The sequence below is a fragment of the Clostridium sp. KNHs216 genome (assembly GCF_006714885.1).
Lineage (GTDB): Bacteria > Bacillota > Clostridia > Oscillospirales > Acutalibacteraceae > Caproiciproducens.
In genome coordinates this window covers 2,821,371-3,052,056 of the sequence record NZ_VFMF01000001.1, presented here as the reverse complement: position 1 = coordinate 3,052,056, position 230,686 = coordinate 2,821,371, and the positions used below count along the sequence as shown (strand labels likewise).

Sequence of the window (230,686 nt, the reverse complement as noted above, 5' to 3'; positions counted from 1 at the left end):
AGTTTTCCAGCCAGTCGACCATGTCGTTGTCCATATGGTTGGTGGGCTCGTCCAGCACCAGAACCTCCACAGGGGTTACCAGCGCGCTGGCAAGCGATACGCGCTTTTTCTGTCCTCCGGAAAGCCGGCTGACCGGTTCGTCAAAATCCGTAATCCCAAGACGGGTCAAAATCGCTTTGCATTCATACTCCTTCGATTCCCGCTGCTGCTGTGCGATCCCCTGTTTGACCTGTTCCAGCACCGTAACCCCTTGTGGAAAAACCGGGTTCTGCGGCAGATACCCCACGCGCACGCTTCCGAATTTGGTGACCGCGCCGCTGTCCGGGCTTTCCTGTCCCGCGACGATTTTCAAAAGCGTGCTTTTTCCGGTTCCGTTCACCCCGATCATCCCGATTTTATCCCCCTCCTGAATCCCCAGGGAGACATCCTTCAGCAGTATTTTCTCACTGTAGCTTTTCCTGATTTTTTCCGCAGATAACAACAGCACAATTCTATCCTCTGTTTCCATATCGTCAATATTGGAACGGTATCCGCCCATAGAGCAGGCCGTTTATTTAGATATTTTTTCTATGGATTCCATCATAACATAGAAACAGACGGATGAAAACCGCGAAACCGTATTCTGTCAAATTATTTGAGGGATCCCATATATTATCAGATAAATTGTGCTAAAATATAAAAAAGGCTTTTGAAAGCAATCATTTTCTATCGGTACGCATTATGGTATAATGGTCGCAAGCGATAACGATACCCGCTTTGCAATTGATAAAGATATCATAACGGCGCGCTGCGCCTGCGGGTTCACGCAGTGAAATGGGACAACCTGCGAGGTTTCAAAGGCCGCCGGCAACAGGTTGGAAAGGAACGGAAAATGGAACTTAATAAAAGCAACATGAAAAAGATCGCCCTGCTCATTGCTTTCAGCATTGTGCTTTACCTTGGGCTGAAAAATTTATACCGGTTTTCGGAGCTGACCGGGATCATCGCGGGGATTTTTGAGCCGATTCTGCTCGGCCTTGCCATCTCCTTCATTCTCAATGTCCTGATGCGGCATGTAGAAAGCCGCATGCTTGCGCCAATCAACCGCCGCTATACGAAAAACTGGCCGAAAGTGAGGCGCGCGGTCAGCATTCTGATCACCTTTCTGATTGTCATCGGGATTATCGCCCTGATTATGCTGATCCTGATTCCGGAGCTTGTCCGCACGATTACCAGCCTGACCAACAATATTCCGGGCTTTTTCACCGAGCTTCAAAACAACCTGATCGCAGTCGGAAACAAGTATCCCGCGGTCAGGGAATACGTCAGCAATCTGCAGATCGACTGGACAAACCTCAGCCAGATGCTGGCCCAGTACGGGCAGAAGCTGGCCAACACGCTGGTGGGCTCCACCGTTACGGTGGCTACGAATCTGTTCCACGCGGTCATTACCATGGTGCTCGGCCTTGTCTTCGCCATCAATATTCTCGCGCAAAAAGAAAAGCTGGAAGCACAGACAAAGCGTTTCCTGTACGCTTATTTCCCCAAAAAGCCTGCCGACACCATCGTACGGGTGTGCAGCCTGACCGACCATGCCTTTTCCAATTTTATCGCCGGACAGTGCACCGAGGCCTGTATTCTCGGCTCGCTCTGCTTTATCGGCATGCAGATTTTCAGTTTCCCCTATGCGCTGCTCGTCTCTGTGATTGTGGCGTTTATGGCGCTGATTCCGATTTTCGGCGCGTTTTTAAGCACCTGTATCGGCGCCCTGCTGATTTTGGTCGTCAACCCCATTCAGGCGGTCTGGTTCGTCGTATTTTTCATCGTCCTCCAGCAGCTGGAGGGCAACCTGATCTTCCCGCGCGTGGTCGGCTCGAAGGTCGGCCTGCCGGCGCTGTGGGTGCTTGCCGCCGTCACCATCGGCGGCAACACGTTCGGTCTGGTCGGGATGCTGGTCAATATCCCTCTCTGCGCCGTGATGTACACGCTCCTGCGGGAAAACATCAACAAGCGTCTGGAAGAGAAAAAATTGAACGGTCAACCTCCGAAGGAGGAAGAAAACGGAATGTAAAAGGGAGGTTAATTCCGTCTTAAAATCATTGGTAAATTCTGTATGGCGCCATAAATAATGATATACTGAAACCGTTGAAAAAAGATCCTATTAAACGACGGGAAGGGTATCTTCATTGTGCGTAACAGACAGAAAACGATCAAGAATAAGCTTGTTCAATTTACAGCAATTATTATTCTCTGCACAGTCAGTGTTCTTTGCATTTTTTCCGCTTTTTTTATTGTCCGCTCCACGGAGCAGTCCCTGCAGAAAACGCTGAGCAAAACGGCCGGTATTGTTTCTTCCGAAATCAGCGCTCAGCTCAGGCAATACGAAATTATGGCCCAGTCAGTCTCAATGATCAAAAACACCGTCGGGGCTGACTACGGAGCCACCAGACAGTACATCAACAGCCTCGTCAAGGAAAACGGGCTGGTGAAGGTAGACATCGTCAAGGAGGACGGAATTTCCGCCCTGAACGGCGATAATTATCAGGAAAATCAGGCCTTTGTGCAGGCAAAGCAGGGAGCCCCCTACCTGAGCGACCCTGTCACGGAAAACGGAGAAGTGCATTTCGACTACGCCTATCCCTCCGCACCGCATATCATTCTGATCAGCATTCCGTACCGTTCACTGGGCGACATCGCCGCCAAAGTGAAAGTAGGCAATCAAGGCAACACCTATATTCTCAACCATTCCGGCGCCAGGGTGGTACAAAGCGATTCCGCCGCTGCCGCAAAGGAAAAGAACGGCAAATCCGATCCCGTCGTCGCCAGAATGGAAGCCAACATGGTTCAGGGAAAAACGGGATTTTCCCTTTACAAGTGGAACGGCCGGCAGTATTTCGGCGCATACGCTCCCATTTCGGGAACGGACGGATGGTCCGTCAATGTTTCGGAAGCGCATTCAGAATTTATGTCCAGCGTACCGGCCGCCATCGCGCTGATGATCGGCGTCGGAATCCTCTCCTTCCTCATTGCTCTTTTCTTTGCTTTCCGGATCGCCGGGAATATTACCAGACCGGTTTTGCAGGTAACGGAGGGCATTGAACGGATTTCCGGCGGAGACCTGGATATCCGTCTCGAAGTAAAATCTCAGGATGAGACGGGCAGAATTGCAAATGCCCTCAACACAACGTCGGAAAATCTGCGCCGGATGATCACAGACCTCTGCATGATCTTGAAAGCGATTTCCTCCGGCGACCTGTCCCTGCAGAGCAGCGCCGCCTATCCGGGAGATTTTCATGAAATCCTGACCGCGATCGACGGAATTCTTTCCGGCCTGAACCAGACGCTTTCCCAGGTCCGTCTGGTCGCCGTTCAGGTAGACGGTTCGGCGGGTCAAATGTCCGACGTGGCGCAGGCGCTGGCTATGAACGCCTCGGAGGAAGTGAGCTCCATTGAAAAGCTTTCCTCCTCTGTTCACGAAATCTCCGGCCACGCACAGACGAGCGCGGAAAACGCCCAGCAGGCAAACGTCATGCTGTCCGGGATCGTGCGGGATATTCAGGACGGAAACAGGAAAATGGATCAGCTGATTACCGCCATGAAGGATATCTCCCAAACCTCGCAGGAAATAGAACGGATTGTCAAGACGATCGACGACATCGCGTTCCAGACAAACATCCTGGCTCTGAACGCCGCGGTAGAGGCCGCGCGGGCCGGAGCCTACGGCAAAGGCTTTGCGGTCGTGGCAAACGAGGTGCGCAATCTGGCCGGCAAAAGCACCCGCGCCGTGGGGGATACCTCCGCTCTGATCGCCAATACCGTTCATGCGATTGCAACCGGCGCAAAAGCAGTGGACGAGGTGGAGAGGTCCCTGCAGGTGATCGTACAAAAGTCGGAATCGCTTTTCCGGCTTGTCGGTGAAATCGCGCAGGCCTCCGACGCACAGGCCGCTTTCGTAACGCAGACAACGGGGAACATCACGCAGATTTCCGACGCGATCCAGAACATTTCCCTCATGGCCGAAAAGAGCGCTGCGGCGGGCGAAGAGCTCTCCTCCCAGTCCAAGGTGCTGACCGACCTTTTATCCCGGTTCCAGCTGAAAGAAGAAGCAGAGGCCGTGGAAGAATGATGTGCAAAAAACATACCGGCGGCCGAAAACGGCCAAACCGGTATGTTTTTTGTTGGGAACCTGAGGGGGGAGTCGTGCTGCAGTTGCCTTGCGGCAAAAGCCAAATTTATCATAAAAATTATTCTAAATTTGCGTGATTATTTTTTACTTCCTCTTCATCGAATTTCTTTTTATCCATAATGGTATAAGCAATCACATCACCCAGAATATAAAGCACCTGCTCAAACAGGGTGGACATCGGCTGGAAGGACGGAAATTCGCCGGGCAGTCCCAGCTTCGTTTTACAGGGGATTTTCATTGCAAAGTCCGATAACAGGCCCGCTGTACTTTGGGGATTGCAGCCGATGTAGACGATTTTTACTCCGTGTTTTTTCGCAATCTTCGCAATCTGGACCGGAACCGCGCTTTCCCCGGAGGACGAAGCTACGATGAGCAGATCCTTCTCATGGACCGCACCCTCGGTCTCGCTGCCGACAAAATTGATATCCACGCCGATATGGCGCAGGCGCTTCACCCACGCCTTGAGGGAAATCAGCACGCGGCCGACGCCTACCACCAGCACGCGGTTTGCTTCCAGAATCATGTCGCCGACCCGGTCGATGTCTTCCTCCCGGATCAGGGAGCAGACCCCGTTCATTTCCTTGATGACTTCTTTTCCGTAATTCATGGCCGCTCCTTACTCCGCGCTGTAAATAGCCTTGCAGATGGTAATTTCATGCGTATAAATCTGGTCGAAGAGCTTCTTTAGGTTCTGAAGATCGGATTTGTGGGTAATCAGGTCCGAGACCTTCAGTTTTCCGGAATCGATATTCTCAACGGTAAACTTCCATTCGTTGACCGGGACGTTCAGATAATAGGAATTCCAGACGCCGGAAACGGTGATTTCTTTTCTCAGGATATTGCTGTGGTTCGCAAGCTTGATCGTCGTATCCTGATGCGGATTGCCCAGCATGGCGATATGCCCGAACGCGCGCACACACTCCACCGCGGTATTCATGCCGCCGGAGCTTCCTGTCCCTTCAATCACCACGTCGGCGCCGCGTCCTTCCGTCATATCCTTAATGATCTGCGGGCAGTCCTCTTTGACGGAATTGATGACTGTAAAGCCTCTCTGCTTTGCAAACTCCACCTTAATATCCGCTATGTCCACGAGAATCACCTGTTTTGCTCCGAAAATACCGGCCCATCTTGCGGCCATAATGCCGATGGGGCCCGCCCCCAGAATCACGACCGTATCCCCGGCGGCTACGCCCCCTCTGCGAAGGGCGTGCTGTGCGACGGTCGCCGGCTCCACCAGCGCCAGGTCCTCTTTGGAAGTGGACGGGTTATTGGAGAATACAAGGTGCCACTTGCTGGGAACAAGGCAATATTCGGCGAATCCGCCGTCGCTGCGGGAACCCAGATAATTATAGTTGCTGCACTGGGCATAGTTGCCGGTTTGACAGCTGTCGCATTTCCGGCACGGAATCAGGGGGAACACGGCGGCGGTCTTTCCGACCAGATCCCGGTTGCTTTCGTCCCCCACTTCGCAGATGGTTCCGGAAAACTCATGGCCGATCGTCACGGGAAACACGCGGGTGCCCAGCTCGTACACCCGGGGAATGTCCGACCCGCAGATTCCGCAGGCCGATACCTTTACAAGGACCTCGTCCCCTTTTGGCACCGGCTTCGGTACTTCGTCCAGTGTAAATTCATTGATTGCGTGTAATCTCATTGCTTTCATATTCATTCTATTTCTTTCCTTTCGTCGACGGAGCTTTCCCTTTCGATTACCGCGGCTTTGCCGGTCACCGCCATGACCGGCAAGAGTCCCTACAGAATATTTTTCAGATCGATCACCTTTTCGGCCGGGATGATCTGTATTTTTACGTCAATACCTTTTTGAATAAAATCCTTTAGAATTTGCCGTTCCTCTTCTGTGACGGCTATATTTTTATAGAGGGTTTTCCGCCCTTCCTTCATGCCGATTCCGCCGATATTGATCGCCTTGAGTTCTACGCCCCCGTCAATCAGCGCTTTCAGCGTAAGGGGCGTTTTTGCCAGCATGATCGTCGGCACGGAAAGGCCCTGATCCAAAATTCCGATTGCCTGCTCCACGGAACAAATATTCATTTTCACCCCGGCGGGCGCCGCCATTTCCAGAACGTCCTTCATAAAATCATCCGCGGCGACCTTATCGTCTACAATAATGATTTTTTTGGCGGGCATCACCTTCATCCAAGCCGTCATCACCTGTCCGTGAATCAGTCTGTCGTCTATTCTGGTTAAAATCAAATTTTCCATTTCTAACTCCCTTTTCCCAACTGTGTTTCCTTTTTTCTGAGCAGCTTTACTCCTTGCTGTGCGGATTCAAAGGCTATGTCGGCCAGCTGCGTCAGCGTAGAATCCTCTTCCCGATTCAGCGCCAGGCTCATCAGCATCGGCATATTCATGCCGGTCACTATCTGGACGGGGAGGTCGCGCGCAAGCGAACCGATCTGGTTGTACGGGGTGCCCCCCAGCATATCGACAAGCACGAGCACCCCCATGCCGGTATTGAGCTCCAGAATCGCTTTTCTGATTCTCTCGCCGTAAAGATCCGGATTTTCCCCCGCGCGCAGCGCAACGGAATCGGCCTGTTCCATCGGCCCGGCGATCATGGCATTGCTCTCCAGCAGCTGCTCGCAGAGTTTTCCGTGGCTGATTAAAAGTACGCCTACCATTCGTTTGTCTCCCTTTCCAAATTGAATACCGTGAAGCCGGTCATTGCTTCAGATGCTGATAATAGCGGCTGTAATCCTCTTCAAACGTGTCGAGTGATTTGAGGATGCTTGAAGTGCCCACGACGAACCCGTTCGCACCGGCGTCCCGCATTTTGATGCTGTTTTCGGGCGTCGTATTTCCATCCACAAACACATCGATCTGTTTTCCGTGCTGCCGGAGCAGGTTGACGATTCTGGTGATTTTGTCCGGCGCAGTAGGGACCATCTTCTGCCCTGCAAAGCCCGGATTCACCGTCATCACCATGATATAGTCCACCAGCTCGACGCACTCTTCAATATAAGAAACGGGGGTGCCGGGATTCAGCACCAGGCCCGCCGAACAGCCCCGGTCCTTAACGGACTGAAGCAGACGGTACGGCTGGGCCGTGGTTTCGGGATGAAAGCAGACCCTGTCCCCCTTCTGAACCTGATAATACTCGATGAATTCCTCCGGCCGATAGGACATGAAGTGCAGGTCCACCGGAAGGTCGGTGAGCCGCTTGATATCCTGATAATCCGTCGTACCGAGCATGACATTTTTTACATAGTGTCCATCCATTACATCAAAGTGGATGGAGTCAAGCTTTACCTTCTCAAAGAGCCGGATATAAGGCTTGAACTCCTCCACCCTGCAGCACATGATGGACGGGGATATTTTTATTTGCATGATAAATCCTTTCTTTATGAACCGGAAACAGCCAGTGCGCCGATCAGTGAGGTAACAATACCGACGGCAAACAGGATCAGAATGATATAGGTCGGCTTTACTTTCTTCGACACCAGCTTCCAGACCAGCAGCGTCGCCACAAGCGGAAGCAGCCCCGGCAGCAGGGAATCCAGAACGCTCTGGATATTCACGGCGACCTGTCCCACGTTGAAGGCGATCGGCGTAACGATGTTGACCCGGCTGGCGGCCATGTTTCCTACGACCATTAATCCGATAATGCTGAATACATCCGTAATTTTGTTGAGGGTACCGGCTTTGAGAAATTTCAGGATCGCACTTTTCCCCTGCTTATACCCCATCATATACATGCTGTAGCCCATGGTGAGCATGATAAGCTTATAGGCTATTTCAAAAATCACCGGGCCCATAATATTGCCCGCCAGCGCAAGGCTGCACGCGAGGCCGGCCAGAATCGGATAGACGATGCCCTGGGATACGGTATCTCCGATACCGGCCATAGGCCCCATCAGGCCGGTCCTGACGGAATTGATCTCCTCCGCCGATATATCCTCGCCGTTCGCGGCCTGTTCCTCCATGGACGCCGCGACACCGTGGATCACCGTGCCGATATAGGAGGGCTCCGTGTTGAAGAAAACCATGTATTTTTTCAGTGCCTTGGCCTGCTCTTCCTTTGTCTTGTAAAGTCTTCTCACAATCGGGACCATGGCGTTTGCGGTACCAAGCGCCTGAAGTCTTTCATAGTTATAGCAGGTCTCGCTGGAATAACCCAGAAGCCAGTGCTTGACAAGGTCCGATTTTCTCAGCTTCACCGTCTGTTTCTGAACCGCTGTTTCTTCCATTCCTTTTACTTCTTCCGACATAGCCTTAGACCCCCTCTTCCAATTCTTCTTTGCTCTTAGAGAACAGATAAATGATCACACCGATTGCCGCGGCAAAAATCGTAATCGCCATCGTGTCCAGCTTCAGGTAAACAGTGGCAAAATATCCGATAAAGAAGAAGGCGATCAGCTTCTTCTTGCCAAGATAGCTGAGCAGCATGGCGATTCCCAGTGCCGGCATCAGCGCGCCGACAACCTTGAGCGCCTGAATCATGGGATTCGGGATCGCGGCCAGCGCCGTTGTTGCAAAGCCGCCGCCGAACTGCACAAGCGCAAAGGCGGGGATTCCATACAGGATCAGGCTCAAAATACCGGACGGGACATAGTTCATCAGCCGTAAGCCCGTGATATTTCCTTCCTCCAGATATTTGTCCGCCCTATGGATCCATAAGCTGTTGATCGTCATGTACGCCTGATTAATCAGGATTCCCAGCAGACTGAAGGGAACCGCGAAGGTCGGAGCCAGACTCGGGTCCGCGCCCGAAACAAGCGTCAGCGCCGTACCGAACACACCGGCGACCATCAGGTTTCCCGGCATTGTGCCGCCCGCCGTGATCCATCCCAAATAGGTAAGCTGGATGTAAGCCGCCGCTTTCATTCCCTCGATTGGCTGCCCCATGGCCAGCGCCACCAGAAAGCCCGCCCAGATCGGGTATAACCAGGTCCTTGTGACTGTGTGGCTGACCCACCATTGGCTCAGCGTAGAAATAATCCCCACAAAAATTGCCGAAATTAGCATACCTTTCCACCCCTTATAAAATATTGATTATCTTAAATTAATTGCCTGCAATTAATTCAATTCCCTTGTTCAATACCAGTTTTTATACTCCTGAGAAACCGTGTCTTTCACCAGAGCGAGCACCTGCTGCGGCGTTTCCGCCTCGACCGCTTGTTCCGCAAGAACCGCAAGCCTGCTTTGGTCCGACAGCCCGATCAGGTTTTTCATCAATAAAACGGACGGCGGGTTCACGCTGATATTTTTCAGTCCCATCCCGATCAAAATCGGAAGCGCGGCGGGATCGGCCGCCATTTCCCCACAGACACTGCAGGTTTTTCCGTTTTTATTTGCCGTGTCGATCGTGTTGCGGATCAGCCGGAGCACCGCAGGATTCAAATGGCTGTATAAATGGGAGACCCTCCCGTTCAGCCTGTCCGCGGCAAGCGTGTACTGGGTCAGGTCATTGCTGCCGATACTGAAAAAATCGGCTTTCCCGACCAGCTTATCCGCCAGAACGGCGGCGGACGGAACCTCGATCATAATCCCGACCGGAACATTTTTGTCAAACGGAATCTCTTTCTTTTCCAGCTCTGCCTTTACATCCTTCAGAATTTCGAGAGCGCGGTCCAGCTCCTCGGTTCCGGATATCATCGGAAACATGATTTTGATTTTTCCGAACACACTGGCCCTGAGCGCCGCCGCAAGCTGAACCTTCAGGATTTCCGGCCTGTCCAGACAAATCCGGATCGCCCGGTATCCCAGAGATGGGTTCTCTTCCTTTTCCATCTTCAGGCAGCTCGCCGTCTTGTCGGCCCCGATATCCATTGTGCGGATGGTGAGCGGTCTGCCCTTCAGCTTTTTCGCCACATTCTGATAAATGACGAACTGCTCGTCCTCATTGGGCATGGTCTCCCGGTTCATATAAAGGAATTCCGTCCGGAAAAGCCCGACGCCGTCCGCACCATTCTCCATTAACTGGTCGGTGACGGATGCATCCATAATATTGGCGAGCACATGAATTCTTTTCCCGTCCTTTGTAACGGACTTCCGGTTTTTCCATACGCTGAGCCGGTCCAGTTTACTCCGGTATTGAACATCCTCGCCGCGCGCCCACCGGATTTTTTCATCGGACAAGCCGCTGTAAACCGTCCCGGAAACCGCGTCCAGAAACACGAATTCACCATCGTGAAGATTTTCGATGCTTGCGCAGCCCAGCACCGCCGGAATCCCCATGTTGGCTGCAAGGATGGCAACGTGCGAGGTTTTGGAGCCTTTCGCCATAATCAGTCCCTTCACCTTCCCGTTCGCGCTGGTCAGCATGGACGGAAGAAGGTTGTCGGAGACAATGATCGCTTCCCTGCGCAGATCGGACAGGTCGGGATAGGTCTGCCCGGTCAGCCTGCAGATCAGCCTTTTGCTGACGTCCTTGACGTCCTGCGCGCGTTCCTTCATTAAGGTGTCGTTCAGGGACAGCAGCAGCTTCTGCTGCCGGTAAGCGGCGCGCGCGACGGCGGCCGGCGGGCTGTAGCCCCTGTTGATTTCCTTTTCTATCTCTGTCCGAAGAATCTTGTCCGTAAGCATTGCAGCATGCATTTGGACCATCGCTGCTTTCATATCGTCGCCCGCCGCGGAAAGCCTTTTGCTGAGCGACTCCATTTCACAGTTTAATTCATCAATTGCCTCATCCACCCGGCGGATGGATTCCTGCGCCGCCGCTGTGGATTTCTCCTCACGGTCGTATTCGGGAATATCCTGTATGACAAGAATATTGCCCGCTGCTTTCCCGGGAGAAGCCGCAACGCCTTTGAGCACCATAATCGCTATTCCTCCAATGCATCGATATACTCACATATTTCTTTTACCGCCAGTTCCTCATCCTCCCCTTCCGCCCTTACTTCCACCCGGGTGCCCGGCCTGAGCTCCCCGGACAGCAGGCTCAGGATACTTTTGGGGTCCACTACCACATTGTCATGAACGATCTCAATCGTGCTTTTATATTTCTTAGTCAGGATCACCAGCCTGGTGGCGGGGCGGGCATGAAGCCCCGATGGATTTTTGATCAATATTGTTTGAGAATACATGGTCTTCCCTCTTCCTTAAAGTAAGTGTAATGTTATGACTCCATCGAAAATTCGGCAATCGTTCTGTAGAGGTCCTCTTCTTTTGTGCATTGGAGCATTTTTTCCACTTTGTTTTCATCCGTACAGATTTTAACCGCTTCCTTTAAAACCGTGAAATGCTCGTTTTTGTCGGTGGACGCCACCACCAGAAGGATTCGGACCTTGTAATTAACTCCAAAATTAACTCCTTTTTTAATCGTAAGTACCGCGACACCCGATCTTTTGACATTTCCCCGGCTTTGCGTATGGGCAAGATAAACGCCGTTTCCCAGATAAGTACTGCAGCCGTACATCTCGTTATCGGTAATCATGCAGTCCACATAGCTTGTTTCAATGTTTCCGTTTTCCAGAAGCGGAAGCGCGGCCTGTGCAAGCGCGTCGCGCCAGTTTGAAATTTTGTCGATGCACTGGACGTTCCCCTTCTCCAGAAGCTGAAGAAGGTTCGGTACGGGGGCCAGAAAATACCGGTTGATTTCCATACGGACTTTGCCCTGGTTTTCTTTCGGAATATATTTTTTGATATTTTCAAACAGGTTTTCCCCAATATTTTCATTTTTGAGCATTCGGTATCTCAGGTAGACTTCCAGTACCTTTTTCTTGTCTTCCGCTTCCAGCCTGTCGGAAATATAGGCGTAGAAGCCGTCATACTTCAAAAGCTGCGTGGAAATGACGATTTGATATTCTCCCTGAAAGGCGCTTAACTCTGCGGGAGTGACGGTTCGTACCACATGGAACATCGGGAACTCATCGTCCACTTTTTTCTCAAGTTCGCCGTTCGGGTCAGTTTCCTTGACAACCAGAAGCACTTTGATCTTACCGATCGCCACATTGTTTTTTCTCATGTGGGCCCCAAAGTGAATCGTCAGAAACGCAACTTCGGAATCGTTAATGGGGTACCCGATATCGCGCGAGAATTCTTTTGCCGCCAGCTTCACAAGCTCGAAAAGCTCCTTCGGGTTCGCCTGAATTTCTTCTTCCACCCCGCAGGAATCGATCAGTCCGTATTGATAGCGGTAAATCGAACGGTTGAGATGTCTGGCAAGGTTAAAAATCAGCAGTTCCTTATTCTCGATTTCGATTCCGACCAATCGCTGAAAATAGGCGACCAGTTTCCCCGCCATATTTTTAAAATTGCCAATGCTGTCATCCGGAGTGTTGGCTTCGTCCCTCAGCCTTGCACCCAGAAGCTGAATGCTTACATAAATACGGTCGTTTTCGCTGAGGGACGGATAATAGCGGCTCACAATCCGGTAAACCGGGTTCTCCCGGATATTCGCCTCCTGGCGCTCCCAATTAAGGGGGATTTCTCTTTTGGTAAGCTTCAGCATGATCGCTATTTTATCAATCGTTTCCGCCGGATAATTCACATCCAGCTCCTGTTCGATTTTATGCAGCCTGCTCTGGTGCTCGCGCACCTGCGGATCGGAGAGAAAATTGATGATTCCGTCACTGATCAGCGGATAGATGGCTGAAATAAAGTACATCAGCACCGAACGGATTTTCAGACCGTCCCCCGATACCGTATAGCCGGATTTGGAAACATACTCGAACCGGATTCCGTAGTCGTTCAGTTTTTCCTTCACGATCTTCATGTCCAGAAAGACGGTATTTCTGCTTACCTTCAGTTCCTCGGACATTTCTTCAATGGTATTGATTTCATTGGAGAGGAGACTTTCGCAGATGATCAGCGCAACGCGCTCATCCTGAGTGAAAATGTAGTTAAATTTCCTCCCGCCTTCCAAAGAAAGGTTCTCCCACCAGGTTTTCTGCTCATCCAGCAGCTTGATTCCTCTGTTTCTTCTGCTGCTGATCGTGGAAATCCCCGCCAGCTTAAATGCATCGTTGATTTTGCAAAGATCGTACTGTGTGTTTCGCCTTGTCTGTCCTAATTGCGCGGAAAGGGAATCAATCGTAACATAATCGTCATATTTCGCAAGTGCGTCCAGTACATGCCCGCATCGCCTGTCCAAACTAAAAAACAACCGTTACACCACCTATCCAAGTTCACAATCCGCTGGCTGTTTCTGTTTCGCAATTTATGAAATTAATGACCGGCTTCTTAACAGCTTGGGTCAATCATATCATTCCGGTTTATCTTCGAGAAGTCCTATTTTTGTGCTAATTGCAGCAAAAACAGACACAATCCAGCAATTGTTTTTATCTTTCTTCCAACAACAGCATTTTTAGTACTCGCCGTTTTGCAGCCCTCCGGATTTTATTGTATTGTAAATATCCGTCCCCGAGGTGGAAGGAACGGAAGAATATCAAAGGACGGGCAGCGTAAAATGAACGAAAAAAGGGAGAGTCCCGGGATTCAGTAAATCCCGGGACTCTCCCTTTCGATATCGATAAGCTTTTTCTTATCAGACCTCGCCTGTGGATAAGCAGGCCAAGGCTCCTGCCTAAATTACCGAAAACAACGTTTGGCGCCCACACAAAACCCTTTATGCCTGCAGCTCTTCCGGTTCGGAGCACCCGCCCTCACTGAGCGCCTCTTCGGGTACCGATTCCTGCTGCAGCGGCCTCTCATCGGCAAATCCGGCTGTCCGTTCCGCTTCGTTTGCCTCTCTTAACCGGAACCTTTTTACAAGCGCATTCAGCGTCTGAGCCTGACCGGAAAGCTCTTCGCTCGACGCAGCGCTTTCCTCCGCCGTTGCGGAATTGGTCTGCACCACATTAGAAATCTGATCGACTCCCGTGGTGATCTGAGCAATCGCGTCGGATTGGCGGCGGGATGCCTGTGATATCTTTTCCACCGCGCTTGAAACCGTTTCCGCTCCTTCCACAACCCTTTGCAGGGATTTTGCAGTTTCATCCGCAATTTTGCTGCCGTTTTTGACCTGCTTTATAGATTCTTCGATCAGGGAAGTGGTATTCTGGGCTGCCTGTGCGCTTTTGCTGGCCAGACTTCGCACCTCACCGGCCACAACGGCAAAGCCCTTCCCCGCGGCTCCCGCTCTGGCTGCCTCCACCGCGGCATTCAGCGCAAGAATATTGGTCTGGAAGGCGATGTCCTCGATCGTCTTGATGATTTTCCCGATCCGGCCCGACGAATCGTCGATCCTTGCCATGGCATTCATCATCTCCTGCATATGTCCGTTGCTGATCTCGATTTCCCTGCTGACATCCCTGACCGTCAAAATGGCGTTGGCCGCGTGCTCCGCGTTGTCCCGGATATGCGCGGATACCTCCATAATGGACGCGGAGAGCTCTTCGACGGAGCTTGCCTGCTCCGTTGCGCCCTGCGCCAGTGCCTGGGCCCCGTTGGATATCTGCTCCGCGCCGCCCGTAACCTGTTCGGAAGCCTGACTGATCTGAAGCAGGACGTCATTGAGTGACACAGCAATGCCGCCGATGGATTCCTGCAGCTCCACAAAATCCCCCTTATACTTCATTTCATTTACAATACACAAATCTCCTTTCGCCATTTGCGCAAGCTTGACCGATATGTCCGCAATGCATTCCTTGATATATTCGACGGTTTCCGAAAATGCGGCGCCCAGCTGCCCGATTTCATCATGGGAATCGACCTGAATCTGCACATTGAGGTCGCCCTCCGCCATTCTCCGGGCCGCCTCCGCCATTTCCGTTACCGGTTTGCTGATTCCGCGGGAAATCCGCAGCGCAACGATGCAAGAGACAACCATCGTAAGAAGAATCACTGCGAAAATAAACACCGTGGCCCCTGTTCCCTGAGCGGACAGGTTTGACGACACCTGGTTCCCGGTTTTGATTTTCCCGCTGATCAATGCATTGGCTGAAGCTTCTATTTTATCCGCAATGGGCTCGACCTGATCCGACAGCATCGTTCTTGCCTGTGCGTCCTTATTTTCTATGGCCAGGGTGACCACCTGATCGGCCAGGGTTTTATACTCATCGATGTTTTCCTGAATAGTCTTAAAATCCTGCAGCTCCTGTTCCGTGGTCATTCTGCCGTTGAGAGTCGCAAGGTATTGATTGAGCTTCTCGTTGGATTGGGAGAGCAGATCGGAATCGGTCATCATTTTCTGAACATCCGGATCGATGACAATATTCCTTACAATCACGCCGTTGTGGTTAAACTCTGAATTGAACAGACCGATATCTCCCTGAGAAAAGCCGTAATCGACCAAAGCTTTTTTGTAATTGGTGTTCATATTCGTCATGACGCTGAGCCCCACGATCCCCGCAATACTGGAAATAACCGCCACGCACAGAAAAGACAGAATCAGCTTTTTACCGATCTTCCTATTTTTCAACATTTTCATCCTCCCCAAATTTATTCCGGCCGGCGCGTCGGGTGCCGGACCGGGAACACTGAACTGCGGCTTGCAATGGATACGCCGATTCATGCCGCTTTCCGCTTGACCGGAAACACAGCAAAGCCGCGGTACTGTCTTGTGCCGCGGCTTTCTGGCATGGCAACCCGGCTGTCATAGATAACTTTAGACCCGTGGCTTTGCGTCCCCGCCTTTTGACGGGTTTGCTATTTTCATCATTTTATTCAGACGTATGCTCCTCAGCTCGGCGGAAGCTTCCTGATTTCCCTGATCAGGCTGCTTACCGCCGTGCCGACATTTTTCGCGGAGGTCGCAAGGTTCATGCGCACATGGGTGTCCGCCCTGTTTTCATAGAACCACTCCCCGTAATCCAGGGCAAGACCGCAGCGGTTCTGTATAAAATCGTGCAGCTGTTCACAGGGAACGTAAGCGCCCAGATCGATCCACACCAGATAGGTTCCTTCCAGCGGAGAGACCGTAATTCCCGGAAACTCGCGCATCAGCGTGTCACGCAGATAGCGGTAGTTTTCCGCGATGATATTGAGGATCCGCTCCAGCCACGGTTCCCCGTTGCGGTAAGCGGCCTCCACCGCGGCATATCCGAACACGGAGCCTCTGGTAACGCGGATGGACTTGGCGTATCTGTCAAACCGTTCCCTGATTTCCCTGTTGGGAATGACTGCGAAGGAGTTTTTGCACCCGGCGAGGTTAAAGGTTTTGGAGGCCGAAGTCAGCGTCGCCAGCATGTCGTCGTAATCCCCGGCGGCTGCCGCGGGGATATGGCGATGGCCGCCGAAGGTAATGTCCTGATGGATTTCGTCGCTGACCACGAACACGCCTCTGTGTTTGCAGATATCCAAAATCCCGTTCAGCTCCGTTCTGCTCCAAACCCGTCCGACCGGATTGTGGGGAGAGCAAAGAAGAAATAATTTTACATGATTAACCCGGATAGTATCCTCAAATTTTTTCAGATCAACGGTATAATGCCCTCCGGTGTTCACCAGGTCGCAGCAGATGAGCTTTCGTCCCGTGTCCCTGACCGCGTCCATAAACGGATAATAGCACGGAGTCAGAATCATGCAGGCTTCTCCCGGCTGCGTCATTGCGTTGATGAACCAGTACAGACCGGAAACGACCCCGGGCGTATAACGAAGCCACTCTTTTTTGACCTCATAGCCGTGTTTCTTCTTTTCCCAATCGATAAAGGACTGATAATATCCGTCGTCCACAAAAGAATACCCGTAAACCCCGAAATCAATGATCTTCTTCAGCGCCTCATGGACGCAGCCGGGCGCCGGAAAGTCCATATCCGCTATCCACATCGGCAGTAAATCATCCGCACCGAATTTGGCCGAGGTACCGTCCCACTTAGTGCTGTTTGTCCCCCGCCGTTCTGCGGCATCAACCCTATCAATATCCATTTTTCTCCTTCTTCTATAAAGCGGCCGCCGTTTCTGCCAGCACATTTTTCGAAAGTCTTACGGCGGCACAGGACGCGGGTTTAATCCATATTCAGCTCCGAAAGTCTCTTTAGATGCTCGTAATTCTGTTTGGAATATTCTTCGGCCCTTGTAAAGAGCTCCTCGGCGCGCTGCGGGAAAGCACGTGTCAGCGAATTGTAGCGGACCTCTCCCATAATAAAGTCGCGGTAGCTTGCCGTGGGGGCCTTACTGTCGAGGCGCAGCGGATTTTTCCCTTCCTCCGCCAAACGCGGGTCATAGCGGAAAAGATTCCAGTAGCCGGCTTCGACCGCTCTTTTCTCCTCCGTCTGGGCAAGGCTCATCCCGCCCTTGATCCCGTGGTTGATACAGGGGGCGTAAGCGATGACGATGGACGGACCGCGGTAGGACTCGGCCTCGTTGATTGCCTTAATGCACTGATTTCTGTCCGCACCCATGGCCACATGAGCAACGTACACATAACCGTAGCTCATAGCGATTGCGGGCAGGTCTTTTTTCTTCATCTTCTTCCCGGTCGCCGCAAACTGCGCAACGGCGCCGGCCGGAGTGGCTTTGGAAGCCTGACCGCCGGTATTGGAGTAGACCTCTGTATCAAACACCAGAATATTGACGTCTTCCCCGGAAGCGAGGACATGATCCAGGCCGCCGAAGCCGATATCGTAGGCCCAGCCGTCCCCGCCGAAAATCCACATGGATTTTTTGGCCAGATAATCCCTGTCCTCCAGCGTCTTTCCGGACAGCCCGCAGCCCTGCGCGGCGGCCTTCTCCAGTTCCGGAATCAAAGCGTCGGCTGCGGCACGGTTTTCCCTGCTGTCTTCTTTTGTGTTCAGATACTGTCTGCAGGCAGCCTTCATTTCTTCGGATGTCTGATCGGAAGCCTCCAGTTCTTCTATGTGCCCTGCAAGCCGGCTGCGGATCGCTTTCTGGGCAAGGGTCATGCCCAAGCCGAACTCGGCGTTATCCTCAAAAAGGGAATTTGCCCAGGCGGGTCCAAACCCCCGTTGATTGGTGGTGTAGGGAGTAGCGGGCGCGGAAGCGCCCCAAATAGAGGAGCATCCGGTGGCGTTGGCAATATACATGCGATCCCCGAAAAGCTGCGTGACCAGCTTCGCATACGGAGTTTCCCCGCAGCCCGCGCACGCACCGGAGAATTCGAGCAGCGGCTGTTTGAACTGACTGCCCTTCACGGTCTCCGCTTTAAATTTCTCAATGACTTCCGGTTTTTCTCCCAGGGCAACTGCATAGTCGAACCCCTCCTGAGAAGCCATCTGGGTGTCTATAGGCTTCATTGTCAGCGCCTTCTGCCCTTTCAGGCCGGGGCAGACCGTTGCGCAGGAACCGCAGCCGGAGCAGTCCAGGGTGGAAACGGCAATGGCAAACTTCATTCCCGGCATTCCCGTCATATCCCTGCTCTTCTGGCTCTGCGGAGCGGCGGCGGCTTCGTCCGGCGTCATAGCGGCCGGGCGGATCACCGCATGCGGGCAGACATAGGAGCAGAAATTGCACTGGATGCAGTTATCCGGATTCCATTCCGGCACGTCGATGGCGATCCCGCGTTTTTCATAGGCGGAGGAGCCGTTCGGGACGGTACCGTCCTCCATGCCGAGCTTTGTAAACGCGGAAACCGGCAGTTTATTTCCTTTATATTCGTTGGAGGGAATCAGGAACTCATTGACATAATCGGTAAGAGCCTGATTTTTCCCGGTAACTTTTCTCACCGGACCGGCATCCGGCACATTTTTCCAGCTGTCCGGAACCTCGACCTGATGGAACTCCGCGGCCCCGCGCTCAATGGCCGCATAGTTCATATCCACTACCTTCTGGCCTTTCTTCGCGTAGCTGTGCAAAGCGGCGTCCTTCATATACTGAATGGCCTGCTCTTTCGGGATCACGCCCGCAATGGCAAAGAAAGCGGATTGGAGGATCGTATTGATCCGGCCGCCAAGGCCGATTTCCTTCCCCAGTTTTACTCCGTCGATGGTATAAAAACGGATATGATTGTCCGCGATATATTTTTTCATTCTGTCCGGCAGCTTTTCGCCCAGCTCCCCGTCGCTCCACTGGCAGTTTAACAGGAAGCTTCCGTTGGGCTTAATATCCTGTACCATGTCATATTTCTCAACATAGGACGCTTTGTGGCAGGCGACGAAATCGGCCTTATTAATGTAATAGGTAGATTTGATCGGCTGATCGCCAAAGCGCAGGTGGGACACTGTAAGCCCGCCCGACTTTTTGGAGTCATAGGCAAAGTAGCCCTGCGCGTACATGTCGGTGTGGTCGCCGATGATTTTAATGGAGTTCTTATTCGCGCCGACGGTGCCGTCGGCACCCAGTCCCCAGAATTTGCAGGAACGAATGCCCTTCGGCGTCGTATCCGGATTTTCCTTCACCTCAAGGGACAGATGGGTGACGTCGTCCTCTATGCCCACAGTAAAATGCTTTTTGGGGGAATTGCTTTCCATATTGCGGAATACCGCGATGATCTGGCCGGGAGTGGTGTCGTTTCCGCCCAGACCGTAACGCCCCACCAACACCTGTACGGAACTGAATTCCGTACCGTTGATCGCGGCCAGCACGTCCAGGTACAGCGGCGCTCCGATAGAACCGGCTTCGCTGGTGCGGTCCAGCACGGTGATTTTCCGGACCGTCTTCGGCAGTACCCTGAACAGGTACTTTGCGGAAAACGGACGGTACAGGTGGCATTTGATCAGGCCGACCTTTTCACCGGCCGCGTTCAGGTAATCGACGACCTCTTCGATGGTCTCGCAGGAAGAGCCCATGGCCACAATGATTTCTTCGGCGTCGGCTGCACCGTAGTAATTGAACGGCCTGTAATCGGTGCCGATTTTTGCGTTGACCTTTTCCATATAGCTGTTCACAATATCCGGATAGGCCTCATAATAATGGTTACCCGCCTCAATCTCCTGAAAATAGGTATCGTCGTTTGAGCAGGTACCGCGCGTGACGGGATGTTCCGGATTGAGGCTGCGGCGGCGGTAAGCGCTCACCGCGTCCCAGTCCAGCATGTCCCCCAGAGCCTGATCGTCCCATATACGGATTTTCTGTACTTCATGGGAAGTACGGAAGCCGTCAAAGAAATGCAGCATGGGAACACGGCCCCTGATCGCGGACAGATGCGCCACGGCGCCCAGGTCCATGACCTCCTGCGGGCTGTTGGAGCAGAGCATTCCAAATCCGGTCTGGCGGCACGCGTAAACGTCGGAATGATCGCCGAAAATACAGAGCGTGCTTTTGCCGAGGGTACGGGCGGCACAGTGTATGACGCCGGGCAGAAATTCCCCCGCGATTTTGTACATGTTCGGGATCATAAGCAAAAGGCCCTGAGAAGCGGTGTAGGTCGTGGTGAGGGCACCCGCGGTAAGCGCCCCGTGTACGGCGCCCGCGGCTCCGGCTTCGGACTGCATCTCGGTGATCCTGACCTCCTGGCCAAACAGATTTTTGCGATTAGCCGCGGCGTATTTATCCGTTTCGTCCGCCATATTGGACGACGGAGTGATGGGATAAATGGCGGCGACATCGGTGAACGCATAAGAGACATACGCGGCCGCCGCGTTGCCATCCATTGTTTTCATTCTTCTGGAATCCATACTTTTATTCTCCTTCTCTGGGTTGGTTAATCAAAAGGGCGCCCGAAGCCGTACCGCCGCGGGCGGGACCGCGGCTTCTGCGCCCGATACGCCGCCGTGCCACTTCTTCCGGTAAAGCAGCGGAAATAGGACCGGCTTATTGCCTCCGTTTCCAAAAAGGCAGCATGGCGTCTTTCAGAAAACAGAATTCCATATAGAGCTTTTTGTACTGTTCATGCTTTTCCATATCCGGAAAAAAAGAGTCGCGCTCCGCCGTCCCCGACAGGACAGGGAAACCGCACGCTTTCTGCAGCAGGCGAACCACGCCGAGAATTCCCAACTCTTTTTCCCGACAGCGTACGGTTTTTTCTCCCATACAATCACACACCATCTGACAGACCAGATCGCTTTTTGCCGCTCCGCCTGCTACGGCAAAGACCTCTTCCCCGGACGGCAGGCTCCGGTAACAATCGTAAAGGGACAGGGCGACCCCTTCAAAGGCGGCCCTGGCCATGTGATATCTGGTATGGCAGGCCTGCAGGCCGAAAAATCCGCTACTGGCGGTTCCCAGCCGGAAGGGGGCCCGCTCCCCATACAGATACGGATGGAAGAAAACCCCCTCGCTGCCGACCGGCAGCTTATCAATTTCCTGCTCCAGCTGAGGATAGGGTTCGTCGGCAAGAATTTCACGCCGTACCCAGTCCAGGGCGGAAGCACCCGACAGCGCCGCCATCAGCCGGATATAAGTCCCCGGCTGTGTGTGGCAGAGCACGCTGCCGATTTCCCCCGCGTTCACGCGCGCCCCGTCCTCATCCAGAACCACATAGTTGCAGAGCGTGGTGCCGATAACGGTTCCTTTCTGCGCGGGCGCGGTCACGCCGCAGCCGGTCGCCGCGGCCAGAACATCGATGGCACCCGCGATCACCGGCGTACCGGTTGGGATTCCGAGCAGTTCCGTCACCGGCCCCGTCACGGTGCCGACCACCTCGTCGGAAGCCGCAACGCGCGGGAAACACTCCTTGCAGGAGCCGATTCCCAGCATTTCCAGCAGGGAAAATTCATATTTTTTTGTATAAATATTCATTAGAGAGGTGGAAGCGTCCGACTGGTCGGTAGCCAACTGCCCAGTCAGACGGTAATTCAGCCAGTCCTTGCAGTGAAGCACCGCGGCAATGCGCCGGTAATTTTCAGGCTCGTACTCCTTCAGCCAGCGCAGAATCACGGGGCAGGCCCCCGGAAAAAGCGGGGAAGCTCCCAGAGCGACACAGGTTTTATTGATCGCGTCGTAATCGATCAGGCCCTCCGCGCGGGTATCGTTCCACAGAACGGCGTTGCGCACCGGTTTCCCGCCGGCGTCCACCGGCCACATGCCGTCGCCCTGCGCGCAGATACCGACCGCACAGATATTTCCCCATACCGTGCCGTTCTTCTCCCGAAGCGTCCCCACTGCTCCGCATACCGCCTGCCAGACAGTCTCCATATCCATCTCGCACCAGCCCTGCCGGGGCATCAGAATCTGAAGCTTCGCAGCGGCGGTATCGATAAATCCGCCGTCGGCGCGGGTAAGCACAGCCTTTATCATGGTCGTACCCGCGTCGATGGCGAGAAAGAACCTTTCGTCAGGCATTGAGGCCCTGTTCAAGGTCCGCGATAATGTCCCTTGCGTCCTCGGCGCCGATTGACAGCCGGACCATGCCGTCGTCAATACCCATGGACATCCTTTCCTCCCGGGACATTTTGCCGTGGGTCTGGGTGGCGGGCTGCTGCACCATCGTATCCAGATCGCCCAGGCTGACCGCATATTTCGCAAGCTTCAAATGATTGATAAGATTCTGGGCGCCCTCCAGTCCGCCCTCTACCACAAAGGAAACCATGGCCCCGTAGCCTCTTCCGCCGAAAATCCCGGTTGCCAGCTCATGCTGAGGATGGGACTCCAGGCCCGGATAAATCACTTTTTCTATTTTGGAATGGCCCTCCAGCCATTGCGCGACCGCCATTGCGTTTTCGCACTGGGCCTTCATGCGCAGATGGAGCGTTTTCAGGCCGCGCAGGATCAGCCAGCAGCTGAAAGGACTGGGAACCGGGCCGAGCTCCTGATAAATGGAGCCGCGGACATTGTCCACAAACGCAAAGGGTCCGCAGATGGAACCGGCGATCAGGTCGCCGTGTCCGTTGATATATTTCGTATCGCTTTCCACTACGACGTCAATGCCGAAATCAAACGGATTGAGCAGGTAGGGGCTGCAGAAGGTATTGTCAATCATGGATTTGATGCCCTTTGCTTTCGCCCAGCCCGCGATCAGCCTGAGGTCGGCGATTTCCAGCGTGGGGTTGTACATGCTTTCCCCGTAAATCAGCTTCGTGTTGGGACGCAGCGCCTTGTCAAGGCTTTCCTCCGACAGATTCTGAAGGAACGTCACCTCGATTTTCATTTCTTTAAAGATTTTGGAAAACAACCCGAAGGTGCCGCCGTAAATGGTTTTACAGCTGATGATGTGGTCGCCGGGATGGACAAAGCTTAAAATGGCAAGGGAAATAGCGGCCATACCGGAGGCGGTGACCAGGCAGGCGGGCGCATCGTACAGCGCGGCGATCTTATCCTGCAGCTCATTCTGGGTTGGATTGCGGGAACGGCCGTAGGTGAAGATCCCCTCTTTGTCCCCGTTCTGATAGCGCTCCATTTTCTCCGGCGTCCATACATACGTGCTGGTCATAAACATCGGGGAAAGCAGCGCCCCGGTAACGGGGTCTCCGTGCTGTCCGGCGTGAACGGCCTTGGTTGCGAACTGTGCATTCTTGTGATCCATTTTGATATCCTCCATCTCTATTTCATTCAACCGATTTTGATTGCAATTTTAATATGTTTGGATGGATTCCTCAGCAATTCCTCAAATCCGTCCTCTACCAGGGTGTCCAGCGTGACCTCCCGGGTAATGAGCTCGTCGGCGTTGATTCTGCCGTTGGACATATAGTCGAGAGCCACACCGATTTCGTCCAGATGCGCCTGGGAGGTCAGGAGCATGCGCTCCCCTTCCTGCAGCAGGTTCATGTCTATCACCGGCTGCTTTTCATAAACGCCCATCACCATGATTTTGCCGCCGGGGCGGACAATATGAAGCGCGTTGTCCAGCGTAGGCTGGATGCCGACGCATTCATACACCACGTCGGCCAGCTGTCCGTCCAGCAGTTCCTTCACATATTCGTCGATGGGCTTGCTGCCGGTGTCCAGATACTCCCCGCCGTAGCTCTCTACCAGTTCCTTCCGCTCGGTACCGAGCCCCGCCACCAGCACTCTTCCGGCACCCGCAAGCTTAGCCGCGAGAAAGCAGGCCAGGCCGATGATGCCGGGACCGATGACCACAACCGATTTTCCCGCAACGTCCCCGACCAGACGAGTGGCGTGAATGCCGCACGCAAGCGGTTCCGCCAGAAGTGCCTGCCGCTGGGTGACATTATCCGGAATTTTGAACAGGCGCTCCGCTTCAAACGTGACGTATTCGGCAAAGGTGCCGTCGTCGCCCACCCCCTTGAAGCCAAGCTTCTCACAGACATTGTAGCGCCCCGATTTACAGGCCGCGCACTCTTTGCAGCAGAGAGTCCCGTTTGCCGTGACACGGTCGCCCGCCTGATAACCGGTGACTCCTTCCCCGACCTCCGTAATCACGCCGGAAAATTCATGCCCGATAATCAGGGGGGCCATCCGTCCCGTCAGGCGGTGCGGCTTTTTGGTGGGGATAAAATTCGGTCCCACATATTCGTGCCGGTCGGTACCGCAGATGCCCGCATAGTCCACCCTGATTTTCACGGAACCGGAGGGAGTTTCGGGCTGTTTGACTTCTTCGATCCGAACATCCTTGTAACCATGCCACACGGCAGCTTTCATGAAATCCCCTCCTGTTCAAAAATCTTTTCAAATAAGCCTTCCAGTATTTTGGACGGCGCATCGGACGGTGCCGTCTCAAACGAATAATCGCCGAGCTTGCGGTCGATCAGGCTTTCCACTCCCCGGATAAAGGTTACGGAAGCTCTGGACGCCTCGTCGGCGTCATCGCGGTACGGGTACATGTCCAGAGAGTACCAGCCCTGATAGCCCATCTTTTTCAGCCAGTAGAACAGCTCCACAAAATGCAGGAAATGGACGCTGCCGATCGGCATGTCGTCGTCCGCAATGCGGTAGTTGTCGTTCAGATGCAGATGGAACAGGCGGTTCTGCGAAAACAGAATCGCTGCGATTTCCGCCGGGTTTTCCCCCGCGTTGATCGCGTGGCCGATATCCATCGTCACGCCCACGTTGTCCATGCCGGTACACTGGGCGACTGCCAGCGCCATTCCGCCCGAATTCACCATGCATTTCAGGCGCGGCTCGGAGACCTTGTATTCCATTCCAAGCTTGATTGCGGGATTATGCGCGGCGCATTCGCGGAGGCCCTGAATCAGGAACTCCCACTGCTGCCGGTAGTCCGACTGCATCAGATAATCAAAGCCGTCCTGTCCCATCCAGAGGCTGACAACCTCCACGCCGATTTGCGCGGCGAAGTCCATGGCCTTTTTTACAAGCGCAACGGTTTTTTCACGGACTTCCCTGTGCGGAGAGGTAAAGGAACCCGTTTTCCACTCTTTGTCACAGACGATCTCCACACCCATGGAAGAAATCCGCAGACCATATTTTTGAAGCAAAGGCGCATATTCCGGATAATTTTCCTCGTTGATATCCACGGGATAAGTAATTTCAATTCCGTCGACTCCGCCGAGTTTTCCAATATGTTCGATCCTTTGAGCCAGAGGAAGCCTGGATTTGTAGCCGTCACCCACGTAACGGTCGCTGCAGGCCCCGTAAGCCCAAACGCCCACGCTGATATTATTCATAGTCATTCTCCTTCTTGATCATCCGAGGTAGGCCTGGGTCAGGGTCTTGTCCGCCAGCAACTCCTCGGAGCTTCCCTGTTTGACGATACTTCCCACCGACATTACGTACGCGCTGTCGCTGATAGACAGCGCTTTGAAAGCGTTCTGTTCCACCAGTAAAATGGAGGTGCCGTTGTTGCGAAGTTCCTTGATAATATCAAAAATCTGCGTTACAATGATGGGAGCCAGCCCCAGAGAGGGCTCGTCGAGCATAATCAGGCTCGGCCTTGCCATCAGTGCCCGGCTGATTGCCAGCATCTGCTGTTCGCCGCCGCTCAGGTGGCCGCCGAACTGCTTTTGACGGTCCTTCAGACGGGGAAACAGCGTATATACGTACTCCAGATCCTGTTTGACACCGGCGGAATCCTTGCGCAGATAGGCCCCGGCCATCAGATTTTCCAGCACGGTCAGGTTTGCAAGGATCTGCCGTCCTTCCGGCGCGTGGCTCAGCCCGGCCTTGACCACTTCGTGAGGCTTTGACGGCATCGGCTTCCCCTGAAAGGTAATACAGCCGCACGTCGGCTTCATTGCCGCACAGATACATTTCAGAAGCGTTGTTTTCCCTGCTCCGTTGGAACCAAGCACGGAAACGATCCTTCCCCTGCTGATTTCAATGGATACATTGTTCAGTGCCTTAATCCCGCCGTAAGCCGCGGATATATTTTCCACCTTCAACAAACTCTGCTCCATACTATTTCTCCTCTCCCAGGTACGCTTCCACAACCAGCTTGTTGCATTTTACATCGTCGAGCGTGCCTTCCGCGATGGTCTTGCCGAAATTGAGCACGGTAACATGGTCGCACAGTCCGGCGACGACATCCATATGGTGTTCGATCATCAGCACCGTTAAATGGAAACGGGTCTTGATCTCCTTGATGAATCCGACCAGCTCAACCGACTCTTCTCCGTTCATGCCCGCCGCGGGCTCGTCCAGCAGAAGCAGAGCCGGGTTAAGGGCTACGGCCCTGGCAATTTCCAGCTTGCGCTGATGCCCGTAGGGGAGCGAGTTCGCCCTAGCGTCCGCCAAATCCTGCAGCCCCACGATTTCGAGCAGGTTCATTGCCTTTTCACAGAGCTGCTTTTCCTCGCGCTTATATTTGGGAAGGCGCAGGAACGACTGCATCATATTGTAGGTGATATCCATGTTGCTGGCGATCAGAACATTCTGCAGCACGCTCAGGTTGGAAAACAGGCGGATATTCTGGAAAGTTCTCCCGATTCCCATCTGCGCGATCTGAAACGGTTTGCTGTTTGTAATCTTTTTATCCCTGAACAGGATATCTCCGGAATCCGGCTGATAGATGCCGGTGACGGTATTGAAAATCGTGGTTTTTCCGGCGCCGTTCGGACCGATCAGGCCATGAATCTTTCCCTCCTCCAGCTGAAGATGGAACGAGTCGATCGCCCTGACGCCGCCGAAGTTCTTATTCAATCCGCAGATCTTCAGAATTTCACTCATTCCGCGACATCCCCTCTCCGCTTTGCGTCTCCGGCTTTTTTGCCCAGTTTTTTGAACCACTTCCCAATCCGGGTAATGGAAAACTCCTTATAGCCGTAAAGGCCGCTGGGCCTGACAATAATGATAACGACCACCGCGATGCCGTACAGCAGCATCCGGTAAGAGGAAAGGCTGCGGAAAATCTCGGGAAGCAGCGTAACCACACAGGTTCCCAGGAACGAGCCCGTCAGGCTCCCCAATCCGCCGATGACCGTCGTAATGGTCAGCTCGGAGGATTTTGCCAGATTGAAGATTTTCGGCTCCAGAAAGGTCAGGCTGTTCGCATACAGAGCGCCCGCCCATCCGGCGTACACCGCGCTGACGACAAAAGCCATCAGCTTGTTTTTCGCGGTATCCACGCCCACCGCCTGCGCGGCGACTTCCTGCTCGCGGATAGCGGTCAGGTTGCGGCCGTATTTGGAGTGCGTCAGGGTCCACGCAAAAATAAACGCGAGAATAACGCTGATCAGGACGATCCATATATTGGTATAGTGCGGGATTCCGCTGAAGCCCTTCGCACCGCCCGTAACCGGTGTGATATACTCAAACAGAACTCTCACGCATTCGCCGAAGCCCAGCGTGGTAATCAGGAAATAGTCGCCCTGAAGCCCCAGCGTCAGCGACCCCAGCCCATAGCCCACCAGACCGGCAAACGCGGCCCCGGCAATAATCGCCACGATAAACGGCACGTTGTACCTGGTTGTCAGAATCGCACAGGTATACGCGCCGATCGACATAAACCCCGCGTTGCCAAAGGAAAAAAGCTTTGTAAAGCCAGTTAAAATGGAAACGCCCAAAACGGCGATAAGATTAATTCCGACCAGAATAATGATTCCCTGTAAATAACCAGACATCCGCTTTCCCCTCCCTATGCTTTATCTTCAATCGTCACACCCATCAGCCCGGAGGGTTTGACAAGCAGAATTACGATCAGAAGGCCGAAAGTAACCAGATCGCGCAGTCCGGAGCTTAAATATCCGGAAACCATCGTTTCCAGAATCCCGATGATCAAAGCTCCGACAATCGCGCCGCGCACGCTGCCCAGACCGCCGAGCACGGAGGCGATAAACGCCTTCAGAGAAACGTTGCCCATGGTCGGATAAACGCTGTATTTCAGGCCGAGCAGCACACCGGCGCTGCCGGCCAGCATGCCCGCCAGCAGAAACACAAGGGCAAAATAACGGTCGATATTGATTCCCATCAGACTGGCTGTGTAGGAATTGGAAGCAACGGTCCGGATTCCAAGACCCATCTTGGATTTGTTGATGAGTAAGTCCAGAACCACCAGCGCGACAATGGTGGTAAGTAAAGAGATTACGTCCAGTATTCCGATGGAAATGCTTCCGAGCTGAATCGTGGACGTTTCAAACATAGACGGGAACATCTGGAATTTAGGCCCGAAGGCAAGCATGGCCCCGTTCTGATAGGTAGTTGAAATCCCCATGGCCGCGATCATCAGGAACATGGTCGGCGAACCGTGATCGCGTATACGCTTATAGGCGACCTTTTCATTAAAAATACTCAGCAGCCCCGCGCCCAAAATACCGAATACCAGCGCGCCCAGAAAAGGGGAATTCGTTCTTGTGACCAGTGTCAGCGCCATATAGGCCCCGAACATCGCCACTTCGCCGTGAGCCCAGTTGGAAAATCCCAGCAGACTGTAAATCAAAGCGTAGCCTGTTGCAATCAGGGCATAGATTCCGCCTACGGATATGCCGTTGACCAATTGCTGTAGAAACACCTGTATCCACCTCCTAAAAATGCAGGGAACCCATGATATCCGGATGTGTCGTTTCCGCCGTTAACATGGATTCCCTGCAGTCAGATCATTCTTTAATTAACGGAATAGTTTTCAATATACTTGATTGCGCCGTCTTTGATCTGGAAAATAGCTGCGTCGCGGGTAGGATCGTGTGTTGCCGGATCGACCGACATTGTCCCCAAATACCCCTTAAAGTCCTTCGTATTTTCAAGTCCGTCCCGGATCGCTTCTGGGTCGGCTGAATTTTTTTCTTTCATAACCTGTACCAGCCACATGACGCCGTCGTACCCGAACAGGCACTCCGCCTCGGGAACGATATTATAGACTTTTTTGTAGCGTTCACCGTATTCAATTGCTTCCCTGGTGTTAAAGCCAGGACGTGAGCAGTAGTAGCTGTTGTCGATCGCAGTGCCCGCCAGCTTTGGAAGGTCCTGGGAATCCCAGCCGTCCGCACCGACAAACTGACAGGTGATGCCAAGCTCTCTCGCCTGTTTGGTAATCAGCGCGACATCCTTGTAAATCCAGGGAATAAACAGGACGTCCGGGTTTGCGCTCTTGATCTTGGAAAGCTGAGCGCGGAAATCGTTGTCGCCCGATCTGGCCTCTTCCTTTGCGACAATAGTACCGCCCTTTGCAGTGAATTCCTTCGTCAGATACTGCGTGATTCCGGTGGAGTAGTTGTCGCCGATGTCGGTGATGATCGCGGCCTTTTTAAAGCCGAGCTTTTCATAAACATAGGAACCCAGCACACGGCCCTGGAACGGATCGGTAAAGCCGATACGGAAAGAGTAGGGATGAAGCTTGCCCTGCTCGTCCACTGTAACCGACGGGCTGGATGCCGCGGTCGCGACCAGTGGAATCTTTTTGGAATCGGCCACCGGCGCCATCGCGATGTTGCAGCTGGAGAAATTCGTCCCCACAACGGCGACCACTTTACTTTCATCGATCAGCTTGTTCAATGCGTTTACGGAATCCAGAGGCTGCCCCTGGCCGTCGTAGCCGACCACTTCGATCGGCCTGCCCAAAACTCCTCCCGCCGCGTTGACATCCTCTACGGCAAGCTTCATCCCGTTGAGTCCCGCCTGTCCCCAAAGGGCGGAATCGCCGGAAAGTGCGCTGACATAGCCGATGCGGATCGGTTCTCCGCTGGGACCGGACGCGCCGCCGGCTGCCGACCCTGCGTCAGACGCGGCGGTGCTTGCCGCAGCGCCTGCGGTACTGCCGGTTTCCCCACCGGAACATCCTGCCAGACTTGCCACCAGGGACAACGCCAGCAATGCGCTTAAGACTTTCTTTAACATACAACTTTCCTCCTGCTTGATAAATTTTAACCGAGCATACTGCTTCGATTATTTTCTAAAGACAGCCGCTTTCCCTTGTGAAAAACGGCTCCCGTTAGTGCGTGTACTCGAATTCGAGCGGCTCCCCATCGATAAAATGCTTTATATCCTTTACCAGCGCGATGGTATGATTGATTATGGCATCGTAAGTGGCACCCGCCAGATGCGGTGTGACAACGATATTGTCGCACTGGGTAAGAAAAGGATGGTCTTTTGCAATCGGTTCACTTTCAAATACATCCACCGCCGCTCCGGCGATTTCATGGTTAAGCAAAGCCGAGATCAGCGCCTGCTCCTCCACAAGTGCTCCCCGGGACGTGTTGATAAAATAGGCCGTTTTCTTCATTTTGCCGAATGCTTCCGCGTTGACGATCCCGCGCGTTTCCGGCGTATCCTTGCAATGCACCGTTACAACATCGGACTGGGCCAGCAATTCGTCGAGGCTGACAGAACGTGTATCCTCTTCCAGAGTGTCCGGATCGACAAAGGGATCATAGATGAGAATATGCATTCCAAATCCCCGGCAGAGCTTAGCAACCGCGCGCCCGATGCTGCCGTAGCCGATGATGCCGAGGTTGCGCCCGGAAAGCTGACGGCCTTTATACAGCACATACGGGGAATTGGAGTCCAGCGCCCAGGTCACATCGGCGCGGAGCCCTTCCCTTACCGTATTGCTCCGCTTTTTCTCGGACACATGCTGTCCGCTGTGAAGGGCGGAATACGCGATCGGGATTTTACGCATGATGGAAAGCATAAGAGCAACCGTAAATTCAGCGGTACAGGTGGTGTTTCTTCCGGGGGAATAGCTTACTTTAATCCCCTTTTGCCGTGCATAGCCGGTATCCACATTCACCGGGTTCGCGCGCGTGCATACGATCAATTTCAAATCGGGCGCCGCATCGATCACTCTCTTCGTAATCGGATCATAGCTGGTAATCAGAATCTCTTTATCTTTCACCAGTTCGACCATCTGATCTTCACTGAGAATCTTTTTTGTTTCGACCCAGCCCGCATACTGCAGCTCCAAGAGCTGCTCGAGTTCTTCAATATGCGGTCTGCTGATTTCTGCTGTTAATAATGTTTTCATTCTCTACATGTCTTCCTCTCAACGCATTTCACAATTTCAGAAACCTATATTTCTTCATGCTCCTCAATCCGTTTTCCGTAATTTTGAAAGCGCACGATCATTCTCTTCATTTCGTCTTCCGGAAGAATGACCGGTTCGCCGATACTCTTGGTTCTGTACATCAGTTCGCAGCAGAATTCAATTTCTTCTGTGACGGCAAACGCCTCCGCCAGATTCGCGCCTCCCGCCAGCAGCCCGTGATTGGCCAGCAGAACCGCCTTTCTGTCCTTCATTGCCTCAAAAGCATTTTTCGCCAGACGGACAGTACCGTAAGTCGCGTATTCCGCGCATCTGACGTCGGTACCGGCATATGCGACCAGATAATGTACCGCCGGAAGCGGTTGGCGAAGGCAGGAGAGAGTGGCGGCAAAAGTGGTATGGGTATGTATCATCGCCTGAATATCGGTGCGGTACTTGTAAAAAATGCGGTGCATGTCGCATTCGCTGGAAGGAACGGCATCGCCGTCGACTATTTTTCCGGTCTGCACATCGATCAGGACGATTTGTTCCGGCTTGATCTCGAAATAATCGATCCCGCTCGGTGTAATTGCCATAAGGCCTGACTCTCGGTCGCAAACGCTGAGGTTTCCTCCCGTTCCCTTTGTCAATCTGGATTCAACCGCTTTTTTTCCGTAACAGATAATTTCGTTTCTGATTTCCTGTAGAAGCATCCCCTTAATCACCTTTCATTTCATAAATTTAATTTGACTGGGGCTGGCCAAGGCTGATCGGTTCAGGTAGTTTCCTCAAGCATGTCCCCAACATCCAACGATAATTTTTTTGCGATGGAAGCCGCGATCGACTGGTCGATAATCAGCACATCGACACACCCGGTGTTGATCGCCCCCAGAACGGCGTCCGTTTTGTTGTCGCCGCAGGCCATCACCGCCACGCAGGGAATCTGGGCAAGCGTTTCCGGCGACACGCCGATGACATTATTTTCCTGTTCCCACGTACCGTCCATTTTGAACGGCTGCATGACCAGATCGCCCACATATCCCCCGTCCACCAGACGTTCCATCCTTTCCTGTGTCAGGAAGCCCTGCTGGTAGATGGTGGAGGACTGGCTCAGTTCGCCGACGCCCAGTACCGCGATATTGCATCTGTGGATAAGGTCAAACGTTTCTTCAAAAGCATTGTCCTGTAAAATCACCTCTCTGGCCTGTGCGTTGTCCACCATGGCCGGCGCGTATAAAAGATGATAGTCACAGGAAAGCTTTTTCGCCAGCGTCCGGGCTATTTCGTCGGGTTTCGCCATCTCGCTGTTTGAATTCAGCCCGCCGACCATCTGCACCACCGTGCATCTGCTCAGGCTTTTCTGCTGCATTTTCATGACCGCGGCCCCCAGGGTAACGCCCCAGGAAACCCCTATGATCTGTCCGTCACGGATTAAATACCCCAACGCCTCAGCAGCTTCCTGCCCAAACAAATCCAACGGATCATCGCTTTCGTTGACATTAAAAATGAATACCCGGTTTAATGAAAAATACTGTTCAAATACGCTCTCGAGTCTTACATTATCTTCGTGAAGACCGTTGATTTTGATTTCCACAATGCCATCTTCCACTAATTTGCCAATAATCTGATTTACCCGCTGTCTGGTCAAATTCAGCCGCTGGGCGATTTCAGCCTGTGTCATGTTCAGTTTGTAATACCAATAAGCGATTTTTAAAATATAGTTGCTCTCTTCAGGCTGTGATCCCCTCATTTCAATTTGTGCCCCTTTCTATATGACATTTGTAAAGTAAAATTACAAATGTAAGATTTGTCCCTATTATAGCGTGCCCCATTCGATAAGTCAAGACAATTTATAACAAAATTTGTGATACTTGGACACATTTCTGGCACTAATCACCTTATCCGTGTCTAAATTGATTCTCTTTTCCACTCCCGGCGGCTATTCGGCCCGAAACGGCAGCCGGACACAGATAAAAAAGGCGACAAAAAACCGTCCCCCACCATTGAGTGAGAGACGGTTTCTTCTTTTTAAAGGGGAGGAAGCGCTATTCTGCGCTGCTTTCCCGGTACCCGCCGATCGTCTGTCCGGTAAACTTTTTGAATACGCGGCAAAAATAGGTGGGGTTGGAATATCCGGTGCGCTCCGCTATTTCCTTGATGGAAAGGCGGGTCACGCCCGCCAGCTTGATGGCCTCCTGCATTCTTACCTGCGTGAGATAGCCGATAAAGGTCTGACCCAACTCCTGTTTCAGCAAACGGCTGAGATAAAACGGGCTGATGCCGATCTGGTCGGCCACCGCCTCGAGGGAAAGGTCTTTTTTATAGTTTTCCTCTATGAATTTGCGCGCCTTTACGACATAGGGATTGGAGTCGCTCTTCCAGCCGGTACGTAAAAGCCCGGATAAAAGCTTTAGGTTCTCTCCGATCCGGCGGATCCGGTAATCGGGATTTGTGCCGGATTCCAGCTGGCGGGAGGTCATGGCGAAAAAACGCTGCAGTTCGGCGGTATTGGCTTTGGGCAGTTTTAAAGCGATGTCCTGACAGGAACGCCAGAGGTACATCGGAATCGACGCGTCGGACTTCAAAGCGGGCATTTCCGCCATCAGCACGGCGTCCAGGTTCTGAAAATTCCCGGACTGCGCGGACTTTACAAGGTCCGAGGCCAGCTGCGTCAAATAATCGGCATCCACATTTGAAGAAGCGGAGCGGTAAAAGCTGATGGGAATATCCGTTATGCCGCGCAGGGCGGCAATGCTCTCGCGGTAAGAATCCGGCATCTTTTCAAAGGCCGGATAGCACCGCCCGACCCCGGCCCGCAGCAGAAGGCTGGAATGGCTTTTGAGCTTGTCAAACAGGACCTGCAATACATCCGTAAGCCACGATTCCCAATGATCCCCATCCTTGGACGGAATAAAGAACAGAATGCTGATACTGAAATCGTTGATGGTTGCAAGCAGGGTGCACACGTCCTGAAGCGCGCTGTGCAAATAATTGCGCAGCTCCTTTTTGTCGCAGGACGCCAAAATGCCGTCCGCGCTGTCCACGGGAATCAGAGAGACCATCAGGCCGCCCGAAAACTGTACGGCGTTGATTTCACACCACATAGAAAAGCTGGAAACGGCCGGTTCGCCCATAAAAATGGAATAGATGATCTCACTTTCGATGACCGGCTGAATATTGCTGAAGAGCTCGTCGACCTGAATACGGCTTTTCCGGCTCGCCTGCACCTTATCGATGTCATCGCAGAGCTTTCGGATCACCGCCACGGTATCGGTACGCTTCTGCGGCTTCAGAATATAGTAATCCACCTTCAATGATAACGCCCTCTGCGCATATTCAAAATCGCTGTAGGCGGTATTGATGATAAAACGGGTCGGCACGTTTAAACTGCTGACCAGCTGAATGGCGTCGATCCCGTTGATTCCGGGCATATTGATGTCCACAATCGCGATGTCCGGCTTGTACTGGTCGATGAAAGAGACCATCTCCGCACCGTTGCGCGCAAGGCCGACGATCCGGATATCCGTAAATTCCTTCTTGATTAACAGCGACAGGGATTTCAGCTCGATCTCCTCATCGTCGGCGATCACCATTGTATGCATTTTTTCACCACCTTCTGCATAAATTTCCGCAATTCCTATCTGTCCCAGGGAATTCCGATATGGATCAGCGTGCGGTGCGGCGTACTGTCGATCAGGAAATCAATATCCCCTCCGAAAAACAGCTTTAAGCGCAGATAAACATTTTGCAGCCCGATATGCTGGTCCGACAGTTCGCCGTCGCTTTCATAAACGGACGAGCGCAGTTCCTTCAAGGCTTCGGCGGGGATGCCTACCCCGTTGTCTTCCACCTCCAGGCAGTTCCACCGGTCCCTGTGGAACGCGCGTATGGTGACCCGGCCCCCGTCGATCAGAGAGCCAAGTCCGTGCGTAATCGCATTCTCCACCAAGGGCTGCAAAATCATACAGGGAAGCTGCTGCTGCTCACAGGTAGGATTCACGTCGAAATGGAACCGGATACGGTCACCAAAACGGCACTGCTGGATATAGACATACTCCTGCAGATTCGCAAGCTCGTCTCCCACGGTGACGGGCTGGGTGGATTTTCCGAGATTATACCGCAGATAATTGGCCGTACATTCTATCAGATGCGAGGTTTCTTCGGCATTTTCCATATAGGCCGTCTGGGAAATCATATTGAGCGTATTGAATAAGAAATGGGGATTGATGCGCGCCTGCAGCAGGCTTAGCTGGCTGCTCTGCAAAGCGCTGGTCATGCGGATGTTTTTCATTTCGATTTCCTGGAGCTGTTCCCGTATTCTGGCCCCTTTTTCGATTTGAGAAATCTGGTTCTGTATGGTGTCGAGCATCTTATTGAAGGCGGCGGCGAACAGCTCCAGTTCATCATTTGTCTGAATCCCGATATGCGTCTGCTTTGTCGGATTTTCCGTCACCTGAGCCGCAAATTCGGTCAGCTTTGCGACGGAGCGGGTAATCCCCGTGACCACCTTTCTGTAAAAGACCAGGAAGACACAGAATGCAGACCCCAGCAGAATCAGCTGCAAAAGAGTAAAGACAATGTTCAGCCGCTGCATCTGCAGCCGTTTCGCCTGTGCCGACACCAGCTTGACCGAATAAATATCCTTAAAGCTGACGTTGATGTAGGAAACGATATCCTGTGTCTCGGAATAGAGCCGGTTGATTTCGGAATCGCTGCCGAACCCCGGCGAAGAATGATTTTTCTGAAGCTGCTGCGTAAGCTCCCCGCTTTTGTCAAGGTAGGTCTGCACCATATTGCACAGGTCGGCGACCTCCCTTGACCAGCTACCCTTCAGCCCCTGTTCCAGCAAATCCGCACAGGCCTTCGTCTCCGCAGAGGATTTGAGATAATCGTCAAAGCTGGAAGCCCTCAAATAGGTATAAATATCGAACAGATGCGTATTGGTGGTCTCCACCCCGGCAAACAGCCGGTTCAGGCTCAGAAGGGAGTCCATCTCCCTTTCGTACTGCCGGTTGATATATTGGTTACACACAAAAGACACCGCAAAAAGCAGAAACATGACCAGCAGAATCATGATATAGCCGCAGCTGTACTTCCGGCTGATGGTCCCGGCAGAAAAACGGCGTAGAATGGAAAAACGTTTTTTGGATTTTCTACTTGTCATACCGGTAATGTCCTTCCTGGTCCAGATCAGCAGAGGTGATAAATTTGGTCTGTGTGTAAATCATATTGCTGCTGTATTGCCCCGTCCTCACAAAACGGTCGATTTCCTGAACACAAAGGTAGCCCATCGTATGGATCTGCTGCAGGATCAGGCCGTCGACAATTCCGCGGGACAGACCCTTGATGGATTCGTTGGAATAGTCAAAACCAAGAATACACTGAATTCTCTTATCCTTTTCCGAAAGCATATTGCCAAAGGTCAGAGCCCCCGTTCCCTCAATACATACGACAGCGTCAATGTTCTGAGGCGAAGAACAGATCTCCTTATATTTCTGCAGGACGGTGATGGAGTCGTAATTTCCGTAGTCCACGCGAAGGATTTTCACCCCCGGATACGCGGCGGCGGCGTCCCGCATCCCCGAAAGGCGCAGCTCCAGATTAGGGTATCCCTCCGCCCCGCTGATTACGGCAACTCTCGCCTTTCCTTTGGTGAGCTGCACCAGCTTTTCTCCCATCAGACGCCCGGCGGCGTAGTTGTCCGTCCCGACATAGAGCCTTTTTCCGAACTGAGGAAGGTCGGTATCGATAAAAACGACCTGTACTCCGGCACTGCGGGCATCCTCCAGCGCCTTTATGTAGTCCTGATTATCGATTCCCTGAACAATGACGGCATCCACCCGCGCGGCGGTGGCGGCTTTAATCAATTCGGTCATCTGAGGGATATTATAATTCAGCTGCGGCGTACAGATTTTGATATCCACGGGAAAATCGTCCTTCGCCGATAAAATGCCGTCCGAAATATCCGTCCAGTACCCGTAATCCCTGTGGGGAAGAACCGCCGTGATGCGCAGAGGTACCGAAGCGGAGGAGCTTACGCCCGAAAAGCCGGCCCGGCACCCGAAACAGAAAATCAGCAGAAGCAGAGCCGCCAACGATAGAGAGAACCTTCTTTTCATTTCTCCATTCTCCTTTATTGCCTAAAAACAAACTCGTTTTGACAAGTATTATTATACATTATGAATAACGATTGTGAAGGCATAAAGAGAATAAACAGTTCAATCTTTCCTGGCATATTTGCGGACGTCCAGCGCCACGGCCCCGATAATGATCAGCCCTTTTACAACGTTCTGCCAGTAGGGGCTGATTCCGATAAAGGTCAGGCCGTAGCTGATGACATTGAAAATAATAACGCCGGCAAACACCCCGCCGACTGTTCCGACGCCGCCTGTAATCGAACATCCGCCGACGATGCAGGAAGCAATGGCGTCCAGCTCATAGGCATTTCCGTACGCGCTTGTCGCGGAACCGGTCCGCGCGGCTTCCATACTGCCGGACAGGCCGTAAAGCAGCCCCGCAAGCGTAAAGGTGATCATCTGCATTTTGAAAAGGCTGATGCCGGACACCCGGGCCGCTTCCGGGTTTCCGCCCACCGCAAAGATATCTTTTCCCATGCAGGTTTTTGTCAGCAGCAGCCACACGGCCACAAGGCAGACAGCGGCAACAATAATCAGATAGGGTACCTCCAGAACGGACCCGCTTCCGAAGCTGCTGAAACCCTCGGTAAAGCTGCCCAGCGGCTGCGAGTTGTTCGGCGCCTTGTTGAAATAAAGGCTGGAAACACCGAAAAGAATCATCTGACTGCCCAGAGTGGCCAGAAACGCGGGCACGCGGAGTTTGGAAACCGCCCACCCGTTGAAAGCACCGAACGCAACGCCGACCAGCATGGAGGCAAGGACAGGGACCACCACCGGCATTTCCGGCAGCTGCGGCCAGAATTTAGCCGTGTAGGAAGCCTGCTGCGCCAGAGAGCCGGCGACGAGCGCCGCGAGTCCCAGCATCCTGCCGCCCGAAAGGTCCGCTGAACCGGAGATAATGATGAACATACAGCCAAGCGCCATCACGATACGCACGGAGCTCTGCATAAAAATGTCACGGAATACGTCAAGGGAAAAGAAATTGGGAGAAATGACTCCAATGATAATGATAAGCGCGAGTAAGATAAAATAGATTGCGTTGTTAATGATCAGTTCTTTGGGGTGAAATTTTGTTTTTTCGTTCATACGGCTGCTCCTCCTTCAAGATTGCTGTGGTAAGTGCTGGCAAGTAGCATAATCTGCTCGTCCGTGGCGGTTTTCCCGTCCAGAAGCCCGGACAGCCGTCCCTCGCACATGACCATGATGCGGTCCGACATCCCCATCAGTTCCGGCATTTCCGAACTGATCATGATGATGCATTTCCCCTCCGCGGCCATTTTCGTCATAAGGGTATAAATTTCATATTTCGCACCGACATCGATCCCCCGCGTAGGTTCGTCCAGAATCAGAATGTCGGGGTCGGTAAGCATCCATCTTCCAAGCAGCACCTTCTGCTGGTTTCCGCCGGAAAGATACTGGATCTGCGTTTTCATCGTCGGCGTCTTGATGGACAGCGACTCGATAAACCGCCCCGTGTCGTCGCGCCGCTTCTTTTCATTGAGAAACAGCCGGCCGCCGGTATACATTCTGCGGTGTGACGTCTGATTTGCCAGAACAAGATTTTCCTCCACCGAGAGCATCGGGATGATTCCGGTCGCCCGGCGCTCCTCCGTAAGGAGGGCGACCCCTTTTTTGATGGCGTCCTGCGGGCGGCGTATTTTGACCTCTTCGCCGTTGATGGACACTTTGCCGGAAGCAACGGGCCTCAACCCGAAAATCGATTCCATCAACTCGGTGCGCTGCGCCCCCACAAGCCCCCCGAGGCCGAGGATTTCGCCCTTTCTCAGTGTAAAGCTGATGTCCTTGAAGGAGTGGGCGGACGCGGAGGTGAGGTGTTCCACCACCAGATATTCCTCCCCGGGCTTGTGTTCGCGCGCGGGGAAACGATCGGTCATCTGCCTGCCGACCATCCTGCTGACAATCAGGTCCTGCGTCAGTTCCGAAGAAGGCCAGTTGCCCACCAGCTCGCCATCGCGCATAATGGTCACTTCATCGGATATCTGAAGGATTTCTTCGATCTTGTGTGAGATATAAATGATCGCGACGCCCTGTCCGGTCAGTGTTTTGATGATCTTAAAAAGCAGCTCCACTTCCGAATCCGAAAGGGAGGAGGTCGGCTCGTCCATAATGATTACCTTGGCGTCGTACGATACGGCGCGCACGATTTCAATCAGCTGGCAGTGGGCCGCCGCGAGTTCCCCGACCGATTGCCGCGGGTCCAGCCTGATGCCCAGCCTGTCGAAAAGGGCCTTGGTGTCGTTGTACATCTTTTTCTGATCGACCCATTTAACAGCCAGGCGCTTTTGATAGGGAGTACGCCCGACCCACAGATTTTCCATCACATTTTGAGTGCGTATCGGATGCAGCTCCTGATGGATCATCGCAATCCCGTTTGCCATGGCGTCGCTGATGCTTTTGAATTGAACGGGTTTTCCCTCCACGAGGATTTCCCCTTCATCCGGGTGATACAGCCCGAACGCACACTTCATCAGGGTGGATTTTCCGGCGCCGTTTTCCCCCATCAGCGCGTGGACCGTGCCCTTCCGCACCTTCAAAGAAACCCGGTCAAGCGCCTTTACCCCGGGAAACGACTTGCTGATCTCCCGCATTTCAAGGACAATGTCCGAAGATTCCACAAAATTTCCTCCTTTCTGAAAAAGCAGCCGGATTCTCTCCGGCTGCTTTGAGACATTGCCTTAATAAGATGCATCCTCGGTATTTTCTGCCGTAATGCCGACATAGTTGATGTAAATATGATGGTCCTTTACGGTGATGCCATCGATGCCCATATTCTCCTGCGTAACCTCTTTTCCTTCCTCCAGCAGCGACATCAGCTTATAGATGGACTTTCCGAGCGTAACGGGGTTATTCAGAGCGGTCCCCAAAAGGGTTCCGTTTTTGAGGGCCTCCACCCCGACTTTGGTCGCGTCAACGCCGACCACGGGGATGAAGCTGTTTTTATCTTTGAAGAAATTGCTGGCTTTCAGCGCCTCGATTGCCCCCAGCGCCATATCGTCGTTGCACGCGATGACCGCCTCAACGTCCTTCTTACGGGCCTGAAGGATAGACGCCACCTGGTTCTGTGCCTCCCCGCGCTGGTAGTTGCAGATCGCTTCCTGTATCAGATTCGTCTGGATTCCGGCGTCCTGCAGTGCCTGCACGGAATACTTTGCGCGGACCTGGGTATCGTAGTGCTGCTGAAGTCCGAGTAGCATGATATAATCCAGTTTCCCGTTTTTATTGCGGTCTGCTTCCGGGTGTTCCTTCCAGTACTTGGCAAGCTGCTCACCGATGATTTTACCGGACTGATCGGCCAGGCTGGAAACATGGTAAACCTTGTCGTAAAGCTTGAACTCCTCGTCGCTCGGGCTGTCCGTGTTTGCAAAGATCAGCGTTGCGTTCTTTGCCTTCGCCTGTTTGATAATGTCCGCTTTGGCGTTGGTATTGATGTTGTTCAGCACCAGATATTTTACGTTCTGGGTATAGAAATTGTTGACGTTGTTCGTCTGGGTCGCAATGTCGTTCTGGCTGTCGGCATCGATCACCTTGATTTTCCCGTCCTGTGCGGCGGCCTCGTTCAACGTTGTGCGGGCATTGGCGATAAACGTATCGCCGAAGTTGTACCACGCGACACCGGCAACCGGCTGCTTCCCGGTATTTTCCGCCTGTTGGGACGCGACCGAACCCGTATCCCCGGAGCCGGAGCTTGCAGGGGCCGCGGAATTGCCGCCGGAACTGCCGCATGCCGTAACGCCAAGCATCATGGAGAATGCAACAAGGACTGCCATTACTCTTTTCATCATACTTACCTCCTGTATTTTTGAGAGTTTCTCTCTTGCTGTACTGATTATATCGGACAAATCGGAGGTAAGAAATGATAAATTTTTATAATGACTGCACAATCATGCTGTATCACTGCAATATTTTGCTGCCGATTGCACTTTCTTGCTATTTGGAAGAAAAGGAATCCAGCGCACGCATGTCTTTCGCGATTTCACGCAGGATATCCTCCACCTGAGGAGCATAGCCGAGCCGGTCGAAGGTCCCGTGAAAAATACCGCCGTAGCGGATTGCCCGGAAATCCACACCCGCCGTTTTCAGCATTCCGAGGTATGCGTCGCACTCCGCCCGCAGGAAATCATATTCCGCCGTAACAAGCAGGGTTTTTGGCAGGCCCTCGCATTTCGCGGCAATCGGGCAGTAATGGGGAGTATAGCGGTCCGTTCCCTCCGGCAGGTACCAGTTGTTCACTTCTCCGCTCATTTTCCCCGTCAGCCCTATCTGTTCCCGGATAATGGGATCGTTGTCCGGATTTTCATATAATTCCTCTTTCCAATAATAATAGGGTTCCTCGGAAGACAGCGCACTGCTCAGCTTCGGATAGATCAGGCACTGGTAGCCGATCCTTCCCTTCCCCTCGTCGCGGTCCGCAACGGAAAGGGCCGCCGACAGATTGCCGCCCGCCGAATCGCCAGCGACGCCAATCCTTTTCCGGTCGATTCCAAACGTATCGGCACCGGAATAGACCCATTCCAGCACAGCCTTGCAGTCGTCGAAAGCAACCGGATAAGGATGCTCAGGCGCAAGGGGATAATCCACCGAAAAGACCACGCCGTCCATCAGCTGCGCCAGCAGCTTGCACTGATTCTCCACCGTCTCGATATCTCCCGCCACAAAAGCGCCGCCGTGAATAAGGAGGATGCAGGGACGGGACTTTCCCGTACCCGGTATTTCGTAGCGCCAGACGGAAAACGGCCCGTGCTCTGACAGCAGGACATGCCTTTCAGAAACGACATGGGAACTGAGGTCGCTGCTCCGCCAGCCGAACGTATACCGGATCTGTGACAGCGCGCTGTAATTTTCCGGCTGCGGCGGACCGAACAGCCGGTCCGCATTCGCCAATAATTCGTCATCGTAACGCTCGGGATGGCGGATAAAATCTTCCCGCACGGCATGGCTGGCCAGCGCGGTCCGCGGGTCCATCTTTCCCCCCATGCGATCATAGCAGCTGCGAATTTCAACCGCCGCCCCATTTTCCAATATTTCTGTTTTGGCATCTTTCTCCAAACTGACCAATAGCTGCCGATACCTTTCCTTTTCCATCAGAACTGCCTCCTTTAATGATCCGGCCCTGTACCCCGGACTGATTCTATAGAATGATCATAACATCCAAAACGAGAACCGTCGATTATATATTTCTGCACTGATTCTCTTATCTTGCAATCCCGGTCGGGAGGAGTCATATACGCAATTCCATTTCAGTTTGCGAGACAAAGCGCGTTCCTCCCCCGCCGAGGGCGGGGGAGGAACGCAACCTTGTTGCAGAATCAACTGGAAATGCTATAAGAGGGAAAAAAGAGTTATAATTAAATTTATGATATAGCAACTTTTTGGGAACCCCAAAACGTCTAATCAGTGTTCTTAAGAATAAGCAAACAGGCAGGGGGTAAAAAAGTGCCAGATGACGAGCAGATTTTCCGGAAAATCATCGATCAGCGCGACCGGTTTTACCGGGTTGCATATAGCTATGTAGGCAACGAACAGGATGCGATGGACGTTGTACAGGACGTAGCATATAAAGCCGTTAAAAACCTCAGAAGATTAAGGGAACCTGAATACGCGGAAACCTGGCTTTTTCGGGTTACCATCAACACTTCTTTGGATTTCTTACGAAAACGGAGCCACGAACAGGTAGGACTTCCTACAGAAGAAAAAGGCGCAAATGACGATTACGAATCCCTTACGGTTTTCGATATGCTCCGCCAGCTTGATCACACCAGCCGGGCGGTCATCATCCTGCATTTTATGGAAGGAAAAACCTTTCAGCAAATATCGGCTATCATTGAGAAGAATGTCAATACCGTAAAAACCCTCTATTACAAATCATTGAAAACATTGAAGATTCAACTTTCTGAGGAGGCTATAAATCATGTCAATGAGTCAAAAAGATTGGAATGATTTCATCGTTCAGTACGAACAATTCCATGCACCCCGGGAGTTGGAAGAAAGGCTGAGACAAATGGGAAACGAATATCAGAGAAAAAAACACCCCAGCCCCCTTTTCCTTTGGAGCCGGAGAGCAGCCGCCTGCTTGTGCTGTGCAGTGATCGGGCTTTCGGTCGCCGCCAACACCAGTGCGGCAGCTGCGGAAACACTGCAGAATATCCCGATCATTGGCCCTATTACAAAAGTGGTCACCTTCCGCCATTATCAATCCGGGGATGCGGACATCAGGACACCGCATGTCACAGGACTGGGTGATAAAAAGGTGGAAGAAAAACTGAATCAGGAATTCGACCAATACGCCGATGTTCTCATCGCGCAGTACGAGTCCGATATAAAAGGAATGGGAAGCAGTGCAAAGGAAGCGGTAACATCTTCCTATAACGTGCTGGTAGACAACGACTCCCAACTCACAATTGCCATACGCACTGTTTTAGTCAGCGGAGATTCCATGGAAATTGACCGGTATTACAATATCGAAAAGAGCTCAGGGAAAATCCTAAAGCTTTCCGATCTTTTCAAGGGCAATTCCGATTATGCTGCTCCGATTAACACTTACATCTCAGAAAAAATTCAAAAATCCTCCGAGGATTATTTTACCGACACGGATGCTTTTCAAACAATTGCAAAGGACCAAAATTTCTATATCAACAAAAGCGGAAAACTGATCATTGTTTTTGACGAGGGCAGCATTGCTCCGGCCTACAGGGGCATAACAGAATTTACCATTCCCACAGACCTGATTGCCGGCATCCTCGCAGACGGCAGCATGATTCATTGAGCAGGAATCGCAGTACAGAATGTTAGACGATAAAACAGCGCTCCATACATGTTAGGTATGGAGCGCTAAGCAGAAGACAAAACGCCGCTTGGGGCTGAATCCCAAACGGCGTTTTGTCTTCAGACTGAACCGAGAGCATCAGGAAGCATTCCTGATGCTCTCGGTCTTACTGCGCAAAGAAACCCGTCCTCATTTATCGTGAAGGACGGGTTCCAAAACGAACCGAAACTGCAGCCTCTACAGTTCTTCTATACGCTTAAGGTCCGACGAGCACCCCAATATTTGCAGCATTTCAGCATGGGAACAGCTTTGCCTTGCTTTGACCGACAGCAGGACGGAGGTTGCTTTTTTTTCAGTTGTTTTATTTTTAATCACCTGAATATCCGATATTTCCATGTCTTTTTCTTTTGCCAGATTAATGAAAGCTCCCAAACCTACAGGGGCGTCAAACTCCAGATATAAATCAAGCTGTTTCGAATGATATCTCAATCGTTCATCCAATTTGTGCAAAACCGTCATAACGCAGAAAATTGCGATTCCGCCGACGATCGCCCCCTCGTAGAATCCTATCCCAATAGCGAGACCTACGCAGGCGGATGCCCAGAGCCCCGCCGCCGTAGTGAGTCCTCTCACCTGATTTCTGCCGGTAATGATGATTGTTCCCGCACCAAGGAAGCCGATCCCGCTGATTACCTGAGCCCCTAACCGGCTGACGTCGCCTGTATGAAAAGTAGTAAACACATACTGGTTTGTCATCATTACCAGAGTCGAGCCGAGACACACCAAAATATAGGTCCTGAACCCCGCGGGATGCCTCTTTCTTCCACGCTCAAATCCCAGCGCTCCACCAATAATCACCGACAGGAATATTCGCACGGTGATTGAAAAAAAATTTATGTCCTGAAGCAATTCAAATCCCTTTATGATAAATCTCCTCCCCCTGCTGTAGAATTTGTGCCGAAAAGAAGGCATCTTGAACTTGCAGGGCCGTACAGCGCGTGCCGGGAATTAACTATCCCGCAGCCTGAGAGCAACATCCGGCTTGTTGGTAATAATTCCGTCTGCGCCCTTTGCATATACGAGACGCATATCGGCCGGTTCATCTACGGTCCAGACGTTAACCTTCAGTCCGGCCTCATGAGCTTTATCGACCTGGCCCTCCATGAGACCGAAGCGAAAATAAGGATGTAGGCAATTCGCCCCGATTGACCTGGCATAGGCCCACGGATTTACCAGCCCTCCGTGATATAAAAGGCCGATGCATGCTTTTGGCATTACCCTGCGCAGAGCCAGCAGGCTGTAATGATTAAACGAGCAATACATGGTTCTGTCTGCAAGCCCAAAGTCTTGAATCAGCTTTGCGAGCTGTTTGGCCAATATCGGATTTGGCTTTCGTTCCTCCTTGATCTCGATGTTTAAGCGAAGAGAATTGCCCCGCATAAAATCAAGAACTTCCGGTAAAGCCGGAATTTTCGCCCCTTTATATTCAGGATGAAGAATGCCTGCGTCCAGCATTTTCAGCTGGGCCATAGTGCAGCCTTCAACCGGTCCCGTCCCGTTTGTCGTCCGTTCCAGTGTCTCATCGTGAAAAACCGCCAGCTGTTCATCGCTGGTAAGGTGAATATCCAGCTCGATTCCGTCCGCGTTTTGTTTTGCCGCAAGAGCGAAAGACTCCAGGGTGTTTTCCGGCGCCATAAAGGAGCTGCCCCGATGCGCCCAGACTACTGTTTTCATTATTAGACCATTCTCCTCTCAATCAGTTGATTGATTTCTCTGATTTTTTTCGGATCATACTTAAACTCATGCATTTTGTTCAGCAGGCCGTTGGTTTCCTGCTGGACATCAGCTAATTGTGTGTAACAAAAGCCGCAGAGAATTTCAGAATCATTCAGGACGGTAATCAGGCGTCGGTATACTTCCAAAAATTCCTTTTCACTGTGGGCACAGGTATAACCCCAGCCTTCTTCCCCCTCAGCCCCGGATATTCCTCCGAATTCCGTCAGGATTACAGGCTGACCCTGATAATGATAGCCTTTTGCGAAAGGCAGGTGACTGACAATTTTCCCGCTTTCGATCCCCGGCCAGGTTTTTACACACTCTGCAAACACCAGTTGCTGCCGGCGGTCGTCTTCCGTGCCGTGGCTGTAGCTATGTATGGCGCAAACATCGGTTTCCGTCATTTCCCACCCATCATTTGATATGACCAGGCGGGTACTGTCCAAGCTGTGAGCCAAATGATAAAGCGAGGCGGCATAATGCTGCTGCATAAGATTGTCGTAGATCTGAGGTACGCCCCAGCTTTCATTGAGCATCCCCCAGACAATAATAGAGGGGTGGTTATAATCCCTGTGAATGACCTCTTCCCATTCCTTTATAAATTGCGCGGCAGCCGAAGGAGTATAGCTTATGAAACTCGCCATTCCCTCCCAAACCAAAAATCCCAGCTTGTCGGCCCAGTAGAGGAACCTGGGGTCTTCCAGCTTCTCATGCTTCCGGCAGCCGTTAAAGCCCATTGCCTTTGCACGCAGAATATCCTGTCGAAAAGCTTCGTCATCGGGAGCCGTCAGAAGACTTTCTTCCCAGTACCCCTGATCCAGCAATAATTTTTGGTAGCACGGATGATTGTTGAGGTAGAGCATTCCGTTTTCTAGCGAGATTTTACGCATTCCAAAATAACTGTTTACGGTATCCGCAGCCTTCCCGTCTTCCAGCAGCTGAGCGGTTACATCAAACAATGTGGGGCTGTCCGGGCTCCAGCACAAACCATCGGAATGGAAAGGACCGGAAAGCACATGGTTTCCAAAAACCGTAACCGTGAAGCTGTCCTCATATTCACGGCATAACAGTTCTCCGCTGAAAAAGGTTTCGCCTTGTAAAGTGATCTCCCATTTGGAAGAGCATGGCAACGGGGTGCCGTCCCCTAAACGATAGGAAATTTTCACCTGTCCGTTATCAATATCCGGTGTAAAGTGAATCCATTCAAAGCAGGCCTTTGTTCTGGGCTCTATCCATACGCTCTGCCAGATACCGGTCGAACCCGTATACCAGATATACTCGGGCTTCTCCCGCCAGAACTGTTTACCGCGAGCAATGGTTTCATCTGTGGGAAAATCCTCGACTATAACTAAAATTTCTTCTTCTTTCCAATTGACATCATCCGTGATGTCCAGTTCAAACGGAGTATGACCTCCCACATGACCGCCAACGTATCTGCCGTTGACGCAGACCTTGCACCGGTAGTCTGCTGCGCCGAAATGCAGTACAATATCCTTCCCCCGCCATCCGGGCGGGACGGTTAACTTTCGCTTATAAGTAACGGTGCGGCATGTCTTCTGATCGTTTATACCGCTTTTTTTACACTGATACACAAAAGGCACCTGTATTTTACATGCCGGACCGTATTCAAAAGAAAAGTCCCACTCCCCATTCAGTGAAAGCCAGTCTTTACGAACAAAATCGGCGCGTGGATATTCGTTTCTCAATTCTTTCTCCCCCTATTTGATTCCCGACTGAGTAAAGCCGCGTACAATATATTTATTCAGGAACATGAAAATCAAAATAGTGGGAATAACCGCTACAACGGTCGCCGCCATCATTAGACCGGGATTCACGTAGTTTTCGCCGAGGACAAGAGATGCGATTCCGAGCGTGATCGTGTTCATTTCGGTACGGCTGACCACCAGCGACGGCCACAGATAGGTATTATACAATCCCAAAAACACAATAAATCCCTGAGTAATCAAAATAGGTTTAACGGAAGGAAGCACAATACAAAGCAAAATTTTCACAAGGGAAGCGCCGTCCACAAAAGCGGCTTCCTCCAGTTCTCTTGGAAATCCCAGCATAAACTGATAGATCAGATACACTGTCATCGCCCCGGCACCCGAGGGAAGGATCAGCGGAAGATAAGTGTTAAGCATTCCTGTGTTTTTAAAAATATAAAAAAGCGGAAAATAGGTTACAATTTCAGGAATTGCCATTGCCCAGATCAGTCCGATAAGAATTCCCTTCTTAAATGGAACATTCAGCCTTGCTAAGGAATATGCCGCAAGAGTGCTGGTGATGAGTCTCAGCATCGTTCCCAGGACAGTGACCACAAGCGTGTTGAAGGCCCATTTCAAAATCGGGGCGCTTGAAGTCTGATTAAACAAATCGACATAGTTTTTGAAAGTTACCTGCTGCGGCAAGAGCGAGCTGGAGCCCAAAGCATCCGAGAGTCCCTTAAAACTGGTGGATACCATAAACAGCAGCGGAAGTAAAAACGCATAAGCAACAATGCAGGCAATGATTGTCAGTATGATGTTCGGTATTTTTTTTGTTATCACTTTGCGATCCCCCTTTTTTCCCGATTTCCTTTACCCGCTGAGCAGAATTGCCATCAAATCGATGGATGCGCTGTTATGCTCACTTCATCCTGATCTTCTCTTTTTCTTTTGTCATAAAATATTGCCCTAAAGAGACCGCCATAATGATCAGCCCCATTAAGATCGCCATGGCGTTGCCTATCCCCATGTTATTTTGGTCCATAATGGCGGAATTGATGACCATAATAAGAGGCTTGGTTGTTTGTCCGGGTCCCCCCACGGTCATTAGCCGAGGTTGCCCATATACATTAAAAGAGGCAATGATTGTCGTCATTAACACAAAGAAGAAAATATTTTTGATATTAGGCATCGTGATCGACACGAATTTCGTCCAGAAGCCCGCGCCGTCAATGGCGGAAGCTTCGTAGATACTGACGTCAATTTCATTGAGCCCGTTGATAAACAGCATCATATTATAACCGATGGTCCACCACACCGTCGCTATGGTAAGGGAAATCCAGACAAAGGGCTGTGACTCCAGCCAGGGGATGGGAGCCGCTGTTATTTTCAGGTTCATCAGAAGATTGTTCAGATAGCCTCCGTTCCCTTTGAGCATCCAGATAAAAATAGACGCAACCGCCGTGACGGACACGGAATATGAAATAAAGTATATTGTGCGGAACAGCCCTTTCACTTTGTTTGGAAGATTGTCTACCAGCAAAGCGAGCGCAAGGCTGAGCAATACCAAAGGCGGAACGCTGAGAGCGACAAAAATCAGCGTATTTTTCAGGCCCAGGAAGAATGAGCTATGGTACATGGAAGAAGAAAACAAAATTTTTATGTAATTGTCAACTCCAATAAATCCCCGATCGCCATTGATCAGTGAAAAATTGTGCAGACTCATATAAAAGCCATAAAAAAACGGAACCAGCCAGAACAATATAAAAAACAGAACAAACGGTAAAATGAAACAGACGGAAACCTTTTTGCCCGCTTTCATGCTTAACTCCCCTCTCAGGATATCTAAAACTTTTTCAATTACAGGCGGGGGATAAATCCGCCCGCCTGTCTGTCTTTTATTGCTGAGCCAACTCGGCTGCGGACTCGGTTGCCTTCTTCAGTTCAGGCATCAACTGTTCCTTTGTCAGATTCGGCGTCTTAATAACCATATTGTAAACCGTCTCATTTGCGTATTTAATTTGCTCGCGCACGTTGTAAAGCGGGGGTAAAATCTCACATTTGTCGAGGATGTCGAAGGTTACCATGGATACGGGATACTGATCGGGATTCTGTTTAATATACTCAATTGTTTTAAGATGAACGGGGGTCTGTCCGGCATCCGCCCAGATCTTCATGACCTCCGGCTGATAGGCGTATTTAAAGAATGCGGCAATACCGTCCAGTTTTCCCTGATCCGTCACTTTGGAGGAAACGGCAAAGTTGTGGCCGCCGGCGGGAACCTTCAGCTCTTTTCCCAACACAGGGATTGCCGCTATGCCTAAATCGTCGCCATACTTTTCCTTTGCCGCGGTGTAGTTCCACGGGCCCATCAGCGCGACCGCCGCCTGCATATTGGTCTTGCCCTTCACATTTTTCATAAAAGCGTTCAGATGATCATTCGCGCCCAGATTTGCCGGGCTAAGCCGGTCGTTATAAATTAATTTGTTCAAAGCAAGGAAAGCGTTGCAGGCTTCCTCGGTATCAAAGTTCAGATGCCCGTCTTTTACGAAATTAACGCCGTACTGAGTCAGGAATGTCATATACAGCCACTGATGGTCACCGGTAAGCGGTACGGCCATCGGATAAATGCCGCTTTTTTCGGAATCCAGCTGATCGCGCAGCGAAACGAGGTCCGAATAGGTTTTAGGCGCGGTTTTCACCAGTTTTTTGTTGTAAAACATGGTATTGGCATATAGCCCCAGCGGCACGGCGTAAATACCGTCGTCATATTTTGTGTAAGAGGTAGTGATGCTGTGGAAATCATCGAGCGAAATACCGGCCGCCTTGTAGACATCGGACAATTCGCGAAGCAGTCCGTCCCCATGATAAGTCGATATCCAGTCCGAGTGAATAACCAGCATATCGAAGTCGTCCGATTTAAACTTTACATATTCGTCTGCCGTTGTCAGCTCATCGATTTCGTATTTGTCCTGCGACGCATTAAATCCATCGATGATTTTCTTCATGTAGGCGCCGTCGCCGCCGGTAAAGCCGTCAATAAAAGAAATTTTCACTTTTTCCCCGTTACCTGCCGCGGACCCTGCGGAATCCGCTGAAGAACCGGACATGCTTTGACCAGATGAGCCGCTCTGACATCCCGTCAGGAGAGAACCTATTAATGCGAGTGCCGTAACCATAGAAATTAGCTTTTTCATTAACATCCTCCCATTCTCATTGTACACGGCTTGCATTTTTCGGGCTGTTATATTACAATAATTATAAAACTAAATGCACTCCGCGCATCTTTTCTGAATTTGTTACATATTTTATGTAACTTTCACTGTCTATATAGTACTTTTATATTCTATAAATGTCAAGTTATATTCTAAAATATTTTTATTTCGTTGAATAATTTTATTAGTATTGATAGATTACAATTCTTTTTTGAATATATAATTACATAATTTAAAAAACAATCATAAAACAGGAGGCGAACTTTCGTGTCCAATAAAACAAAAAAGGCGATCAAAATTATTGGCGAGCGCGACATTTCTTTAAACCTGGACAACCATCAGCATCAGGAACAAATCATCAAGATTGCCAAAGCGCTGTCTATTCCAGCCCGCCTGCAAATTTTGAATCTGCTTAAGTTTAAAGCGCTCTCCATACAGGAAATTGCAGGCACACTGGATTTGCCCGTTTCCTCTGTCGCCCTGCACATCCGTTTCTTAGAGGATGCCAAAATGGTGATAACAGAGTCCCAGCCCGGGCTGCGCGGTTCTATGAGGGTCTGTGTTTCCAGCGTGCAGTCTATCCACATTGATACTGCGGAAGAGGAGTTTGACCCCTCAAAAAAAGCAGTTACCGTAGACATGCCCATCGGGAACTACTATCATTGTTACGTGGAACCTACTTGCGGACTTGCGGACGCGAACGGAGAAATGATGGATAACTACGACAGTCCCAAGGCATTTTTTACACCGCGGCGGGGGCAGGCGCAGTTGATCTGGTTTCAGCAAGGTTATGTGGAATATCGCTTTCCGAATTACGCGGAGCCGCAGCTCTCCATTAAGGAGCTTTCCTTCTCCCTGGAGCTTTGCTCCGAAGCGCCGGGTTATATGGAAAACTGGCCTTCGGACATTACTATTTCCATAAACGATCTGGAGCTCACCACCTATCGCTGTCCCGGTGACTTTGGAGCACGGCACGGGAACTATACCCCCGCCGGCTGGCAGAATGGAAAAACACAGTACGGCATACTGAAAACTTTTTCTGTTCGTCAAAGCGGCGGTTTTTTAGACGGGGATCTGGTAAATCCTCACATTTCTCTCACGCAGCTGAATATTCAGGACCGGCCTTATATTTCTATTAAAATAGAAATCAAGGAAACGGCACAATATGTTGGCGGAATCAACATTTTCGGTGAAAAATTCGGGGATTACCCACAGGGAATTCTTATGAGAATTATTTACTGAGCCGGTGCCGCTGCTGAAAACCCCGGATTTCAAAAAAGCCGCAGGAGCTGCGATCAAACTTGAAATCCGCATCGACGAAATTACGGCAAAAAAGCTGGAAAGGCTTTATAACGCCTGAAGCTCTTGACAAAACCAAAACCGGGATGCATAATAATTGAAAACGCAGCGGGGCGTATCAGGGAAATTCCCTGATACGCCCCGCTTTTCGGAAATCTTATTGACAGACAGAACCCGGCGGCACCGTTTGAGCAAAGGAAAGCAAGGGTGTTTTTCACGGCTTAAACTGTGGTAAACGCCCTTTCTGTACATTGATCCGCCAGCAAACGACACGATTTCCAACTTCGTATTTTAGGAGCACTCAACATGATCGTCCACAAAACTTCATTTTTCAAGAAAGGATTTTTTTAGAATGCTGAATTTTAAATACTCTATCCCGACAGAAATATTTTTTGGAAAGGGCCAGATTTCCGCTCTTCCCGGCGAACTGCTCCGCTATGGGAGTAGCGTGCTGCTTGTTTACGGCGGCGGCAGCATCAAGCGGGCGGGACTTTACGACACTGTTGTACGGCTGCTTTCCGGTGCCAAAATCGCTTACTGGGAGCTTGTCGGCGTTGAGCCGAACCCCAGGATCGACACAGTGCGCGCCGGTGCAAAGCTGTGCAAAGAGAATGGAATCGATACCGTCCTTGCGATCGGCGGCGGCAGCAGCATCGATTGCGCGAAGGTCGTGGCGGCCGCGGCAAATTATGACGGCGACGCATGGGATTTAGTGCTGCATCCTGATAAGATCGGCAAGGTTCTGCCCATTGCCGCCGTGCTCACCATTGCGGCGACCGGCTCGGAAATGGACCGGATTGCCGTGATATCCAACATGGCTACGAATGAGAAGCTTGCGACGAGCCATGACGGCCTGCGCCCGCGCTTCGCCGTCATGGACCCGGAATACACCTACACGGTTCCGAAATACCAGACCGCTTCCGGAACGGCGGATATTTTCAGCCACGTACTTGAAAGCTATTTTGTAAAAACCCCCGGCGTTTATCTTCAAAGACGGTTTTGTGAGGCCCTGCTGAAAACGTGTCTGCATTACGGACCGAAAGCGATGACCGATCCGGAGGATTATGAAGCGCGCGCCAACCTCATGTGGGCTTCCTCCCTCGCGATCAACGACCTGATCACCTACGGGACGGAACGCCGGTGGACGGTGCATCCCATTGAGCACGTACTCAGCGCGCATTACGATATCACGCACGGCGTCGGCCTCGCCGTATTGACGCCGAACTGGATGCGCTTTGTGTGCGGATTTTCGGAAAACCTCCCGTATTTCGCGGAATACGGGGTCAATGTATGGAACCTTCCTTCCAGCCTTCCGCAGGAAGTGCTGGCACAGCAGGCCATTGAAAAAACGGAGGGCTTCTTCGAAGCGCTGGGCCTGCCGAAACATCTGAGTGAGCTGGGGATTCCCATTGACCTTCTGGAGCCAATGGCGGAACAGGCGGCCGGCAGCGGCCGGGTAGGAGGATTCCATCCCCTTTCAAAAGAGGATGTATATTCTATTTTAAAAATGTCGTACTAATTTACACCGCAGTGAATACTATAAAGTTAAATGAATTTTTTCCGTACTGATCTTTCATTTACAAAAAGCGTTTTGTTATCTTGCATCATTTTCAAAAACAGACATCCTACTTATTTGTAAGCATTACCACCGGAAACGCTATTGACATAATCCCGTGTACCCGCTATAATAATCACATATAAAACACAGTGATGAATAAAAACCAAGAACAAAGGCGTTCTGACTTTAACTGTCAGAACGCCTTCGCTTATATGCAGGAAATTATCAATTATTATTCAAATCGACCCTAAGCGACTGCATATCGATCCGGGAATTTTTCAGCGGCCTAATAAAATCGGAGGGAAATGAGAAGCAATGAAACTGAGTGAGTATGGTAAAACGGCGGAAGATGTGAAGGCTCTGGTCAAAAAGTATATGATCGACACCTACGAGCGCTATAACTTCGTTTGTGAGCGTGCGAAAGACATGTACCTTTACAATGAGAAGGGCGAAGCGTACCTCGATTTTTACGGTGGAATCGCGGTGAACAGCGCGGGCAACTGCAACGAAAAGGTCGTAGCGGCCGTTCGGGACCAGGTCGGCGACGTGATCCACACCTTCAACTATCCGTACACCCTGCCGCAGGCGCTGCTTGCCGAAAAGATATGCACCACACTGGGTTTTGACAAGATTTTTTATCAGAGCACCGGAACCGAAGCAAACGAAGCGATGATCAAGATGGCAAGAAAATACGGGGTCGAAAAATACGGAGAGAACAAATATCACATCATCACCGCGAAAAAGGGCTTCCACGGCAGGACCTACGGCTCCATGTCGGCAACCGGCCAGCCGGACAACGCCTGCCAGATCGGGTTCAAGCCGATGCTTCCGGGCTTTACCTACGCGGATTACAACGATCTGGAATCGTTCCGGTCCCAGGTAACCGAGGACACCATCGCGATTATGGTTGAGCCGATTCAGGGGGAGGGCGGCGTCATTCCAGCAACCCCGGAGTTTTTGAAGGGGCTGCGTTCCCTCTGTGATGAAAAAGGGCTGCTTCTGCTGTTCGACGAGGTGCAGACCGGCTGGTGCAGAACGGGAGACGTCATGGCCTTTATGGGATACGGGGTAAAGCCGGATATTCTCTCCATGGCCAAGGCGATGGGCGGCGGGATGCCGATTTCCGCCATCGTGACCAGTTCCGAAATCGCAACTGCCTTTACCGCCGGTTCCCACGGAACCACCTACGGCGGAAACGCCGTCTGCTGCGCGGCCTCGCTCGCACAGGTAACCGAGCTGATCGACCGCGACCTGGCCGGCAATGCAAAGAAAATGGGCAATTACCTTACGGAAAAGCTCCGCACGCTTCCCCATGTGAAAGAAGTCCGGGGCAAGGGCCTCTTGATCGGCATCGAGTACGACGGGCCGGTCGGGCTGGAAATCAAACACGGCTGCTTTGACCGCAAGATGCTGGTCACGCTGATCGGCGACCGCGTTATCCGCCTGATTCCGCCGCTGATTCTGACGGAAAAGGACTGCGACGCAGCCTTTGAAATTCTGAAAGAGGTCTCGGAAACAATCTGAATTTATTTGAATCATCTATGAGTTGGCAAGGGCGCTTATGAACAAACCGTTCATCTGCGCCCTTTTTCTATCTCCGCGGCGGCCCGGCGGGCCGGATTTAGAACTGCAATATTTGATACGTCAGGAGGTATCGGACAGATGGGTGCCAATATCAGAATGGAAAACATCGATAAACGCTATAAGCTGGCGAATGTCGTCAGGGACGTCAATATCGAAATTCAGGACGGGGAATTTCTGACGATTCTGGGACCGAGCGGCGCCGGAAAAACCACGCTGCTGAAAATGATCGCCGGATTTGAGGACCCCTCCAAAGGAAAAATCCTCATCAACGGGAACGACATATCCAGAACGCCGATTCATAAGCGCAACATCGGGATGCTGTTCCAGAACTACGCGCTGTTTCCGCATATGACGGTCTATAAAAATGTGGAATATCCGCTGAGTGTACGGAAAATGTCAAAGAAGGAACGCAAAGAAAAAATCGACGCCGTTCTCAAGCGGGTACGCCTGTCGGAATACGCGTCGCGTTACCCCCGGGAGCTCAGCGGCGGCCAGCAGCAGCGCGTCGCGCTGGCCAGGGCTCTGGTGTTCGACCCGCTGATCCTTCTGCTGGACGAACCGATGGCCGCGCTTGACAAACAGCTGAGAAAACAGATGCAGCTGGAAATCAAGGAAATCCACCGGGAGCTTGGCATCACCACGGTTTCCGTCACGCACGACCAGGAGGAAGCCCTGACCATGGCGTCCAAGGTCTGCATTATGAAGGACGGCATGATCGAGCAGGTCGCAACGCCAGTGGAAATATACGAAAAACCGGCGTCCGTATTCTGTGCTAAATTTATCGGAGAAGCAAACGTGATCCCCTGCCCGGTGGTTTCCCTCGATGCCGCCGGAAAAGGAAAGATCAGCGTTCACGGGCTGGTGATTCCGGCCCCGGACCAAACGCGGAGCTACGCGGCGGACGATACGGTCAACATTGTAATCCGGCCGGAAAAAATCAATCTGGTCGACGATTCCTACGGCGGACTGAAATTCAGTGGGGCTGTGGAACAGTGTGTTTATATCGGAGACTGTCTGAAGCTGAAGGTCCGCCTGACGAACGGGCACCATTTGAAAGTCAAGGTATTTACCAGCTATGCGCTGTCCTTAGACGTGGGTGACGAAGTGCTGCTCGGCATTTCGGAAGAGGATATTGTTCAGGTAAAGCCCTGAAACAGGTCTTTTGCGCTTAACTGTCTATGTTCTATATAAAGGAGAACCACATTCTGTCGAAACAAGAGGAGGCTACAACGATGAAAAAGAGTGCAAATGCGAAAAAAGGAATCCGGGTCCTTTCCGCTGTGATGATCGGAACCGTTTTCCTTTCCCTGACCGCCTGCGGCGGCAGCCAGACCGCCACATCCTCCGCAGCGGGTTCCGTATCCGCCGCCGGAGCGTCCAGCGGGAAAAAATGGGCCGGAAAAACCCTGACGGTCTGCAGCTGGGGCGGCGCGATTCAGGCGGCACAGAAAAAAACGATCTTCGATAAATTTGCCGAAGAGACCGGCTGCACCATCGTGGAAGATACCGATCCCAGCCCCGCAAAGGTAAAAGCAGCCGTCCAGGCGGGAAAAATGGAGGTCGACGTATGGGACGTTGACACGGACTTTGCTTTCCGCGGTGAAAAAGAGGGCTTATTTGAAAAACTCGACTTTAACGTCATCAAAAAAGACGGTCTGGTTGAAAACTTTATAACGGAATATTCCGTGCCGTCGGAAATGTCCGCGATCTGTATTTCGTGGAATACGAATCAATTCTCCGAATCGAACCGGCCGAAAAACTGGACGGAATTCTTTGACACCGCGAAATTCCCCGGCAGCCGCACGCTGTACTCCAACCCGATGTCCATGCTGGAAGCGGTGCTGATGGCGGACGGTGTTTCGATCGACAAAATGTATCCGCTCGACGTGGACCGTGCCTTCAAATATCTGGACGCGCATAAAAAAGACATCCAGACCTTCTGGGATTCCGGTTCCCAGTCCGTCCAGCTGGTTTCCAGCGGCGACAACCCGCTCGGCGAGGTCTGGGCAGGCCGTATCATCAAGGCGAAGGAAGAGGGCCAGCCGGTGGAATACGACTGGAATCAGGCGATCATCACCAGCGATTCCTGGGTGATCGGGAAAGGCTCGAAAAACGTTGAGATGGCAAACGACTTCATCGCCTTCGCAACCTCCGCGCAGGTTGTGGCAGACTACGCAATCGAGTATCCCGGCAACGCGCCCTGCAACACGGACGCCTACAAGCTCATGACGCAGGAACAGATCGACAAGCTGGCGTCCTCACCGGAAAAAGTAAAGAATCAGGTTTACTACGATGTAAAATGGTGGGTCGACAACTATGACGCCGTTTACCAGCGCTTCCAGGAGTGGAAATTAAGCTGATCGACGATGGTCTTTACGGTAAACCGCCGCAGTACAGCACTGCGGCGGGCTGCCGTTTCCGTACGAAGAAACACAAACCGACTTTTACAGCTTAGCAGGGAGGCTTTCTAATGGTAAAAGATTTTGAAGTCGCGATGGACGGAATCCGATATAAAAACACAGCGAAGACGGTGAAAGACGAGAAAGCGGAGCGGAAGGGCCTGCTCGGAAGAAATTTATTCAGGCCGTGGATGCTGATTATCCCTCCCGCGCTGTTTTTTGCGGTTTTCCTGATTTTCCCGCTGCTGCAGATTCTTGCGCTCAGCTTTACGGGCACCCAAAGCGCCCTGACCGCGGACTCCTATGTCAAATTTTTCAGCAGCGACGTCTACCTGAAGGTGATCGCGACCACCTTCCGCATCAGCATTGTCGTAACCCTGGCCTGTCTGATTCTGGGCTATCCCGTGGCATACGCCATGACGGTCTGTTCCAAAAGAATCAGCTGCCTGATAATGATCGGCGTGATGATTCCCTTCTGGACCAGCCTGCTGGTGCGCACCTACGCGTGGATGATTTTGCTGCAGACCAACGGCGTGATCAACGACATTCTGAAAACGCTCGGCCTGATCCGGCAGCCGCTGGAACTGATGCACAATGAGCTCGGCATTTATGTCGGCATGACGCATATCCTTCTTCCCTATATGATTCTTTCGCTCTACCCCGTGATGCAGGGAATCGACCGCAATCTGATTCTGGCTTCCCGCACGCTGGGGGCGAAAAAGGGCTATACCTTCTTCCGGGTTTTCGTGCCGCTCAGCATGCCCGGCGTTTCCTGCGGCTCCATCATCGTTTTCGTCAGCAGCATCGGCTACTACATCACCCCTTCCCTGCTGGGCGGAACCAAAAACGTGATGATTTCACAGACCATACAGGCACAGATCAACAAGCTGATGAACTGGCCGTTCGCTTCCTCTATTTCCGTCGTGCTTCTGGTTCTGACGTATATCATTCTGTTCCTGTCCAAAAAAATCATGCATGTGGAAAAACTGTGGTAGAAAGGAGGAGCATCGATGATGTTATGGATTGTCGCCGCTCTGATTATGCTTTTTCTGGTCCTGCCGGTACTGATTATCGTACCGATGTCATTCAGCTCGTCCCGGTATCTGGAATTTCCGCCCCCGGGCTTTTCCCCGCAGTGGTACCAGGCGTTCTTCGGCAACGCCCAATGGGTGAATTCCCTGAAAATCAGCTTTGAGCTGGCGATCCTTACAACGGTTCTTTCGCTGATTCTGGGAATCCTCGCCGCGGAGGGGCTTTCCAAATCGGAATTCAGGGGCAAAAACGCCATTATCGAAACCTTCATGATGCCCATGCTGGTGCCCGGCATTATCGTCGGCATCGCGGTCTACCGGTTCGAAGCGGGAATCAACCTTTCCGGCACCTTCAGCGGGCTGCTGATCGCCCACGTCCTGATGGCGGTTCCGTTTGTAATCCGCACGGCGCTCGCCAGCCTGTCCGGCCTGAACCCGAACTATGAGCTGGCGTCCCGCAGCCTGGGAGCGAACAGCTTCCTCACCTTTCTGCGCGTGACCGTGCCGATGATCAAATCCGCGCTGTTTTCCGGCGCGATGTTTGCTTTCGCCACGTCGTTCGACGAGATCATCGTGACGCAGTTCCTCTGCGGCGTGCAGATCACGACCCTTCCGAAGAGAATCTGGGACGGCCTGAATCAGCAGCTCGACCCCACCATTACCGCCATAGCGGCGATCGTGATCGTTTTCATCACGGCAGTTATGCTCCTTTCCAACGCGAAGACCCTGTTCGGCCGCGAGCCGAAATACCAGATTCAGGAAGAAATCGTACTGGACGACGACTGACCGATAAAAATTTGCAGCAAGGGCGGAAAAACAATGACAGATTATAAAGCGGAGATTTTACAGAAGAGCAGAGAGTACTGGAACCCCAGCAAGGTGGAGGATTTCCATAAAAAGGGCATCGACCTTGTGATGGGAAAACGGGAGGGCTACCGCTTCTGGGATATGGACGGCACGGAATTTCTCGACATCCATCTGAACGGCGGCACCTACAATCTGGGACACCGCAACCCCGAGGTGATCGGGGCGATGATTCAGGCGACAGAGGAATTCGACGTCGGGAACCATCACTTCCCGTCCATTGCAAGAGCGGAGCTGGCGGAACAGCTGGCAAAGCTCTGCCCTGGGGATCTGAATTATTCCGTTTTCTCCACCTGCGGAGGCGAAGCGGTGGACGTCGCCATTAAGAGCGCCCGTTACGCGACCGGACGGAAAAAGGTGATTTCGATCAAGGGCTGCTACCACGGACACACGGGGCTTTCCGTCTCCGCGGGAGACGACATGTTCAAGCTGCCGTTTCACTGCGAGGGCGAGCCGAACGCCTTTGTGCAGGTTCCGCTCAACGATATCGGCGCCATGGAAGCGGAGCTGAAAAAGGAGGACACCGCCTGCGTTCTGGTGGAAACCATTCTGGCCACCTACGGCTTTCCCCTGCCGGAGACGGGCTATCTCAAAGCGGTAAAAGAGCTTTGCGAACGGTACGGCGCGCTGTATGTCGCTGACGAGGTGCAGACCGGCCTGATGCGCACCGGCAAGCTGTGGGGCTTTGAGCACGAGGGGTTCGTACCCGATATGCTGGTGACCGCAAAGGGCTTCGGCGGCGGAATTTATCCGATTTCCGCGACGGTCATGAACCGGACGGCGGGAAAATGGCTGTTTGAGATCGGGCGCCTGCACGGCTCCACCTGCGGCGGCTCCGAAATCGGCTGCAGGGTGGCCGCCAAGGTGCTGGAGATGACGACGCGCCCCTCTACGGTCGAAAATGTCGTTCAAAATCAGGCGGTCCTGAAACACGGCGTTGATGATCTGATGAAAAAATATCCCGGCTTCCTGACCGGGTACTCCCAGCGCGGAGTCATTCTGGGACTGGATTTTGACTGCGAGGACGCCAGCGTATCCGTCTCAAAGCCGCTTTACGACCACGGCGTATGGGCGCACAACGCCCGACTGCACCCCGGGACTCTGCAGATGAAGGTGGGCTTGCTGTGCGACCGGGCATTTATCGACGAGCTTTTTGCCAGAATGGACGAGGGGCTAAAAGAAGCTTACCAAAATTACAGAGGAAGGTGACTGCAATCTTGAAACGGATAGACACACCGGAGGTGCTTTTGGAAACCGTACGCCGGGAATTTGAACGGATGTTTCTTTTCCCGGACTATGCGGAAATAGGGCTTCTGAAGAATTCGGAAAATCTGACCTTTACGGTCGCTTCTCCCGTACGCAAAGCCGTTCTGCGCGTGAACCGGCCCGGATATCATACAAAAGAGGAACTGCTCGCGGAGCTGCAGTGGATGGAACAGATACGCCGCGGCGGAAAGCTCACCGTGCCGCAGGCGTTCCCCGGCAGGGACGGCAGCCTTCTGCAGTCCTTCCGCTCCCCGGAAAGCGGAGTGGAATACGACTGCTCCCTGTTCTCCTTTCTGCCCGGAAAAGCGGTCTGCGAGCTGCACGGTCAGCAATTGCTCGACAGGGTAAGCCAGGTAGGAGCAGCTGCGGCCATCCTTCACACACAGGTGCAAAAGGAGTCCGACACCGCCCGCTTTCGGCGGTTCACCTGGGACTTTGAAAGCCTGCTGGGCGAAAACGCCCGCTGGGGCTCCTGGAGCGATTATCCGGGTTTAACACAGAAGGACAGGATTCTTTTCCGACAGGCTTCTACGATCATTGAAGGACGGCTTTCCGCCTACGGCAAAGAGCCCGACCGCTACGGCCTGATTCATTCGGACCTGCATCTGTCCAACGTGATTATGGACGGCGAAAAGCTCCAGATCATCGATTTCGACGACTGCGGCTTCGGATGGTTCCTGTATGATCTGGGATGCAGTCTGGTGCAGTACAGCGACGGTCTGGAGGAGCTTTGCAAGGCGTGGCTGCAGGGATACCAGACGGTGCGCTGCCTCTCTTTACAGGATTTCGCGGAAATACCCACCTTCGTTCTCATGCGCCGCATTGTCAGGCTGGCGTGGCTGGGCAGCCACGGGGAAAGCGACACGGCGAAAACAGTTGGCACGGAATATCTGGAAAAAACACGCCGGATGGCCTATGAATTTGTCCGCCGGAACGTGCAAAAGGCGGCGGCGGTGTGCTGAACGGAAAAGTAGCGCTTGTAACCGGCGCGGGGTCGGGTATCGGCCTCGGCATCGCGCGTGAACTGGCCGCGAAAGGGGCTTTCGTTCTTCTGGCCGGCCGTTCCGGGCAGGCGGAAGCCGCGGCGGAGGAACTGAACCGGCAAAATTTCCATACAGCCGCGGTCAAAATGGATATTGCGGACCGGGAAAGCGTAAGTGCCGGGGTGGAAAGCGCGCTGATACAGTACGGGCACATCGATATTCTGGTCAATAACGCGGGAATCGCAAAGCTGTCCCGGTTTGAGGCCTTTCCGGATGAACTGCGCGACCGGCATATCGACATCAACCTGAAGGGCACGTGGAATGTGACAAAGGCGGTCCTTCCCTGTATGCTGAAGAACCGGTGGGGACGCATCATCAATATCGCTTCCGTGACGGGCCCTTATGTCAGCGACCCGGGATACACCGCTTACGCCATGACCAAGGCGGGACTGATCGGGTTTACCAAATCGCTGGCGGTAGAGCTGGCGAAGGACGGAATTACGGTCAACGCCATCTGCCCCGGCTTTATTCTGACGCCGAATGTCCGCAGGAACGCGGCGGCAACCAATCCTCAGAATCCCGACCTCGTGCTGGAAGGCATCGCGGCAGGAGTCCCTATGGGCCGTCTGGGCGCGCCGGAAGAGGTAGGAAAGCTGGCGGCCTTTCTCGCCGGCGAGGAGTCCTCGTATATTACCGGCACGGAAAACGTGATCGATGGCGGCAATCTGCTGCCGGAGACAAACGTAATGGGGATCAAGGAATCCTGATGAAAAAGTATTTCCTGTGTCAGGCCCTCTGTGAACGGTCTGCGCTAAAAGCGCCCATAGAGCCGAATTTCGGTTCTATGGGCGTTTTATTGTAAAGGGCGCTGCTTAACACTTAACGTTCAATTCGGATTTCCCTGATTTTTTTCCGCAGCGGCAGCACACAGGGTGCCGATACCGAAAGTTCGTCGATTCCCATCCTTAAAAAGGTTTCCGTTAGGGAAAGATCCGCCCCGAGTTCACCGCAAATCCCTACGAAAATTCCGTTTTTACGAGCATTTTCAGCTGTAATCCGGATGAGGGTCAGCACCGCTTTATGATGTGCGTCATAAAAATGCTCCAGACCCGGATTCTGCCTGTCGATTGCCAGCGTGTATTGAGTCAGATCATTGGTGCCGATACTGAAGAAATCCACTTCCTTCGCAAGTTCATCGCTAATAAGAGCGGCCGCAGGAGTTTCGACCATGATTCCCAGCTTTGTTCCCGAATTGTAGTCTTTCCCTTCTCCGGAAAGCTCCATCTGAACAGCCTGCGCAATTTGCTTGATCGCCCTGACCTCTCCCACGGAAATGATCATGGGAAACATGATCGCGATGTTTCCAAACGCAGTAGCCCGGTACAATGCTCTCAACTGTGTTTTAAAGACATCCTGCCTGGTTAAACAAATGCGTATGGCACGGCAGCCCATGGCGGGGTTTTCTTCCTTTGGCATTTCAAAATAGTCCGCCTGCTTGTCCGCGCCGATATCCAGAGTACGGATAATGACCTGTTTTCCCTTCATTTTCTCCGCAACCGACCGATACGCCTGAAACTGTTCTTCCTCGGTCGGATACGTTTCTCTGCCAAGATAAAGAAACTCGCTGCGGAACAGTCCAATACCTTCCGCGTCATTGTTCAGGACTGACTCCACGTCCTGCGGCCCGCCGATATTTGCAAAAACCTTGATTTCCCTTCCATCTATCGTAACGCTGTTTTTCCCTTTCAGGCAATGCAGCTGTTCCTGTTCCGCCTTTTTCGCTTCTTTCCTTTCAGAAAATAATTTCAGCGTCGCAGTGTCCGGCTCAATATAAATCCTTCCGGAAGCGCCATCCACAATTGCGTTATTCCCGTTATATTTCAGGCCCAATTGCTCTCCGACAGCGACCACGGCGGGAATATTCATGCTCCTCGCAAGAATCGCAGTGTGAGAATTAACCGAACCGTTGATGGTAATAAAGGCAAGAATTTTTGATTTATCCAGCTGCACTGTTTCACTTGGCGTGAGGTCGTCTGCGACGATAATAACAGGCTCATCCGATGTAAAAGCATCCGGTTCGGCATTGGCAAGGATTTCAATCAGCTTTTGGGATATATCTTTGATATCGGCGGAGCGTTCTTTCAGATAAGGATCGTCAATAGCGGAAATTGTCTGAATGTATGTATCGCATGCCTTTTTCACGGCATATTCCGCATTGACCCGCTCCGATTGGATCGTATCCGTTATAGCATCGCAAAAATCGACATCCTCCAAAATCATCTGATGGATTTCAAATATCTTAGCGCTTTTCTCTCCCGCTTCCTGAAACGCCTTCTCATACAGCTTTTTCAGTTCCTCTGCTTCCCGCTGTTTTGCGTCCTGATAACGACGGAGTTCCTCCTCCGTATTTTCCGCATGACGTTTAACCGCTTCCCTGCCCTTGCGCTGATAGAACACAATTTTTCCGATTGCGATCCCATCCAATACACCTTTTCCATTTAGAACCGTCATCCTGTTTCCTCCTTAGAATTGATATATGAAAACAAACGGGCAGGGCTGTATGAACCCTGCCCGTTGTATGAAAGCTCTGTTATTCCCCCAGACCCGATTGAATCGCATCGACCAATTCACGCAATGCTTTCTGCTCATCTGTTCCATTGCAGATCAGTTCGACCTCCGTGCCGCATTTTACTCCTGCGGCAATCACGCCCATGATTGATTTTATATTGAATATTTTTTCATTCGACTGCATTTTTATATCGCTTTGATACTGCTGCGCCAGTTTCGCCAGCGTACCGGCCGGCCGGGCATGCAGTCCGTATTTTAATTGAATTCTTACTTTTTGACTTACCATATTGATTCCTCTCATTATTTAAATAAACAGCCCATATGGGTCTCTCTTTACGTCAGCCGTAGGAGACAGGCATTATGAACTTCATACTTTCCTTATCCCATTACTGTAAATCATTTAAAAACTCTTTCAATGAATCCAAATAGCGATCTGCAAGTACTTGAAGCATTTGCTTTTCGTCCTCAGACGTTTCATCATAGACTGCGTATACTGTAAACCCGTCTGCCTTTGCAGTGCGGACCGCCTGAATATTATCCTCTACAACGACGGTATTATCGCGTGTCGTATGAAGAATGGCAAGGCCCTCCCGCCAAATGTTGGGATGCGTCTTATTATATCCGACTTCTTGGCAGGTCAATATGCCGGCGAACATCTCATAGATTCCTAATCGTATAAGCGGCTTCTCTATTAATCCACGGTCCGTAGCAGTGGCTGCGCAAAATCCAACGCCCATATCAGTGAGCCGCTGCAGCACTTCCAGCACTCCGGGCTTTAGACGGATACAGTTTTCATACCGATAGGTCATTTCCCGATCAAATTCATTTTTTATCTCCTCCGCCGACTCCACAAGATTGAATTTCACGCGGAGATATTCCGCGGATTCCATAGAACCCATTTTAACCAAGAGATGTTCCAGTCCCGGTGGAAAATCGATTTTCTTCCTTTTTAAATATTCCACGCGTAAATTATTCCAATAACCCATCGAATCAAGAAGTGTTCCGTCCAGATCAAATATTACGCCTTTTATTTTCATACCCTACTACCTCTTGAAACATACTCTGTTTTTGGGTCTGCGTACCTCTTTATGTACTCGGTTCACACGTCCGTGTATTTTTTAAAACAGCTTTCCATCGGCTTCTCAGGCGTACCGCCAGGAAAACGCCTTCCGGAATCTTTCCTGGCGGCATTGCCGGGCATACCTGCCTTTCAGCAGTCTTTATTTGATACTTGCTTACAGATCCTTTTCTTTAATAAAGTCCGAAGCTAAGAAGAAACGCCACCAGTACCGCTATGGGACCCGTGATAAGCCGGGAGAAAAGCATTGCCGGGACACCGGTTTCCACTGTCTCCGGCTCCGCTTCTGCCAATGTCAGCGCGACCGGCAGGAAATCGCAGCCTACCTGGGAATTGATCGCGAACAGCGCGGGCAAGGCATAGGATGGCGGAATCGTGCCTTTTCCGATCTGAACGCCCAACAACACTCCGATAACCTGCGCGATGACCGCACCCGGTCCCAATACGGGGGACAAAAACGGGATCGCACAAAAAACGGACAGCCCCAACAGCCCCGGCAAGCTTCCGGCCAGCGGCTTAATAGCGTTGGCAAGCACATTGCCAACCCCTGTGTAGTTGATGATGCCGACCATGATGCTGACAAATACCATAAACGGGAGGATGCTCTTCAATACGATTTCAACGGAATCACGGCCCGCCTGATAGAAGATGTTCACAACGCTTCCGATTGCCCGTCCGGAATTTGTAATAAAGCCGACCATTCCCTTTGAGGAGGCAGCCGGCGTTTCCGCCGCCGCTTTTGTTACAGGAGCAGCTTTCGGAGCTTCCTCTGCAGCGGTATCGGTTTCCGCGCTCTCCACGAGGGTGATGTTATCCTCGACGACCCCCGATACAAAATTGCCTTCGTTGATGTAGCGGCTCAACGGGCCCGACGGTGAGATCGGATGAGTGTCGATCGTTTTGACCCCGAGCTTTGGGTATACGCCGCACCGCAGTGTTCCGCCGCAGTCTACGACAGCAATAATCATGGTATCAGGCTCGACCTTTTCTTTAAAACCGTCTACGGCCGGAACATGCAGCATATCCGCGATTTTCTGCGCCAGCGGATGAATGCCTCCGCCTGTAATTGACGCCACGACTTTGCGGGTCTCGGTCTCCTGCACGGTAAACGGACCGCCCCAGCCGCCGGGTCCTCTCGTTACTTTTACTGTCGTCTTCATTTCGCCGCCCCTTTTCTCTTCATCATCAGAGTCGTAATAAGCTCAGTCACGTTGCCGCGGATAAATATGACGATAACACCCACAATAAAATACCGTACCGCCAGAGGCATAGCCGATTGCCCCAGCGCGGTAATACCCGCGGAGATCCCTGCCCACACAAACAGTTCCCCTGGGTTGGCGTGCGGAAAAATTCCGAGTATCGGATGCGCAAACGAGAAACAAGCGTCAATAAAGGCCGGCTTCTCCTTCTCCTCGACAAACCGCCCCATTGTATAGCACATTGGATTTGTCAGGAAAAACAGCGACATGATTGGCAAAAGCGTATAGCGCAGCAGACGGAACCGCGTCAGCTTTTTCGCGAAATTATTGACGCGTTCTTCTCCGATCAGCTTAATCAGCGCGTTGATCGTCGTCAGAAGCACCAGCAACGTGGGCAGAATCCCCGTGATTAGCCCCGTCAGGTTTTCGCCTCCGGCCTGAAACACACCGGTAAATACTTCTGCAAATTTTACTAAGAAATCCATAAAATGCCCTCCTAAATCCTAATCAATTCAATTCCCTGTTACAACGTGACAGCCTGCCTGCTGCGCTGCTCGTCAATCAGCTGGACCGCCTTTTTCAAGGCCTGCACTCTCACTTTCTCAGCCACCCGGCTGACTGCCGTCTCCATTGTCAAGCCGGTCAGTTCCGCCCGCCGTTTGAATTTGGCAAATACGGTTCTGCCCTGCATCTCACGGTATTCCACAACAACTCCTGTTTCATCCACCACGATAATAACAGCTACGCCCTTGCGGAAAGGAATCTTTGATTTTGCACTCCCCATTGCCAGATATCCCGATCCGGCGTGCTCACGCTTCATCTGCCCCAGCGTACCGTACACGGCCTTTAACTGCATGTATGAAAAAAATGCCTGCAGCACCATAGCCAGAAACAGCCCGCCTAATACTATCGTCATAGAATCACCCCCTTTATCACTCGTTTTCTCCTTTCTCACATTTGTCAGGTCATGTAACGACTTACTCATCTTGCTCATTGATGTTATATTATTGCACATTAAATGTCAACATAATATTAAAAATTTGCACATATTCTACAGTTCAATTCCGCAACATGGCGGATACGCAAAATAGCCATCACATATGTTCCAATGTATCGCAAATAATTGACAATGCAGATAAACTGTCGTTATTATATTAGTGTCATCAGGCACTCACAACCATTCCACCGAAGGAATCGAAATATATCTTAATGGAGGTACATACATGAAAACAAAAGCAATCAGGCTTCATGGAACAAAAGATCTGCTTGTAGAAGAATTGGAACTACCTGAAATCGGGGAGGATGAGATTCTTGCAAAAATGATGACGGACAGCGTCTGTATGTCTACATACAAGCTGGTTCAACAGGGCAGCGCGCATAAGCGCGCACCGGACGATCTGTCCAAAAAGCCGGTAATCATCGGCCATGAAATGGCGGGTGTCATTATATCGGTGGGCGCCAAGTGGAAGGACAATTATCGGGCGGGGCAGCGGTTCACAATCCAGCCTTCCCTGAATTATAACGGAACATTCGACACCCCGGGTTATTCGTATTCTTATTTCGGCGGAGACTGCACCTATTGTGTGATCCCAAACGAAGTGATGGAGCTCAATTGCCTGATTCCAATCAGAGGGGAGTCCTTTTTCCAATCTTCGCTGGCTGAACCGATTGCGTGTGTAATCGCGGGATACAACCGGATGTATCACACCTCGGATGTCAATCACGAGCACACGATGGGAGTAAAACCCCAGGGAAACCTCATTATTTTCGGAGCCTGCGGCCCAATGGGGCTCGCCGCCATCGATTATGCTCTGCAGTTGGAAAACGGTCCGGCGCTCATCGTTGCCGTCGATGTCTCCGAGGAACGAATCGCGCGCGCCCAAACCGTTTTGACTGTGCCGGACAATAAGCAGCTTGTGTTTTTCAATGCGGCGTCAAGCAGCGATGTCGTGCAGGATCTTAGAAACCTCAGCAATGGAGCCGGATACGACGATGTCTTTGTATACGCGCCCGTACAGCAATTAATTGAACAGGCCGACAAGGTGCTGGCAACCGACGGCTGCCTGAATTTCTTTGCCGGTCCCGTGGACAGGGGCCTGTCCGCAATGATCAATATGTATAACATACACTATGCAAAAACCCATTATGTCGGTTTCACCGGAAGCACCAACGCCGACCTGCTTGACGCAATCCGTCTGTCGGATGAGGGACGCATAAATCCCACCGTCATGCTGACACATATTGGCGGATTAAACAGTGTAATTGAAACCACCTTAAACCTGCCAAAGATTCCGGGCGGCAAGAAGCTGATTTACACGCAGATCGATCTGCCGCTGACCGCAATTGAGGATTTTCGCAGATTGAGCGCGGAGAATCCGCTGTTCGGCGAGCTTGCGGACGCCTGCGACCGTGCAAACGGCTGCTGGAGCGCAGAGGCGGAACGTATTCTGCTCGCACATTACAACGTCGATACAACAAAGTAGGAGGGTAAAATCATGCTGGCCAATCTAAAAGATGTTTTAGCCGACGCCAAAGCGCGTCGATACGCAGTAGGTGCGTTCAACGGTACAACATTAGAAAGCGTGCGCGCGATTATTGCAGCCGCTGAGGAACTGGGATGTCCCGTTATCCTGCAGCATGCTCAGAGCCATGACGGTATTGTCGACATGCACGAGATCGCACCATTGATGCTGCACTATGCCGGACGCGCGTCCGTGCCGGTTGCGGTGCACCTGGATCACGGAAGTTCATTTGAACGCTGCGTGCAGGCCATCCGGCTCGGTTTCACGTCCGTAATGTACGACGCATCCGGAAAAGACTTTGACACAAACGTCGCTCAGACTGCGGAGATCGTTAAGATCGCACACGCTGCGGGAGTTTCCGTGGAAGCAGAGCTCGGCCACGTTTTCACATCAAAGGTGGTCGTCGGTGAGGGCACAAACGCTGACAGCGCCGACGACTACAGCAATCTGGATGATATATACACCGATCCGGATATGGCACACCGTTTCGTGGATGCCACCGGAGTCGACTGTCTGGCCGTTGCTTTTGGAACTGTGCACGGCGTGTATCTCACCGAGCCCCGCCTGGATCTTGACCGTGTCAGTAAAATCCGCGACGCGGCAGCCGTTCCGCTTGTTATGCACGGAGGGTCCGGTGTTTCCGATGAAGATTACAGGACCGCCATCCAGAACGGTATCTGCAAGATCAATTACTACACCTATATGAACAAGGCCGGCGGTGAGGCCGTCAGGCAGTATCTGGCCACAGATCATGACGCGCTGTTTTTCGACGCTGTGTCACTTTACGCTACAAGCGCCATGAAAGCGGATGTTCTGCGCGCAATGCGTGTCTTTTCCGGCAAGTAAATTCGCGCTGAGTTATGGAACGCTTTCTTTTTTCGAAGCATTGCGCTATAATGTACAGAAAGGAGCATGATGCAAATGTTCAAGACAACCGTAACTGCAATTGGCAGCGATGCCATATTTGACGAAAGTCCGATGCTGGTTCTTTTCGGCAAAGATTGTCCTGAAGAATTACAGGATGCCTGTATTATCCACGAATTCAAGGGTGAACAGAGTGATGAAATGCTGCGTCCGGGCGGACGTATGCTGTTTGACGGCAAGGAGTACACTGTAGAAAAGGTCGGCGAGGTGGCGAATGAGAATTTCAGCCGCCTGGGACACATGACATTAATATTCGATCCGTCTGAAGACGTACTGCCGGGGGCGGTCGTGCTGTCGCCTGCCGGTGTTCCGGAGGTCAGAATTGGGAGCTCAATTGTATTTATGTAAGCTGTGAGGGATTAGAGAATGGGTACTTCCGATGATACGCAATTGCTGGTAGAAATCGCACATCTGTATTATGACGACTACCTTACACAGGATCAGATTGCGAAGAAATACAATATGAGCCGCTCGCTGGTCTCGAAACTGCTCACAAAGGCGCGCACCGTCGGTATTGTGCAGATTATCATCCACGACGCCGGTATGCGGCCTTACCATGTGCTGGAAAACCAGCTGAAATCCACCTTCAAGCTGCACGACGTCATCTGTGTCAATGTGGACGAAAGCAACCAGCCCAAGAAAAGGCTGGGGCATTTGGCGGCGAAATACCTGTTCCGGCGCATGTACTCGGCCAAGCTGGTCGCGGTATCTTCCGGCACGACCAATTTTGCGCTGGCCAACAGCTTTTCCTCCCCTGTCCCATTTCCGGATGTTACCTTTGTGCCGCTGTCCGGCGGATTGCTGCGTAACGACCGGGACACCCAGGCGAATGTTATCGCCGAAATTTTTGCGCGTCAGTGCGGCGGCGACAGCTTGCAGCTCCATGCCCCTGTAGTTGTCGATTCACCGGAGGCAAAACGGATCCTTATGAAACAGCATTTCATCAAGGATGTGCTGGACAACGCCAGAAAAGCGGACCTTGCCATCGTCGGTCTCGGCAGTTCCCCCATCTATTTTGAAATGACAGAGGCCTATCTGCATGGCATTGATAAGTATACCGACAATGTCAGCGATCTGATAAAGGGTGATATTTCATTTAATTTTTTCAATGAACACGGTGAGTTGGTGGATTGCAAATGGAACCAGCAATTGATGTCGCTGAGTCTGGATGAAATTAAGAAAATACCGGAAGTGATCGGGGTCGCCGGCGGGGACGAAAAAGTTGAGAGCATTTATATCGCCATCCGCTATCGGCTGATCGACACGTTGATCACCGACACGACCACTGCAAAGAAGCTGCTTCATGTCAGCGCCCAGCAATTTACGAAAGATCATGTTGACAGGATATGAAAAATGCAGCTTTCCCTTTCCCCCCGCCTGTGTCGGGAATTTCCGTATCCTTTAGAAGGAATCGCCCATTCAATCCATGAACCACAAACGCCCACCGAACGGAAAATTCCGTTCGGTGGGCGTTTTCTCATGGAATCTCGCAGGCGCGATTTCCCCTAAAATCTGGTATTTCCCTGTTACCGTCCTTCTATTGAAATCCGTGTCATTGTAGAATATAATGAAGCATAGATTTAGTAATGTGCTGTTGACGGTCGAAATACGAAAGATATTCCGTTTTTCCCCGGCTTTTTGGCACGGCGTCCGCATCCTTCCGGGAAGCGGGTGCTTCACAATCCATGAAATAGGTAAAGGAGAAATGGGAATGGGCTTTATTCTGATTCCGCTGTATATTCTGGTTGCTGTCGCAGTGCTCTATCTTTTGATTTTTAAGATTCTGGGCCTGCGGATTATTGGTTCCAACGAGGTCGCTGTGATTGAAAAATGGTGGAGCAGAAAGGGCTCTTTGAAGGATTCCATCATCGCCCTGCACGGCGAGGCCGGCTATTCGCCCGACCTTCTGCGCGGCGGCATGCACTTCAAATCCGCCCTGATGTATAAAATCCACAAATACCCCCTGATCACGGTTCCGCAGGGACAGATCGCCTATCTGTTCGCACGGGACGGCCTTCCGCTTGCTCCGACGCAGACGCTGGGAGAAGTGGTGCCTCAGGCCAACAATTTTCAGGACGTGCGCGGGTTTCTGCAGAACGGCGGCCAGCGCGGCCCGCAGCGCGGGATTTTGAGAGAAGGTACATACGCGATCAATCTGGCTCAGTTCATTGTGATTACTCCCAGCGACATTAAGGCGATCGGCAATTCCCGCAGCGAACGCGCGGAGATCGCCAGCATGCAGCAGACGCTGCTGGAACGCGACGCGTTCCGCCCGGTGGTCATCATGGCCAATGCAAGCGATACCAGCGATATCATGGGTATCGTCACCGTGCACGACGGCATGCCGCTGGAGCAGGGCGAAATCATTGCGCCGAGCGTGGGCGAAGGGCACTCCAGCTTTCAGGACCCGGAACAGTTTCTGGAACTGGGCGGTCGCCGCGGCAAGCAGCTGCAGGTGCTGACGGACGGCACCTATTACATCAACCGCCTGTTCGCCACGGTGGAATTCCGCCCGAAAACGGTGGTCCCCATCGGATTTGTCGGGGTCGTGGTTTCCTTCTTCGGAAAAGAAGGCGTCGATACGACGGGCGAGGATTACAAGCACGGCGAGCTGGTGGAGGCTGGCTGCAAGGGTGTGCTGGAGAAACCGCTCATGCCCGGAAAGTATGCGTTTAACACCGACGCCGGACGCGTGGTGCTGGTCCCCACTACCAACATTATTTTAAAATGGAATAAATCAGAGGTCGGCGACCATAAATACGACGAGAACCTGACCGAGGTCGATATCATCACCAAGGATGCGTTCGAGCCTTCGCTCCCCCTTTCCGTCGTCATGCATATCGACTACAAGCAGGCGCCGTGGGTCATTCAGCGCTTCGGCGACATCAACATGCTGGTCAACCAGTCCCTTGACCCGCTTGTAAGCGCGTACTTTAAGGATGTGGCGCAGACCAAGACCCTGATCGAGCTGATTCAGGAGCGCAGCGCTATCCGTGAACGCGCCGTAACCGAAATGCGCAATAAATTTCAGAAATACAACCTGCAGTTGGAGGAAGTGCTCATCGGTACGCCGAGGTCTTCCCATGCGGATGTGCAGATTGAAAACATCCTGACGCAGCTGCGTGAGCGCCAGATTGCGGAGGAAAAGAAAATCACCTATCAAAAGCAGCAGTCGGCGGCGGAAAGCGAAAAATCCCTGCGGGAGGCCCAAGCGGTCGCCGAGCAGCAGAATTTCCTGACCAAGTCGAAAATCCAGATTGAAATTGAAGGAAACAACGGCGCCGCCATGGCGAGCAAGGCGGAACAGGAAGCCAATCAGATCATCGCACTGGCAAAAGCCAACGCATCGAAAGTACGGCTGGAAGGCGAAGCCGAGGCTTCCAAAGAGTCCAACGTCGGCCTTGCCAAGGCGCAGGCCATTGACGCGCAGGTACGGGCTTATGGCGGCGCGGAATACCGGGTCATTCAGGAAATCGCCGACAAGCTGACCGACGCGATCAAAAACTCCAAAGTGGACATTGTACCGAAAACAGTCGTCAACATGGGCGGAAACGACGGGCAGTCTTCGGGCGCCGGCAGCGGCAGCAACACGGTCATGGACACTCTGCTGAAATTTTTGACGCTTGACAAACTGGGCGTGTCGCTTCAGCATATCTCAGAACCGTCCACCACGGCGCAGGCTATTCAGGCGGCGATGGAATCGGCTAAAGCCGGGCAGACAGCCCCTTCTGAGGAACAGCCGGTCCCGGCGGACGGCGGGCAGCCGAATCAGCCCGTACAGCCTGCATCGCAGGAAACCGCGCAGCCGACTGCACAGGACAAAAAACAGCCGGTGCCTCCAAAAGAGAAAATTTAGGGATTCTCACCCCAACTGCAAAATAAAAGAGCACCCTTGCGGGTGCTCTTTTATTTTGGTGAACATCGGGGATTCGGGTGTCGGCACACTCTACCCGCGCTCCGCGGACACGCCGTATTGGTGCTGCGAGAAGGCCAATGCAGCCGCTCCCAGCAGGGGGGCGTCGTTCCCCAATGCCGAGCGTACCAGCTTGATTTTCTTTAAATGCGGGCTGCTTTGTCTGTCGTATTCTTTAACAAACTCATCCCACCAAAGCGCAGAGGTATCAAGAATGCCGCCTCCGAATAACAGCGCCTGCGGATCATAAAGATTGGCGCAGGTCACTGCGCACAGCGCGAGATTTTCAATAAATTCACGCAAAACGCTCAGCGCGGCAGGATCGCCTTGCCGTGCGCGGCTGAAAAATTCATAGCCCGAATCAATGGCTTCCTGCCCGCTCATCTCATTGTAACGCTGCCAGAGCGCCGTGCCGGAAACGTATTTTTCCACACAGCCGTGCTGACCGCACAGGCACTGTTTCCCGTTCGGGTGCAGAACAGCATGTCCGATCTCCCCAAAACCTCCCGCCTGGCCGCTGATGCTGACGCCGTCCAGCAGCAATCCGCCGCCGACCCCTGTTCCGATGATGATGCCGAACACGCTTTTGAAGCCGCGGATCGCCCCCATCCAGTTCTCGCCGATAAGGGCCATCTTGCAATCATTGTCCACTGCCGTGGGCTTTTGATACTTTTCCTGCAGCCTGCTTTTGATCGGGGTTCCAATATACCCGCTGTAGATATCCACCGCGTACAGCACCTCGCCTGTACGCGGGTCAATTCGCCCGCCCGTGCCGACACCGATTGCATCAATGGCATATTTCTTCTCAAGCGTATCGATGATTCTGAAATAGGAATCCAGAATAAACGCGCCGGTTCTTCCCACATTGTCAACATGGATCTTCTCCAGTATGTCGCCACGCTCATTTACGGCCGCACCCATGATTTTGGTGCCCCCGGTATCAATTGCCGCCGCAATCATAAGAACTCACGCTTCTTTCCCGTTGTTTAAGTAAGGCTTCAAATTGTCTACAATTTTTCTGGTTATAATCTGCGGACGCGTAATGCCGGCTCCTATGACCACATTGTGCGCACCGGCCTGAAACGCTTTGGCCGCCAGCTGATCGTCCCAGTAACGGCCTTCCGCTACCACCGGAACCTTGAGCTTTTCCGCCAAAGACGCCACCAGGCTGATATCGGGCGCCTGCAGCTCCATGATCTTGTCACCGTCATTGTGGCGCGTATATTCCGTGTAGCCGGCCAGCGTTGTCGAAACCAGGTCGGCGCCTGCATCAACAGCCCTTAATCCCTCGTCGCATGTCGATACATCCGCCATCAAAAGAATGTCGGGAAACTCTTTTTTTATTGAGCTGAGCAGCTCGGCCGCCGACACGTTTCCGGGCTTTGACAGCTTGCACGCATCAACCGCGACAATTTCAGATCCCGTCGCATATACTGCCTCCACGTCGCGGAGAGTAGGCGTAATGTAACACCAATATCCGGGGTATGTATGTTTAATAAGACCGACCGTAGGGATTGCGATCAGCTGGCGTGCCGCGAGAATATCGGCCACGCCGTTCATACGCACGCCAACCGCGCCGCCTATCTGTGCCGCCAGTGCGAACCTGCCCATAATCGCGCTGTCGCGCATCGGCTCCTCTGCCGTCGCCTGGCAGGATACGATCAAACCTTTTTTTAACTCTGTAATTTTCATAAATCGGCCATCTCCCTATTCAGTAAATATATTGTAACATTGATTGCTTTATATTTTTTTGCTCAGTCGTTTCTGGCTCATCATATCGGCGCTGATCGCAAGCAACAGTACGGCGCCTTTCACCACGCGCTGGTAATAATCCGGTATGTTCATAAGAATCATGCCGTTGAGCAGCACTCCCATCACCAAAAGGCCCGCAATGACCCGCGTGATTTTGCCTTCTCCGCCGGTCGTGCTTACGCCGCCCAAAACAACGGCTGTAATGATGTCCATTTCATACATCTCGCCCGCTTTCGGCTGGCCGCTGTTTACGCGGCTCAGCAGCACCATGCCCGCAAGCGCCGCAAGCATGCCGCACAAACCATACACGCTGTACATAACTTTTCTTACGCTTACGCCGCTTAACCGGGACGCTTCGCGGTTGCTGCCTATTCCGTAAACGTATCGTCCGAAGGATGTTTTCTCAAGCGTTATGTAACCGACAGCAAAGCAGATCGCCATAATAATCACAGGGATGGGGATCGGTCCCAAATAGCCCTGCCCAAGAGCGGTGAAGCTTGCCGGAAAACCGTAGACAGGGAGACCGCCCGATATGATGTACGCCAGTCCGCGCAGGATGCTCATTGCCGCCAAGGTCACAATCATCGGGGGAATCCCCACTTCATAAGTAAAGAAACCGTTCAGCAGCCCTACGATCAGCCCCACAATCAGTACGATCAGCATCGCCAGTATGGGATTCAGACCCGCCACCATCAGAGAAGCGCACCCCACGGAAGCCGCGCCCATCATGGAGCCAACAGAGATATCAATCCCCCCGGTGATGATCACCATCGTCATCCCCACCGCAGGAATGCCATAAACGGCAACCTGCCGCAAAATATTAAAGAAATTCGTTGTCGTGAAAAAACCTTCCGCAACGATTGAGAAAAAAGCGGTCAGCGCCAAGAGCACAATGTAAATTGCATACTTCGATATGCTTTTTTGTTTTTTCACCTGTACGGCAGTGTCCATATGCAGAATCTCCTTCTTTCGAATCCAATTATTCGGTGGCCAATTCCAAAATGCTCTCCTGCTTTACATCTTCGGACGAAAGCATCCCTGTTATGGCACCCTTGCGCATGACGAGAATCCTATCGCTCATTCCGATCAGCTCCGGCATTTCCGAAGAGATCATGAGAATCGATTTTCCTTCGGAAACCAGATCGCGCATCAGCTGGTATATTTCTCTCTTTGCGCCTACGTCAATCCCGCGCGTCGGCTCGTCAAAGATCAGGATATCGCATTGCGTGGCAAGCCATTTGGCTAAAACCACTTTCTGCTGGTTTCCCCCCGAAAGCGTCTTTGCCAACTGGGTGGAGGAATGCGCTTTGATATGCATCGCTTCAGAAAACCTGCTTACTGTCGCGGCTTCCTTCTTTTTTTGTACAAACCCAGCCCTGCTGACACTCTTCAGGCTGGCATAGACAACATTGAAATCGATTCCTTTATTGATCAGCAGTCCCTGTGACTTTCTGTCTTCCGTTATCAGACCGATGCGGTGGCGGATGGCATCCTTGGGTGTCCGTATTTCAACAATCTCCCCATTGAGCCGCATGGTCCCCCTGCTGATTGGATCCGCGCCGAAAATCCCCCGGGCAAATTCCGTGCGTCCGGCTCCCACCAGTCCCGCAAGGCCCAATATTTCCCCTTTATGCAGCGTTAAGCTGCAGTCGTGTATCGCGGCATTGGTATATCCCTCGACCTCAAGCACCGGCGGGCCAATGGGTGTGGTCCGTTTCGGGTACTCCTGTCCTATCTCCCTGCCCACCATATGTTTGATCAGCATCGGCCGGTCCGTATCCGCCGTATTCATCGTAATGACATGACGGCCGTCCCGCAGCACTGTCACCCTGTCGCTGATCCTGAAGATTTCTTCCAGTCTGTGGGATATGTATAAGATCGTAATTCCTTTGGCGCGAAGCTTTTCAACAACGGAAAACAGCTTATCGATTTCTGTATTGGTCAGCGGCGCTGTCGGTTCATCCATAATCAGAAACTTGATGTCTTCCGAAATGGCTTTTACAATTTCCACGACCTGTTGTTCAGCGATCGACAGGTCGCGCACCAAAGCGTTCGGATCAATGGAAACCCCCAGATCATCTATCATTTTGAGGCAGTCCCGATACATCTTTTTTTCATCGAGAAAAATACCCTTTTTAATCTCTTTGCCATAAAAGATGTTCTCCCTGACGGTCAGCTGCGGCATCAGGTTTAACTCCTGATAAATCACACCGATACCGGCAGCTTTGGAAATCGCAGGGGAATTGTTCGTCATTTCTTTATCATCAAACGTCCAATCCCCGGAGGTTGGCAAATGAGCGCCCGTAATTACTTTGATCAGCGTTGATTTGCCCGCTCCGTTTTCTCCGACAAGCGCATGAATCTCTCCCCGGCGCAGCTCAAGTGACACATCGTCCAGAGCCAATACACCCGAGAACCGTTTTGTAATATGCTTTAAGACAAGAATATTGTCGTTTGTGGTCATCGCTGCACCTCACCATAAAATCTGCATCTGTACCGGTCCTCCGCACAGAGAAGACCGGCACAAAACAACATCGCTCTAGTTTTTAAAGTAATCTGCAATATTGCCTGCATCCACAACCTTCATCGGAATCTCAATCGTATCTGCGATCGAACCGCTTTTCAGGACTTTCAGCGCGGTATCGACAAAAAGCTTTCCCGTCTCATAGGGCTGAATATCAACTGTGGCGCGGTAAATACCGCCCTCTTTGATTTTATCCAGTGCTTCCTTTGTGGCATCAAGGCCGCCAATGTAGAATTTGTCGCTGGCTTTTCCGGCAGCCATGACCGCTTCATATCCGCCCAGAGCACCGGCATCGTTCACGCATACAAGCACATCCACATCGGGGTTCGACTGTAAAATGTTCTCCATGTTGGTCATCCCTTTTTCCGGGTTGTTCGCACTCTGGCGCGCCACAATCTCCGCGTTCGGCGCTTTGCTCAGTATACCCTCTTGAATGCCGTTGCCGCGGGCGATAATCGATTTGAGCTCGGGATAATCAAAAATCGCTACCTTCGCCTTACCGCCCATCTTGTCCGCAATCCACTGCCCGGCGTTTTCGCCGATTGCAAAGCCGTACTCGTACTCAGGGACTGTAATGAACGCATCGCTGCCCTCTACGTTCTGATTGCCAGCGATCACGGGAATCTTTGCCGCATGCGCCGCTTTCACGGAGGGAACCAGACCCTGCTCGTCAATAGGGCTGACGATTACCGCGTCTACTCCCTGCGAAATAAAGTTTTCAAATGCGCTGACCTGATTTGCAAGGTCGGCTTTCCCGTCATTGATTGTGACTTTAATCCCCAATTCATCACACCGGTCCTGTACGCCCTTCGCCACTTCAACGAAATAGGTATTCGTTAAATCCGGACATGTAAAGGCAAGCTTGACATCGGACGTCCCCTGCTGTGACGCGGTTTCGGAAGAGGTATCCGCAGTTTTTTGACCGGTTGATTCTGACGGTCCCGATGGGGAACAGCCCCCAAAGCCGATCACCGTCATTGCCAGAACGAGAACAAACGCTAACATCCTTTTCATTTCAATTTCCTCCCTGTGTTATTTATACCTTTCACGAAGGCGCACTGAATAAAGCCCCCACGCCTTCGATAAAGCCGGCAGACGAAACGAGCTTATTTGAGCTCAATGGAATAGGTGTAACAATCGTTCTTATAATACCTATAATTGTATTCCACAGCTTCTTTGCCGTGAAACGCATTTCTGGTTACTTTTAGGGCTGCTTCGCCTTCCTTCATACTCAGCAGCTCTGCCTCCTCTTTCGATAAAGACGCGGCCATAAAAGACTCGACTGCACGGTCGGGTCTAAATCCGTTTCTTTCCAGGATTTTATAAAGCGAATTTTCTAAAAGATCCTCTTTGTCAATTTCCCCATAGAACTTTTCCGGAATAAACGAATGGTCAAGCGCAATCACCCTGTTATTCGCCAGACGTTGGCGCCTTATGTATATTACGTACTCATCATTCAGGTTCAGGAGCTTATTCAATTCCTTACCGGGTTTTATCCTTTCCAGATTCAATATATGAGCGGACGGAATCATATTCAGCCTTTTTACTTCTTCGGTAAAAGAGTAAAACTGCGACAGGGCATGTTCGATGTGGGTATGGCACACGAAGCTCCCCCGACCGGGGATTCTCTCAATATACCCTTCGTGAACCATTTCATCCAACGTGCGCTTGGCCGTGATACGACTGACTTGAAAGGTATTGCAAAGTTCTGTTTCAGACGGCACTTTATCTCCTAATGCAAATTCTCCATCTCTTATCTTTGAAACAAGTATTTCTTTCAATTGATAATAAATAGGAATCATCTCATTATTAACAGCCATAAAATCCTCCTAATAATTTCTTAATTGGTATATTGATATATCAGCTTGATTGATATATCAATATATTAACTCTATTTCTCTCAACTGTCAATCCCAAAATTTGTCTTTTTAAGAGCTGCCGTTTTTTAGGAGTTCTTGATGTATCCCGTAATTCAGCCTCCGTTCTTTCCCAACGTATCCTCCAAAAGGAGCCGGATTCCTCCCTTCCGATCAATATAACCCGCTGTGCCGGGATTATCTGAGATTTTACGAATACGCCGTTCTATCAGGGACAGTAAAAAGAAGCCGCTCCGGTTAAGGAGCGGCAGAGAAACCAAAGGCAAATATTTATATTCTAAGGAGTAGACAATGACTATATTTATTTCTTGCGGCTGCAAACCAGGCGCTCAATGATATCATCCAATATTCGCAAGTCCTGACTGTTCAAATCATCCAGTAAGGAAAGGATTCGTTTCAATGCTTTTGCGCTTCCGCTGTCACAGCTGTCGTTACAGTTGCCACGATCCGATGCTGATTCGACGGCATCAAAATCGTCATTGACATAACGATTCAGACTCAATGCAATACCTCCTTCATGAAAGATTAATACATAATATTCAAATCACTAATGGCTTGTCAATATGGCTATTAGGAATCCCAAACAGACAGAAAGAACCGCCAAAAAACTCGGCTCCTGCCGTAAAGCAAGAGCCGAAAAGTGGTGTTTAAGCTATTTTGGACTTTAACAAGGAAACAAAGTCATCTATTATCTCGCGGTTTTTAATTCCAGTTATCGGGATGTAAACCATATCACCGGCCTTAAACGCTATGACAATAAATTCGGTATCTGTTTGAAATTGTTTTATTGCATCGTATGGGATTTTAGATTCTCTGATTTTTGATTTAATTGCTAAGCCGTCTTTATTGAGAGTAATTGATTTTTCAGAATCAAAAAACGGTTGACCTAATTTATTAATATTTTTCTTAATATCGTGCGACACCTTGATATTTAAAATAAGCAAAAAAATTCCTCCGTAGAGTACTGAAAGAAATAATTTTAATAATACGGTTCCCGCCGTTTCAGAGGGAAATCGACCCAAGATATTTACTAACAAAAATGTCACAAAAATCACAGCAGTGATTATCAATGTTACTTTTATCTTTCTGGGCTTTACCTTCTTTTTAGCAAATCTTCTATAGTCATCCGCTGTAGATGAGTATCTCAATTCCATAAACACAGCCCCCTTTGAAATTTATCTTATCATCGGGGTTGGGAAATGTCAATTTACATTCCTTCAAACCATCCCCCCCCGGAGCCCCGTCGTTCAGGGTATCTTTTAGGATATGGATGAACGCTTTCGCCGCGTTAGTCAGATAGCGGTTCTTTTTAAAGGAAACGGCCAACTACCTTTTCATGCTCCCGCCTGATTTTCTGTTCGATTTTTCAAATAAAACATTTCTTTTTTCCTGACATACAAAAACCTCCAATCGTAGTTCTATCCTACGGCTGGAGGCTCTTCCTTTCAATCTGCTAAAATCTCCCCGGCGCGCAGGCAGCGTGCCGGGGAGATTTTTTTAAACGGAGATCTTAACCGTGAAGGACTCCGCCGCGTTCCGGGGATTCGCGATATACAGGTTCCGGTGATGTGTGTTTTCCATGACGTATCCGGAAGAAATTCCGCTCAGCACCACCGGGTCCTTACCGGTTCTGTCGGCCTTGATGTCAAAAACGATATCGGCCGCTTCCCGCTGCGTCGGCTCATCGTAATCGTAGTACGCACGTACGGTGAGCCTTGCGTCCTCATGAAAATCCGCTAGGGTAAAGTTGTTGCTCGACCTTTCCTTCTGGCCGCTCTGCGGCTGCTTTTCACTGACGATGATAACTGCCTGATTCATAAAGAACACCCTTTCTTTTTATGGCTGTTTTCAGCCTGAATTCATCGGTTCGGCGGACGAATGCGTTCCGCGTGGACAGGCGCTTCAGAAAACGCTGGTCTGCCGGGTGGAATCGCCTTGCGGCTGGAGTTCGTTTCCAACGTCGACGCGAACGGAGACATGCGACAGCAGGTTGTTTTTGGGGTCGTATACGTCGAACTGAATCCACGCAGTACCCTCGCCTTTTCCCGTAACCAGATAATTTTCGTTCGCAAGCTTTGTGGCCGCTGCGATTTTGTCGTCGGTGGAGGAAACCTTTACCGACGCCGCCTTGGTTCCGGTCAGCTTCAGGCCGATCTGATATTTGCCGTTTGCGGGCATCCGGTAGCTGGTCGTATCCAGCGTAAAGGAATCTCCGACTCCCGCGATCACATAGTAGCTGAAATGGGTCGTGCTGAAAACGAGGAATCCGTCGGCCACAGCCGCGCCCATGTCGGTAAAGGTTCCGTCGTTTTCATAGCGGAACACGTGAGGCGTACCGGGCAGCCCCGCCGGAAGCGGAATTCTGACTGTGACGCTGCCGGTGAAGGAAGAAATCGGATTGCCGTTCTGGTCCAGCAGATTCAGGTTGTAAAGAAGCGGCGTGCCGATCATGTTCAGCCCGGGGGCTGCCGCGACCGCGCTGTAAACCGCCGCTGCCTGCGGGTCCGGGTTCGCGGTCCCCTGTGTTCCGCTCTGAGCGACAGGAAGTCCGGCCGGGGTCAGCGGCGTGGCGGCAAGGACCGCCTGGGTCACGCCCGCGGGCAGCGACGCGCCGGTAAGGTTCACGGTCGGCTCCGCGGGAACGCCTGGAACCGCGGAAGAAGAGGTGTCTTTCTTCGGACGGTCGGGTTTGGGGGAAGGGGCGGCACCCCGCGTGACGGTCACGGAATAAGTTCTGGTTTCGTAGGAGTAAAATGTTACCCATAGATAAAACACGTTGCGTCCCTCCGCGAGGGAAAGCGTGTGGTCGGCAATTTCCTGCGTGCAGGCTTCGTCGCGGTAAAGCTTCCAACCGGAACCGCTCGGGACGGTCGCCGAAAAAGTGAACGAGCTTGTATCCGCCGGAGCCGTCCCGGAAACGGTTCCGTTGATGAGGTCGATGACCGGGGAGGGCAGATTTACGCTCAGCACGTCGGTCAGGAGGGATTGGATGAAGAGCGTGGCGGGGACATGGGCCAGCGTGTAGTTAGCGTTTCCTCTCGCGTTCAGTACCGCTTCCGGTGCGTAATCGATTGGATAATTTCCCACCCGGCTGCTGTCTGCTACATTCAGACGAACTGCCGCCCGGGTTTCAAGACAGTTGTCCTGATTGTCTGGCGAGAGGAAGCCGCCGTAGAATATCAAATCATTCAGATCGTCAAGGGTGGGGAGCGGGGACCCGCGGCTAATATAATAATTCGACACCGTTACGGAAACCTGTTTTTTTGCAATGGAAAAATCAGCGGAGTCCGACCCGGTGTAACCCGTCTTGTTCACCGATACGGTCACCGTATAATCCCCGGCGTTGACCGGCGGGTCAGCGCTGTCGGGGTACACGGTCCCGTTCCGTCCCGTATAGCGGTAGGCAAGTTCGTCCGGCTGCAGTCCGGGGGCAACCGGTTCCCCCTCGTAGCCGTTCCACGGCCGGCCGTCATAGACCGTGTCCGCTCCCGTTATGGAAATCGGAATTTCCAGCGTGTCTCTGGCGGTTACCGTCAGCGTAAAGAAGCTGTCGTTACAAAAATCTCCTCCCTGAATGCTCAGAGTGATGTCCTCGGAGGTGTTTACCGCCCGGTCGGCAGTGCTGAATTCCAAGTACCAATCACCTGTGTTCGTGTCCTGGCGCACGGAAGGGCTGGAGGCAATCAGCCCGCTGCCGTAGGCTCCGGTTATTGCATATTCCATACCGGCAGAACCAGAAATCGGCAGGCGGGGTAAAAGGTAGGAAATATTGCTCGTCGTCTGACCGGCAAATACGGAATATTCTCCCTGCGTTTCCCCGTCATAGTCCATTTTGTCGACCGTGAGTGCTGCGCGTTCACTGGTTACGGATTCGCAGCCCTCCGCCGTAAGCACACAGTATATTTCATAGCTTCCGGGATTCAGACCTGTTAGGGTAAAGGATAGAGTCCCCTCTCCTCGACTCATATCTACACGGTCGTAGATCATGTGCCACTCATAATGCACCGCGGCTTCGTTTGACGCCGTCGCTACAACGGTAAACGCAACCGTATAGCCGAGCGCGAATGTGACACTCTGATCCTCCGGCGGCTGCGTAACGGTAATGGTTCCAGAGCCGGTCAGGGCGCCCGCGGTCCGCGCCATTCCGGCGGCTTCCCCGCCGTCGGGTACGGGAACCTCCCCGGAATCCGGAGCCTCCCCCGCCTCCGGGCCTTCGGGCTGTTCGGTATCCGCAGCCCCGGAACCGGGCGTACCTTCCCCGGAATCCCGCACATCCGCCGTCACGGAGCCGGACGCGCCTTCCCCGGCAGATACCGGGGCGGGAATCTCTCCGGCATCCTGTGTGCCGTCGGCGGCGTATACCGCACAAGACAGCAGGTTCACCACCATGCAGGCGGTGAACAGAACACTCAAAAATTTCCTCATCGTCATTTTCATGTTGATTGCTTCCTCCTCAGTCAAGGTAATCCTGCCGATTCAGCAGGTCCATAATTGTTTCAAGCGAAAGCCGGGGGCCTCCGCGCCAGAAAACGCTTTGCCCGTCGGTGTCCGGACGGGGAAGAACCTCAAGATTCCGCAAAGAGCCGTAGGAGCGGTCGGTTTCCATCAGACGCCGCATATCGAACAGAATCAAATGTCCGTTGCTCAGCTCAATGTCCAGCGTCTGACCGTCCAAAATGTCCACCCGGATGATTTGCGCCACAGAGTATCACCTCATTTCCACCGGGCTTTCCGTCATACTCCGGTACAGTTTAAGCGTAGCAGAAAAATTTTCTTCTGTGCGAAAGGTTAAGAAATCTTATCCGTTTTCCGAAAAAAAGTCTGCGGTATTTCTTTTTCACATAAAATATGGTAAACTCGTGATGACTTCAGGGGGTGGAACAATGAAAAAAGCAAAGCTTTTGCTGATAGAGGACGAAGCCGACGTTCTGGAAATCAACCGGGAATATTTTGAGGGAAAGGGCTATGAGGCCGTCTGCGCCCCCACGCTTGCCAAGGCGCGCTTTTTTCTGGAGGAGCACGCCCCCGACCTGATTTTGCTGGATGTGATGATGCCGGACGGCTCCGGCTTCGACTTCTGCGCCGAGCTGCGGCAAAAAACAAACGCCCCCATCATCTTCCTGACGTGCAGGAACGAAAATGAGAGCGTGGTGAAAGGGCTTTTACAGGGCGGGGACGATTACGTCACCAAGCCTTATGATTTGAATGTACTGAGTGCCCACGTGGCGGCGCAGCTTCGCAGAAACGGCGTGCTGTCGGCCGGTAAAATCGAGCTGCCGCCACTGACGGTTGATTTTCTGGCGGGGGAAGCCGTGCTGGACGGGGAGCATATTCCCCTTACGCTGAAGGAACTGCAGCTTCTGGGCTGCTTTGCCCTTTTTGCCGGGCAGCGGCTGAGCTTTGAAGAGATTTACCGCCGGGCATGGGGGGAAATGTCGCTCGGCGCTGCCGGAACTATCAAAACCCATGTGGCGAATCTCAGGAAAAAGCTGAGGCTGGACGATAACGGCTGGTTTGAGCTGGTCAGCACGGGAAAAAGCGAATACATTTTCAACAAGGTACGGTATTAGCCGTTAGATACGGCAGGGTGAAGAAAACAGAGGTGCCTTTGCCTTCTTCGCTTTCCAGCCAAATGGTTCCGCCGTGCTGATCCACAATATGCTTACAGATATATAATCCAAGTCCGGTGCCGGTATCCTGACCGCCGCCGGATTTTTGTTTTCCGCCGTAGCGCTCAAACAGGCGGGGAAGCCGCTCCGGAGCGACGCCGACGCCGGTATCTGAAACACAGACAACAAGCTGATTTTCTTTTTGTTCCGCGGATATGGTAATGACGCCTTCCGTGGTAAAGCGCACCGCGTTGGAAATCAGGTTGACGATCACCTGTGAAATTCGCGCGGGATCGGCGCAAATGTCGGGAAGTCCCGGTTCAATCCGGATTTCCAGGCGATTCTGATTTTTATTGAGCATGGGATAATGGGTTTTTACGGCGGCATGAATGATTTCATCCAGATGGCAGCGCACCGGCTCCATGACCATACGGCCTTCCTCCATCCGGGTCACGTCCAGAATCTGCCCCACCATCAGCGAGAGCCGCTCCGCTTCGGAGGAAATCAGGGTCATCCGGCGGGATACCTCGTCCGCCTGGGGTACGGACATCTGCCCGGTAAGCTGCTTAGAGGTCTGCGCATAGCCGGACATGACGGTGAGGGGCGTTTTCAGCTCGTGGGAAACATTGCCCAAGAACTCCGTTTTCATCCGGTCAAGGCTCTCCAGCGCGGTCTTTTCCGCAGCCAGCTTCCGCTCCGATTCTCTGGATTCCGCCAGCACCCGGTTGTTCATCAGAAACAGGGATACCGTCTGAGCCACCACAAAAACCAGCATGGCCGTTTCCGAAACGGTGACGCCGTGCCCGCTGCCCAACAGGTGGTTTGACATGAGGATATCGGCCAGCGCCGCAAGATAAAACACGGCGGTGCCGTACAGCATGGCGGACTGCTCCCTGTCCGGTTTTCGTATCGTCCGGAACAGGCCGGCGATGCCGGGAACGATCACTGCGATGAGCAGGAGCTGATAGACAATCAGCAGGCGCGTATAGACGACGGAATCGGCCAGCAGGAGCAGCAGGCCGTATGCCAGCGAACCGGCGACCGCCGCGTAACATATCGCCCGCAAGGGGCGGGTGGATGCGTATTGCCGCAGATAGAGACACAGAAAGACAGTCAGCAGCACCACGCTCATATATTCGAGCATAAAGACAAGATTGCCGTTTACGGAAAAATAGATCCAAGCCTGGCTCTGGACGAACTCCCGCAGCGCCATGACCAGACATGCGGCGGCGAAATAAAAGGTCGCCTCTGTGCGTGAGAGAAACAGGTACACGCTCAACAGCAGCACCGCCGCGCACACGAGTGCTCCTCCCACGAAAAATCCGGCTTCGGAATCGGTAAAGCGCGGTTTGTCAAGGCTGCTGCTTTGTACGGTGAGCGCCGCCAGACCGGCGCCGCCGCGGGCATGATAAAACTGGGCGCTGTGAAGGATGATATCCATCCTGCCGTTCACGGCGGATGCGTGAACGGTGATGTTGTTTTCCCAGACCTCCGTATCCTGTTTCGCGGTTCCGAGTGCTCCTGTCTGTCCGGCCGGCCAGCCATTGACGTAGACGCGCATGGCATGGCGGCCGGACAGCGTGAAGGTAAGCGTGTAGGTGTCACTGGTATCCGGCATCAACAGGACGAAGCGCTGGGAAAGATAGTCGGCCCTGTCCTGCTCATATCCGGCAATGCTTTTGGGAACGGCGGTGTCCGCGCTGTCCGGAGAAAGGTAGAGGCCCGGATAGTATTCCGAGGGCGCCGGAAGGCGCACGGAGGAGCTTTTCAGCGCGGAAAGCTCCCTTAAGTCATATACGCCGTTCTTTACCGGCACGGTCACGACGGAAGCGGTTCGAGGAATCCGGATCAGTACCATCATGGCAAGAACGGTGAGCAGGGCTGTCAGCACGATGAAAGAGCGCTTGTATCTATGTATGATTCCCCAAACGTGATGAAAGGTCTTTTCGTTGTTTGGCATGGCGCGCCCTCCTTTGCATCGTTTTCCGCTATCAGTATACCATAGAGGACGGCAAAAAGAAATTTCGATTATTTTTGTTTTTCGATGCGATTTTCAGTGGATTGTGCGGTTCTGCTTTCACTGGAAGGAATCCATTTGATGCATAAAGTCTTACCGCTGCATATAAATTTTTCCTTTTAACTGCCTTTGCTCAGGACAGCTCCCATCCGATTGCTTCCGACCGCATTTTCAAGAATTTCCGGTAGGTGCCTTGCTGCGCCATCAGTTCGGTATGCGTTCCGCGCTGGGTAATCCGGCCGTCTTCCACCACCAGAATCTGATCCGCATCCCGCACGGTAGTCAGCCGGTGAGCAATGGAAATCAAAGTTTTCCCTTTCGTGAGCTCCCGGATCGCGGCCAGCAGTTGGAATTCGTTTTCCGGGTCCACGCTGGAGGTGGCCTCATCCAGAATAATAATGGGAGCATCCTTCAGAATTGCACGCGCTATGGAGATTCTCTGCTTTTCTCCGCCGGACAAAGTGGAGCCGCCTTCCCCGACCATTGTATCATAACCCTGAGGCAGGGCGGAAATAAACTCATGACACCGGGCGCGTCCGGCCGCTTCCACTACTTGCTCGTGGGTAGCGTCCGGATTGCCGAAGCGGATGTTGTTCTCGATGGTATCGTGGAATAAATACACGTTCTGGAACACCATGCTGATGTACCGTATCAAGCTGTCAACCGTATAGCCTTTTACGTTCTGACCGCCGACCAACACCTGTCCTTCCTGCGCATCCCAGAATCTCGCAATCAGATTGCACAGGGTCGTCTTGCCGGAGCCGGACGGCCCGACGATGGCACAGGTGGTTCCCTGAGGAACCTTCAAAGAGACATCGTTTATAATCCGGCGGTCATCGTAGCCGAAGGAGACATTCCGAAGCTCGATATCAAAGTTTTGCGGTTGCAAAACTTGTATACTGGTATCCATCTCCGGCATATCCGTCACAGCTTCCAGACGGTTCAATTCGGTTGTAATTTTCCGGGCAAGAAACGCACCGTCCCCCATCTGTTCCATCTCAGAGTAGACCAGGAAGGCGCTGACAATAAACATCAGGCAGTAGGTCAGTGTGATGCTGCCTGCCAGATATAGGGTGGCTGCCGTGAACATCAGCGCACAGCCGGTCACTTTGTAGACCGCCTGATAAATTTTCAGAAGAGGAAGGGACGCGTATTCCTGGTCCAAGTCGGCCTGACGTTTGCGGTCAAAGGATTCATATACCGCGCCCTCGCTTCCGTCCGCCTGGGAAAAGGCGCGCAGCACCGATATGCCGCGCACATATTCCAGCGCCTGTGTGGTCATGTTCTCCTGTGCCGCCAGGACTCTGGGGGTCTGTTTGCCGGCTACGGACTGAATGATGTGCAGTACCAGCATGCCGACGCAGAGCCCCGCCAGCGTTACCAGCGCAAAGATAGGGTTGTAAAACAGGAAGAATATCATCATCACCAGCGTCATGAGAACCCCGCCGGTCAGGTCGGTGACGGCCAGCATGGAATACTGCTCCAGCTCCGTTACCGTGGAAGTCAGCACCGTTTGGATGCTGCCGAGGCGCTGCTCGGAGAAATAACCCAAGGGGGCCTTGCGCATCCGTTCCCCAATCGCCAGACGGTAATCCCGGAACATGTCAAAGCCTTTGGCGCTCATGCAGATATCCATCAGCCACTGAAACAGGAACCGTCCCGCAACGCTCCCCAGCAGAATCCCCACTGCGGTCCAGATTACCCGTGGGGTCAATGCGTTCAGATGATCCACGACCACGTAAACGGCAAACAGCATCATGGCCATGGAGACGCTTTTTAAAAAGTTCAGGAAGATACCCAGTAGAATTTTTGACTGATGGCGGCCGGAAATTTTAAGAATCCGTTTGATCATGTTCAGCATAACGCCTCGCTCCTCTCCTGCTTGAAATCCGCAGCGCCGATATGTTCTTCCCACATAGTTTTGTACAGCGGGCAATTCTGGAGGAGCTCGGACTGCGTCCCCCGTCCGACAATCTTTCCCCGGTCCACAACCAGGATCTGATGGGCGTTTCGGATGGTGGACAGCCGGTGCGCCACCACGATCAGCGTTTTCCCCCGTACCAGCCGCCCCACCGCCTGCTGGATCTGAGCTTCGCTTTCCGGATCGGCATAGGCGGTGGCTTCGTCCAGAATGACCACGGAGGATTTTTTCAGCATCGCCCGCGCAATGGTAATACGCTGGCGTTCCCCGCCGGAGAGGCGGTCCCCCGCATCCCCGGCCCGCGTATCGTAACCATGCGGAAGCTGCAAAATAAAACTGTGGCAGTTGGCCGCCTTTGCCGCGGACTCCACTTCCGCATCGGAAGCCTTCGGATTGCCAATGCGGATATTTTCCCGGATGGATTTATCAAACAGAAAATTATCCTGTGCCACATAGCCGATTTCCTCCATCATCTGGTCAAACGGTATTTCCTGAATGTCCTTGCCGCCGTAGCGCACCGTACCGCCCGTAGCGTCCCAAAATCCGGCCATCAGCTTGGCAATGGTGGATTTTCCCGAACCGGAGGGCCCTACGATCGCTGTCATCGTTCCGGGCTGTGTCCGGAACGAGACGCCGTGCAGCACTTCCTTGGAAGCGTCATAGGAAAAAGAGACATTTTCAAACGAATAGGAGTTGTCGCAAAGCGTCACGCGTTCTTCGGGGCGCACCTGCTCCGACGCGGCAAAAAACTCCCGGATCGGCTTCAGGTTCGCCGCGATGGTGGTCAGCTGTTCACTGCCGAAGGCCAGCTTCATGAACGGCGCGATAAAGCCGATGGGGATTACGATACAGGCGATGAAAACCGGCAGCGTAATCTTACCGTGCATATACAGCAGAGCGCCAACCGGCAGGCTTCCCAGCAGCGTAGAAGGGAGAATCGCCTTGACCACCGCCATCCAGAACCAGCACTGACGCCACCAGTCCAGCGTGCTGTCGTGGAAAAAGTCCACCGCATCGGAAAATTTGCCAAACGAAGTCCCGGTTCTTCCAAAAGCCTTGATTACCTGAATTCCGCCCACATATTCCACCAGCGCCGCATTCATCTCGTTGCCGGAGCGCAGGTATGTTTTCATCTTTTCACCATATCCGCGCATCATTCCGAAAATGGAAGGGACGGAAAGCGGCAGGGTGATAAGGGACGCAAGCCCCATCCGCCAGTCCAGCACGAAAATTAAAATCAGGCAGGATGCCATTGCCGCAACCTGCGAGGGCGTTTCCGGGATGATGTGGGCGATGGAGTCCTCCAGCTTGCCCACGTTGTCGACCATCAGGGTTTTGTAAACCCCGGACGGAGTCTCCAGCATAATACCAAGCGGTACACGGCGCATCTTATCGGCAATGGCACGACGGATATTCCTTAAAATAGTAAACGCAATCCGGTGGCTTTTTGCCGAAGATTTGGTGCATAGAAATGTGCGCATCATAATCCCCAACGCGGCGCCTCCCGCCCACAGCAGCGCGCTTTTTACGGTTGCCGTGCCGGCGTACACCTCGTTAGCAAGCATGGCCGCCGCCAGAAACGGCAGCATCCCGAACAATTCCCCCAGGGTTGCCAGGATCACGGAGATTGTCATCCTTCCTTTTTCCTCTCCCACAAACCGGAAGAGGTATCTGATTGGGTTTTCCTGTTTTTCGTTCATGTAGCACCTCCAATATAGTTAGCTATTGCTAACCGATATGTAAAAGAAATAGGGCTGCGGATTACAGCCCCAGAACAGCCCGCCAGCCGGGATAGAAAAATGTCTGCAGCGTTAAAAGATAATGCGCAGCCTCTTCTTTTGAAAAATCGTGCACAACTACTTCAAAAATCGCGGCGGCATAGGCGCTGAGCAAAAGATGCAGTTCCCGCGGCTCTATTTCACGGACGGGAATTCCCCTCTTCCGGGCGGCTTCCATGTATTCCAGCGTTTCTTTTTGTTCAAGCATTACAAAGTCGTGAATGAAATTTTCGTACTTTGTCCCGGAAGAGCAGCAGAGCAAAAGCTTGAATTCCTCAAAATGGCCGTAAATCAGATCCAGAAAATAACGGATTTCCGCACTGTCTCTCCACATTTCGTCCAGAGAACCGGCTTTCAGGTATTCATAGTCCCGCTTCCGGATAGAGTCGTAGACCCCATCAAGCTGATTGAGCAACGGGTCCACCAAAGCGGCAAACAGCGCTTCCTTATCAGCAAAATGCCGGTAGAGCCCTGCTGCACTCATGCCGGCCTTGGCAGCAATGTCCCGCAGGGACGCCTGCTCAAAGCCCTTTTTCAGGAACTCTTCTTTCGCAGCCAAAATAATTTTAGGGTGGCTTTCCGTTTTGCTCTTCGGCATAATTTTCTCCTTGTGAACACTGTTAGCTAACAACGTTCACAGTATATCATATCCAAAATAGTCTGTCAACCATACGCGTTCGGGCTATAAGAAGAGAAGCAGCCGCAGCTGCATGTCCTGACAGGCAATTGGAGTTCAGCAGTGTTTCATCATTTTATAATTTATTAATGTAATGCCATTTCGGATAACTTTATTCTCTGAGTCAACTGTATAACCTTGCTTTTCAAAAAAAGGCTTGGCAGTAATCGATGCATAGGTTTCAAAATTAAACAAACCGGCTTTTCCGGCACGCTGTTCCAACTCGTTTATCAGCGCGGTGGCGATACCTCTGCGCTGATAATCCTTATGGACATAAAGCCTGTCCAGATAACCGGTTTTCTCCATGTCTGCAAAGCCCACAATTTTACCGTCTGTTTCTGCAATCAAGGTGTCATGCTCCAAAAAAGAACAATTCCATGCTTCCAGATCAATATTTCCTGTTGCCCATGCATTAAGCTGCTCATTTGTGTAATCCTCTGCATTGATGGTATGCACAGTATCATAAAACAGCTCTGCCATAGTCGCGCAGTTAATCGGTTTATACTCTCGCAGTATCATAATTACCTCGTCAAATTCCTGTTTTTGATGCTTCCCATGTGCGTTTTACTCCCCTGCCTTTGCCAGCACAGCGTTTCCTTCCGGTTCCGTTTTTATTTTGAATCAATGACCATTTTATCCGCCGTTCTATTCTGCGTCTTTGTTCTCCCGTACATACCCGTCTTATCTCCTGCAGCCTGCGTGGAAATATTTGAAGGGCTGGAATCTTCTGTGGTGATCCCGATCAGGTTGCATGGTACGACGGTCAGAAAATTCACCATCTCTTTTGCCAAAAACGACGGTGAGTACTTCATGTCGTGATTCAGCCACCATCTTGCCATCGAAATATAGAAAGAGGACATCAATTCAAAGAACAAATCTCTCGAAACCTGAATTTCTCCTTCAAAGCTTTCCTCCAACCTGGTTTTCAGGACATCTTCGCACTTTCTGCAAAGACCCAAATGTTCGTTATCATTTAAAATGAGTTTATAAAGCAAGGAATCTTTTTCGATCGAATGAAAGATAGCATTCAGATTTTCCCGAAAGCCATCGTAATTCAGACTTCCGTGGACAATATGCTCTTCAGGCTCCACCAGGTTTAATATGGATAAGATCGCTTCATCCGTCACTTTATTCAGCAGTTCATACTTATCGGCATAATGCAGGTAAAAAGTGGAACGGCTGATCATTGCTTTGTCTGCAATATCATTTACGGTAAGATTGCGGAACCCCTTTTCATCCATCAGCTCTATAAAGGAGTTTTTTATAAACGTCAGGGTTTTCGTCACACGCAGATCCTGTTCGCTGGACATTTTCATCCCACCTGTCTATCATCTTTTATCGGAATCTACACTTTCCGCCTGTATATCGTATAAGCTACATTTGCATACGGATCAATCATTGCGGCGACCCGATTTTACGCTTATACTTTGGATGTAAAATTCTAAAGGAGGCCGATATTATGGATAAAAAATGGACGACTAAAGATTTTCCTGTCGGGATTTTTCAGATGCATCCGGACGTAAGCGTCAATTTTCAAATGAACCGGTTTTACAACTGGTCAAACGATGAAACGATGCGAGAGGAAATGTAGGCCGCAAGTCCGTCTATCCGTTCTTACGAAGATTTGATCGCGTCGTTTACACGCCTTGGCAATCAGGCTCTGGACCGGGACGAAAAGCTGAAAGCGGCCCTGTATTTCCGTGGAGCCGAGTTTTTCGTCCCGGAAAGCAATGCACAGAAGCAGGAGCTGCGCCACCGGTTTCTTTCACTGAACAATGCTTATTATGGCATTACAGATGATCAGAAATACCGGATTCCTTATAACAGCGGTTATCTCTCAGCCTATCGTTTTACGCCTCCGTCCCCCAAAGGGACTATCGTTGTCTGCAACGGGTTTGACGGTTACATTGAAGAGTTCATGCGCATGCTTCTGGTTTTGAAAGACGCCGGTTATGATACGATTGCCTTTGATGGTCCCGGCCAGGGAACAGTGCTGGAAGAATGCAGCATGCCGATGATTCCCGAATGGGAAAAGCCAGTCCATACCCTTCTTGATTATTTCAAACTCAATGATGTCACCCTGATTGGCTTATCCCTTGGCGGCTGCCTGGCGCTGAGGGCCGCCGCCTATGAGAAAAGGGTAAAAAGAGTGATTGCCTTCGATGTTCTTGCGGACTTTTTTGAAGTGCTGCTGCGCCAGATGGATGATTCCCTACGCGAAAAAGCACGATACGCTGTCATGCACGGCAGGCGTTTGGAAATCAATACGGCCGTCGACCTGATGATGAAAAAAAGTCTTGTAGTGGAGTGGGGCATCAGGCAGGGGATGCACGTGATGGGAAGCGACTCCCCTTATGATTTTCTCCGCAAGACCCTGTCTTATAACACGGCGGAGGTTTCGCCGCTCATTACACAGGATGTTCTTCTGCTCGCAGGACAGGACGATCATTATGTGCCTGTTCACCAGTTAACTGAACAAATTGCCGCTCTGACAAACGTCCGCTCTTTGACGGCGCGGATGTTTACCGCAAAAGAAAATGCAGGGAATCACTGCCAGCTCGGGAATGTCGGACTTGCCGCGGAAGTGGTACTTAATTGGATCGGTCAGACGGCACCGGTGGACGGGCTCGAACCGGCACGCCCAATCAGCGCGATCTTCTCGGCATGATTCAGCTTTTTCAGCACAGCTTCCCGCCTGAGAGCTTCGCTTTTTGTCGCAAAGCTTTCCTGATAGACCAGCGTAACCGGCAATCTTGAACGGGTATATTTTGCGCCTTTTCCACGGTTATGGACGGCGGCGCGCCGATACGGGTCGGTCGTATAGCCGCTGTAGATCGTACCATCCGAGCAGAGCAGCATGTATGTATAATATTGATCCGCTTTTCCATTTTCCATCGTCGGCTTACGGCCCCCCAGACAAAAGGATTCTCATTGTGCGGTAATAATCAGACTTTCTGTTTCCGCTTCCATTTTTTCAATGTTGGATTCTACCTGGGATTCCATTGATTCAAGCCGGTGTACGGTGTCATCGACCTGGCTCTGTACACGGAAAACGCTTTCCTGCGACTGGTTGATTTTCGACTGCATAAACCAATCGGAAATCAATCCGTCAAAGAAAAAATCCGCGAATTTAGCAAAGCCGCCCGTTTCAATATGAATGTCGGAATGGATTTGAACGTCGGCCAACTCGGCGTGAAATTGCCGTAACAGCCGCTGCGCGTTTTCGGTTTCCTCTTTTGCGTCGTCAATATGGGAATGCTTCGCAAGGTCGGAGATCAGCCCGCCGCCGAGAAGATCCCAAGTTCCCCAGCCTTCGGCATGGTCAAGACTGCTCTGAATCCGATCCAGGCTGGCCAGCGCTTCCTTACCGGCGGATATTGCTTCCTTGATTTCTTTCAGATTGATTTTTCCACTGCTTATTTGGGTTGACAGTTCCAGAATCCTTTGGGCGGATTTACCGCCGTCTTTCATGATCTGTTCTTTTTTATCGGCATAGAGAGTATCGAAATCGTGCTGACAATTCAAATAATTCAGCCGTTCCACGGAAAGTTTTGAAATCTGATATTTTATATTCTCCAGATCTCTGATGGCCTGATCATATTTGAGCTTCGCAGCAAGAGCTTCCGCCTGCTCCTTTTCAAGATGTTCTTCCAGCTTTCCGAACAGGGAATAAAATACGGAGGCAATCCTTCTGTCTTCCAGCTTAACGACATCGTAGTTTTCTTTTTCCAGAGCAGCCTTAAGCCCGGCAACCTTGAGGCCTAATTGGGACTGTTCATTTTGCAGGTCCTGCAGCATGGCGTCAATCTTATGCAGTCGCGCAATCCCTTGCTGAGCCAACCGTATTTTTTCGTTTATTATAGAATCCATTCTTACACCTTCCAAGTCTAATAAAAGTTGAACGTGCTCGGACCTGTGCGCTGCAGGCGGCTGAGATATTTTCCCTTGACGCTGTCATGGGCATCTCAGGTGCCTGTGAGCACGAATGAAATGAATTGCTTCTCTAAATTTTTATATTATTTTCCTTATAATTATATCATGTTTATGGTACCAACACTATATTTCCCCTGATTTTTTAGTACGACACTTTTACGACATAAAAGTGGGTTTTAACCACTTGAAAAGAATAAAAGCAAGCAAAATAAAAGAGCACCCCTGCGGGTGCTCTTTTATTTTGGTGAACCATCGGGGATTCGAACCCCGGACACCTTGATTAAAAGTCAAGTGCTCTACCGACTGAGCTAATGATTCATAAACAGCTTGTATATTATATCAGCTTTGGAAGCTAATGTCAATAACAAATGCCTGTCCGCGTACAACGCCCGCAGACAGGCCCTATTGGCTGGGCTGGCAGGATTTGAACCTACGGAATGACGGAGTCAAAGTCCGTTGCCTTACCCCTTGGCTACAGCCCAATATGAAGCGCGGAACGACTCAGCTCTGCTCCGCGCCAATTTTTAAATGGGGTGGAAGATGGGATTCGAACCCACGATCTCCAGTGCCACAAACTGGCGCTTTAACCAGCTAAGCTACATCCACCATATATGGCGCGCCAAAAGGGACTCGAACCCCTGACCTACTGCTTAGAAGGCAGTTGCTCTATCCAGCTGAGCTATTGGCGCTTATACCCATGGAGCGAGTGATGGGAATCGAACCCACACGACCAGCTTGGAAGGCTGGAGTTCTACCACTGAACTACACTCGCATTTTAGCGACGGCTATTATTGTAGCATAGTTCAGTGGCAAATGTCAACACGTTATTGACCGTTCCTCCAAATTTTTAAAATTTATTTCAAAACATCCAGAATAATCCCATCTTTTTCATCCGCCGTCACGGCAATGCCGGTGACCGTATCGCCGTAATTTTCCACGATCAGCGAAGCAATTTTGTCCTCCACCTGGCGGCGGATCAGGTTTCTCAGGTCCCTGGCGCCGCTCTTGCCGCCAAAGGCGTGCTGCGCAAGATAATGGGTGGCCTTATCGTCATAAGCCAGCCGGATGCCGCGTTCCTTCAGGGAATCGACGTACTCATTCAGCATCAGGTGGGAAATGGCCTCAAAATCGTCCACACTGAGCGCACGGAACACAATGATCTCATCCACCCTGCTCAAAAACTCAGGGCGCAGAAAGTCCGAGAGAGCTTTCATCGCCTTTTCACGGGTGACGTCGGAGGCACTCTTCGCAAATCCAAGCGTACCTTCCTTCTTTTCGCTGCCCGCGTTGGAAGTCATGACGAGGACGGTATTTTCAAAGTTGACGGTGCGGCCATGCGCGTCGGTAATGCGGCCTTCATCCAGAATCTGCAGAAGGATGTTCATCACGTCCGGATGCGCCTTTTCAATTTCATCAAACAGCAGAACCGAGTACGGACGGCGGCGGACCTTCTCCGTAACCTGACCGGCCTCGTCGTAGCCGACGTAACCCGGCGGCGAGCCGATAATGCGGGACACCGAATGCTTCTCCATAAATTCGGACATATCCAGCCGAATCAGCGTCTCCGGCGTGTCAAACAGCTCTTTTGACAGCACCTTGACCAGCTCGGTTTTTCCCACGCCGGTGGGACCTACAAAGATAAAAGACGCAGGCCTGCGGCGGGGACTGATCTGCACCCTGCTGCGGCGGATCGCCGCCGAAACAGCTTTTACCGCTTCCTGCTGCCCGATAACCTTCGAATTTAAAACGCCCTCGATATCCGCCAGCTTTTTCAGCTCGTTTTCCTGAATCCTGCTCGCGGGGATCCCGGTCCAGAGCTCGATCACGCGCGCGATGTCTTTTTCCTCTACCTCGGCTCCCAGCGCCAGGGGGGCCAGCTGTCTCGTTTTATCTTCCAGTCTGGAAATCTCGGTGCGCACCTCCGCCAGCTTTTCATAATCCGGCTGAACGTCGTCCGCCGTGAGCTCTTCCTCACGCTCCTTTAGCTTTTCCAGTTCAAAGTTGGCCGAATCATAATCCGCCATGGGAATATTTCTCAGCGCGGCACAGGCGCACGCCTCGTCCAGAAGATCGATGGCCTTATCCGGCAGAAAACGGTCGTTGATATACCGCTCGGAAAGGACCGCGGCCTTGCGCACGATCTGCTCCGGCACGCGAACCCGATGATACGTCTCATAATAGGATTTGATGCCCATCAGCACGTCTACGGTCTCCTCTACGGAGGGTTCCGCTATGGTAACGGGTTGAAAACGCCTTTCCAGGGCGGCGTCCTTTTCAATGTATTTGCGGTATTCCACAAACGTTGTCGCGCCGATCACCTGTATTTCGCCTCTTGAGAGCGCCGGCTTCAGGATATTGGCGGCGTTCATGGAGCCCTCCGCGTCGCCTGTGCCGACAAGGTTGTGCACCTCGTCGATAAACAGTATAATATTCCCTTCCGCCTTCACCTCGTCCACAAGACCCTTGATGCGGCTTTCAAACTGGCCGCGGAACTGCGTTCCGGCAACCAGAGCCGTTAAATCCAACAGATGGATTTCTTTCCTCATCAGCCTTGCGGGGACGGTCCCCTTCGCGATACGAAGGGCAAGGCCCTCCGCCACGGCGGTTTTTCCGACGCCCGGTTCCCCGATCAGGCAGGGATTGTTTTTCGTGCGGCGGCTCAGGATCTGGATCACACGGGAAATTTCCTTGTCGCGGCCGACGATGTTGTCGATCTCACCCGCCTGCGCCTTTGCGGTCAGATTGGTGCAATAGGCGTCCAAATGCTTGCGTTTGGTCTTTCTTTTTTCCCGTCTGTCCTTTTTAACCGGTTCGTTATTCTGAACCTTTTCCGGGCTGCTTTCATTGCCGGAGAAAATATTCTGAAGAAAAGGAAAAGTCGCGGCCCCGCCCGGCACAAAGCCGTCGTCACCGCTGTCCTCCTCTTCCGTGCCATCCGCATTGGCGGCCATCAATTCATTCAGTTCCGACTCCATTGCCTCCATCTGTTCCTCGGTAATTCCCATTTTCTCCATCAAATCATTGACCGGCTTAATGCCGAGCTCCTTGGCACAGACAAGGCAGAGACCCTGGCTCTCTTTGGAATTTACCGTCGGTGAGATAAACACAACCGCCGGCCTTTTATGGCATCTCGAACACATCATAGGCATCCATCACTTCTTCTCTTTCAAAAATAAATATATAACAATCATCAAGTTGTTTTCCAAGTTATTTTCTGGTTGATTTCTTATCCATCAGCTCATCCAGGTTCATGGTATCCTTCGGATCGTTGGAATTCAGGATGGAAAGATACATTTTAAAATATTGGACAAAAGCGTAGATCATAAACGCGGCGGTAATGGAAAGAAGGATAATTGTCACGGTCAGGTCCTGAATTTTCCAGATTCCCTTCATCGCCACAATCACGGCAAAGGAGACATAAAACAGGGTGGTCGCAACCTTACCGTACCATTTGGAACCGCCGGGCCTTTTGTTCTTCTTAATTAAGAAACAGGCGGCAATCACCATGACGGCTTCCTTCAGAACGAAGATTCCCAGAAGCGGAATCAGAACCGGCTCTTCAACGGCAAGGCAAATCGCGACCGCGCCCTGCGTCATCTTGTCGGCAAGGGGGTCCAGCATCTGCCCCAGCTCCGTGAACTGGTTGAATTTGCGCGCGATGATTCCGTCGAACATGTCGGTAAGGCCGGAAACAATCAGCACAACCGCAGCCTGCAGCAGTTCGTTCCGCATAAAATAATAAACGAACGGAGCGATCAAAATGATGCGCAAAACCGACAGCCCGTTTGGTATATTAATATTCTTGTTCCTATTTTTCATTCATAGTTACCTCGTTCTAAATTTCCGCCTGGTACAGTAAATATACCGGATTATGAATATATACATACTTGTAAATATTGGACTGTGTGATTTCCTTCTCGTTAATCTGCGGGAATTTTGCCGTAAGGAACGGAAGGGAAAGCTGCAGAACGGCACAAAGGACCACCACGGCCACCGCGCCCTTGACCAGTCCGAACACGCCGCCGAGCAGGGAATTGACCCCGTGCAGGAGCGGCAGGCTGAAAACGGCGTCCAGCGCGCGGGAAACCATTTGAACCAAAAGCTGAAGGATCACAAAAAGTACCAGGATCGATATGATCTTGACGGCCGCGCGGCCAAACACCGTCACCGGGCTCAGCTTGGCAAGATAAAGGCAGATTGCGCCCGTCAGGTAATTGGACAGCACAATCGCAGCGGCAATGGCGAAAATGGAACCAACCAATCCCACCAGCGACCGGACAAACCCTATTTTAAAGCCTGAAATCACAAAACACAAGGCTATTACGCAAAAAGTCACATCCAATATTGTGCCCAATTTCTGCCTCCATGACCCATATGGTTTTTCATATGAAATTTAATATAACACAAAATGCCGTCAACTACAAGGGGACTCATTTGCTGTTAGCCAGACGAATCTCCGAAACACCCAGAATATAGGCGGAGGTCTCGTCATGAAGGGCAATTGCCCTGGCGTCGCTCCCCGCGTCGCAGGTTCCGGTCAGAGTACCCGCCGTGGCGGAATAAAAGTGTACCTGGCCCTGTGAAAGGACGGCCATTGCGTCCGCGTAAAGCGAAAGGGATTCGACCGGCTGCGCAAACGGAACGGAGGCCGAGGCGCTGCCGGTGTCGTCCAGCACAACCAGCTTGCCGTTTCCGGCGCTCCCGTAAGGCGTCAGTCCCAAAGCGGTCTTTCCACTATCCATACTATATGCTGACAGATGCAGTCCCTGATAATCAAAATTTGTTTTTGTTTTTCCGCCGGCGCCGATCACCGCTGTCAGACGATCCCCGACCGCCGTCACCGTGCCGCTGCCGCTGTAGGAAATATCCAGCAGCATATTTTCCGGATAGACCGCGAACGGCTCCACCGGCTTGCTGTTGCCGAAATCGAGCAGGTATACGGCGGAGGTCATCGCCCCGTCCTTCGCGCTCACCGCGGCGACCGCCGCCTTTGTGCCGTCCGCGCTCAGCGCGACAGCGGTGGGGTAGTAATCGGAAAACCAGTAGTGGAACAGAACCTTGCCGTCCGCGGCGTAAGCCGTGAGGCATCCCAGGTAGCCGTCCGCCTGCGTAATCAGCGCGTAACGGCCGTTTACCGCCAGCGCCCCGGCGAGGATGTTCTGCTGTCCGTCCTCTTTCACGAGCGTTTTGCTCTGGCTTTCCACCCGATAGCCCTTTCCCCCGAGATTATAGATCAGGATCCGGCTGCCGCTGATCTTCATAACAGGCCGGGAAAAGCTGTGCTGGCGGCTGACGACGGCCTTTGCCGTGGAATTCAGCACCGTCAGCGCGGTATCGCTGACGACGACCGCCTCTTTATTCATCGATTGGAAGTTGCCCTTTGAAATGGAACTCCCCGCAATCTTGGACGGGAAGCCGTCGCCGATTCCCATGCCGACCACGCTGTTCTGCACCCATTCCAGTACGTTTGACGGGGTCAGATTATAGCGGTTGAACCAGATCAGCATGGAAAACACGCAAAGAATCAGGATCAGAATAATTTTATACACCCAGCGCGGGACGCGGCTTTCCCGCCGTTCACGGCGCTTTTTCCTGCGCTTTTCCATCTTTTGCTGGTATTTGGCTGTGTCTATTTCGGTTGTGTCGAACCGCTGCCCCCTGTCGCTCATGTTATTTCACATCCTCATAAAAAACACGGTTTAAAAACAGTCCGTAAGGCGGCGCGGTGGGCCCGGCCGCGTTGCGGTCCTTCGCTTCAAGAATCCGTTCCACATCCCGCGGCTCCAGCTTGCTCTGCGCCACACGCAGAAGCGTGCCGACCATAATCCGCACCATATTATATAAAAAACCGTCCGCCGCCACGGTAAAGGTGACGAGGTCGCCCTCTCTTTTCACCTCCGCTTTGGTGACGGTACGCGTCATATTGCCTCGTTCGCGCGCATCCATTGTGCAGAACGAGGTGAAGTCATGCGCGCCCACAAAAAGGCCGGCGGCTTCGTTCAGGCGCGTTTCGTCCAGGCTGTACCAGTAGTGCAGCGCGCGGCGGTTCAGAAAGGGGTCCCTGACCGGATGGTTCCAGATCTGATAGATATATTCCTTGCCCTTGCAGGAATAGCGCGCGTGAAAATCGGGGGATACCTCCCGGCAGCCCAGCACCGCGATGTCCTCCGGCAGAAAATGGTTCAGCGCGCCGACCAGACGCTCGCAGGGAATGGCATGCTCCGTTTTCAGGCTGATGCAGTACCGGCGGGCGTGTACAAATGAATCCGTGCGGCTGCAGCCCTTGATGTCCGGCCTTTCCCCAATCACCCGGAAAAGTGCTTCCTGAAAAACCTGCTGTACGGAAACGGCGTTCTGCTGAATCTGCCAGCCGTGGTACTGAGAGCCGTCGTAACAAATGGTCAGCAGAAGATTTCTCATTGTGCCGCTCCTTTCTATAAGCAGTTCGTTTTCTTTCTCAGTGCAGGGACGCCGGGAAATAGATCCCGCAGAAAATCACCGCGGCGCAGACAACGAGCGTCAGCGCGGCCGCGACCGCGTCCAGGCCGGACACATGCAGAACCTTCATTTTCGTGCGGCCTTCCCCTCCGTGGTAGCAGCGGCACTCCATCGCCATAGCAAGGTCGTAAGCCCGCCGGAAGGAGGAGACAAACAGCGGAATCAGTACGGGAATCAGCCCCCGGATTCTCTGCATCAGGCCGCCGCTTTCCATGTCGGCTCCGCGCGCCTTCTGCGCGCTCATGATTTTATCGGTCTCTTCCAGAAGCGTTGGCACAAACCGGAGCGCGATCGTCATCATCATGGCGATCTCATGCACCTTGACGTGGAACAGCTTCAAGGGCTTCATAATCCGTTCCAGCGCGTCGGTCAGCTCCGTGGGGGACGTGGTAAAGGTCAGAACGGAGCTGAAAAGAATCAGGCTGATAATGCGGATGGTAATAAAAACGGCATTGGATACGCCGCCGGAAGTAATCTGAACAAAGCCCCAGCTCCACAGGACCCGGCCGCCGCCGTAAAACAGGTTGAGCACGGAAGTGAAGATCACCACGAACAAAATAGCCTTCAGGCTTTTAAAATACTGTTTCAGCGGAACGCCCGACAGGAGCAGCACCCCCAGAATCAGCGCCGACATGGTGAGCAGGCCCTCAAAATTGGAGGCTACAAAAATAAAAACGATATAGACGAAGGTAATGACGATTTTCACGCGCGGGTCAAGGCGGTGAATAAAGGACTTTCCGGGAAAATACTGTCCGAGCGTAATATCTCTAACCATGCTTCCTGCTCCCCCTTTCCAAGAGCGGCATCAGCTGCCGCAGCGCCTGTTCAATCGTCAGGACGGTGGAAACAGGATAGCCCTTTGCTTTTAAAACAGCCATGATTTTCGTAATCTGCGGCACGCGCAGACCCATTGTTTCCAGCTCCGTGTCGCGCGCGAACACCTTTTCCGTTTCTTCGAACATGGCGACCTTGCCGGAATTCATGACCAGAACACGGTCCGCGGTGCGGGCGATGTCTTCCATGCTGTGGGAAACCAGCAAAATCGTATTGTGCCTAACCTCGTGGTAGCTGACGATCTGGCTTAAAAGCACGTCGCGCCCGCGGGGGTCAAGCCCCGCCGTAGGCTCGTCCAGAATCAGCACCTCCGGGTCCATGGCAATGACGCCCGCGATGGCGGCGCGCCGTTTTTCCCCGCCCGAAAGCTCAAACGGGCTTTTTTCAAGCAGCTCCTCGCTCAGGCCCACAAAATCCGCGGCCCAGCGCGCGCGCTTGAGGATTTCATCCTGACCGAGCCCCATGTTGCCCGGACCGAACGCAATATCCTTTAAGACGGTTTCCTCAAAAAGCTGATGCTCCGGATACTGAAAGACCATGCCGACCTGAAAGCGCACGGAGCGGATTTTTTTCGGCTCCGCCCAGATGTCCTTCCCGTTGAGCAGCACGGTACCGGAAGTGGGACGCAGCAGGCCGTTGAGCTGCTGGATAAAGGTAGATTTTCCGGAGCCGGTGTGCCCGATGACCCCGATAAATTCGCCGGGTTCGATGGAAATGTTCGCGTCGTCCACCGCCGTCTTGCGAAACGGGGTTCCCTCCCCGTAGGTATAGGTCAGATTCTTTGTCTCAATGATCGGCATACGTCTCTCCTAAAGATGCTTTATTTAAAAGCGGCTCAAGCGCCGCGACACATTCCTCAATGGTCAGCGCGCAGTCCGGCAGGTCAAACCCGCCCGCTTTCAGACGATAAATCAGTTCGGTAGCCTGCGGCACGTCCAGCTGATGCTTCTTGAGCAGCTCTACCTGGGAAAAAACCTGCTGCGGAGTCCCTTCGGTCAGAATGTTGCCGCTGTCCATGACGATCACACGGTCGGCCTGTACGGCCTCGTCCATATAATGCGTAATCAGGACGATGGTGATCCCCTGTTCCTCATTCAGCTTATGAATGGTATTGAGGACCTCGGTGCGCCCGCGGGGGTCGAGCATCGCGGTGGGCTCGTCCAGCACAATGCAGTCCGGCTGCATTGCGATGATGCCCGCAATGGCGATGCGCTGCTTCTGCCCGCCGGAAAGCTTGTACGGAGCGTTCAGACGGTAGTCGTACATTTCCACCGCCTTCAGCGCGTCGTCCACCCTCCTGCGGATGTCAGCGGGCGGCACGCCCAGGTTTTCCGGGCCGAACGCCACGTCCTCCTCAACAATGCTCGCGACAAGCTGGTTGTCCGGGTTTTGCAGCACCAGGCCGACGCGGCGGCGGATTTCATAGAGCACGCTCTCGTCCATCGTATCCATATTGTCCACATACACCTTGCCGCCGCTGGGCAGCAGCATGGCGTTGAAGGTTTTGGCGATGGTGGATTTCCCGGAACCGTTATGGCCCAGAAGGGCTACAAATTCGCCTTTTTGGATACCGAGCGACACGCCCTTCAGGACCTCGTGCTGTTCTTCGATTTCCGGCTCGTCATAGCTGAAGGAGATGTTATCCGCTTTGATATAATCCATTTTTGTACCTACCTGTTTATCGTTCATATACTTTCCCATATCGCGGTGCTGCCGCAGGGCAGCACCAGCCCGCTCCCGGTCACCGGCAGTCCGATTTCGTCGGAAGAAACGCGGCCGCCGAATTTTTTCTGAATCAGCACGCCCAGAAGATATTCCATTACCGCCGGGGACAGCCCCGTCGTATAAGAATTCAGGATAAAGAACAGCGGATGCTCCGAAAGAATCGGAACACACATTTCCACCAGCGGATAAAGCTGTTCCTCCAGCTTCCACACCTCGCCGCCCGGACCGCGCCCGTAAGACGGAGGGTCCATAATAATGCCGTCGTAGGTGTTGCCCCGGCGCTGCTCCCGCTGTACAAATTTCACGCAGTCGTCCACCAGCCAGCGGACCGGTCTGGACTCCAGCCCGGACGCGGCGGCGTTTTCCTTTGCCCAGGCGACCATGCCCTTCGACGCGTCCACGTGGCAGACCTGCGCGCCCGCTTTCAGGCAGGCCAGCGTCGCCGCGCCGGTATAGCCGAACAGGTTCAGCACCTTCAGCGGCCGGTTTGCCTCCGCGATTTTTCCCATTGCAAAGTCCCAGTTCACGGCTTGCTCCGGAAAAATACCTGTGTGCTTGAAGCCCATGGTTTTCAGCTGAAAGGTCAGTTCCCCATAGTTGATTTTCCACATGGGCGGCACTTTTTTCAGCTCCTGCCAGTTTCCGCCCCCGGTGGAGGAACGCAGATAGCGCGCGTGAGCCGAATTCCACAGGGGATGCTCCTTCGGCGTATTCCAGATGATCTGCGGGTCGGGCCGGATAAGGACGATGTCGCCCCAACGCTCCAGCCTTTCCCCCGCAGACGTATCCAGCAGTTCGTAATCCTTCCAGTTTGCAGTTCTCAATTTGTTCCCTACTCTTATCTTACAGCATTCCCTGCCGGGCCGCTCTGTTTCGCGGCCCGGGGGAACGTCTGAGTAAATTCATTTTTTATGCGAAGCCCGTTGATCCGGCTTTTACGCCAGCCTGTCGCGCACGGTATCGGCCACGGAATTGGCCAGCACGCTGATATATTCGGGGTCTTCTCCCTCGATCATGACGCGGAGCAGCGGTTCTGTGCCGGAAGGCCGGACAATGATGCGCCCGCTGTCCCCCAGCTTCTGCTTCGCCTTTTCGATAGCGTCCTTTACCTTGTCGTCGGTGTAGAAACGCAGCTTGCCTTCCGCGCTGACCTCCACATTGACGATGATCTGCGGATAGCGCGTCATCAGGGTGGCAAGGCTGGAAAGCTTCGCCCCTCTGCGGTGGACGATGCTCAGCAGCTGCGCGGCCGTCATCTCGCCGTCGCCGGTGGTGGCAAAGTCGAGGAAAATAATATGCCCGCTCTGCTCGCCGCCGAAATTATAGCCTTCCAGCAGCATTTCTTCCAGCACATAGCGGTCGCCGACCTTGGTGGCGGCGAATTTGATGCCGTTGTCGTCACAGAAACGGTTAAAGCCCATATTGGTCATAATGGTTCCGACCGCGGTGTTTTTGCCGAGCTTTCCGCGGCTTTTCAGATCCGCGGCGCAGATGGCCATCAGAAAATCGCCGTCCACCAGCTGTCCCTTGTCGTCAACCGCAAGACATCGGTCCGCGTCGCCGTCAAAGGCAACGCCGGCGTCAAGACGGTTTTCCTTGACGAAGGACATCAGGCTCTCCATATGGGTGGAGCCGCAGTTTTCATTGACATTGACCCCGTCCGGGCGGTCCGCCAGCATGTGGCATTCCGCGCCCAGCTCGGTAAACAGCTTTTCCGCCGTGCGGCTTGCCGCCCCGTTCGCGCAGTCGATGCCGATGCGCATACCGTCGAGCGAAAAGGGAACCGTACTCTTGATATGGTCAATGTAGTCGCGCGCCGCGTTTTCCGCGCGGGAAACGCTCCCCACATTTCCGCCGACCGGGCAGTCCGGCTTCTGCGCGTGGTCGAGCACGATCGCCTCGATCTGCTCCTCCAGCGCGTCCGGCAGCTTGTAGCCGTCGCCGCTGAAAATTTTGATCCCGTTGAATTCACAGGGGTTATGGCTGGCGGTCAGCATTACGCCCGCGTCCGCCTTGTATTTTCCGACCAGAAATGCGACCGCCGGGGTCGGGATGACACCGAGCTGCACCACGTTGGCCCCGACGGAGCAAAGGCCCGCAGTCAGAGCGTTCTCCAGCATATCGGAGGAAAGGCGGGTATCCTTTCCGATCAGGATTTTCGGGTGTCTGTGGTTGCCGTCCGTCAGCACCATCGCCGCGGCGCGGCCGATATTCATAGCCATTTCACAGGTCAGCTCGCTGTTCGCGATTCCTCTGACACCGTCCGTACCAAAAAGTCTTCCCATTATAAGCAACTCCTAATATGTTTTATTGTTGATTTCAGAACAGTTTCTGCTGACTGTCCTCCTGCCCCGGCGGGGTCAGGCCAAGGTGCAGGTACGCCGCGTGAGTGGCGCAGCGCCCGCGGGGGGTACGGCTTAAAAAGCCGATCTGCATCAGATAGGGTTCATAGATATCCTCAATGGTCACGGCTTCCTCGCCGATAGCGGCGGCCAGCGTTTCCAGCCCGACCGGCCCGCCGTTATAAAAGCGGATCAGCGTGCTCAGCATCCGCCGGTCGTTCGCGTCCAGCCCGATTTCGTCGATTTCCAGCCGGTCAAGGCCGACCTTCGCCGAATGAAAGGTGATTACGCCGTCGCTGATGATCTGCGCAAAATCGCGCACACGCTTCAAAAGCCGGTTGGCAATTCGCGGCGTGCCGCGCGAGCGCGAAGCGATTTCCAGCGCGCCGTCCGCCTCGATCGGAATTTCCAGTATTTTTGCGCTGCGGGTCACGATCCGGGCAAGCTCCTGCGGGGAATACATCTCCAGCCGGAGCACGACGCCGAACCGGTCGCGCAAAGGCGCTGAAAGCTGCCCGGCGCGGGTGGTCGCCCCGACCAGCGTGAATTTCGGCAGCGGCAGATGATAGGAAGCCGCCATCTGGCCCTTGCCCGTAATGATGTCCAGCGCGTAATCCTCCATGGCGGGGTACAGGATTTCCTCCACGCTGCGGGAAAGACGGTGCACCTCGTCGATGAACAAAACGTCGCCCGGGTTCAGGTTGGTCAGCAGCGCCGCCAGATCGCCCGGCTTTTCGATCGCGGGGCCGGACGTGATGCGCAGGCTGACATTCAGCTCGTTTGCGATGATTCCGGCGAGCGTCGTCTTGCCGAGCCCCGGCGGGCCGTAAAGCAAAACATGGTCCAGCGACTCGCGGCGCTGCTTTGCCGCTTCAATAAAGACGGAAAGATTCTCTTTTACCTTATCCTGTCCAATATATTCCGAAAGCACCTTCGGCCGGAGCGGATTTTCCACTTCGGCGTCCTCCGGCGCGTACTCCGGGGCTACCATACGGTTTTCAAAATCATAGTCGTTTGTATTGTCTTCGTAATTCAACTTCCGGTTCTCCCTCCTTCTGCATTTCGGGGATTCCCTTATTTATTCACTATTTTTTATTTCATTCCGCCGCCCATCGCTTTGAGCGACTGGCGGATGAGCTCCTCCACCGGCAGGGCGCTGTCAAAGCGTCCGACCACCGCCGCGGCGTCCGTGGGCGAATAGCCGAGCACTGTCAGCGCGTTGACCGCCGCGGCCGCGTTGGACGAGGCGGAAACGATTCCCGCGGGGGCAAACGCCGCCCCGCCGGTCTGCATTCCCTTTACCTTGTCTTTCAGCTCCAGCGTGATGCGCTGCGCGAGCTTCGCGCCCACCCCGCTCGCGCGGGTAAGGGTCTTGCTGTCCCCGGTAGCGACCGCCATGGCGACCTGTTCCGGGGCAAGCTCGGAAAGAATCGCAAGGCCGACCTTCGGGCCGACTCCGCTGACGCCCGTGAGCATTTTAAAGCAGTTCAGCTCGCCCAGGGTCGCAAAGCCGAAAAGGTCCAGCGCGTCCTCGCGCACGTTCAGATGCGTGTACAGCGTGGTCTGCTCCCCAAGGGCGGGCAGCGTGCGCTGGGTGCTGAGCGTCGTCAGGCACTTGAAGCCGACTCCGCCGCACTCCACCACCGCGAGCCCCGGCTCCATATGTATTAACTTTCCCTTTAAACTGTAGAACATTTTCCTGCTCCTGTTTTTCCTTTATTTGAAACAGTCCGAACGGGTCAGCATCCGCCGGCGGAAAACGGAACCCGCCGCCTGCCCGTGACAGATGGCCATGGCAAGCGCGTCCGCGGTATCGTCCGGCTTCGGCACCTCTTTCAGGCAGAGCAGCCGTCTGGTCATTTCCATCACCTGCGGCTTCATCGCCTGCCCGTAGCCGGTGACCGCCATTTTCACCTGCAGCGGCGTATACTCAAAAATCTCGATCTTTGCCTTCTGCGCCGCAAGAAGGATGACGCCCCTGGCCTCCGCCACACCGATGGCCGTTTTCTGATTGTTTTGAAAATACAGCTTTTCGATGGCCACGGCTTCGGGCTTCCAGTGAGCGATTACCTTTTCCAGCGAATCGTAAATGATTTCCAGGCGGCGGTTAAAATCCTCTCCCGCCTTCGTGACGACCGCGCCGTGCTCCAGCGGCTGGAACCTGCCGCGGTCCGCGCGGATGACTCCATAGCCCACAATGGCGTATCCGGGGTCTATTCCGAGTATGATCATGCTTTCCGCGCCCCCTGTTCCGCCGGTTTTCGTGCCGCCGGCGTATACTGCGCCATTGCCGGGGCAACCCATAATATCCGTTTTATTATACCACATACGTACTCAATAGTGAAGAGCAGCCGGGCACTTTCCGAGCGTGTGTTTATCGGTATTTTCGTCAAAGTTATATTTGTTTTTGATGAATTTTAGTATATAATCAGTAGAAAGGCAGGAGGTGTCCCTATGCTGGAAAAAGCAGACAAGAAAACGGAAATATCCGAAAAAGACGGCAAACAGCGGGCAAAGGAACTGAAAGCGGCGCTGGCCGCCCTGCAGCAGCCGATCAAGCAGAACAAGCTGCCGGTCATCATTCTTTTCGAGGGCTGGGGCGCGGCCGGAAAAGGCAGCCTGATTTCCAGCCTGATTTTAAATTTCGATCCCCGCGGATTTAAGGTGCACTCCGTTACGGAACCGTCGGAACGGGAAAAACGGGAGCCGCTTTTGTGGCGGCACTGGCTCAACATTCCCGAGCAGGGCAAAATTTCCGTGCTTGACCGGAGCTGGTACCGGGACGTTTCGGTCGCAAAGCTGGAGGACAGCGTCGGCGACGCGGAAAATCTGCGCCGTATGGACGATATCAGGACCTTTGAGCGCCAGCTGACGGACAGCGGATATCTGATCATTAAATTTTTTCTCCATATCAGCAAAAAAGAGCAGAAAAAGCGGTTTGAACAGCTGGAAAGCTCCAAAAATACGGCATGGCGTGTGACGGAAACCGACTGGAAACGCAACCGCCGGTACGAGGATTATTATCAGGTGTTTGACGAGATGCTGGAATACACCTCCACGGAAAACGCGCCGTGGCATGTCGTCTCCTGTATGGATAAAACCGCCGCGGAGCTGGAAATTTTCCGCACCGTCGTGGTCGACTGCATCAACGCCGCCCTGAAACCCCAATCAAAAGCCGCGCTGACCGCTCCCACCGAAAATCCGGCCATCGAGCCGGGGAATTTCCCGCTGCTGCCGATGCCGAAGCTCGCGGAAATCCCCCTTGACAAAACGCTGGATGAAAAAAGGTACAAGCCCCGTCTGCGCGAGCTTCAGGACGGGCTGAGCGCGCTGCACGGAAAGCTGTACCGAAAAAAAGTACCCGTCGTCATCGTCTACGAGGGATGGGACGCCGCCGGAAAGGGCGGAAACATCCGCCGCCTTGCGCAGGCGCTCGACCCGAGGGGCTACGAGGTGGTCCCCATTGCGGCGCCGAGCCGGGAGGAGTCCGCCCGCCACTACCTGTGGCGTTTCTGGAAAAACCTGCCCAAGGACGGACACATCGCGGTATTTGACCGTTCCTGGTACGGACGCGTCATGGTGGAACGAATCGAAGGCTTCTGTACGGCAGAGGACTGGCAAAGAGCGTATCGTGAAATCAACGAGTTTGAGGACCAGCTTCACGACTGGGGCGCGGTGATCGTCAAGTTCTGGCTGCAGATCGACAGGGACGAACAGCTGAAACGCTTTCAGGACCGGCAGAACACGCCGTCCAAGCAGTGGAAAATCACGGACGAGGACTGGCGCAACCGCTCCAAATGGGAGGAATACGAAACCGCCGTCAACGACATGCTGCAGTACACCTCGACGGAGTTCGCCCCGTGGCACATCATTGAATCCCAGGATAAAAAATACGGGCGCATCCAGGCGCTGGAAATCATCACCGACGCGATACGGGAACGGTTCGAATAAACAAGAGAAAGATGTGATGGAAATAAACTGCATACAGACCAATGTACTGACCGAAGAGCAAATCCAAAAGATACGGGAGCTGGAAACAATCTGTCAGGAGCACGAGGGGCTGAAACGCCCCGTATTCCTGTCCGGTGAACTCAACCTTGACCCGCGCGCCGACTGCTTTTATCTGTCGTACGAGGGAGACCGGCTCATTGCTTTCCTGTCCCTCTTTATGATATTGGAAGGAGAAGCGGAGATTTCGGCGTACACGCTGCCCGAATTCCGGCAAAGGGGCGCTTTCACTCTGCTGTTTCAAAAGGCCGCACAAACGCTTGCCAAACAGGGAATTCACCGGGTGCTTTTCGTACACGAGCCCCGCGGCGCGGACGCAAAGCGCGTATTGGAAACGCTTGCGGCCGTCCCTTCCCATTCGGAATATTTACTGGCGTTTGACCGCGCCAGATTCCGCAGACCGGCCGGTACTCTCCGGCTGGAGACTCCCTGCGAAGCGGACATCCCCCGGCTGGCCGCGCTGGATTCCGAGCTTTTCGGGGACAGCCCGGAGGAATCCGCGTCCATTTTGAAAAAAGCGCTGGAACACCCCACTATGAACGTTTATTCCGCTTTTTTGGGAAACGAACCGATCGGGTTGTGCAACGTCAGCACGGAAAACGGAAACAGTTCCATTTTCGGACTCGGCATCGTACCGAAATACCAGGGCAAAGGCTACGGGCGCGAAACGCTGAGCCTGCTGCTGGAACGGCTGATGCGGCGGGACGGAAAAATTACGCTGGAGGTTGCCAGCACCAACCGCGCCGCCTGCCGGCTGTACATAACAAGCGGATTTGATACGGAAACGCAGTATGATTATGATCTGCTGACGCTCCCATTAAAATAAGAAAACCGGACGCGGCGGGATGAATGGACCAACATCCCGCCGCGCCGTATTTTAAGCCCTTTTATTTTGCGTTACCACCGTCGTCCACAGCCTGACAATGGAGGAAACCAGCAGGATTCCCATTGCCAGCGCGCCGGCAATACCCATCGTGTGCAGCCCGGTTTCAATAAACATGGCGTTGTTCCCGATAACGCAGTATTCCATAGTATAATAAATGCCGCCCCCCGGAACCATGGGAAGAAGCGCGACGAGCAGAAAACCCGTCACCGGCATTTTGAGAATCCTCGCCATCATCTCCGCGTAGATGGAAATCGCGATCGTCGCGATAAAATACTGCATAATATCGCTGTGGACGGGGCTGCTCAGCAGATAGAAAACCCAGCCGATTCCGCCGCCGACCGACGCGAAAATCAGGGTTTTCCCGCGCAGGTTCATCACGGCCCCGAAGGGAATGCAGGCGCAGAACGCCCAAAGGCACGGTAAAAAACTCATGATGCTATACCCCCCATATCATGCGCGTCATCGTGAGCGCAATGCCCGCCCCGATGGCGATCGCGGTGGCGACCAGCATGCTTTCCGTAAAGCGGATCAGCCCCGCCATCAGGTCCCCGGCGATCAGGTCGCGCATAAAGCTGGTAATGGCGATTCCGGGGACAAGGTTCATCAGCGCGCCGATGATGACCTTATCCGTATCCAGCGCGAAATTGAACTGCGCCGCAAGCATTGCGAGCGCCGCAGCCGCAAAGCTGGCGACGATATTGACGAAAAAGGGATTGGCATGAAAACGGTTCATATGATGGCACACGATTTTAATGACCGCGCCGCAGAGCATAGCCCAGTACGCGTCGGTAAAATCCCCGCCGTAAAACAGCGTAAAGAAAAACGCAACCATCGCAAACGCGAGAACCTGAAACAGCAGCCCGTAAACCGGGCGGTGCTCGATCTGATCCAGCTCGCGGCGCACCGCTTTAAAATCCGGGCGGTCGCGGCAGATCCGACGGCAAAGGTCGTTTCCCCTTTCCACCTTGTCAAGATTGGTTCCCCGCACGGGGATACGCCGGATCAGGGTAACCGGCTTGCCCGCCGGCGTGGTGATGGTCACATTGATACAGGTGGGGATGGCAAAAATTTCACCCGTATTGACCCCGTAGGCGCGGAAAATACGCTGCATGGATTCCTCCACGCGATAAATTTCGGCGCCGTTTGCCAGCAGAAGGCAGCCCACGTCGGCGGTAAGCGTAATCAGATCATCATAATTCATTCACAACACCCTTTGAAAATATCTTCCCATTTGAAACCGATTGTATTCTATCATATTTTCGGGGACCAAACAATATGAACAAAGGGCGGCCGGAAATTCCGGCCGCCCTCGCACATTGACAATCTGACTTCGTGTTATTTCTGAAGCGCTTTCTTGGTCACCTCGACAATATGGTCGGCGTTCAGGCCGAACTCGTCCAGCAGGTCGACTGCCGGGCCGGAATGGCCGTAGACGTCGTTCACGCCGACCTTGATCACCGGAACGGGGAACGCTTCGCAGACAGCGCCGCACACCGCGTCGCCCAGTCCGCCGATGACGTTGTGTTCCTCGACGGTGATGATTTTGCCGGTTTCCTTCGCGGCCTTGATGATCAGATCGCGGTCAAGCGGCTTGATCGTATGGATATTGATGAGCCTTGCGTCAATGCCCTGTTCCTCCAGCGTCTTTACCGCTTTCAGCGCACGGGAAACCATCAGTCCGGTGGCCACGATGGTGATATCCCTGCCGTCGCGCAGGGTGACGCCCTTGCCCAGCTCAAACCGATAGTCGTCGGCGTTGTTGAAGCTCTCCACCGCCAGCCTGCCGAGACGGATATAGACCGGGCCGTGATGCTCGATTGCCGCTTTGATGGCGGCCTTCATTTCATAATGATCGGCCGGATTGAGCACGACCATACCAGGGATCGTGCGCATCAGCGCAATATCCTCGTTGCACTGATGGGTCGCGCCGTCCTCACCGACGGAAATGCCCGCGTGCGAACCGACGATTTTGACGTTCAGCTTCGGATAGCCGACGGAATTGCGCACCTGCTCAAAAGCGCGGCCTGCCGAAAACATGGCAAAGGAAGTGGCGAACGGGATTTTCCCGCAGGCCGCGAGGCCCGCGGCCACGCCCACCATGTTGCACTCCGAAATTCCGCAGTCGATAAAGCGGTCCGGACAGACTTTTTTGAACACGCCGGTCTTGGTCGCCGCGGCAAGGTCGGCGTCAAGCACGACCACCTGCGGATATTCTTCAGACAGCTCCGCCAACGCTTCGCCGTAGCTTTCTCTTGTTGCCTTTTTTACCATCTCAGCCATTTATTCCGCCTCCAATCCGGACAGTACCCAGTTCAGGTCCTGCATTGCCGTTTCATACTGTTCCGCGTTCGGGGCGGTACCGTGCCAGCCAACCTGATTTTCCATAAAGGACACATCTTTTCCCTTGACCGTCTTGGCAATAATCGCGCTCGGCCTGTCTTTGACAGTCTTTGCGTGGTTGAACGCGGCTTCTATTTCGTCAAAATCGTGTCCGTTGATGACCTGGACGTCAAAGCCGAAGGAACGGAATTTTTCATCGATCGGCTCCGGTCCGCCAACCTCGGCGACGGAACCGTCGATCTGCAGTCCGTTGTTGTCCACAATCAGGCAGAGGTTGTCCAGCTTGTGGTGGGCCGCAAACATGGCCGCTTCCCAAACCTGGCCCTCTTCGATTTCGCCGTCTCCCAGAATGGAGTACACGCGGTAGTCCTTATGATCCATTTTCCCGGCGGCGGCCATGCCGCAGGCGGCGGAAACGCCCTGCCCGAGCGATCCGGTGCTCATGTCGACACCGGGGGTCCCCTTCATATCCGGATGTCCCTGAAGCATGGAGCCGATATGGCGCAGCTTCTTCATTTCCTCCATCGGGAAATAGCCCCTCAGGGCAAGGGTCGCATAGAGGCCGGGCGCGCAGTGTCCCTTGGAAAGCACAAAGCGGTCCCTGTTTTCCTCCTTTGGATTTTTGGGGTCGATTTTCATCTCCTTAAAATACAGGTAGGTGAAAAGGTCGGCCGCCGAAAGGCTTCCGCCCGGATGCCCCGATTTCGCGTTGTATACGCCCTCGATCGCTCCCATTCTCACTTTGCACGCCAGTTTCTGCAATTGATTTTTTTCCGTTTTGTTCATATATATTCCTCCCTTAGGTAGTCTCGCCAAGTAACCCGATTCAGCGGTTTGCCATTTTGTAAATCTGGAAAACGTCGTCGCGGTCCAGAACCCTGAACCCTCCGACCTTGCGCTTGCCAAAGAACACACAGCTGTCCGCCAGCTGTCCCAGAACCTCGTCGCTCTGCACGCCGATTCCAAGCTCCGTAAAGCAGGTGGGCATCTGCAGCGAGGCAAAGAAGGCGACGGTTCTGTCAATCGCCGCGTTGGCCGATTCTTCAGCGCTGTTCCCATGGATTCCCCATACCTTTTCCGCAAAACGCACAAAGCGCTCCGGCTTGGTCCGATAGCAGTATCTTGCCCAGGAGCCCCAAATCGCGGAAAGGCTGGCGCCGTGCGCCACGTCGAATTTCCCGCTCAGCTCATGCCCAAGCTGATGCGGGGCAAAATCAATCACCGCGCCAAGGCCGGTCAATCCGTTGTGGGAAAGGCTGCCGCACCACATCAGTTCGCTCATCGCGCCGTAGTCGCGGGGATTCTCCTTCGCGGCGGTCCCGTTTTTGATCACTACGCGCAGAAGGGCTTCCGCAATCTCATCCGTAAGCTCGTTTCCCTCCGTCAGCGTAAAATAACGGTCCATCGTATGCATCATGATATCTACGATTCCGCAGGAAAGCTGGAAAGGCGGAAGCGTATAAGTCAGCTCCGGATTCATAATAGCGAATTTCGGCCGGTTGAACGGCGTATTCAATCCGCGCTTTTCCCCCGTCTCCCCATTGGTAAGCACCGCCGAGTCGCTGGTTTCGCTCCCCGCCGCGGAAATGGTCAGGATCGCGCCGACGGGACTGCTTTTGGTAACCACGGACTGTTTTGTCCAGAAAAGCCAGAGATCGGTGTCCGGATTTGCAGCGCCGTGGGCGATTGCCTTCGCCGTATCGATCACGCTGCCGCCGCCGATACCCAAAATAAAGTCCGCGCCGAACTCCTTCGCCTTCCCGACGCCGTCCCTGGCAAAAGAGAGGCGGGGATTCGGAACGACCCCTCCGACGGAAAGGAACGGCAGGCCCCCTTCTTCCAGCGTTTTCTCCACGCGCTCCAAAAGGCCGCTTTTTACCACACTGTTTCCGCCGTAAACAACAAGGACGCGCGTGCCGCCGTGCTTTTTGATTTCATCAGCGGCCTGCAGCTCGGCATCTTTGCCGAAAATTACTTCGGTAGGAGAATAGAAAGTAAAATTTTTCATTGCTTCATCCTTTCTCAGCAATTTGAAAAGGAAGTAATGCCAAACGCGTTTTCAGCGTTACTTACCCATTTTGATCTATCCTATATTTTACACGATTTCCCCGTTCTGTCAAATGCTTTTCCTGCCGGAACGGCGCGGTTTTCCGGCAGCGGACAGGCACGGAGCCGTGTGAAAATAAAAAACAGTCACCCCGTAAACTTTCGTTTAAAGGGCGGCTGTTTTACTGTTTAGTATTTCCACTTGACCTTACTTTCCGCCGCGATACGTTTCCGGCAGCACCGTGGACGGCCGGTCCTTCCGACCGCTGTTGCACGGCTGAGCGCGGTCAACCGCAAAACCGGCTGAAAGTTAATCCGCTACCGCAAGGACGCTGAGTACCGCGTTGCCAACCGTCGCACCCGGCGTTACATCAATAATAGAATTCGTCGACAGTTCAACGGAATAGGTGTAGAATCCGGGCTCCACCGCTTCATCCAGGAACTGGAAGCTGAAGGACTCCGCCTCAAGAATATCGACAATCGTCGAGAAGGTGTACGTGGAGCCTACGCCAATAGAACCATCCCTGCCGGAACGGCGGATCTGGAAGTTCAGCGTTACGGAAATTCCGAGAGGCAAATTGATAATGCTGCTGAAATGCAGCAGATTGTTTGTAGGACCCATGCCGCTTGTATCTATGGTGGTGGACACCACGTTAAGCGGCTCGGCAAATAATGTGGTGATAATCGGCAGTGGGCCGACCCCTCCGCTTGATGCGTTTAAGGCAACTTGTCTTCTTTCTGCGGAACAGGAATTCCAGGAACTACAAGCGCCACTCTGAAAGTTATACATATAATCCACCTAACATATAGTTTTGGGGAACGTTCTCCGCTTTATACTATGCTACTTTCAGGCAGTATGTACATTCCCGGGCATACATTTTTGCAGGGAACACCCGTTCCCCCTCCCCGCTCAGGCGGCGCGGCCGCCCTGGCCGGAGGCGTAGCCCCGCAGGAATTTCAGCCCCGCGACCCAGTCGCACAGCCTCTGAAAAGCCGCGCTCCCTGTAAACGGCCGCAGGAAAAGCGCCCGCACCCGCTCCAGCAGCATGCTTGCCGCAAAAATCGCCAGAACAGAGGCCGGAATGATATAAAGAATTTTCGCCGAATCAAAATAGAGAGAGGTGTGCAGGATTCCGGTGTAAAGGACGCCGCGCACCCAGATGTTGTCGCTGATCAGATAGACCCCGAACGTAAGCGGCGACACAAAAGAAATCACTCTGCCCACAGCCCGGTTTTCGATCGTAACCCCCCGGAAGAAAAGGAACAGAAAAATGGAGGCAAGCGTAATCGGTACGGAAACGTAGGACAGAAAAGCGTCGCTGCCCGTACATTTTTTCCACGCGACAAACACGCAGCACAGAACGGCCCCCGCAAGATACCAATACGGGCTGATCCGGCGGTCCCAGTAAAGCCGCAGATATGCCGCAAAGAAGTACAGGCACACCATCCATACCACATGATAGCCGCCGTTGGTGCTCATAATGGTAAGCGGCGGGAAAAAGGCGTTCCACGAGCAGAACATGGCGCTCAGCAGAACCACCAGGATCTGCATCTGCTGTTTTGTCGCCGTTTTTACAACCATATTTAGAAAAGGAACCAGGCAGTAAAGCGCGACGTAGCTGGTTGCAAACCAGTATTTTCCCGTAATGACGGGGAAGAAGGCGCCGAACAGATGCCCCTTCGTAAGGGGCGCCAGCCCCATGGCCACAAATATCAGGTAGATGGCGGCCGATGTGGAAACGATCTGTACCAGCAAAGCGATCAGCTTTTTGATCTTAAAATCCGAACCGGCAAGATAATAGCCGCTGATGAGGACAAAGCCGTTCACGCCTATGTAAGAGAATGTTTCCAGTGTCCAGACGAAAACATATCTTCCGCCGCCCGGGGGAACCGCGTCCAGCATGCCCCCGTGCCCCAGGTAATGCAGGGTCACGATCATCAGCATTAACAGAATCCGCAGCAGCTCAATGCTCATATTCCGATTTTTTCTTGTATTCCCTGAGACTTGACTCAATACGGCACCCTCTCGTTTTTTACAGTCCTGCAGATGCTAGCGCAGCCAGATGATCGAAACCACGGCGACGCAGATGCCCAGAACAACGCCCGCAAAAACCTCCAGCGGAGTATGGCCGAGCGATTCATTCAGCTGGCTGGCGGTATCCTTGAGGTATTTCCCCCCGTCGGGCAGATTGCATTTGTTTTCTTTCAGATATTCCGCAATGTCATTGATAGCCTTCGCCTGCTGTCCCGCCGCGCGCCGGACCCCCATGGCGTCATACATGACGATCACGGCAAGGGTAAAGGCAAGGGAAAAGTACGGGGAGCCAAATCCGTATTCGTGCGCCGTGCCGACGGCAACAGAACATACCAGCGCGGAATGGGCGCTCGGCATTCCGCCGGAGCCGGAAAGCGTTTTAAAATCGAGCCGTTTGTTTCTACAAAGAAAAATAATCGATTTGATCAACTGCGCCAGCATCCACGATACAATGCCGATCATAATTAAATAATTATAGGTCAAGAACCTTAATACCATCTGAAATCCCCGTCTTTCAAAATATTCGTATATCCGGAACGCCGTTCCCGGCGACGGATATTTCTGCTCTTTACAGTGATTATTTAATTATACCATCTACCGCATTATAAAGCAAAAGCTTTTCACAAAAAAGAACATCCGGCGGACACTGCCGCGGGATGCTCCCTGCTGCCGTATGGATTGATCCGATTTACTCCACCGGGTCCGCCGGGGCAATCCCCCTGTGCGGAACCGGGGTGGAAAAAACGATCTGTGTCTGCGTATGCCCGAACTGCTGAATCTGGCCGATAAAGGTATCCAGTTCAATGGTACTGGGAAACGCGACTTTTATCAACATGGAATAATTTCCTGTAATGCAGTTGCATTCGATCACGTTGGGACATTGCCGGATAAACGGATAAAAGACGGGCTTTTCGCTCGGAGCCACCTCCAGATTGATAAACGCAAGGATGTGATAGCCGAGCTTCACATAATCGACCGTAGCCGTATAGCCCTCGACCACGCCGAGCTTTTCCAGCCGTTCCAGCCGGGCCGACACCGCCGGGGCGGACAGAAAGACCTCCTGCGCCAGCCGCTTCACCGACATCCTTGCATTGGACTGCAAGAGCATAATGAGTTTTCTGTCAATTTTATCCAACATTCCACGTCCCCCCACAGCAGAAGCACAGGTGCGCCGGCTTGAATCCGGCCGCCCTACAGGCTCTGTAAAATATCCCTCACCTTTGCGATTTCGCCCGCATCCGTGCGGTAGATGATGAATTCGCTCATCAGCGGCAGGCCCATGCTGACGTCCTCCTTGCGATAGGTCATTGCGCTCTCCACATTGACCTTACCGGAAAGATGGAACGACTTTGCCTTGGTCACGGCAGCCATCTCCGAAAGCTGCGCGCTGTTCACCCCGCTGCCGACCAGAATATCGATCTCCCCGGCTGCCTTCTCCACCAGCTGCGCGAGCAGCTGCCGGCCCTCATAGCAGGTATTCTTCTGGCCGGAAGTCAGGATCGTACCGATATGAAGATCCTTCGCGTCCTGCAGTGTCTGGAACGGGTCCCTGCTGACGTCGAACGCGCGGTGCAGCGTGACGCTCATGTTCCCCGCGGCTTCCATCAGCTCTTTCATCTTGGGAAGGTCGAGGCTGCCGTCCGCTTTCAGCACCCCGATGACGACGCCGTCTGCTCCGTGCTTCCGGAACATTTCAACATCCTTCTTGATAATGCTGAATTCGTCGTCCGTATAACAAAAATCGCCGAAGCGGGGCCGGATCAGCACATTGATTTTAATGGAAACCTTTTCACGCACCGCAAGGAACAAATTGATGTCCGGCGTGGTGCCGCCGATAATCAGGTTGGCGCACAGCTCCAGGCGGTTCGCGCCGCCCGCCTGCGCGGCCACGGCGGATTCCACCGAATCAACGCACCCCTCTAAAATGTAATCCTTCATTCCGGGTCCTCCATCCATTTTATGATACGAAATTTCTTTTTTAATTCTAACCCCGGGAGGATGCCGCGTCAACCTTTTCCCGCCATTCTTAAAAAGAATTTCCGTGCCAGACAGGGTGAATCCCTTTACATTCTGGGCTGGGTCATCGTGTTCGGATTGAGGATGCTGTCCAGACTCTGCTTTGTGAGAAGTCCGTCCTCGAGCGCGATCTCCTCCACTTGCCTACCGGTTCGCAGCGCCTGCTTGGCGATTTCCGCGGACTTTTTGTAGCCGATATACGGACAAAGCGCCGTCGCGATCCCTACGCTCTGCCCCAGCAGCTCCCTGCAGCGGTTTTCATTGGCGGTGATCCCCGAAACACAGTTGTCAACAAAGGTGCCGACCGCGTTTTCCAGAGTCGTGAGCGACTCGAACAGATTGTAGAACAAAACGGGCTCGAACGCGTTCAGCTCCATCTGCCCGGCCTCGGCGGCCATGGTGATGGCCATGTCGTTTCCGATAATATTGAACGCCACCTGAGTCACCACCTCGGGAATGACCGGATTGACCTTTCCCGGCATAATGGAGGAACCGTTCTGCTTGGCGGGCAGGTTGATCTCCGCGATCCCCGCCTTCGGCCCGCTGGAAAGCAGGCGCAGGTCGTTCGCCATTTTGGAAAGGTTGACGGCGCAGGTTTTCAGGGCGTTGGAGACCGAGACAAACCCGTCCAGATTCTGGGTGGCGTCGATGAGGTCGTGCGCCTGCTCCACCTTGATCCCGCTCAGCCTGCGGATATTTTCCGTAATGCTTTTCAGGTAGCCGGGGCTGACATTGATGGCGGTCCCGACCGCCGTACCGCCCATATTGACGGCCTGCATTTCCTTTTCCGCTTTTTCCAGCCGCCTGATGTCGCGGTCCACCACCGACGCGTACGCGTGGAAAGACTGGCCAAGACGGATGGGAACCGCGTCCTGCAGCTGTGTGCGTCCCATTTTGACAATGCCGTCGAACTCGACTCCCTTTCTGTTCAGCACTTTCTTCAGTCTGTCCAGCTGGGCCGTAATTTTCGGCATCAGCTTCAGCACCGTCAGCTTTGCCGCCGTGGGAAACACATCGTTTGTCGACTGGGACATGTTGACATGGTCGTTGGGATGAACCAGCGAATAGTCTCCTTTGACCCCGTGCAGCAGCTCGATAGACCGATTTGCGATGACCTCATTAGCGTTCATATTGGCCGACGTACCCGCGCCGCCCTGAATCGGGTCCACGATAAACTGATCGTGCCATTTCCCCGCGAGGATTTCATCGCACGCGCAGACGATCGCTTCCGCGATTTTTCGGTCCAGGTTTCCCGCGTCGCGGTTGGTGACCGCCGCCGCTTTCTTTATTTCCGCCAGACTGTTGATAAATTCGCCGTTCATCCGAAGTCCGGTAATATGGAAATTCTGTTTTGCGCGCAGGGTCTGTACGCCGTAATAGGCGTCCGAAGGGATTTCCATGCTGCCTATGGAATCGCTTTCCACTCTTGTGTCCATCCTGATTTCCTCCTGCTTCCCTATTGCATTATGATCTGTATTCTTTACAGCATTTCCAGTTGGTTATGCACCAAGGTTGCGTTCCGCAAACAGAAATAGAATTGCTGTAGGTCTTGTATGAGAATAGCACCGTGAGGACATTGAGTAAACCGGGAAAAGCAAAAGGAAAATTAAATGTCAAATTAGCGGTCCGCGAGTTTATTTAACAAGTTTGTCAGCCGGATTCCCTTATGAATGAAAAGCAGGTCCAAAACAAACTGTTCTGAACCTGCGGTGCAAAAGCACGGCCGGATTATCCTGCCGTACCCTCCGATTTGTCCTGATATTCCTGCTCGCAGTAAATGCACCGGTACCGCTGGGTGTTGCCGTCGGTGAGGCGGAAAACATGGTCGATTTCTTCTTCCACGCTTGTGATGCACCTTGGATTTTTGCATTTGATCACATTTCTAAGGATTTTGGGAAGCACCAGCTGCTTCTTTTCTATAATTTTTCCGTTGTCAATGATGTTGACGGTAATGTTATGGTCGATGTAGCCCAAAACATCCAGGTCGATGTCGACCGTACCCTCAATTTTGATAATATCCTTCTTTCCGAACTTGCTGCTCTTTGCGTTTTTAATCACGGCGACACAGCAGTCCAGATTGGCCAGGTGCAGCAGATCATAGATTTTCATGCTGCTGCCCGCGCGGATGTGGTCCAGAACGATCCCTTTTTCCAGGCTGTCAATGTTAAGCATGTTCCACCTCCAGAAGCGTCATCATCAGCGCCATCCTCACATAGACCCCGTTTTGAACCTGATCGAAATACGCGGCCCGCGGGTCGTCGTCCACCTCCAGCGCAATTTCATTTACGCGCGGCAGCGGATGCAGAACGGCCATGTCCGGTTTCGCGTTTTTCATTTTCGCCGCAGTCAGAATATAGCTGTCCTTTAACCGGATGTAATCCTCTTCGTTGAAAAAGCGCTCCTTCTGTACCCTTGTCATATAGAGAATGTCGAGCCCGGAAATCACGTTTTCTATATTTTCCACTTCCCGGTACGGGATATTCTGCGCCTTCAGGACATTGTCGATGATGTAATCCGGCACCCGGAGCTCTTCGGGGGAAATCAGGATAAAGCGGATGTCCTCGTATCTGGAAAGCGCCTTAATTAAAGAATGAACCGTACGGCCAAATTTTAAATCGCCGCACAGTCCAATTGTTAAATGATTCAATCTGTGTTTTTTCTCCCTGATCGTCATTAAATCGGTCAGCGTCTGCGTCGGATGCTGATGCCCGCCGTCGCCCGCGTTGATGACCGGGATCCTGGAATAGCCGGAAGCCCTTAACGGAGCGCCTTCCTTTGGGTGGCGGATCGCACAGATATCGGCATAACAGGATACCGCACGGATGGTGTCGGCCACGCTTTCGCCTTTCGAGGCGGAGCTGCTGTCCGCAGAAGAAAAGCCTAATACACTGCCCCCCATATTAAGCATTGCAGCTTCAAAGCTTAACCGGGTGCGTGTACTAGGCTCATAAAATAAAGTCGCTAATTTTTTTCCCGAACAGACCTGAGAATATTTTTTAGGATTTTCAGCGATTCTGTCCGCCAAATCCAAAAGCCGGCCGATTTCCGCGACCGATAGATCCAGAGGGTCGATCAAATGTCTCATAAATACCTCCATGCTTCCAATTTACCCGGATTTCCCAAAAGAAGCACACCTTGAAGCGGATTCAAAGTGTGCCTGACAAAGCATACGGATAAATTTTATTTGTTAGTATACACTACCGTTTTGCCCCTGTCTATAGAGACAATCCATAAACATAGCTCATTCACGAATCAATTTGTTATAAAATGTATCCAATCGGCGGAAAGCCGAAATTGTTCCGCTCCATCCCGGCGGAATATTTTGCAAAAACAGGGCGTTTTCCGGCTGATTCTCTGGACAAACGAGCGGTAATCGAATAAAATAAAGTCACGCACGGCGTCAAAAACACCCCGCGTGACTTTTAAAAGCTGGAATGGACGGAATTTACTTCTTGTTCTTCCTTGATTTCTGATTCAGCTGTTTTGCTTCTTCCGTGCCGCTTGTCCCGGAGCTGCCGGAACTGGAGCCGGAACCGGAATTGGCAGACTGCGAATTCAGCTGTCTGGCTTCCTGAAGAGGATCAATCGAATTGGAATAGCCAGACGTACTGCCCTGCTTCGCTTTTTGATTTGCCTTTTTGGCGTCCTGTATTTCTTTATTATCGTTATACATTTTTTGCATCTCCTGTTTTATTGAACTTTTTAATGGAAAGTCGGAAAAATATTGACTTCCGAAAGTATTTTGTCCACTGAACGGTTTTTTACAACAGGAAATGGGAAAATTTTTAAATACTGAAATCTGAATAAAACAGGATGGCTATGATCCCATGAGCTTTTTCAGCCTGTGGAAAGCCTGAAATTTCAAAAAAATCTATCAATTGGAAAATTAAAAAAAGGAGGCTGTCATTATGAGAAGAAAAGAAAGGGAAATCACAGATTTGCAGAAGATCGACGGGATCATCATGGCCTGCGACTGCTGCCGGCTGGGTTTTGCCGATGAAAACGGAGTTTACATCGTTCCCCTCAACTTTGGATACGAGGTCAAAGGGGAAAAGAGAAGCTTCTATTTTCACGGGGCAAAAGAAGGCAGAAAAATCGATTTGATCAACCGGACCGGCCGTGCCGGCTTTGAGCTGGACACAAGCCACGAGGTAGCCGACGGAGAAACGGCCTGTAATTATTCCTTCCTCTACCAAAGCGTGATCGGCGACGGAACGGTCAGTATCGTCACGGATGACGCGGAAAAAAGAGCCGCCCTGCAGCTGATTATGGAGCATTATTCCGAAAAAAGCGACTGGAGTTTTCCGGACGCCGCCGTCAGGGCCGTCGCCGTCTTTAAGCTGGAGGTCAGGGAGCTGGCCTGCAAGGAACATTTATAATTTATACGCCGCCGAGCTTTTCCACGGCATCCTCTTCGGTCGGTACAAAGAAAATATCTCTCCCCTGATTGCTTTCATAAATAAAATCCCTGCGCGGTTTGCCGGTGTATTTTGAAAAATCGCCGTAGACTGCGAATTTAATATGATAATTGTAGCAAAGCTCCCGATAGAACACTATCGGGAGCTTTTTGCGTAAGAATCATCCCGCAAAAACCGCGTCGGGGGAATGCCGTCAGGCCGGATCATTCTTCCTTCCCGCTGTCGGGGGCAATGTTCCCTTTCGCTCTTTCCTTTACGATGACAATCGTCAGATAGCCGCTTTCCGGGTCGAGATTTTCCGCCCCGATGCGGACGGTCTCGTTTTCCATTCCGCAGTTGGAAACGGAGAAAACCTCCAGCTGATCGGCTTTCGGGCATTCCACCAGCATTTGCTTCAGCTCTGCCAGCCTTTTTCCGGATTTCATGTAAATTTTCGTTCCCTGAAGGCTCAGGGTATGTCCGAGTTCGTAGGAAGCAGGAATAATATGGATTTCATCCCGATTGCCGCCCAGAGAGATGCCGAGCGCGGCCGCGGCCGCGCAGAAGGAGGGCACGCCGTTAATAAGGACGGCCCTGCCTCCGCTTTCCAGGACCCTGCTGTGCACATAGCTGTAGGTGGAGTAGACGCAAGGGTCGCCGATGGTGAGAAAGGCGACCGTCTTGCCCGCCCGGAGAAAGCTCTCGATTTTTTCATATATTTCATCATGAGCCTTCTTTAACAGCGCTTTTTCCTTAATCATCGGAAAGGGCAGACAGGCAATTTCTTTTTCTTCTAGCTTCGGGCAGGCCTGTTTGACGATCTGATAAGCGTAGCATTCTTCCCGGGTTTCCGCCGGAAGGACGACGACATCGCTTTCCCCAATACACCGCAACGCCTTGATTGTCAGCAGTTCGGGGTCGCCCGGACCCACTCCGATTCCGTATAAAATTTCACTCATTTCTCCCTTTGCCTTTCCTGCTGTTCAAAATAAAAATGCTTTTTCCCCTCTTGATCCACAAAGCTCTGCGCCGTGATCTGAAAAACCTTTTCGATCATCCCGCCCGACTGGATTTCCTCCGGGGACCCCGTTTGGACGATTTTTCCGTCCTGCATGACAATTATGGAATCCGAAACCCGCATGGCGATATCCAGGTCGTGCAAAACCGTTACCACCGCTTTCCCCTGCTCTTTCAGCTGTTCCATGAGCTGCAGCAGCTCCAGCTGATAGCGGATATCCAGATAAGTGGTCGGTTCGTCGAACAGAAACACGTCCGTTTCCCCCGAAAGGGCCATTGCCAGATAGACCTTCTGCCTCTGTCCGCCGGAAAGCTCGTCCACCTTCTTGTCCCGCAGCGGCAGGATGCCGATTTTCTCCATCGCTTTGCGGCAGAACTCATAATCCTCTTTGCCGTAATGCCTGGGATAGGAAAGGTAGGGAAACCTGCCGTGCAGCACCATTCTGCCGACGGTGATCGCCCCGGCGGTGTGGCTTTGCGGGAGGTATGAGACCTGCTGCGCAAACTCCCGGCTGCCGATTTCCTCCCTTTTTTTCCCTTTCAGGTACACTGTCCCCTCCTGCACCTCGCAGAGATGGACCGCCGCCTTCAGCAGGGTGCTTTTCCCGCTTCCGTTCGGCCCTACGATGGTGGTGATCCGGCCTTTTTCAAACTCCGCGTTAATTTCTCTGATCACCGGCACCTTTCCGTAGCCTGCGGAGACGTTCTCCAGCCTAAGCATTGCGGTTCCCCCTTTTCCGGCGGAACAGCAGCCAGACAAAGAACGGCGCGCCCACAAAGGATAAGATAATCCCCACCGGCAGCTCAAACGGGGCGAAGCAGGTCCTGGCTATCGTATCGCAGATCAGCAGGAACAGCGCGCCCAGAACGGCGGAGGACAGAATAAAGTATTTTGACTCCTCCCCTACCAGGAACCTCGCGATGTGGGGAATAATCAGCCCCACAAACCCCAGAAGCCCGGCGAAGCTGACCGCCGCGCCGGACAGAACCGCCGCCAGCATCAGGAACAGAAAGCGGTAAAAGGAAACCGGCAGTCCCAGCGTTTTTGCTGTTTCTTCCCCCAGCGACAGCACCTCCAGCTCGTTGTGGAACAGCAGCACCGCCAGAACGGCGACCACGACAATGACGGACGCATATTTCAGAACCTGGGCGTTGACTCCGTTTAATCCCCCGATTTTAAACGCGTTGGCCGAAATCAGCGATTCCTCGCTGAGCGTATTGACCGCGTCCGTCGCCCCGTTCAGAAAGCTGTTGATCGCGACGCCCGCAAGGACCAGCGTTATTTTGGAGGAACCGGTCTTTTTTCCGAGGTAAAAGACAAACAGAACCGTGACAAAAGCCCCTGCGAACGCGGCTGCCGGCAGAGCGGCATACGATTTCGGCAGCAGGATGCCGCACAGGACCACCGCAAATCCGGCCCCGGAGTTTACGCCGATAATATTCGGCCCGGCGAGCGGATTGTTCAACACGGTCTGGATCACGGCACCCGCTACAGCCAGAGCCATTCCCGCAATGACGGCGCCCGCCACCCGGGGCAGACGGACATAAAGAATAATCCGTCCGGCGGCTGTCACCTCCTGCCCGGAAAGCAGTTCGCGGAAATCGGCAAGGGATATTTTTGCCGACCCGCCCAGAATACCGATTCCCGTCATCAGCAGGAGCAAAAGCAGCATGATCGCTATTCTTTTTTGCGCCCTGATCGATTGTCTACTTTTTTCCATATAAATCGTCCGCTAAGATCTGATAGCTTTCTCCCCAGCGCTTATTCGGCTTCAAATGGAACAGTTCCTTCGGCAGAACATAATAATGCTTTTCCTTTACCGCCGTCAGACCGCTCCACGCGGGATTGGAAGTCAGAAGCTGATCCACCATGCCGAGTGCGGCTTTCTGGGATTCCCCCATGGTCGTCACGAAAATAAAATCCGGGTCCGCGGCGACGATTGCTTCCATGCTCAGATTATCCAGCAGGCTGCCTTTTTGATCGGCAATATTCACACAGCCGAGGTCCTTCAGCATTTTTCCCGTCATGCTGTCGCTGCCTTTCGCCTTTACCCCGGTGGAATATGCCCGCAGGAACAGCACCGTGGGATGGCTTCCATCCGCTCTGGCGGTCTGTTTCTGAATCTCCGCCTGCAAATCGGACACATTTTTTTTGTACAGGTCCGCCCTGCCGGTGATGTCGGTCAGCGTTTTCATCATTTTTGCATAATCCTCAAAGGTTTCCACCTTGAAATAAGCGGTTTTGATCCCCGCGCTTTCCAGCGTGCTTCTCAGCTTTACATGCTCCGAAATCGCGCCGGACAAAACAACGAAATCGATTTTATCCGCAATCATGCTCTCCACATTCGGGGTGTTGAGTTTCCCAAGGTTGAGCATGTCATCTTTGATTGTAATCGTACCCTTCGCGTCGTCCGTATAGGCCGCGACGGTTCCGCCGGCCAGCTGCCACGCGTCCGCATAGCTTGCGGACAGCACCGCCGTCTTTTTCGGATGGTCCACCGTCACCTGAACCCCCAGATCGTCGGTGAACGTAACGGCACTCGCCGCCGAAGACGGGGACGGGGAGGAACTTGCCGTATTGGGCTCTGTTTTTCCGCATCCGTAAAGAAGGCATAAGCCCAACACGAACGCTATGATTTTCCCTGCTGTTTTCATACTTTTACCTGATTACCTCTCTTAAATGGTTGATATAAAGATCGCGGATGCCTTCGTATTCGCCGATTCCCTTCCGGATACATTCCGGCTCGTAGCCTGCTGCTCTCAGATTTGATGCAAAGGAATCCTCTTCCCCCGCCATATCGTTGACCGCATGGTCGCCCGCCACCAGCATCAGCGGTAGCACCAGCACGCGCTTTCTTTTTTGCGCGGAGGCGTCCAGCTTTTGGATAACATCCGCGATGGCAACGGAGCCATCCACCGTGGCGATGTAGATTTCCTTGCCGGAACAGTCCCGCAGCTGTTTTTCCAGCTTTGCATAGCTGCCGTCCGCTTCATGCGGGGAACCGTGCCCCATCAGGATCACGGGGTCATTCCCCGCCGCTTCCCCGATTTCCCCCCACAGCGAATTCGCGACGGCGGCGTAATCGGCTTCGCTGCCCAAGAGCACACGGGCCGTTTTTATTTCGGAAAACAGTTCCCTGCATTCTTCTATTGTACACTTCATTTTACCGTTTTCAATACCGTCTATCAAATGAGTCGGCAAAACAGCGACGCGGGTAATTCCGTCCCGCTTCATCTGCCGCAATGTCTCCCTCACATCGCGGATGATGATATGGTCCCTTTTTTCCAGGATACTTCTCACAATATTGCTGGAATACGCCTGATAAACGCTCCAGTCCGGGAAAGCTTCCCGGACTGTCTGAGCAATTTTTTCAATGTTTTTCTCTCTGGTTTCCCGATAGGTGGTCCCAAAGCTGACGATCAGAATTCCCTGCTTCATTCGTTCCCCTTACCGTTCGTCCATTTTTTACGTTCGACCAGGCGTCCCATCAGGAAAGCGATGATTCCGACGCCGATGCCCGTCTGCAGGCAGAACAGAAGGCTTTCCACTTCGCCCGGCAGCTCCCCGTGAATCGCGGTTTCCAATACCGGCGTGAACCAGGGCTCATAGTTCCCCGCGATTTGCTCCACCATGCCGCTGCCCGCGTCGTCGGAGCCGCCGAACTCCGCGCCCTTTAAAGCGAACAGCGGGACAAAAGCAATTAAAACCGCTGCAAGGATTAACGCAACAACCGTTTTTTTCGTCTTACTCATCTTATTTCTCCTCCATGTTCAGCTTCAGCATATTCAGTTCCGGGGTAGCGTATGTCTTCAGCGCGATCATGATCAGGACGGTAAGGATGCCCTCCAGAACGGCAAGGGGCAGCTGCGTCGGCGCGAAAACGCCGAGGAACTTCCCGACCGACGCCATAACGCCGCCCTCCGCGGAAGGATAGGCGATCGCAAGCTGAAAGCTCGTGACGCAGTAAGTAAAGAGGTCGCCCAGAAACGCCGCCAGAAAAATACCGATATAACGGTTTACTTTCAGCTTTTTGCACAGCAGGAAAATTCCGTAGCTGAGCAGCGGGCCGGCAATGGCCATGGAAAAGGTGTTGGCTCCCAGCGTGGTCAGCCCGCCGTGCGCAAGCAGAATCGCCTGAAAGATCAAAACGATGATGCCCAGAATGCTGACAGCCGTGGGCCCGAACAGAATCGCGCCCAGCCCCGTGCCCGTCATGTGGGAACAGCTGCCCGTTACGGACGGAATTTTCAGGGAGGAAATCACGAAGATAAACGCCCCCGCCATGGCGAGCAGTGTGATGTTCTTCCTGTTTTCTTTCAGCTTTTTGTTAATGGACAGGTATCCGGTCACTAAGAAGGGGATGCACAGCACTCCCCAGGCGATACAGTACTGAGGCGCAAGGTAGCCCTCCATAATGTGCATCGCGTAGGCATTCGGAGTAATTCCCACGATTACCGACAGGACCGCCAGCGAGGCGATCCATTTTTTCTGTTTCGTTGTCATTGTTATTACCCTCTCTTTTCGTTTTATCTGGAACAAATATCAATTTGTTTACCATTCTTATAGCAGCGCGGCAAAATCGGAAATCCTTTTGGGACACGCCCCCGCTTTCCCGATTTTTCCCTTTTCTTTCAGCAGATCGTAAAGCTGCATCAGGACCGGCTTTTTCAGGTTTGCTTTTCTGAGCAGGGACTCGTCGCGGAAGATTTCTTCCGCGGTTCCGTCGCCGATCAGCTCCCCGCCGCAGAAAACCAGCACCCGCTGCGCAAAGCGATAGGCAAAATCCACGTCGTGCGTGGAAAGCAGGACGGTTTTTCCCTTTTGCTCGATCTGATCCAGAACCTCTTCCAGCACCTGCGCGTTGACCGGGTCCAGGGAAGCGGTCGGCTCGTCAAAAATCATGACTTCGGAATCCATGGCCAGAATATCCGCGATGCTGACCCTTTTCTTTTCCCCGCCGCTCAGGTAATGGGGCGGCCGCATAACGTGGTCCTCCAGCTTCATTTCCCGGACGGCGCGAAGGGTTCTTTCCTCCACCTCTTCCCGGGGAAGCTTCATATTCAGCGGCCCGAAGGCCACCTCCGCCTTTACCGTGGAAGCGATGATCTGGCTGTCCGCGTCCTGAAAGACGATTCCCACATTCCGCCGCAGCCGGTTGATATTTTTCCTGCCGATCGTTTCCCCCCGGTAACGGATTTCCCCGTTCGTGGGCTCCCTCACCCCGTTCAGATTCAGAAAAAAAGTGGTTTTCCCAGCCCCGTTTGCCCCAAGGACGGCGATTTTTTCCCGCTGATAGATTGCAAGGCAGATGTCCTTCAGCGTATTGCGGTCCCTGTCATAGGCAAACGAAAGATGGTCCACCTCCAGAATTTTTTCCCTCATTCAACCCCTCCTCCCTATTAAACAAAAAGTTCCCAAAAGCAGCGCGAGATACAGACCGGCGTACAGCAGCTGCCCCGCCGTCAGCGGTTTTGTTTCTTCCCAGAACAGGGCGTTCCCCTCGTAGCCCCTCGCTTCCATCGCGTCGTAATACGTTTCCGCCTTCTTCATGGACAGGACCAAAAGATTCGCCAGCTCCCCGCTGAAGGTACGCAGGGAGGTTTTCAGATCGCAGTACCCCAGCCTTGAACCCGCGGCGTCCTTCTGCCGCTGATTGGTTTCCGACAGGATGAAAATATACCGGTAAATCAGGTGCATCAGCTCCAGAATCAGAACCGGCACACGGATTTTTCTGAAAACGGAAATGATTTCCCCCATCGGGGTGGAAAGCGTCATCAGGTACAGCGCGCTGACCGCCGAGAACGCTTTGAGGGTCACGTGTATCCCCAGCGTCAGGCTGCTTTGGGTCACGTACAGATTCGTCAGAAAAAACCGGGTGCGAAAAAGGCTGTCCGCGCCGCTGCCGAACTGGGCTGTAATCGCCGCGCCCCCCAGCAGAATAAAGGCCAGAGGGATTTTCATCAGGCGGAAATAGTCTCCTACAGGGATTTTCCCCACCCCCACGCTGAGAAACAGCATGAAAAGAAGGGTCACGGCGGAAACTCCGACGGAATCGGCGGCAATGACCGTCACCAGCGCCCCCACCGAGAAAGCGACCTTATAGGTCGTATTCCACTCCCTTAAAGCGGAAAGATAGGAATAGGTATCGGCGGATATTTCATGACCTCTGTGCATAGCTTTCAGCCCTCCCTAAAAAGTGGTACGCGTAGGCCGGGTTCGCGTAATAATACAGATGCGGAAAACCCCACCAGTGATTTTTTCCGGCGTGGACACAGCGCCACTGCCGCCCCGACACCGGTTTTCGCGCCAGACAGTCGCTTCCGTTGTCCGTGCTGTCAAAATAGTGGAACTCATGCCCCCGGATTTCCGTCCCCTTCGGCAGAAAGCTTTCCGTTTCCGCGCGAACGCCGATATACCCGAAGCGGACGAGCTTTCCCGTATACCGGCAGCTGCCTTTTACCGCGCCAACCATCGGAAAGGCCTGCCCTTCCTGATTCTCCATCGTCTCGTGCAGGTACAGAAATCCCCCGCATTCCGCAATGGAAGGCATCCCGCTTTCGATTGCCCTTTTCACGCTTTGCCGCATTCCTTTGTTTCGGGAAAGCCCCTCCGCGTATAGCTCCGGGTACCCGCCGCCCAGAATCAGCCCGTGCAGGTGCGTCGGGACCTTTTCTTCGCGCAGCGGGGAAAAGGGCACCAGCTCCGCCCCGGCTTTTTGCAGCAGGCGCAGATTGTCCTCATAGTAAAAGCAGAACGCTTCGTCCATGGCGACACCGATCCGTACGCCGACCGCTGTCGCGGGAACGGTTACCGGGGCTGCTTCGAGTTCTTCCGCCCGCGACGCGATCGCCACGAGTTTTTCCAGATCGATGGCAGTCCTGAAGACCTCCGCGGATTTTTTCAGCTGTTCGCGGAGCCCCTGAATTTCCTCCGGCAGCCGCAGGCCGAGGTGGCGGCTTTCCAGCCTGATTTCCGTCTGAACGGGAAAATACCCCAGAACCGGAATCCCTGTTTCCGCTTCTATTTCCGGCTTGATCGCGTCATAAAACATCTTTCCGGTCCTGTTCAGGATCACGCCCTGAATCAGGCGCGCGGTGTCGTACTGCAAAAAACCAGCAATCAGGGGGATGACCGACCGGCCCATCCCGCGGGCGTCCACTACCAGAATCACCGGCGTTTTCGTGGCCTTTGCCAGATGGTAGGAGGACGCTTCCTCTGTGATGCCGCCCAGACCGTCGTAAAGCCCCATGACGCCCTCGATCACGGAAAGGTTCTTTCCTTCGGCATCCTCCAGAAACAGAAATTTGGTCGTGTTTTCATCCGTAAAGAAGGAATCCAGATTTTTGGAGGGGACGCCGAGCACCTTGCGGTGGAACATGGGGTCGATAAAGTCCGGTCCGCATTTAAACGCGGCCGCCTTTTTCCCGCTGTCCAGCAGAGCCTGTAAAAGCGAGCAGGTCAGCAGGGTCTTTCCGCTGCCGCTGCCGGCAGCCGCGATCATGATTCTGGGTGCTTTCATTCGTCTTTCTCCCCATTTTCCCGAAAAGTAAAGGAAACGATAAAAACCGGATTCTCCGCGCGCATCAGCCGGTACCTGCCCACTGGCTCGGCCCTGCTGACCTGTAGCTGAACAATCTCTTCTTCCTCCACCGGCAAGGTTTTCAGCAAGCCGGTGATTTCACTGAGGGTTTCCAGCGTGACGGCGTTCACGACCACACGGAGCCGCGGGTTTTTCCGGTAAAGCGCCGCGAGGATTTCCTTCATATTGCCGCCGCTTCCGCCAAGAAACGCATGGGTCGGGGCGGGAAGCCCCTCAAACGCCTGCGGCGCTTCGCCCTCGGCCACGCTCAGGTTGGCCAGGCCGAATTTTTCCCGGTTTTTCTCCGTCAAAAGCGCGGCTTCCTTCTTCTTTTCAATGGCATATACCTGTATGCGGTCGGACAGAGACGCGCACTCGACCGCGACGGAGCCCGTGCCACTGCCGACATCGTAGAGGACGGCATCCCGGCAAAGCCGGAGCTTGCAGACGGAAACCGCACGGATTTCTTCCTTGGTCATCGGAACCCGGCCCCGAAGAAAAGCGCTGTCCGGCAGTCCGTGCGTCAGACGTTTCTTTTCGGCTTGCGGGTTTTCGATCAGGCAGACATAAAGCCCTTCCTTTTCGAGCGCAGCGCAGTCCGCCGGATTCAGGCGCAGAATCTGTTCCTCCGGGTAGGAGAGCTGATAGCCCGCCGTGATTCGGATATTCTCCATTCTCTGCTCCAAAAACAGTGCGCCGAGCGCTTTCATATCCGCAAGGCCGGAAACGAGCAGGAACGTTTTTTCATTCGTCCGCACCGTACCGAGGACATTGGCGCTTTTCCCGTGAATGCTGACGATCGCCGCGTCGTGCCAGCTTTTCCCGAGCCTTGCCGCAAGGCAGGATACGCTGGAAATCCCCGGCAGGACTTCCACCCGCGCGTGCAGGACACCCGCTTCTGTTTCTCTTTGCAGGGCGTCGTACAGCTTTTGCGCCCCGCTGTAAAAACCGGTGTCCCCCGAAAAAAGGACAGCCGCGTTTTGAACCGCTTTCCCCTTCAGATACGGAAGGATGTCCTCCGCCAGATAGCAGGGGACTTTTTCGGCCGGGCCCGGGATCCCCGCCAGGAGTCTCCGGGCCCCAAAGAGGAGTTCCGCTTCCTGTATCCGGCACTCTGCCTCCCTTGTCAGTAACGTTTTGCCGCCCATTCCCATCCCGATCAGGGAAATCCGCATCCGGCTGTCCCGCCGCAGCTTTTTCCCGGTCAGGTCTTCCAGTTTTTCGCATACTTCCTCAAAAGAGTCCCCGTCCGCCCGTTCCGGGTTCCCAATCACCAGCACTTTCGTTCCGGTGCTGCGGGCGGCCTGTATTTTTTCCGGAAATCCGCCGTTTTTACCGCTTTCCTTCGTCACCAAAGTGCGGATATCGTACTGACGGATCATCGCCTCGTTCATTTCCACCGAGAAGGGGCCCTGCATGGCGATGATATGTTTTCCTTCGATCCCGTTTTCATAGCAGAGGGAGAGGCTTTCCAGTCCGGGCAGGACCCTTGCGTACAGGCGGGGAAGAAGCTCCTTCTGCCCGCTGTAAAGGGAAAGGTCCTTACTTCCCGTCGTCAGAAGGATGTTGCCCGGCATTTCTTTCAGCGCCTCGGCGCAGGCTTCATGAGTGGGATAGCGCAACCCGTTTTTCCGCCCCGGGGGCAGAATATCCGTGTCCCGCTGCAGGCGCAGGCAAGGGATACCGCTTTCCGCCGTGCTGTTTCTGATATTCTCCGAAACGGCGGTCGCAAAGGGATGGGTGGCGTCCACCACCGCGAGGAAATCCCCCGAACGGAGAAGTTGTTTCATTTCCTCCGGGGTCATCCTGCCCTGATGAACGGTCAGCCCCGGCCTTTTTTCCATGACCAGCTCCCCGTATTCCGTCGCCACGCAGACCGTGCATTCCAGTCCGTTTGCGCACAGCAGTTCCGCCAGGCGGCGGCCCTCCGTTGTCCCTGAAAAAATCAGTGTCTGTTTCATAAAAGGTATCCTCTTTCGGTGATCAGCTTCCCGTCCCGAATCCGCGTTTGCGAATTCCCGATAAAGACGGTGGTAAACATATTGACCTGCCGCTCCCTCAGTTCCTTTAAGGTGCAGGTGAATGTCCGGGTGCCCTCCCTGCCGATGTTCTCCACATAGCCGCAGGCCCTGCTTTCCTCCAGCTGTTCCAGCAGGATGTCGCACGCCTTTTGCAGGTAATCCGCGCGCCTGTGGCTGGAAGGGTTATAGAGCGCAATACAGAAGTCTCCCTGCGCCGCCGCCCGCAGCCTTTTTTCAATCAGCTCCCACGGCGTCAGAAGGTCGCTCAGGCTGATAACGCAGTAATCGTGGTTGAGCGGGGCCCCAAGGCAGGCGGCGCCGCTGTTGGCGGCGGTGACGCCCGGAATCACCAAAAGCTCGCAGTCCGGGTAATCCGCCCCGATCCCGTACATCAGCGACGCCAGCCCGTACACTCCGGCGTCCCCGCTGCAGACCAGCGCCACTGTTTTCCCTTTCAGGGCTTCCTGAAAGCACATTTCGCACCGTTTTGCTTCCTGCGTCATCGGCGTGGAGAGCAGCTCTTTTTCCTGAAAGCGCTTTTCCAGCAGATTTAAATAGACCGGGTACCCGACGATCACGTCGCTTTCCTCCAGCGCCCGCACCGCCTGAAAGGTCATCATTTCTTCCGCCCCCGGTCCCATTCCCACAATATAAATTTTATGTTTCATCAAAGCTTACACTCCATTTTTTCTGTGCTATGGCCACTGTGATTCCGTTTTCGGCGTATTTTTCGACAAGAAGCTTTCCGTCTTCCCCGCAGGCCGCCATCGCCGCTCGTTCACAGACATTGTCCACGCCCACCTGCTCCTCCACAAAGGCGGAGGAGGCAAACCCGCCGCCGACTGCTTTCAGCCTGTCCGCGGAAAAAGTCAGGAAAGGAAGTCCGTGTTTCTCCACGAATTCCAGTAACCCCTGCTCGTCCTTTTTCCGGTCGACGGAAGCAACAGCAGCCAGCGACTCCCACCGCAGCCCGGCTTTCTTCATCTGCTTTTCCACCGCTTTTTCTATTTCCGGAAAGGATTTCCCGCGCCTGCACCCGATTCCGAGCACGTAAGCCCTTGGGCAAAGCTGTAAATCCGCCTTTTCCGCATCCGCCGCAAAGGGGGAAACGATCACCGACGCCCTGCCGTTCACGGGGTAGGGTACCGGGGTCAACTCCTTCGGCCAGCTTCCCGTACAGGAACCCGCGATGGCCATTGTAACGGGCTTCCCGGCAAGGAGCGCGGACGAAACGGCAGCAATCCCGCTTCGGTTACAGACGGCCAGCCGGTTTCTGCGGGCAAAGACGTCCGCCGCAAACAATCCGTTTACGTCGGTGGCGGTCGTAATGACCGCCACCGCGCCGGTCTTTTCCGCAATCCGTTCGGCCAGCCCGTTGGCCCCCCCGAAATGCCCTGACAGCAGCGGAATCACAAACCGGCCCTCTTCATCCATGACCAGCACCGGGGAATCCTCCAGCTTATCCCTTACGGAAGGAGCAATCGCGCGCACGGCAATGCCGCAGGCCCCGATAAAAAGCAGCGCGCTGTGCTCCCGGAACCGCTCCCCCGCCCACCGGGAAAGGCTTTCTTCCACATATACGGCTTCCCAATCATCCGGCAAAGCCCTGTGCTTGGTGAAAAGAACCGTTTCCATCTCCCGCGCAAGGCTGTTTCGGATTGTCCGCGCAAGAGCGGCCCCCTTTTCAGTAAAGCTGATGATACTGATTTTCATTCCCGTTTCCCTCGAAATTCCGTTTCAAAATCCGGTGCGTACAATCTGGAGCGCTGGTAATTCCGATGCGCAACGGCGTCCCCGACCAGAATCAGCGCCGTTTTGGTGATTTGGTTTGCTTTCGCCGTTTCCTCCAGAGTCCCCACGGTACAGACACAGGCTTTTTCTTCCGGCCAGGTGGCCTTGTAAACAATGGCCGCGGGCGTTTCGGGCCGGTAACCGCCCTTTTGCAGCCTTTCGCTTAATTCCCGCAGCATCCCGGCGCTCAGATAAATCGCCATGGACGCTCCGTGCGCCGCCAGGCTTTCGATGCTTTCCCTTTCCGGCACCGGGGTTCTGCCCTCCATGCGGGTAATGATCAGGCTTTGGGAAACGCCCGGCAGGGTGTATTCCAGATTTAGCGACGCGGCGGCGCCGAAGCAAGCGCTGACCCCCGGACAGCTTTCATAGGAGATACCGAGCGAATCCAGAACATCCATCTGTTCCCGCACGGCCCCGTATACGCTGGGGTCCCCCGTGTGGAGACGCACCGTGGTTTTTCCGCTCTGCTCCGCCCGGCGCATGACCGCAACGACCTCCTCCAGCGTCATTTCCGCGCTGTTATAGACGGCGCAGCCGTCCTTTGCATCCTGTAAAAGCTCCGGATTGACCAGAGAACCCGCATAGATGACGACGTCCGCCGTCTGAAGCAGCCGCTTGCCCCTCACGGTGATCAAATCCACCGCCCCGGTTCCGGCCCCCACAAAGTAAATCATCGTTTTCCTCCCGTTTCCATGATTGTTTGAAGCAGCTCCTGTGCCCCTTTGCTTTTCGCCAGCTCCCCGAATTCGTTTGCGTAAAGAATGCATTCTGTTCGAATTCTGCCCGCCGCGCGTTTATTCAGGTAAAAACAGATTTTTTCCAGAAGGATTTCCATTGTTTTTTTCTGTTTCCCAGCGGTTTCCAAAATCCGCAGCGCTTCCTCCGTGGTGACGCAGTCGAGGATTTCCCCGGCGGTCTTTGCGGAAATACCCGCCCGGATTCCGGCCGCCGCCATCAGCTCCATCCGGCAGTCCCCTTCTTTGGAGTGGGTGTTCATCATTCCGCCGGAAAGCTTCACCAGCTTCCCGATATGCCCGGTCAGGAGCATCGCGGAAAATCCCGCCTCCGCCGCCATATCGACGGTATTCCCGATAAAATTACTGCACTTGACGCTTTGGTCCAGATCATACCCGTAGGCGGTTTTCATAAAGGCCTGGCCGTAATTCCCCGGCGTCACCGCCACCGCCCGACCGCCCTCTTCCTTTTTTACATTCAGCTCCACCCGGATGGTGTCGAGCAGCGCCTGGCTGCTCATCGGCTCCACAATCCCCGTTGTGCCGAGGATGGAAATGCCCCCGGTAATCCCCAGCCTGGGGTTGAACGTCTTTTCCGCCAGCTTTTCCCCGCCGGGGACGGAGATTTCCACCCGGAGCCCGCCCCGGTAATCGGTCAGGCGGCAGATTTCCGCCACTTCTTTCGCGATCATTTCCCTCGGCACATGGTTGATAGCCGCGCTGCCGACCGGCTGATCCAGTCCGCGTTTGGTCACCCTTCCGACCCCTTCGCCTCCGTCAATCACGATTTGGCTTTCTTCTTCCGGCGACCGTTCCTGTCCGTTGAAAGTAACACAGGCAAAAACCAGCGCCCCTGTGGTCGTATCCGGGTCGTCCCCGCCGTCCTTTCTGACCGCGCAGGTGACCGCGGATTCCCCGCGGGTAATCTCCTCCACCGCGACCCTGTAGGGAATCCCCTTGGGGGTGTCGATGGTAATGGTCCTTTTTTCTTTCCCGGTCAACAGCATGTAAGCCGCCGCCTTTGCCGCGGCAGCCGCGCAGCTTCCGGTCGTAAATCCGTACCGCATCCTTATCTCCCCAGCTCGTAAAGAATCGCGTTGCAGACAGCCGCCGCCACATTGCTGCCGCCCTTCCTGCCGCGGTTTACGATAAAAGGCACCTCCGTCCCCAAAATCAGCTCCTTTGCCGCCTCCACGTTGACGAAACCGACGGGAACCCCGATGATAAACGCCGGGCGGAAGGTGCCGTCGGTCATCATTTCATAGAGCCGGATCAGCGCCGTCGGCGCGTTGCCGATGGCAAAGATCACCGGCTTTTCGATTTTAGCCGCCATTTCCATGCTGACCGCCGCACGGGTAATCCGCCGCCGCTTCGCCAGCTCGGCGACCTCTTTTTCCGCCATAAAGCAATGGACGCTGCCGCCGTAACGGGCCAGTACGGTTTTGTTGATTCCGGCCAGCCCCATATTGGTGTCCGTCACAATATCGGCGCCGTTTTGAATCAGCTCCTTCGCTTTTTCCACCGCTCCCGGCGAAAAGGTAAGCGTGTTTGCGTACTCAAAGTCCGCGCTGGTGTGGATGACGCGTTTGATCACCATTTCCTGCTCCGGCTTTAATTCAATTTTTCGCTCGCGCAGTTCCCTTGAAATGATTGCGAAGCTGCGTTTTTCAATTTCCTCCGGCAGTACAAATTCGATTTCATCCATTCTGTTTCACCAGCTTTTCGATCTCCCGAATCAACGTTTCATTTTCCCCGTGCTGTTTTACCGCAATACGGTAGTACCCTTTGTGCAAGCCCCTGTAACTGCCGCAGTCGCGAATCAGAATTTCCTTTTCCAAAAGCAGGTCATAGAGCGGCACAGGGGTATCAAACAATAGATAACCCGCCGCCGACGGATACACCCGGAACCCCAGCCGCCTGAGCTCCCCGCTGAGATATTCCCTTTCCGTTTTTACAAACCGGACGGTCTTTTCCAGATATTCCTTTTCCCGGCACGCCGCCGCGCCCGCGGCCTGCGCGAAAACGGACAGGTTCCATTCCGGCAGCTGATTTTTGATTCTTTCCGTTAATTCCCGGTCTCCGCAAAAGAGGTAGCCCAGCCGGACGCCCGGAATGGCAAAAATTTTGGTAAACGCGCGGACCACCACTACGTTTGGGTACTCTTGCAGCCGATTTTTGAACGAAAGCCGCTCCTCTTCGCCGGTGAATTCCAGAAAACATTCGTCCAGCACGACGGTAATCCGCTTCTCCCGGCAGACAGCCGCGATTTTTTTCAGCAGCGTGCCGTCAAGCAGGTTTCCCACCGGATTGTTGGGGTTGGCGAGAAACAGCAAATCCGTGTCCCCGGTCAGCTGCTCCAGAAGCCCTTCGTCCAAAGCAAACCCCGCGCTTTCCTTCATTTCGTAATAACTGATTTCCGCGTCCGACGCCAGAGCCGCTTTTTCGTACCCGGAGAAAGACGGAACCGGGATGACGATTCGTTTGGGCCTGACGGCGTGAATGATGGCAAGGAACAATTCCGACGCGCCGTTTCCGAAAAGGAGGTGCTCCGTACCGACCCCCGTTATTTGGGAAACGCTTTCCGCCAGCTTTTCCGCCCGGATGTCCGGATACTGTTCGCAGTGCCTGACCGCTTCGTGCAGCGCTTTTTTTACAGAATCGGGAATTCCAAGGGGATTGCTGTTGACCGAAAAATCGATACGGACCTGATTCCGATAAATATCACCGCCGTGAATCATAAACTCCTCCTATTAAAAAACAAAATCGGCAAGAAACAGAAGCGCCAGACAGACGCCTTCGCAAAGGCCCGCCGTAAGATAAAGCAGGCGGTTGGCCCGGACGATGTCCTCGTACTCCACCGCCCTGAGCGCGTCCCCGAGAAACGGCTTTTTGACCAGCTTGCCGAAATAGCTGGCGTCCCCCGCAAGGCGGATGCCCAGCGCCCCGGCGCAGACGGCTTCTGTATGGGCGGCGTTGGGACTCTTGTGTTTCCTTCTGTCCCGTTTGTAAATTCTCCAAGCGTCTTTCCCGTGATACTCCCTTCCGGCAAGGCTACAGGCGGCTGTCATCAAAACCGCGCTGATTCTTGCGGGCAGGAAGTTCACCGCGTCGTCCAGCTTGGCAGCGGCCCTGCCGAAAAACGAATACCGGTCATTCTGATATCCCACCATGGAATCCATGGTATTGACGGCCTTATAGAAAAAGCCGAGGACCGGCCCGCCAAGGGCAAGAAAAAGCATCGGCGCGATCACGCCGTCCGAGGTGTTTTCCGCCACCGTTTCGATGGCGGCTTTGGCGACCCCGGTTTCGTCCAGCGCCGCCGTGTCGCGCCCCACGATCATAGACACCGCGCGCCGCGCACCCGGCAGATCGTTTTCCTTCAGCTTCGTGTAAACCTTCATGCTCTCCTGCTTCAGGCATTTGGTTGCAAGCACCTGATAGGTCATGACGCTTTCCACCGCGATTCCAAAAACGGTGGAAAACCGGTAGGCAAAATGCAGAATCAGAGCCGATGCCGCAACGGTCGCGGTCAGGACCAGAAGCACCAGCAGGATTCCCCTGCGAAATTCCCTTTTCCCGTCTCTTTCCAGCCCGTCAAGCTTCCCCAGCAGCACGCCGTCCAATTTAGCGATCAGCTTTCCGATCAGCCGGACGGGGTGGGGAAGCCAGTGCGGGTCGCCCAGCAGCAGGTCCAATAAAAACCCGGCAAAGAAAGCAGTGATATGATTGATCATTGTTCCATCCTCTACAATTTCCTTATCCATTCCAGTGAAAAACAGTCGGCACCGGAGAAGGACAGGCGGCAAAGACAGCCTTCTCCGTTTTTGCACTGATAATCAAAATAATCCCCGCCGCAAAAGGTGCTCAGCAGCGCCATGACGGTTCCGCCATGCACCACGGCGGCAGCGGAGGCCGGAAGGCTTTCTGCCTTTCCAAGTTCCCCTACCGCCTGACCCAATCCCCGGCGGCACCTTGCAAGAAAGTCCTGCCTGCTTTCTCCGCCGGGAAAAGGCAGTTTTCCGCTGCTGTCTATCCACGCCTGATACTCCGCGTTTCCGCTCAGCTCCCGGTAATTCTTTCCTTCAAAGCGCCCGAAATCCATTTCCCGCCATTCTTCCACCACAATCGGATTCGTACAGCCGTAAAGAAGCTCCGCGGTCTGTAGACACCGTCCCATCGGGCTGGAAAAAACGACGTCGGCCTGCGGGTATTTTCCCGACTGCCTGTTTTGCAGCAGCTTTTCCTTTCCCGTATCGGATAAATCCTCTTCGGTTTGTCCAAGGTACCGGCCCAGCGCGTTGGACGGGGTCTCCCCGTGGCGGATCAGCGCCAGGATTATTTGATTTTCTGTCCGATTCCGCATACAATCCGCTCCACCCTGTCCGCTTTTTCCGCCAGCCCGCAGAGGATTCTTCCCAGACGCTCCCGGTATTCCCTTTCCCCGGCGTCCGTGGGGACGATTCCGTTCCCAACTTCGTCGCTGATCACAATCACTCCGGGGTTGTGCGCCAGGATTTCCCGAACCCGGTCCTCGGGGGATTTGCCTTCCTTTAAAAGGGCTTTGACCAGAATATGAAAATGGTTGATAACCGCGGCCCCCGTTTCAGCGCAGTCCGGCACAGACGCCACGGGATCGTATACTCTTTCGGGCGGGATGCCCGTCTTTTTCAGCACATAAGTCAGTTTCCCCTGTGCGTATCCTCCAATGTAAAGCTCCATGTCCTTCCCTCTTTCGGTGTTGATTCGTAAAATCTAAACCAGCCCGGCGATACAGCAGATCGCCGCGGCCGCCGCGTTGACCCCCTCGCAGACCGTCACAAAATAGCCGCAGGTGTCCCCGGTAATGCCCCCAAGCTCCCGAAAGCAGCGGCGGCGCCAGTAAAAAAAGGTCAGCAGCGCTCCCGCCGCAACGGCAATCCCCGTCCACAGCGACAGCCACAGCATTGCCGCCAAACAGAGCAGCAGCTGAAGGTACAGGGAAACTTTCACCGCTTTTTCATGGGCCTTGCTGGAAAACAGGTATAAAAGCCCTTCGTTTTTTGCGTTCGGAAAGGTCACTACTCCAATTCCGCTCAGCGTACGGGAGAGAAAAAATCCCGCGCCCGCCACTGCCAGAGCCTTTGGCTGATCAATTGCGGAATACGCCCCGAAATAAAGCAGGGTATAAATAACCAGCTGTATCACAGAAAACGCGCCGATGTGGGAATCCTTCAGGATTTCCAGTTTCTTTTCCCGGCTTTGATAGGAATGGAACGCGTCCATCGTATCCATGAAGCCGTCCACATGAAACCCGCCGGATACCAGGATCGGGATCGCCGTCCCGACAGCCGCGTACAGCACCGTACCCAGCCCCAAAGAGCGGCAGAGCGTCCCCCACAAAACCGTGAGGACGCCGATCACGGCCCCGACCCACGGAAAAAAGCAGAGGACATATTTCATATCCCGGTCCTCCCACTCCAGCTGCGGGACCGGGATCTTGGAATAAATGGAAAAGGAAATCATCAGTGATCTTAAAACAGGCATCTTTTTTCTCCCATCCTAGAGCGTGTATGCAAACTCCAAAATTTAGTCTATTTCTACTGAGAAGGGTTCCTTCGTCGTCAAAAATGCTTCGAATACGGAAAGTATTCGTGAGCTTTTTTCCTTGAAGTCCCTCCTTTTCAGCGAAATATCCGTCGTTTTTCCGATTTGCATACACGCTCTACGGCAGTTCTCCTTTGATTGGGACCGGAATCCCGACCACCACTTCCGTCACCGCGTCCGCCCGGGCGGTAATAAACGCATTGGCCCTGCCGAGCGCTTCCATATAAGCCCGCGTTGTTTCTTCATAGGGAATGCCGTCCTCAAAGACGTTGTTGGTGACGATCACTAGGTGCTCCGTATGCTCCGCAAGGGAACAAAGCTCCGCGCAGAGCTGATCCGCAGCCTCTTTCTCCCGCCGGATTTCTTTTGAAGCAAACATTTCATTGGCCACAAGATTCGACAGGCATTCAAGCAGCACCGTTCCTTTTCCCCGGTTCATCCGGGCCAGAGAGATACCGGTCGGCTGTTCAATGGTCAGGAATCCCTTTCCCGCCCGCAGGCCGCGGTGCCTGTCCACCTTTTTTCTGCCCTCGCCGTCGTAAACCTTCATGGTCGCCAGATAATACAGCGGCCCTTTCCCGGCAAGCGAAACCGCCGTTTTTTCCGCGTACGCGGATTTGCCGCTGCCGCTGCCGCCTGTAATCAATACCATCATTTTCGCTCCCTGCCGTCATGCGGCGCCGTATATTTCTCAGTTTGCAGACAAATTGCGCCGTGATTTTGCGGCTGCGCGACTTTACCGTCAGTCTCAAGACTATTCATACCGAACATATTGCTCCGTGCTGATATCATGAAAGGTGGTCTGGTCTTCATATACGGAAAGCGCGACGTCCAGAAGGGCAAACATCATCACCGCGCCCGTTCCTTCCCCCAGAGCCAATCCGGCGTCTATGACCGGATGGACCCCGAGCTCCTCAAAAATCCTTTTTGCCGCGGGTTCCCTGCTGATGTGGGACGGGATAATGTATTCCCTTACCCCGGGAACAAGGCGTTCCGCCGTCAGCGCCGCCACCGCGCTGATGACTCCGTCGACAACAACGGGAATATGATAAAGAGCCCCCCCGATAAAAACGCCGACGAGCCCCGCGATGTCGTATCCCCCGACGGTTGCCAGAATCCGCAGCGCTTCGTCTTTTTGGAACCGGTATCTTTCCAGCGCCCGCCTGACCACTTCCTGTTTATGTTCCAGCTTTTCCCTGCTCAGGCCGGCGCCCTTTCCCGTGACCTCTTCGCCGCTGCATTGCAGCAGTGCCGCGGCCATCGCGCTGCTGGTCGTAGTATTGCCGATTCCCATTTCGCCGGTCGCCAGAATCCGGTACCCTTTCTCGCCGCATTCCGCCGCGAGCTCCATTCCCGCCGCGATCGCCTGTACGGCCTCCGCTTCCGACATCGCCGGTTCCTTCAGGAAATTTTTCGTTCCGGGGGCGACCTTGCGCTGAATCAGCCCCGGGATTTCTTCTTCACAGTTGATACCCATGTCCACCGGGAGCACGTCCGCCCCTACCCTTTTCGCCATCTTACAGACGGAGGTGGTTCCCAGAACCATGCTGGAAGCGACGGCGGCCGTCACCTCCTGACCGCACTGGCTCACCTGCTCCTCTACGATGCCGTTGTCCGCGCATAGGACGACCACGGCTTTTTTAGAAAGGTCAACCTGTACGGTTCCGGAAATCGCCCCGATCTGCGCAATGATCGCTTCAAACTGACCCAGCCCGTCCAGCGGCTTTGCAATTCCGTCCCAGATTTTCTTTACTTTCTGCCGGATTCTTTCGTCCGGCCTGTCGATTTTTAATTCAGCCAATGCTTCTTTTGTCATAGGTCCCTCCGTTTAAAATCCGGTAAATCCCGTGCAGATCGAGATGTTTTCTCAGCGTATTTGCAAGCTTGTCGTACTGGGATTCCTTAAAGGCCCCGTAGTCCATGGTCAGGCCGCTTTCCATGGAGAGGCCCTTCCTGTGGGCGAGCGCCCTCACGACAACGGACGCGATTTCCCCTTCGTCAAAGATTCCGTGTACATAGGTTCCATAAATATCCTCGCCGGAGATCCCATCCTTCTTTTCCCCGCCGTCCAGCACATTGGTCAGGGAACACAGCGGCAAACAGCCCGGTTCCGCGCTGCTGACACCCATATGGATTTCATACCCCTTTATTTTCCTGCCGGACAACCCGGAGAAAATCCCCGGTACTTGTCCAAAGGCGCCCTCCACACGGGTACGAACCTTTTGAGTCTCCAGCTCGGTTTCCATGGGGAGCAGCTCCATCCCTCGAACCGCGCCGCCCTCTTCCACTTCGTAAGGGTCCGAAACGGTGCGGCCAAGCATCTGATATCCGCCGCAGATGCCAAAGATCACGCTTTCGCCCTTCCTCTTTTTGACCGCCGCTTCCAGCCCGTTCTGCCGCATCCATTTCAAGTCGCCCATCGTATTCTTACTGCCCGGCAGAAGAATCATATCCGGACGGTGCAGCTGAGCGGCGGAATCCACGTAGCGGACGGAAACACCCTCGATCCGCTCAAAGACAGAAAAATCCGTAAAATTGGAAATCCGGGGAAAACGGATGACGGCGATGTCGATCTGTGCTTCTTCACGCTTATCAAACCGCCCGGTCAGGCTGTCCTCATCCTCCACCGAAATCTCCATATAAGGAACGACCCCGGCGACCGGCACGCCGCTTTTTTCCTCCAGCATACGGATTCCCGGGTCAAGAATCGAAGGGTCGCCCCGGAATTTATTGATGATCAGGCCCTTTACCCTTGCCTTTTCATGGTCTTCCAAAAGCATCAGGGTGCCGAGCAGCTGGGCAAAGACGCCGCCCCGGTCGATGTCCCCGACCAGAAGCACCGGGGCATCCAGCATTTCGGCCAGCCCCATATTGACGATATCATTTTCTTTCAGGTTGATTTCCGCCGGACTGCCCGCGCCCTCTACAAGAATGATGTCCGCCTGCTTTTCCAGCTCGTGAAACGCCCTTTTGATATTTGGGATCAGCTTCGTTTTATAGGCGAAGTATTCTTTCGCGCTCATATTGCCGATGACTTCCCCGTTGACGATCACCTGGGAGCCGGTGTCGTTGGTGGGTTTTAACAGAATGGGGTTCATCAGAACGGACGGCTTGATTCCCGCCGCTTCCGCCTGCATGACCTGCGCCCTGCCCATTTCCAGCCCTTCGTCCGTAATATAGGAATTCAGCGCCATATTCTGGGATTTAAAGGGAGCGACGCGGTACCCGTCCTGCTTCAGGATTCTGCACAGGCCGGCTGTAAGCAGGCTTTTCCCCGCGTTCGACATCGTCCCCTGAATCATCAATACTTTCGCCACAATAAAAATACCTCCATTGCCACAAAGGCATGGAGGTATCAAAAGGCAAGGTCAGACCTGCCTTATCCATTCCAGACCAGTTACTCGTGGCTGTAGTGCTCTGTTTAAGGCAGGTCTCCTGGCTGAAAGATCATCGTTTACGGCCGCCTTCCCAATTTCCAATCAGTGGCTTTTTGCCGCAGCTCCCTTATCACAGTGACGAGTTCGTACAGGACTTGCACCTGTTTCCCTTTTCATCAGAACAAGGCTTTCGCCTTTCTGACACCTTAAACCTATTTCATTTTTGATAGACTTTATTATAATATAATTCCGATCGTTTTACCAGTGTTTTTTACGAGATTGATGAGATGCCGTCATTGCCTGTTCTTCCCGGCCCTTGCAGTCAGATGCCCTTTATTGTTTCTTGCAGGAGACGATCCGCATCATCAGCTCCTCCGAATCCTTCCGAACCACACGACCGTTTGGTTGTGCACAAGGATTTTCCCATCCGCGGAAAAGCGGCTGGTGAGTTCTTTCAGTTCGTCACAATACGCAGGATAACCGGCATCGCCCGGGTTCGGGGAGAAGGAGGAAGAAATGCAACGGGATAAAAACTGCTCATTCGTATAAACCAAATCATGCGGAATGATTTTCTTCGTATATCCGGCCGTGAAGAAATCCGGCAATACGGATTCCACATACTCCGCGCCGTGATTGACGCCGGTAAAGGACGGGCAGAAACGCCTACAGATTTCGTGATGCGCTTTTGTGAATTCATCGTCATACGGACGGGCGTTGGTAACGATAAACACCCACCCGTCTTTTTTCAGAATCCGCCGACATTCCGCCAGAAACTTCGGGGTATTGAACCAGTGAAAAGCCGAAGCCACCGTAATCAGGTCCAGGCTGTTATCCGGCAGGCCGGTGTCCTCCGCCGGCGCGCCGACGGAATGAAAACCGCCGTAGCGGCAAAGCCCGGCTTCCGCCTTTCGCCTCATGGCTTCGGAAGCCTCCACACAATCGGTTTCGTAATTCCTTTTTAAGAGCTCCTCGGAAAAAATCCCTGTTCCGGAGCCAATATCGGCAATCCGTATGTTCTCCGACGGGGGAACGACGGAAGCAATCAGGTCAAAGACCTCCTGCGGATACCCCGGTCTCCCCAGTACATATTGATCCGCTTTGCTCTGAAAAAGCATGGAATTCGGGATTTCACCCATTTCGGTCACTCCTTCTGTAAATGATTACGCCTGTCCGGAACCCCGCAGCAGGCGGCAACAGCTGCAACGATTCGGCTCCCGGCATCAGCCGATCAAAAGTCCCATGCTCAGGGAATCGTAAAACACTCCGCCGACGCAAAGGTCTCTGGTGATGGTTCCTTCCTTTAAAAAGCCGTATTTTTCATACAGACTGACCGCCTTTTGATTATCCGCACGGGTCAGCAGATTGATTTTTCTGACGATTTGCGTCTGCTTTGCCCAGTCGATCAGGAATTCCAGAAGAAGGTTTCCGATTCCCAAGCCCCAATAATCTTTTCTGACGGCGATTCCCATCTCACCCGAGTGCCGTTTTCTGGCTCTGGCACCGCCGCTGAAAGTGACGAAACCCGCAATTTCTCCGCTGCACAAGGCGATGATAATCACCGAATTATCCTTCGCGTTTTCAGACGAAATGGCGTGTTCCTCCGTCTTTGCTGAAATTTCTATCTCATTTTCTCCGTACGAAAGGAAATCCGATTCTCCGCTGATGCACCTTTTAAATCGGGCCATTAATTCGGCATCCTCTGCAGCTGCTTCTCTGATGAAAAGCTCCGAACCGTTTTTCAGCGTTACTGTTTTCATTGATGTTTTACCCTTCCCTGTATGTTCTGATTTGTACTGCAGACAGGCCGTTCTTAAATGGCGCTATCCATATGACTCATTATACAATACCTGTCCATGACTTGAAAAGACAGCGAACTCAAATATCCGTCTGTTTTATTCCTGTGCACACGTTTCAACCCGGCCGACCGCTTCTTTCATAGCCCGCACATACTCCGCGACAAAGGGGAGGGCTTCCCTGCCGTGCTGCCCGATCAGCTTCACAATGGCGGAGCCGACGATAACGCCGTCGGCTGTTTTTGCCATCTGCGCCGCCTGTTCCGGCGTTGAGATTCCAAAGCCGACCGCCGCCGGGACGCTGCCGGATTCATGGACCAATTTTACCATGGAACCCACATCCGAGGTAATTTCGCTTCTCATGCCCGTGACCCCGAGAGAGGACACGCAGTAAACAAAACCCGAAGCTTCTTTTGCAATCTTTTTGATACGGTCGTTCGAGGTCGGGGCAACGAGGGAAATAAAATCAAGGCCGTGTTTTTGGCACACCGGGGCAAATTCCTCTTTTTCCTCAAAGGGCACGTCCGGAAGGATCACCCCATCCATCCCGATCCCGGCGGCGGTTTCCAAAAAGCGCTCGGTTCCGTAGGAAAACACCACGTTGGCATAGGTCATAAAAACCATAGGGACGCCGATGGTCTGCCTGACCCTGCGCACCATGTCAAAGATTTTGTCCGTCGTTGTGCCCGCGGCAAGCGCGCGCAGGTTTGCCTCCTGAATCACAGGGCCTTCCGCCGTAGGGTCGGAGAAGGGTATCCCCAGCTCGATAAGGTCGGCGCCGGCATCGGCGATCCCTTTGATAAGCTGTTCGGTAGCTTCCAGATCGGGGTCTCCGCAGGTCAGAAAGGCAATGAAGGCCTTCCCCTGTTCAAATGCTTTTTTGATACGGCTCATTCAAAAATCTCCTCCCCTTTGTACCGCGCGATGGCCGCGCAGTCCTTGTCGCCCCGCCCCGAAAGGTTGATCACGACAATTTTGTCCCGGCCCATTTGGGGCGCCAGCTTTCTGGCGTAAGCCACGGCATGGGCGCTTTCAATGGCGGGGATGATGCCCTCCGTACGGGAAAGGTACTCAAAGGCGTCCACGGCCTCGTCATCGGTGACGGCCACATACTCCGCCCGCCCGATATCATGAAGCCAGGCGTGTTCCGGACCGACACCCGGGTAGTCGAGTCCGGCGGAAATGGAATAGACCGGCGCGATCTGGCCGTATTCATCCTGACAGAAATAGGATTTCATCCCGTGAAAAATCCCCGGCTTCCCGGTCGTCATGGTCGCCGCCGTTTCAAAGGTATCGACGCCCCTTCCGGCCGCCTCGCATCCGATCAGGCGCACCGACGGGTCTTCGATAAAGTGATAGAAAGCGCCGATTGCGTTGGAGCCGCCGCCCACGCAGGCAAGCACCGCGTCGGGCAGGCGGCCTTCCTTTTCCATGAGCTGCTCCTTGATCTCTCTGGAGATCACCGCCTGAAAATCCCTCACGATGGTGGGAAACGGGTGCGGCCCCATCACCGACCCGAGGACATAATGGGTATCGGCGATCCGGCCCGTCCATTCCCGCATGGTTTCGGACACCGCATCCTTCAGGGTGCCCGTTCCGGAAGTGACCGGGTGGACCCGCGCCCCCAAAAGCCGCATCTTGTAGACGTTCAGCGCCTGTCTTTCGGTGTCCTCCTTTCCCATGAAAATTTCGCATTCCATGTCCATCAGCGCCGCCGCCGTCGCGGTCGCCACGCCGTGCTGACCGGCCCCGGTTTCGGCGATCACGCGCGTCTTGCCCATTTTCTTAGCCAAGAGGACCTGACCGAGCACGTTGTTGATTTTGTGCGCGCCGGTGTGATTCAGGTCCTCCCGCTTCAGATAAACCCTGGCCCCGCCCAAATCCTTCGTCATTTTCTCGGCGAAATAAAGGCGCGACGGTCTTCCGGCGTAATCGTTCAGAAGACCGGTAAGCTCCTCCTGAAACTGCGGGTCGCATTGATAGTGACGATAGGCTTCTTCCAATTCCATTACGGCGTTCATCAGCGTCTCCGGTATATACTGGCCGCCATGAATGCCAAATCTGCCTTTTGACATAGGTTCCTCCTTAAAAGAAGGGTTCAGCCCTTCTGTTTTCAGTATTCTTCCGTTGACTTTACCGCTTTCACCGCCGCCGCGATCTTATCCCGGTCCTTCAGGCCGTCCTTTTCCACGCCCGAGCTCAGATCGACCGCGTAAGGGTGAAACCGGGATACCACCTCGGGGATGTTCTGGGGCGTCAGCCCCCCCGCCAGGATAAACGGGCGGGAAAAGCTTTTGACCAGCGACCAGTCGAAGCATTCTCCGGTCCCGTAGCCGTTGTCCAAAAGCACCCTGTCGGCACAGCTGCGTTCAGCGGCCAGAAGGTCCTTTTCCGAGCGGACTTTGAACGCTTTCCAGATTTCAGCCTGCGGAAGCGTTTGCCTGAGCCTTTCGACAAAGAGGTCGTCCTCGCCTCCGTGGAGCTGGACAATTTCAATGGTCCTTTCACGGTAAAGCGCCGCGATCCGCTCCAGAGAAGCGTCCACAAACACCCCGGCGGTCCTGATTTCCGGGCGGATCGCCTCTCTCAGCTTCTGTGCCTCTTGGGGCGTTACGTTCCGGCGGCTTTTTTCATAAAATACAAATCCCGCGAAATCCGGCTGGGCGCTGTTGACAAATTCGGCGTCGCAGGGCCTGAAAAGGCCGCATATCTTGATCTTCGTCCTATTCATCCCGCCGCCCCCCGAAAAGCCGAGAGAAGGGCCTTCTTATCCTCCGCCCGCATCAGGGCCTCGCCGACCAGAACGGCGTCCGCCCCGATTTTTTTGAGGGCCGCCACATCGCCGGGCGAGCTTACACCCGATTCCGCGATAAACAGGGCGGAGGATGGAATTTGATTTCTCAGCTTCGCCGCGTTTGAAAAATCCACGGTAAAATCCTTCAGATTGCGGTTGTTGACCCCAATCAGGCGGGCCCCCGCCGACACCGCGGACTTCACTTCCTCTTCGTCGTGGGTCTCCACCAAGGCCGATATTCCCATCCCGTCACAGACGGCAAGGTACCGCGCCAGCGTTCGGGTATCGAGCAGGGAACAGATCAGAAGCACCGCGTCGGCTCCCATGCACCTTGCCTCATAGAGCTGATATTCGTCGACGGTAAAGTCCTTTCGGAGCATCGGAAGGGAAATTCCGCCGCGAATCTCACGGAATATCTGATCGGAACCTAAAAACCACTTCGGCTCGGTGAGGCAGGAAACGCAGTCCGCGCCCGCCCTTTCGTATTCCTGCGCGATTTCAAGATAAGGGAAATCCCGGGAAAGAACTCCTTTGGAGGGGGACGCCTTCTTGATCTCGCAGATAAAAGACAGCCTTGGGCCCTTCAAAGCATTTTCAAACCGGAAACCGCCCCTCGGAAGGCGGAGGGCCCGTTCCTTGATTTCCTCCGCGCCGACTGTTTCTTTGGCCCTTTGCACCCGCTGTTTCGCATAGGCCGCAAGCTCTTCTAAAATCAACTCACCTTCGCCTCCCTGTTGGATTCCCGGATGAATTCGTCCAGCTTCGCCTTCGCTTTCTTGCTGTCGATCAGCTCGGCGGCCAGACGGGCGCCGTCCTGCAGCGTTTCCGCCTTTCCGGCAAGGTACAGCGCGGCCCCGGCGTTCAAAAGGACCGCTTCGCGCTTCGCACCCTTTGCTCCATTTAAAATATCGAGGGTAATGCGCGCGTTTTCCTCCGGCGTTCCCCCCGTCAGGTCCGCTTTTGCGCAGGATCGGAAGCCGAAATCTTCCGGCGTGATCGTATATTTTCTGAACCGGCCGTCCTGAAATTCGCAGATATCCGTGGGAGAGGACATGGAGATTTCATCCAGCTTATCCCGCCCGTAAACCACCATGCCCCGCCTGATCCCGAGATTCGAGAGCACCCGGGCGAGCGGCTCGACCAGCGCCTCGGAGTAAACGCCCAGCAGCTGCAGGTTGGCCGAGGCCGGATTGGTCAGCGGGCCGAGAATATTGAAGATGGTGCGCACGCCCATCTCTTTCCGGACCGGCCCGACGTATTTCATGGACGAATGATAGCTCTGTGCGAAGAAAAAACAGATTCCGATCGTATCGAGCAGCTCCGCGCATTTTTCCGGAGTAAGGCTGATCTTCACGCCCAAAGCCTCCAGACAGTCTGCTGCGCCGCTTTGGGAGGAGGCCGCGCGGTTGCCGTGTTTGGCCACCTTCACCCCCGAGGAGGCGACAACGATGGAGGCGGTGGTCGATATATTGAAGGAGTTTGCGCCGTCCCCTCCCGTCCCGACGATTTCCAAAAGGTCGGAATCACAAACGACGGGCGTGGCGTGGGCACGCATCCCGGCGGCACAGGCGGTAATTTCCTCGATGGTCTCCCCCTTTGCGGACAGGGACGCGAGAAAAGCCGCCGTCTGCACCTGAGACGTATTTCCTGCCATGATTTCATCCATTACGGCAACGGCTTCGTCATAGGTCAGATTTTCTCTTTCAATCAGTTTTGCGGTTGCTTCCTTAATCATTGGTCAGACTCCTTTCACAAGTGAAGAAAATTTCGGATGATTTGAACGCCGTCCGGCGTCAGAATGGATTCGGGATGAAACTGTACGCCGAATATGGGGTATTCCCGGTGCATGACCCCCATCACCTCTCCGTCGTCCGTTTCGGCCGTAATCCGCAGGCACTCCGGAAGGGTGTCACGGACCGCCGCGAGGGAGTGATATCGCGCCGCCTGAATCCGACCGGGAAGCCCACTGAAAATCGGACAGCCGCCGTCAAGGGTCACCTCGGACGCCTTGCCGTGCATCAGCCGCTTTGCGTGGGAAACGGCCGCTCCGAACGCCTCGCAGATGGCCTGATGGCCGAGGCATACGCCCAGAAGCGGAATTTCTTTTCCCAGTTCTGCCGCGGCGGCGGTGCAGATACCCGCGTCCTTGGGATAGCCGGGTCCCGGCGACAAAATCATGTGGGAAGGACATAAATTTCTTACTTCTTCAACGGTCATTTCGTCGTTTCGGATCACCCGGATCTCCGGATTGACCGTCCCGACAAGCTGATAAAGGTTATAGGTAAAGCTGTCGTAGTTATCGATCAGCAAGATCATCCGTCATCCCTCCCTGTGCGACTTCCAGCGCCTTTACGACGGCTCTGGCTTTATTGATGCATTCCTGATACTCGTTTTCCGGCACACTGTCGGCCACAATCCCCGCGCCCGAACGGACAAACACCCGGCCGTTTTTCTGAAAGGCGAGCCGGATCGCGATGCAGGTGTCCAGATTCCCGGAAAAACCGATATAACCGATGGCTCCGCCGTAAATGCCCCGCTTGTTGTTTTCAAGCTCATGGATGATCTGACAGGCGCGGATTTTGGGAGCTCCGGAAAGGGTCCCTGCCGGAAGCACGGCCTCCACCGCGTCCACGGCGTCCCGGTCGGGCCGGATTTTTCCGGACACGGCGGACCCGATATGCATCACATGCGAGAAGCGTTCAATGCTCTTGTATTTTTCCACCCGCACGCTGCCAAAGCTGCTGATTTTCCCAATGTCGTTGCGCCCCAGATCGACCAGCATATTGTGCTCGGCGCATTCCTTCTCGTCGGCCAGAAGCTCCTCCTCCAGCCGTTTGTTTTCCTCCTCCGTTGCGCCGCGCGGCCGGGTCCCGGCCAGGGGGAAGGTTTTCAGCACACCGTTTTCCAGCTTCACAAGGGTTTCGGGAGAAGCCCCGGCAATCTCGATATCGTCGCTCGAGAAATAAAACAGATAAGGGGAAGGATTGATGGTCCGCAAAACACGGTAGGTATTCAGAAGGCTTCCTTCAAAATCCGCGTCCAGCCGGTTGGACAGTACGACCTGAAAAAGTTCCCCCTCACGGATATAGTCCTTCGCCTTCTCAACCATCGCGCAGTATTCCTCCCGGCTGAACAGCTCCCGGACCGGCGACGTCATCCTGCCCGGGATTTCGTTCCGGCAGGCGCCGTGAAGGATGAGCTCCCTTAAATTTTTAAGCTCCATCCCGGCCCGCTCGTATTCCCGGTCGATATCGTCACACCGGGCATTGACGATCAAAATAATTTTCTGCCGGAAATTATCAAAGGCAATCACCTTGTCGAAGAGCATGAGGTCGACGTCCCTGAAACCTTCCTCGTCCTTTGCGTCCAGCCAGAGAGAGGGCTCCGCATACTTGATGTAATCGTAAGAAAAGTAGCCGACCAGTCCGCCGGTGAAGGGCGGAAGATTTTCAAAGCGCGGGCTTTTGTTGTCCGCAAGCACCTGCCGGATCATCTCTTTGGGATGTTTCACATCCATCGTTACGGAGGAACCCGCCCGGATGACGAGCTTTCCGCCGGTGCAGGAAAGCTCCATGACCGGGTCAAACCCCAGGAACGTATACCTGCCCCATTTCCGGCTCTTCTCCACCGACTCGAGCAGATAGCAGTGACTGCTGACATTCTTGAGCTTTCGCAGAACCTCGATCGGGGTGATAACGTCGCTGTAAATTTCACAGCTGACGGGGAGAATTTTGTATTCTCCCGTTTTTGCGATTGTTTTTGCCTGTGTAAGGCTGGGAACCGCCATTTTCTGATCACGCCTTTCTTCTTAAAATCGGAAATTACGATCAGAGACGACAAAAAAGCCCGTCCCTGACAATTCTGTCAAGGACGAGCTTAAAACTCGCGGTGCCACCCTGATTCACGGTATCACAAACCGTGCGCTTAGCGGGATACCAACATATCCCCGGCAACTGACGTATGCCAACACGTCGCAGAATACTTGGCTTTCGCCTTTGACTGCGCCCTCTGCGGTCCATTTGATAATCTGTTTTCTGCCCGATTCTCATCATCGCGGGCTCTCTGTAAGAGCATGACTACCGTTATCTCCGCATCAACGGTTTTTCATTTAATTTTATTGAGAGTACCACAAATCCTGATTCCTGTCAACCCCCTTTTTACAGAAATCGGACGCCGGAAGCAATTTTATGATTGCGCTCGCTTTCCCTGCGCCAGGTTTTCGTTGTCGGCGTCGACGACCACCGCGTCGCCCGCGGAAAGGCCCTTCTCAATGATACAGCCGTCGCTGGTTTCGACCCCTTTGGTCACCTTCTGCACCGCCAGAACCCCGTTTTTCACAATCCAGACACAGTCGCCCCCATCTTTTTCAAACATGGCTGTTTTGGGCACGACCAAAGCGTTCTGACGGGTGTACACGGTAAACCGGACGTCGATATCGTAGCCGATTTCCAGCGCGTTTTCCTTCGGCTGGATAAGAGCCCGGATCTTGCGCTCTTCTACGCCGAGGGAGGACGTCTTGACCTGCGCTTCCCCCTCTATTTTCAGGACCTGACCTTTGATCGTTTTCTCTCCCATGCGTTTATCCAGCAGCAAATCCACCTGATCGCCCACCTTTACCCCGTCGATTTCCCTGACCGGAATAAAAGTCTCCACCACTTCTTCGGAGGAAATTTTGGCGACGGGCGCCTGCTGCTCCGCGATGTTCTTGTTCAGGACCGGCAGGTCGGTGATGACGCCGGCCACCGGTGCGTAAATGGTCGCCCTGCCCTTTTTTTCCGTCATCTGCGCGATGCTCAGCTTTGCCGCTTCGATCTGCGACTGATAATACTGCTGCATGCCGGAGGAATATCCTTTTTCCAGCAGCGCCGACGTGGATTCGATCTGGGTTTCCAGCGCGCTCTCCTGTGCCTGATACAGCTCCTCGGAGGGCTTCCCGCCCCGGAGCTGCTCCAAAACGAGCTGGCTTTGGTACAGGATGCTTCTGGCCTGATTATAAGCCTCTTTTGCCGTACGGATCGTCTCGTCGTCGAGATCCCGGACGTCTCTGTAATATTCGTGCGCCAGATCGGCGTTGCGCTGATTCATGTCCACAACGTTTGCCTGTACCTGAATCTGCTTTTCAATGGAGTGAGTGGTGTCCCCGCTTTTGGCCATTTCCGTGCGCAGGGTAGCCAGCTGGCCCTTCAGCGTTTCCAGCGTTACGGCGGCGTTGTCGTGCTCCTTCTGCTCCTGAAGCCCCAGATTCGCAATCTGCGCATTGTAGCCGCTGATGCTGCTCCGAAGCTGTTTAACCTGATAGGGATAGTCGGGGTCGTACACCTCGGCGATCACGTCGCCCTTTTTGACCGTCTGGCCTTTCTTCACATGTACGCCGAGGATTTCCCCGGACACCAGAGGATACAGGTCGTATTGATTGTCATAGGCATAATCGCCCTGCTCGGTAAAAGTCAGCGTCGCCGTTTCCGGGCGGAGCACCTCTGTTTCCACCTGCAGCGGAGCCGTCTTATATAGGTAGGCGCCCGCGCCCGCAGCAAGGACAACAAGCAGCAGAAGTACCAGTTTTACAATTTTCTTCAAAAGGCTCACTCCCTTTCCTTGAGAACTTCGACCATGTCGAACTTGGATATTCTTCTTCTTGCGAGACGGTTGGACAGCGCTACCGTCGCCGCACAGAGGACCGCCGCCGAAAGATAGCTTCCCAGCGGGGTGTTGAGAGGCATGGTAAACAGATCGCTGTCAATCGTAGTCGCCATGGCCTGCTTGATCATCCGCGTAAGCAGGATGCCCAGGGGCAGCGCGCCGAGCGACAGCACCCAGTATTCAAAGCTGACCACCTTCCCTATTTCCTTCGGATGCATCCCGAGGACCCGCATGGTGGCGTATTCCCTCTTCCGCTCGGAAAGGGAAATCGAGGCCGTGTTGGTAATAATAGCGAAAGCGATGATCATCCCGATTCCCTGCATCATTTCCATCAGTGAGGAATAAGTACGGAACATATCCATATAGCTTGCCTTGGCTTCCTCCTGATCGGTCATGGCGGCCACGTTTTTCGCGTCCGTCAGCTCCGCCTTGATCGCCTGCGGGTCCTTTGCGGACAGCAGGATGCTGTTGACCGTCGGCGGAATGTCCAGCGCGTTCCAGATGCCCTTCAGGCTGACGAACGCGGAGGAACCGGAGTTCGTGTGGACCACGCCCATTACCGGAAGCGGAATGTCCCTGTCGCCGGTATAAGGCGTGCGCACGGTAAGAACGTCCCCCCGCTTCGCCTGAAGCTTTTTGGCCAACGTGCTGCTGAGCAGGATTCCCTCCTTTGGCGGGCTGTGGTTCTGTTTGCTGTCGACGTCATAAATCCGGTAAAGTCCGGCGTCGTCGGGAAGCGCGGTCAGCGAAACGGCTTCCTGCAGATGCTCCCGGTGGAGCTCAGCCGGAAGCTCCAGAATCGCTTCGGCGCTGTCGACCCCTTTCAGGGCGTCAGCCGTCTCCAGGGCATCGGCCGCTCCGGTGGGCGTTTTCAGGGTGATTTTCAGGTCGTAGACCTCCACCTTTGTGAACTGGTCCAGCATCAGTGTTTTGAACATGTCGCCGTAAGAGGCCATAAACGCGGTGATGGCAAACGCAAAGGCCATGCCCGCCAGCACGAACGTGCTGCGGAATTTATTGCGGGTAATATTGCGCGACGCCATAAACCCGTAGGAGGTGAGAAGCTTCCGGATAAGCGGGAGCCGCGCGAAAAGATCGCTTTTCAACACCGGGGGCGACGGCGGGCGCATGGCTTCCCCGGGCTCCAGCCTGAGCACGCCCCTGACCCCCATAAACGCGCCGGCCAGCCCCGACAAGACGGCAATCAGCAGTCCCATCAATATGTAAAACGGGTCTGGCGGGACCTGAATGGCGGGCAAACTGAAATAATCCAGATACATCTGCGTCATTCCCCCGGTCATCACAAGCCCCAGCAGCACGCCTGCAACGCCGCCGACGGCCCCGGTAACCCCGCCGTAGGACAGGTAGTGCAGGACGATGGTCCAATTGGAAAAGCCGAAAGCTTTCAGGGTCCCGATCTGCATCCGCTCCTGCTCGATCATGCGCTTGAGCATGATGTACAGGATCAGGACGGCCATCACGATAAACACCGTCGGGATGCTGGCGCTCATACTTCCAAGCTGGTCGATTTCCTGCTGCAGCATCGCGTGGCTGGGCTGGTCCTTCCGCGCGGTCAGAGAACGCAGACCGTACGGTTCCAGCGCTTCGCGCAGCGGGGCCTCCACCTGCCGGAAGGTAGCCCCCTTTTCCAGAAGGAAGGACAGACGGTTGGCAATCCCCCGGCCGCTGCCCAGCGTTTCCAGATCGGCCGCCGGGACAAAGGCGAACCCGAACGCACTGTCGTCGGGAAGGAGCTGGCCCGTGTCCGGGATGACGTAAACGTATTCCGGGCTTTGGGCAATGCCTGTAATCTGACGCTCGATTTCCTGACCGTTCACGATCAGGCGGACGGTATCTCCGACCGCAAGTTTGTTTGCGGCGGCAAAGGTTTGCCCGATCAAAAGGCCGCCGCTTTCCGGAACCGTCCCCTTTGCCAGCACAAAATTGTTCAGCCGCTCGGGGTCTTCGGGGTCAAAGGAATTCAGCCTGAGCGTGACGATTTTGGTGTCGCTCAGCCCCATCACCCTGGCGTCCAGCGTGATGGAGGAGTCTATGCGGGAAATCCCTTTGATATCGGACAGATTCTTTACGGCGCCGGCCGGGATGGCGTCCACCGAGGCGAACCCGTCCGCAAACCGCTGCGACGCGTAAAACTGTTTCTGTGCGGAGGAAAGATTGACATAAAGCAGCTGATAGGAAACATAAACCATAATCCCCATCGCCAGAAGCACGATACAGGCAAAATAGGATTTTCGGCCGCGCCACACGCCCCGGACGGCCTGCTTCCAAAGTGTCACCATGCCACCTCCTCGGGCGCAACCGGGTTGGGGTTGCTCCGGTCGCCGGCGATCCGCCCGTCCTTTACAATCAGGACCCGGTCGGCGACTTCGGCGATTCCGGCGTTGTGCGTAATGATGACCACCGTCTTGCGGTAGCTTTCGTTGAAATCCTTCAGCAGATGAAGCACCTGAATTCCGGTGGATACGTCCAGCGCGCCGGTCGGTTCGTCGCAAAGCAAAATATCGGGATTTTTGGCGATCGCGCGGGCAATCGCCACGCGCTGCTGCTGCCCGCCGGAAAGCTGCGACGGAAAATGCCCGCCGCGCTCCGCCATATCGATCTGGGCAAGCAGCTTGCGCGGGTCGATCGGATGCGCCGCCATTTCCGAAGCCAGGGTGATATTCTCCAGCGCGGTAAGATTCTGCATGAGATTATAGAACTGGAATACGAACCCGACGGCGTTCCGGCGGTAATTTGTAAGACGCTTCTGGTTATAGCCGCTGATGTCCTGCCCGCGGTAAAGCACCTGACCCGCCGTAGGGACGTCGATTCCACCCATAATGTTTAAAATCGTACTTTTCCCGGAACCGGAAGGTCCGAGGATTACGACGAATTCCCCTTCGCCCACGGTGAAATCCACACCCTGCAGCGCATGTACCGTCACTTCGCCCATATGATATTCCTTTGTCAGGCCCTTGACCTGCAAAATCGTGTCCAAGCTCAGGATTCCCCCTCCAAATCAGAGCATCTGCTCACATTGATTTCCCCTTATCGGTATAAATGCCGTTCTTCAGGATATATTCCATATCGTCAAGAATCTGATCGATAAGTTCCTCATGAATCGTTTCGGCGTTCGTCGTTTTCAAGTAATAAGAAAGATACATTCCCAGGCTGATCAGAATAAAATTGAGCAAGCGCGGATTTACCTTCCCCGAAATCTCACCCTGCCCGATCTCGTGTTCAATAAAAGGGACATAAAACGAACTGGTGATGTCGGGATAGAGTTTCATGATTTTCTGATGCACCGGTTCTCCCTCAAGTTGTACGAAATCCGCCCCGATGCGCAGCAGCTCGGGGTTCTCCGTAAAGTCCCGAAACATCTGATGGGAAATCATCCTCAGAAATCCGGTGAGGGATAAATCCTCCAGCCGCCCTTTTTCCCTTTCGTAGACCGCAAGCTTCTTCCCGGCAATGATGGTGACAATATAAAGATAAAGATCGTCCTTATCCTCGAAATACTGGTAGAAGCTGCCTTTCGCAATCCCGGCCTCCTGCACCATTCTGGAGATATTGGCGCCTTTATAGCCCTGCTCCGCGAACTCTTTTACGGCGACGTTCAGAATCCACTTGCGTTTCTCCGCAGGAAGATTGAAGAAAGTCTGTTTCGGCATCAAATCCCTCCCTTTTCATTTGTTAGCCGTAGTGACTGTTCAGTCACATGACTGGCAAGTCACTTTGCCCCATCATTATATGACTTTCCCATTCTCTTTTCAAGAGGGAAAATAAAAAAACGAACCGGTTACGGAAAGGCCGCCTTTGAAGAGGCTGGGTCCGTGTAGGGTCCGTTTATCATACTCTAAGCAGAATCTGTGTTAGGCCTCATGGAATGTATGGAAATCCGGCGCAGCTCTTCGGGAATCGACCGGCAGATAAAGCACGCGGCCCGTTTGATCCGCCCAGCTTTCCGGCAGAACGCGGGGCCTGCCGACAGAGTCATAGACGATGCCCGCACCCTGAACGGCAGCCGGGCTGTAGCAGTTGCGCCCGTCGATCACGACCGGCCTTTTCATGTGCTCCGCGTATCCGGCGGGATTAAAATTCCGAACCTGCTCCCACTCCGTCAGAATCAGGCAGAGATGCGCATCCTGAATCGCTTCCCCGATCGTGCCGCAGCAGGTGATCTGATGAGGATACAGCCTTTTGATGCGTTCATACCCGGAGGGGTCCCACACGCGGACATCCGCCCCCTCCTGCAGCAGAACGGCAATATTCTGCAGAGACGGCGCGTCTCTCAGGTCGTCCGTATCCGGCTTGAAGGTGAGCCCCAAAACGGCGACCGACAATCCTTCCAGGTTCTGATAATACCGGCGGGCCTTTTTAATCAGCCGGATCTTCTGGTTTTCGTTCACTTCGATCGCGGCCTTGATCGTCTTGATCTCATAATCGTAGTATTTGGCCAGCCAGTGGAGCGCCTTGGTATCCTTCGGGAAGCAGGACCCTCCGTAGCCGATGCCCGCGCGCAGAAAATTCTTTCCGATGCGGCTGTCCGCCCCCATCCCGCGCGCGACCGTTTCCACGTCCGCCCCCACGATCTCGCACAGATTGGCGATTTCGTTGATATAGGAGATTTTCAGGGCCAGGAAGTCATTGGACGCATACTTGATCATTTCAGCCGTCTGCCGGTCGGTCACGATGATTTGTCCCTGATAACCGGCGTAAATGCTCCTGAGGATTTTCCCGCAATGCGTGCTTTCCACGCCGATGACGACCCGCGGACCGAACAGAAAATCGCGCACGGCGGTACCCTGCGATAAAAATTCCGGGTTGGAGGCAACTTCGATCGTAATGCCTCTTTTGGCCTCCGAAAAAAATAGCCGTTCCAATTTGCGGTTGGTCCCGATCGGCACGGTGGATTTGACAACGCAGACGCAGTCCCCGCACGCGGAGGCGGCGATCTGTTTGGCGACCGCAAAAACCTGCTTCAAATCTGCAAAGCCGTCCTCGCGTTCGGGCGTTCCGACACAGATAAAGGCGGCCTGCGCGCCGCGGCACGCTTCGCCGCAGTCGTCCGTGTAAGCCAGCTTTTCGGCACAGGTTTGCATCAATTCCTCCACGCCTTTTTCAAAAATGGGGGAACGCCCCGCCCTCAGAATGGAAAGCTTTTCCGTATCCGTCTCGACGCAGGTCACCTCATGCCCCCAATGCGCCAGACAAACGGCCGTGACCAGCCCCACATAGCCCGTTCCTATCACCGCTATTTTCATGCTGTCTCCTTCTCCTTGCCTGACTCGGCGTACAAGGCGTACAAAATCAGTTTCCGTAATTCGATCAGGATTTATGGATATCGGCCTGCCGGCGGGCGGGAAGAGAAAGCGCCGCCGATCCGTAGTGCAGCATCAGGGAGTCGAATATGGAATCCCAGCTTCTGCTTTTTGCCGTCTGAAGGGCCTGCTGACGAATCCGACCGCGCAGCTGGGGGTCCAGCAGGTCGAGGATGGCCCGCGAGAGGCTGCCGGAATCCCTATACCGGCATACGAACGCATTTTCGCCGTGTACCGTATAGTCCGTCACCCCTCCGGAGTCCGTACAGATGGGCGCAAGCCCGCTGGCCATGGCTTCCAGCAAAACATTCCCGAAGGTTTCGGTTCCGGACGGAAACACGAACGCGTCCGCGCTGGCATAGACCTGCGCCAGCTCCGCACCCCGCTTTTCGCCGGTAAAAACGACGTTCGGCAGTTTTAAGGACGCAATCTCCTTTAAAAAGGGCCCGTCTCCGGTAATCCAGAACTGCACCCGGTCGCCGTGGGTTTCATTGACGCCGCGGATGCTTTGCATCAAAACGTCGAGGCCCTTTTCCACCGAAACCCGCCCGACGTACAAAAACACGGTTTTGCCCCGGGCCCCAAGCCGTTCTCTCAGCTCCGACGAAAAATGGGAGGGGCTGAAACGGTCCAGGTCGATTCCGCGCGACCAGATGCCCAGATTTTTAAATCCCCGCCGCTTCATGGATTCCAGCGTATCGCGGGAAGGACACAGATTCACCAGCGCAAAGCTGTGGAACCATTTCATATAATGCCACAGGGCCTGGCTGAAATAGGTCAGATGGTAAAAATGAAGATATTTGTCAAAATTGGTATGGTAAGACATCACGACCGGAATCCCCAGCGCCTCTGCCGCGCGCAGCCCGACCAGACCCATACTCAGTTCGGTTACGATATGTACCACATCCGGGGCAAAATCCGCAAGAAGGCCGGTTATCTTTTCCAGCGGCGCAAACGCGATCCGGCACTCCGGATAGATGATCGGGCAAAAGCCTTTAAACCTCGTCACCGGCAGGCCCGCACACTCGTCGGAATCGAAGCCGTAATCGGGAGCAAAAAAGACGTGCTCGATCTTTCTGGCCTGCAGATACCGACTCAAATAGGACAACGTGTTGGAAACCCCGTTGACCTGCGGGTAAAAAGTATCCGTAAAAAATGCAATCCGCAACTTTTCCGCCCCTTTCCTGCCTATACCGCTTTCAGATTGTCAAAACGGCAAGGCTCGGCCTGCCCTTCCTCTGCCGCCGCACGTCCGGAGGTTAGGACGATCAGATCGATGCAGGCCGTCATGGCGTACAGCAGATCGTTCCCAAAGGACAGATGCGACACAAGGTACCCGGAATGCAGCGTCTCAAACTGCCGGTAGAGGCCGTCCGCACCCTGCGCAGGCGCCGCCTGCGCCATAAATCGGATGGAGGAAAGCCTCTCCATATTTTCCGTAAAATAGCGGTGCAGCCTGTTTTCATAGGCAATATGCTCCGACAGGTTCCCCGGGAAGCAGTCACTGTGGGCGTAACAAAAAAAATCCGCATAGAAATGGCAGAGGATTCCCAAAAGGCGGGAAGATCGTTTGTCATTGCATACAGAAGAGTGCCGCGACAGAAGAAGCCGGAGGATATGCCGCACGTGCACGGCATTGTTTTTCAGGTAATGCGGCCGAATCAGGAAGGACGGACAGTAATCCGGCAGAACATTGCCCAGAAGAAAGCTTTTCCGATCCAAGTGAATCTTGTAATGTGTTTCTACATATTCGGACAAAAATTTGCCCATCAGAATGTGCGAAGACGTGTTCATACCACTCACCCTCTCGATTACAGTATATTAGCGCTAAGGTATTGATAGCGTTAGAAAAAGGTAAAATTCCTGTGAAATAGAGACTCGGCCTCCTGCGGACCGGAACTTTCTTCCTATCCCCAATCCCCCGCCTGAACGGCGTATGGAAATAGCTGGTAAAAACACAGCGCAAAAAGGCGAGCACCCGAAAATGGTGCCCGCCTTTTTAACCAGTGATCCGCGCGAAGGAATCCCTAATGGATAAGCAAATAACCCGCTTTGGTGATTGCCTGACGGATTTCCGCCAAATGGCCGCTGTCCTTTGTCTCCATCCTGATGCTCAAAGTACAGGCGTCCACGCTGATATCCTCCCGGCTCCGGTCGTGGTGGATGCTGACCACGTTTGCGCCCAGGTCGGCAATAATGGCGGTCACCTCCTTGATCTGTCCGGGTCTGTCCGCCGTTTTCAGGACCAGCTCGCCCAGGCGTCCCGCCTTCTGAAGGCCGCGGCTGATGACTCTGGAAAGGATGGTCACGTCGATATTTCCTCCCGAAAGCAGACAAACCGTCTTTTTCCCTTTGATATCAATCTTGTTGAACATAGCCGCCGCAACGGAAACCGCGCCGGCTCCTTCGGCAATCAGCTTATGCTGCTCAATCAGCGCAAGAACAGCCATTGCCGTTTCGTCATCCGTTACCGTCACAATTTTATCCACATATTTGCGGCAGAACTCATAAGTCAGGTCTCCCGGACATTTGACAGCGATCCCGTCCGCAAAGGTGGAAACGCCGGCGAGTGGCTCCAGTTTCCTGTTCTCAACGGATTTCAGCATTCCGGGCGCGCCGCTGGCCTGCACCCCATATACCTTACAGTCCGGTTTTAATGTTTTAACGGCAAAAGCAATTCCGGAGATCAGTCCGCCGCCGCCCACCGGAACAATCACCGCGTCGGCATCGGGCAGCTCATTTAATATTTCCAGCCCGATGGTCCCCTGTCCCGCAATGACATCGGGGTCGTTAAACGGATGGATCAGGACTGCCCCGCTTTCTTTTTGCAGCTCGCACGCTTTCTGAAAGGCATCGTCGTACACGCCTTTTACAAGGCACACCTTCGCGCCGTAGCTTTTGGTCGCTTCGATCTTTGAAATCGGCGCTCCCTCCGGAATGCAGATCAGAGACGGAATCCCTCTTTTTTCCGCGGCAAAGGCCACGCCCTGCGCGTGATTTCCCGCGGAGCAGGCGATCACGCCCTTTGCACGTTCCGCCTCGGACAGCTGTGAAATTTTATAATACGCGCCGCGCACTTTAAAGGAGCCCGTTCTTTGCAGGTTTTCCGGTTTCAGGTAAACTTCGCTTTCGTGATTGATGTGCGGCGCATAGATTAATTCCGTTCTGTGGACGACGTCCTTCAGAACCGCTTCGGCGTGATAAATTTTATCCATTGTGAACATACATTTTCTCTTTTCGTTTGCTCATTTTCGGGCCGGATGTGCCGCGGAGCGGCAGGATGGTTATTTATTCGGTAAAGGCGAATCGCTGCCAGGGCTTTATGCAGTCGATTAGAAACAGCTCTTCCTCTGCTATCCGCCCGACGACATTGGTGCTCCCGGAGTTCTTCATATCTTTGAGGGCAATCTGCAATTCCCCGGTATAGTTTTTATAGAGCATATTATCGATAGTAATATCGCCCCGCCGGATGTCCCTTGTGTTATGGGGCTTGAATCCGCTTCCGTCCTTTACCCTGCTTTTGCTTGACCGGATCATATATTCCGATATGTCGCCCCTGTTAAAATGGGGCTTGTTAAAGATGATATCCCGTTCAAGATCGGAGATCCCCTCCGCAGGCCGGATTTTCAGAGTCAGCTGATAGGGATCGACCCGGCCGACGGCTTCCAGTTCTTCGTCGGACGCAAAGGCATTGGCGATGATGACGTCGTCGATCAAATCGGTGGAGAACAAGTGCTTTGCCTGCGCCTGGATGGGAAGTCCCCTGTGTTCCTCCAGCGTGCAAAGGCCCTCGTTTACAGGCCACGGACCAAAGCTTGCGCTGCTCGAAGAAACAAATGCCGCGGTACGGATACGGAAGCTCTTAAACTGCTCGTTGCAGTTCATAAAATGCCGATATCCAAGCCCGGAATACCTGTGGGGATAGAAGTTATGGCAGCCTAAAAGATTATCGGCGTTCGGCTGGTAGCTGAAGATATTGTCGATATATTTCGTCCCCGCGCTCATATTCAGTTCAATTTTCAATCCAAGATCATTATAGGACATCACCGATTCCTCATAACCCGTAAATCCGTTGTCCAGGCGGATTCCGTAAAGCCCCATGTCCTTAAAAATCCGCAGATCGTTATAATCCACTTCCAGGTACTGAAAAACGGAGGGGTTGATGTCCGCAATGACCTTCATTCCATACTGATTTGCGTGCGCGATCGTTTTTTTGAACTCGTCAATGATTTTTTCCTTATCCCCTTCCACCGAGAGCAGGCAGGTGAATACCCGTTTAAATCCATACCGGTTCGCCTTGTCGATATAAGCTAAATTTTCTTCCAGCCTTGCGTGGGCCGGATAGACCGAAAATCCGATCGTTCTCATGATGATTCTCCTTTACAGCAGTGCTTACGGCGTCGTTCCCTTATCCGGCGGCCGAATCGTCGCCCTTGCTTTCATATAATTTTTCCTGCTCGCAGTATTCCTTGTCCTGCGCTTTGATAAACGGCAGATAAATGAGGAACGAGACCGCTACTTCAACGATCTGAAGGATTGCTCCCCTGATTCCGGAAATGAGGAAGCCCCCGATGATCGGCGGGGTAGTCCATGGAATGACCACGCCGTTGGGATACGGAACCAGCCCGACCGCCATGGTAAAGTAGGTCAATACCGCCAATACCAGCGGAGTGCAGATAAACGGAATCACCATAATCGGGTTGAGGACCACGGGAAGCCCGAATATAATCGGTTCGTTGATGTTGAAAAGCCCCGGAAGAATGGAAAGTCTGCCGATTTTTTTGCATTGCTGGGATTTGCAGACCAGCAAAAGGGCAAGGCACAGCCCCAGAGTTGCTCCGCCGCCGCCCAGCCACAGGTAAATGGAATTGAACTGCTGGGTAATAATGTGGGGCAAGGCTTCCCCTTTTCCAAACGCCGCGAGGTTATCCGCCGACAGAGCCAGCCAGATCGGGGTCATGATCGACTGCACGACGTCGCCGCCGGCAATGCCGAACATCCAGAACAGCCCGATAAAAAAGTTTGCGATCAATACGGCGCCGAGGCTGTCGCCCAGGGAAACCAGCGGAAGCTGTAAAATCGTATAGATAAAGTTATGGATGGTGCCGAAGGATGTATATGCGAAAATCAGCCGGATGATTCCAAAGGAATAAATGGTAATCGCGCCGGGAATCAATGCTGAAAAGGCCCTTGAAACAGTCGGGGGAACCCCTTCGGGCATTTTAATAACCCACCCCTTGTTCGTTATGTACCGCATGATCTCCGTGGCGAGGATCGCCGAAAGCATGCCCACGAACAGGCCCTTCGAGCCAATCCACTCCATCGGAATCACGCTGCCGACCTCATAGGCGGTCTGTGACCCCTCGGGCGTAAAACTGGTGACGAACGGAGTCAGCACAAAGAAAGAGACAAGCGAGATGACCGCACAGCTGAGGCCGTCCTGCTCATAGTGCTTTGACAGGCTGTTGGAAATACCGATGATCACAAAGATCGTCATAATGGCCATCGACGCATGATAGGGAACCAGGAAAAAGTCCCCCCACTGCTTGCCGAAAATGCCGGCCATAAAATCCCCGTATCCCGTGATCGGCAATTCTTCGATCAGCAGGGACATCGCCCCGATGATCAGCAGGGGCATTGCCAGCATAAATCCGTCACGGATCGCGAGCAAATAGCGATTGTTGGCAATCTTATCCGCTACCGGCATGATCTTTTCTTCCAGAACATTTTCTTTTTTACTCATTTCAATACACCTCCGTTTGAACTCTCACACATTTCAAGGGCTTTTTTCAGCACCTTTTCGCCGTCCATCATCCCGTAATCCATACTGTTGACCACGTCGACCGGTATCCCTTTTTCGCCGCACGTTTTTTTGGCTCTGGCCAGCGCAAAACGGATTTGCGGTCCCAGCAGAACGACGTCCGCTCCGTCCAGATGCTTTGCCATTTCCGCTTCGGGGAAAGCGTCTATCACCACATCCACCCCTTTTTCCTGTGCCGCTTTCTGCATTTTTGTCACCAGCAGACTGGTGGACATACCGGCGGAACAAAATAAAAGAATGCGCTTCATTCAGATTCCTCCTCCTCTGTTATTATATTTAAGTACCAAACCGCCGAGATAGCAGCAGCCTGATAGACTTATCCGAATCAGTCCCTTTTGAAGTACCCCTCCTCCTCGGGAGAACCGATCGGCTCCCCTTTGCTCTTTTTCACCGCAAAGTCGGCGATTTTTCTCAGGGAAGCGTTCAGGCCGGTGCCGCCTACCTTCGGCGTCTTAATAATATAAACCCGGTTTCTGAAAAGCTCCGTCCCCGTGCTCTCTTTTGCCATGGCAGCGAAGGCGGGGATTTTTTCCCTGCTTTCCAAAGCCTCCGCAAGATATCCGCAGCATTCCCCGAACCGCTTATGATTCAGGGCAGGCCCGCAGATCACCACGTCCGCCCGGAATGTCCGGATGAGCTCCGTCAATTTTGCGGCGGCCTCTTCCCTGTTTTCCAAAAAATAATGGTCGCCGCAGATGACCGTGCCGACGATATCCGCGCCTTTTCTCATGAGCATGGTCCGCAAAAGCATCCCCATGCCCACCGCTCCCTGTTCCGCCCGGGGTTCGATGTCCATCCTTTCATCTCCGCCAAGACCCGCCTGGATCTGGTTTAAAAACTGAACCACCCTGATCATTTCAGTCGCTCTCCTTTCTCCATCCACTCGGTCAGCCCTGCTTTGAGTAAACAAGCTCATATAAATCGATAAATTCTTTGGCCATGTCGATCACGGTAATGGCGCTCATTAAATGATCCTGCGCATGGGCCAGAAGCACCGTCACTTTTTCGATTTCTCCCGCCGCCTCTTTCTGTATGATCTCCGTTTGAAAACGGTGCGCTTCCGTAAGGCAATGGCCCGCCTTTTCAATTGATCCCCGCGCTTTTGCGATCTCGCCCCCTTTTGCGCTTGCGATTGCTTCCATTGCCAGACTTTTGGCATCGCCGCTGTTTACCAGCAGCTGCATGGAAATTGCTTCTAAATCCATTTCAAAGTCACCTTTACATCTGTATTTTTCTCTTCCTTCTATTTGAATAAGCATAAATTGTGCCAAAACACAAATCCCTATCAAAAAGACGGAGAAACAGCTTCGTCGTTTTAACACGCAAGGAAATCAGAGGATGTGTATTAAATAAAACAGATTTTATTTAATCATAAAACACATTATACGATATAGTAAACATGCTATTTGACTTTGTTGTGCATAAGCACTATACTTTTACAGATGAGAAAGATAGGGTGGTAAGCTTGAAGCGGATTGAGATCGTAAGGAAAAAATTAGTCGAACTTTCCGGCGAACGGGGCGTGACTGCCGGGGACCTGGCGGAAAGCCTGGGGCTGTCCCGCGCCAACGTAAGCAGCGACCTGAACAGGCTCTGCGAAGAAAGCAAAGCGGAAAAGTCCGGCTCGAAGCCCGTTTATTACAGGCCCGCCGGCGCTCTTCCCCCTCCAAGCGCCGAATCCACGCTCGACGCTTTTGTCCGGGAGAACAGGAGCCTTTACCATTGTGTGGAGCAGGCAAAGGCCGCCGTGCTGTATCCGCCCAATGGAATGCATCTGCTGATTTTCGGAGAAACCGGCGTGGGAAAATCCATGTTCGCGGAACTGATTTATCAATACGCACGCGAAAAAGAGTGTGTCGGCAGGGACGCCCCTTTTATTGTCTTCAACTGTGCGGACTATGCAAACAATCCCCAGCTTCTGGTCAGCCAGCTGATGGGAACGAAAAAAGGAGCGTATACGGGCGCGGATACGGACAGGCCCGGCTTGCTTGAAAAAGCCGACGGCGGGTTCCTGTTTCTGGATGAAGTTCACCGTCTTCCCCCGCAGGGACAGGAAATGCTGTTCACCTTTATCGACCGCGGCGTCTACCGCCGTCTGGGAGAGGCGGATTTGGAAAGGAGGGCGAAGGTTCTGCTCCTCTGCGCCACGACGGAGGACCCGGATTCCACTCTGCTGAAAACCTTCGTACGCAGGATTCCCATGATCATCAAGATTCCGAGTTTAAGCGAAAGAAGCATGGAAGAGCGGCTGAATCTGATCAGCGGCTTTTTCCGAAAGGAATCCATGAGGCTGAACAAACCGATTTCCGTTTCCGTCAATTCCATGCGGTCGCTCCTGAGTTACCACTGCCCCAACAATGTCGGCCAGCTGAAAAACGACATTCAGATCATTTGCGCCAAAGCCTATTCCGACCTTGTATCCGGCAAAAAAGAGGACCTGCGCATTGTCAGCTTTGACCTGCCCTCCTATATTAAGGAAGGCCTGTACCTTGAAACCACGCACCGCCAGATCTGGAACCGCTTTATTGGGATCAACAAACGCTACTGCGTGTTTGACAGCGATTCCAAAGAACTCCTGTTCCGGAACAATGAAGACGCGGAAAACATCTATGAAATGATCGATACCAGGATGCAGGAGCTAAAGGGAATCGGCGCGGACGAGGAGGAGATCAGCAGGCAGATCGACAAGGAAATCCATCTTTATTTTGAGAAGTACACGGAGCTTTCCAGTCATCCGCAGGATTTTTCAAGCATTACCAATCTGGTGGGCGGCGAAATCGTGCAGACCGTCGACAGGATTTTGGCTCATGCGGAAGAAAAGCTGGAACGCAGTTTCGGGAACAATATCCGTTACGGAATGGCGGTACATATTTACAACTCCGTCAACCGCGTAAAAAGAGGACGCAGAATTGTGAATCCGCAGCTGAACCTGATCCGCAAGGAGCACGATGCGGAATTTACCGTCGCGCTGGAAAGCCTGAAGCTGGTCGATCGGGAATTTGACATCACCATGCCGATCGATGAAGCCGGTTTTCTGGCCGTATTTCTCTGTCTGGACCATCCGATGACCGGGGAAAGGAACGAACGGGTACAGGTAATCGTAATCGCGCACGGCGTGTCAACCGCGACCTCCATGGCGGGCGCGGCAAATCGGCTGCTCGGGATGGACTGCGTGGCGGGAATAGACGCCTCCCTGGACGAAAACCCGCAAAAGGTCTATACCGGCCTGAAAGAATATCTGCTTGGAAGGCCGCAGAAGTCCGACCTTCTTTTGCTGGTGGATATGGGCTCCCTGACCGATTTTTCCACGGCGCTGGAAAACGAGCTCGGCATCCATGTGAAAACCATCCCTCTGGTCAGCACGCTGCACGTGATCGAGGCCGGGCGCAAAGCCGCCTTGGGATATCCGCTGGACTATGTGTATCATGAAACGCTGTCCGTCAACGATCTGCTCAGCGAGACCGACCCGCTGGCTCCCAATAAGGGGCAATTGCCGAAGCTCTTTATCCTTACCGTCTGTACGACCGGGGAGGGCAGCGCACAGGTCATCAAAAATATTCTGGACAGCCAGCTGGACTACCACAATTCCCTTTGTGAAACGGTCGCCCTAAAGCTTGTGGAAGAAGAAAGCATTTCCTCCCGGCTGGACTCCATCAGCCGTATCGGGAAAATTCTCTGTGTTGTCAGCAGCTTTCCAATCGACCTCGCGGTGCCGCATTTCGACCTGGCGGATGTCTTCGACCGAAAGGCCGTACCGAAAATCCAGTCGCTCATCGATACGGAAAACACGTTTGAAGAAATCGGCCGGACACTTTCCAATATGCTGAAAAATCTCAACAGCAAAAGCATTTTCAATGATATCCGGGAAGTGATTCAGGAAATAGAGACCCGCACGCAGCGCCGCCTGCTGTCGGACTCGCTGATCGGGGTGCTGTGCCATATCGGGTGCCTGATCGACCGTCTGATCGGGAAGATCGCCATTGAGGAATTTCCCGGCAGGGACGCTTATATCAAAAACAACCGGGAAATTTTTGAGATGATAAAGACATCGTGCGGCAGGCTGGAGCAAAAATTTAAAGTTCGGATTCCTGACGACGAAATCTGTTATATTGCTTCCTTTTTCGCCGCGGAAAACTGTGTTTCTCCGATATAGTAAAATGGCCAAACCGTCTTTGGCACGAAAATTGCTTGATAATCAGTGAAACACATTTTAAGGAGGATGCCATTATGACGTCACAGACAGTACAGATATCCAATAAGGTCGGATTGCACGCCCGTCCGGCTTCCATGCTGGTTACGGCCGCCGGCAGATATGATTCCGAGATCATCATCAAAAACGGTTCCCGCTCGGCCGTCGCGAAATCCATGATCAGCCTGCTCGCCCTGCAGGCAAAGATGAATGATATTGTCACGATCCAAGCGGACGGAAAAGATGAAAAAAAAGCGGTCGCGGAGCTGACCCAACTGATTCAATCAAAATTCGGAGAAGACTAATTCCTGATTAGGAGGCCCATTTATGAAAAAAGGCATTGGAGTTTCCAAAGGCTACGCGGTGGGAAAAGCCTATGTCATCGGCACGGACGCAGCTTTGCGCTTTCAGGAAACTGCGGAGAATCCCGCCGCGGAAGCAGACAGGCTGACAAAGGCAATGGAACTGTCCAAAAAACAGATTGAGGAGATTGTAAAAAAGGCCCGTGAAAAGCTGGACGCCAAAAACGTGGAAATTATCGAAAGCCATCTGAATTTTATAGACGACCCCGCATTGACCGGGGAAGCTTTCCATAAAATAAAGCAGGAATCCGTAACCGCAGAAAAGGCCCTCTCCGACGTGACCCGGACCCTGTACGATACCTTTTTCGCATTTGAGGACGGCTATATGAAAGAGCGCGCCGCGGATATTAAAGACGTGGGTTCCAGAATCCTGCGCAATCTCGCCGGGCGAAGCGGAGAAATCGATTTTGCGGGTCTGCCCGCCGGAACCGTTCTTTTCGCTCATGATCTGAAGCCTTCGGACACCGCGCAGATCGACAGGGAGAAAGTATCGGCCCTGGTGACCGAAACGGGCGGGGAAACCTCCCACACGGCCATTCTCGCAAAAGCGCTGGACATTCCGGCGGTCGTCGGCTGCAGGGATATCCTCGCGGATGTCCGCGGCGGCGATACGGTCATTGTGGACGGCGTATCGGGAGAAGTGCTGATCCGCCCCGACGCCGAAGCAATCAAAAAGTACCGGACACTTGAAAATCAGTTCAGCCAGAAAAAAGAGGACGGGAAACGCACGGCCGGCGCCAGAATCTGTTCCGGAGACGGACGACGGATTCTGGTCGCCGCGAATATCGGGGGCATCAGGGATATTGAGGCCGCGCTGAAAAACGGCGCGGAAGGAGTCGGGCTTTTCCGGACGGAATTTCTATATATGAACAGGGCATCCATGCCCACCGAGGAAGAGCAGTTCCAAATTTACAGGGAAGCGGCCGAGCTGCTGGACGGCAGACCCCTTACCATCCGCACCCTTGATATCGGAGGGGACAAAAGCCTCCCGTATCTTCCGATGGACAGGGAAAGCAATCCCTTTCTCGGCTTGAGGGCGATCCGGCTTTGCCTTCAGAATTCGGAGCTGTTTCAGACACAGCTCCGGGCGATTCTGAGGGCGTCCGCTTTCGGCAATATTCAAATCATGTTCCCTATGATCAGCTGCATGGAAGAGCTGGGCCGCGCGAAAGACGCCCTGAACACCTGCAAATTACAGCTGGAGCAGGAGGGCGTCCGTTTTTGTCCTTCCATTCCGACCGGAATGATGATAGAGATTCCGTCCGCCGCGCTGACCGCGGAGGAATTTGCGAAACAGGTCGACTTTTTCAGCATCGGGACCAATGATCTTACGCAGTATACACTGGCGGTGGACAGGATGAATGAGAGTATTTCCGATTTATACAATCCGCTGCATCCTGCTGTTTTGCGCCTGATCCGGATGACGATTTCCGCCGCGCATCAATCCGGGATTCCCTGCTGCCTGTGCGGCGAGCTGGCATCCAACGAGCGGGCAATTCCCCTGCTGCTGGAATACGGGCTGGATGAATTTTCCGTAAGCCCGGGAATGATCGCCGAAACCAGAAGCACGCTGCTTCAATGCATCGGTACATAAGGGGAACCGCCTCTTTAGCCGGAAGGTGATTTTGTGGAGCTTTCATTTATAAAAAATCAGACGCAGAGGCAGAGCCAAAGCCAGAAGCTGAACTTGACGACGGAGATGAGAGAGTCCCTTGCCCTGCTGCAGATGCCCCTTGCGGAACTGCGGCAGCAAGTGGAAGAAGCTGTCATGGAAAATCCGGTGCTGGAGTATGACGGCGATGGCCCGCAGGAAGACCCTATGTTTTCCGACTGTGCGCTGGCTGACGACGGCGAATCCTATCAGGATGCGAAAACCGCCCTGGAAATTGCTAAAATGCTTTCTCTGGACGGCTGCGCCCCCGGCGTGCGTCAACCCTTTTACGTCGATGAGGAGAATTTTGACCCGTACGCTACGCTTTCGGCGGAAGACACCTTTACCGATTATCTGCTGCGCCAGCTTGGAGAAAAGGAAGTCGACCGGACTGCCGGGCGCATTTGCAGCTACATCATTCAGGACCTTACTGAAAAAGGGTATCTCGGCAGCAGCGTGGAAGAGCTTTCCCGGCATTTGGGGCTGCCGGTCGAAAAAATAAAGGAAGCTGTAAAAATTGTTCAGACGATGCAGCCGCCGGGGGTCGGCGCCGCCAATATAACGGAATGCCTGCTTCTTCAACTGGGACGGTGTGCGGAGTGTGACATGGCGATGGTCAAAGAAATCATTGAAAAACATCTCGGGCTCCTGAGCGAAAATAAGATACAGGTTATTGCGAACCGGCTTGGCACTTCCCTTCAGACCGCGAAAAAATTGTGCGATTTTATCCGCGGCCTGAACCCGATTCCCTCCCGGGGGTTTCAGACGGACCGCAGCGGCGGATACATCATCCCCGAGGCGGTCATTTGTAAAGACGGGCAGGGAGGTTTTTTTATTCGGGACAATGAGAAGGCTTTTCCCCATCTGCACATCAGCAGTTTTTATCAAAAATTACTTCTAGAGGAAAATGACCGCGAAACCCTCGCGTATCTCAAAGATAAAACAAAACAGGCGTCGTTCCTCATAAAGCAGCTGTCCAGCCGGAAAAGCACCGTACTGCGTGTACTGGAGAAGATCGTCGAGCTTCAGAAGGATTATTTTGAACACGGCGTATCCCGCCTGAAGCCGATGTCCATCGCAGAGGTCGCGGACCGGCTTCATCTGCACCAGTCGACGGTCAGCCGCGCAATTTCCGGAAAGTATATTGTGTGTTCCTCCGGGACAGTCAGCATCAAATCCCTCTTTACTTCAAAAATACGGGCACGGGGAAAAGAAGACTGTTTTTCTTCTCTGCAAATCAAAGAGACCATCCGCAGCCTGATTGAACACGAAAACAAGTTCGCGCCGCTCTCGGATCAGAAGATCACCCGAAGCCTTCAGGAAAAGGGCATTGACATTTCCAGGCGTACCGTGGCAAAATATCGGTATGAGATAGAAATCCCCGCAGCGGAAAAACGTAAAATGTACCGATGAAGGCCATGACGTTTTGGGAAGCAGCCATGGCCCCGTGCTGCCGGGCACAATGGAGGTACAGCATTTCCAGTTGGTTTTGCAACAAGGAACGTGTTTCATCTCGAAAACTGAATGGAATTCCTGTAGAGATTATGGAGGCTGCATGAAAAGGGAAGAATTTTATAATCTGGTTTACCGTGTGGTCGCCGTCATCCCGTATGGAAGGGTCACAACGTACGGACAGATTGCTTTGATGCTGGGGATGCCGCAATACGCAAGACTGGTCGGCCATGCCCTGCACAGCGCGCCCGGATATCTGGACCTGCCCTGCCACAGGGTGGTAAACAGCACGGGGCGGCCGGTCCCCGGCTGGAACGAACAGCGGACGCTTCTGTCAAACGAAGGCGTGTACTTTAAAGACAACGGCAATGTGGATTTAAAACGGAGCATCTGGCGGCGGGACGCGTCGGACATACGGGAGAATATCCCAAAGAACCTATAGAAAAAGAAGCCGGGCATCAATGCCCGGTTTCTTTTTTATCACTCTTCTGTTTTTTCGGCCAACACTTGAGGCTTTCCGGCCTCACACAGCATTCGCGCGGCCTTAAAAGGTCAAAAAGGTGTTGCGGGAGTCCTCATATTATCTCCAGCATCTGCGGCGTAACCATGCCGTCCGCGATCCCGAACGCTTTCAGTACCGGCGTTTCCTTCGCCAATGAAAGAATCAGGTAGCTGGCCTTTGAATCATAGGCCAGCCGGATATCTTCCCCGGATGGCCGCGCGGGAGTGGAAGGATGGGAGTGAAAGTTTCCCAGCGGCGAAAGGCCCAGCGCGCGCATATCCCGGACGGCCGCAAGCTGCTCCCCGGGGTCAATGGAAAAATGCTCCGGACTTTGGTCGGGGTTTGATAAAAGGTACACCTTTTCTACGGTCTTAAGACCGCCCTCTGCCGTTCCCGCAATCAGCCCGCAGGATTCATTGGGCAAGCCCGCTTTTGCGTGGGCGACAATGGCGTCATAATCCGCTTGTTTGAGTCTGACAGTCATTTTAAATCACACACCGCCTGTTCGTAATCAAACGGCTTCAAAATGGTGGGATGCTCCCCGCAGACGGCGCAGTCCTTCGCCGGCGGCAGCTTGATTTTGCGAAACTCCATTTTGAGGGCGTCATAAGTCAGCAGGTACCCGGTCAGGAGCTCCCCCCTGCCGATGATGTATTTGACCGCTTCCATTGCCTGCAGGGAGCCGATCACGCCCCCCATGGCCCCGATGACCCCGGCCTGCCTGCAGGTGGGTACCGCGTCCGGCGGGGGCGGCTCTTTGAAAACGCAGCGGTAGCACGGCCCCTGCCCCGGTACATAGGTCATGAGCTGGCCCCTGAAGCGGATAATCCCCGCATGGGAAAAGGGCTTTTTCGCCAGCACGCAGGCGTCGTTGATGAGGAATTTCGCGGGAAAATTGTCAGTGCCGTCGATGATAAAATCATAATCCGCAATCAGCTTCATGATATTGTCCGCCGACACAAAGGTCCGGTAGGTATTGACCGCAATGTCCGGGTTGATGGCCTCCATGGTCTCTCTGGCCGACTGCACCTTTGCCTTGCCTAAGTCCGGGGTGGTATGAATGACCTGCCGCTGAAGGTTGGACAGGTCCACCTCGTCGGCGTCGGCGATGCCGATGGTCCCCACTCCGGCGGCGGCCAGGTAGAGAGCGGCGGGCGCGCCCAGGCCCCCCGCCCCGATAATCAGCACCTTGGCGTTCAACAGCTTCTTCTGCCCTTTCACGCCCACTTCGGACAGGATAATATGGCGAGAGTAGCGTTCCAGCTGGTCATTGGTAAAAGCCATCAGGGTTGCCCTCCTCCCATGAAGTACAGAAATTCCACGATATCGCCGTCCTGCAGAACGGTTTCGGAAAAGGTATCTCTCTGGATAAATTCATCGTTGACCGACACGGTAACATACTCCGGCGTCTCCACCTGCTCCCGTTCGATCAGCTGTGCTACAGTCAAGCCCCCGGCGTATTCTTTTTGAACTCCGGCCACGGTAAGTTTCATTTTGACTCCTCCAAAATTCAATTGATCGTTTCACGTATTGTTTCCCTGCCTGTAACCCCAACTTGCGGAGCTGTTCCGCGTATCTGTCCGGGCTTGCCGATCACCTGACCGGCGCTTAATCGGCCGTTTTCCGGACAATGAGGTTATAGGTGCCGTCGCCGTTGTCAGTGAGCTTCAGAATCTGATGCCCTTCTTCTTTGACGCTGCGGGGCACATTCTGCACCGGCTCACCGTCATTCATGCGAATAGAGAGAATCTGTCCCTCCTCCAGTTCTTCCAGCGCGACCTTTGCCTTAACAAAGGTCACCGGGCAGACCACATCCGTGATATCCACTGTTTCGTCAATGAGGTATTCACCCACGATACGCCGCCTCCATTTCTGCTTGGAATACGTCCCAGCCCGCCCGATCGATAGCCACCCGGAAACGTTCGCTGGGCTTGGCGTGCCGATCAAAAAACGTCAGGGCCGCGTCAGCCACCCGGAACAGCGTCTCCTTGTCATGGATAATGGGTAAAAACTGCTTTCCCTTGGCGATCAGGTTCCCGAAGGTGCCGCCGAAAGAAAGAAGATACCCCGGTTCGCTTTTCCACGCGTCAAAGGGACAGGATTTGGCGCACCGGCCGCAATAGCTGCATTTGCTTTCGTCCAGCAAAATCTCGCTGTCGGTTTGGGTGATGGCCCCTTCCCGGCAGGCTTTCGAGCACACGCCGCAGAGGGTACAGGCATCCGGAAGCCACTCGACCGCATAGCCGCCCTTAATGCCCAGATCGTTTTCCTCCGCCTTGAGGCAGTTGTTCATACAGCCGGTGATCCCGAATTTGAATTTGTGGGGCAGCTCCCGGCCAAAATAGCGGTCGGAAATTTCCACCGCCAGCGAGTAGGTGTCGATGCAGCCGGAGGAGCAGATTTTGCTGCCCTGACAGGCTGTGACCGTGCGCACGCGGGGCCCGCACACGCCGGTGTCGACGCCCCCCGCTTTCAGTTCCGCCTTGACCGGCTCCACATCGTCCAGCTTGATGAAGGGAATCTCCACTCCCTGCCGGGAGGTAAGATGCACGTACCCGTCGCCGTATTTTTTGCTGATCTCGGCGACAGTCAAAAGCTGGTCGGCAGTAAGGTTTCCGCCCACCACCTTCAGCCGGAGGGAAAAATTATTTTTCTGCACCTGCCTCATAAATCCGCCGTTTTTTAACGCTTTGTAATCAGTCGCCATTCAAAATCACCGCTTTCTTGTATTTTGGAAACCGCCCGGGAATCCGGCCGGAGGGTGAGAATCGCTCCGCCATGCCGCCGTGCAGCGGCTTTATGCTAAATCTCATAATCTTTCTCCCAAACCATCACCCTGCGGTACTTTCCAAAGTCCCGCGGCGGGTTTGTTTCCAATTCGATGCCATTTGCGTCCAGGAGAGGGTATCGGCGTTCACGTGAACCAAATCCGGCAAAAATGCCGCCCCGGATATTGGCAAAGCCAAAGTCGGACGCCAGATCGAAATCGGCAGGATATTCGAAGGCCCCGCTCTGCAGGGGCAGCGCATCCCCCTTTGCATAGGTGACCGGCGAAGGGCTGTGCCGCAGAACGGTATGGACGTCCGCATGATAGTAAAAACGGTCGAAAAGGTTGATTTTCAGCTTGTCGGAGCCGTCGCGCAGGAAAACGCCGTCCCGCTTTCCGTCCCCCGCGGCCTCAATGATGCCGCAGGCGGCGGTGGCGTGGGTGATCCGGTCAATTAAAATCAGCTCGCCCAGCGTTTTGTGCAGACGGAATTCATCCAGCACCGCCGGTTCGGAAAGCACGATCTCGCACCGGACGATTTCATTTTTGGTAACCGAGCTGGCGGAAAGCAGCGCGCCGCTGTTTACGTCCACCTTATGGCGGATTCCCGTAACAATGGCGGGGAGCAGCTTCGTCCCCAGCTTGATCCAGTAATCCTTTCCGGGAACCAGCTTCTGGTCATCCATCCAAAGCAGGGTGGCCGAGAAGGATTTTGCCGTTTTCAGTTCGGCGTTTCTGGCCAGCACACAGCCGCGCGAAACATCCACCTCGCGGTCCAGCTGAATGGTGACGGGCTGGCCCAGAGCCGCGTCCTCCGCCTGTTTATCCGCGATATGAATTGACTTGACCAGCGCGGCTTCGCCGCTGGGCAGGGCGGTCAGCAGATCGCCGACCGCGACTTTTCCGGCTTCAATCTGTCCCTGAAAGCCGCGGAAGCTGTGGTCCGGACGGCAGACCCGCTGTACCGGCATATAGAACCCGGCTTCCGGCGCGCCCCCCGAAATGTCCACCGTTTCCAGATGCTCCAAAAGGGTCTCGCCGCGATACCACGCCATTTTGCCGGAATGCTGGGTGACATTGTCGCCCTCGGTGGCCGAAACGGGAATGATAACCGCGTTTTCCAGCCCCAGCTCCGCCCGGAGCTTTCCGATCTCCCCGGAAATCTCGAGAAAGCGTTTTTCATCATATCCGATCAAATCCATTTTGTTTACCGCGAACACAAAATACCGGATGCCCATCAGGGCGCAGATCCGGGCGTGACGGCGGGTCTGTACCAGCACGCCCTGAGAAGCGTCCGCCAGAATCACCGCCAAATCGGCAAAGGACGCCCCCACCGCCATATTCCGGGTGTATTCCTCATGACCGGGGGTGTCCGCCACAATGAAGCTGCGCCGGTCCGTGGTAAAGTAGCGGTATGCCACGTCAATGGTGATTCCCTGCTCGCGCTCGGCCATCAGGCCGTCCAGCAGGAGGGAGTAGTCGATTTTCCCTCCCCGGCTGCCCACCTGACTGTCCAGGACCAGCGCCTGCTCCTGATCGGTGTACAGCAGCTTGGAATCGTAAAGGATATGCCCGATCAGGGTGGATTTTCCGTCGTCCACGCTGCCGCACGTGATAAATTTTAGAAGTCCGTTTTCCGCATTGCTCATTAGAAATATCCCTCCCGTTTGCGCCGTTCCATGCTTCCCGCCTCTTCGTTGTCAATGACCCGGCTGGTACGCTCGGAGGTCACGGCGGCAAGCGTTTCGGCAATCACCGCGTCCAGCGTGTCGGCCTCGGATTCTACCCCGCCGGTAAGGGGGTAGCAGCCCAAAGTGCGGAAGCGCACCTTTTTCATCTGCGGCTTTTCTCCCGGAAACAGGCGCATCCGGTCGTCGTCCACCATAATGATATTGCCGTCCCGGTACACCACCGGGCGCTCGGCAGAAAAATACAGCGGCACGATCTCAATATTTTCACGGCGTATGTATTGCCAGATATCTTTTTCCGTCCAGTTGGAAATGGGGAATACCCGCATGCTTTCGCCTTTGTTGATCCGGGTATTGTAAAGCTTCCACATTTCGGGCCGCTGATTTTTGGGGTCCCAGGCATGATGTTCATTGCGAAAAGAAAAAATCCGTTCCTTAGCGCGCGACTTCTCCTCGTCGCGCCGTCCGCCGCCAAAAGCCGCCGTAAACTGATATTGGGTCAGCGCATCCCTGAGCGCCTGCGTCTTCATGATGTCGGTATAGGCCGCGCCGTGGTCGAACGGGTTGATTCCCTGGGCGATTGCGTCTTCATTGCGATGAACCAGCATATTGATGCCCAGTTCCTTTGCCCGCCTGTCCCGGAATTCAATCATTTCATGAAACTTCCAGCTGGTGTCGATGTGCAGAAAGGGAAAGGGCGGCTTTTCAGGATAGAAGGCTTTCAGGGCCAGATGGAGCATGACCGACGAGTCCTTGCCGATGGAATAGAGCATGACCGGCCGCTCGCATTCCGCGGCTACCTCCCGGAAAATATAGATGGCCTCGGCCTCCAGTTTATCTAAGTGCGTCAGTGGCATGGAGTTCACTCCTAATAATTATTTGAATCGCGGCTGTCCACCGTGAGGGTTTTGGCGCTGCCGTCCGGATTCGTGACCGTCCAGTGCAGCAGGTTGTTTTCCCGCCGGACGGTAAGCCGGCCGCCGAGACCGCCCATATCTTCCCCCAGAAACATGGCGATCGCCTGTACCGGGCATTCCTTTACGCAGGAAGCGCACCCCCAGCATCTTTCGGCACGCGGGATCACCGCTTTCCCCGTTTTGTCCAGGCGGATCAGGCTGCCGGGGCAGACTTTGCGGCACCGCCCGCAGCCGATACATTTTGCCGCGGTAATTTCAATGCTCATACGCGTCTCCCTCCCGCACAAGCGGCCTGAAAATCATGTTCAGCCGCCCGTTTTCCAGCCGGGAATTGACATAGCAGTTCCACTCGGCGCCGCTTTCCGGGTAATCGGTATTTTCGGCGAAGCTGTGCCAGCGGGTTTCCTTTCGCGCGCCCAAGTGGGCGATCACCGATTTGCAGAGTGTAAGGCGCTCGCGCAGCTCCAACAGGTAAACCAGCTCCTGCATCTCCGAAGCGGCCAGCAATTCGGTTTTCCGTTCCAGCTCACAGATTTTATCAGCGGCTATGCGCAGGGATTTCTCTGAAAAACGGTAATGAGCGCCGATTCCGCCCGCGTATTCGTCCATCACGGACTGCATGGCTTCTTCCAGCTCGTCTGTACCGTACGGCACCGCGGGGCGGTTCAGAAAGCCCTCCAGCCATCGTTTTTTTTCTTTGACATCCCCCGGATCGGGAGGGGCTGTTTGATCGTCCATATAGGCTGCCGCCGCTCTCGCCGCGATCTCCCCTTCCAAAAACGCACCCGTAACGTATTTCTGCGGGCAGCCTCCGGCCACATCCCCTGCCGCGAACAGGCCTTTGATCGTGGTTTCGCGGCTGGTGTCCACCCAATACCCGCTGGCGGTGTGCCCGCCGACGATATACGGCTCGGTACCCTCGATCTCTACATTCTGCACGCCCGGCGTCCGGCCGCTTTCCAGCCACCGAAGGGTTTGACTGGGGGCCATATTGAGATAGGCTTTTTGCAGATCCTCATCCTGCTCTTTGGTGATTCCCACGGTTCGCAGATAACAGGGGCCGCGCCCTTCCAGATTTTCCATCACCGTGCCATGCACCCGCTGGGAGGTGGTAATGCCGTATTTCTGCTCGTATCCCTCGCCCAGCGCGTTGATCTGCTTTGCGCCCACCCCCTGCGCCAGCGTCCCGGTCGGGGCAATGGTGTCCTTGCAGCGCAGAGCGATAAAGCGCATCTCAAAGGTGGTCATTTCCGCCCCGGCAAGAATGCCCATGGCGTAGCCCGCACCCGTATTGAAAGGCGGATACCACATTTTATGGCGGGAAAAACCGGGGTGGTTGGGCCGGTACAGCCCCGCCGCGCCGCCGGTGGCACAAAGCACGGCTTTGGCCGAAATCACATAGAGCACCGGTTCGTCGACGCCGATTGCATAAGCCCCGAAAATCCGGCCGTCCCTGACGATATACTCAAACACATTCACCCGGTTCAGCACGGTGATCCGCGGCTGAGCGGCAACGGCTGCGGCTAAAATCGGCTTGATATTCTCGCCGTTGATTTTGATATTGCGGCTGCCGCGGGCCGCATACCGTCCCTGATCATCCTTCAGGATCGTCAGCCCCAGGGACTCCATTCTGGCAGCCGTGCGATTCAGCCCCTCGGCCATGGTCAGCAGAAGATCGCCCCGGACAATCCCCTGTGCGTCCGCACGGGCATAATCCACATAATCCTGGGGCGTTTTCCCCGGCACGATATAGGCGTTGATGGCATTGACTCCGGCAGCCAGGCAGCCGCTGCGTTCGATATCCGCCTTCTCGACGATCAGCACGCTGCCGCCGGACGCTTCGCAGAAGGTCAGCGCCGCGTAACAGCCCGCCGTGCCGCCGCCGATAATCAGAAAATCCGTGGTCAGCGTTCTGATTTCCAAATCCATCTTAATTACCTACTTTACATACATATTTAATATGATATTGATTATTATACGCGGGATACGCCGAAAAAGCCAGCGCCGATTCCGCAAACGTTACACAAAAAATCTGTACCATTCAAAGCGCAAATCAGCGCAAACGTTTTCCGGTTTTCCGCTTGCAATTTTGATGGAAAACAAGTATTATATTAAACATATAATTTTAATATGTATTTATGAACGGAAAGGAGGAATCCAGTTGACATTGAAAGAAATCGCAGCAAAAGCCGGGGTGTCTGTTTCGACCGTATCACGGATTATCAACTCCCCGGACGACAGCTTTGCCCGCAAGGAAGTTCGGGACCGGGTCTGGTCGATTATCAGGGAGACAGGCTACACGCCCAATCAGAGCGCCCGGGAGCTGAAGCAGGGAAGAACGAGGGCGCCCAAAGCGCCTGCCGGTGCGGTAGCCTGCATTTTGGGCAGAACGAAAACAATCGACGACGATCCTTTTTTTGCGCAGCTCGCAAGGGTCATCGAACAGCAGGCGATGGAATGGGGCTATCCCGTGCGGCTTTCCTATTCGGTTTTCGATATCAAAACGATCGTGCCGGAGAAAATCGAGCTGTTCAAAGCGGACGGAGCCATCGTTCTGGGACGGTTCAGCAGCGACTATATCGGCTTCCTGGAAAAGCACTATCGGAACCTTGTCTACGTGGGCCGCAACATCATCTCCGCCGGCTGCGATCAGGTCATCTGCGACGGATACGAGGCGACACAGATTGCGATGAAGCACCTGATTTCCTGCGGTCACCGGCGGATCGGCTATATTGGCGAGATTGCAAACGAGGTCCGATATCGGGCGTATCTCGATACGCTCCGCGAACATAGGCTGGATTGCTCCGCAGGCTTGATCAGCAACTGCCCGCAAAACGGAGCCGGAGGATATCAGGGGGCGGAGCATCTGCTCAGAACAGCAAGTCCGCTTCCCACCGCAGTTTTCTGCGCAACCGACATGGTCGCAATCGCCGCCCTGCGCCGTTTTACAGAGGCGAAAATCAAGGTCCCGGAACAGCTTTCCGTCATCAGCATGGATAATATTGAACTGTCCGGATACGTTTCCCCGATGCTGACTACCGTAGGGATGCCCATCGTCGAAATGGGAAATGTGGCGGTGCAGATTCTCATCAACAGAATCCAGAAACGGCACAGGCTGCCTTTGAAAATTTTTTTGCCGAACAAGCTGGCGATCCGGGAGAGCGTTGCAAATTTAAACGCAGAAATCTGCATATGACGTTTCCCCGCGTACAACAGCGCCGAAATGCGGCAGCGTTTCCCAGAACCGCCTGAAAATCAGAAATGCACCTTGGTACGGCTGACGACAAGCCAAATCAAGGTGCATTTTTGTACAGCTTAGTTTGTGGCGGAACACTTTCAGTCAGCCGGCTCAGCGGCGCCGTTCCGACCGGCAGGGCCGGGATTTCGCTGCTGCCGGGAATCGTCCGCCCGCGGGGAAAGGCGGCTTTAAATGTAAAATGTCTGTTCGTTATTTAAGGATGCGTTTTCCACCAGCTGGACCTGCCGGTCGTTATAGAGATACAGCCGGTAAATCAAAACGCTGACCTCCTCGCCCACGGTGAGCGGGTCGTCCTCCAGAGAACGGTAGGCGATCAGCTTTTCGCCGCCGACGTTCACCCGCAGCTCCAGCACATTGCCGCGAAAGAAAATGTCTTCCACCGTCCCGCGCTCCGAGGCGTGGGGATAAAGCTCCTTATCCACCTTCGTGACGTGCACAAATTCGGGCCGGAGCACGGCTGTGGCATAGCCTTCATTGGTTTCAAACCCGTGGAACCTGCCGTAATCTTCCACGACGATCGATTCCCCAATGAATTTTGAGGCAAAGGGGGTGGCGGGATTCTTGTAAATGTCTACCGGCGTTCCGATCTGCTCGATTCGCCCTTTGTTGGTGATGATGATTTCATCCGCAACCTCCACCGCCTCTTCCTGGTCGTGGGTGACGAAGATGCTGGTGATGCCCACCTTGTTGATGGTCTCTCTCAGCCAGGTGCGCAGTTCCTTGCGGACCTTGGCGTCAATGGCGGCAAAGGGTTCGTCGAGCAGCAGCAGATGGGGCATTGGCGCCAGCGCGCGGGCGAAGGCCACCCGCTGCTTCTGCCCGCCGGAAAGCTGGTGCGGGCGGCGTTTTTCCAGGCCCTCCAGCCCAATCAGCCGAATCAGCTCACCGACCCTCTCTTTGATATACGCCTTGTCTTTCTTCTGCACCTCAAGCCCAAAGGCAATGTTGTCGAACACCGTCATGTAGCGAAAAAGCGCATAATTCTGGAACACAAAGCCGATTCCCCGTTCGCTGGCGGGCAGGTCGTTTACCCGCTGGCCGTCAATGACGATGGTGCCGCTGTCCGGCGTTTCGAGCCCGGCGATGATACGCAGGAGAGTGGTCTTTCCACTGCCGGAAGGACCGAGCAGCCCGATCAGTTTGCCCTGTTCAATGGAAAAGCTGACATTGTCCGCCGCCTGAAACCCACCGAATTTTTTATTGATATTCTGAAGCTCCACATACATATTGCTTACCTCTTTTCTCTCTTGATGCGGTGTTCTACGATATTGCGCAGAATGAGGATGATTACCGCGATCAGGACCAAAATGGAGGAAACGGCAAAGGCGGCCGTTAGCTGGAATTCATTGAACAGAATCTCCACATGAAGCGGGAGGGTGTTGGTTTTGCCCCGCAGATGTCCGGATACCACCGATACTGCGCCGAATTCGCCCAGGCTCCGGGCGGTACAGAGAATCACGCCGTATAACAGCGCCCATTTGATATGGGGAAAAGTGACCCTGCGGAAAATGGAGAAGCCTTTGGCCCCCATCAGCGCGGCGGCCTCCTCCTCTTCATTGCCCTGAGCCTGCATCAAAGGAATCAGCTCGCGGGAAACAAAGGGGAAGGTAACAAAAATCGTGGCCAGCACGATGCCGGGCACGGCAAACACAATTTTGAGATTCATCGCTTCCAAAAGCGGATAGGCCCAGCCGATCCGACCGAACACGAGAATGAACACCAACCCCGCGATGACGGGCGAAATGGAAAAGGGAATGTCGATCAGGGTGGTGAGCGTCTGCTTTCCCCGAAAGCGGAATTTGGTGATCGTCCACGCCGCGAAGATGCCGAACACCGTGTTGACAACAATCGTAATCCCGGTCGTCAGCAGAGTCAGCTGCAGCGCCTTGACCGCGTACTCGTCGGTAATGGACTTGGAAAAGGTCTCCCAGCCCTGCCGCAGGGCATAGACCAGCACGGTGGCAAGGGGCAGGACCAGCATAACGACCAGAAATGTCCCTCCCAGCAGGATGAGGGTCCCTTTGATCATTTTTTGTTTCATCCGGTTTACCCCCTTGCGATTTTATTGATTCTGGCCTGGATCAGATTGATGCCGAACAGCAGAACAAAGGCGAATACAATCATGACCAGCGCGATGGAGGTGGCGGCGGCGTAGTTGAACTGTTCCAGCTTATTCATGATAATCAGCGGCGTAATCTGCGTTTTATAGGGGATGTTCCCCGCGATAAACACCACGCTGCCGTATTCCCCGATACAGCGTGCAAAGGCCAGCCCGAACCCGGTCAGGGCGGCGGGCAGAATTTCCGGGAACACCACCTTAAAAAAGATGCGGGAGCGGCTGGCCCCCAGCACCAAGGCCGCTTCCTCGTACTGCGGGTTCAGCTTTTCCAGCACCGGCTGGATAGAGCGCACTACAAAGGGGATGCCGATAAAAATCATGGCAATCACAATACCGGCGGTCGTGTAAGAAATTTTGACGCCGATCCGGTCAAACAACCGGCCGATCCACCCTTTGTCGGAATACAGGGTGGTCAGCGAGATACCGGCCACCGCGGTGGGCAGGGCGAAGGGCAGTTCGATCAGGCCGTCCAGCACCCGCCGGAACGGGAATTCATAGCGGGTCAGAATCCACGCGAGGAGAATCCCGAAAACCGCGTTGACCACGGCGGCAATGGCCGCGCAGGACAGGCTCACCCGATAGGTAGCCACCGTCTGCTTGTCGGTGATCACCCGCCAAAAATCAGCGAAGGTCGTACCCGAAAGGGTCAAAAAAACCGAACACAGGGGAATCAGCACAATCAGGCTGAGCATGGTGACGGTAATCCCCATGGAGAGCCGAAAACCCGGTATGATATTATTTTGTCGCTTTCTGGAACGCTTTTTCAGAGGAAACATATGCAGGCCCCCTATGATCGGTAATCGTAAAGGAATCACTATTTTTTATAAATCTGGTCAAAGATCGCACCGTCCGCAAAGAACTTCCCGGCCGCTTTTTCCCAGCCCCCGAAATCGTCGTCGATGTTGACCATCTCGATATTCAGATTAAAAGTGTCGCCGAATTCCTTCAGAATGTCGGGGTTGGAGGGGCGGTAGTAGTTTTTACCCTCCAGGCGCTGTGCATCGTCCGAATAAAGGTATTCCAGATACGCTTTGGAAACTTCCTCGGTACCGTGCTTTTTGGCGTTGGCATCCACTACCGCGACCGACGGCTGGGCGAGAATGCTCAGGGACGGGGTGATGATCTCAAAATCATCCGGATGCTCTTTCTGGGAAAGGAAGGCCTCGTTCTCCCAGGCCAGCAGCACATCTCCCTGCCCGTTTTCCACAAAGGTGGTGGTGGCGCCGCGGGCTCCGGAATCCAGCACGGTCACGTTGGCGTACAGCGATTTCAAAAACTCCTGGTCTTTGGCTTCGTCTCCGCCGAATTTCTTATCCGCATATGCCCAGGCCGCCAGAAAATTCCAACGTGCCCCGCCGGAGCTCTTGGGATCGGGGGTGATGACTTCCACGCCGGATTTCACAAGATCGTCCCAATCCTTTAGATTTTTGGGGTTGCCCTTGCGGACCAAAAAGACGATGGTGGAGGTGTAGGGTGCGCTGTTCTTCGGGAACTCATTCACCCAGCCGTCCTCAATCAGGCCGCCTTTGCGCAATTCATCCACATCACCCTCAAGCGCCAGCGTAACCACGTCGGCCTCGTTGCCTTCCAGCACCGAACGGGCCTGTTTGCCGGAACCGCCGTGGGACTGGGTGATTTCCACCTTCTGCCCCTTCTCTTTCTCCCAGTATTCCTGGAAAAGCTTGTTGTACTGCTCGTAAAGCTCGCGGGTAGGGTCGTAGGAAACATTGGAGATGGCCACCAGCTTGGCGGAAGACGCGGCGGACGCGGAAGAATTTACGGAAGAGGCCGCGGAAGAATTATTTCCGGCGCAGCCGGCCAGAGTTCCCGCAACCGTGGCCAGGGCGATTGCCAGAGCCAGTGTTTTTCTGAAAGAAAATGTATGTTTCATAGAAATATCCCTCATTTCATCGTTTTAGATTGTTTGCAAACCGGATTTGGAGGTGATTGCCGCATCACATGATCTATCCTTCCAAATCCGTGCAACATCGAAAACGAACCGGGATACGCAGGTTGCTTCTGTTCAGCATGAGTATCACCCTTACCTCTTAATACATATATAATTGATATGTATAGTATTATTTTATAATACCCTAATGCTTCCGGTTCTGCAACGGGAAATTAAGCAATCGTTTGCGCGGTACCGTCATAAAGCGCCTGATTCTGATGTCCTAATATCTCCGGCTTCCCTCGCATGAAACTGTACTTTTATGGACTCCCCTAACCGGCGTCCCCGGCGGGCAACCTGATTCTGTTTCCGAAGCAACCTAAAAAGAAAGGCCATGGCGAATTCGCCATGGCCAGGGAGGAAAGTATTGAAAAAGGTTCTTGTTAGCGATTTTGTCCGTAATACGCGTGCGCACCATGCTTGCGCAAGAAATGCTTATCAAGCAGTTCCTGCTGCATCGGTCCATCCTGGGCCTCGGCCATCTCCTGAGTGTGCCAGGCCATCATGGCCAATTCTTCCAGCACTACGGAATTGTGCACCGCCTCAAAGCAGTCCCTGCCCCAGGTAAAAGGCCCGTGGGAATGCACCAGGACGGCGGGGATATTGGCGGGATCCGCTTTTTGAAATGTTTCCACAATTACATTGCCGGTTTCCGTTTCATAGGCGCCCGCGATTTCTTCCGGGGTCATTTTTCTGGTACAGGGGATCGGCCCGTAAAAATAGTCGCCGTGCGTGGTACCGTAAGCCGGAATGGACTGTCCCGCCTGCGCCCAGATGGTCGCCCATCGGGAGTGGGTATGGACAATTCCGCCGATCGCGGAGAAATTCCGATACAGGACGCAGTGCGTCGGCGTGTCGGAGGAGGGATTCAGGTCGCCCTCTACCTTTTCCCCGTTCAGGCTCATCACGACCATATCCTTCGGTTTGAGCCTGTCGTATTCCACGCCGGAGGGTTTAATGACAAACAGCCCGGATTCCCGGTCGATTCCGGAAACATTCCCCCAGGTGAACACCACCAGATTGTGGGCGGGGAGCTGACGGTTCGCCTCGCAGACCTGTTCCTTCAATTCTTCCAGCATTCGTCCTCATCCCTTCCGGATTACTTTTTGAGCTTCCAGATCAGATCGTTCCAGGTAAGTTCCTTGCGAAGCTCGTTGATCTCGGTTTCTCTGCCGATGTGAATAAATTCAATATCCATGATTTCAGCGAAATCACGCAGCTCTTCCGCCGTAAGCGAATAGCTGATGACGGAATGGTGCGCGCCGCCCGCGTAAATCCACGCTTCCGCGGAGGTTTCAAGGCTTGGGAGCGGCTTCCAGAGAACGGCGGCCACCGGGAGGTTTGGCATTTCGTGAACCTGCTCCTGGCATTCCACATCGTTGACAATCATGCGGAACCGGTCGCCCATATCAATAATCGTCGCAAGCACCGCCGGACCCGATTTCGCTTTGAAGGTCAGGCGCGCCGGGTCCTCGCGGTCGCCGATTCCAAGCGGAACCACCTTGATCTTCGGGCGTTCCGCGGCGACACTCGGGCACACTTCCAGCATATGGGCGCCCATGTTCATGCCGCACTCCGGGTCAAAGTTGTAAGTGTAATCCTCCATAAACGCCGTACCGCCCGTGCAGTCGGCCGCCATGAGCTTCATAATGCGGCAGAGCGCCGCGGTTTTCCAGTCGCCTTCCCCGGCGAACCCGTAGCCCAGGCGCATCAAATCCTGCGCGGCGAGACCGGGCAGCTGGCGTAGCTGCTGCAAATCCTGAAAATTGGTGTGGAAAGCGCCGAACTTTTCTTCTTCCATGAACTTCCGAAGCGCAACCTCTTCCCGCGCCTGATAGCGCACGGCTTCGAGATTCTCCGTTGCCATATCGTAAACCTCGGCGTATTGCTCCATCTGGGCGTCGATTTCCTTCTCGGTAACGGCTTCCACCATGCGGATGATATCGCCGATACCGTAATGGTCGACCTGCCAGCCGAATTTGATGTGCGCCTCCACCTTGTCGCCGTCCGTTACGGCCACTTCGCGCATATTGTCGCTGATACGGAGCACGCGGAGCCCGCGGCTTTCAAACGCGCCGACCGCCGCGCGCATCCAGCGAGCAATACGGTCACGCATCCCGGCATCCTTCCAGTAGCCGGAAATGACCTTCTGCGGAATACGCATACGCGCAAGGATAAACCCATGCTCCCTGTCGCCGTGGGCGGACTGGTTCAGATTCATGAAATCCATGTCGATGCTTTCCCACGGGATGTCGCGGTTGAACTGGGTATTGATGTGAAGCAGCGGTTTCTGCAGGACGGAAAAGCCGCGAATCCACATTTTTGACGGAGAAAAGGTATGCATCCAGGTAATAATGCCCGCACACCGGGGAGCGTTGTTTGCCTCTGTGATCACCTTATAGATTTCATCGGAATTGCGCACCACGGGCTTAAAAACCAGGGTGCAGGGAATGGACGGGTCCGCGTTCCACTCGTCTACCATCGTTTTGGAATGCTGATCGACGGTTTTCAGCACATCTTCTCCGTAAAGGTCCTGGCTTCCAACCACAAACCAGAATTCGTATTTTTTTAAAGCTGACATATGTATCCTCCGATTATTCCTAATTTTAAAGATTATTTTTGCTTCATTGCTTTCAGGTGCTTCATCACATCATTTTCACCGCGCCCGAAATAGTCGTGCAGGGTGCGGTATTCCCGGAACAGCGCATCGTAACGCTCCGAGTTTTCAGGGATCGGAGCATAGACGGTGTCTTTGATTTTTCCCATTGCGCGGGCCGCTTCAAACACGCTGTCGTAGCCGCCGGCTTCCTTTCCCGCCGCGACGGAAGCGAAAATGGCGGAACCGAGCGCGGGCCCCTGAAGGGAACCCGCAATCTTCACGGGCATTTTAATTACATCCGCGTAAATCTGCATGGTCATCGGGTCCTTTTGTGAAATCCCGCCGGAAGCGTAAAACTCCTCGACCGGAACGCCATGCTCACGGTAATTTTCAATAATCATACGCGTACCGTAGGCGGTCGCCTCAATCAGCGCGCGGTAAATTTCCTCCGGTTTGGTCCGGAGCGTCATTCCGACCATCATACCGCTCAGGTCGACGTCGACCAGAACCGAACGGTTTCCGTTCCACCAGTCCAAAGCAAGCAGGCCGCTTTGCCCGGGGCGCAGCTTTTCCGCCTTTTCCCGCAGGTACTGATGAATATTTTTGTTTTGCCGGTTCGCTTCTTCCCAATAGGAAGCAGGCAGGCAGTTGTCGATAAACCACGCGAAATGGTCCCCTACACAGGACTGCCCGGCCTCATAGCCGAAATAGCCCGGCATGACGCCGTCTTCTACCACGCCGCACATTCCCGGCACCTGGTGCTCCTCTTCGCCCATCATAATATGGCAGGTGGAGGTGCCCATAATGGCCAGCATTTTGGACGGCCCGTCGATTCCGACCGCGGGCACGCACACATGCGCGTCCACATTACCGACGGCGACCGCGGTGCCCTCCCTCAGGCCGGTGAGCTTTGCCGCCGCCGGGGTCAGCGTGCCCGCCCTGTCCCCGAGCGGAAGAATGTCACGGGAGAGCTTTTCCTCCACCACATGCTCCAGCTTTGGATGAAGGGCCTTGAAAAAGTCATCGGAGGGGAAGCCCGTGCGCTTGTTCCAGATTTCCTTGTAGCCCGCGGTGCAGGAATTGCGGGTCTCTTTTCCGCAGAGCTGCCAGATAATCCAGTCCGCCGCTTCGATGAAACGATCCATCGCGTCATAGATTTCGGGGTCCTCTTCAATGATCTGCCAGATCTTTGGAATCGCCCATTCGGAAGAAATTTTTCCGCCGTAGTTTTTCAGCCACGGCTCGTTTCTCGCCGCCGCGATTTCGTTCAGGCGGTTTGCCTTATCCTGCGCGGCGTGGTGCTTCCAGAGCTTGACATAGGCGTGCGGGCGGTTTCTGTACGCCGGAAGAAAGCTTACCGGCGTTCCGTCCGCCTTGACCGGCAGAACGGTGCAGGCCGTAAAATCCGTTCCGATTCCGATCACATCGTCCGGGGACACACCGGATTCCCTGAGGATGGCCGGAACCGTATTTGCCAGCACGTCAAGGTAATCCTGCGCGTCCTGCAGCGCCCAGTCGTGGCCGAGCGGCGTTCCGTCCGGCAGATTTTTATCCATTACCCCATGAGGATACTCGTAAACGGAAGAAGCAAGTTCTTTCCCGGTATGAACATCCACCAGAACCGCCCGGCCGGAAAGTGTGCCATAGTCAACTCCTATTGTATATTTTGACATAACAACATCCTCCATCGTAAAAAATGTACGTACAACTTTGTCGAAAACAGAAAGGCTTCTCAGCCCCTTTCTGTCTTCTGTCTTATTCGAGCACTCTGACGGACTTGCGTTCTACGATCGTCGGTTCAAAATCGACCGTGGCCTTAAATGCATGGTCCTGAATCAGGTGCAGCAGGTTTCGCGCCGCGGTTTCGCCCAGCACATTCATGGGGTGTGCGACCGAGGTAAACGGAACCTCACAAAGATCCGCAAGATCGGAATTATCAATACTTACCAGAGACAGGTCATCCGGAACCGCAATGCCGTTTTTCTTCATAATGTCCACCATCTGCATGGCGATCTCGTCGTTGTAGCAAATCAGAGCGGTGCAGTCTTTTACACGCCGCAGGACGATTTCCGCAAACTGCGTAAGGTCGGGAATATCCTCCGTAGAATACCAGAGCACGTTTTCATCATGGATTTCATACCCCGCTTTCAGCAGGGCATCCAAATACCCGGCATAGCGCAAATGCCCCTGGTGGTCATCCGACTTAAAAATGCCCGCAATCCGCTTGTGACCCGCATCGATCAGGTACTGCGCGGCAATCAGGCCGGCCGTGCGGTCGTTCATGGATACATGCGGTATCTTAATGCCCGGATAACTGCTGTTGATAAACAGCACCGGAATCCTTTGCCGCTGGATTTCCTCATAAATCTCAGAATTCGGATTCGGCAGGCCGCTCTGGGTCGGCTCAATAATCATCCCGTCCACACCCTTTTCCAGCATGGAGCGCAGGACTCTGCTTTCGTTCTGAACCTTGTTGTGCGTAAAGGCAAGCTGCATGGAGTACCCGGCTGTTGTCAATACATTTTCAATGCCGCGGATAATCTGAGGAAAAATATACGCGCCCACATAGGTGGTGACCACACCGATGGTCATAGTGGGTTCCCGTTTGGCCGACGCGTTGAAAATGATGTAGGTGCCGCTGCCCTGCCTGCTTTCAAGATATTTGTCCTGCACCAGAATATTGATTGCCTGACGGACCGTCTGCCGGCTGATTCCGAACATTGCGCCCAGCTCGTTTTCGGAATACAGCTTTTCCCCGTATTTGAGCTCTCCCGTTTCGATTTTATTTTTGATCCAAGTGACCAGAGTCATATATTTTGGCATTTCCATCGCAGTGCTGCCTTCCTTTTTCCGTTATATTTTGAAATTATGATACATGAACCTTGTATAAATTGTCAATACATCTAAACAGCACTGGCAGACAAATCAGGAAGCCTTCTTTTTCGAAATCAAGTCGATTGTGACAGCGCCCAGAAGGACAAGGCCCTTCACGACTCTCTGGATATCGACGGACCAGCCGATCAGCGACATCCCGTTGTTCAGTACGCCCATGATCAGAGCGCCGACGACCGCACCGATAATGGTGCCGCTTCCTCCAAGTGCGGCCGCGCCGCCTATGTAACAGGATGCGATGGCGTCAAGCTCGAAGCCGTCGCCCGCTTTCGGCGTGGCGGACGCGTTTCTGGCGGAGAGGACGATGCCGGCCAAAGCACTCATCAGGCCCATGCTCACGTAAATCCAGAACATCACGCGCTGGGTTTTGATACCGGAAAGCTTTGCCGCTTTCGCATTGCCGCCCACCGCGTAAATCTGGCGGCCGGGAACCGTGTTGTTGGTAACGAAGGTGTAGATAATAATCAGTACCAGCATCAGCGCAAGAACAACCGGAAGTCCGTTGTAACAGGCAAGCTTGATGGTAAAGAAGTTAATAATCAAAATAATAACGGCAAGCTTCACGATCTCCTGCCATACGGCAGGCACTTCAAATCCGTAGAATTTTTTCTTGTTGATGGAACGGATTTCCAGATAAATGACGATCAGGGAGGCGACCACACCGGCCAGAATGGAAAGCAGTTCAATCTTCTGGCCGCCGATATAGGTATAGATTTCGGGAAGATAGCCTGCGCCGATCTGTACGTAATCCGTAGGCAGGGGGCCCTTTGTCTGACCACCGAGGATCACCATGGTAAGGCCGCGGAAAATCAGCATGTTTGCAAGGGTCACGACGAATGCCGGAACATTCAGATACGCGATAAAGAACCCCTGCCACGCGCCTGCCAGAAGGCCGCACAGCAGAATCACCACAAACGCAACGGCAATGGGAAGATGAAGGTCCAGAACCATAATGGCGCACGCGGCGCCGGTGAAGGCAACCACGGAGCCGACGGAAAGGTCGACATTGCCGGTCAATACACAAAGCAGCATGCCGACCGCAAGGATGACAACGTAGCTGTTCTGCATAATCAGATTGTTCACGTTCATCGGGCTGACATTTTTCCCGCCCGAAAGCAGATTAAAGATAAAATAAATCAAAATGAGGGCAATCAGCATTCCGTATTGCTTTGCATTTGTACTGCCGGATTTTTTCTTTGCAAGACTTGACGTACTCATATCGCCTGCTTCTCCCTTCTGGTATGTGACATAATGATTTTCATAATCATTTCCTGAGAAAAATCTCCCTTATCCAATTCCCCGGCTATTTCGCCCTGGTTCAGAACATAAATCCGGTCGCAGACGCCGAGAAGCTCCGGCATCTCGGAGGAAATAAAGATAACCGCCTTCCCCGCCTTTGCAAGTTCATTGATAATCTCATAAATTTCATATTTCGCCCCTACATCGATTCCGCGCGTCGGTTCATCCAGAATCAGGACGTCTGGGTTGGCAAGAATCCATTTGGAAAGAACGACCTTCTGCTGGTTTCCGCCGGAGAGCGAACCCGTGATCTGCCGGATGGAATTCGTTTTGATATTGAGCTTTCCGCGGTATTCTTCGGCAGCCACGATTTCTTCGTTCTGGTCAATGACCCAATGCCTGGAAAAACGGTCGCGCAGGCTCGAAAGCGTCATGTTCCAGCGAACGTCGTTGATCAGAACCAGCCCGTAGCTCTTCCGGTCCTCCGAAGCGTAGGCGATTCCGTTCCGGATCGCATCCTGAACGTCGCGCAGGACAAGCTTCTTTCCGTCCTTGTAGAGATCGCCGGAAATTTTGCTTCCGTAGGATCTTCCGAAAATGCTCATCGCGAGCTCCGTGCGCCCGGCGCCCATCAGTCCCGCAAAACCGACCACTTCGCCCTTCCTGACATTGAAATTGACATCCTTGAGCATGACGCGTCCGGGGTCGTCCGGATGGTGTACCGTCCAGTTTTTGACCTCAAACGCAACCTCGCCCGGCTTGCTTTCGCGGGGAGGATAGCGGTTCGTCAGCTCACGGCCGACCATTCCTTTAATGATCCGGTCTTCGTTCAGATCGTCCTGCCCTTTTTTCAGCGTTTCAATCGTTTTGCCGTCGCGGATGACGGTAATATTGTCCGCTACCTGACTGAGCTCGTTCAGCTTATGAGAAATCATGATGCAGGTAATTCCGCGCTCTTTCAGCCCCAGGATAATATTGAGCAGCTTTTTACTGTCCTCATCATTCAGGGAAGCGGTGGGTTCGTCCAGAATCAGCAGTTCCACCTTTTTGGCCAGCGCTTTCGCAATTTCGACCAGCTGCTGCTTGCCGACGCTCAGCTTATTGACCTGCAAGTTTACGTTTTCGTCGGAAAGGCCGACTTTTTCCAGAATTTCCTTTGCCTTCTGCCTTGTCTGGCTCCAATCAATCACATTTTTTACATTCGTAATTTCGTTGCCCAGAAATACGTTTTCCGCGATGGAAAGATAAGGGCTCAAGGCAAGCTCCTGATGGATAATTACAATCCCCTTCCGCTCACTGTCCCGAATGTCGCGGAATTTGCATTCCTCGCCGTTATAAATAATTTCACCGGAATAATCGCCGTAGGGGTAAACCGCGGACAATATGTTCATCAGGGTGGATTTCCCGGCTCCGTTTTCGCCGCAAAGGGCATGAACCTCGCCTCGTTCCACCGTAAGGTTTACATCATCCAGGGCCTTTACCCCGGAAAATTCCTTCGTGATATGCTTCATTTCCAGGATGACATCAGCCATGCTACGCACCTCGCTCCTGTGGTATTAATAGGTTGAGCGACAGCTGTGACACTGCCGCCCAAATTTTCAAGCTTGAACGAATCAGGAAATATCGGATTCCTTATAATACTCGGAATCGATCAGCTCTTTCTGGATATTGTCCTTCGTAATGGCAACAGGTGTGCACAGATAGGACGGAACGACCAGCTTGCCGTTGTTGTAGGATTTGGTGTCGTTGATTTCCGGCTGCTTGCCCTCCATCACGGCCTGAACCATGGTAACGCACTTTGACGCAAGCAGACGGGTATCCTTAAAGACCGTCATGGTCTGTTTGCCGGACTTGATGTTCTTAATGGCCATTGTTTCGGCGTCCTGTCCGGTGATGACGGGCCACTTTGTGCCGACCTTGTAGCCTGCGCCTTCCAGAGCGGCCGCAATACCGTAGGAAATGCCGTCAAACGGGCTCAGAACAACGTCAACGTTTTTGCCGGTGCTGTAATAGCCGGACAAAATGTCTTCCATTCTTTTCTGAGCGGTTTCCTGGGACCAGCGGAGAGTACAGATTTTGTCAAAATCGGTCTGGCCGGAAACAACGTTCAGCTTGCCGCTGTCGACATAAGGCTGAAGGACTTCCATTGCGCCGGTGTTGAGGAAGTGCGCGTTGTTGTCGTCGGGAGAACCCGCGAACAGTTCAATGTTGAAAGGACCCTTGCCTTCTTTCAGGCCCATTTTTTCTTCTATGTATTGGCCGATCAGTGTGCCTACGCCCTTGTTGTCAAAGGTTGCATAATAAGAAACCGCGTCGGTGTCCATCAGCAGACGGTCGTATGCGATGACCGGAATGTTGTTTTTCTTTGCTTCCGCAAGGACATTTACCAGAGCGCTGGAATCGATGGAGGCGATCACCAGGCACTTCGCGCCGCCCGTAATCATATTTTCGATCTGAGAAACCTGTGCCTGAACATCGTCTTCCGCATACTGCAGATCAACTGTGTAACCCAGCTTTTCGAGCTGCTCTTTCATGTTGTTCCCGTCACGGATCCAACGTTCGGAGGACTTGGTCGGCATTGCCACACCGACTTTTTGTCCGTTTGCCGCCGCGGAAGGCTGCGCTTCGTCAGAAGCAGCCGGCTGGGCATTTGCCGCCTGCGATGTGCTCGGTGCAGAGCCGCACGCCGCGGTTGCCAAAAGCATACACGCCGTAAGAAAAATCGCCATCAATCTTTTGATCCTTTTCATTCTTCTCTCGCTCCTTACATGTTATTAATACAACTTTTTATAATACCGCTATTTTTAGCGGAAATATAACAAATACACAGTTTATATTCCTAACACGCGCTGTTTATATCTACAATATATACCAAAGATTTAAACTTGTCAATATAAATTTAATTATTTTTGAACATTACTTTGCTTATTTGTATGTACAAGTTGTACTGTAACAAGTTAAACTTGGTTGTTCTCTATTCAAACTATGACCGAATAAGCGAAAGGACTCCGGATGGGTGAAGCCGCGGTGGAAAGTGGAATACGCTAAAAAAGGGCTTGTTCCGGACGCCAGCTGTGGCGGTCCGGGACAAGCCCGACGGGATCTATTCTCCTGTACAGTTTCCCGGGACAGGAGCTAAAATTTCAATGCTTCTGTATTCCTTGCGAGGCAATCACTGCATCGTCACCATGTTTCATATCTCACGATTTCCTCCATTGCTTTTCTCGGCCGCTGTTCCGGCGTCTCATCGCCATATCCCAGCGGAAGGATACCGCACACATATTTATCCTCCGGTATGTTCAGAATGGGCCTGACGTCATCTTGCTCAAACCAGCCTGTCCAGCAGGCCGCCAGTCCCTGATGCTCCGCTTCAAGCAATATATGCTCGACCGCAATTGCAGTATCCCGGATAATGTGCTTCAGCTCCGGCTCAGCGCTGTTTTCATCCAGACGGATCTCGGTATCCATGGGAATACGGCAGCGAATATCCGCCACGCACACAATCAAAATCGGAGCTGCCGTCATCCACGTCTGATGATGGTCGACAGCAGCCAGCTTCTCTTTCGTATCCTCCGATTCCACAATCAGGAACGTCCATGGCTGCGTATTGCTTCCGGAGGGCGCCAGCCTGGCACTTTCCAGTATTTGAACCAGCTTCTCTTTTTCAACCTTTCGGTTCTGATATTTGCGAATGCTCCTTCGATTCTCTATTTCTTGCAATCTGATGATCTCCTTTCAGTCTTTTGTGCAGATGTTTCTATAGACCGATCCGGTCCTCTCATTTATAAAAGCTGCCGCCGTATCATTATTTACATACGGCGTTGCGGTATTCGTTGGGCGACATTTGCCTGATTTTTTTAAAGACCCGTGAAAAATGATTGACGTCGTTGAATCCCAGTACATCCGAAATTTCGTAAATCTTCAAAGAAGGGTTCTGCAGCAGTTCTTCCGCTTTCTTGATCCGGGTTTCGTTCAGCAGGTCGCAGAAGCTCTTATTGGTATATTTGTTCAGCAGCTTGCTGAGATACCACTGGCTCACATATGCCTTTTCCGCAAGCTCCGTAAGCGTCAGCTTCTCTGCATAATGAATTCCTATGTAGTTTAGAGCGCCCCGTACGATAAAGTTGTTTGCCGCGTTTGTCTCGTGTAATTCTTCCGCCGGCTTCTCTTTTGATTCCGGAATCCCCTTCTGCTGCCTTCGCAGATTTTCCGTCATGACCTGAAGCGCTTCCTCCAGTTCATTCATTTTAGAAGGCTTCAGCAAAAATCTCGTTACACCGATATGAATTGCACGCGTCGCATATTCAAAGTCCCGGTATCCCGTGAGTACGGTGATCTGCAGGTCGGGAAATTCCCCCTTCAGCCCGGCCAGCATGGTGAGCCCATCCATATTCGGCATTTTGATATCCGTAAACAGAATATCCGGATCGTTTTCCCGGATCGCTTTTGCACCGGACTTTGCGTCCGACGCGGTGGCGACTACCTCGCAGTCATATTTCGCCCAATCGACCACCTTTTTTAGGCCTTCCACAATAATATCTTCATCATCAATAATAATTACTTTATACATATTGAATGCCTCCGAATCATCATACTGAAATTATAGCACAGAACACAGAAAAATCGGGTATATTTTCTGGAGTTTACAAAAAATATACCCGTTCTGTATAAAGCACAAGATTCTACAGCATTTCCAGTCGATTCTGCAGTAAGGCTGCGTTCCTCCCCGCCCTCGGCGGGGAGGAACGTATTTTGTCCCGCAACTGAAATGGAATTGCTGTAATATAAAATTTTTATCCTTTGATTGCCCCGGCGGTCATCCCTTTGATAATATTTTTTTGAAGGAATACATAAACGACAAGTACGGGTACAACGACCAAAACAACCGCGGCCGCCATCAAACCGTAATTCACACCGGCAATCGAAGTAATTTCATTGAGCAGCCGTGTGATCGTAAAGGCATCCTTGTACCGTAAAAAGAACATCTGTGTGAAAAGATCATTATATGACCACAGAAAGGTGAAAATGGCAACGGTGGCAAAGGACGGCTTTGCAATCGGAACGATCACTTTAAAAAAGATCTGATAAATATTATATCCTTCCAAATAAGCCGCTTCCTCCAGATCAACCGGCAGCCCTCGGATAAATCCCATGAGAACGACGATTGCAAAAGAAAGATTCCCTGCAATCTGCGGTAAAATGACACTCAGCTGAGAAAGCGCTACGCTGTTCGTGTTGACGATGTGCCAGCCAAACATCATACGGAAAACCGGGATGATGGTGGAGAAAACCGGGAACATCATACTCGCGATGATCAGGGAATGCAGGGCGTTTCTTCCCCGGAATTGATAGCGTGCCATGCCGTACGCCGCAAATCCGGCCAGCAGTACGACAACGACGGTAACTGCGACCGAAATGATAAGGCTGTTTTTATATGCTCCGAAAATATCCACACGGCTGAAGGCCGTCTTATAATTATCAAATGTAAAGCTGTCCCCCATCGGAACAGAAAAAGAATCGGACCGAATCAGCCCTTTTACCTTAAACGAGTTCATAATGACCCAAAGAAACGGGTAAATGGTGGTAACCGCCCAAAAGGAAAGAACAAGGTAAATGAGAACTTTCCCCGGCTGTACCCTGCGCCGGACACCGTGTGACCGTGCGGGCTCCCGTGTATCTGCTGTTCGCATCTTTTCCCCTCCCCTAATAATCCTTCTCTTTGAAGATTCGGTTTGCAACCTGAGAAACCACTACGCCGATCACAACAATCACAATCGCAATGGTGGAACCGTAGTCCACATCGCCCATGGTAAAGGTCTGGTTATACATATAAGTTCCGGTCAGCCACGATTGATCCATCGGCATACCTGCGCCCATCATGACCCAGGGCAGGTCAAACACCTTCAGCGCTCCGGTGACTGCCAGAATCAGGCAGGTAATCAGAACATTGTGCAGGAGCGGCAGCGAAATGTAGCGGACACGGTTGAACCCGCTTGCGCCGTCAATCTCCGCGGCTTCGTAAATGTCGGGTGAAATATTATTCAGGCCGGTTACGATGATGACGAAATAAAATCCGACATACTGCCACATGACCGGAGTCATCATGGTAAACAGAAAATGTGCTTCGTCCTTCCAATCGATCATATCGGTCATGCCGAACTTCATCAGCAGCTGGTTGACCATGCCGCCGTCATATAAAAAAATCAGGTTGAATAAAAGTCCCAGAGCCGTTGCGGAAATGACAATCGGGAAAAAGTACACGGTTCTGAAAAACTGGGTGCCCTTTTTGATGTTATCGATCAATAAAGCAAGCAATAAAGCAATCCCAACCTGAAAAATGATTGTCAAAAGCATAAGCAGCATGGTATTGACCAGCGCCGTATTCATAATCGGATCCTGAAAAAGCTTTCCGTAATTCAGATACCAGGGGGAATTAAACCCCTCTGCCGCCGTGCCGAGCCCGGTGATATTGCAAAAGCTGTTGTAAATATTCATGGCAAAAGGATAATACAGAAACACAGCCATAAATAAGAATGCGGGAATCAGAAATACCGCCAACGGTGATTTTTTTTTGTAGATCGTAGAATTCATTGATCATCGCCCTCTTTAAAAAAACCGGAGAGCTGATACACCACTCTCCGGTTTTTGACATTGAACAGGAAAATATGTGAGATGAAGAATTAGCTCTTAATTGCCAGGCAGGCATCGATTGCCTTTTCGGCCGTTGTTTTTCCGGTTGCGATATTCTTAATATCCGCAAACAGCGCGGTACGTGCTGTTTGTATCAAGCCATCCTGCGTGGCGGGAGTAATTCCCGTTGCGCCCTTGGTCATAGCCATAGCCGCCTGCTCCAGGGAATCCGTATCGCTTTTCGCGGTTGTACCGTTCTTCAATGCGGTGACTGCCGTCGCGCCGAAGGTGGAAACCACTTCATCCGTCGTCATTGCTTTTACAAAGTCGACGCACGCCTTCTGTTTGGCGGGGTCGCTCCACGCTTTTTGGGTAATATAATAGCCCATGGACAGGCCGCCGATGATATCCGTGGATTTTCTTCCGTTTTCACCCGGCACGTAGGTAACGGTAAAGTCGTCGATGCTCTTTGCGTTTTCCTGGAACCAGCCGATCTTCCACGAACCGTCGATCGCGAAAGCGGCTTTGTCGTCAGCCATCAGCTGGAAGGTTTCCGCATCGGTTGCCGTTGTGGTGTTCTTTGGGAAGTAACCTTTTGTATACAGCGTTTTAATATCGTTGAGACCTTCCGCCCAGGCTTTGCCAACGTCATCCGTGGAAGAAGCGGGAAGCTTCGTATGGGTTGAAGGCGTACCGTGGTTGAATATGCAGTACTCAAACCAGTAATGAGGGACCTCCTGCAAAGAACAGGCGATCGGGGTGATCCCCTTCGATTTAATTGTTTCGCAGTCTTTCAGGAACTGGTCCCAGGTGTAATCCGCACCGGGAACTTCAACGCCGCAGTCCTTGAGCACCTTCTTGTTGATGAACAGTCCTTCCCAGTAGCCGTTTACCGGGACGGAATAGTTTTTGCCGTCCGCGGGGGACGCCCCAAGACGGTCGTCCATCATATTGCCCGCGTAATCGGGATATGTTTTCCGGATCTCATCGATGCTGACTACCTTGCCGCCCTGAACAAGCTTGTTCGCATCAACGCCGTTAAAGTAAAAGAGTACGTCCGGCTCGGCGCCTGTTTCAAAGTCGGCCATGATTTTGGCTTTCCACTCTTCGTTGGAAGTACCGGAGGCATCCTTGACCGTATTGCCGGTAGCAGTCTCATAGGCCTTGTAAGCCGCTTCATAATTCGCCCGGTTGCCGTCGTCGCCTCCGTACGAGGTTACGACTGTAATTTCCACCGGCTTTGCCGCCTCGGAAGACGCTGCCTGAGAAGCGGCCTGTGACGCCGCGGGCGTGCTTTGACATCCGGCAAGCATTGAGCCGCCGAGCGCCATTGTAAGGATGAATGCAATTACCCTTTTCATAAAACAACCTCCATATTATTTGAAATATGCCGTATCTTTTCCAGTGAATACTATATTACACTTTCAGCATTAAAAACATAATAGATAATCTTGCCATTTGTTGCATATTATTGTTTGCTTTGTTCAATAGCAATAACGATTCTGGAAATTGTATGGCCATAACTGTTCATTTTAATTGAAAGGCCGCTGCTCTCCCCGTAAATAATCTTCAGGCGCTGGTTTACATTGCGGATGCCCAGATTGTTCGCACTTTCATTCGCGGTATCGTATTCATCCGACAGCAGGCGCTCAACGCGCCTTTCGTCCTCCGGCGACATCGCGCCGTCGTTCTCCACCTCAAGGATCAGGTTGTCTTCCTCGCGGAAAATACGGATGACAATGACTCCCTTCTGCTGCGGCTGGATTCCATGCTCGACAGCGTTTTCGATAATCGGCTGCATAATCAAACGCGGCGCGTACAAGTCCAAAAGAGAAGGATCGATTTCTTTTCTTACGGTCAGCCGTTTCCCGAGCCGTTCCGAAATGATGTACAGATACGCGTCCACATACATCATTTCTTCGGAAACATGGACAACCGGCCTGCCTTTGCGGTCTATCGCGGCGTCAAGCATGGTGGAGAGCGCTTCGATCATACGGGAAACCTTAACATTGTCGGAGAGCCTTGCTTCCCAATTGATAATTTCCAGCGTGTTGTTCAGAAAATGCGGATTGATCTGCGATTGAAGCGCCATGATACGGGCGTCGCGCAGAGCCAGCTCTTCCCTGTAAATCCGGTCGAACTGATACTTCAGCTTGGACGACATGCTGTTGAACGCATCCGTCAGGTACTGAAATTCGATACTGCGGGAGTCGCCCGAAACCTGAACGCCGAAATTGCCCTCTTCAATATTTCCCGCCTCCACGATCAGCCGGTCGATCGGGCGTGACACGTTCCGGGTAAAAAACCAGATTACAAGAGCAAGCAGCGGAACGATCAGAATTCCCATCCACACGAGGACGATTTTAAATCGGTTCAGCTCCGCCGCAAGGGGAGAAATGTCCACCGCGATTACATAGGAAATCCGGTACACTCCGGTCCGGTTCATTCCGTAAAGGTAGGTACGGTCTCCAATGCTCCGGAACGTCTGGCTGTTTGCCTTAAACGCGATCCCCAGCCGCTGGGGCGAGAGCTGTTCTCCGTTCAGGACGACCGGCGTGTCGTTAAGCCAGATTGTCGTATCCTTTCCCCAGACAATATTTTTGATACCGGCAAACATGCCCGCGGTATCCAACTGCATCGTCAGCACCGCATAGGGTTTATAATCCCCGTCAAGGATATTTCTGACCATATAAGTCCTTCCGTCGGCGTTGATGAAACCAATATCGCTTCCCAGCGTTTCCGACAATTCGCGCACCTGCTGATGCGCGTGATTTCTGTATTGTTGTACGGCGGAGGTTGCGTTGTAGGTTGCGTTAAACGTGTAATAAACATTGTCGGGCTGCCCGCAGAAATACAGTGCCGTAATGAGAAATTTATCGTCGTATTTGTACTGCTGTGACAAAAACGCCGTGACCCGGTCGTATAGCTCATTGGCGTCCCCTGTCCGATTGAAACTGCCGTATGCGTTTTTAACCGCAGGGTTGTAGGAGGCATACCTTGAGGAAGAAATGGCGGAATCGAGCTGATTGACCGCGATTTTCAGGGAATTATTAGCGGAAGTCGTAATGGTTTCCGTAATCTGGTCATTGATATTGTGCGTAATATAATACCCGGTTGCACCGCTGATGAGAGCAATCGGCAAAATCCAGCATGCTATAATGATACAGACCAGTCCCCACTTGAGAGAGAATTGCTGAGAATTCCTCTTCGTCTTCATTTTCATAGCCGTTCTCCGCTTCCATAAACTCAAAATACAGCATTTCCAGTTGATTCTGCAACAAGGTTGTGTCACTCCCCCCGCCTTCGGCGGGGGGAGTGACGTGTTTTGTCTCGCAAACTGAAATGGAATCGCTTTAGATTTTCTTGTATGAATATAATTCCGTATGTCCAATTATAGCATAGTCCCTTTCAAAAGGGCAGGCGCAATTTTAATCCCTCCGGCGCACCGGGCGCGCCGCCTCTCCCCCATGGGCGGAGGCAAAGGGTGCGGAAAGCAAACCTCTCTGCAATTTTGCGGCTGCGCGACTTTGCCGTCAGTTTAAAGAAGGCAGCCGCGAATTCCGGCTGCCTTCTTCAGGAGTAGTTATGAAAGAGAAAGGAATTGTTTGAAAACATCGCTGGTTTCCCGCGCGGCCTGGAGGGTAGGCATCTCGCAAAAAATCCGCAGCAGCGGCTCCGTACCGGAAAAGCGCGCAATAATCCAGCCCTGATTTTTAAAATAAACCTTACAGCCGTCCATGTAGGATACCTTTTCGATTTCGTACGGAAAATCCGGCAGCAGCTTATCCTGAAGCAGGATTTCTGTTATTTTATCTTTTCCTTCCTGTGAAAACCGAAAGTCGCACTCCTCCATTTCACAGCTCCCGTATTGATCGGTAATCTCATTGTATATTTCCGACAGCCTGCGGCCTGTGGTCGCGATCATTTCCACCAGCAGCGCGGCCGCATAAATGCCGTCCTTGCCCTGAATATGTCCGCGCACGGTAAGCCCGCCGGAGGATTCCCCCCCGATAATCGCGTTTGTTTCCGCCATTTTTGAGGAAACATATTTAAATCCCACCGGAACCTCATAACAGGTTTCCCCAAAATCCTCGGCAATGCGGTCAAGCAGATGGGTTGTGGCAATGTTTCTCACCGCCGCCCCGTGCCATCCTTTGAACTTCATCAGGTAATAATAAAGCATGGCCAGTATTTTGTTCGGATGCAGGAACTCGGCCCTGTCATTGATCACGCCGAGTCTGTCCGCATCACCGTCGGTTGCAATTCCAATGTCGCAGTGATTCTCCTCGACATAATTCATCAGCCCGGCAAGCGTTTTGCTGTTCGGAGCGGGCAGCCTGCCCCCGAACAGCGCATCGTGCCGCTCGTGGATGACATCCACATTGCACCGGGCCGTGAGCAGGATGGTTTGCAGCGCCGTTTTGCTGACCCCGTACATCGGGTCAAGTACGATTTTGAGGCCGCGGCTCCGGATCGCGTCCATGTTAATGGAACGGATAATGCTGTCAATATATTGATTTATCGGATCGATCAGCTCAATTCTGCCGCTCCTTACCCCGTCTTCAAACGGTATCCGCCTGATCTGAGCCGGGTCGATGTCCTTCATGTACTGTTCCAGTTCCCCTGTCAGAATTTCATCGGCATCCCGCCCGCCCTTCATGAAAACCTTGATCCCATTGTAAATGGCGGGATTATGGCTGGCGGTGACCGCCATGCCGTAAGGCAGTCCATAATACTGCACCGCAAACATAATCAATGGAGTGGGCGATTCCCTGTCAATCAGCCGGCAGGGGATCCCCTCCCCCGCCATCACCTCCGCCGCCCATTTGGCCGCCTCTTCCGACAGGAACCTCCGGTCGTATCCGATTACGAATCCATTTGCTGTTTTCTCCTGGTCTTTCAGCTTTCCGGCGATCGCAGCCGTTAACAGCTGAACGTTGGCTTTGGTAAATTCCTCGCCGATGACCGCGCGCCATCCGCCTGTTCCAAATTTTATCATATCTTCACCGCACTTTTCTCCGTACACAAAACCGCTCTGCACGGCGAGCGCCGACTCCCTTATCCCATCACAACGTTCACCCGGTGCCGTGTTCCCGCCTTCTGTACCGGAATCCCGCCGGAAACGGTTTTTCCGTCCAGCTCCATTGTTTTCACTCCCTTACTGACGCCGTGCGGATTCTCAACATGGATTTCATAGACAGCGCCGCGCCAGACGCGGGTGACATCGAAGCTGCTCCAATTCTTTGGAATGCATGGGTCGACAATCAGGCAGTCGAAATCCGGTCTTATCCCAAGAAGGTACCGGGTTGCGGCAAAATACGCCCAGCCGCCCGAGCCGGTCATGAACGGGTGCCTTGCCCGGCCGAAGGCGGTATGGTCTTTTCCCATGACGAACTGGCAGTAAGAGTAGGGTTCCGACTGCCGGACTTCTATTTCATCATTCTGGTTATAGGGAAGCAGGGCGTTGTAAAATTTCATGGCCCGGTCGCCCCGCCCAAGAGTCGCCTCGGCGCACCACGCCCACGGATTCGGATGACTGAAAATCGAACCGTTTTCCTTAACGCCGGGATACACCCGCGTGACAAACCCGATTTCGTCGTCACTCTTTGTATAGGACGGCGCATTGAGCATCAGTCCATATTGCGTATAGAGGTATTTGTCGACAGAATCCATCGCCCTGACCGCGCGGTCACGGTCGGCCACGCCGGAAAAAACCGCCCAGGTGTTGGACTCGATATGTACCTTGCCTTCCCGATCGTTATGGGTACCGATTTTCCTGCCGTTGGCGGTAATCCCGCGGATATACCACTCCCCGTCCCACAGGTTATCGTTACATGCCTTTTTCACCTTTTCGGCCATCTTTTCATATTTTTCCGCTTCCTCGTTTTTTCCGATAAACCGGGACAAATGAAGAAAATGTTGGATAGCCCAGTAGTGCAGGAATGAGACCATTGCACTTTCCCCGCCGCCTAAATTCAGGCAGTCATTCCAGTCGGCGCGAAGCCCCTTGCAGATGCCGGTGGAGCCAACCTGTTTGTCGGAAAAGTCAAGAATCCGCATCATGTGCTGATAGACCGTATCCTCCCCGCCGTCGGCGTAGGTAACCGGTTCTTCCAGAAGGGAAACTTCCCCCGTTTCCTTAACGTATTCGCTGATTGCGGCAACCAGCCACAGCGCGTCGTCCGAGCAGGCGTCCTTGATTCCGTGAATCATTTCCTCCCTGCTGGGAGTGGGAACCACGGTCGGGGATTGGAAGCTTTGCTGTTTTCCCCGGAGCTCGGGGTCAAACCACTCCGGCTGAAACAGGTGCAGCCCGTAGCCCTGCCGTGTAAGGCCCCTGCAAAGCTCGATAATACGCTTCCTGCACTTTTCCGGATTGGAGGACGCGATGGTCATCGCGTCCTGGGAAGTATCGCGGAAGCCCAGTCCGGTTCTGCCGCCCACTTCAATAAACGAGGCGAACCGTGAAAACAGAATGTTGATTTCGGACTGATACAGATTCCAGATGTTTAACGACGTGTTCATTCCCTGATTTGGGGTACTGACCTGCAGCCTGCCGAGCTTTTCCTGCCAGAAAGCCGCTAGGTCGGAAAACGCTTTGTCCACATTGGCCGGATCGGAATATTTTCTCCTTACAGGGACAGCCGCTTCCCGCTTTCCGTCCCCCAGCAGAAAGGTAAGCCGGACCGCCTGCCCCGGCTGCAAAACGAGCTTTTTTTGCAGAACGGCGCAATGGTTGCCTGTTTTTTCAAAGCTGCCGGAGCATTCCCCTTTTTCGACCGCAACCGGGCTGCTTTCGTCGCAGTAAGCGCCCAAAAAGCAATCGCGCAGGCAGTCAAACCCATCCGGTTCAAAGCTAGAAGTAAACCACTGGTACCCCGATTCTTCATAATAGAGGTCATATTCAATGATGCCGTCGGCATAACTGGAGCCCGAAGCATACAGGCTCATCTGAAAATTCTGATTGTCCATATCGATCTGATGGAACGAAAACTCAAGGTAAGAGTAAACGCTGATACGGCGCGGCCGGGTCCCGTCGTTTTTCAGCGCCACATCCCACAATTCGACCGGCTCGTTCAGAGGAATAAACACCGTCTGGCAGGCGGAAATGTCCTGATAATCACAGCGGTATTTCGAGTAGGAAAGCCCGTGCCTGCATTCATATTTCGCTTTGGTCAGGTCCTTCGCGACAGGCTGCCACGAAATGCTCCAATACTCGCCGGTCTCGTCGTCACGGAGATACACATAATGGCCGGGACGGCTGACCGGCGCATTCGGTCGGAAACGCGTAATGCGGTGGTACTGCGGAGATTGATAAAAAACATAACCGTCCGCGGTTTGGCTGAGAACAGCGCACATATCGTTTACACCGATATAATTTGTCCAGGGAACCGGTGTGTTTACGCGATCAATGACATATTCTTTCTTTTCATCATCAAAATAGCCGTATCTCATTTTCCCAATTCTCCTCCGGTTTTCATTCTGAATCAATTATAAAGCAGATCCGGAACTGAATAAATAACAGATGTTGTACTTAATTGTATATTCTTGTGTAGCTTCTCAGAGAGCGGAGCAAGCGCCTCCACATATGCCCAATCATCCGCCGAAGCATGGCAATATGAAAAGACGCCGGCTGGGCGGCGTCTTTTCATGATTCAGTTACTCTAAGAAAAAGAGCTTAAAAGCCAACTTGCTTTTAAGCTCTCAGGGTTTATTCATCGTTATTCCCTTTTCGGCCAAGAAAATCCCTGACCATGTTGATTGTGGGCATCGCCGGTATTCCTCCGCGCTTTTGAACGCACAGCGAGGCGACCGCGTTGGCAAATCCGGTAAAATCCCGGAGCTGTGCTTCGCCAAGCTCACCGGGGCGAAGCCCGCTTACGGCCAGCTTATAGAGGAAACCGCCCCAGAAAGCGTCCCCCGCGCCTGTAGTGTCAACCACCGGAACATCGGGAACGGGAACGAGCGCAGACGCGCCTTTCACTGCGGCATAGGCGCCGTTGCTGCCAAGCGTGACCACCGCACAGGAGATTCCCTTTTGAAAAAGATACCCGGCGGCAGCCTCGGGAGAAGATTCGCCTGTGATCAGCCCTACTTCCTCGTCGCTGATTTTTACAATGTCCGCAAAAGGAAGGACGCTCTGCATGATCCCGGCGGCTTCGTCCTCGCTTTTCCAGAGCGGCGCACGGTAATTCGGGTCGTAAGAAAGGATGGCCCCCGCCCTTTTTGCGGCCTTAACCGCTTCTATTGTCGCGGAACGCGACGGCTCATCGGTCAGTGAGAGGGAGCCGAAGTGGAAAATCCTGCACCCCTCTGCCAGCTCACGCTTAACCTCGCACGCTGAAAGGCAGGTGTCCGCGCCGGGCTTGCGTGCAAACGAAAATTTGCGCTCGCCCGTTTCTGACAGCTCAACAAACGCAAGCGTCGTAAACACATTCTTCGCGCTGATCAGCCCGCTGGTGTCGACACCCTTTTCTTCAAGCACCCTACGCAGGTAATCTCCGTGCATATCCTTGCCCACCTTGCCGATAAACGAAGTGCTTAAGCCTAAGTTCGAAGCGGCGCAAAGCACGTTCGCGGGCGCACCGCCGGGGTTTTGCTCAAACAGGCGCATCCCGTTTTCGCTTTTGCCGTGGTATGTAAAATCAATCAGCAGTTCGCCCAACGCGACTAAATCAAACATTCGCTCACTCCCCGAGAAAAATTTATCCTTCTTTTTTACTCATAAGCGCTGTTCAACAGGATTATGAGTATATTAAGAATGATGATTGTAATGCCTGATGAAAAACGCTACAATATGGATATGAGGAATTAAAAAATCAAATTATATAAAGGAGAAAAAATTATGAAGGACAGAACTGTGGTGTTGAATGCCGGTCTGGTAAATTATGATGGGAACATTGACTACTCACAAATTGCATCTGAAGTCGTAATCTATGATGAAACGCCTGAAGATAAAATTTTGGAGCGGGTTGACGGTTTTACCATCGTTGTAACGAAAGAAATGAAAGTCAGCGGCGACATTATCAGAAAATTTCCTGACAGTGTGAAAATGATCTGTGAAGCCGGGACCGGATATAATAATATCAATTTGGATGCGGTCCATGAAAAGGGGATCCTATTATGCAACATTCCTACGTATAGCAGTGAAAGAGTGGCACATACGGCAATCCTTTTGATTTTAAACTTAGCAAGCTCCATGCAGAAACAGATTCGTATGCTTTCGCAGGGAAATCATGATAATTTCCATAAGCACTTAATGGTAGACCATGTAGAAGTAAACGGTAAAACACTGGGAGTGATCGGCTATGGCAATATCGCAAAAGAAATCATCAAAGTTGCACAAGCACTCGGAATGAAAATTTTAGTATCTACCCGAACCCCCAGAGCGGATATAGAGAACATTCACTTTACAACCAATGAAGAGGTTTTTAAGCAAAGCGATTTTATTTCTCTGAATTGTCCTTTGAACGAATCAACAAGGCATATGATCAATAAAGAGACATTGGCCATGATGAAGCCAACCGCATATTTAATCAATACTGCACGGGGAGCCCTGATTGATGAAAAAGCATTGATCGGCGCATTGCAGAATCATGCAATTGCAGGTGCGGGACTGGATGTTCAGGAAGTCGAGCCATTAGATGATGCAAGTCCCTTGTATACAATGGAGAATGTGATCATCACTCCGCACATGGGATGGCGGGGACTAGAAACAAGACAACGCTTAGTTTCATTGATCCGGGATAATATCCATGCTTTTTCTAAAGGCCAGCCCATTAACAGAGTAGATTAAACGAGATCATAACAATATCGTATCGTTATAGCGCAGAGCTTCCGAAAATTCTGTAATATCACCACTGATACTGGACTGGAGATGGACCGGCATTCCTCTGAACAAGTCAGGGTATTGTGCAGGTCCATGTCCTATCATCTGCGCTGTCATGGAAACTAGACACCCTCAACTCCTCAAAATCTTCTCCATGGGTTTCCCTTTTGCCAGTTCATCCACCAGTTTATCTAACCAGCGTATCTTCTGCATAAGCGGGTCTTCGATTTCCTCTACGCGAATGCCGCAGACTACGCCCGTGATTTTATGGGCGTTTGGGTTGATTTGCGGAGCTTCGGCAAAGAATGTTTCGTAATCGCTATTTTTCACAATCTGTGCTTGCAAGCCATGCTCGTCATACCCCGTCAGCCATTGGATGACGGTATCGACTTCCGCTTTGGTGCGCCCTTTGCGCTCCGCCTTCTGGACAAGCAGCGGGTAGACGCTCGAAAACGCCATCTTGAACACGCGCTCGTTTGTCATAAAGTGTCCCTCCCTTTCTCTTTCCGCTTTACTCTCCATCGCATGATGTCGGTAATGAGTTCATAATCGATCGGCTTGTCGAGCGGAAGCTGAATCGTCCCTTTACTGGTCTTATATCCTGCGAGCCGCTCTGCAAACTCAGCAGTAGCCTCGCCGCCGGGGTATAGCCCAATGTGTTTTTTGAACGCCGCGAAGTGGATAAGGTTCTCACCCTGCCAGAACGTCGGCATCTGCCACGAGATTTTCTCTGTGGCTTGGGGCGCGGCGGCGCGGATGGTTTCGCGGATTTTTTGCAACAGGGGCCGCACATCTTCCCGCTGTGCGGCGATGTATTCGCCAATGCTGTTCGGTTTCACGCAAAAGTGATCTTGTTCCGTGTTTTTGAACTCACGGCCGCATTTCGGGCATTTCCACATTTAACCCACGCTCCTTGTTATTTTATCACTGATGCCTATTGGATACGAACCCATCGGTGACTCATCAATAGCATAGCGACTAGGAATACTGCCAAAACGGTGAATACCACGGCAAATACATTGATAATCTTATTTGTTTTTCCTTTCAGAACCTTGGACAGCAAGTGCCGTGAACCCTGACACCCACTACAGCCATACCGACCAGTCACCGTAATCAAATGTTCCGCTCCCGTGGTGGAGTTTGCCATCCGCCTTTAGCTGTCTGAAAGTATCACGCATCTGGATTAAAATTTCGGGTTGTATATCCAAGCTGTGATGTGCGGGAAATACTTGCTTTACCGGCAAAACAGATATTTTTTCCAGAGAATCCAGATAAGCCGCCGGGTCCGTGGACGGATAGTATGCAAATAAGGTGCCTTTATAAACCAAATCGCCGGTAAACAAATACCCGCGCTCCTTTTCCCAGAAACACATGTGTCCCGGAGAATGCCCCGGCGTATGCAACACATCAACCACGCGGCCCCCAATGTCAATCTTATTGCCATCATATAATGCCCTTGTAGGCGTTCCCTGAAAAAACTTATAATTCTTTACGTCGTAACCATCCGGTAAATCACATCGGTCAACCACCATATTCCGAATCGTATCCATCGTCAGAGGAAATTCACCGGACAGCCAATTCAGTTCTGCTGCATGGGCATAAAAATCCGGATAGTATTTGTGTCCTCCAATGTGATCCCAATGAATGTGGGTTGCCACGGCAGTCACGGGTTTATCCGTCAGTTTTTCTACCTTTTCAGAAATATTACAAATACCAAGCCCGGTGTCAATCAGCAGACTTCGCTCCGTACCGTTCAGAAGGTAGCAGTGCGTTTCCTCCCAATGCCTGTATTCGCTGATGATATACGTATCCGCATCAAGTCGGTCTATTGTAAACCAATCACTCATAAACAATTCTCCCGGTTAGAACGCTGCCGCCTGTTATCGGACGAAAATCAACAGTTCTCCTGCTCCCATTTATTTAAAAAGGCCAGCTGATCCTTGTCATGAAACCAATGCTCTCCGTTTTCCATGACTGTCAATCCGCAGTGGAAACGCTCAACGAATCCATCCACTATATAACGTTCCGTCAGATTGTCTTTACTTCCATAGAGCACTTTGGTATCGCTGTCCCATACTGGAACGGGGTTCTGTTTCGCATAGAGATAATATTCCCATGACAAAGTCTGCCCAAAGTTGGTCGGTATGATCTTCTTCGCTTTCAATTCGTCCTTTGTTACTCCGGCCCATTGCATCATGTTTTCAATAAGATGATCCATATCAAGAATCGGGGAAACGAACAGACTCTTTTCGATATGTTTGTCCTGAAAGGCAAGCATACTAAACCAGGCCCCGATACTGGTTGCTCTGAGAGCCATGCGCTTCCAGCGAGAATTCATATAGTCCGCTGTTTTCTGCAGCTCCGGCACTATCATCCAGGGATAGAAACGACCAGTCTCATTTTTTCGTTCCCCATGCTCCGGCAGGTCGATGCTCAGAACCTGCCAACCGTTTTCCGATACAATCTCGGCAAAGCTTTCAGCCTCTTCCTTGTTGCCGTTCTGCCCATGGACGAACAGATAGGCCTTATCAGATTTTTCACCATAAATGATTGACGGAATCCCGGCAATCAGAATTCGTTCCTGCTTCATCTTCAAATCACTACCTTTTATATTCTACCTGTTCGGACGATAATAATGCCCTGTGAAGCTTGAGGGCTTTGGCGAATACTCTATTTCTGAGAATCAAGAATAAACAGAGATGCATCGCACCCCATGAATATTTTGCTTCCAGTATAAAAAGTTTTAGAGCGAATCTCCCTGTATCCTATTGTTGTCATCCTTTCAGTTAACTCTATTTGATCAAATCCGTTATGAACCATATCTGAAACTATTTTTTCATTTTTATCAAAATCTACGATTAGCAAATGTCCGCTTTCTTTTAGGACCTCGTATAATCTTGATAAAACCAATTCAATATCATGAATATGGAGTAAAACCTGAGCCATAAAAATATAATCAGCACGTAAACCCAAAAGACGATCTTTTTCAAAGTCAAAGCATAATGCAGCTGCGTTCTGCACATCAGAACCAGCAATTTTTTGTTTTATCTGACCGATCATGTTTTGCGATGCATCCAGAAACAGGATCGACTTAAAATCATCCAGTAAATTCATACCGACAAGACCAGTTCCACACCCAAAATCAATCGCATCTTTACTTTTGGCATCAACTAAACATGCCCGAATGGCTTCTGATGATGCCTTTGCAATTTGTGCTCTTTCAGGAGTATCATATCTATCAGCGATCATTTCAAACTTATCCGTATTGCCCATATTTCCTCTCCAATCCCGCTTATATTCGTTCCAGCAAGCGAACGGTCCCTGTATGCCTTGAGGAGATAAAAAAGATGCTGCTTGAAGCCAGTGGGGCCTTGACTGCAGGAAACAATCAGGAACGTATTTAGATTCTGAATCATTGCTCTGTGAAGATTTTCTGCACGCTCATCTGCTAATCATCACTTTTTTCAATAACAATATACGCTTGGCCTGTGATTACGCTTTCACCTAAAGCACATGCCGATATATGCTTAACTTTCCATCCTTCTTCCAAATACTTGTTTACCATATCCAATCCATCATCTTCTTTTGCACCTATCATTTTTCCATTACTTCGAACCCATATAACTTTTTCCATTTTAAGTTCTCCTTTTTACATAATTATTACACGTCTGGTAATCCCCTTGGCGGAAGCCTGTATTTCGGACAAAGTCGCCTGGATAGGCCTTTTTTAGTCGATCAGGTGCCTACTTTCGCATTACAATTCAAGTTAAAAGTAAAAATATTATCTGCAAATTTAGATTAGCGTGATACAAGGTGCTTGGTGTATGGTTCTAACAAAAACATAAGCTGCTCAGTAATTTCCTGAACATTGCAGGGCATAGAATTATTGATCCACCATTCCAATACGCCAATAAACCCGGACGTCAAAAAATGAGTGGCTACATCATTTGAAAATGCGTGGTTTTCTGACTTTATACCGATAACCTCGGTAACTGTTTGCGCAATAATGGCATATAAGCGGCTGCGGAAAAATCCAAAGCCCTCATTGCTAAGAAGCAATTTGTATATTGTAAAATTTTTCTCCAAATATTCAAACATTCTTTGAATTGCACTTGCGTCTAGATTGGTATCAGCACTATTGGCACAGTGATTTAAGAGCAGCTCAACATATGTTTCAATGCACTTGTCAAGCAAATCGAATTTATCCGCGTAATGCAGATAAACAGTCCCTCGGTTTATGTTTGCGCGTTCGGCAATGTCATTGATGGTTATTTTCTCAAATCCTTTTTCAGCCAAAAGGTCGATGAAGGTACTCATAATCAACTGCCTTGTTTTTTGTATTCTTCTATCCAAAAAGTTTTCCTCCCGATATTCAACAAATTAGAACAATGTGTTGAGTTCTCAACAGTTGAAACAATTGTAACTATTGAAGTCTTATCCACAAATCAGTATGCTAAGAATATCAAACACTCGTTGAGAAGTCAACACATGATTATTATGGAGGAATCTTTAATGAAAATACTATTTTTTGGCCGAGGTGTTATAGGAACGCAGTACGCCTGGGCGTTTGAAAATGCGGGACATACCGTTGAGTTTTATGTTCGTGAAGGCAGAAAGGCACAATATGGCTCACATGTAAACTTAGAAATATGGGATGCAAGGCGAACCAAGAAAGACCGGCTGGTCAAAGAAAAATGGCCTATTGTAACACATGAAGAAATAAGCAAAAATCACGGCTATGACCTCATTTTTATGAGCGTCAACCCCGAGCAGGTATCAAGTGCGGTAAAATACCTTGCGCCGCGAGTTGGAAATGCGACTGTTCTTTTTTTCAATAACTTTTGGCAAGACCCTCAATCGGCTGTTCAGCCGATTCCGCTCAGTCAAATTGTTTATGGCTTCCCAGGTGCCGGGGGCGGGTTTGAAGGAAACACGCTTTACGGCGGGCTTTACAAGACGGTTCAGTTTGGAACATTTGAACCCGAGCCTACCAAAAGGGATCTAGAGGTTCGTAAGCTTTTTGTTGGGGCGGGCTTCAAGATAATGGTTCAAAAGGATGTAAAAAGTTGGCTCTGGAATCACTTCGCGTTCAACGCTGCAATGGAAGTCGAAGTATTAAAAAGCGGCAGTTTTGAAAAAGTAATTTCCTTACGCGAAGCGCTTGACGGATTAGGGCGGAACTTAAAAGAAATGATCCCTGTTTTGAAAGCAAAGGGCTCAAAACTTGATTTTTTGACAAAAGTGTTGAGCGGCCTGCCGCCGAAAGTCGTTGGTTTTCTCATGAGCCACATTGTTTTTTCTCCGAAAAGCATGTCCTATGCGCTTGTGGCGCATAACCACTTTAAAGTTGGCTATGCTGTGCAGGAAATTATTACAGATGCCAGAAAGTACGGAATAAAGGCGCCACGGCTTTACGATGTAGAAAGCTTCATTACGGAACAATGACGAAAGGACCTCCTATCATAGAAGAGTAACTATGACAGGAGGTCCTATTAAACTCCTTTATTTTCGGCGCTTGACATACGTTCAAGCAAGCAGCAACATTCTGTATGCGCAGTCCGGGGGAACATGTCTACGGGTGTAACGGCCTTGGGCCCGTAGCCCTTCTGCGCGAAGAGCTTCAGGTCACGCGCAAGGGTGGCGGGGTCGCAGGAAACATAGACGACGCGCTGCGGCGCCATGGTGGCGACGGTATCGATCAGGGAAGCGTCACAGCCCTTGCGCGGGGGATCGAGGACCACCACGTCGGGGCGGGTCCCGCGGTTTTTCAGCATCGACGCGGCTTTCGCGGCGTCCGCGCAAAGGAACTCCGCGTTGGTGATTCCGTTCAGCTCCGCGTTCTTTTTCGCGTCCTCCACCGCCTGCTCAATGATCTCCACACCGACGACATGCGCGGCGTTTTTCGCCATGGAAAGACCGATGGTGCCGGTCCCGCAGTAAAGGTCCAGCAGAGTTTCCTTTCCGGTCAGGCCGGCATATTCGCCCGCAAGCGTATAGAGCCGCTCCGCCTGGTCACGGTTGACCTGATAAAACGACATGGGAGAAATATGGAAATGCAGACCGCAGAGCGTATCCGTAATAAAATCGCTGCCCCAGACGGTACGGCATTTCTGTCCCAGGACCACATTCGTGCGTTCCCGGTTCACATTGATGATGACGCTTTTCAGGCCCGGCACCTTTTTCCTCAGCATTTCCGCCAGCTCCGGTTCAAAGTGCACCCCGTTGCCGTTGACGACCACACAGACCATCACTTCCCCTGTCGCGCCCGCGCGGCGCAGGTATAGGTGCCTCAGCCTTCCCTTGCCGGTTTCCTCGTCGTAGATATCCTCTCCGCTCTGGCGCGCCCACTCCTGAAAAGCCTCCATGGCGGCGGTAAACTCATCCGGCTGCAAAAGGCACTCCGAACAATGGATAATGCGGTGGCTGTGGCTGGCGAAAAAGCCCATCCGCACCTCGTTCCCCGGGCCGCGCCCGATAGGAAGCTGCGTTTTGTTGCGGTAACGGTCGGGATTTTCCGCGCCGACAATCGGCCGGATTTCCAGCCCATGAAAGCCGCCGATACGCTCAAGGGCGTCCCGCACGCGCTGCTGCTTCGCCTCCAGCTCCGCCTGATAGCTGATATGGCGGTACACGCAGCCCCCGCACTGCGCAAACTGGGCGCAGTCAAGCGGAACCCGATCCTTTGAAGCGGTCACGATTTTATCGATACGGCCAAACGCATAGGTTTTTGCCGTTTTCAGTATTTTTACACGAAGCCTGTCCCCCGCCGCCGCGAGCGGCACAAACACCGCAATGTCCCGATAGCGGCCGACGCCGTTTCCCTCCGCGGTATAGCCCGTTATTTCCATATCCACAATTTCGTTCTTTTTAATATCCATGTTCTCCCCCGTAAAATCGAATGGATTCCGCCACCCTTATTCATCCCATTATTTTAGCATTATACCCTCACAAATACAATACCGGCGAAAATCCGCGGAATTTTGAAACAATGCTTGACAAGGCGCAGATACTCGAATATAATAGTGCAAAAGATACGAAACCGATGAGTAAGAGTAGTAAACAGGCAAAGCGCCGGAAAAGAGAGCCGCAGGCGGTGTGATTGCGGTACGGCGGGGCCTGCCGAATGGACTTACGAGGGCAGCGCGAAAGGAAACAAGTAGCCGCTGACGGGAACTCCGCCCGTTACCAAGGGAGCGCGCATGCTGGTGCGCGGAAAAAGAGGCGCTTTCGCGCAATCTGGGTGGTACCGCAGGAGCAATCGCTCTTGTCCCTAAGTTTTAGGGGCAAGAGCGTTTTTTTATACTCTTTTTCGTCCATACTATTTTTGATCTGAAAGGAGAATCATCATGAAAAACATCCCGCACAGAATGATCTTATCCGAGGAGCAGATGCCCACGCAATGGTACAATCTTCGCGCGGACATGAAATCCCTGCCGGACCCGATGCTGAACCCCGGCACCTTAAAGCCCATCCGCACCGAGGAGCTTTACCCCATTTTCTGCGAGGATCTGGCAAAGCAGGAAATGGACAGCACCACCCCCTATATCGATATTCCGGAAGAGATTCTGGATGTTTACAGGGCGTACCGTCCCTCCCCGCTCAACAGGGCCTATGCGCTTGAAAAACATCTGGATACGCCGGCGAAAATCTATTATAAATTTGAGGGCGGCAACACCTCCGGCAGCCATAAGCTCAATTCCGCCGTGGCCCAGGTTTACTACGCGAAGAAGCAGGGTCTGACCGGCCTGACGACCGAAACGGGCGCCGGCCAGTGGGGTACCGCGCTGGCGGAAGCGTGCGCCTATTTCGGAATCGATCTGGACGTCTTCATGGTAAAGGCCTCCTTTCAGCAGAAACCGTACCGCAAGGCGATCATCCAGACCTTCGGCGCCAATGTGGTCGCCAGCCCCAGCTCCACCACTCAGGTCGGCCGCGCCATCCTTGAAATGGACCCCGATACGACCGGCAGCCTCGGCTGCGCGATCTCAGAGGCGATCGAAAAGGCTACGACGACATCCAACTGCCGCTATGTCCTGGGCTCGGTGCTGAACCAGGTGCTGCTGCACCAGTCGATCATCGGCCTGGAATCTAAAAAGGCAATGGAGCTGCTCGGCGAATACCCGGATATCGTCATCGGCTGCGCGGGCGGCGGTTCCAACCTCGGCGGGCTGATCGCGCCGTTCATGCAGGATAAGCTGCTCGGCAGAAAGAACCCGTATTTTATCGCCGTGGAGCCCGCCTCCTGCCCCTCCCTGACCCGGGGCCGCTATGCCTACGATTTCTGTGACACCGGCAAGGTCACCCCGCTGGCGAAAATGTATACGCTGGGCAGCGGCTTCATCCCCTCGCCGAACCATGCGGGCGGCCTGCGCTACCACGGCATGTCCCCGATCATCTCCAAGCTGTACCACGACGGCTACCTCGACGAGGCGCGCTCCGCGGAACAGACCAAGGTATTTGACGCCGCCGTACAGTTCGCCAAGCTGGAAACCATTCTGCCCGCCCCGGAAAGCGCGCACGCCATCCGCTGCGCGATGGACGAAGCCGTCAAATGCAAAGAGACCGGCGAGGAAAAAACCATCCTGTTCGGACTAACCGGAACCGGCTATTTCGACATGGCCGCGTACACCGCTTATCTGGAGCACACCATGACGGATTACATCCCAACGGACGCGGATCTGCAGCCCGGATTTGATTCTCTGCCGAAGATTCCCGGCGTCCAGGATTAGTCAAATAACGGTCATAAAAATTCCGCATGATGCTTTTTCGATAATTAACGAAAATTTATCGTCAATAATAACTAAATTGCACCAACAAAAAACTACGTTTTATACAATAAAGAGATTCTTGACAAATCGATTGTGAAGTGATTGACACTTGGAAACACGGGTACTATAATAAAATCACGGAACTAAGAAATGGGACCGTATCCGATCTGATTACAAGACTGTGGCAAGGATTTGTCACGACCTTTTCAATACAACTCCTCCCCAAAAACAGGAACCGGTGCACGCCGGTTCCTGTTTTATTTTTATACGGATTCGTTGAAAAATTTTCACATTATTCCTCCCCTTCTTCCATATTTTGTATAATGCTGTTATGAAATTAAATGTCGAGGGGTGTAGAAATATGGTAGACCGCCGAAAAAAACGTCTTATGCTCTGCATCATATGCGTGTGCGCCGCGGCTCTAATGCCGATGATCGCCGCCCTGTCCTGCTACGCGGAGGATTATCCCGACATCAGTACAATCGATTCCGACCTGTATTATCCGGACAACCAGCGGTTTTTCCGCAGGCCGGAAACAGGCTTCGTACTGATCAGCTCCTACGCCTCCTCCACCCGTGCCGCGCTCCTTGACAGCAACGGGGACCTTGATTACAGCTCTGTTCGGGTACCGACCACTATTAAATTCGTATATGAAGCCGCCTGTCTGTCCGGAAATTACCTGTATCTTGCCGGAATGTCCTCCAGTGCCGCGAACTGCGCGGTAATCGGGCGTCTTGATTTAAACAACGGCAAATGTATTGTCAACAATATTCTGAATGTCAGCTGTGACTTTTCACGGGATTTCAGCGCGGACGCGCAGGGAAGGGTAACGCTTGTCACCGTCCCCTGCGGTGAGCAGCTGGATGCAGGCACGCCGGCGTCCTTCTTTCTGTTTAACGGCCGTAACGATGAAACCATCACCGCAGAGCCCCCCGACCCGGAATCCAGCTCTCCTTCCTCCGAAGCGCCGGACTCTTCGGCGCCGCAATCCGGCGCCCCGGACCCCGTCAGCTCTTCGCCGTCCTCCTCCCCTTCCGATGAAATTCCCGTCAGCCTCCCGCCCGTCATGGAAAATTACGATTTCCCCGGCCCGGTAACGCTGGAGGCCCTTCAAAGCGAGATAGCCGAAATCAATCCGGACCAGAGCCTCCGCGTTTTTACGGCGGACAAAAAAGAAATAAAAAGCGGAAATATCGGCACGGGCCAGACCATCGTCACCATGCAGGGCGACAAAACGGCCGGCGCCTACATCGCGGTCATCCCCGGCGATCTGGACGGCTCCGGGACCGTGACGGACTACGACTGCCGCCTGCTATACGAATACTTTATCCAAACGGGCGCGGGGGATACGCCGTCCCTCTCCGGGCCGTATCTGGAAGCGGCAAAGATCAGCGACGGAAGCGGCGCGGACAGAAGCGGGCGCAGCCTGCAGACCGGCGACCTGCTGAAAATAAAAAAGCTCATAAAATGACCTTCTATGATTGACCTGGCGGTGAAATGAAAATATAATGGATTTATTAAACAGAAACGAAGGAGCATTTTAGAATGACTGACAAAGTATCCATTCATTGTCTGTATGATCTGACCCACACCGCCGCGGCCCCGCTGCTTGGCAAACTGACTTACCCCTGGGAAGCGCTTCCGGAAATCAGCGAGTTTATCTTAAAACTGGGGCCGACGCTTCCGGCTGAGGAATACGACCGGCGCGGCGAGAACGTATGGATTGCGAAAACCGCAAGGGTATTTGATTCCGCCTATATCAACGGACCCGCGATTATCGGGCCGAACACCGAGGTCCGGCAGTGCGCGTTTATCCGCGGCAGCGCCCTTGTGGGCGCCGGATGCGTCGTGGGCAACTCCACGGAGCTGAAAAACGTCATCCTGTTCGACAGCGTTCAGGTTCCCCACTACAACTATGTGGGCGACTCCATTCTCGGCTACAAATCCCACATGGGCGCGGGCTCCATTACCTCCAACATCAAATCGGACAAAACGCTCGTGGTCATCAGCGCGGACGGCGACCGCATCGAAACCGGGCTGAAAAAGATCGGCGCGATGCTGGGCGACCGCGTGGAAGTCGGCTGCAACTCCGTCCTGAACCCCGGCACCGTCGTGGGCAAGGACAGCACCGTCTACCCGCTTTCCATGGTGCGCGGCTTTATTCCCGCAAGGAGTATTTACAAGCATGCGGGCGAGGTTGCCAATAAAATTTAATGCTGTGATTTTCTGCGGCTTTACATTTTTCACCCCGAATTTCCATATGATTAATGTAATACTTGTGAGGTGATCGAATGAACAAACAAAAAAGAATCGCAGCGATTCACGATATCTCCGGATTCGGGAAATGTTCCCTTACGGTTGCACTTCCTATTCTTTCCGCCGCGGGAATCGAAGTCTGCCCCGTCCCGACCGCCGTGCTTTCCTCCCATACGGGGGATCTGGAGGGTTTTACCTACCGCGACCTGACGGACGATATGCCCGGGTTCAAAAAGCAGTGGGAACAGCTTGGCCTGAGCTTTGAGGCGCTTTACAGCGGCTTTTTGGGATCGTATGAGCAGATTTCGATCGTATCGGATTTTTTCGATACCTTCAAAACGGAGAATACCTTTATTATGGTTGATCCCGTGATGGCGGACGGCGGCGAGCTGTACCGGACCATTACCCCCAAAATGGCCGAGGGAATGGTGAACCTGTGCAGAAAGGCCGACCTGATCGTGCCGAATTTCACGGAAGCGGCGTTTCTGCTGGGCGAAAAGTACCGCGAAGGCCCCTACACGCGCGATTACGTTGAAAATCTGCTGCGGCGTCTGAGCGGGCTGGGGCCGCGTCAGGTCGTCATCACCGGAGTCTGGTTCAGTCCGGACCTTCTGGGCGCGGCGGGGTACAACCGGAACACGGACGCGGTCAGCTACGCGTTCTCGCAAAAGATCAGGGGAAATTACTACGGTACGGGGGATATCTTTGCCAGCGCGCTTTTGTCCGGGCTTCTGAACGGCATGGAGCTGGATATCGCCCTGCAGACTGCGGTCGACTTTACCGCCGGATGCATCCGGCGCACAAGGGAAGCCGGAACCGACCCGCGGTACGGCGTCCACTTTGAAGCGGGGCTTCTGAAATTCATGCGGGAACTGGGGATAACGGAATAACTGAGAAACGGCGGAGGGAACGGTGCGTTCCCTCCGTTTACTTTGCCGGTAAATAATTGTATAATAGAAAAGGAAATACTATCCTCAGGCGGATATTTCCCCGCCAACCGGAAGGAGGCGTTTTTTTGGCGCTGAACAATCCTGTTATTCAAAACATCATTAATTTGGTGCTATATATTTTCAGAATCATTGTCCCGCTGATTTCCATACTCGTGATCAGCAAATGCTTTACGTCCATGAAACGCGGGCGCAGAAAAGAAGACCCCGTTGTAATTCTGGAGGACATGGTATCCCACGAAGTCATCCCCGTGCTGTACTGGGAAAATTCGCTCGGGCGCAGCAAAAGCTGCGACATTGTTCTGCACGACCCCACCGTCAGCCGCGACCACGCGGTGCTGATGCGCCGGGAAAGCGGCTGGATCGTCACCGACACCGGGTCGAAGTCCGGTACCTTTGTCAACGGCACAAAGGTGAAGGACCGGATGCAGATCCTGCCGGGCGATTCCATCGCCATGGGCTCCACCGCGCTGATGCTGAAGCGGACAAGCGATATCAAAAACAGCAAGCAGCCGAAGAAGCGTAAGATGCGGCACGCCGCGTCCCCCGCCGGGCTGCTGGCCGCCACCACCCTGATTCAGCTGCTCCTGTGCGTACAGGCATGCTTCGCGGGCGGGAAATTCAGTTACCTGCCCGCTGTGCCGTTCGGCGCGATCTTCGCAATGGAATGGCTGCTGTACCTGTTTTCCATGAAGGGGCTGGGGCACGTCAGCTTCGAGCTGGAAACCATCGCGTTCCTGCTGAGCGGAATCGGCATCCTTTTAATCTCCGGCACCGGCGTGGAAAACACCTACGTGCAGCTCGGCGCGCTCTTCGGGGGCGTCCTCCTATTCTGCATCATGATCTGGTTCCTCAGCGATCTTGACCGGGTGATGCGCTGGCGTCTGGCAATCGGGATCTTTGCCGTCCTGCTTTTTGCCGCCAACCTTGTGCTGGCCCGCGAACACAACGGCGCCCGCAACTGGATCAGCCTGGGCCCCGTCAGCGTACAGCCGTCGGAGTTTATTAAAATCGCCTTTATCTTTGTCGGCACCTCCACGCTGGACAGGCTGCAGACGGCAAAGAACCTGACGGGATTTATCGGGTTTTCCGCCGTATGCATGGGCGCGCTGTTCCTGATGCGCGATTTCGGCACCGCCTGTGTCTTTTTCGTGACCTTTCTCATCATTGCCTTCATGCGTTCCGGAAGCGTGCGCACCATCGCGCTGATCTGCGCGGTCGCGGTGTTCGGCGCTTTCCTGATCTTAAAATTCAAGCCCTATGTCGCGCAGCGGTTCGAGGCATGGCGGCACGTCTGGGAGCATGTGAACGAATCCGGCTACCAGCAGACGCGCGTGCTGAGCTACTCCGCGAGCGGCGGACTGTTCGGGCTGGGGATCGGGAACGGCTCTCTGAAAAGCGTGTTCGCTTCCACCAGCGACCTGGTGTTCGGCATGGTCTGTGAGGAGTTGGGCCTGCTGCTGGCGATTGTGATTGTGCTGACGCTTGCGTTTCTGATGTTCTACGCCCGTTCGGACGTTACGCGCAGCCGCTCCACCTTCTATTCCATATCGTCGTGCGCGGCGGGCGGCATGCTTCTGTTCCAGACCTGCCTGAACGTCTTCGGCGCGACGGACGTACTTCCCATGACCGGCGTCACCCTGCCCTTTATCAGTCTGGGCGGCTCCAGTATGGTGGCGGTCTGGGGACTGCTCGCCTTCATTAAGGCGAGCGACGAGCGCACCTACGCGGCAAGGAGGAAAAGCTGATGAAAACGACAGGCTCCCGTTCCTTAATCCTGTATATCCTGGGCATGGCGTTCCTGTTCGGTCTCGGCGTATTTTTGTACGGGTTCGCCACGGAAGGCGGCAGCTGGGCCATGCAGCCGTTCAACAAGCATCTGACGACCGGCGGCCAGCTCGCCAACAGCGGAAAAATCCTTGACCGGAACAACGTCGTGCTTGCCAAAAGCGAAAACGGCAAGCGGGTATACAACAGCGATGAGACCGTCCGCCGCGCGATGCTCCACACCGTAGGCGACAGCAACGGCTATATTTCCACCGGAATCCAGTACAACTACCGTTCCGAGCTTTCGGGGTACAATCCCATTACCGGACTGGCTTCCCCCACGGGGAAAAGCGGGGGAAGCGACATTAAGCTGACGCTGGACAGCGCGCTGTGCAAACTCGCGCTTCAAAAGCTGGGCAGCAGCAGCGGCGCGGTCGTCCTTTACAACTACAAGACCGGCGAAATGCTCTGTTCGGTCAGCACGCCGAATTTCGACCCTTCCAATCCCCCAAAGGACCTGAATACGGACAAAACGGGAAAATACAACGGGGTCTATCTTGACCGCGTGCTCTCCTCCACCTATACCCCCGGCTCGATCTTCAAGGTGGTGACTTCTGCCGCGGCGATTGAAAGCATTCCCGATCTGGACAGCCGCACCTGGGAATGTAACGGCAGCATTACCATTAACGGCAATAAAATTACCGACGTCGCTTCCTACGGCACCCTCAGCTTTAAAAACGCGCTGGCGAAATCCTCCAACGTGGCGTTCGCACAGATCGCCGTTGAGCTTGGCGCGGACAAAATGACCGAGATGGCAAATTCCATGGGCTTTAACCGCAGCTTCGACCTGGACGGCATCTCCACCAGCAAAAGCGTTTATAAGGTGGACGGCGCCGCGGCCAACGAGCTGGGCTGGTCGGGTGTAGGGCAATACACCGACCTGACCAATCCCTTCCACATGATGGTGATGATGGGCGCAATCGCCAACGACGGCGTACCGGTCAAGCCTTATCTTATCAACGGCATTACGGCTCCGTTCGGCCTGACCGTCCGCAGCGGGCATACCTGGACGGGAGACCGGCTTCTGAAAGCCACCACCGCGCAAAAGCTGAAAGAATATATGCGCTACAACGTTTCAAGCTATTACGGCGACGGCCTGTTCCCCGGCCTTGCCGTCTGCGCCAAAACCGGCACGGCGGAGGTGGGCGGCGGGAAAAAACCGAACGGCTGGATGGTCGGCTTTTCCTCCAACGAGAAAACGCCGCTTGCGTTCGCGGTCGTAGTGGAAAATTCCAGAAGCGGCATCAGTTCCGCCGGGCAGATCGCTTCCGCCCTGATGACCGCCGCAGCCAAAACAGTCAAATAAGCAAAAAAAAATGACCTTCACAGGTCATTTTTTATTGGCTTCCTCCGTTTCGGAAAGCGCATGTTCGTAAAGCTTTTGCATCCTGTCCATATGGTAGCGGTAAACAATCTCCGTTTCGCCACCGGGTTTTACGGAATCTTCCGTCAGCTCCATCACTTCCAGCGCCTTCAGCTCGTCCAGTATCATTTCATAAGTGGAGATTTTACAGGAAATGCCGAAAACCTCGTCGTCGTTCCAGCGCAGGAATTTTGCCTGAGCAATGTACATTTTGACATTGTAGCTCAGCTTCTGGATCGCGCTGTCCACCGCAAAGGTATCGATCTGCCAGAACGAGGCGGCGCTCTCCATCGCCTGGTCCACCTGACTGCGCAGATGGACAAAGGATTTCTTGATTTCTTCGGCGTAGTTGGGCGGCATAATCACCAGATTGACAAGAATGGCGATCACAATGCCGATCGCGCTGCCCGCAATACAGGAAAGGGCGGTGCCGATGCGGAACATCATGGCAGCGAACACAAAGCAGGACAGGGTGGCCGCGCCATACAGCTTAAACAGATGGCAGAGATACAGCGTAAGGATAATCCCCACTCCGCACAGCCCGGCGTTTCCGGGCGAGAGCATGACAAAGCCATAGCCGACCGCCGCGCCGATCAGCACGCCGATCAGCTTGTTCTTCCCCATTTTGATGGAAGCATCGATGGATTTTCCCATCGTCATGACGGCGGCAATGACCGCGAAAAAGGGCTCGTCCAGCTTTAAAAGGGCGGAAATCACCACACAAAGGGTAACGGCGATCCCCGTTTTTACCACCCGGAAGCCAAGCCGGTTCTCGGTCTTAAGAAGGTTTAACAGCCACTTCATCAATCACCTCATGCAACCAGCAACAATCTCATAAATTTGTTCCGGTCTCTCGACGATATATTTCGCATTGTTTTCTCTCAGTTCCTTCTCGGACCGGAATCCCCAAAGGACACCCGCCGTATCCATTCCCGCGGCAGCGCCGGTTTTCATATCCGTATTTGTATCCCCGATGTAGAGGATGTCCTCCGGGCTGACGGCAAGCCCGTCCGCGATCAGCAGCGCGCCCTCCGGGGAAGGCTTGCGGGCCACCTCCGACCGCTGTCCGTAGCACAGGTCAAAGGTTCCCTGCGGGAACAGCGCGTCGATAATCGCAGTGGTGCAGTTGTGCGGCTTATTGGAAAGCACCGCCATGCGGATTCCCTTCGCTTTCAGTTTTTTCAGCGTATCCTGCACCCCGCTGTAATTCGTGACAAGACAAGTAGGATCGCTTTCATACAGTTCATCGTAAATCTGCCTCATTGTGCAGACGTCGTCTTCCGTATATCCCTGCGCGCCCGGCGCAGTGTCAAGCATAGCGTGCATCAGCCTGTCCGTTCCGTTCCCGACGAGATACTTGTATTTTTCCACCTCAATCGGCCTGTATCCGCACCGCTCCATCGCGGTGTTGGCAAAATTGGCAATGGAAGCGAGCGTATTGGCCAGCGTTCCGTCCAAATCAAAAATACATGCCTTATACAAACAATCACCCTGCAATTCAAAATAACAAATGTATTTATAATAATAAACATTTTTGTAACAATTTGCAAGTCCTTTCTGCCCCTTACAGCCGTTCAGTACCGAAACAAAGGCAGCAAACATAGAAAAAGGGCGCCGGAGTGTAATCCCCGGCGCCCGGCTATGTACTAATTCTGGACTGCCAGTTTAACAGTCTGCTGTTTTTTTCCCGATGGACAAATATTATAAATCGTTCCGTCTTTTGCCACCATTGAGATCGGAATTTTGGGCAAAAGCTTGTGGATCATTTCTACAAATCCGTTGACCGGTGCCTCCGCCATTCCCGTTACAACATGGATCGCACCGATTTGTTTTACAAACCCTACCGCGATCAAGGCCGCTTCGTCGTTAAAATAAACGGTCATTTCCGCCTGTGCGTCACGCGCCGTCTGACGCAGATATTCGAGCTCTTCACAGCTGGTCTCAAATCCCGCAGAGGTTGGTTGCACGCAGAGTACCTGTAAAGAAGAGGAACTCTCTTCGGCAATTTTTTTGCCGGCCCGAATCAGTCTGTCACAGTCACGCTGACCCGTAACGCATACGAGGGTTGTGTTCCTGTCTTTCAATACTGTGCCTCCCTTCCGAATTACGTATTTTCCAACCATACTCAGTATAGTTTGATTTTCTTGCCGTTGTGGTAACAGAAAGTGTATAAATCATTAACAAAGTGTTAAATAAAAATTCGACATTTTTTGTAGGATCCACCACTTTCGGTCTTATTATAGCACAGAAAGCCGGATTTCACAAATAAAAAAACGGAGATCACAAAAAAGCTGCAGAACCATTCATTCTGCAGCTGTGATTTTGCCCCTAATCGTTTACAGTGTCGGGGGCGAGTTATTTAATAATGGAAAGCGGGTCGATATATTTTCCACCCTTTTTCATTGATAAATGCAGATGAGATGCGTCGGCACTTTCACACGGAACCGTTCCGACCGTTCCGACCTGCTGACCCTGTTTGACGGCCGCTCCCTTTTTGACGCTCGCCGCTGCCAAACCGCAGTAATAGGTTTCGTAATCTCCGTGCTGAATCACAGCCGTCAGCCCGTAAAGGTCGTCCGTATAGACATTCTTTACCGTGCCGTTCGCGACCGCCTTGACGGCGGTTCCTTCCTTAGCGGAAAAGTCGGTGCCGTTGTGCACACGCCAGTCCTTCATCGTATTTGAGAAAATGGGATTTTCCCCGCTGAATTTCAGCGTAACGTTTTTCTCGACCGGGCTGGCAAAGGTCAGAACGCTGGCTGCGGTCTGCTTGGCCGGTACGGCGGACGACGGCGGAGCAGACGGCGCCTGGGACGGAGCCTTAGACGGCTCTTCCTTTGCC

Annotated in this window: 217 protein-coding genes, 5 tRNA genes, 1 pseudogene and 2 riboswitches (2 of these 225 only partly in view); of the genes and pseudogenes, 39 read left to right on the top strand and 184 right to left on the bottom strand. The window is 53.1% G+C overall.

From position 1 onward, the window contains the following. Positions 1 to 487 carry the 5' end (the start) of an ABC-F family ATP-binding cassette domain-containing protein gene (locus LY85_RS14700; protein WP_141828135.1) on the bottom strand. The gene continues 1,310 nt to the left of window position 1, outside the view, so the window shows 487 of its 1,797 coding nt (coding positions 1-487); the start codon lies at positions 485 to 487; its stop codon lies off the left edge, out of view. 384 nt (positions 488 to 871) lie between these two features. On the opposite strand from LY85_RS14700, the gene LY85_RS14695 reads away from it, so the two are divergent. Then, complete coding sequence (locus tag LY85_RS14695) at positions 872 to 2,050, top strand: AI-2E family transporter (RefSeq protein WP_141827246.1); 1,179 nt, start codon at positions 872 to 874, stop codon at positions 2,048 to 2,050. Positions 2,051 to 2,167: 117 nt separating this feature from the next. Continuing rightward, positions 2,168 to 4,105, top strand: a complete 1,938-nt coding sequence (locus tag LY85_RS14690; protein ID WP_141827245.1) for a methyl-accepting chemotaxis protein — start codon at positions 2,168 to 2,170, stop codon at positions 4,103 to 4,105. Between the two features lie 118 nt (positions 4,106 to 4,223). Here LY85_RS14690 and LY85_RS14685 read toward each other — a convergent pair whose 3' ends face one another. From LY85_RS14685 to LY85_RS14530, 32 genes are all read right to left on the bottom strand, one after another. Beyond that, on the bottom strand, positions 4,224 to 4,772 hold the full coding sequence (locus LY85_RS14685; RefSeq protein WP_141827244.1) for an SIS domain-containing protein: 549 nt from the start codon (positions 4,770 to 4,772) through the stop codon (positions 4,224 to 4,226). A gap of 9 nt (positions 4,773 to 4,781) precedes the next feature. Next, a complete protein-coding gene (locus LY85_RS14680; RefSeq protein WP_243122576.1) occupies positions 4,782 to 5,834 on the bottom strand; it encodes a galactitol-1-phosphate 5-dehydrogenase in 1,053 nt (350 codons plus the stop codon). Positions 5,835 to 5,917: 83 nt separating this feature from the next. Beyond that, a complete protein-coding gene (locus LY85_RS14675) occupies positions 5,918 to 6,388 on the bottom strand; it encodes a PTS sugar transporter subunit IIB (RefSeq protein WP_141827243.1) in 471 nt (156 codons plus the stop codon). A 2-nt stretch (positions 6,389 to 6,390) separates the two neighbouring features. Continuing rightward, positions 6,391 to 6,807: a PTS fructose transporter subunit IIA gene (locus tag LY85_RS14670; protein ID WP_141827242.1), complete on the bottom strand. Its 417-nt coding sequence runs from the start codon at positions 6,805 to 6,807 to the stop codon at positions 6,391 to 6,393. Between the two features lie 40 nt (positions 6,808 to 6,847). After that, entirely contained in the window at positions 6,848 to 7,513 is a 666-nt protein-coding gene (locus LY85_RS14665; RefSeq protein ID WP_141827241.1) for a ribulose-phosphate 3-epimerase, read from the bottom strand. Between the two features lie 14 nt (positions 7,514 to 7,527). Then, on the bottom strand, positions 7,528 to 8,394 hold the full coding sequence (locus tag LY85_RS14660) for a PTS system mannose/fructose/sorbose family transporter subunit IID (protein ID WP_038322676.1): 867 nt from the start codon (positions 8,392 to 8,394) through the stop codon (positions 7,528 to 7,530). A 4-nt stretch (positions 8,395 to 8,398) separates the two neighbouring features. Continuing rightward, entirely contained in the window at positions 8,399 to 9,151 is a 753-nt protein-coding gene (locus LY85_RS14655; protein ID WP_038322675.1) for a PTS sugar transporter subunit IIC, read from the bottom strand. A 69-nt stretch (positions 9,152 to 9,220) separates the two neighbouring features. Beyond that, positions 9,221 to 10,945: a phosphoenolpyruvate--protein phosphotransferase gene (gene ptsP, locus LY85_RS14650; RefSeq protein ID WP_141827240.1), complete on the bottom strand. Its 1,725-nt coding sequence runs from the start codon at positions 10,943 to 10,945 to the stop codon at positions 9,221 to 9,223. Between the two features lie 5 nt (positions 10,946 to 10,950). Beyond that, positions 10,951 to 11,211, bottom strand: a complete 261-nt coding sequence (locus LY85_RS14645) for an HPr family phosphocarrier protein (RefSeq protein WP_038322673.1) — start codon at positions 11,209 to 11,211, stop codon at positions 10,951 to 10,953. A 32-nt stretch (positions 11,212 to 11,243) separates the two neighbouring features. Beyond that, a complete protein-coding gene (locus LY85_RS14640) occupies positions 11,244 to 13,232 on the bottom strand; it encodes a BglG family transcription antiterminator (protein WP_141827239.1) in 1,989 nt (662 codons plus the stop codon). A 462-nt stretch (positions 13,233 to 13,694) separates the two neighbouring features. Beyond that, a complete protein-coding gene (locus LY85_RS14635) occupies positions 13,695 to 15,491 on the bottom strand; it encodes a methyl-accepting chemotaxis protein (RefSeq protein WP_185741230.1) in 1,797 nt (598 codons plus the stop codon). A 155-nt stretch (positions 15,492 to 15,646) separates the two neighbouring features. Then, positions 15,647 to 15,727, bottom strand: a riboswitch (cyclic di-GMP riboswitch). A 21-nt stretch (positions 15,728 to 15,748) separates the two neighbouring features. Further along, a complete protein-coding gene (locus LY85_RS14630) occupies positions 15,749 to 16,930 on the bottom strand; it encodes a MalY/PatB family protein (protein ID WP_141827237.1) in 1,182 nt (393 codons plus the stop codon). Between the two features lie 80 nt (positions 16,931 to 17,010). Further along, complete coding sequence (gene nifJ, locus LY85_RS14625; protein ID WP_141827236.1) at positions 17,011 to 20,577, bottom strand: pyruvate:ferredoxin (flavodoxin) oxidoreductase; 3,567 nt, start codon at positions 20,575 to 20,577, stop codon at positions 17,011 to 17,013. Between the two features lie 136 nt (positions 20,578 to 20,713). Continuing rightward, positions 20,714 to 22,183 (bottom strand): FGGY-family carbohydrate kinase, encoded by a 1,470-nt coding sequence (locus LY85_RS14620; protein ID WP_141827235.1) that lies wholly within the window; start codon positions 22,181 to 22,183, stop codon positions 20,714 to 20,716. After that, positions 22,176 to 23,363 (bottom strand): PLP-dependent aspartate aminotransferase family protein, encoded by a 1,188-nt coding sequence (locus LY85_RS14615; RefSeq protein ID WP_141827234.1) that lies wholly within the window; start codon positions 23,361 to 23,363, stop codon positions 22,176 to 22,178. The genes LY85_RS14620 and LY85_RS14615 overlap by 8 nt, the downstream gene beginning before the upstream one ends. A gap of 26 nt (positions 23,364 to 23,389) precedes the next feature. Beyond that, on the bottom strand, positions 23,390 to 24,439 hold the full coding sequence (locus LY85_RS14610; RefSeq protein WP_141827233.1) for a 2,3-butanediol dehydrogenase: 1,050 nt from the start codon (positions 24,437 to 24,439) through the stop codon (positions 23,390 to 23,392). Next, positions 24,436 to 25,422 carry a sugar phosphate isomerase/epimerase family protein gene (locus LY85_RS14605; RefSeq protein WP_141827232.1) on the bottom strand — a complete coding sequence of 329 codons (987 nt, stop codon included), beginning with the start codon at positions 25,420 to 25,422 and terminating at the stop codon, positions 24,436 to 24,438. The genes LY85_RS14610 and LY85_RS14605 overlap by 4 nt, the downstream gene beginning before the upstream one ends. Positions 25,423 to 25,440: 18 nt before the next feature. Further along, on the bottom strand, positions 25,441 to 26,139 hold the full coding sequence (locus tag LY85_RS14600) for an ABC transporter ATP-binding protein (RefSeq protein ID WP_038322902.1): 699 nt from the start codon (positions 26,137 to 26,139) through the stop codon (positions 25,441 to 25,443). Between the two features lie 13 nt (positions 26,140 to 26,152). Then, positions 26,153 to 26,920, bottom strand: a complete 768-nt coding sequence (locus LY85_RS14595) for an ABC transporter ATP-binding protein (RefSeq protein WP_141827231.1) — start codon at positions 26,918 to 26,920, stop codon at positions 26,153 to 26,155. After that, positions 26,917 to 27,813, bottom strand: a complete 897-nt coding sequence (locus tag LY85_RS14590; protein WP_038322660.1) for a branched-chain amino acid ABC transporter permease — start codon at positions 27,811 to 27,813, stop codon at positions 26,917 to 26,919. Before LY85_RS14590 ends, LY85_RS14595 begins: the two co-directional genes overlap by 4 nt. Positions 27,814 to 27,827: 14 nt before the next feature. Further along, complete coding sequence (locus LY85_RS14585; protein ID WP_038322658.1) at positions 27,828 to 28,700, bottom strand: branched-chain amino acid ABC transporter permease; 873 nt, start codon at positions 28,698 to 28,700, stop codon at positions 27,828 to 27,830. A 92-nt stretch (positions 28,701 to 28,792) separates the two neighbouring features. After that, a complete protein-coding gene (locus LY85_RS14580) occupies positions 28,793 to 30,022 on the bottom strand; it encodes an ABC transporter substrate-binding protein (protein ID WP_038322656.1) in 1,230 nt (409 codons plus the stop codon). A 94-nt stretch (positions 30,023 to 30,116) separates the two neighbouring features. Next, positions 30,117 to 31,148, bottom strand: a complete 1,032-nt coding sequence (locus LY85_RS14575; protein ID WP_141827230.1) for a 2-hydroxyacid dehydrogenase — start codon at positions 31,146 to 31,148, stop codon at positions 30,117 to 30,119. A 44-nt stretch (positions 31,149 to 31,192) separates the two neighbouring features. Further along, entirely contained in the window at positions 31,193 to 31,858 is a 666-nt protein-coding gene (locus tag LY85_RS14570) for an L-fuculose-phosphate aldolase (RefSeq protein WP_141827229.1), read from the bottom strand. Between the two features lie 62 nt (positions 31,859 to 31,920). Beyond that, positions 31,921 to 32,895 (bottom strand): sugar-binding domain-containing protein, encoded by a 975-nt coding sequence (locus LY85_RS14565; protein WP_141827228.1) that lies wholly within the window; start codon positions 32,893 to 32,895, stop codon positions 31,921 to 31,923. Positions 32,896 to 33,190: 295 nt separating this feature from the next. Then, positions 33,191 to 34,747: a helix-turn-helix domain-containing protein gene (locus LY85_RS14560; RefSeq protein ID WP_141827227.1), complete on the bottom strand. Its 1,557-nt coding sequence runs from the start codon at positions 34,745 to 34,747 to the stop codon at positions 33,191 to 33,193. A 35-nt stretch (positions 34,748 to 34,782) separates the two neighbouring features. Then, the gene (locus LY85_RS14555; RefSeq protein ID WP_141827226.1) at positions 34,783 to 36,309 is read right to left on the bottom strand and encodes a sensor histidine kinase; all 1,527 of its coding nucleotides are present in this window, start codon (positions 36,307 to 36,309) and stop codon (positions 34,783 to 34,785) included. After that, positions 36,299 to 37,264 (bottom strand): substrate-binding domain-containing protein, encoded by a 966-nt coding sequence (locus LY85_RS14550; protein WP_141827225.1) that lies wholly within the window; start codon positions 37,262 to 37,264, stop codon positions 36,299 to 36,301. Before LY85_RS14550 ends, LY85_RS14555 begins: the two co-directional genes overlap by 11 nt. Positions 37,265 to 37,363: 99 nt before the next feature. Continuing rightward, complete coding sequence (locus LY85_RS14545; RefSeq protein ID WP_038322645.1) at positions 37,364 to 38,368, bottom strand: hypothetical protein; 1,005 nt, start codon at positions 38,366 to 38,368, stop codon at positions 37,364 to 37,366. Then, positions 38,365 to 39,891, bottom strand: coding sequence for a sugar ABC transporter ATP-binding protein (locus LY85_RS14540; RefSeq protein WP_141828132.1), 1,527 nt, complete (start codon positions 39,889 to 39,891; stop codon positions 38,365 to 38,367). Before LY85_RS14540 ends, LY85_RS14545 begins: the two co-directional genes overlap by 4 nt. Positions 39,892 to 39,978: 87 nt before the next feature. Further along, the gene (locus LY85_RS14535) at positions 39,979 to 41,085 is read right to left on the bottom strand and encodes a galactose ABC transporter substrate-binding protein (protein WP_243122575.1); all 1,107 of its coding nucleotides are present in this window, start codon (positions 41,083 to 41,085) and stop codon (positions 39,979 to 39,981) included. A gap of 145 nt (positions 41,086 to 41,230) precedes the next feature. After that, entirely contained in the window at positions 41,231 to 42,385 is a 1,155-nt protein-coding gene (locus tag LY85_RS14530; RefSeq protein WP_141827224.1) for an alpha/beta hydrolase, read from the bottom strand. 351 nt (positions 42,386 to 42,736) lie between these two features. On the opposite strand from LY85_RS14530, the gene LY85_RS14525 reads away from it, so the two are divergent. Further along, complete coding sequence (locus tag LY85_RS14525; RefSeq protein WP_185741229.1) at positions 42,737 to 43,240, top strand: sigma-70 family RNA polymerase sigma factor; 504 nt, start codon at positions 42,737 to 42,739, stop codon at positions 43,238 to 43,240. After that, complete coding sequence (locus tag LY85_RS14520; protein ID WP_141827222.1) at positions 43,212 to 44,066, top strand: RsiV family protein; 855 nt, start codon at positions 43,212 to 43,214, stop codon at positions 44,064 to 44,066. Before LY85_RS14525 ends, LY85_RS14520 begins: the two co-directional genes overlap by 29 nt. Before the next feature lie 237 nt (positions 44,067 to 44,303). On the opposite strand, the gene LY85_RS14515 is transcribed toward LY85_RS14520, so the two are convergent. The 6 genes from LY85_RS14515 to LY85_RS14490 form a co-directional block, all read right to left on the bottom strand. Beyond that, on the bottom strand, positions 44,304 to 44,975 hold the full coding sequence (locus LY85_RS14515) for an MgtC/SapB family protein (protein ID WP_243122574.1): 672 nt from the start codon (positions 44,973 to 44,975) through the stop codon (positions 44,304 to 44,306). 99 nt (positions 44,976 to 45,074) lie between these two features. Then, positions 45,075 to 45,800 (bottom strand): glycerophosphodiester phosphodiesterase, encoded by a 726-nt coding sequence (locus LY85_RS14510; protein WP_141827220.1) that lies wholly within the window; start codon positions 45,798 to 45,800, stop codon positions 45,075 to 45,077. 2 nt (positions 45,801 to 45,802) lie between these two features. Beyond that, a complete protein-coding gene (locus tag LY85_RS14505; protein ID WP_141827219.1) occupies positions 45,803 to 47,548 on the bottom strand; it encodes a glycoside hydrolase family 2 TIM barrel-domain containing protein in 1,746 nt (581 codons plus the stop codon). A gap of 12 nt (positions 47,549 to 47,560) precedes the next feature. Then, on the bottom strand, positions 47,561 to 48,391 hold the full coding sequence (locus LY85_RS14500) for a carbohydrate ABC transporter permease (protein WP_243122573.1): 831 nt from the start codon (positions 48,389 to 48,391) through the stop codon (positions 47,561 to 47,563). A 79-nt stretch (positions 48,392 to 48,470) separates the two neighbouring features. Further along, positions 48,471 to 49,370, bottom strand: coding sequence for a sugar ABC transporter permease (locus tag LY85_RS14495; protein WP_141827218.1), 900 nt, complete (start codon positions 49,368 to 49,370; stop codon positions 48,471 to 48,473). A gap of 76 nt (positions 49,371 to 49,446) precedes the next feature. After that, on the bottom strand, positions 49,447 to 50,745 hold the full coding sequence (locus LY85_RS14490; protein WP_243122572.1) for an extracellular solute-binding protein: 1,299 nt from the start codon (positions 50,743 to 50,745) through the stop codon (positions 49,447 to 49,449). 285 nt (positions 50,746 to 51,030) lie between these two features. Here LY85_RS14490 and LY85_RS14485 point away from each other — a divergent pair, with 285 nt between their 5' ends. The 10 genes from LY85_RS14485 to LY85_RS14440 all read left to right on the top strand — a co-directional run bounded on the left by LY85_RS14485 (position 51,031) and on the right by LY85_RS14440 (position 62,514). Then, complete coding sequence (locus LY85_RS14485) at positions 51,031 to 52,005, top strand: ArsR family transcriptional regulator (protein ID WP_038322631.1); 975 nt, start codon at positions 51,031 to 51,033, stop codon at positions 52,003 to 52,005. 409 nt (positions 52,006 to 52,414) lie between these two features. Beyond that, the gene (locus LY85_RS14480) at positions 52,415 to 53,581 is read left to right on the top strand and encodes an iron-containing alcohol dehydrogenase (RefSeq protein ID WP_141827216.1); all 1,167 of its coding nucleotides are present in this window, start codon (positions 52,415 to 52,417) and stop codon (positions 53,579 to 53,581) included. Positions 53,582 to 53,935: 354 nt separating this feature from the next. Next, positions 53,936 to 55,144 (top strand): acetylornithine/succinylornithine family transaminase, encoded by a 1,209-nt coding sequence (locus tag LY85_RS14475; RefSeq protein WP_038322629.1) that lies wholly within the window; start codon positions 53,936 to 53,938, stop codon positions 55,142 to 55,144. A gap of 138 nt (positions 55,145 to 55,282) precedes the next feature. Then, positions 55,283 to 56,356, top strand: coding sequence for an ABC transporter ATP-binding protein (locus LY85_RS14470; protein WP_243122571.1), 1,074 nt, complete (start codon positions 55,283 to 55,285; stop codon positions 56,354 to 56,356). 80 nt (positions 56,357 to 56,436) lie between these two features. Beyond that, positions 56,437 to 57,564 carry an ABC transporter substrate-binding protein gene (locus LY85_RS14465; protein ID WP_185741228.1) on the top strand — a complete coding sequence of 376 codons (1,128 nt, stop codon included), beginning with the start codon at positions 56,437 to 56,439 and terminating at the stop codon, positions 57,562 to 57,564. 110 nt (positions 57,565 to 57,674) lie between these two features. Next, positions 57,675 to 58,598 carry an ABC transporter permease gene (locus LY85_RS14460; protein WP_141827213.1) on the top strand — a complete coding sequence of 308 codons (924 nt, stop codon included), beginning with the start codon at positions 57,675 to 57,677 and terminating at the stop codon, positions 58,596 to 58,598. A 15-nt stretch (positions 58,599 to 58,613) separates the two neighbouring features. Then, on the top strand, positions 58,614 to 59,420 hold the full coding sequence (locus tag LY85_RS14455; RefSeq protein ID WP_141827212.1) for an ABC transporter permease: 807 nt from the start codon (positions 58,614 to 58,616) through the stop codon (positions 59,418 to 59,420). Between the two features lie 33 nt (positions 59,421 to 59,453). Continuing rightward, entirely contained in the window at positions 59,454 to 60,707 is a 1,254-nt protein-coding gene (locus LY85_RS14450) for an aminotransferase class III-fold pyridoxal phosphate-dependent enzyme (protein ID WP_141827211.1), read from the top strand. 8 nt (positions 60,708 to 60,715) lie between these two features. After that, positions 60,716 to 61,726, top strand: coding sequence for a phosphotransferase (locus LY85_RS14445; protein WP_141827210.1), 1,011 nt, complete (start codon positions 60,716 to 60,718; stop codon positions 61,724 to 61,726). Continuing rightward, a complete protein-coding gene (locus LY85_RS14440) occupies positions 61,720 to 62,514 on the top strand; it encodes a glucose 1-dehydrogenase (protein ID WP_243122570.1) in 795 nt (264 codons plus the stop codon). The genes LY85_RS14445 and LY85_RS14440 overlap by 7 nt, the downstream gene beginning before the upstream one ends. Positions 62,515 to 62,626: 112 nt before the next feature. Here LY85_RS14440 and ptsP (LY85_RS14435) read toward each other — a convergent pair whose 3' ends face one another. From ptsP (LY85_RS14435) to LY85_RS14410, 6 genes are all read right to left on the bottom strand, one after another. Further along, complete coding sequence (ptsP, locus tag LY85_RS14435) at positions 62,627 to 64,258, bottom strand: phosphoenolpyruvate--protein phosphotransferase (protein ID WP_141827208.1); 1,632 nt, start codon at positions 64,256 to 64,258, stop codon at positions 62,627 to 62,629. A gap of 79 nt (positions 64,259 to 64,337) precedes the next feature. Next, positions 64,338 to 64,601: an HPr family phosphocarrier protein gene (locus tag LY85_RS14430; protein ID WP_038322618.1), complete on the bottom strand. Its 264-nt coding sequence runs from the start codon at positions 64,599 to 64,601 to the stop codon at positions 64,338 to 64,340. Between the two features lie 100 nt (positions 64,602 to 64,701). Beyond that, a complete protein-coding gene (locus LY85_RS14425) occupies positions 64,702 to 65,352 on the bottom strand; it encodes an HAD family phosphatase (protein ID WP_141827207.1) in 651 nt (216 codons plus the stop codon). A 214-nt stretch (positions 65,353 to 65,566) separates the two neighbouring features. Beyond that, a complete protein-coding gene (locus tag LY85_RS14420; RefSeq protein WP_141827206.1) occupies positions 65,567 to 66,553 on the bottom strand; it encodes a PTS glucitol/sorbitol transporter subunit IIB in 987 nt (328 codons plus the stop codon). Then, complete coding sequence (locus tag LY85_RS14415; protein WP_038322613.1) at positions 66,550 to 67,077, bottom strand: PTS glucitol/sorbitol transporter subunit IIC; 528 nt, start codon at positions 67,075 to 67,077, stop codon at positions 66,550 to 66,552. Before LY85_RS14415 ends, LY85_RS14420 begins: the two co-directional genes overlap by 4 nt. Before the next feature lie 38 nt (positions 67,078 to 67,115). Next, the gene (locus LY85_RS14410) at positions 67,116 to 67,508 is read right to left on the bottom strand and encodes a transcriptional regulator GutM (protein ID WP_185741227.1); all 393 of its coding nucleotides are present in this window, start codon (positions 67,506 to 67,508) and stop codon (positions 67,116 to 67,118) included. Positions 67,509 to 67,815: 307 nt separating this feature from the next. Between LY85_RS14410 and LY85_RS14405 the strand changes: the two genes are divergently transcribed. The 5 genes from LY85_RS14405 to LY85_RS14385 all read left to right on the top strand — a co-directional run bounded on the left by LY85_RS14405 (position 67,816) and on the right by LY85_RS14385 (position 73,894). Beyond that, positions 67,816 to 69,075 carry a zinc-binding dehydrogenase gene (locus tag LY85_RS14405; RefSeq protein ID WP_141827204.1) on the top strand — a complete coding sequence of 420 codons (1,260 nt, stop codon included), beginning with the start codon at positions 67,816 to 67,818 and terminating at the stop codon, positions 69,073 to 69,075. 12 nt (positions 69,076 to 69,087) lie between these two features. Next, a complete protein-coding gene (locus LY85_RS14400) occupies positions 69,088 to 69,960 on the top strand; it encodes a class II fructose-bisphosphate aldolase (protein ID WP_141827203.1) in 873 nt (290 codons plus the stop codon). Positions 69,961 to 70,035: 75 nt separating this feature from the next. Beyond that, positions 70,036 to 70,386, top strand: coding sequence for a PTS glucitol/sorbitol transporter subunit IIA (locus LY85_RS14395; protein ID WP_185741226.1), 351 nt, complete (start codon positions 70,036 to 70,038; stop codon positions 70,384 to 70,386). Positions 70,387 to 70,404: 18 nt separating this feature from the next. Then, positions 70,405 to 71,388 carry a sugar-binding domain-containing protein gene (locus tag LY85_RS14390; RefSeq protein ID WP_038322608.1) on the top strand — a complete coding sequence of 328 codons (984 nt, stop codon included), beginning with the start codon at positions 70,405 to 70,407 and terminating at the stop codon, positions 71,386 to 71,388. Positions 71,389 to 71,749: 361 nt separating this feature from the next. Next, entirely contained in the window at positions 71,750 to 73,894 is a 2,145-nt protein-coding gene (locus LY85_RS14385) for an SPFH domain-containing protein (RefSeq protein ID WP_243122569.1), read from the top strand. Positions 73,895 to 73,984: 90 nt separating this feature from the next. Here LY85_RS14385 and LY85_RS14380 read toward each other — a convergent pair whose 3' ends face one another. From LY85_RS14380 to LY85_RS14330, 11 genes are all read right to left on the bottom strand, one after another. After that, a complete protein-coding gene (locus LY85_RS14380) occupies positions 73,985 to 74,911 on the bottom strand; it encodes an ROK family protein (RefSeq protein WP_141827201.1) in 927 nt (308 codons plus the stop codon). Between the two features lie 6 nt (positions 74,912 to 74,917). Further along, entirely contained in the window at positions 74,918 to 75,643 is a 726-nt protein-coding gene (locus LY85_RS14375; RefSeq protein WP_038322604.1) for an N-acetylmannosamine-6-phosphate 2-epimerase, read from the bottom strand. 48 nt (positions 75,644 to 75,691) lie between these two features. Further along, positions 75,692 to 76,654 (bottom strand): ABC transporter permease, encoded by a 963-nt coding sequence (locus LY85_RS14370; RefSeq protein WP_141827200.1) that lies wholly within the window; start codon positions 76,652 to 76,654, stop codon positions 75,692 to 75,694. 28 nt (positions 76,655 to 76,682) lie between these two features. Beyond that, positions 76,683 to 78,167 carry a sugar ABC transporter ATP-binding protein gene (locus tag LY85_RS14365; RefSeq protein WP_141827199.1) on the bottom strand — a complete coding sequence of 495 codons (1,485 nt, stop codon included), beginning with the start codon at positions 78,165 to 78,167 and terminating at the stop codon, positions 76,683 to 76,685. 75 nt (positions 78,168 to 78,242) lie between these two features. Further along, positions 78,243 to 79,241, bottom strand: a complete 999-nt coding sequence (locus LY85_RS14360) for a sugar ABC transporter substrate-binding protein (protein ID WP_141827198.1) — start codon at positions 79,239 to 79,241, stop codon at positions 78,243 to 78,245. A 92-nt stretch (positions 79,242 to 79,333) separates the two neighbouring features. Further along, the gene (locus tag LY85_RS14355; RefSeq protein ID WP_141827197.1) at positions 79,334 to 80,047 is read right to left on the bottom strand and encodes a GntR family transcriptional regulator; all 714 of its coding nucleotides are present in this window, start codon (positions 80,045 to 80,047) and stop codon (positions 79,334 to 79,336) included. 358 nt (positions 80,048 to 80,405) lie between these two features. Further along, positions 80,406 to 80,606, bottom strand: coding sequence for a hypothetical protein (locus LY85_RS14350; RefSeq protein ID WP_243122568.1), 201 nt, complete (start codon positions 80,604 to 80,606; stop codon positions 80,406 to 80,408). Between the two features lie 145 nt (positions 80,607 to 80,751). Further along, the gene (locus LY85_RS14345) at positions 80,752 to 81,258 is read right to left on the bottom strand and encodes a YcxB family protein (protein ID WP_141827195.1); all 507 of its coding nucleotides are present in this window, start codon (positions 81,256 to 81,258) and stop codon (positions 80,752 to 80,754) included. A gap of 343 nt (positions 81,259 to 81,601) precedes the next feature. Then, positions 81,602 to 81,922 (bottom strand): hypothetical protein, encoded by a 321-nt coding sequence (locus LY85_RS14340; protein ID WP_038322597.1) that lies wholly within the window; start codon positions 81,920 to 81,922, stop codon positions 81,602 to 81,604. A gap of 84 nt (positions 81,923 to 82,006) precedes the next feature. Then, positions 82,007 to 84,541 carry an MBG domain-containing protein gene (locus LY85_RS14335; RefSeq protein ID WP_141827194.1) on the bottom strand — a complete coding sequence of 845 codons (2,535 nt, stop codon included), beginning with the start codon at positions 84,539 to 84,541 and terminating at the stop codon, positions 82,007 to 82,009. Between the two features lie 16 nt (positions 84,542 to 84,557). Continuing rightward, positions 84,558 to 84,806, bottom strand: a complete 249-nt coding sequence (locus tag LY85_RS14330; protein WP_141827193.1) for a hypothetical protein — start codon at positions 84,804 to 84,806, stop codon at positions 84,558 to 84,560. A gap of 181 nt (positions 84,807 to 84,987) precedes the next feature. Here LY85_RS14330 and LY85_RS14325 point away from each other — a divergent pair, with 181 nt between their 5' ends. Beyond that, a complete protein-coding gene (locus LY85_RS14325; protein ID WP_185741225.1) occupies positions 84,988 to 85,674 on the top strand; it encodes a response regulator transcription factor in 687 nt (228 codons plus the stop codon). Here the strand turns inward: LY85_RS14325 and LY85_RS14320 are convergent. From LY85_RS14320 to LY85_RS14295, 6 genes are all read right to left on the bottom strand, one after another. Beyond that, a complete protein-coding gene (locus tag LY85_RS14320; RefSeq protein ID WP_141827191.1) occupies positions 85,655 to 87,673 on the bottom strand; it encodes a sensor histidine kinase in 2,019 nt (672 codons plus the stop codon). The two genes, LY85_RS14325 and LY85_RS14320, sit on opposite strands and share 20 nt — an antisense overlap. A gap of 190 nt (positions 87,674 to 87,863) precedes the next feature. Then, a complete protein-coding gene (locus tag LY85_RS14315) occupies positions 87,864 to 89,591 on the bottom strand; it encodes an ABC transporter ATP-binding protein (RefSeq protein WP_141827190.1) in 1,728 nt (575 codons plus the stop codon). Beyond that, positions 89,585 to 91,351 (bottom strand): ABC transporter ATP-binding protein, encoded by a 1,767-nt coding sequence (locus LY85_RS14310; protein WP_141827189.1) that lies wholly within the window; start codon positions 91,349 to 91,351, stop codon positions 89,585 to 89,587. Before LY85_RS14310 ends, LY85_RS14315 begins: the two co-directional genes overlap by 7 nt. 61 nt (positions 91,352 to 91,412) lie before the next feature. Continuing rightward, entirely contained in the window at positions 91,413 to 92,027 is a 615-nt protein-coding gene (locus LY85_RS14305) for a TetR/AcrR family transcriptional regulator (RefSeq protein WP_141827188.1), read from the bottom strand. Positions 92,028 to 92,162: 135 nt separating this feature from the next. Beyond that, positions 92,163 to 92,624 carry a GNAT family N-acetyltransferase gene (locus tag LY85_RS14300; protein WP_141827187.1) on the bottom strand — a complete coding sequence of 154 codons (462 nt, stop codon included), beginning with the start codon at positions 92,622 to 92,624 and terminating at the stop codon, positions 92,163 to 92,165. Between the two features lie 92 nt (positions 92,625 to 92,716). Beyond that, positions 92,717 to 93,415 carry a TetR/AcrR family transcriptional regulator gene (locus LY85_RS14295; RefSeq protein ID WP_185741224.1) on the bottom strand — a complete coding sequence of 233 codons (699 nt, stop codon included), beginning with the start codon at positions 93,413 to 93,415 and terminating at the stop codon, positions 92,717 to 92,719. A 149-nt stretch (positions 93,416 to 93,564) separates the two neighbouring features. On the opposite strand from LY85_RS14295, the gene LY85_RS19720 reads away from it, so the two are divergent. Further along, positions 93,565 to 93,696: a hypothetical protein gene (locus tag LY85_RS19720; protein WP_279231000.1), complete on the top strand. Its 132-nt coding sequence runs from the start codon at positions 93,565 to 93,567 to the stop codon at positions 93,694 to 93,696. 33 nt (positions 93,697 to 93,729) lie between these two features. Then, positions 93,730 to 94,773, top strand: a complete 1,044-nt coding sequence (locus LY85_RS14290; RefSeq protein WP_243122567.1) for an alpha/beta fold hydrolase — start codon at positions 93,730 to 93,732, stop codon at positions 94,771 to 94,773. Here the strand turns inward: LY85_RS14290 and LY85_RS14285 are convergent. The 20 genes from LY85_RS14285 to ruvC form a co-directional block, all read right to left on the bottom strand. Further along, positions 94,710 to 95,000 (bottom strand): GIY-YIG nuclease family protein, encoded by a 291-nt coding sequence (locus tag LY85_RS14285; RefSeq protein WP_141827185.1) that lies wholly within the window; start codon positions 94,998 to 95,000, stop codon positions 94,710 to 94,712. The genes LY85_RS14290 and LY85_RS14285 overlap by 64 nt on opposite strands. A gap of 33 nt (positions 95,001 to 95,033) precedes the next feature. Then, positions 95,034 to 95,975: a hypothetical protein gene (locus LY85_RS14280; protein ID WP_141827184.1), complete on the bottom strand. Its 942-nt coding sequence runs from the start codon at positions 95,973 to 95,975 to the stop codon at positions 95,034 to 95,036. 305 nt (positions 95,976 to 96,280) lie between these two features. Next, positions 96,281 to 96,356: transfer RNA gene (locus LY85_RS14275), tRNA-Lys, on the bottom strand. 88 nt (positions 96,357 to 96,444) lie between these two features. Continuing rightward, positions 96,445 to 96,520, bottom strand: a tRNA-Gln gene (locus tag LY85_RS14270). A gap of 47 nt (positions 96,521 to 96,567) precedes the next feature. Beyond that, positions 96,568 to 96,644, bottom strand: a tRNA-His gene (locus LY85_RS14265). A gap of 6 nt (positions 96,645 to 96,650) precedes the next feature. After that, a tRNA-Arg gene (locus LY85_RS14260) sits at positions 96,651 to 96,727 on the bottom strand. A 9-nt stretch (positions 96,728 to 96,736) separates the two neighbouring features. Beyond that, a tRNA-Gly gene (locus LY85_RS14255) sits at positions 96,737 to 96,810 on the bottom strand. Between the two features lie 82 nt (positions 96,811 to 96,892). Continuing rightward, the gene (locus tag LY85_RS14250) at positions 96,893 to 99,181 is read right to left on the bottom strand and encodes an ATP-dependent Clp protease ATP-binding subunit (protein WP_141827183.1); all 2,289 of its coding nucleotides are present in this window, start codon (positions 99,179 to 99,181) and stop codon (positions 96,893 to 96,895) included. Positions 99,182 to 99,245: 64 nt separating this feature from the next. Beyond that, positions 99,246 to 99,857, bottom strand: coding sequence for a CDP-alcohol phosphatidyltransferase family protein (locus LY85_RS14245; RefSeq protein ID WP_038322581.1), 612 nt, complete (start codon positions 99,855 to 99,857; stop codon positions 99,246 to 99,248). 16 nt (positions 99,858 to 99,873) lie between these two features. After that, a complete protein-coding gene (locus tag LY85_RS14240; protein ID WP_185741223.1) occupies positions 99,874 to 100,392 on the bottom strand; it encodes a CvpA family protein in 519 nt (172 codons plus the stop codon). A gap of 76 nt (positions 100,393 to 100,468) precedes the next feature. Further along, entirely contained in the window at positions 100,469 to 101,707 is a 1,239-nt protein-coding gene (locus LY85_RS14235) for a DUF5711 family protein (RefSeq protein ID WP_141827181.1), read from the bottom strand. Between the two features lies 1 nt (position 101,708). Beyond that, positions 101,709 to 102,458 carry a tRNA pseudouridine(38-40) synthase TruA gene (gene truA, locus LY85_RS14230; protein WP_141827180.1) on the bottom strand — a complete coding sequence of 250 codons (750 nt, stop codon included), beginning with the start codon at positions 102,456 to 102,458 and terminating at the stop codon, positions 101,709 to 101,711. A 37-nt stretch (positions 102,459 to 102,495) separates the two neighbouring features. After that, positions 102,496 to 103,311 (bottom strand): energy-coupling factor transporter transmembrane component T, encoded by an 816-nt coding sequence (locus LY85_RS14225; RefSeq protein ID WP_141827179.1) that lies wholly within the window; start codon positions 103,309 to 103,311, stop codon positions 102,496 to 102,498. Further along, positions 103,304 to 104,170 carry an energy-coupling factor transporter ATPase gene (locus LY85_RS14220; RefSeq protein ID WP_141827178.1) on the bottom strand — a complete coding sequence of 289 codons (867 nt, stop codon included), beginning with the start codon at positions 104,168 to 104,170 and terminating at the stop codon, positions 103,304 to 103,306. The genes LY85_RS14225 and LY85_RS14220 overlap by 8 nt, the downstream gene beginning before the upstream one ends. Continuing rightward, on the bottom strand, positions 104,157 to 105,032 hold the full coding sequence (locus tag LY85_RS14215) for an energy-coupling factor transporter ATPase (RefSeq protein WP_141828126.1): 876 nt from the start codon (positions 105,030 to 105,032) through the stop codon (positions 104,157 to 104,159). The genes LY85_RS14220 and LY85_RS14215 overlap by 14 nt, the downstream gene beginning before the upstream one ends. 23 nt (positions 105,033 to 105,055) lie before the next feature. Beyond that, positions 105,056 to 105,919, bottom strand: a complete 864-nt coding sequence (locus LY85_RS14210; RefSeq protein ID WP_141827177.1) for a class I SAM-dependent methyltransferase — start codon at positions 105,917 to 105,919, stop codon at positions 105,056 to 105,058. Positions 105,920 to 106,030: 111 nt separating this feature from the next. Continuing rightward, on the bottom strand, positions 106,031 to 107,380 hold the full coding sequence (glmM, locus tag LY85_RS14205) for a phosphoglucosamine mutase (protein ID WP_038322571.1): 1,350 nt from the start codon (positions 107,378 to 107,380) through the stop codon (positions 106,031 to 106,033). 34 nt (positions 107,381 to 107,414) lie between these two features. Next, complete coding sequence (ruvB, locus tag LY85_RS14200) at positions 107,415 to 108,428, bottom strand: Holliday junction branch migration DNA helicase RuvB (protein ID WP_141828124.1); 1,014 nt, start codon at positions 108,426 to 108,428, stop codon at positions 107,415 to 107,417. Positions 108,429 to 108,529: 101 nt separating this feature from the next. After that, complete coding sequence (gene ruvA / locus LY85_RS14195) at positions 108,530 to 109,132, bottom strand: Holliday junction branch migration protein RuvA (RefSeq protein WP_038322567.1); 603 nt, start codon at positions 109,130 to 109,132, stop codon at positions 108,530 to 108,532. A gap of 21 nt (positions 109,133 to 109,153) precedes the next feature. Further along, positions 109,154 to 109,669, bottom strand: coding sequence for a crossover junction endodeoxyribonuclease RuvC (gene ruvC, locus LY85_RS14190; protein WP_038322884.1), 516 nt, complete (start codon positions 109,667 to 109,669; stop codon positions 109,154 to 109,156). Between the two features lie 222 nt (positions 109,670 to 109,891). Here ruvC and pap point away from each other — a divergent pair, with 222 nt between their 5' ends. Then, positions 109,892 to 111,388 (top strand): polyphosphate:AMP phosphotransferase, encoded by a 1,497-nt coding sequence (gene pap / locus LY85_RS14185; protein WP_141827176.1) that lies wholly within the window; start codon positions 109,892 to 109,894, stop codon positions 111,386 to 111,388. A gap of 16 nt (positions 111,389 to 111,404) precedes the next feature. Then, positions 111,405 to 112,271, top strand: a complete 867-nt coding sequence (locus LY85_RS14180; protein ID WP_141827175.1) for a GNAT family N-acetyltransferase — start codon at positions 111,405 to 111,407, stop codon at positions 112,269 to 112,271. Positions 112,272 to 112,322: 51 nt separating this feature from the next. Here LY85_RS14180 and LY85_RS14175 read toward each other — a convergent pair whose 3' ends face one another. From LY85_RS14175 to LY85_RS14110, 14 genes are all read right to left on the bottom strand, one after another. After that, positions 112,323 to 112,763: a threonine/serine exporter family protein gene (locus LY85_RS14175; protein WP_141827174.1), complete on the bottom strand. Its 441-nt coding sequence runs from the start codon at positions 112,761 to 112,763 to the stop codon at positions 112,323 to 112,325. Positions 112,764 to 112,767: 4 nt separating this feature from the next. Further along, the gene (locus tag LY85_RS14170) at positions 112,768 to 113,532 is read right to left on the bottom strand and encodes a threonine/serine exporter family protein (RefSeq protein ID WP_141827173.1); all 765 of its coding nucleotides are present in this window, start codon (positions 113,530 to 113,532) and stop codon (positions 112,768 to 112,770) included. A gap of 134 nt (positions 113,533 to 113,666) precedes the next feature. Beyond that, a complete protein-coding gene (locus LY85_RS14165; RefSeq protein ID WP_141827172.1) occupies positions 113,667 to 114,611 on the bottom strand; it encodes a transketolase family protein in 945 nt (314 codons plus the stop codon). Beyond that, entirely contained in the window at positions 114,612 to 115,457 is an 846-nt protein-coding gene (locus LY85_RS14160) for a transketolase (protein WP_141827171.1), read from the bottom strand. It lies immediately after the preceding gene. Positions 115,458 to 115,497: 40 nt separating this feature from the next. Next, complete coding sequence (locus LY85_RS14155; protein ID WP_141827170.1) at positions 115,498 to 116,679, bottom strand: iron-containing alcohol dehydrogenase; 1,182 nt, start codon at positions 116,677 to 116,679, stop codon at positions 115,498 to 115,500. Positions 116,680 to 117,027: 348 nt separating this feature from the next. Next, positions 117,028 to 117,507 (bottom strand): DUF4489 domain-containing protein, encoded by a 480-nt coding sequence (locus LY85_RS14150; RefSeq protein ID WP_141827169.1) that lies wholly within the window; start codon positions 117,505 to 117,507, stop codon positions 117,028 to 117,030. Positions 117,508 to 117,627: 120 nt separating this feature from the next. Beyond that, complete coding sequence (locus LY85_RS14145; RefSeq protein WP_141827168.1) at positions 117,628 to 118,692, bottom strand: acyltransferase family protein; 1,065 nt, start codon at positions 118,690 to 118,692, stop codon at positions 117,628 to 117,630. Positions 118,693 to 118,767: 75 nt separating this feature from the next. Next, the gene (locus LY85_RS14140) at positions 118,768 to 119,250 is read right to left on the bottom strand and encodes a divergent PAP2 family protein (RefSeq protein WP_141827167.1); all 483 of its coding nucleotides are present in this window, start codon (positions 119,248 to 119,250) and stop codon (positions 118,768 to 118,770) included. Positions 119,251 to 119,440: 190 nt separating this feature from the next. Continuing rightward, complete coding sequence (locus LY85_RS14135; RefSeq protein WP_038322883.1) at positions 119,441 to 119,887, bottom strand: Lrp/AsnC family transcriptional regulator; 447 nt, start codon at positions 119,885 to 119,887, stop codon at positions 119,441 to 119,443. Positions 119,888 to 119,943: 56 nt separating this feature from the next. After that, entirely contained in the window at positions 119,944 to 120,690 is a 747-nt protein-coding gene (locus LY85_RS14130) for a copper homeostasis protein CutC (RefSeq protein ID WP_141827166.1), read from the bottom strand. A 125-nt stretch (positions 120,691 to 120,815) separates the two neighbouring features. Further along, positions 120,816 to 122,204 carry an aspartate ammonia-lyase gene (locus LY85_RS14125; RefSeq protein WP_141827165.1) on the bottom strand — a complete coding sequence of 463 codons (1,389 nt, stop codon included), beginning with the start codon at positions 122,202 to 122,204 and terminating at the stop codon, positions 120,816 to 120,818. Between the two features lie 292 nt (positions 122,205 to 122,496). After that, on the bottom strand, positions 122,497 to 122,940 hold the full coding sequence (locus tag LY85_RS14120; protein ID WP_141827164.1) for an aspartate carbamoyltransferase regulatory subunit: 444 nt from the start codon (positions 122,938 to 122,940) through the stop codon (positions 122,497 to 122,499). After that, positions 122,933 to 123,853 carry an aspartate carbamoyltransferase gene (gene pyrB / locus LY85_RS14115; RefSeq protein WP_038322553.1) on the bottom strand — a complete coding sequence of 307 codons (921 nt, stop codon included), beginning with the start codon at positions 123,851 to 123,853 and terminating at the stop codon, positions 122,933 to 122,935. Before pyrB ends, LY85_RS14120 begins: the two co-directional genes overlap by 8 nt. A gap of 360 nt (positions 123,854 to 124,213) precedes the next feature. Further along, positions 124,214 to 124,441, bottom strand: a complete 228-nt coding sequence (locus tag LY85_RS14110; protein ID WP_141827163.1) for a hypothetical protein — start codon at positions 124,439 to 124,441, stop codon at positions 124,214 to 124,216. Between the two features lie 235 nt (positions 124,442 to 124,676). On the opposite strand from LY85_RS14110, the gene LY85_RS14105 reads away from it, so the two are divergent. Next, positions 124,677 to 125,147 carry a pyridoxamine 5'-phosphate oxidase family protein gene (locus LY85_RS14105; protein WP_141827162.1) on the top strand — a complete coding sequence of 157 codons (471 nt, stop codon included), beginning with the start codon at positions 124,677 to 124,679 and terminating at the stop codon, positions 125,145 to 125,147. Between the two features lies 1 nt (position 125,148). On the opposite strand, the pseudogene LY85_RS14100 reads toward LY85_RS14105, so the two are convergent. The 47 genes and pseudogenes from LY85_RS14100 to LY85_RS13870 form a co-directional block, all read right to left on the bottom strand. Next, positions 125,149 to 125,298 (bottom strand): annotated as a pseudogene (locus LY85_RS14100) (DUF4180 domain-containing protein); the annotation flags it as partial. Between the two features lie 91 nt (positions 125,299 to 125,389). Further along, complete coding sequence (gene cobI / locus LY85_RS14095; protein WP_141827160.1) at positions 125,390 to 126,124, bottom strand: precorrin-2 C(20)-methyltransferase; 735 nt, start codon at positions 126,122 to 126,124, stop codon at positions 125,390 to 125,392. After that, positions 126,121 to 126,903, bottom strand: coding sequence for an ABC transporter ATP-binding protein (locus LY85_RS14090; RefSeq protein WP_141827159.1), 783 nt, complete (start codon positions 126,901 to 126,903; stop codon positions 126,121 to 126,123). The genes cobI and LY85_RS14090 overlap by 4 nt, the downstream gene beginning before the upstream one ends. Next, positions 126,896 to 127,903, bottom strand: a complete 1,008-nt coding sequence (locus LY85_RS14085; protein ID WP_141827158.1) for an iron ABC transporter permease — start codon at positions 127,901 to 127,903, stop codon at positions 126,896 to 126,898. The genes LY85_RS14090 and LY85_RS14085 overlap by 8 nt, the downstream gene beginning before the upstream one ends. Continuing rightward, on the bottom strand, positions 127,890 to 128,837 hold the full coding sequence (locus LY85_RS14080) for an ABC transporter substrate-binding protein (protein ID WP_141827157.1): 948 nt from the start codon (positions 128,835 to 128,837) through the stop codon (positions 127,890 to 127,892). The genes LY85_RS14085 and LY85_RS14080 overlap by 14 nt, the downstream gene beginning before the upstream one ends. A gap of 4 nt (positions 128,838 to 128,841) precedes the next feature. Beyond that, positions 128,842 to 129,621 carry a sirohydrochlorin cobaltochelatase gene (locus LY85_RS14075; RefSeq protein ID WP_141827156.1) on the bottom strand — a complete coding sequence of 260 codons (780 nt, stop codon included), beginning with the start codon at positions 129,619 to 129,621 and terminating at the stop codon, positions 128,842 to 128,844. Further along, complete coding sequence (locus LY85_RS14070) at positions 129,618 to 129,935, bottom strand: cobalt transport protein CbiN (protein ID WP_141827155.1); 318 nt, start codon at positions 129,933 to 129,935, stop codon at positions 129,618 to 129,620. Before LY85_RS14070 ends, LY85_RS14075 begins: the two co-directional genes overlap by 4 nt. A gap of 1 nt (position 129,936) precedes the next feature. Next, positions 129,937 to 130,686: an energy-coupling factor ABC transporter permease gene (locus LY85_RS14065; protein ID WP_141827154.1), complete on the bottom strand. Its 750-nt coding sequence runs from the start codon at positions 130,684 to 130,686 to the stop codon at positions 129,937 to 129,939. 57 nt (positions 130,687 to 130,743) lie between these two features. Beyond that, positions 130,744 to 131,565, bottom strand: a complete 822-nt coding sequence (locus tag LY85_RS14060; protein WP_141827153.1) for an ATP-binding cassette domain-containing protein — start codon at positions 131,563 to 131,565, stop codon at positions 130,744 to 130,746. Beyond that, positions 131,566 to 132,357 (bottom strand): cobalt ECF transporter T component CbiQ, encoded by a 792-nt coding sequence (gene cbiQ, locus LY85_RS14055; RefSeq protein ID WP_141827152.1) that lies wholly within the window; start codon positions 132,355 to 132,357, stop codon positions 131,566 to 131,568. Beyond that, entirely contained in the window at positions 132,341 to 133,702 is a 1,362-nt protein-coding gene (locus LY85_RS14050; RefSeq protein ID WP_141827151.1) for a cobyrinate a,c-diamide synthase, read from the bottom strand. Before LY85_RS14050 ends, cbiQ begins: the two co-directional genes overlap by 17 nt. Then, a complete protein-coding gene (gene cobK, locus LY85_RS14045; RefSeq protein ID WP_141827150.1) occupies positions 133,699 to 135,723 on the bottom strand; it encodes a precorrin-6A reductase in 2,025 nt (674 codons plus the stop codon). Before cobK ends, LY85_RS14050 begins: the two co-directional genes overlap by 4 nt. Then, complete coding sequence (gene cobJ / locus LY85_RS14040; protein ID WP_141828122.1) at positions 135,720 to 136,451, bottom strand: precorrin-3B C(17)-methyltransferase; 732 nt, start codon at positions 136,449 to 136,451, stop codon at positions 135,720 to 135,722. The genes cobK and cobJ overlap by 4 nt, the downstream gene beginning before the upstream one ends. Beyond that, a complete protein-coding gene (locus tag LY85_RS14035; RefSeq protein WP_141827149.1) occupies positions 136,441 to 137,496 on the bottom strand; it encodes a cobalt-precorrin 5A hydrolase in 1,056 nt (351 codons plus the stop codon). Before LY85_RS14035 ends, cobJ begins: the two co-directional genes overlap by 11 nt. Beyond that, complete coding sequence (gene cobM, locus LY85_RS14030) at positions 137,493 to 138,251, bottom strand: precorrin-4 C(11)-methyltransferase (RefSeq protein WP_141827148.1); 759 nt, start codon at positions 138,249 to 138,251, stop codon at positions 137,493 to 137,495. The genes LY85_RS14035 and cobM overlap by 4 nt, the downstream gene beginning before the upstream one ends. Continuing rightward, positions 138,248 to 139,378 (bottom strand): cobalt-precorrin-5B (C(1))-methyltransferase CbiD, encoded by a 1,131-nt coding sequence (gene cbiD / locus LY85_RS14025; RefSeq protein ID WP_141827147.1) that lies wholly within the window; start codon positions 139,376 to 139,378, stop codon positions 138,248 to 138,250. The genes cobM and cbiD overlap by 4 nt, the downstream gene beginning before the upstream one ends. A gap of 2 nt (positions 139,379 to 139,380) precedes the next feature. After that, positions 139,381 to 140,016, bottom strand: coding sequence for a precorrin-8X methylmutase (locus LY85_RS14020; protein WP_141827146.1), 636 nt, complete (start codon positions 140,014 to 140,016; stop codon positions 139,381 to 139,383). Continuing rightward, complete coding sequence (locus tag LY85_RS14015; protein ID WP_141827145.1) at positions 140,009 to 141,049, bottom strand: histidinol-phosphate transaminase; 1,041 nt, start codon at positions 141,047 to 141,049, stop codon at positions 140,009 to 140,011. The genes LY85_RS14020 and LY85_RS14015 overlap by 8 nt, the downstream gene beginning before the upstream one ends. Positions 141,050 to 141,061: 12 nt before the next feature. Then, complete coding sequence (gene cbiB / locus LY85_RS14010) at positions 141,062 to 142,045, bottom strand: adenosylcobinamide-phosphate synthase CbiB (RefSeq protein WP_141827144.1); 984 nt, start codon at positions 142,043 to 142,045, stop codon at positions 141,062 to 141,064. A gap of 11 nt (positions 142,046 to 142,056) precedes the next feature. Then, entirely contained in the window at positions 142,057 to 142,674 is a 618-nt protein-coding gene (locus LY85_RS14005) for a histidine phosphatase family protein (RefSeq protein WP_141827143.1), read from the bottom strand. Further along, positions 142,647 to 143,030 (bottom strand): bifunctional adenosylcobinamide kinase/adenosylcobinamide-phosphate guanylyltransferase, encoded by a 384-nt coding sequence (locus LY85_RS14000; protein WP_141827142.1) that lies wholly within the window; start codon positions 143,028 to 143,030, stop codon positions 142,647 to 142,649. The genes LY85_RS14005 and LY85_RS14000 overlap by 28 nt, the downstream gene beginning before the upstream one ends. Positions 143,031 to 143,063: 33 nt before the next feature. Then, on the bottom strand, positions 143,064 to 143,834 hold the full coding sequence (locus LY85_RS13995; protein ID WP_141827141.1) for an adenosylcobinamide-GDP ribazoletransferase: 771 nt from the start codon (positions 143,832 to 143,834) through the stop codon (positions 143,064 to 143,066). 178 nt (positions 143,835 to 144,012) lie between these two features. Beyond that, the gene (locus tag LY85_RS13990) at positions 144,013 to 144,549 is read right to left on the bottom strand and encodes a bifunctional adenosylcobinamide kinase/adenosylcobinamide-phosphate guanylyltransferase (protein ID WP_141827140.1); all 537 of its coding nucleotides are present in this window, start codon (positions 144,547 to 144,549) and stop codon (positions 144,013 to 144,015) included. A 99-nt stretch (positions 144,550 to 144,648) separates the two neighbouring features. Further along, positions 144,649 to 145,710 carry a nicotinate-nucleotide--dimethylbenzimidazole phosphoribosyltransferase gene (gene cobT / locus LY85_RS13985; RefSeq protein WP_141827139.1) on the bottom strand — a complete coding sequence of 354 codons (1,062 nt, stop codon included), beginning with the start codon at positions 145,708 to 145,710 and terminating at the stop codon, positions 144,649 to 144,651. After that, positions 145,688 to 147,211 (bottom strand): cobyric acid synthase, encoded by a 1,524-nt coding sequence (locus LY85_RS13980; RefSeq protein ID WP_141827138.1) that lies wholly within the window; start codon positions 147,209 to 147,211, stop codon positions 145,688 to 145,690. The genes cobT and LY85_RS13980 overlap by 23 nt, the downstream gene beginning before the upstream one ends. 90 nt (positions 147,212 to 147,301) lie before the next feature. After that, positions 147,302 to 147,495: riboswitch (cobalamin riboswitch) on the bottom strand. Positions 147,496 to 147,636: 141 nt separating this feature from the next. Then, a complete protein-coding gene (locus tag LY85_RS13975; protein ID WP_141827137.1) occupies positions 147,637 to 148,407 on the bottom strand; it encodes a class I SAM-dependent methyltransferase in 771 nt (256 codons plus the stop codon). Positions 148,408 to 148,491: 84 nt separating this feature from the next. Further along, a complete protein-coding gene (locus tag LY85_RS13970; RefSeq protein ID WP_141827136.1) occupies positions 148,492 to 149,028 on the bottom strand; it encodes a GNAT family N-acetyltransferase in 537 nt (178 codons plus the stop codon). 135 nt (positions 149,029 to 149,163) lie between these two features. Continuing rightward, the gene (gene trpA / locus LY85_RS13965) at positions 149,164 to 149,958 is read right to left on the bottom strand and encodes a tryptophan synthase subunit alpha (protein ID WP_141827135.1); all 795 of its coding nucleotides are present in this window, start codon (positions 149,956 to 149,958) and stop codon (positions 149,164 to 149,166) included. Then, a complete protein-coding gene (gene trpB, locus LY85_RS13960) occupies positions 149,955 to 151,139 on the bottom strand; it encodes a tryptophan synthase subunit beta (protein WP_141827134.1) in 1,185 nt (394 codons plus the stop codon). The genes trpA and trpB overlap by 4 nt, the downstream gene beginning before the upstream one ends. Positions 151,140 to 151,177: 38 nt before the next feature. Continuing rightward, complete coding sequence (locus LY85_RS13955; protein ID WP_141827133.1) at positions 151,178 to 151,795, bottom strand: phosphoribosylanthranilate isomerase; 618 nt, start codon at positions 151,793 to 151,795, stop codon at positions 151,178 to 151,180. Next, the gene (gene trpC, locus LY85_RS13950; RefSeq protein ID WP_141827132.1) at positions 151,792 to 152,574 is read right to left on the bottom strand and encodes an indole-3-glycerol phosphate synthase TrpC; all 783 of its coding nucleotides are present in this window, start codon (positions 152,572 to 152,574) and stop codon (positions 151,792 to 151,794) included. The genes LY85_RS13955 and trpC overlap by 4 nt, the downstream gene beginning before the upstream one ends. Beyond that, positions 152,571 to 153,593: an anthranilate phosphoribosyltransferase gene (gene trpD / locus LY85_RS13945; protein ID WP_141827131.1), complete on the bottom strand. Its 1,023-nt coding sequence runs from the start codon at positions 153,591 to 153,593 to the stop codon at positions 152,571 to 152,573. Before trpD ends, trpC begins: the two co-directional genes overlap by 4 nt. Positions 153,594 to 153,607: 14 nt before the next feature. Then, positions 153,608 to 154,174, bottom strand: a complete 567-nt coding sequence (locus LY85_RS13940; protein ID WP_141827130.1) for an aminodeoxychorismate/anthranilate synthase component II — start codon at positions 154,172 to 154,174, stop codon at positions 153,608 to 153,610. After that, positions 154,155 to 155,645, bottom strand: a complete 1,491-nt coding sequence (trpE, locus tag LY85_RS13935; RefSeq protein WP_141827129.1) for an anthranilate synthase component I — start codon at positions 155,643 to 155,645, stop codon at positions 154,155 to 154,157. Before trpE ends, LY85_RS13940 begins: the two co-directional genes overlap by 20 nt. Before the next feature lie 398 nt (positions 155,646 to 156,043). After that, positions 156,044 to 157,435, bottom strand: coding sequence for an HlyD family efflux transporter periplasmic adaptor subunit (locus tag LY85_RS13930; protein ID WP_141827128.1), 1,392 nt, complete (start codon positions 157,433 to 157,435; stop codon positions 156,044 to 156,046). Positions 157,436 to 157,440: 5 nt separating this feature from the next. Then, a complete protein-coding gene (locus tag LY85_RS13925; protein ID WP_141827127.1) occupies positions 157,441 to 159,798 on the bottom strand; it encodes an FtsX-like permease family protein in 2,358 nt (785 codons plus the stop codon). After that, positions 159,792 to 160,496, bottom strand: a complete 705-nt coding sequence (locus LY85_RS13920) for an ABC transporter ATP-binding protein (protein ID WP_038322489.1) — start codon at positions 160,494 to 160,496, stop codon at positions 159,792 to 159,794. Before LY85_RS13920 ends, LY85_RS13925 begins: the two co-directional genes overlap by 7 nt. A gap of 34 nt (positions 160,497 to 160,530) precedes the next feature. Then, positions 160,531 to 161,169, bottom strand: a complete 639-nt coding sequence (locus LY85_RS13915; protein ID WP_141827126.1) for a TetR/AcrR family transcriptional regulator — start codon at positions 161,167 to 161,169, stop codon at positions 160,531 to 160,533. A gap of 201 nt (positions 161,170 to 161,370) precedes the next feature. Next, positions 161,371 to 162,762: a UDP-glucose/GDP-mannose dehydrogenase family protein gene (locus LY85_RS13910; protein ID WP_141827125.1), complete on the bottom strand. Its 1,392-nt coding sequence runs from the start codon at positions 162,760 to 162,762 to the stop codon at positions 161,371 to 161,373. Positions 162,763 to 162,826: 64 nt separating this feature from the next. Then, the gene (locus LY85_RS13905) at positions 162,827 to 163,987 is read right to left on the bottom strand and encodes a glycosyltransferase family 1 protein (RefSeq protein WP_141827124.1); all 1,161 of its coding nucleotides are present in this window, start codon (positions 163,985 to 163,987) and stop codon (positions 162,827 to 162,829) included. 20 nt (positions 163,988 to 164,007) lie between these two features. After that, positions 164,008 to 164,613 carry a zinc dependent phospholipase C family protein gene (locus tag LY85_RS13900; protein WP_141827123.1) on the bottom strand — a complete coding sequence of 202 codons (606 nt, stop codon included), beginning with the start codon at positions 164,611 to 164,613 and terminating at the stop codon, positions 164,008 to 164,010. 233 nt (positions 164,614 to 164,846) lie between these two features. Continuing rightward, on the bottom strand, positions 164,847 to 166,043 hold the full coding sequence (gene ilvA, locus LY85_RS13895) for a threonine ammonia-lyase (RefSeq protein WP_141827122.1): 1,197 nt from the start codon (positions 166,041 to 166,043) through the stop codon (positions 164,847 to 164,849). A 64-nt stretch (positions 166,044 to 166,107) separates the two neighbouring features. Beyond that, the gene (locus LY85_RS13890; RefSeq protein ID WP_141827121.1) at positions 166,108 to 167,187 is read right to left on the bottom strand and encodes a MupG family TIM beta-alpha barrel fold protein; all 1,080 of its coding nucleotides are present in this window, start codon (positions 167,185 to 167,187) and stop codon (positions 166,108 to 166,110) included. 40 nt (positions 167,188 to 167,227) lie between these two features. Further along, complete coding sequence (gene celB, locus LY85_RS13885) at positions 167,228 to 168,562, bottom strand: PTS cellobiose transporter subunit IIC (protein ID WP_141827120.1); 1,335 nt, start codon at positions 168,560 to 168,562, stop codon at positions 167,228 to 167,230. Further along, on the bottom strand, positions 168,559 to 168,888 hold the full coding sequence (locus tag LY85_RS13880; protein ID WP_141827119.1) for a PTS sugar transporter subunit IIB: 330 nt from the start codon (positions 168,886 to 168,888) through the stop codon (positions 168,559 to 168,561). The genes celB and LY85_RS13880 overlap by 4 nt, the downstream gene beginning before the upstream one ends. Positions 168,889 to 168,965: 77 nt before the next feature. Continuing rightward, the gene (locus tag LY85_RS13875) at positions 168,966 to 169,496 is read right to left on the bottom strand and encodes a glycine/betaine/sarcosine/D-proline family reductase selenoprotein B (protein WP_141827118.1); all 531 of its coding nucleotides are present in this window, start codon (positions 169,494 to 169,496) and stop codon (positions 168,966 to 168,968) included. A gap of 31 nt (positions 169,497 to 169,527) precedes the next feature. Beyond that, positions 169,528 to 169,845 carry a PTS lactose/cellobiose transporter subunit IIA gene (locus LY85_RS13870; protein ID WP_141827117.1) on the bottom strand — a complete coding sequence of 106 codons (318 nt, stop codon included), beginning with the start codon at positions 169,843 to 169,845 and terminating at the stop codon, positions 169,528 to 169,530. A 260-nt stretch (positions 169,846 to 170,105) separates the two neighbouring features. Between LY85_RS13870 and LY85_RS13865 the strand changes: the two genes are divergently transcribed. The 5 genes from LY85_RS13865 to LY85_RS13845 all read left to right on the top strand — a co-directional run bounded on the left by LY85_RS13865 (position 170,106) and on the right by LY85_RS13845 (position 176,736). Then, positions 170,106 to 172,793: a sigma-54-dependent transcriptional regulator gene (locus LY85_RS13865; protein WP_141827116.1), complete on the top strand. Its 2,688-nt coding sequence runs from the start codon at positions 170,106 to 170,108 to the stop codon at positions 172,791 to 172,793. 74 nt (positions 172,794 to 172,867) lie between these two features. Then, positions 172,868 to 173,134, top strand: a complete 267-nt coding sequence (locus LY85_RS13860) for an HPr family phosphocarrier protein (RefSeq protein ID WP_141827115.1) — start codon at positions 172,868 to 172,870, stop codon at positions 173,132 to 173,134. 22 nt (positions 173,135 to 173,156) lie between these two features. Continuing rightward, the gene (ptsP, locus tag LY85_RS13855) at positions 173,157 to 174,785 is read left to right on the top strand and encodes a phosphoenolpyruvate--protein phosphotransferase (RefSeq protein WP_141827114.1); all 1,629 of its coding nucleotides are present in this window, start codon (positions 173,157 to 173,159) and stop codon (positions 174,783 to 174,785) included. 33 nt (positions 174,786 to 174,818) lie between these two features. After that, positions 174,819 to 176,255, top strand: a complete 1,437-nt coding sequence (gene rpoN, locus LY85_RS13850) for an RNA polymerase factor sigma-54 (RefSeq protein WP_141827113.1) — start codon at positions 174,819 to 174,821, stop codon at positions 176,253 to 176,255. A gap of 142 nt (positions 176,256 to 176,397) precedes the next feature. Beyond that, positions 176,398 to 176,736 (top strand): MGMT family protein, encoded by a 339-nt coding sequence (locus LY85_RS13845; protein WP_141827112.1) that lies wholly within the window; start codon positions 176,398 to 176,400, stop codon positions 176,734 to 176,736. A 133-nt stretch (positions 176,737 to 176,869) separates the two neighbouring features. Here LY85_RS13845 and LY85_RS13840 read toward each other — a convergent pair whose 3' ends face one another. The 9 genes from LY85_RS13840 to LY85_RS13800 form a co-directional block, all read right to left on the bottom strand. Further along, entirely contained in the window at positions 176,870 to 177,280 is a 411-nt protein-coding gene (locus LY85_RS13840) for a M67 family metallopeptidase (protein ID WP_141827111.1), read from the bottom strand. Then, entirely contained in the window at positions 177,277 to 178,080 is an 804-nt protein-coding gene (gene moeB / locus LY85_RS13835) for a molybdopterin-synthase adenylyltransferase MoeB (protein WP_141827110.1), read from the bottom strand. Before moeB ends, LY85_RS13840 begins: the two co-directional genes overlap by 4 nt. After that, the gene (thiS, locus tag LY85_RS13830) at positions 178,080 to 178,289 is read right to left on the bottom strand and encodes a sulfur carrier protein ThiS (RefSeq protein ID WP_141827109.1); all 210 of its coding nucleotides are present in this window, start codon (positions 178,287 to 178,289) and stop codon (positions 178,080 to 178,082) included. The genes moeB and thiS overlap by 1 nt, the downstream gene beginning before the upstream one ends. 115 nt (positions 178,290 to 178,404) lie before the next feature. Continuing rightward, positions 178,405 to 178,650 (bottom strand): sulfurtransferase TusA family protein, encoded by a 246-nt coding sequence (locus tag LY85_RS13825; RefSeq protein ID WP_038322472.1) that lies wholly within the window; start codon positions 178,648 to 178,650, stop codon positions 178,405 to 178,407. Beyond that, a complete protein-coding gene (locus LY85_RS13820) occupies positions 178,643 to 179,503 on the bottom strand; it encodes a 4Fe-4S binding protein (protein ID WP_141827108.1) in 861 nt (286 codons plus the stop codon). The genes LY85_RS13825 and LY85_RS13820 overlap by 8 nt, the downstream gene beginning before the upstream one ends. 95 nt (positions 179,504 to 179,598) lie before the next feature. Beyond that, positions 179,599 to 181,212 carry a GTP-binding protein gene (locus LY85_RS13815; RefSeq protein WP_141827107.1) on the bottom strand — a complete coding sequence of 538 codons (1,614 nt, stop codon included), beginning with the start codon at positions 181,210 to 181,212 and terminating at the stop codon, positions 179,599 to 179,601. Beyond that, a complete protein-coding gene (cysD, locus tag LY85_RS13810) occupies positions 181,212 to 182,108 on the bottom strand; it encodes a sulfate adenylyltransferase subunit CysD (RefSeq protein ID WP_141827106.1) in 897 nt (298 codons plus the stop codon). The genes LY85_RS13815 and cysD overlap by 1 nt, the downstream gene beginning before the upstream one ends. Positions 182,109 to 182,119: 11 nt before the next feature. After that, on the bottom strand, positions 182,120 to 182,434 hold the full coding sequence (locus LY85_RS13805; RefSeq protein ID WP_141827105.1) for a 4Fe-4S binding protein: 315 nt from the start codon (positions 182,432 to 182,434) through the stop codon (positions 182,120 to 182,122). Next, positions 182,424 to 184,097 (bottom strand): adenylyl-sulfate reductase subunit alpha, encoded by a 1,674-nt coding sequence (locus tag LY85_RS13800; RefSeq protein ID WP_141827104.1) that lies wholly within the window; start codon positions 184,095 to 184,097, stop codon positions 182,424 to 182,426. Before LY85_RS13800 ends, LY85_RS13805 begins: the two co-directional genes overlap by 11 nt. A 232-nt stretch (positions 184,098 to 184,329) precedes the next feature. Between LY85_RS13800 and LY85_RS13795 the strand changes: the two genes are divergently transcribed. Next, complete coding sequence (locus tag LY85_RS13795) at positions 184,330 to 185,364, top strand: LacI family DNA-binding transcriptional regulator (protein WP_141827103.1); 1,035 nt, start codon at positions 184,330 to 184,332, stop codon at positions 185,362 to 185,364. Between the two features lie 230 nt (positions 185,365 to 185,594). Here the strand turns inward: LY85_RS13795 and cysA are convergent, their stop codons facing one another. From cysA to LY85_RS13695, 20 genes are all read right to left on the bottom strand, one after another. After that, entirely contained in the window at positions 185,595 to 186,653 is a 1,059-nt protein-coding gene (gene cysA, locus LY85_RS13790) for a sulfate ABC transporter ATP-binding protein (protein ID WP_141827102.1), read from the bottom strand. A gap of 5 nt (positions 186,654 to 186,658) precedes the next feature. After that, positions 186,659 to 187,468, bottom strand: a complete 810-nt coding sequence (cysW, locus tag LY85_RS13785; protein ID WP_141827101.1) for a sulfate ABC transporter permease subunit CysW — start codon at positions 187,466 to 187,468, stop codon at positions 186,659 to 186,661. A 5-nt stretch (positions 187,469 to 187,473) separates the two neighbouring features. Then, positions 187,474 to 188,322: a sulfate ABC transporter permease subunit CysT gene (gene cysT, locus LY85_RS13780; protein ID WP_141827100.1), complete on the bottom strand. Its 849-nt coding sequence runs from the start codon at positions 188,320 to 188,322 to the stop codon at positions 187,474 to 187,476. Between the two features lie 38 nt (positions 188,323 to 188,360). After that, positions 188,361 to 189,437, bottom strand: a complete 1,077-nt coding sequence (locus LY85_RS13775) for a sulfate ABC transporter substrate-binding protein (RefSeq protein WP_141827099.1) — start codon at positions 189,435 to 189,437, stop codon at positions 188,361 to 188,363. Between the two features lie 440 nt (positions 189,438 to 189,877). Then, complete coding sequence (araD, locus tag LY85_RS13770) at positions 189,878 to 190,573, bottom strand: L-ribulose-5-phosphate 4-epimerase (protein ID WP_141827098.1); 696 nt, start codon at positions 190,571 to 190,573, stop codon at positions 189,878 to 189,880. A gap of 20 nt (positions 190,574 to 190,593) precedes the next feature. Next, positions 190,594 to 192,075 (bottom strand): L-arabinose isomerase, encoded by a 1,482-nt coding sequence (gene araA / locus LY85_RS13765; RefSeq protein ID WP_141827097.1) that lies wholly within the window; start codon positions 192,073 to 192,075, stop codon positions 190,594 to 190,596. 32 nt (positions 192,076 to 192,107) lie between these two features. Continuing rightward, on the bottom strand, positions 192,108 to 193,766 hold the full coding sequence (locus tag LY85_RS13760) for a ribulokinase (protein WP_141827096.1): 1,659 nt from the start codon (positions 193,764 to 193,766) through the stop codon (positions 192,108 to 192,110). An 82-nt stretch (positions 193,767 to 193,848) separates the two neighbouring features. Further along, the gene (locus LY85_RS13755) at positions 193,849 to 194,922 is read right to left on the bottom strand and encodes a GntR family transcriptional regulator (RefSeq protein ID WP_141827095.1); all 1,074 of its coding nucleotides are present in this window, start codon (positions 194,920 to 194,922) and stop codon (positions 193,849 to 193,851) included. 96 nt (positions 194,923 to 195,018) lie between these two features. Next, the gene (gene mmsB, locus LY85_RS13750) at positions 195,019 to 196,203 is read right to left on the bottom strand and encodes a multiple monosaccharide ABC transporter permease (protein WP_141827094.1); all 1,185 of its coding nucleotides are present in this window, start codon (positions 196,201 to 196,203) and stop codon (positions 195,019 to 195,021) included. Next, positions 196,200 to 197,756 (bottom strand): multiple monosaccharide ABC transporter ATP-binding protein, encoded by a 1,557-nt coding sequence (gene mmsA, locus LY85_RS13745; protein ID WP_038322457.1) that lies wholly within the window; start codon positions 197,754 to 197,756, stop codon positions 196,200 to 196,202. The genes mmsB and mmsA overlap by 4 nt, the downstream gene beginning before the upstream one ends. An 81-nt stretch (positions 197,757 to 197,837) precedes the next feature. Continuing rightward, positions 197,838 to 198,974, bottom strand: coding sequence for a multiple monosaccharide ABC transporter substrate-binding protein (gene chvE / locus LY85_RS13740; protein ID WP_141827093.1), 1,137 nt, complete (start codon positions 198,972 to 198,974; stop codon positions 197,838 to 197,840). A 433-nt stretch (positions 198,975 to 199,407) separates the two neighbouring features. Continuing rightward, positions 199,408 to 199,944: a nitroreductase family protein gene (locus LY85_RS13735; RefSeq protein ID WP_141827092.1), complete on the bottom strand. Its 537-nt coding sequence runs from the start codon at positions 199,942 to 199,944 to the stop codon at positions 199,408 to 199,410. Between the two features lie 85 nt (positions 199,945 to 200,029). After that, the gene (locus LY85_RS13730; RefSeq protein WP_141827091.1) at positions 200,030 to 200,794 is read right to left on the bottom strand and encodes a response regulator; all 765 of its coding nucleotides are present in this window, start codon (positions 200,792 to 200,794) and stop codon (positions 200,030 to 200,032) included. A 223-nt stretch (positions 200,795 to 201,017) separates the two neighbouring features. Then, a complete protein-coding gene (locus LY85_RS13725; RefSeq protein WP_141827090.1) occupies positions 201,018 to 201,914 on the bottom strand; it encodes a carbohydrate ABC transporter permease in 897 nt (298 codons plus the stop codon). A 13-nt stretch (positions 201,915 to 201,927) separates the two neighbouring features. Next, positions 201,928 to 202,815, bottom strand: coding sequence for a sugar ABC transporter permease (locus LY85_RS13720; protein WP_141827089.1), 888 nt, complete (start codon positions 202,813 to 202,815; stop codon positions 201,928 to 201,930). Between the two features lie 89 nt (positions 202,816 to 202,904). Beyond that, entirely contained in the window at positions 202,905 to 204,215 is a 1,311-nt protein-coding gene (locus LY85_RS13715; RefSeq protein WP_141827088.1) for an ABC transporter substrate-binding protein, read from the bottom strand. Positions 204,216 to 204,322: 107 nt separating this feature from the next. Next, positions 204,323 to 206,077: a sensor histidine kinase gene (locus tag LY85_RS13710; RefSeq protein WP_141827087.1), complete on the bottom strand. Its 1,755-nt coding sequence runs from the start codon at positions 206,075 to 206,077 to the stop codon at positions 204,323 to 204,325. A gap of 360 nt (positions 206,078 to 206,437) precedes the next feature. Next, positions 206,438 to 207,853 (bottom strand): phosphoglucomutase/phosphomannomutase family protein, encoded by a 1,416-nt coding sequence (locus LY85_RS13705; RefSeq protein ID WP_141827086.1) that lies wholly within the window; start codon positions 207,851 to 207,853, stop codon positions 206,438 to 206,440. Between the two features lie 59 nt (positions 207,854 to 207,912). After that, positions 207,913 to 210,309, bottom strand: a complete 2,397-nt coding sequence (locus tag LY85_RS13700; protein ID WP_141827085.1) for a GH116 family glycosyl hydrolase — start codon at positions 210,307 to 210,309, stop codon at positions 207,913 to 207,915. Positions 210,310 to 210,565: 256 nt separating this feature from the next. Beyond that, positions 210,566 to 211,537, bottom strand: a complete 972-nt coding sequence (locus tag LY85_RS13695) for a carbohydrate kinase (RefSeq protein ID WP_141827084.1) — start codon at positions 211,535 to 211,537, stop codon at positions 210,566 to 210,568. A gap of 162 nt (positions 211,538 to 211,699) precedes the next feature. Between LY85_RS13695 and LY85_RS13690 the strand changes: the two genes are divergently transcribed. After that, the gene (locus tag LY85_RS13690; protein WP_141827083.1) at positions 211,700 to 212,650 is read left to right on the top strand and encodes an NAD(P)-dependent oxidoreductase; all 951 of its coding nucleotides are present in this window, start codon (positions 211,700 to 211,702) and stop codon (positions 212,648 to 212,650) included. Between the two features lie 165 nt (positions 212,651 to 212,815). On the opposite strand, the gene LY85_RS13685 is transcribed toward LY85_RS13690, so the two are convergent. From LY85_RS13685 to LY85_RS13655, 7 genes are all read right to left on the bottom strand, one after another. Then, positions 212,816 to 213,166, bottom strand: coding sequence for a DUF2200 domain-containing protein (locus tag LY85_RS13685; protein ID WP_141827082.1), 351 nt, complete (start codon positions 213,164 to 213,166; stop codon positions 212,816 to 212,818). After that, positions 213,163 to 213,582, bottom strand: a complete 420-nt coding sequence (locus LY85_RS13680; protein ID WP_141827081.1) for a DUF1801 domain-containing protein — start codon at positions 213,580 to 213,582, stop codon at positions 213,163 to 213,165. Before LY85_RS13680 ends, LY85_RS13685 begins: the two co-directional genes overlap by 4 nt. Positions 213,583 to 213,768: 186 nt before the next feature. Continuing rightward, a complete protein-coding gene (locus LY85_RS13675) occupies positions 213,769 to 214,530 on the bottom strand; it encodes an MBL fold metallo-hydrolase (RefSeq protein WP_141827080.1) in 762 nt (253 codons plus the stop codon). Between the two features lie 47 nt (positions 214,531 to 214,577). Next, positions 214,578 to 215,273, bottom strand: coding sequence for an alpha/beta hydrolase (locus tag LY85_RS13670; RefSeq protein ID WP_141828120.1), 696 nt, complete (start codon positions 215,271 to 215,273; stop codon positions 214,578 to 214,580). Between the two features lie 80 nt (positions 215,274 to 215,353). Continuing rightward, the gene (locus tag LY85_RS13665) at positions 215,354 to 215,956 is read right to left on the bottom strand and encodes a class I SAM-dependent methyltransferase (protein WP_141827079.1); all 603 of its coding nucleotides are present in this window, start codon (positions 215,954 to 215,956) and stop codon (positions 215,354 to 215,356) included. Positions 215,957 to 216,131: 175 nt separating this feature from the next. Then, positions 216,132 to 216,317 (bottom strand): hypothetical protein, encoded by a 186-nt coding sequence (locus LY85_RS13660; protein WP_038322440.1) that lies wholly within the window; start codon positions 216,315 to 216,317, stop codon positions 216,132 to 216,134. Between the two features lie 164 nt (positions 216,318 to 216,481). Continuing rightward, positions 216,482 to 217,036, bottom strand: a complete 555-nt coding sequence (locus LY85_RS13655; protein ID WP_243122566.1) for a TetR/AcrR family transcriptional regulator — start codon at positions 217,034 to 217,036, stop codon at positions 216,482 to 216,484. A gap of 159 nt (positions 217,037 to 217,195) precedes the next feature. Here LY85_RS13655 and LY85_RS13650 point away from each other — a divergent pair, with 159 nt between their 5' ends. After that, on the top strand, positions 217,196 to 218,128 hold the full coding sequence (locus tag LY85_RS13650) for a 2-dehydropantoate 2-reductase N-terminal domain-containing protein (RefSeq protein ID WP_141827078.1): 933 nt from the start codon (positions 217,196 to 217,198) through the stop codon (positions 218,126 to 218,128). 47 nt (positions 218,129 to 218,175) lie between these two features. On the opposite strand, the gene rlmD is transcribed toward LY85_RS13650, so the two are convergent. Beyond that, positions 218,176 to 219,561, bottom strand: coding sequence for a 23S rRNA (uracil(1939)-C(5))-methyltransferase RlmD (gene rlmD, locus LY85_RS13645; protein ID WP_141827077.1), 1,386 nt, complete (start codon positions 219,559 to 219,561; stop codon positions 218,176 to 218,178). A 468-nt stretch (positions 219,562 to 220,029) separates the two neighbouring features. Here rlmD and LY85_RS13640 point away from each other — a divergent pair, with 468 nt between their 5' ends. From LY85_RS13640 to LY85_RS13615, 6 genes are all read left to right on the top strand, one after another. After that, entirely contained in the window at positions 220,030 to 221,412 is a 1,383-nt protein-coding gene (locus LY85_RS13640; RefSeq protein WP_141827076.1) for a TrpB-like pyridoxal phosphate-dependent enzyme, read from the top strand. Between the two features lie 400 nt (positions 221,413 to 221,812). Next, a complete protein-coding gene (locus LY85_RS13635; protein ID WP_141827075.1) occupies positions 221,813 to 222,922 on the top strand; it encodes a hypothetical protein in 1,110 nt (369 codons plus the stop codon). A gap of 74 nt (positions 222,923 to 222,996) precedes the next feature. Then, entirely contained in the window at positions 222,997 to 223,665 is a 669-nt protein-coding gene (locus LY85_RS13630) for a UDP-N-acetylglucosamine pyrophosphorylase (protein WP_038322433.1), read from the top strand. Between the two features lie 77 nt (positions 223,666 to 223,742). After that, a complete protein-coding gene (locus LY85_RS13625; RefSeq protein ID WP_141827074.1) occupies positions 223,743 to 224,597 on the top strand; it encodes a pyridoxamine kinase in 855 nt (284 codons plus the stop codon). Positions 224,598 to 224,722: 125 nt separating this feature from the next. Continuing rightward, positions 224,723 to 226,402, top strand: coding sequence for an FtsW/RodA/SpoVE family cell cycle protein (locus LY85_RS13620; RefSeq protein WP_243122565.1), 1,680 nt, complete (start codon positions 224,723 to 224,725; stop codon positions 226,400 to 226,402). Further along, on the top strand, positions 226,402 to 227,787 hold the full coding sequence (locus tag LY85_RS13615; RefSeq protein ID WP_141827073.1) for a penicillin-binding transpeptidase domain-containing protein: 1,386 nt from the start codon (positions 226,402 to 226,404) through the stop codon (positions 227,785 to 227,787). The genes LY85_RS13620 and LY85_RS13615 overlap by 1 nt, the downstream gene beginning before the upstream one ends. A gap of 24 nt (positions 227,788 to 227,811) precedes the next feature. On the opposite strand, the gene LY85_RS13610 is transcribed toward LY85_RS13615, so the two are convergent. From LY85_RS13610 to LY85_RS13595, 4 genes are all read right to left on the bottom strand, one after another. Continuing rightward, positions 227,812 to 228,648, bottom strand: a complete 837-nt coding sequence (locus tag LY85_RS13610; RefSeq protein WP_141827072.1) for an aromatic acid exporter family protein — start codon at positions 228,646 to 228,648, stop codon at positions 227,812 to 227,814. A 3-nt stretch (positions 228,649 to 228,651) separates the two neighbouring features. Further along, positions 228,652 to 229,326 carry an HAD family hydrolase gene (locus LY85_RS13605; RefSeq protein WP_141827071.1) on the bottom strand — a complete coding sequence of 225 codons (675 nt, stop codon included), beginning with the start codon at positions 229,324 to 229,326 and terminating at the stop codon, positions 228,652 to 228,654. Between the two features lie 164 nt (positions 229,327 to 229,490). After that, entirely contained in the window at positions 229,491 to 229,928 is a 438-nt protein-coding gene (locus LY85_RS13600; protein ID WP_243122564.1) for a hypothetical protein, read from the bottom strand. Positions 229,929 to 230,199: 271 nt separating this feature from the next. Continuing rightward, positions 230,200 to 230,686: the 3' portion of a M23 family metallopeptidase gene (locus LY85_RS13595; RefSeq protein ID WP_141827069.1), read on the bottom strand. It continues 257 nt past the right edge of the window; 487 of the gene's 744 nt are visible here — the last part of the coding sequence; the start codon falls outside the window, past its right edge; its stop codon occupies positions 230,200 to 230,202.

Coding starts and splice junctions, on each gene's coding strand:
- LY85_RS14695 (WP_141827246.1), top strand. CDS start 872: ATGGAACTTAATAAAAGCAACATGAAAAAGATCGCCCTGCTCATTGCT.
- LY85_RS14685 (WP_141827244.1), bottom strand. CDS start 4,772: ATGAATTACGGAAAAGAAGTCATCAAGGAAATGAACGGGGTCTGCTCC.
- LY85_RS14680 (WP_243122576.1), bottom strand. CDS start 5,834: ATGAATATGAAAGCAATGAGATTACACGCAATCAATGAATTTACACTG.
- LY85_RS14675 (WP_141827243.1), bottom strand. CDS start 6,388: ATGGAAAATTTGATTTTAACCAGAATAGACGACAGACTGATTCACGGA.
- LY85_RS14670 (WP_141827242.1), bottom strand. CDS start 6,807: ATGGTAGGCGTACTTTTAATCAGCCACGGAAAACTCTGCGAGCAGCTG.
- LY85_RS14665 (WP_141827241.1), bottom strand. CDS start 7,513: ATGCAAATAAAAATATCCCCGTCCATCATGTGCTGCAGGGTGGAGGAG.
- LY85_RS14660 (WP_038322676.1), bottom strand. CDS start 8,394: ATGTCGGAAGAAGTAAAAGGAATGGAAGAAACAGCGGTTCAGAAACAG.
- LY85_RS14655 (WP_038322675.1), bottom strand. CDS start 9,151: ATGCTAATTTCGGCAATTTTTGTGGGGATTATTTCTACGCTGAGCCAA.
- ptsP (WP_141827240.1), bottom strand. CDS start 10,945: ATGGTGCTCAAAGGCGTTGCGGCTTCTCCCGGGAAAGCAGCGGGCAAT.
- LY85_RS14645 (WP_038322673.1), bottom strand. CDS start 11,211: ATGTATTCTCAAACAATATTGATCAAAAATCCATCGGGGCTTCATGCC.
- LY85_RS14635 (WP_185741230.1), bottom strand. CDS start 15,491: ATGTTGAAAAATAGGAAGATCGGTAAAAAGCTGATTCTGTCTTTTCTG.
- LY85_RS14630 (WP_141827237.1), bottom strand. CDS start 16,930: ATGGATATTGATAGGGTTGATGCCGCAGAACGGCGGGGGACAAACAGC.
- nifJ (WP_141827236.1), bottom strand. CDS start 20,577: ATGGATTCCAGAAGAATGAAAACAATGGATGGCAACGCGGCGGCCGCG.
- LY85_RS14620 (WP_141827235.1), bottom strand. CDS start 22,183: ATGCCTGACGAAAGGTTCTTTCTCGCCATCGACGCGGGTACGACCATG.
- LY85_RS14615 (WP_141827234.1), bottom strand. CDS start 23,363: ATGGATCACAAGAATGCACAGTTCGCAACCAAGGCCGTTCACGCCGGA.
- LY85_RS14610 (WP_141827233.1), bottom strand. CDS start 24,439: ATGAAAGCTGCCGTGTGGCATGGTTACAAGGATGTTCGGATCGAAGAA.
- LY85_RS14605 (WP_141827232.1), bottom strand. CDS start 25,422: ATGAATAATATCAGCGTGGGCGTTTGGGCTTACGGGGCCTGCAGCGAC.
- LY85_RS14595 (WP_141827231.1), bottom strand. CDS start 26,920: ATGAGTGAAATTCTGAAGATCTGCGGATTGAATAAGAACTTCGGCGGC.
- LY85_RS14590 (WP_038322660.1), bottom strand. CDS start 27,813: ATGTCTGGTTATTTACAGGGAATCATTATTCTGGTCGGAATTAATCTT.
- LY85_RS14580 (WP_038322656.1), bottom strand. CDS start 30,022: ATGTTAAAGAAAGTCTTAAGCGCATTGCTGGCGTTGTCCCTGGTGGCA.
- LY85_RS14575 (WP_141827230.1), bottom strand. CDS start 31,148: ATGAAAACATTATTAACAGCAGAAATCAGCAGACCGCATATTGAAGAA.
- LY85_RS14570 (WP_141827229.1), bottom strand. CDS start 31,858: ATGCTTCTACAGGAAATCAGAAACGAAATTATCTGTTACGGAAAAAAA.
- LY85_RS14565 (WP_141827228.1), bottom strand. CDS start 32,895: ATGAGGGGATCACAGCCTGAAGAGAGCAACTATATTTTAAAAATCGCT.
- LY85_RS14560 (WP_141827227.1), bottom strand. CDS start 34,747: ATGCATACAATGGTGATCGCCGACGATGAGGAGATCGAGCTGAAATCC.
- LY85_RS14555 (WP_141827226.1), bottom strand. CDS start 36,309: ATGACAAGTAGAAAATCCAAAAAACGTTTTTCCATTCTACGCCGTTTT.
- LY85_RS14550 (WP_141827225.1), bottom strand. CDS start 37,264: ATGAAAAGAAGGTTCTCTCTATCGTTGGCGGCTCTGCTTCTGCTGATT.
- LY85_RS14545 (WP_038322645.1), bottom strand. CDS start 38,368: ATGAACGAAAAAACAAAATTTCACCCCAAAGAACTGATCATTAACAAC.
- LY85_RS14540 (WP_141828132.1), bottom strand. CDS start 39,891: ATGCGGGAGATCAGCAAGTCGTTTCCCGGGGTAAAGGCGCTTGACCGG.
- LY85_RS14535 (WP_243122575.1), bottom strand. CDS start 41,085: ATGATGAAAAGAGTAATGGCAGTCCTTGTTGCATTCTCCATGATGCTT.
- LY85_RS14530 (WP_141827224.1), bottom strand. CDS start 42,385: ATGGAAAAGGAAAGGTATCGGCAGCTATTGGTCAGTTTGGAGAAAGAT.
- LY85_RS14520 (WP_141827222.1), top strand. CDS start 43,212: ATGTCAATGAGTCAAAAAGATTGGAATGATTTCATCGTTCAGTACGAA.
- LY85_RS14510 (WP_141827220.1), bottom strand. CDS start 45,800: ATGAAAACAGTAGTCTGGGCGCATCGGGGCAGCTCCTTTATGGCGCCG.
- LY85_RS14495 (WP_141827218.1), bottom strand. CDS start 49,370: ATGAAAGCGGGCAAAAAGGTTTCCGTCTGTTTCATTTTACCGTTTGTT.
- LY85_RS14490 (WP_243122572.1), bottom strand. CDS start 50,745: ATGAAAAAGCTAATTTCTATGGTTACGGCACTCGCATTAATAGGTTCT.
- LY85_RS14480 (WP_141827216.1), top strand. CDS start 52,415: ATGCTGAATTTTAAATACTCTATCCCGACAGAAATATTTTTTGGAAAG.
- LY85_RS14475 (WP_038322629.1), top strand. CDS start 53,936: ATGAAACTGAGTGAGTATGGTAAAACGGCGGAAGATGTGAAGGCTCTG.
- LY85_RS14470 (WP_243122571.1), top strand. CDS start 55,283: ATGGGTGCCAATATCAGAATGGAAAACATCGATAAACGCTATAAGCTG.
- LY85_RS14465 (WP_185741228.1), top strand. CDS start 56,437: ATGAAAAAGAGTGCAAATGCGAAAAAAGGAATCCGGGTCCTTTCCGCT.
- LY85_RS14460 (WP_141827213.1), top strand. CDS start 57,675: ATGGTAAAAGATTTTGAAGTCGCGATGGACGGAATCCGATATAAAAAC.
- LY85_RS14455 (WP_141827212.1), top strand. CDS start 58,614: ATGATGTTATGGATTGTCGCCGCTCTGATTATGCTTTTTCTGGTCCTG.
- LY85_RS14450 (WP_141827211.1), top strand. CDS start 59,454: ATGACAGATTATAAAGCGGAGATTTTACAGAAGAGCAGAGAGTACTGG.
- ptsP (WP_141827208.1), bottom strand. CDS start 64,258: ATGACGGTTCTAAATGGAAAAGGTGTATTGGATGGGATCGCAATCGGA.
- LY85_RS14430 (WP_038322618.1), bottom strand. CDS start 64,601: ATGGTAAGTCAAAAAGTAAGAATTCAATTAAAATACGGACTGCATGCC.
- LY85_RS14425 (WP_141827207.1), bottom strand. CDS start 65,352: ATGAAAATAAAAGGCGTAATATTTGATCTGGACGGAACACTTCTTGAT.
- LY85_RS14420 (WP_141827206.1), bottom strand. CDS start 66,553: ATGAAGACGACAGTAAAAGTAACGAGAGGACCCGGCGGCTGGGGCGGT.
- LY85_RS14415 (WP_038322613.1), bottom strand. CDS start 67,077: ATGGATTTCTTAGTAAAATTTGCAGAAGTATTTACCGGTGTGTTTCAG.
- LY85_RS14410 (WP_185741227.1), bottom strand. CDS start 67,508: ATGACGATAGTATTAGGCGGGCTGTTTCTGGCTATGGTGCTGCAGGCA.
- LY85_RS14405 (WP_141827204.1), top strand. CDS start 67,816: ATGAAAACAAAAGCAATCAGGCTTCATGGAACAAAAGATCTGCTTGTA.
- LY85_RS14400 (WP_141827203.1), top strand. CDS start 69,088: ATGCTGGCCAATCTAAAAGATGTTTTAGCCGACGCCAAAGCGCGTCGA.
- LY85_RS14395 (WP_185741226.1), top strand. CDS start 70,036: ATGTTCAAGACAACCGTAACTGCAATTGGCAGCGATGCCATATTTGAC.
- LY85_RS14390 (WP_038322608.1), top strand. CDS start 70,405: ATGGGTACTTCCGATGATACGCAATTGCTGGTAGAAATCGCACATCTG.
- LY85_RS14385 (WP_243122569.1), top strand. CDS start 71,750: ATGGGCTTTATTCTGATTCCGCTGTATATTCTGGTTGCTGTCGCAGTG.
- LY85_RS14380 (WP_141827201.1), bottom strand. CDS start 74,911: ATGATTGCGGCGGCAATTGATACCGGGGGCACCAAAATCATGGGTGCG.
- LY85_RS14375 (WP_038322604.1), bottom strand. CDS start 75,643: ATGAAAATTACAGAGTTAAAAAAAGGTTTGATCGTATCCTGCCAGGCG.
- LY85_RS14370 (WP_141827200.1), bottom strand. CDS start 76,654: ATGGACACTGCCGTACAGGTGAAAAAACAAAAAAGCATATCGAAGTAT.
- LY85_RS14365 (WP_141827199.1), bottom strand. CDS start 78,167: ATGACCACAAACGACAATATTCTTGTCTTAAAGCATATTACAAAACGG.
- LY85_RS14360 (WP_141827198.1), bottom strand. CDS start 79,241: ATGAAAAGGATGTTAGCGTTTGTTCTCGTTCTGGCAATGACGGTGATC.
- LY85_RS14355 (WP_141827197.1), bottom strand. CDS start 80,047: ATGGCTGTTAATAATGAGATGATTCCTATTTATTATCAATTGAAAGAA.
- LY85_RS14345 (WP_141827195.1), bottom strand. CDS start 81,258: ATGGAATTGAGATACTCATCTACAGCGGATGACTATAGAAGATTTGCT.
- LY85_RS14340 (WP_038322597.1), bottom strand. CDS start 81,922: ATGAATCAGGCAGTTATCATCGTCAGTGAAAAGCAGCCGCAGAGCGGC.
- LY85_RS14335 (WP_141827194.1), bottom strand. CDS start 84,541: ATGAAAATGACGATGAGGAAATTTTTGAGTGTTCTGTTCACCGCCTGC.
- LY85_RS14325 (WP_185741225.1), top strand. CDS start 84,988: ATGAAAAAAGCAAAGCTTTTGCTGATAGAGGACGAAGCCGACGTTCTG.
- LY85_RS14320 (WP_141827191.1), bottom strand. CDS start 87,673: ATGCCAAACAACGAAAAGACCTTTCATCACGTTTGGGGAATCATACAT.
- LY85_RS14315 (WP_141827190.1), bottom strand. CDS start 89,591: ATGCTGAACATGATCAAACGGATTCTTAAAATTTCCGGCCGCCATCAG.
- LY85_RS14310 (WP_141827189.1), bottom strand. CDS start 91,351: ATGAACGAAAAACAGGAAAACCCAATCAGATACCTCTTCCGGTTTGTG.
- LY85_RS14305 (WP_141827188.1), bottom strand. CDS start 92,027: ATGCCGAAGAGCAAAACGGAAAGCCACCCTAAAATTATTTTGGCTGCG.
- LY85_RS14300 (WP_141827187.1), bottom strand. CDS start 92,624: ATGATACTGCGAGAGTATAAACCGATTAACTGCGCGACTATGGCAGAG.
- LY85_RS14295 (WP_185741224.1), bottom strand. CDS start 93,415: ATGTCCAGCGAACAGGATCTGCGTGTGACGAAAACCCTGACGTTTATA.
- LY85_RS19720 (WP_279231000.1), top strand. CDS start 93,565: ATGGATAAAAAATGGACGACTAAAGATTTTCCTGTCGGGATTTTTCAG.
- LY85_RS14285 (WP_141827185.1), bottom strand. CDS start 95,000: ATGGAAAATGGAAAAGCGGATCAATATTATACATACATGCTGCTCTGC.
- LY85_RS14280 (WP_141827184.1), bottom strand. CDS start 95,975: ATGGATTCTATAATAAACGAAAAAATACGGTTGGCTCAGCAAGGGATT.
- LY85_RS14250 (WP_141827183.1), bottom strand. CDS start 99,181: ATGATGTGTTCGAGATGCCATAAAAGGCCGGCGGTTGTGTTTATCTCA.
- LY85_RS14245 (WP_038322581.1), bottom strand. CDS start 99,857: ATGAAAAATAGGAACAAGAATATTAATATACCAAACGGGCTGTCGGTT.
- LY85_RS14235 (WP_141827181.1), bottom strand. CDS start 101,707: ATGAGCGACAGGGGGCAGCGGTTCGACACAACCGAAATAGACACAGCC.
- truA (WP_141827180.1), bottom strand. CDS start 102,458: ATGAGAAATCTTCTGCTGACCATTTGTTACGACGGCTCTCAGTACCAC.
- LY85_RS14225 (WP_141827179.1), bottom strand. CDS start 103,311: ATGGTTAGAGATATTACGCTCGGACAGTATTTTCCCGGAAAGTCCTTT.
- LY85_RS14220 (WP_141827178.1), bottom strand. CDS start 104,170: ATGCCGATCATTGAGACAAAGAATCTGACCTATACCTACGGGGAGGGA.
- LY85_RS14215 (WP_141828126.1), bottom strand. CDS start 105,032: ATGGATTATATCAAAGCGGATAACATCTCCTTCAGCTATGACGAGCCG.
- glmM (WP_038322571.1), bottom strand. CDS start 107,380: ATGGGAAGACTTTTTGGTACGGACGGTGTCAGAGGAATCGCGAACAGC.
- ruvB (WP_141828124.1), bottom strand. CDS start 108,428: ATGGTAGCCCCGGAGTACGCGCCGGAGGACGCCGAAGTGGAAAATCCG.
- ruvA (WP_038322567.1), bottom strand. CDS start 109,132: ATGTTCTACAGTTTAAAGGGAAAGTTAATACATATGGAGCCGGGGCTC.
- ruvC (WP_038322884.1), bottom strand. CDS start 109,669: ATGATCATACTCGGAATAGACCCCGGATACGCCATTGTGGGCTATGGA.
- pap (WP_141827176.1), top strand. CDS start 109,892: ATGCTGGAAAAAGCAGACAAGAAAACGGAAATATCCGAAAAAGACGGC.
- LY85_RS14180 (WP_141827175.1), top strand. CDS start 111,405: ATGGAAATAAACTGCATACAGACCAATGTACTGACCGAAGAGCAAATC.
- LY85_RS14175 (WP_141827174.1), bottom strand. CDS start 112,763: ATGAGTTTTTTACCGTGCCTTTGGGCGTTCTGCGCCTGCATTCCCTTC.
- LY85_RS14170 (WP_141827173.1), bottom strand. CDS start 113,532: ATGAATTATGATGATCTGATTACGCTTACCGCCGACGTGGGCTGCCTT.
- LY85_RS14165 (WP_141827172.1), bottom strand. CDS start 114,611: ATGGCTGAGATGGTAAAAAAGGCAACAAGAGAAAGCTACGGCGAAGCG.
- LY85_RS14160 (WP_141827171.1), bottom strand. CDS start 115,457: ATGAACAAAACGGAAAAAAATCAATTGCAGAAACTGGCGTGCAAAGTG.
- LY85_RS14155 (WP_141827170.1), bottom strand. CDS start 116,679: ATGAAAAATTTTACTTTCTATTCTCCTACCGAAGTAATTTTCGGCAAA.
- LY85_RS14150 (WP_141827169.1), bottom strand. CDS start 117,507: ATGTATAACTTTCAGAGTGGCGCTTGTAGTTCCTGGAATTCCTGTTCC.
- LY85_RS14145 (WP_141827168.1), bottom strand. CDS start 118,692: ATGAGCATTGAGCTGCTGCGGATTCTGTTAATGCTGATGATCGTGACC.
- LY85_RS14140 (WP_141827167.1), bottom strand. CDS start 119,250: ATGGTATTAAGGTTCTTGACCTATAATTATTTAATTATGATCGGCATT.
- LY85_RS14130 (WP_141827166.1), bottom strand. CDS start 120,690: ATGAAGGATTACATTTTAGAGGGGTGCGTTGATTCGGTGGAATCCGCC.
- LY85_RS14125 (WP_141827165.1), bottom strand. CDS start 122,204: ATGGACACAAGAGTGGAAAGCGATTCCATAGGCAGCATGGAAATCCCT.
- LY85_RS14120 (WP_141827164.1), bottom strand. CDS start 122,940: ATGCTTAACATTGACAGCCTGGAAAAAGGGATCGTTCTGGACCACATC.
- pyrB (WP_038322553.1), bottom strand. CDS start 123,853: ATGAGACATTTGATCGACCCTCTGGATCTATCGGTCGCGGAAATCGGC.
- LY85_RS14110 (WP_141827163.1), bottom strand. CDS start 124,441: ATGTATAACGATAATAAAGAAATACAGGACGCCAAAAAGGCAAATCAA.
- LY85_RS14105 (WP_141827162.1), top strand. CDS start 124,677: ATGAGAAGAAAAGAAAGGGAAATCACAGATTTGCAGAAGATCGACGGG.
- cobI (WP_141827160.1), bottom strand. CDS start 126,124: ATGAGTGAAATTTTATACGGAATCGGAGTGGGTCCGGGCGACCCCGAA.
- LY85_RS14090 (WP_141827159.1), bottom strand. CDS start 126,903: ATGCTTAGGCTGGAGAACGTCTCCGCAGGCTACGGAAAGGTGCCGGTG.
- LY85_RS14085 (WP_141827158.1), bottom strand. CDS start 127,903: ATGGAAAAAAGTAGACAATCGATCAGGGCGCAAAAAAGAATAGCGATC.
- LY85_RS14080 (WP_141827157.1), bottom strand. CDS start 128,837: ATGAAAACAGCAGGGAAAATCATAGCGTTCGTGTTGGGCTTATGCCTT.
- LY85_RS14075 (WP_141827156.1), bottom strand. CDS start 129,621: ATGAAGCAGGGAATTCTGATCGTCAGCTTTGGGACCACCTATCGGGAA.
- LY85_RS14070 (WP_141827155.1), bottom strand. CDS start 129,935: ATGAGTAAGACGAAAAAAACGGTTGTTGCGTTAATCCTTGCAGCGGTT.
- LY85_RS14065 (WP_141827154.1), bottom strand. CDS start 130,686: ATGACAACGAAACAGAAAAAATGGATCGCCTCGCTGGCGGTCCTGTCG.
- LY85_RS14060 (WP_141827153.1), bottom strand. CDS start 131,565: ATGAGGGAAAAAATTCTGGAGGTGGACCATCTTTCGTTTGCCTATGAC.
- cbiQ (WP_141827152.1), bottom strand. CDS start 132,357: ATGCACAGAGGTCATGAAATATCCGCCGATACCTATTCCTATCTTTCC.
- LY85_RS14050 (WP_141827151.1), bottom strand. CDS start 133,702: ATGAAAGCACCCAGAATCATGATCGCGGCTGCCGGCAGCGGCAGCGGA.
- cobK (WP_141827150.1), bottom strand. CDS start 135,723: ATGAAACAGACACTGATTTTTTCAGGGACAACGGAGGGCCGCCGCCTG.
- cobJ (WP_141828122.1), bottom strand. CDS start 136,451: ATGAAACATAAAATTTATATTGTGGGAATGGGACCGGGGGCGGAAGAA.
- LY85_RS14035 (WP_141827149.1), bottom strand. CDS start 137,496: ATGAAAATCAGTATCATCAGCTTTACTGAAAAGGGGGCCGCTCTTGCG.
- cobM (WP_141827148.1), bottom strand. CDS start 138,251: ATGATTTACTTTGTGGGGGCCGGAACCGGGGCGGTGGATTTGATCACC.
- cbiD (WP_141827147.1), bottom strand. CDS start 139,378: ATGCGGTACGGATTTACGACCGGAAGCTGCGCGGCTGCCGCGGCAAAG.
- LY85_RS14020 (WP_141827146.1), bottom strand. CDS start 140,016: ATGGATGAAATCGAATTTGTACTGCCGGAGGAAATTGAAAAACGCAGC.
- LY85_RS14015 (WP_141827145.1), bottom strand. CDS start 141,049: ATGATTCACGGCGGTGATATTTATCGGAATCAGGTCCGTATCGATTTT.
- cbiB (WP_141827144.1), bottom strand. CDS start 142,045: ATGATCAATCATATCACTGCTTTCTTTGCCGGGTTTTTATTGGACCTG.
- LY85_RS14005 (WP_141827143.1), bottom strand. CDS start 142,674: ATGCGGAATCGGACAGAAAATCAAATAATCCTGGCGCTGATCCGCCAC.
- LY85_RS14000 (WP_141827142.1), bottom strand. CDS start 143,030: ATGGAGCTTTACATTGGAGGATACGCACAGGGGAAACTGACTTATGTG.
- LY85_RS13995 (WP_141827141.1), bottom strand. CDS start 143,834: ATGCCTGTTTTAAGATCACTGATGATTTCCTTTTCCATTTATTCCAAG.
- LY85_RS13990 (WP_141827140.1), bottom strand. CDS start 144,549: ATGATGGTATTGATTACAGGCGGCAGCGGCAGCGGCAAATCCGCGTAC.
- cobT (WP_141827139.1), bottom strand. CDS start 145,710: ATGACAAAAGAAGCATTGGCTGAATTAAAAATCGACAGGCCGGACGAA.
- LY85_RS13975 (WP_141827137.1), bottom strand. CDS start 148,407: ATGGGTGAAATCCCGAATTCCATGCTTTTTCAGAGCAAAGCGGATCAA.
- LY85_RS13970 (WP_141827136.1), bottom strand. CDS start 149,028: ATGAAAACAGTAACGCTGAAAAACGGTTCGGAGCTTTTCATCAGAGAA.
- trpA (WP_141827135.1), bottom strand. CDS start 149,958: ATGAGCCGTATCAAAAAAGCATTTGAACAGGGGAAGGCCTTCATTGCC.
- trpB (WP_141827134.1), bottom strand. CDS start 151,139: ATGTCAAAAGGCAGATTTGGCATTCATGGCGGCCAGTATATACCGGAG.
- LY85_RS13955 (WP_141827133.1), bottom strand. CDS start 151,795: ATGAATAGGACGAAGATCAAGATATGCGGCCTTTTCAGGCCCTGCGAC.
- trpD (WP_141827131.1), bottom strand. CDS start 153,593: ATGATTAAGGAAGCAACCGCAAAACTGATTGAAAGAGAAAATCTGACC.
- LY85_RS13940 (WP_141827130.1), bottom strand. CDS start 154,174: ATGATCTTGCTGATCGATAACTACGACAGCTTTACCTATAACCTTTAT.
- trpE (WP_141827129.1), bottom strand. CDS start 155,645: ATGGCGGTTCCCAGCCTTACACAGGCAAAAACAATCGCAAAAACGGGA.
- LY85_RS13925 (WP_141827127.1), bottom strand. CDS start 159,798: ATGGTGACACTTTGGAAGCAGGCCGTCCGGGGCGTGTGGCGCGGCCGA.
- LY85_RS13915 (WP_141827126.1), bottom strand. CDS start 161,169: ATGCCGAAACAGACTTTCTTCAATCTTCCTGCGGAGAAACGCAAGTGG.
- LY85_RS13910 (WP_141827125.1), bottom strand. CDS start 162,762: ATGAAAATAGCGGTGATAGGAACGGGCTATGTGGGGCTGGTCACGGCC.
- LY85_RS13900 (WP_141827123.1), bottom strand. CDS start 164,613: ATGAACACGTCTTCGCACATTCTGATGGGCAAATTTTTGTCCGAATAT.
- ilvA (WP_141827122.1), bottom strand. CDS start 166,043: ATGTTCACAATGGATAAAATTTATCACGCCGAAGCGGTTCTGAAGGAC.
- LY85_RS13890 (WP_141827121.1), bottom strand. CDS start 167,187: ATGAGAACGATCGGATTTTCGGTCTATCCGGCCCACGCAAGGCTGGAA.
- celB (WP_141827120.1), bottom strand. CDS start 168,562: ATGAGTAAAAAAGAAAATGTTCTGGAAGAAAAGATCATGCCGGTAGCG.
- LY85_RS13880 (WP_141827119.1), bottom strand. CDS start 168,888: ATGAAGCGCATTCTTTTATTTTGTTCCGCCGGTATGTCCACCAGTCTG.
- LY85_RS13875 (WP_141827118.1), bottom strand. CDS start 169,496: ATGATCAGGGTGGTTCAGTTTTTAAACCAGATCCAGGCGGGTCTTGGC.
- LY85_RS13870 (WP_141827117.1), bottom strand. CDS start 169,845: ATGGATTTAGAAGCAATTTCCATGCAGCTGCTGGTAAACAGCGGCGAT.
- LY85_RS13860 (WP_141827115.1), top strand. CDS start 172,868: ATGACGTCACAGACAGTACAGATATCCAATAAGGTCGGATTGCACGCC.
- ptsP (WP_141827114.1), top strand. CDS start 173,157: ATGAAAAAAGGCATTGGAGTTTCCAAAGGCTACGCGGTGGGAAAAGCC.
- LY85_RS13845 (WP_141827112.1), top strand. CDS start 176,398: ATGAAAAGGGAAGAATTTTATAATCTGGTTTACCGTGTGGTCGCCGTC.
- LY85_RS13840 (WP_141827111.1), bottom strand. CDS start 177,280: ATGACTGTCAGACTCAAACAAGCGGATTATGACGCCATTGTCGCCCAC.
- moeB (WP_141827110.1), bottom strand. CDS start 178,080: ATGGCTTTTACCAATGACCAGCTGGAACGCTACTCTCGCCATATTATC.
- thiS (WP_141827109.1), bottom strand. CDS start 178,289: ATGAAACTTACCGTGGCCGGAGTTCAAAAAGAATACGCCGGGGGCTTG.
- LY85_RS13820 (WP_141827108.1), bottom strand. CDS start 179,503: ATGGCGACTGATTACAAAGCGTTAAAAAACGGCGGATTTATGAGGCAG.
- LY85_RS13815 (WP_141827107.1), bottom strand. CDS start 181,212: ATGAGCAATGCGGAAAACGGACTTCTAAAATTTATCACGTGCGGCAGC.
- cysD (WP_141827106.1), bottom strand. CDS start 182,108: ATGCCACTGACGCACTTAGATAAACTGGAGGCCGAGGCCATCTATATT.
- LY85_RS13805 (WP_141827105.1), bottom strand. CDS start 182,434: ATGAGCATTGAAATTACCGCGGCAAAATGTATCGGCTGCGGGCGGTGC.
- LY85_RS13800 (WP_141827104.1), bottom strand. CDS start 184,097: ATGGATTTGGAAATCAGAACGCTGACCACGGATTTTCTGATTATCGGC.
- cysA (WP_141827102.1), bottom strand. CDS start 186,653: ATGTATGTGGAGCTTCAGAATATCAATAAAAAATTCGGTGGGTTTCAG.
- cysW (WP_141827101.1), bottom strand. CDS start 187,468: ATGAAACAAAAAATGATCAAAGGGACCCTCATCCTGCTGGGAGGGACA.
- cysT (WP_141827100.1), bottom strand. CDS start 188,322: ATGTTTCCTCTGAAAAAGCGTTCCAGAAAGCGACAAAATAATATCATA.
- LY85_RS13775 (WP_141827099.1), bottom strand. CDS start 189,437: ATGAAACATACATTTTCTTTCAGAAAAACACTGGCTCTGGCAATCGCC.
- araD (WP_141827098.1), bottom strand. CDS start 190,573: ATGCTGGAAGAATTGAAGGAACAGGTCTGCGAGGCGAACCGTCAGCTC.
- araA (WP_141827097.1), bottom strand. CDS start 192,075: ATGTCAGCTTTAAAAAAATACGAATTCTGGTTTGTGGTTGGAAGCCAG.
- LY85_RS13760 (WP_141827096.1), bottom strand. CDS start 193,766: ATGTCAAAATATACAATAGGAGTTGACTATGGCACACTTTCCGGCCGG.
- LY85_RS13755 (WP_141827095.1), bottom strand. CDS start 194,922: ATGGAAATGCCAAAATATATGACTCTGGTCACTTGGATCAAAAATAAA.
- mmsB (WP_141827094.1), bottom strand. CDS start 196,203: ATGAGTACGTCAAGTCTTGCAAAGAAAAAATCCGGCAGTACAAATGCA.
- mmsA (WP_038322457.1), bottom strand. CDS start 197,756: ATGGCTGATGTCATCCTGGAAATGAAGCATATCACGAAGGAATTTTCC.
- chvE (WP_141827093.1), bottom strand. CDS start 198,974: ATGAAAAGGATCAAAAGATTGATGGCGATTTTTCTTACGGCGTGTATG.
- LY85_RS13730 (WP_141827091.1), bottom strand. CDS start 200,794: ATGTATAAAGTAATTATTATTGATGATGAAGATATTATTGTGGAAGGC.
- LY85_RS13725 (WP_141827090.1), bottom strand. CDS start 201,914: ATGCGAACAGCAGATACACGGGAGCCCGCACGGTCACACGGTGTCCGG.
- LY85_RS13720 (WP_141827089.1), bottom strand. CDS start 202,815: ATGAATTCTACGATCTACAAAAAAAAATCACCGTTGGCGGTATTTCTG.
- LY85_RS13715 (WP_141827088.1), bottom strand. CDS start 204,215: ATGAAAAGGGTAATTGCATTCATCCTTACAATGGCGCTCGGCGGCTCA.
- LY85_RS13710 (WP_141827087.1), bottom strand. CDS start 206,077: ATGAAAATGAAGACGAAGAGGAATTCTCAGCAATTCTCTCTCAAGTGG.
- LY85_RS13705 (WP_141827086.1), bottom strand. CDS start 207,853: ATGATAAAATTTGGAACAGGCGGATGGCGCGCGGTCATCGGCGAGGAA.
- LY85_RS13700 (WP_141827085.1), bottom strand. CDS start 210,309: ATGAGATACGGCTATTTTGATGATGAAAAGAAAGAATATGTCATTGAT.
- LY85_RS13695 (WP_141827084.1), bottom strand. CDS start 211,537: ATGTTTGATTTAGTCGCGTTGGGCGAACTGCTGATTGATTTTACATAC.
- LY85_RS13690 (WP_141827083.1), top strand. CDS start 211,700: ATGAAGGACAGAACTGTGGTGTTGAATGCCGGTCTGGTAAATTATGAT.
- LY85_RS13685 (WP_141827082.1), bottom strand. CDS start 213,166: ATGACAAACGAGCGCGTGTTCAAGATGGCGTTTTCGAGCGTCTACCCG.
- LY85_RS13680 (WP_141827081.1), bottom strand. CDS start 213,582: ATGTGGAAATGCCCGAAATGCGGCCGTGAGTTCAAAAACACGGAACAA.
- LY85_RS13675 (WP_141827080.1), bottom strand. CDS start 214,530: ATGAGTGATTGGTTTACAATAGACCGACTTGATGCGGATACGTATATC.
- LY85_RS13670 (WP_141828120.1), bottom strand. CDS start 215,273: ATGAAGCAGGAACGAATTCTGATTGCCGGGATTCCGTCAATCATTTAT.
- LY85_RS13665 (WP_141827079.1), bottom strand. CDS start 215,956: ATGGGCAATACGGATAAGTTTGAAATGATCGCTGATAGATATGATACT.
- LY85_RS13660 (WP_038322440.1), bottom strand. CDS start 216,317: ATGGAAAAAGTTATATGGGTTCGAAGTAATGGAAAAATGATAGGTGCA.
- LY85_RS13650 (WP_141827078.1), top strand. CDS start 217,196: ATGAAAATACTATTTTTTGGCCGAGGTGTTATAGGAACGCAGTACGCC.
- rlmD (WP_141827077.1), bottom strand. CDS start 219,561: ATGGATATTAAAAAGAACGAAATTGTGGATATGGAAATAACGGGCTAT.
- LY85_RS13640 (WP_141827076.1), top strand. CDS start 220,030: ATGAAAAACATCCCGCACAGAATGATCTTATCCGAGGAGCAGATGCCC.
- LY85_RS13635 (WP_141827075.1), top strand. CDS start 221,813: ATGGTAGACCGCCGAAAAAAACGTCTTATGCTCTGCATCATATGCGTG.
- LY85_RS13630 (WP_038322433.1), top strand. CDS start 222,997: ATGACTGACAAAGTATCCATTCATTGTCTGTATGATCTGACCCACACC.
- LY85_RS13625 (WP_141827074.1), top strand. CDS start 223,743: ATGAACAAACAAAAAAGAATCGCAGCGATTCACGATATCTCCGGATTC.
- LY85_RS13615 (WP_141827073.1), top strand. CDS start 226,402: ATGAAAACGACAGGCTCCCGTTCCTTAATCCTGTATATCCTGGGCATG.
- LY85_RS13610 (WP_141827072.1), bottom strand. CDS start 228,648: ATGAAGTGGCTGTTAAACCTTCTTAAGACCGAGAACCGGCTTGGCTTC.